At 63.1% G+C, this 230,686-nt stretch carries 189 protein-coding genes, 2 pseudogenes and 1 riboswitch (2 of these 192 only partly in view); of the genes and pseudogenes, 99 read left to right on the forward strand and 92 right to left on the reverse strand.

Features of this window, described 5'->3' with window-relative positions; genetic code table 11:
* The 6 genes from EKH55_RS15130 to EKH55_RS30275 all read left to right on the forward strand — a co-directional run.
* Positions 1-333, forward strand: partial view of a site-specific integrase gene (locus EKH55_RS15130; protein WP_246231735.1) — the final stretch only. 546 nt of this gene lie to the left of the window's left edge; 333 of the gene's 879 nt are visible here — the last part of the coding sequence; the start codon falls outside the window, past its left edge; the stop codon is at positions 331-333.
* Positions 334-1,340: 1,007 nt separating this feature from the next.
* Positions 1,341-1,550 (forward strand): DNA cytosine methyltransferase, encoded by a 210-nt coding sequence (locus tag EKH55_RS15135; RefSeq protein ID WP_210249903.1) that lies wholly within the window; start codon positions 1,341-1,343, stop codon positions 1,548-1,550.
* A 492-nt stretch (positions 1,551-2,042) separates the two neighbouring features.
* Positions 2,043-3,803, forward strand: a complete 1,761-nt coding sequence (locus tag EKH55_RS15140) for a hypothetical protein (protein WP_151611734.1) — start codon at positions 2,043-2,045, stop codon at positions 3,801-3,803.
* Entirely contained in the window at positions 3,800-4,663 is an 864-nt protein-coding gene (locus EKH55_RS15145) for a hypothetical protein (protein ID WP_151611735.1), read from the forward strand. The genes EKH55_RS15140 and EKH55_RS15145 overlap by 4 nt, the downstream gene beginning before the upstream one ends.
* Positions 4,660-10,299, forward strand: coding sequence for a DEAD/DEAH box helicase (locus EKH55_RS15150; protein WP_151611736.1), 5,640 nt, complete (start codon positions 4,660-4,662; stop codon positions 10,297-10,299). The genes EKH55_RS15145 and EKH55_RS15150 overlap by 4 nt, the downstream gene beginning before the upstream one ends.
* Before the next feature lie 78 nt (positions 10,300-10,377).
* On the forward strand, positions 10,378-11,421 hold the full coding sequence (locus EKH55_RS30275) for a PD-(D/E)XK nuclease family protein (RefSeq protein ID WP_192803722.1): 1,044 nt from the start codon (positions 10,378-10,380) through the stop codon (positions 11,419-11,421).
* A gap of 373 nt (positions 11,422-11,794) precedes the next feature.
* Here the strand turns inward: EKH55_RS30275 and EKH55_RS15160 are convergent, their stop codons facing one another.
* Positions 11,795-12,676, reverse strand: a complete 882-nt coding sequence (locus EKH55_RS15160; protein WP_151611738.1) for a Cfr10I/Bse634I family restriction endonuclease — start codon at positions 12,674-12,676, stop codon at positions 11,795-11,797.
* Positions 12,677-12,829: 153 nt separating this feature from the next.
* Positions 12,830-13,072, reverse strand: coding sequence for a helix-turn-helix domain-containing protein (locus EKH55_RS15165; protein WP_151611739.1), 243 nt, complete (start codon positions 13,070-13,072; stop codon positions 12,830-12,832).
* 182 nt (positions 13,073-13,254) lie between these two features.
* On the opposite strand from EKH55_RS15165, the gene EKH55_RS15170 reads away from it, so the two are divergent.
* The 5 genes from EKH55_RS15170 (at position 13,255) to EKH55_RS15190 (ending at position 18,417) form a co-directional block, all read left to right on the forward strand.
* Positions 13,255-14,547, forward strand: coding sequence for a DNA cytosine methyltransferase (locus EKH55_RS15170; RefSeq protein ID WP_246231737.1), 1,293 nt, complete (start codon positions 13,255-13,257; stop codon positions 14,545-14,547).
* A gap of 105 nt (positions 14,548-14,652) precedes the next feature.
* Positions 14,653-15,057 carry a very short patch repair endonuclease gene (locus EKH55_RS15175; RefSeq protein WP_246231805.1) on the forward strand — a complete coding sequence of 135 codons (405 nt, stop codon included), beginning with the start codon at positions 14,653-14,655 and terminating at the stop codon, positions 15,055-15,057.
* 658 nt (positions 15,058-15,715) lie between these two features.
* Positions 15,716-16,618, forward strand: a complete 903-nt coding sequence (locus EKH55_RS15180; protein WP_151611741.1) for a hypothetical protein — start codon at positions 15,716-15,718, stop codon at positions 16,616-16,618.
* Positions 16,619-16,730: 112 nt separating this feature from the next.
* Positions 16,731-17,666, forward strand: coding sequence for a HipA domain-containing protein (locus EKH55_RS15185; RefSeq protein WP_151611742.1), 936 nt, complete (start codon positions 16,731-16,733; stop codon positions 17,664-17,666).
* 1 nt (position 17,667) lies between these two features.
* Positions 17,668-18,417 (forward strand): HIRAN domain-containing protein, encoded by a 750-nt coding sequence (locus EKH55_RS15190; RefSeq protein WP_151611743.1) that lies wholly within the window; start codon positions 17,668-17,670, stop codon positions 18,415-18,417.
* Positions 18,418-19,116: 699 nt separating this feature from the next.
* On the opposite strand, the gene EKH55_RS15195 is transcribed toward EKH55_RS15190, so the two are convergent.
* Positions 19,117-20,043 (reverse strand): BstA C-terminal domain-containing protein, encoded by a 927-nt coding sequence (locus tag EKH55_RS15195; RefSeq protein ID WP_151611744.1) that lies wholly within the window; start codon positions 20,041-20,043, stop codon positions 19,117-19,119.
* A gap of 584 nt (positions 20,044-20,627) precedes the next feature.
* Between EKH55_RS15195 and EKH55_RS15200 the strand changes: the two genes are divergently transcribed.
* A complete protein-coding gene (locus EKH55_RS15200) occupies positions 20,628-21,074 on the forward strand; it encodes a type I restriction enzyme endonuclease domain-containing protein (protein WP_246231739.1) in 447 nt (148 codons plus the stop codon).
* An 83-nt stretch (positions 21,075-21,157) separates the two neighbouring features.
* On the opposite strand, the gene EKH55_RS15205 is transcribed toward EKH55_RS15200, so the two are convergent.
* From EKH55_RS15205 to hsdR, 6 genes are all read right to left on the reverse strand, one after another.
* The gene (locus EKH55_RS15205; RefSeq protein WP_151611746.1) at positions 21,158-21,691 is read right to left on the reverse strand and encodes a hypothetical protein; all 534 of its coding nucleotides are present in this window, start codon (positions 21,689-21,691) and stop codon (positions 21,158-21,160) included.
* Positions 21,692-21,693: 2 nt separating this feature from the next.
* Positions 21,694-23,091, reverse strand: a complete 1,398-nt coding sequence (locus EKH55_RS15210) for an HD domain-containing protein (protein WP_151611747.1) — start codon at positions 23,089-23,091, stop codon at positions 21,694-21,696.
* Between the two features lie 324 nt (positions 23,092-23,415).
* Complete coding sequence (locus EKH55_RS15215) at positions 23,416-24,690, reverse strand: hypothetical protein (protein ID WP_151611748.1); 1,275 nt, start codon at positions 24,688-24,690, stop codon at positions 23,416-23,418.
* Complete coding sequence (locus EKH55_RS15220) at positions 24,687-26,405, reverse strand: restriction endonuclease subunit S (RefSeq protein WP_151611749.1); 1,719 nt, start codon at positions 26,403-26,405, stop codon at positions 24,687-24,689. Before EKH55_RS15220 ends, EKH55_RS15215 begins: the two co-directional genes overlap by 4 nt.
* Positions 26,402-27,856 carry a type I restriction-modification system subunit M gene (locus EKH55_RS15225; protein WP_151611750.1) on the reverse strand — a complete coding sequence of 485 codons (1,455 nt, stop codon included), beginning with the start codon at positions 27,854-27,856 and terminating at the stop codon, positions 26,402-26,404. Before EKH55_RS15225 ends, EKH55_RS15220 begins: the two co-directional genes overlap by 4 nt.
* A 53-nt stretch (positions 27,857-27,909) precedes the next feature.
* The gene (gene hsdR, locus EKH55_RS15230; RefSeq protein WP_151611751.1) at positions 27,910-30,354 is read right to left on the reverse strand and encodes an EcoAI/FtnUII family type I restriction enzme subunit R; all 2,445 of its coding nucleotides are present in this window, start codon (positions 30,352-30,354) and stop codon (positions 27,910-27,912) included.
* Positions 30,355-30,608: 254 nt separating this feature from the next.
* Between hsdR and EKH55_RS15235 the strand changes: the two genes are divergently transcribed.
* Positions 30,609-32,231: an ABC-F family ATP-binding cassette domain-containing protein gene (locus tag EKH55_RS15235; RefSeq protein WP_151611752.1), complete on the forward strand. Its 1,623-nt coding sequence runs from the start codon at positions 30,609-30,611 to the stop codon at positions 32,229-32,231.
* Between the two features lie 63 nt (positions 32,232-32,294).
* Here EKH55_RS15235 and EKH55_RS15240 read toward each other — a convergent pair whose 3' ends face one another.
* Together EKH55_RS15240 and EKH55_RS15245 are read right to left on the reverse strand one after the other, a co-directional pair.
* Positions 32,295-33,080, reverse strand: a complete 786-nt coding sequence (locus tag EKH55_RS15240; RefSeq protein ID WP_151611753.1) for a DUF429 domain-containing protein — start codon at positions 33,078-33,080, stop codon at positions 32,295-32,297.
* A 67-nt stretch (positions 33,081-33,147) separates the two neighbouring features.
* The gene (locus EKH55_RS15245; RefSeq protein ID WP_151611754.1) at positions 33,148-33,648 is read right to left on the reverse strand and encodes a hypothetical protein; all 501 of its coding nucleotides are present in this window, start codon (positions 33,646-33,648) and stop codon (positions 33,148-33,150) included.
* Positions 33,649-33,884: 236 nt separating this feature from the next.
* On the opposite strand from EKH55_RS15245, the gene EKH55_RS29450 reads away from it, so the two are divergent.
* The 7 genes from EKH55_RS29450 (at position 33,885) to EKH55_RS15275 (ending at position 41,077) form a co-directional block, all read left to right on the forward strand.
* Complete coding sequence (locus EKH55_RS29450) at positions 33,885-34,040, forward strand: hypothetical protein (protein ID WP_165614717.1); 156 nt, start codon at positions 33,885-33,887, stop codon at positions 34,038-34,040.
* A 120-nt stretch (positions 34,041-34,160) separates the two neighbouring features.
* A complete protein-coding gene (locus EKH55_RS15250) occupies positions 34,161-34,382 on the forward strand; it encodes a KTSC domain-containing protein (RefSeq protein ID WP_069458773.1) in 222 nt (73 codons plus the stop codon).
* A 312-nt stretch (positions 34,383-34,694) separates the two neighbouring features.
* Positions 34,695-36,521, forward strand: a complete 1,827-nt coding sequence (typA, locus tag EKH55_RS15255; protein WP_069458774.1) for a translational GTPase TypA — start codon at positions 34,695-34,697, stop codon at positions 36,519-36,521.
* Positions 36,522-36,792: 271 nt separating this feature from the next.
* Positions 36,793-37,968 (forward strand): dual-specificity RNA methyltransferase RlmN, encoded by a 1,176-nt coding sequence (gene rlmN, locus EKH55_RS15260; protein ID WP_165614719.1) that lies wholly within the window; start codon positions 36,793-36,795, stop codon positions 37,966-37,968.
* 221 nt (positions 37,969-38,189) lie between these two features.
* Positions 38,190-39,143 (forward strand): ABC transporter substrate-binding protein, encoded by a 954-nt coding sequence (locus EKH55_RS15265; RefSeq protein WP_069458776.1) that lies wholly within the window; start codon positions 38,190-38,192, stop codon positions 39,141-39,143.
* A 264-nt stretch (positions 39,144-39,407) separates the two neighbouring features.
* The gene (locus EKH55_RS15270; RefSeq protein ID WP_151611997.1) at positions 39,408-40,286 is read left to right on the forward strand and encodes an ABC transporter permease; all 879 of its coding nucleotides are present in this window, start codon (positions 39,408-39,410) and stop codon (positions 40,284-40,286) included.
* The gene (locus EKH55_RS15275) at positions 40,283-41,077 is read left to right on the forward strand and encodes an ABC transporter ATP-binding protein (RefSeq protein WP_151611755.1); all 795 of its coding nucleotides are present in this window, start codon (positions 40,283-40,285) and stop codon (positions 41,075-41,077) included. Before EKH55_RS15270 ends, EKH55_RS15275 begins: the two co-directional genes overlap by 4 nt.
* A 36-nt stretch (positions 41,078-41,113) precedes the next feature.
* Here EKH55_RS15275 and EKH55_RS15280 read toward each other — a convergent pair whose 3' ends face one another.
* Complete coding sequence (locus EKH55_RS15280) at positions 41,114-41,755, reverse strand: LysE family translocator (protein WP_151611756.1); 642 nt, start codon at positions 41,753-41,755, stop codon at positions 41,114-41,116.
* A gap of 171 nt (positions 41,756-41,926) precedes the next feature.
* Here EKH55_RS15280 and EKH55_RS15285 point away from each other — a divergent pair, with 171 nt between their 5' ends.
* Positions 41,927-43,144 carry an argininosuccinate synthase gene (locus EKH55_RS15285; RefSeq protein WP_151611757.1) on the forward strand — a complete coding sequence of 406 codons (1,218 nt, stop codon included), beginning with the start codon at positions 41,927-41,929 and terminating at the stop codon, positions 43,142-43,144.
* A gap of 63 nt (positions 43,145-43,207) precedes the next feature.
* Here EKH55_RS15285 and EKH55_RS15290 read toward each other — a convergent pair whose 3' ends face one another.
* From EKH55_RS15290 to EKH55_RS15310, 5 genes are all read right to left on the reverse strand, one after another.
* The gene (locus EKH55_RS15290) at positions 43,208-44,446 is read right to left on the reverse strand and encodes a multidrug effflux MFS transporter (RefSeq protein WP_151611758.1); all 1,239 of its coding nucleotides are present in this window, start codon (positions 44,444-44,446) and stop codon (positions 43,208-43,210) included.
* Complete coding sequence (locus EKH55_RS15295; RefSeq protein WP_151611759.1) at positions 44,443-44,922, reverse strand: MarR family winged helix-turn-helix transcriptional regulator; 480 nt, start codon at positions 44,920-44,922, stop codon at positions 44,443-44,445. Before EKH55_RS15295 ends, EKH55_RS15290 begins: the two co-directional genes overlap by 4 nt.
* A 111-nt stretch (positions 44,923-45,033) precedes the next feature.
* Positions 45,034-46,860, reverse strand: a complete 1,827-nt coding sequence (locus EKH55_RS15300) for an ABC-F family ATP-binding cassette domain-containing protein (protein ID WP_151611760.1) — start codon at positions 46,858-46,860, stop codon at positions 45,034-45,036.
* Between the two features lie 4 nt (positions 46,861-46,864).
* A complete protein-coding gene (locus EKH55_RS15305) occupies positions 46,865-47,515 on the reverse strand; it encodes a thiamine diphosphokinase (protein ID WP_069458965.1) in 651 nt (216 codons plus the stop codon).
* Positions 47,516-47,594: 79 nt separating this feature from the next.
* Positions 47,595-48,089 (reverse strand): GNAT family N-acetyltransferase, encoded by a 495-nt coding sequence (locus tag EKH55_RS15310; RefSeq protein WP_069458783.1) that lies wholly within the window; start codon positions 48,087-48,089, stop codon positions 47,595-47,597.
* Positions 48,090-48,356: 267 nt separating this feature from the next.
* Positions 48,357-48,471: riboswitch (TPP riboswitch) on the forward strand.
* A 47-nt stretch (positions 48,472-48,518) separates the two neighbouring features.
* On the opposite strand from EKH55_RS15310, the gene thiB reads away from it, so the two are divergent.
* The 4 genes from thiB (at position 48,519) to EKH55_RS15330 (ending at position 53,771) form a co-directional block, all read left to right on the forward strand.
* Entirely contained in the window at positions 48,519-49,547 is a 1,029-nt protein-coding gene (thiB, locus tag EKH55_RS15315) for a thiamine ABC transporter substrate binding subunit (protein WP_069458784.1), read from the forward strand.
* Between the two features lie 88 nt (positions 49,548-49,635).
* Positions 49,636-51,237: a thiamine/thiamine pyrophosphate ABC transporter permease ThiP gene (gene thiP / locus EKH55_RS15320; RefSeq protein WP_246231741.1), complete on the forward strand. Its 1,602-nt coding sequence runs from the start codon at positions 49,636-49,638 to the stop codon at positions 51,235-51,237.
* Complete coding sequence (locus EKH55_RS15325) at positions 51,234-51,956, forward strand: thiamine ABC transporter ATP-binding protein (protein ID WP_069458785.1); 723 nt, start codon at positions 51,234-51,236, stop codon at positions 51,954-51,956. The genes thiP and EKH55_RS15325 overlap by 4 nt, the downstream gene beginning before the upstream one ends.
* Before the next feature lie 303 nt (positions 51,957-52,259).
* Positions 52,260-53,771: a M48 family metalloprotease gene (locus EKH55_RS15330; RefSeq protein WP_151611762.1), complete on the forward strand. Its 1,512-nt coding sequence runs from the start codon at positions 52,260-52,262 to the stop codon at positions 53,769-53,771.
* Between the two features lie 154 nt (positions 53,772-53,925).
* Here the strand turns inward: EKH55_RS15330 and EKH55_RS15335 are convergent, their stop codons facing one another.
* The 3 genes from EKH55_RS15335 to EKH55_RS15345 all read right to left on the reverse strand — a co-directional run bounded on the left by EKH55_RS15335 (position 53,926) and on the right by EKH55_RS15345 (position 55,560).
* Positions 53,926-54,429: an invasion associated locus B family protein gene (locus tag EKH55_RS15335; protein ID WP_069458787.1), complete on the reverse strand. Its 504-nt coding sequence runs from the start codon at positions 54,427-54,429 to the stop codon at positions 53,926-53,928.
* A gap of 369 nt (positions 54,430-54,798) precedes the next feature.
* On the reverse strand, positions 54,799-55,176 hold the full coding sequence (locus tag EKH55_RS15340; protein ID WP_069458788.1) for a YkvA family protein: 378 nt from the start codon (positions 55,174-55,176) through the stop codon (positions 54,799-54,801).
* 66 nt (positions 55,177-55,242) lie between these two features.
* A complete protein-coding gene (locus EKH55_RS15345) occupies positions 55,243-55,560 on the reverse strand; it encodes a 4a-hydroxytetrahydrobiopterin dehydratase (protein ID WP_069458789.1) in 318 nt (105 codons plus the stop codon).
* Positions 55,561-55,769: 209 nt separating this feature from the next.
* Between EKH55_RS15345 and EKH55_RS15350 the strand changes: the two genes are divergently transcribed.
* On the forward strand, positions 55,770-55,868 hold the full coding sequence (locus tag EKH55_RS15350) for an arsenate reductase/protein-tyrosine-phosphatase family protein (protein ID WP_083265333.1): 99 nt from the start codon (positions 55,770-55,772) through the stop codon (positions 55,866-55,868).
* A gap of 101 nt (positions 55,869-55,969) precedes the next feature.
* A pseudogene (locus EKH55_RS29765) lies at positions 55,970-56,215 on the forward strand (arsenate reductase/protein-tyrosine-phosphatase family protein); the annotation flags it as partial.
* Between the two features lie 67 nt (positions 56,216-56,282).
* Here EKH55_RS29765 and thpR read toward each other — a convergent pair.
* Together thpR and EKH55_RS15365 are read right to left on the reverse strand one after the other, a co-directional pair.
* A complete protein-coding gene (gene thpR, locus EKH55_RS15360) occupies positions 56,283-56,870 on the reverse strand; it encodes an RNA 2',3'-cyclic phosphodiesterase (protein ID WP_069458790.1) in 588 nt (195 codons plus the stop codon).
* A 112-nt stretch (positions 56,871-56,982) separates the two neighbouring features.
* A complete protein-coding gene (locus EKH55_RS15365) occupies positions 56,983-57,624 on the reverse strand; it encodes an arylesterase (protein ID WP_069458791.1) in 642 nt (213 codons plus the stop codon).
* A gap of 70 nt (positions 57,625-57,694) precedes the next feature.
* On the opposite strand from EKH55_RS15365, the gene EKH55_RS15370 reads away from it, so the two are divergent.
* The 4 genes from EKH55_RS15370 (at position 57,695) to EKH55_RS15385 (ending at position 62,819) form a co-directional block, all read left to right on the forward strand.
* Positions 57,695-58,420 carry an ABC transporter ATP-binding protein gene (locus EKH55_RS15370; protein ID WP_069458967.1) on the forward strand — a complete coding sequence of 242 codons (726 nt, stop codon included), beginning with the start codon at positions 57,695-57,697 and terminating at the stop codon, positions 58,418-58,420.
* Positions 58,417-60,972: an ABC transporter permease gene (locus EKH55_RS15375; protein WP_069458792.1), complete on the forward strand. Its 2,556-nt coding sequence runs from the start codon at positions 58,417-58,419 to the stop codon at positions 60,970-60,972. The genes EKH55_RS15370 and EKH55_RS15375 overlap by 4 nt, the downstream gene beginning before the upstream one ends.
* Before the next feature lie 289 nt (positions 60,973-61,261).
* Complete coding sequence (locus EKH55_RS15380; RefSeq protein ID WP_069458793.1) at positions 61,262-61,999, forward strand: Bax inhibitor-1/YccA family protein; 738 nt, start codon at positions 61,262-61,264, stop codon at positions 61,997-61,999.
* A 262-nt stretch (positions 62,000-62,261) separates the two neighbouring features.
* A complete protein-coding gene (locus tag EKH55_RS15385; protein ID WP_151611763.1) occupies positions 62,262-62,819 on the forward strand; it encodes a GNAT family N-acetyltransferase in 558 nt (185 codons plus the stop codon).
* A gap of 141 nt (positions 62,820-62,960) precedes the next feature.
* Here EKH55_RS15385 and EKH55_RS15390 read toward each other — a convergent pair whose 3' ends face one another.
* The 3 genes from EKH55_RS15390 to acnA all read right to left on the reverse strand — a co-directional run bounded on the left by EKH55_RS15390 (position 62,961) and on the right by acnA (position 67,416).
* Positions 62,961-63,368, reverse strand: a complete 408-nt coding sequence (locus tag EKH55_RS15390; RefSeq protein WP_106407850.1) for a DUF2794 domain-containing protein — start codon at positions 63,366-63,368, stop codon at positions 62,961-62,963.
* 349 nt (positions 63,369-63,717) lie between these two features.
* Positions 63,718-64,506 (reverse strand): DUF1223 domain-containing protein, encoded by a 789-nt coding sequence (locus tag EKH55_RS15395; protein WP_069458970.1) that lies wholly within the window; start codon positions 64,504-64,506, stop codon positions 63,718-63,720.
* Positions 64,507-64,725: 219 nt separating this feature from the next.
* Complete coding sequence (gene acnA, locus EKH55_RS15400) at positions 64,726-67,416, reverse strand: aconitate hydratase AcnA (RefSeq protein ID WP_151611764.1); 2,691 nt, start codon at positions 67,414-67,416, stop codon at positions 64,726-64,728.
* Positions 67,417-67,684: 268 nt separating this feature from the next.
* Between acnA and ccmA the strand changes: the two genes are divergently transcribed.
* The 5 genes from ccmA (at position 67,685) to EKH55_RS15425 (ending at position 70,737) form a co-directional block, all read left to right on the forward strand.
* Entirely contained in the window at positions 67,685-68,308 is a 624-nt protein-coding gene (ccmA, locus tag EKH55_RS15405; RefSeq protein WP_069458795.1) for a heme ABC exporter ATP-binding protein CcmA, read from the forward strand.
* Positions 68,305-68,964, forward strand: a complete 660-nt coding sequence (gene ccmB / locus EKH55_RS15410; RefSeq protein WP_069458796.1) for a heme exporter protein CcmB — start codon at positions 68,305-68,307, stop codon at positions 68,962-68,964. The genes ccmA and ccmB overlap by 4 nt, the downstream gene beginning before the upstream one ends.
* A 221-nt stretch (positions 68,965-69,185) precedes the next feature.
* Positions 69,186-69,956, forward strand: a complete 771-nt coding sequence (locus EKH55_RS15415; RefSeq protein WP_069458797.1) for a heme ABC transporter permease — start codon at positions 69,186-69,188, stop codon at positions 69,954-69,956.
* Positions 69,953-70,129, forward strand: coding sequence for a heme exporter protein CcmD (gene ccmD / locus EKH55_RS15420; protein ID WP_083265334.1), 177 nt, complete (start codon positions 69,953-69,955; stop codon positions 70,127-70,129). Before EKH55_RS15415 ends, ccmD begins: the two co-directional genes overlap by 4 nt.
* Positions 70,126-70,737: a DsbE family thiol:disulfide interchange protein gene (locus EKH55_RS15425; RefSeq protein WP_069458798.1), complete on the forward strand. Its 612-nt coding sequence runs from the start codon at positions 70,126-70,128 to the stop codon at positions 70,735-70,737. Before ccmD ends, EKH55_RS15425 begins: the two co-directional genes overlap by 4 nt.
* A gap of 280 nt (positions 70,738-71,017) precedes the next feature.
* Here the strand turns inward: EKH55_RS15425 and EKH55_RS15430 are convergent, their stop codons facing one another.
* From EKH55_RS15430 to EKH55_RS15455, 6 genes are all read right to left on the reverse strand, one after another.
* Positions 71,018-71,608 (reverse strand): DUF2585 domain-containing protein, encoded by a 591-nt coding sequence (locus EKH55_RS15430; RefSeq protein WP_151611765.1) that lies wholly within the window; start codon positions 71,606-71,608, stop codon positions 71,018-71,020.
* On the reverse strand, positions 71,605-72,237 hold the full coding sequence (locus tag EKH55_RS15435; RefSeq protein ID WP_083265335.1) for a septation protein A: 633 nt from the start codon (positions 72,235-72,237) through the stop codon (positions 71,605-71,607). The genes EKH55_RS15430 and EKH55_RS15435 overlap by 4 nt, the downstream gene beginning before the upstream one ends.
* 157 nt (positions 72,238-72,394) lie before the next feature.
* A complete protein-coding gene (gene ftsY / locus EKH55_RS15440; RefSeq protein ID WP_069458801.1) occupies positions 72,395-74,101 on the reverse strand; it encodes a signal recognition particle-docking protein FtsY in 1,707 nt (568 codons plus the stop codon).
* A 15-nt stretch (positions 74,102-74,116) separates the two neighbouring features.
* A complete protein-coding gene (gene mtaB / locus EKH55_RS15445) occupies positions 74,117-75,391 on the reverse strand; it encodes a tRNA (N(6)-L-threonylcarbamoyladenosine(37)-C(2))-methylthiotransferase MtaB (protein ID WP_069458802.1) in 1,275 nt (424 codons plus the stop codon).
* Positions 75,388-76,290, reverse strand: a complete 903-nt coding sequence (gene dapF, locus EKH55_RS15450; RefSeq protein ID WP_069458972.1) for a diaminopimelate epimerase — start codon at positions 76,288-76,290, stop codon at positions 75,388-75,390. The genes mtaB and dapF overlap by 4 nt, the downstream gene beginning before the upstream one ends.
* A gap of 98 nt (positions 76,291-76,388) precedes the next feature.
* On the reverse strand, positions 76,389-77,399 hold the full coding sequence (locus EKH55_RS15455) for an MBL fold metallo-hydrolase (protein WP_151611766.1): 1,011 nt from the start codon (positions 77,397-77,399) through the stop codon (positions 76,389-76,391).
* Positions 77,400-77,516: 117 nt separating this feature from the next.
* Between EKH55_RS15455 and EKH55_RS15460 the strand changes: the two genes are divergently transcribed.
* The 7 genes from EKH55_RS15460 (at position 77,517) to trmD (ending at position 82,627) form a co-directional block, all read left to right on the forward strand.
* Positions 77,517-77,993: a MarR family winged helix-turn-helix transcriptional regulator gene (locus EKH55_RS15460; protein ID WP_069458804.1), complete on the forward strand. Its 477-nt coding sequence runs from the start codon at positions 77,517-77,519 to the stop codon at positions 77,991-77,993.
* Positions 77,990-78,640, forward strand: coding sequence for a cysteine hydrolase family protein (locus EKH55_RS15465; RefSeq protein ID WP_151611767.1), 651 nt, complete (start codon positions 77,990-77,992; stop codon positions 78,638-78,640). The genes EKH55_RS15460 and EKH55_RS15465 overlap by 4 nt, the downstream gene beginning before the upstream one ends.
* Positions 78,641-78,898: 258 nt before the next feature.
* Entirely contained in the window at positions 78,899-80,497 is a 1,599-nt protein-coding gene (gene ffh, locus EKH55_RS15470) for a signal recognition particle protein (RefSeq protein WP_069458806.1), read from the forward strand.
* 12 nt (positions 80,498-80,509) lie between these two features.
* Positions 80,510-80,845, forward strand: coding sequence for a chorismate mutase (locus EKH55_RS15475; protein WP_069458807.1), 336 nt, complete (start codon positions 80,510-80,512; stop codon positions 80,843-80,845).
* A gap of 38 nt (positions 80,846-80,883) precedes the next feature.
* Positions 80,884-81,258, forward strand: a complete 375-nt coding sequence (gene rpsP / locus EKH55_RS15480; RefSeq protein WP_069458808.1) for a 30S ribosomal protein S16 — start codon at positions 80,884-80,886, stop codon at positions 81,256-81,258.
* A 93-nt stretch (positions 81,259-81,351) separates the two neighbouring features.
* On the forward strand, positions 81,352-81,915 hold the full coding sequence (rimM, locus tag EKH55_RS15485; protein ID WP_151611768.1) for a ribosome maturation factor RimM: 564 nt from the start codon (positions 81,352-81,354) through the stop codon (positions 81,913-81,915).
* Between the two features lie 7 nt (positions 81,916-81,922).
* On the forward strand, positions 81,923-82,627 hold the full coding sequence (gene trmD, locus EKH55_RS15490; protein ID WP_069458810.1) for a tRNA (guanosine(37)-N1)-methyltransferase TrmD: 705 nt from the start codon (positions 81,923-81,925) through the stop codon (positions 82,625-82,627).
* Here trmD and EKH55_RS15495 read toward each other — a convergent pair.
* Positions 82,609-83,355: a sulfite exporter TauE/SafE family protein gene (locus EKH55_RS15495; RefSeq protein WP_069458973.1), complete on the reverse strand. Its 747-nt coding sequence runs from the start codon at positions 83,353-83,355 to the stop codon at positions 82,609-82,611. The two genes, trmD and EKH55_RS15495, sit on opposite strands and share 19 nt — an antisense overlap.
* A gap of 267 nt (positions 83,356-83,622) precedes the next feature.
* On the opposite strand from EKH55_RS15495, the gene rplS reads away from it, so the two are divergent.
* From rplS to EKH55_RS15510, 3 genes are all read left to right on the forward strand, one after another.
* A complete protein-coding gene (rplS, locus tag EKH55_RS15500) occupies positions 83,623-84,153 on the forward strand; it encodes a 50S ribosomal protein L19 (RefSeq protein WP_069458811.1) in 531 nt (176 codons plus the stop codon).
* Between the two features lie 216 nt (positions 84,154-84,369).
* The gene (locus tag EKH55_RS15505; protein ID WP_069458812.1) at positions 84,370-85,179 is read left to right on the forward strand and encodes a basic amino acid ABC transporter substrate-binding protein; all 810 of its coding nucleotides are present in this window, start codon (positions 84,370-84,372) and stop codon (positions 85,177-85,179) included.
* 4 nt (positions 85,180-85,183) lie between these two features.
* A complete protein-coding gene (locus tag EKH55_RS15510) occupies positions 85,184-86,005 on the forward strand; it encodes an amino acid ABC transporter permease (RefSeq protein ID WP_069458974.1) in 822 nt (273 codons plus the stop codon).
* 106 nt (positions 86,006-86,111) lie between these two features.
* Here the strand turns inward: EKH55_RS15510 and EKH55_RS15515 are convergent, their stop codons facing one another.
* The 10 genes from EKH55_RS15515 to EKH55_RS15555 all read right to left on the reverse strand — a co-directional run bounded on the left by EKH55_RS15515 (position 86,112) and on the right by EKH55_RS15555 (position 96,063).
* Positions 86,112-86,978 (reverse strand): RNA polymerase factor sigma-32, encoded by an 867-nt coding sequence (locus tag EKH55_RS15515; RefSeq protein WP_151611769.1) that lies wholly within the window; start codon positions 86,976-86,978, stop codon positions 86,112-86,114.
* A 562-nt stretch (positions 86,979-87,540) separates the two neighbouring features.
* Positions 87,541-88,110, reverse strand: a complete 570-nt coding sequence (locus EKH55_RS15520) for a CarD family transcriptional regulator (protein ID WP_151611770.1) — start codon at positions 88,108-88,110, stop codon at positions 87,541-87,543.
* A 406-nt stretch (positions 88,111-88,516) separates the two neighbouring features.
* Entirely contained in the window at positions 88,517-88,855 is a 339-nt protein-coding gene (gene fdxA / locus EKH55_RS15525; protein WP_069458815.1) for a ferredoxin FdxA, read from the reverse strand.
* Positions 88,856-89,268: 413 nt separating this feature from the next.
* The gene (locus EKH55_RS15530; protein ID WP_151611771.1) at positions 89,269-89,679 is read right to left on the reverse strand and encodes an RNA-binding S4 domain-containing protein; all 411 of its coding nucleotides are present in this window, start codon (positions 89,677-89,679) and stop codon (positions 89,269-89,271) included.
* Positions 89,680-89,687: 8 nt separating this feature from the next.
* Positions 89,688-92,636: a helicase-related protein gene (locus EKH55_RS15535; protein ID WP_192803783.1), complete on the reverse strand. Its 2,949-nt coding sequence runs from the start codon at positions 92,634-92,636 to the stop codon at positions 89,688-89,690.
* 647 nt (positions 92,637-93,283) lie between these two features.
* On the reverse strand, positions 93,284-93,646 hold the full coding sequence (locus tag EKH55_RS15540; RefSeq protein ID WP_106407845.1) for a YunG family protein: 363 nt from the start codon (positions 93,644-93,646) through the stop codon (positions 93,284-93,286).
* A complete protein-coding gene (locus tag EKH55_RS30280) occupies positions 93,544-93,846 on the reverse strand; it encodes a YunG family protein (RefSeq protein ID WP_427915846.1) in 303 nt (100 codons plus the stop codon). Before EKH55_RS30280 ends, EKH55_RS15540 begins: the two co-directional genes overlap by 103 nt.
* On the reverse strand, positions 93,762-94,487 hold the full coding sequence (phbB, locus tag EKH55_RS15545; protein ID WP_069458818.1) for a beta-ketoacyl-ACP reductase: 726 nt from the start codon (positions 94,485-94,487) through the stop codon (positions 93,762-93,764). Before phbB ends, EKH55_RS30280 begins: the two co-directional genes overlap by 85 nt.
* On the reverse strand, positions 94,484-94,870 hold the full coding sequence (locus tag EKH55_RS15550) for a hypothetical protein (RefSeq protein WP_151611774.1): 387 nt from the start codon (positions 94,868-94,870) through the stop codon (positions 94,484-94,486). Before EKH55_RS15550 ends, phbB begins: the two co-directional genes overlap by 4 nt.
* Positions 94,871-94,881: 11 nt before the next feature.
* Positions 94,882-96,063 carry an acetyl-CoA C-acetyltransferase gene (locus tag EKH55_RS15555; protein ID WP_069458820.1) on the reverse strand — a complete coding sequence of 394 codons (1,182 nt, stop codon included), beginning with the start codon at positions 96,061-96,063 and terminating at the stop codon, positions 94,882-94,884.
* 224 nt (positions 96,064-96,287) lie between these two features.
* On the opposite strand from EKH55_RS15555, the gene phaR reads away from it, so the two are divergent.
* Positions 96,288-96,869 (forward strand): polyhydroxyalkanoate synthesis repressor PhaR, encoded by a 582-nt coding sequence (gene phaR, locus EKH55_RS15560; protein ID WP_069458821.1) that lies wholly within the window; start codon positions 96,288-96,290, stop codon positions 96,867-96,869.
* A gap of 120 nt (positions 96,870-96,989) precedes the next feature.
* Here the strand turns inward: phaR and rpmF are convergent, their stop codons facing one another.
* From rpmF to mtgA, 3 genes are all read right to left on the reverse strand, one after another.
* Positions 96,990-97,175 (reverse strand): 50S ribosomal protein L32, encoded by a 186-nt coding sequence (rpmF, locus tag EKH55_RS15565; RefSeq protein ID WP_003535764.1) that lies wholly within the window; start codon positions 97,173-97,175, stop codon positions 96,990-96,992.
* Positions 97,176-97,353: 178 nt separating this feature from the next.
* Positions 97,354-98,001, reverse strand: coding sequence for a glutathione S-transferase family protein (locus EKH55_RS15570; RefSeq protein WP_069458975.1), 648 nt, complete (start codon positions 97,999-98,001; stop codon positions 97,354-97,356).
* A 77-nt stretch (positions 98,002-98,078) separates the two neighbouring features.
* Positions 98,079-98,840: a monofunctional biosynthetic peptidoglycan transglycosylase gene (gene mtgA / locus EKH55_RS15575; protein WP_083265337.1), complete on the reverse strand. Its 762-nt coding sequence runs from the start codon at positions 98,838-98,840 to the stop codon at positions 98,079-98,081.
* A gap of 137 nt (positions 98,841-98,977) precedes the next feature.
* On the opposite strand from mtgA, the gene EKH55_RS15580 reads away from it, so the two are divergent.
* Entirely contained in the window at positions 98,978-99,892 is a 915-nt protein-coding gene (locus tag EKH55_RS15580; RefSeq protein ID WP_069458977.1) for a polyprenyl synthetase family protein, read from the forward strand.
* A 6-nt stretch (positions 99,893-99,898) separates the two neighbouring features.
* Positions 99,899-100,954, forward strand: coding sequence for a histidinol-phosphate transaminase (gene hisC, locus EKH55_RS15585; protein WP_069458822.1), 1,056 nt, complete (start codon positions 99,899-99,901; stop codon positions 100,952-100,954).
* 149 nt (positions 100,955-101,103) lie between these two features.
* On the opposite strand, the gene ispG is transcribed toward hisC, so the two are convergent.
* From ispG to EKH55_RS15600, 3 genes are all read right to left on the reverse strand, one after another.
* Positions 101,104-102,357, reverse strand: coding sequence for a flavodoxin-dependent (E)-4-hydroxy-3-methylbut-2-enyl-diphosphate synthase (ispG, locus tag EKH55_RS15590; protein ID WP_069458823.1), 1,254 nt, complete (start codon positions 102,355-102,357; stop codon positions 101,104-101,106).
* Positions 102,358-102,492: 135 nt separating this feature from the next.
* Positions 102,493-103,683, reverse strand: a complete 1,191-nt coding sequence (locus EKH55_RS15595) for an MFS transporter (RefSeq protein ID WP_069458824.1) — start codon at positions 103,681-103,683, stop codon at positions 102,493-102,495.
* Between the two features lie 54 nt (positions 103,684-103,737).
* Positions 103,738-104,523, reverse strand: coding sequence for a DeoR/GlpR family DNA-binding transcription regulator (locus EKH55_RS15600; RefSeq protein WP_083265342.1), 786 nt, complete (start codon positions 104,521-104,523; stop codon positions 103,738-103,740).
* Between the two features lie 264 nt (positions 104,524-104,787).
* Between EKH55_RS15600 and EKH55_RS15605 the strand changes: the two genes are divergently transcribed.
* The 3 genes from EKH55_RS15605 to EKH55_RS15615 all read left to right on the forward strand — a co-directional run bounded on the left by EKH55_RS15605 (position 104,788) and on the right by EKH55_RS15615 (position 107,131).
* On the forward strand, positions 104,788-105,561 hold the full coding sequence (locus EKH55_RS15605) for an amino acid ABC transporter substrate-binding protein (RefSeq protein WP_151611775.1): 774 nt from the start codon (positions 104,788-104,790) through the stop codon (positions 105,559-105,561).
* 131 nt (positions 105,562-105,692) lie between these two features.
* Positions 105,693-106,373 carry an ABC transporter permease subunit gene (locus EKH55_RS15610; protein ID WP_151611998.1) on the forward strand — a complete coding sequence of 227 codons (681 nt, stop codon included), beginning with the start codon at positions 105,693-105,695 and terminating at the stop codon, positions 106,371-106,373.
* Positions 106,370-107,131 (forward strand): amino acid ABC transporter ATP-binding protein, encoded by a 762-nt coding sequence (locus tag EKH55_RS15615; protein ID WP_151611776.1) that lies wholly within the window; start codon positions 106,370-106,372, stop codon positions 107,129-107,131. Before EKH55_RS15610 ends, EKH55_RS15615 begins: the two co-directional genes overlap by 4 nt.
* A 74-nt stretch (positions 107,132-107,205) precedes the next feature.
* Here EKH55_RS15615 and EKH55_RS15620 read toward each other — a convergent pair whose 3' ends face one another.
* From EKH55_RS15620 to EKH55_RS15630, 3 genes are all read right to left on the reverse strand, one after another.
* A complete protein-coding gene (locus EKH55_RS15620; RefSeq protein WP_151611777.1) occupies positions 107,206-107,685 on the reverse strand; it encodes a GFA family protein in 480 nt (159 codons plus the stop codon).
* 69 nt (positions 107,686-107,754) lie between these two features.
* A complete protein-coding gene (gene pyc, locus EKH55_RS15625; RefSeq protein ID WP_069458829.1) occupies positions 107,755-111,210 on the reverse strand; it encodes a pyruvate carboxylase in 3,456 nt (1,151 codons plus the stop codon).
* 116 nt (positions 111,211-111,326) lie between these two features.
* Positions 111,327-112,067 carry a LuxR family transcriptional regulator gene (locus tag EKH55_RS15630; RefSeq protein WP_069458830.1) on the reverse strand — a complete coding sequence of 247 codons (741 nt, stop codon included), beginning with the start codon at positions 112,065-112,067 and terminating at the stop codon, positions 111,327-111,329.
* Between the two features lie 379 nt (positions 112,068-112,446).
* Here EKH55_RS15630 and EKH55_RS15635 point away from each other — a divergent pair, with 379 nt between their 5' ends.
* The 3 genes from EKH55_RS15635 (at position 112,447) to EKH55_RS15645 (ending at position 116,519) form a co-directional block, all read left to right on the forward strand.
* A complete protein-coding gene (locus EKH55_RS15635) occupies positions 112,447-114,204 on the forward strand; it encodes a glucan ABC transporter ATP-binding protein/ permease (protein WP_069458979.1) in 1,758 nt (585 codons plus the stop codon).
* Between the two features lie 172 nt (positions 114,205-114,376).
* A complete protein-coding gene (locus tag EKH55_RS15640; protein ID WP_069458831.1) occupies positions 114,377-115,534 on the forward strand; it encodes an OpgC family protein in 1,158 nt (385 codons plus the stop codon).
* A gap of 157 nt (positions 115,535-115,691) precedes the next feature.
* The gene (locus EKH55_RS15645) at positions 115,692-116,519 is read left to right on the forward strand and encodes a carbon-nitrogen hydrolase family protein (RefSeq protein WP_225192086.1); all 828 of its coding nucleotides are present in this window, start codon (positions 115,692-115,694) and stop codon (positions 116,517-116,519) included.
* A gap of 240 nt (positions 116,520-116,759) precedes the next feature.
* Here EKH55_RS15645 and ndvB read toward each other — a convergent pair whose 3' ends face one another.
* Both ndvB and EKH55_RS15655 read right to left on the reverse strand, forming a co-directional pair.
* Positions 116,760-125,372 carry a cyclic beta-(1,2)-glucan synthase gene (gene ndvB, locus EKH55_RS15650; RefSeq protein WP_151611779.1) on the reverse strand — a complete coding sequence of 2,871 codons (8,613 nt, stop codon included), beginning with the start codon at positions 125,370-125,372 and terminating at the stop codon, positions 116,760-116,762.
* Between the two features lie 350 nt (positions 125,373-125,722).
* The gene (locus EKH55_RS15655) at positions 125,723-126,616 is read right to left on the reverse strand and encodes a LysR family transcriptional regulator (protein ID WP_151611780.1); all 894 of its coding nucleotides are present in this window, start codon (positions 126,614-126,616) and stop codon (positions 125,723-125,725) included.
* Between the two features lie 113 nt (positions 126,617-126,729).
* Here EKH55_RS15655 and hglS point away from each other — a divergent pair, with 113 nt between their 5' ends.
* Genes hglS through EKH55_RS15675 form a run of 4 tightly spaced genes read left to right on the forward strand, consistent with a single transcriptional unit; the run spans position 126,730 to position 132,401 of the window.
* On the forward strand, positions 126,730-128,127 hold the full coding sequence (gene hglS / locus EKH55_RS15660; RefSeq protein ID WP_151611781.1) for a 2-oxoadipate dioxygenase/decarboxylase HglS: 1,398 nt from the start codon (positions 126,730-126,732) through the stop codon (positions 128,125-128,127).
* A gap of 10 nt (positions 128,128-128,137) precedes the next feature.
* The gene (locus EKH55_RS15665; protein WP_151611782.1) at positions 128,138-129,559 is read left to right on the forward strand and encodes an FAD-binding oxidoreductase; all 1,422 of its coding nucleotides are present in this window, start codon (positions 128,138-128,140) and stop codon (positions 129,557-129,559) included.
* Positions 129,560-129,599: 40 nt separating this feature from the next.
* A complete protein-coding gene (gene amaB / locus EKH55_RS15670) occupies positions 129,600-131,132 on the forward strand; it encodes an L-piperidine-6-carboxylate dehydrogenase (RefSeq protein WP_151611783.1) in 1,533 nt (510 codons plus the stop codon).
* Positions 131,133-131,168: 36 nt separating this feature from the next.
* Positions 131,169-132,401: a pyridoxal phosphate-dependent aminotransferase gene (locus EKH55_RS15675; RefSeq protein WP_151611784.1), complete on the forward strand. Its 1,233-nt coding sequence runs from the start codon at positions 131,169-131,171 to the stop codon at positions 132,399-132,401.
* 181 nt (positions 132,402-132,582) lie between these two features.
* Here the strand turns inward: EKH55_RS15675 and EKH55_RS15680 are convergent.
* Positions 132,583-133,130: pseudogene (locus EKH55_RS15680) on the reverse strand (cupin domain-containing protein).
* A 144-nt stretch (positions 133,131-133,274) separates the two neighbouring features.
* Here EKH55_RS15680 and aptA point away from each other — a divergent pair.
* Positions 133,275-134,612, forward strand: a complete 1,338-nt coding sequence (aptA, locus tag EKH55_RS15685) for an omega-aminotransferase AptA (protein ID WP_151611785.1) — start codon at positions 133,275-133,277, stop codon at positions 134,610-134,612.
* 86 nt (positions 134,613-134,698) lie between these two features.
* On the opposite strand, the gene EKH55_RS15690 is transcribed toward aptA, so the two are convergent.
* The 13 genes from EKH55_RS15690 to EKH55_RS15750 all read right to left on the reverse strand — a co-directional run bounded on the left by EKH55_RS15690 (position 134,699) and on the right by EKH55_RS15750 (position 150,770).
* Positions 134,699-135,970: a glycerate kinase type-2 family protein gene (locus tag EKH55_RS15690; protein ID WP_069458840.1), complete on the reverse strand. Its 1,272-nt coding sequence runs from the start codon at positions 135,968-135,970 to the stop codon at positions 134,699-134,701.
* A 271-nt stretch (positions 135,971-136,241) separates the two neighbouring features.
* Positions 136,242-137,897, reverse strand: a complete 1,656-nt coding sequence (locus EKH55_RS15695; RefSeq protein WP_151611786.1) for a GMC family oxidoreductase — start codon at positions 137,895-137,897, stop codon at positions 136,242-136,244.
* Between the two features lie 76 nt (positions 137,898-137,973).
* The gene (locus tag EKH55_RS15700) at positions 137,974-138,747 is read right to left on the reverse strand and encodes a 3-ketoacyl-ACP reductase (protein WP_069458842.1); all 774 of its coding nucleotides are present in this window, start codon (positions 138,745-138,747) and stop codon (positions 137,974-137,976) included.
* Positions 138,744-140,264, reverse strand: a complete 1,521-nt coding sequence (locus EKH55_RS15705) for a GMC oxidoreductase (protein WP_151611787.1) — start codon at positions 140,262-140,264, stop codon at positions 138,744-138,746. The genes EKH55_RS15700 and EKH55_RS15705 overlap by 4 nt, the downstream gene beginning before the upstream one ends.
* Positions 140,261-141,373, reverse strand: a complete 1,113-nt coding sequence (locus EKH55_RS15710; RefSeq protein WP_069458844.1) for an ABC transporter ATP-binding protein — start codon at positions 141,371-141,373, stop codon at positions 140,261-140,263. The genes EKH55_RS15705 and EKH55_RS15710 overlap by 4 nt, the downstream gene beginning before the upstream one ends.
* Before the next feature lie 4 nt (positions 141,374-141,377).
* Positions 141,378-142,259 carry a carbohydrate ABC transporter permease gene (locus EKH55_RS15715; protein WP_151611788.1) on the reverse strand — a complete coding sequence of 294 codons (882 nt, stop codon included), beginning with the start codon at positions 142,257-142,259 and terminating at the stop codon, positions 141,378-141,380.
* Positions 142,259-143,137, reverse strand: a complete 879-nt coding sequence (locus EKH55_RS15720) for a carbohydrate ABC transporter permease (RefSeq protein ID WP_069458846.1) — start codon at positions 143,135-143,137, stop codon at positions 142,259-142,261. The genes EKH55_RS15715 and EKH55_RS15720 overlap by 1 nt, the downstream gene beginning before the upstream one ends.
* 230 nt (positions 143,138-143,367) lie before the next feature.
* Positions 143,368-144,612 (reverse strand): ABC transporter substrate-binding protein, encoded by a 1,245-nt coding sequence (locus tag EKH55_RS15725; RefSeq protein ID WP_069458847.1) that lies wholly within the window; start codon positions 144,610-144,612, stop codon positions 143,368-143,370.
* Positions 144,613-144,809: 197 nt separating this feature from the next.
* Positions 144,810-146,318, reverse strand: a complete 1,509-nt coding sequence (locus tag EKH55_RS15730) for an aldehyde dehydrogenase family protein (RefSeq protein ID WP_151611789.1) — start codon at positions 146,316-146,318, stop codon at positions 144,810-144,812.
* Positions 146,318-147,097 carry an enoyl-CoA hydratase/isomerase family protein gene (locus EKH55_RS15735; RefSeq protein WP_069458849.1) on the reverse strand — a complete coding sequence of 260 codons (780 nt, stop codon included), beginning with the start codon at positions 147,095-147,097 and terminating at the stop codon, positions 146,318-146,320. Before EKH55_RS15735 ends, EKH55_RS15730 begins: the two co-directional genes overlap by 1 nt.
* A complete protein-coding gene (locus tag EKH55_RS15740; protein WP_069458850.1) occupies positions 147,090-148,724 on the reverse strand; it encodes an acyl CoA:acetate/3-ketoacid CoA transferase in 1,635 nt (544 codons plus the stop codon). Before EKH55_RS15740 ends, EKH55_RS15735 begins: the two co-directional genes overlap by 8 nt.
* Before the next feature lie 4 nt (positions 148,725-148,728).
* Positions 148,729-149,730 carry a Gfo/Idh/MocA family protein gene (locus EKH55_RS15745; RefSeq protein WP_151611790.1) on the reverse strand — a complete coding sequence of 334 codons (1,002 nt, stop codon included), beginning with the start codon at positions 149,728-149,730 and terminating at the stop codon, positions 148,729-148,731.
* Positions 149,727-150,770 carry a LacI family DNA-binding transcriptional regulator gene (locus tag EKH55_RS15750; RefSeq protein ID WP_151611791.1) on the reverse strand — a complete coding sequence of 348 codons (1,044 nt, stop codon included), beginning with the start codon at positions 150,768-150,770 and terminating at the stop codon, positions 149,727-149,729. The genes EKH55_RS15745 and EKH55_RS15750 overlap by 4 nt, the downstream gene beginning before the upstream one ends.
* Positions 150,771-151,082: 312 nt before the next feature.
* Here EKH55_RS15750 and EKH55_RS15755 point away from each other — a divergent pair, with 312 nt between their 5' ends.
* On the forward strand, positions 151,083-152,255 hold the full coding sequence (locus EKH55_RS15755; protein ID WP_069458981.1) for a dihydrodipicolinate synthase family protein: 1,173 nt from the start codon (positions 151,083-151,085) through the stop codon (positions 152,253-152,255).
* Between the two features lie 245 nt (positions 152,256-152,500).
* Here the strand turns inward: EKH55_RS15755 and EKH55_RS15760 are convergent, their stop codons facing one another.
* Complete coding sequence (locus EKH55_RS15760; RefSeq protein ID WP_151611792.1) at positions 152,501-154,573, reverse strand: M3 family metallopeptidase; 2,073 nt, start codon at positions 154,571-154,573, stop codon at positions 152,501-152,503.
* Between the two features lie 88 nt (positions 154,574-154,661).
* The gene (locus EKH55_RS15765; protein WP_069458854.1) at positions 154,662-155,303 is read right to left on the reverse strand and encodes a LysE family translocator; all 642 of its coding nucleotides are present in this window, start codon (positions 155,301-155,303) and stop codon (positions 154,662-154,664) included.
* Between the two features lie 186 nt (positions 155,304-155,489).
* On the opposite strand from EKH55_RS15765, the gene leuB reads away from it, so the two are divergent.
* The 4 genes from leuB (at position 155,490) to EKH55_RS15790 (ending at position 160,167) form a co-directional block, all read left to right on the forward strand.
* Positions 155,490-156,602, forward strand: coding sequence for a 3-isopropylmalate dehydrogenase (gene leuB, locus EKH55_RS15770; RefSeq protein WP_151611793.1), 1,113 nt, complete (start codon positions 155,490-155,492; stop codon positions 156,600-156,602).
* A gap of 195 nt (positions 156,603-156,797) precedes the next feature.
* Complete coding sequence (locus EKH55_RS15775) at positions 156,798-157,502, forward strand: phosphatase PAP2 family protein (protein ID WP_069458856.1); 705 nt, start codon at positions 156,798-156,800, stop codon at positions 157,500-157,502.
* Positions 157,503-158,001: 499 nt separating this feature from the next.
* Entirely contained in the window at positions 158,002-159,036 is a 1,035-nt protein-coding gene (locus EKH55_RS15785; protein ID WP_069458857.1) for an aspartate-semialdehyde dehydrogenase, read from the forward strand.
* Positions 159,037-159,345: 309 nt separating this feature from the next.
* Positions 159,346-160,167 carry a lytic murein transglycosylase gene (locus EKH55_RS15790; RefSeq protein WP_069458858.1) on the forward strand — a complete coding sequence of 274 codons (822 nt, stop codon included), beginning with the start codon at positions 159,346-159,348 and terminating at the stop codon, positions 160,165-160,167.
* Between the two features lie 146 nt (positions 160,168-160,313).
* Here the strand turns inward: EKH55_RS15790 and EKH55_RS15795 are convergent, their stop codons facing one another.
* Positions 160,314-160,961 carry a carbonic anhydrase gene (locus EKH55_RS15795; RefSeq protein ID WP_069458859.1) on the reverse strand — a complete coding sequence of 216 codons (648 nt, stop codon included), beginning with the start codon at positions 160,959-160,961 and terminating at the stop codon, positions 160,314-160,316.
* A gap of 143 nt (positions 160,962-161,104) precedes the next feature.
* Positions 161,105-161,986, reverse strand: coding sequence for a pyridoxal kinase PdxY (pdxY, locus tag EKH55_RS15800; RefSeq protein ID WP_069458860.1), 882 nt, complete (start codon positions 161,984-161,986; stop codon positions 161,105-161,107).
* A gap of 384 nt (positions 161,987-162,370) precedes the next feature.
* On the opposite strand from pdxY, the gene EKH55_RS15805 reads away from it, so the two are divergent.
* Together EKH55_RS15805 and EKH55_RS15810 are read left to right on the forward strand one after the other, a co-directional pair.
* Positions 162,371-167,158: an NAD-glutamate dehydrogenase gene (locus tag EKH55_RS15805; RefSeq protein WP_151611794.1), complete on the forward strand. Its 4,788-nt coding sequence runs from the start codon at positions 162,371-162,373 to the stop codon at positions 167,156-167,158.
* 234 nt (positions 167,159-167,392) lie between these two features.
* Positions 167,393-168,760 (forward strand): MFS transporter, encoded by a 1,368-nt coding sequence (locus tag EKH55_RS15810; protein WP_151612000.1) that lies wholly within the window; start codon positions 167,393-167,395, stop codon positions 168,758-168,760.
* 101 nt (positions 168,761-168,861) lie between these two features.
* On the opposite strand, the gene purH is transcribed toward EKH55_RS15810, so the two are convergent.
* From purH to htpX, 4 genes are all read right to left on the reverse strand, one after another.
* Positions 168,862-170,472 carry a bifunctional phosphoribosylaminoimidazolecarboxamide formyltransferase/IMP cyclohydrolase gene (gene purH, locus EKH55_RS15815; RefSeq protein WP_069458863.1) on the reverse strand — a complete coding sequence of 537 codons (1,611 nt, stop codon included), beginning with the start codon at positions 170,470-170,472 and terminating at the stop codon, positions 168,862-168,864.
* A 138-nt stretch (positions 170,473-170,610) separates the two neighbouring features.
* A complete protein-coding gene (locus tag EKH55_RS15820) occupies positions 170,611-172,296 on the reverse strand; it encodes a heparinase II/III family protein (RefSeq protein WP_151611795.1) in 1,686 nt (561 codons plus the stop codon).
* A 311-nt stretch (positions 172,297-172,607) separates the two neighbouring features.
* Positions 172,608-174,020: an RsmB/NOP family class I SAM-dependent RNA methyltransferase gene (locus EKH55_RS15825; RefSeq protein ID WP_069458865.1), complete on the reverse strand. Its 1,413-nt coding sequence runs from the start codon at positions 174,018-174,020 to the stop codon at positions 172,608-172,610.
* Positions 174,020-174,979 (reverse strand): zinc metalloprotease HtpX, encoded by a 960-nt coding sequence (gene htpX / locus EKH55_RS15830; RefSeq protein ID WP_151611796.1) that lies wholly within the window; start codon positions 174,977-174,979, stop codon positions 174,020-174,022. Before htpX ends, EKH55_RS15825 begins: the two co-directional genes overlap by 1 nt.
* 122 nt (positions 174,980-175,101) lie before the next feature.
* Here htpX and EKH55_RS15835 point away from each other — a divergent pair, with 122 nt between their 5' ends.
* Positions 175,102-175,356, forward strand: a complete 255-nt coding sequence (locus EKH55_RS15835) for a DUF1674 domain-containing protein (RefSeq protein WP_192803723.1) — start codon at positions 175,102-175,104, stop codon at positions 175,354-175,356.
* A gap of 108 nt (positions 175,357-175,464) precedes the next feature.
* Here the strand turns inward: EKH55_RS15835 and acs are convergent, their stop codons facing one another.
* Positions 175,465-177,414 carry an acetate--CoA ligase gene (gene acs / locus EKH55_RS15840; protein WP_151611797.1) on the reverse strand — a complete coding sequence of 650 codons (1,950 nt, stop codon included), beginning with the start codon at positions 177,412-177,414 and terminating at the stop codon, positions 175,465-175,467.
* Positions 177,415-177,680: 266 nt separating this feature from the next.
* On the opposite strand from acs, the gene EKH55_RS15845 reads away from it, so the two are divergent.
* The gene (locus EKH55_RS15845) at positions 177,681-178,379 is read left to right on the forward strand and encodes a DUF1013 domain-containing protein (RefSeq protein WP_069458869.1); all 699 of its coding nucleotides are present in this window, start codon (positions 177,681-177,683) and stop codon (positions 178,377-178,379) included.
* A 201-nt stretch (positions 178,380-178,580) separates the two neighbouring features.
* On the opposite strand, the gene EKH55_RS15850 is transcribed toward EKH55_RS15845, so the two are convergent.
* A complete protein-coding gene (locus tag EKH55_RS15850) occupies positions 178,581-180,488 on the reverse strand; it encodes an AMP-binding protein (RefSeq protein WP_069458870.1) in 1,908 nt (635 codons plus the stop codon).
* A gap of 162 nt (positions 180,489-180,650) precedes the next feature.
* Positions 180,651-181,310 carry a YggS family pyridoxal phosphate-dependent enzyme gene (locus EKH55_RS15855; RefSeq protein WP_069458871.1) on the reverse strand — a complete coding sequence of 220 codons (660 nt, stop codon included), beginning with the start codon at positions 181,308-181,310 and terminating at the stop codon, positions 180,651-180,653.
* A gap of 201 nt (positions 181,311-181,511) precedes the next feature.
* Between EKH55_RS15855 and leuS the strand changes: the two genes are divergently transcribed.
* Genes leuS through holA form a run of 3 tightly spaced genes read left to right on the forward strand, consistent with a single transcriptional unit; the run spans position 181,512 to position 185,706 of the window.
* Positions 181,512-184,142, forward strand: coding sequence for a leucine--tRNA ligase (gene leuS / locus EKH55_RS15860; RefSeq protein ID WP_069458872.1), 2,631 nt, complete (start codon positions 181,512-181,514; stop codon positions 184,140-184,142).
* Positions 184,129-184,659 (forward strand): LPS assembly lipoprotein LptE, encoded by a 531-nt coding sequence (locus EKH55_RS15865; RefSeq protein ID WP_069458873.1) that lies wholly within the window; start codon positions 184,129-184,131, stop codon positions 184,657-184,659. The genes leuS and EKH55_RS15865 overlap by 14 nt, the downstream gene beginning before the upstream one ends.
* A gap of 12 nt (positions 184,660-184,671) precedes the next feature.
* Positions 184,672-185,706 (forward strand): DNA polymerase III subunit delta, encoded by a 1,035-nt coding sequence (holA, locus tag EKH55_RS15870; RefSeq protein WP_151611798.1) that lies wholly within the window; start codon positions 184,672-184,674, stop codon positions 185,704-185,706.
* 186 nt (positions 185,707-185,892) lie between these two features.
* Here the strand turns inward: holA and EKH55_RS15875 are convergent, their stop codons facing one another.
* The 8 genes from EKH55_RS15875 to hemE all read right to left on the reverse strand — a co-directional run bounded on the left by EKH55_RS15875 (position 185,893) and on the right by hemE (position 195,146).
* The gene (locus EKH55_RS15875; protein WP_069458875.1) at positions 185,893-186,783 is read right to left on the reverse strand and encodes a ParB/RepB/Spo0J family partition protein; all 891 of its coding nucleotides are present in this window, start codon (positions 186,781-186,783) and stop codon (positions 185,893-185,895) included.
* Positions 186,784-186,815: 32 nt separating this feature from the next.
* Positions 186,816-187,610 carry a ParA family protein gene (locus tag EKH55_RS15880; protein ID WP_069458876.1) on the reverse strand — a complete coding sequence of 265 codons (795 nt, stop codon included), beginning with the start codon at positions 187,608-187,610 and terminating at the stop codon, positions 186,816-186,818.
* Between the two features lie 15 nt (positions 187,611-187,625).
* Positions 187,626-188,267: a 16S rRNA (guanine(527)-N(7))-methyltransferase RsmG gene (gene rsmG, locus EKH55_RS15885; RefSeq protein WP_151611799.1), complete on the reverse strand. Its 642-nt coding sequence runs from the start codon at positions 188,265-188,267 to the stop codon at positions 187,626-187,628.
* Positions 188,264-190,144, reverse strand: a complete 1,881-nt coding sequence (gene mnmG, locus EKH55_RS15890; RefSeq protein WP_151611800.1) for a tRNA uridine-5-carboxymethylaminomethyl(34) synthesis enzyme MnmG — start codon at positions 190,142-190,144, stop codon at positions 188,264-188,266. The genes rsmG and mnmG overlap by 4 nt, the downstream gene beginning before the upstream one ends.
* Before the next feature lie 248 nt (positions 190,145-190,392).
* On the reverse strand, positions 190,393-191,712 hold the full coding sequence (mnmE, locus tag EKH55_RS15895) for a tRNA uridine-5-carboxymethylaminomethyl(34) synthesis GTPase MnmE (RefSeq protein WP_151611801.1): 1,320 nt from the start codon (positions 191,710-191,712) through the stop codon (positions 190,393-190,395).
* Positions 191,713-192,117: 405 nt separating this feature from the next.
* Positions 192,118-193,383, reverse strand: a complete 1,266-nt coding sequence (gene rho, locus EKH55_RS15900; RefSeq protein WP_106407847.1) for a transcription termination factor Rho — start codon at positions 193,381-193,383, stop codon at positions 192,118-192,120.
* A 192-nt stretch (positions 193,384-193,575) separates the two neighbouring features.
* Positions 193,576-194,118, reverse strand: a complete 543-nt coding sequence (gene hemJ / locus EKH55_RS15905; protein WP_151611802.1) for a protoporphyrinogen oxidase HemJ — start codon at positions 194,116-194,118, stop codon at positions 193,576-193,578.
* On the reverse strand, positions 194,115-195,146 hold the full coding sequence (gene hemE, locus EKH55_RS15910; RefSeq protein ID WP_069458881.1) for a uroporphyrinogen decarboxylase: 1,032 nt from the start codon (positions 195,144-195,146) through the stop codon (positions 194,115-194,117). Before hemE ends, hemJ begins: the two co-directional genes overlap by 4 nt.
* A gap of 406 nt (positions 195,147-195,552) precedes the next feature.
* Between hemE and EKH55_RS15920 the strand changes: the two genes are divergently transcribed.
* The 5 genes from EKH55_RS15920 to dnaQ all read left to right on the forward strand — a co-directional run bounded on the left by EKH55_RS15920 (position 195,553) and on the right by dnaQ (position 199,427).
* Positions 195,553-196,374 carry a pyruvate, water dikinase regulatory protein gene (locus EKH55_RS15920; protein WP_069458882.1) on the forward strand — a complete coding sequence of 274 codons (822 nt, stop codon included), beginning with the start codon at positions 195,553-195,555 and terminating at the stop codon, positions 196,372-196,374.
* Positions 196,375-196,490: 116 nt separating this feature from the next.
* Positions 196,491-197,090 (forward strand): Maf-like protein, encoded by a 600-nt coding sequence (locus EKH55_RS15925; protein WP_069458883.1) that lies wholly within the window; start codon positions 196,491-196,493, stop codon positions 197,088-197,090.
* A complete protein-coding gene (locus EKH55_RS15930) occupies positions 197,083-197,943 on the forward strand; it encodes a shikimate dehydrogenase (protein ID WP_069458884.1) in 861 nt (286 codons plus the stop codon). The genes EKH55_RS15925 and EKH55_RS15930 overlap by 8 nt, the downstream gene beginning before the upstream one ends.
* Entirely contained in the window at positions 197,940-198,524 is a 585-nt protein-coding gene (gene coaE, locus EKH55_RS15935; RefSeq protein ID WP_069458885.1) for a dephospho-CoA kinase, read from the forward strand. Before EKH55_RS15930 ends, coaE begins: the two co-directional genes overlap by 4 nt.
* Positions 198,525-198,728: 204 nt before the next feature.
* Positions 198,729-199,427: a DNA polymerase III subunit epsilon gene (gene dnaQ, locus EKH55_RS15940; RefSeq protein WP_069458886.1), complete on the forward strand. Its 699-nt coding sequence runs from the start codon at positions 198,729-198,731 to the stop codon at positions 199,425-199,427.
* Positions 199,428-199,525: 98 nt separating this feature from the next.
* On the opposite strand, the gene secB is transcribed toward dnaQ, so the two are convergent.
* Complete coding sequence (secB, locus tag EKH55_RS15945; protein ID WP_069458887.1) at positions 199,526-200,029, reverse strand: protein-export chaperone SecB; 504 nt, start codon at positions 200,027-200,029, stop codon at positions 199,526-199,528.
* 286 nt (positions 200,030-200,315) lie between these two features.
* Positions 200,316-200,822 (reverse strand): FxsA family protein, encoded by a 507-nt coding sequence (locus EKH55_RS15950; RefSeq protein ID WP_069458888.1) that lies wholly within the window; start codon positions 200,820-200,822, stop codon positions 200,316-200,318.
* Between the two features lie 128 nt (positions 200,823-200,950).
* On the opposite strand from EKH55_RS15950, the gene EKH55_RS15955 reads away from it, so the two are divergent.
* From EKH55_RS15955 to gyrB, 5 genes are all read left to right on the forward strand, one after another.
* Positions 200,951-201,655, forward strand: a complete 705-nt coding sequence (locus EKH55_RS15955) for a Tim44/TimA family putative adaptor protein (RefSeq protein ID WP_069458983.1) — start codon at positions 200,951-200,953, stop codon at positions 201,653-201,655.
* Between the two features lie 15 nt (positions 201,656-201,670).
* Entirely contained in the window at positions 201,671-202,789 is a 1,119-nt protein-coding gene (mltA, locus tag EKH55_RS15960; protein ID WP_151611804.1) for a murein transglycosylase A, read from the forward strand.
* Positions 202,782-203,348, forward strand: a complete 567-nt coding sequence (locus EKH55_RS15965; RefSeq protein ID WP_069458890.1) for a Smr/MutS family protein — start codon at positions 202,782-202,784, stop codon at positions 203,346-203,348. Before mltA ends, EKH55_RS15965 begins: the two co-directional genes overlap by 8 nt.
* On the forward strand, positions 203,345-203,722 hold the full coding sequence (locus tag EKH55_RS15970) for a helix-turn-helix domain-containing protein (protein ID WP_069458891.1): 378 nt from the start codon (positions 203,345-203,347) through the stop codon (positions 203,720-203,722). The genes EKH55_RS15965 and EKH55_RS15970 overlap by 4 nt, the downstream gene beginning before the upstream one ends.
* 135 nt (positions 203,723-203,857) lie before the next feature.
* Positions 203,858-206,293: a DNA topoisomerase (ATP-hydrolyzing) subunit B gene (gyrB, locus tag EKH55_RS15975; RefSeq protein ID WP_069458892.1), complete on the forward strand. Its 2,436-nt coding sequence runs from the start codon at positions 203,858-203,860 to the stop codon at positions 206,291-206,293.
* 75 nt (positions 206,294-206,368) lie between these two features.
* Here gyrB and EKH55_RS15980 read toward each other — a convergent pair whose 3' ends face one another.
* A complete protein-coding gene (locus tag EKH55_RS15980) occupies positions 206,369-206,965 on the reverse strand; it encodes a nitroreductase family protein (RefSeq protein WP_069458893.1) in 597 nt (198 codons plus the stop codon).
* Between the two features lie 296 nt (positions 206,966-207,261).
* Between EKH55_RS15980 and gabD the strand changes: the two genes are divergently transcribed.
* Positions 207,262-208,716, forward strand: coding sequence for an NADP-dependent succinate-semialdehyde dehydrogenase (gabD, locus tag EKH55_RS15985; protein WP_069458894.1), 1,455 nt, complete (start codon positions 207,262-207,264; stop codon positions 208,714-208,716).
* Between the two features lie 159 nt (positions 208,717-208,875).
* Positions 208,876-209,676: an aldolase/citrate lyase family protein gene (locus EKH55_RS15990; protein ID WP_069458895.1), complete on the forward strand. Its 801-nt coding sequence runs from the start codon at positions 208,876-208,878 to the stop codon at positions 209,674-209,676.
* Between the two features lie 15 nt (positions 209,677-209,691).
* On the opposite strand, the gene EKH55_RS15995 is transcribed toward EKH55_RS15990, so the two are convergent.
* The gene (locus tag EKH55_RS15995; RefSeq protein ID WP_069458896.1) at positions 209,692-210,570 is read right to left on the reverse strand and encodes a GntR family transcriptional regulator; all 879 of its coding nucleotides are present in this window, start codon (positions 210,568-210,570) and stop codon (positions 209,692-209,694) included.
* 202 nt (positions 210,571-210,772) lie between these two features.
* On the opposite strand from EKH55_RS15995, the gene EKH55_RS16000 reads away from it, so the two are divergent.
* The 15 genes from EKH55_RS16000 to EKH55_RS16070 all read left to right on the forward strand — a co-directional run bounded on the left by EKH55_RS16000 (position 210,773) and on the right by EKH55_RS16070 (position 227,623).
* Entirely contained in the window at positions 210,773-212,278 is a 1,506-nt protein-coding gene (locus EKH55_RS16000; RefSeq protein ID WP_151611805.1) for a UxaA family hydrolase, read from the forward strand.
* A 111-nt stretch (positions 212,279-212,389) separates the two neighbouring features.
* On the forward strand, positions 212,390-213,409 hold the full coding sequence (locus tag EKH55_RS16005) for an aldo/keto reductase (protein WP_069458898.1): 1,020 nt from the start codon (positions 212,390-212,392) through the stop codon (positions 213,407-213,409).
* 201 nt (positions 213,410-213,610) lie between these two features.
* Entirely contained in the window at positions 213,611-214,600 is a 990-nt protein-coding gene (locus tag EKH55_RS16010) for an ABC transporter substrate-binding protein (RefSeq protein WP_069458899.1), read from the forward strand.
* Between the two features lie 187 nt (positions 214,601-214,787).
* On the forward strand, positions 214,788-216,329 hold the full coding sequence (locus tag EKH55_RS16015; RefSeq protein WP_151611806.1) for a sugar ABC transporter ATP-binding protein: 1,542 nt from the start codon (positions 214,788-214,790) through the stop codon (positions 216,327-216,329).
* 39 nt (positions 216,330-216,368) lie between these two features.
* Entirely contained in the window at positions 216,369-217,346 is a 978-nt protein-coding gene (locus EKH55_RS16020; RefSeq protein WP_069458901.1) for an ABC transporter permease, read from the forward strand.
* A gap of 42 nt (positions 217,347-217,388) precedes the next feature.
* Positions 217,389-218,408: a zinc-binding alcohol dehydrogenase family protein gene (locus EKH55_RS16025; RefSeq protein ID WP_069458902.1), complete on the forward strand. Its 1,020-nt coding sequence runs from the start codon at positions 217,389-217,391 to the stop codon at positions 218,406-218,408.
* Positions 218,405-219,241 (forward strand): amidohydrolase family protein, encoded by an 837-nt coding sequence (locus tag EKH55_RS16030; protein ID WP_151611807.1) that lies wholly within the window; start codon positions 218,405-218,407, stop codon positions 219,239-219,241. Before EKH55_RS16025 ends, EKH55_RS16030 begins: the two co-directional genes overlap by 4 nt.
* Before the next feature lie 230 nt (positions 219,242-219,471).
* A complete protein-coding gene (gene phaZ, locus EKH55_RS16035; protein ID WP_069458904.1) occupies positions 219,472-220,746 on the forward strand; it encodes a polyhydroxyalkanoate depolymerase in 1,275 nt (424 codons plus the stop codon).
* A 200-nt stretch (positions 220,747-220,946) separates the two neighbouring features.
* On the forward strand, positions 220,947-221,363 hold the full coding sequence (locus EKH55_RS16040; RefSeq protein WP_069458984.1) for a DUF2852 domain-containing protein: 417 nt from the start codon (positions 220,947-220,949) through the stop codon (positions 221,361-221,363).
* 126 nt (positions 221,364-221,489) lie between these two features.
* Positions 221,490-222,245: a M48 family metallopeptidase gene (locus tag EKH55_RS16045; protein WP_069458905.1), complete on the forward strand. Its 756-nt coding sequence runs from the start codon at positions 221,490-221,492 to the stop codon at positions 222,243-222,245.
* Between the two features lie 197 nt (positions 222,246-222,442).
* Complete coding sequence (locus tag EKH55_RS16050) at positions 222,443-223,117, forward strand: phosphoribosylanthranilate isomerase (RefSeq protein WP_069458906.1); 675 nt, start codon at positions 222,443-222,445, stop codon at positions 223,115-223,117.
* Positions 223,114-224,334 carry a tryptophan synthase subunit beta gene (trpB, locus tag EKH55_RS16055; RefSeq protein WP_069458907.1) on the forward strand — a complete coding sequence of 407 codons (1,221 nt, stop codon included), beginning with the start codon at positions 223,114-223,116 and terminating at the stop codon, positions 224,332-224,334. Before EKH55_RS16050 ends, trpB begins: the two co-directional genes overlap by 4 nt.
* Before the next feature lie 4 nt (positions 224,335-224,338).
* On the forward strand, positions 224,339-225,178 hold the full coding sequence (gene trpA / locus EKH55_RS16060; protein ID WP_069458908.1) for a tryptophan synthase subunit alpha: 840 nt from the start codon (positions 224,339-224,341) through the stop codon (positions 225,176-225,178).
* Between the two features lie 49 nt (positions 225,179-225,227).
* Complete coding sequence (gene accD / locus EKH55_RS16065) at positions 225,228-226,142, forward strand: acetyl-CoA carboxylase, carboxyltransferase subunit beta (protein WP_151611808.1); 915 nt, start codon at positions 225,228-225,230, stop codon at positions 226,140-226,142.
* Positions 226,143-226,279: 137 nt separating this feature from the next.
* Positions 226,280-227,623, forward strand: a complete 1,344-nt coding sequence (locus EKH55_RS16070; protein ID WP_151611809.1) for a bifunctional folylpolyglutamate synthase/dihydrofolate synthase — start codon at positions 226,280-226,282, stop codon at positions 227,621-227,623.
* Between the two features lie 161 nt (positions 227,624-227,784).
* Here the strand turns inward: EKH55_RS16070 and trxA are convergent, their stop codons facing one another.
* Positions 227,785-228,108 (reverse strand): thioredoxin, encoded by a 324-nt coding sequence (gene trxA, locus EKH55_RS16075; RefSeq protein WP_034852593.1) that lies wholly within the window; start codon positions 228,106-228,108, stop codon positions 227,785-227,787.
* Between the two features lie 87 nt (positions 228,109-228,195).
* On the reverse strand, positions 228,196-230,686 hold the 3' portion of the coding sequence (gene addA / locus EKH55_RS16080; protein WP_151611810.1) for a double-strand break repair helicase AddA. 1,079 nt of this gene lie beyond the right edge of the window; only the last 2,491 of its 3,570 coding nucleotides appear in the window; its start codon lies beyond the right edge, outside the window; its stop codon occupies positions 228,196-228,198.

Here is a 230,686-nt window from a genome sequence, read left to right on the forward strand (position 1 = left end):
GTGCACGCTCTCGATAAATGGCTCGATCAATCAGGAATCAGGACCGGTCCTCTGTTTCGGCCCGTGAACAGGCACGGACATAGCTGGGGCCAGCGCTTGTCAGGTGAAGCCGTATCACTAATCGTTAAAGAGCGCCTCATCGCAGCAGGGATAGATCCAACGGGATATTCTGGTCATAGTCTACGCGCCGGCTTCGCAACCAGTGCCGCGATGGCAGGGGTATCTACATGGAAGATCAGGCAGCAGACCGGTCATGCCAGCGATGCGATGCTGCTACGTTACGTTCGCGATGGAGAGCTCTTCGTCAACAACGCAGCTGGCATGTTGCTTTGATCATCTCGATTGGTCCGGCCTCGCTTTTCTCCCGCCGAACATCCTATCCAACATGCGGCAAAGCAGGCCCAATCGGGCACAATGAACCGCCCAGCAGCACTTCGACTGAGTTCCAATCCACCAACACACCCGAGAGGGATGCCTCTCTACGATCGGCCAAGCCTTTCGTTGTCGGCTGCAAATTTCGTCACGGAGCCGAACCGGTAAAAAAACAAAGCCGCTCCAACGGCCGAAAAATTCGGGAAAATTCAGCGGGAAGATAACGAGGCGGGTCAGTTAATCTTCGTCAAAGGCGCGCCTGCGCCCTTCGGAACGCTACTTCCGTGACGACCCCTCGACGGCCATCGTCAAGTTGCGCCAGTTCGCCGAACTTTTGGCGAAGCTGATTGCCGCCCGCCACGCGACCTATCGAGATGAGCATGAAACCTTCGAGGAGACTGTACGGCGGCTCTCCTATAAGCGGCTCAAATCCCAAACTGTGGGCTGAGTCACCGGCTGACTCGATAAGTGTTCGGCAGGCGGATGCCCAACCGTAAATATTCGTTCTCATACTCAAGAACCGCGACATCGACCCAGCGACATGCTCCAACTATGGATGAAACCGCCGCCAAATGCTCTAGGTGCGGGAAACAGACGCGGCGGTAATGCCGGCCGGTCGGAATTCCGCAGGCGTGCGATCCCGTGTTCCCGCATAAGGGCCGCGAGCCAATCTCAGTGGGCGTTGGCTGAGCGTTCCCTCGGCCACTTGAGGTTTTATACGCGGAACTGTACCATCGCTTGCGATTACGCCAAAAGGGGTATTTCTGCTGAGAGGGGACAAGGCAGCGCCAGAGCATTAAGCAGCGGCGCAAGCTTCTTAGCCGAATCGGGGTGGAGTGAGATACATACAGAAAGCAAGGCGCTACCGAGAACTCGTTAGCCTCCAGCGGAGTCGGCGGATTCTGCGAGGGTGCACGGATGGCCGGCTGGAGAGTCCGGACAAGCCATCCTATGCCATGTTGCCGCAGATGCACCGTGATCTCTCCGAGTGGATCGACCGGTGGACCAATGTGCGCGAAGCGGCCCGCCTGCGGTCGGTTCACGATCGCTTTGTCTTCCACGGAAGCGAATGGCAGCAGTTCAACCAGGTCGCCAATGCGGTGTCGCGGCCGCGGGGGTTCGCAGTCGCAAGAGCGGCAGAAGGCCTTCTGGCGCGTGCCACTATTGCGAGCGGGTAATAGCTTCGCATGTCGGGGGCGCTTCTTTTCCTGTTCGTTTCGGGGAGCTTGGGCGGGGCAGCGCTCGGTTTGTGGCTCCTTTTCCGGCGCAGCCGGCGGTGGGTGCAGCCTGCCGCGGTCGGCCATACTCGCGATGTGCAGCTTGAAATCCGGCCGCAGCTGGCTGCACCGACAGATCACATAGCAGGCCCAGAGTCTACCCAAACTCCAGCGACGGGGTCATCGGATGACGAGATAGCTGCGTGCGCGCCCGGTGCGGAAATGCCGGGGACGCCCGATCCAGCCGAATTCCTAGATGATCAAGGTCTTGCGAATGCGGAGGAGGAGGCGCCGACAGGTGAAGCTGCTGACCCGGGACGTACCCAAGCTACAGCGTCCAGGTGCTTCCCTTCGGGGAGTGATGTCTGCGCCAACGCGCTAATTGCAGCCGTGCACGCCGTGCCTGACCCCATCGAAATCCCGGATGATCCGCCCGGAAATGCGGAGGAGGCGATGCGTGATGACAGTCACCATGCGGAGGCGCTGCTTGCGACGGAGGACGATCTCGCCGTTCAAGCAGCCGCGGCGGGCCACGATCTGCAGACTTTGCATGAAACGGCGGCACCTTACGCCGCGGCTTCGCCGGGCGCTCTGAAGGCGAGCACAGCTGGGCTGGTGGCACCTGCCCAAAGCGAAGGACACATGCAAGACGCCGATGGCGCCAATTTGCCGGGCGATCGCGATCCACCATTCGCTGGAGCGCTCACAGACGCGAACGGCGAATGTGGGCAGCCGCCGGGAGCAACTGCGGCCGTTCCGGGGACCCTCGCCGAGGCGCTCACGTCCAAGCTGGCCGCGAATGCTATTGTCCAGCCCGACCTGTCGGCGCCGGCGGAAGCGCCGGGCGCCGAGACTGCACCGGCAGCAAGGCCGCGCCCCTCCAGGCCCGCTCAGCATCGCGACAGGCGCGGGCAGCGGAGAGTGCCGCAGGTGCAATCCGGAGCCGCCTCCCAAGTGGGGCTAGCCGCCGTGGCTGAGGCGCTGCGCACGCCCGCAGAGGCGAAGCTGCGTCTGATCCTTCATCCGGTCCGCCGTACCGTCGGTCTCTCTGCGGTGATGGCGCGACCAGCCGGCTATCCGGACCGGATCACGCTTCTCTTCGGGGCCGGAACGGAGCTGGGAGCGTACAGCGAAGACCGTTATGATGATGTGGACCTCGAATGGACTCCGGACCTGCTCTCAGGAGAAGTCAGGCTTGGCTGCAAGGAGGGATACCAATGGCTCCGGAGTAGCCGGCGCGTTCACATCTTCAGGGAGCAGGCGGATGAGCCGGGGCTGATTTCGGTCAGCTTCGCAGCACTGGCCTCGTCTAACGCAATTGTCTGCCGCCAGGAAGATGCGGACGCAGTCCGGTCAGCGGCGGCCGCGTGCGGCTCAGCTGAACTAGTTACGCATGATCGCTGGACGGGCGTGCCCGAGGGTTGGGTGGTGCTATCCAGCTATCGCCCAACCCACGCGGCCTCTTCCATGCTCGATACCGGCCTTACTGGTCTTGATCCGGGCATTGGAGGAGTAATCCGCCTGTCAGGCGGCCTTCAGATCCGCGCCGGCTCCTTCGCCCAGGGCAGTCCTCCGAAAATCGAGATCGAGCCCTTTCCAGCTGGAGCCCGTGTTACTATCGACGGGATTCCTGCCGAAGCGGACGATGAAGGGTGCTGGCGGGCTGCAGGGTGGGATGAGCCGGGAGACCACCTCGTCGACGTGATCCCCGGGCCATCCCTGACCTACCGCATTGTGGGCGACCCTTGGGCGGAAGGCGGCTGGGAATTATGGAATGCACATGCCGACCGTTTTCCAACGTCGCACGATGCGCCTTGGGCGCGCGCGCAAATATGCGGCGCCAGCGTTGCGGGTCCTTCCGGCGAGCACGTCGTGGCCGCCGAAGCAATGTCAAGCGTGATTGCGCTTGGTCTCCGGCGCGGCATGGCGATGCTTCGCCCGAGGCCTGATGCGCCTGTTGCGGTTGGGCTCCTTCGCGAGCCACCCGCCTTCCTGATTTCATCGTCGGGACCCCGCCGCACTCAGGGGCGTGTCGACTGGCTTGTTCCACCTGCCGGAAAGGAGTTCTCCCAATTGATCGACCAGTCTTGGGTGGCTGCGGTCCGGAGCGCGGCTTCTCGAAGGCTGCCGCTTAGCACTGACAGTCCGGCGGCCCAGGAAGCCTGGCGCAGGGCGAGAGCGCGGGCACGGCGCTACCGGAAGGCAGGGGCATGACGGACGCGGCTCTCAAATGGATGTCATTCCGGCGGTCGGGCAAGATCGCCGATCTCGGAGCCGATCTGACTGGCGGCTCGCCGCGCCGCGTTCTCGACGACCTCGTTACGCTTGGTCATGCGGAAATAACTGTGGCCGGTGGCTGGCGGGTTGCGCCCCCGGTGCTGGCAGGATTGCCCCGCGAGGTGGGCTCATCCGCGGTACTTTGCGGCGCTCGGACGCCGGCGCTTCTTGAGAGCCTCGGCAGGGCCAGCGATGCGTCCGGCGGCCAGATTAGCGTCTTCCAGCAGAGCGCCGCTCCGGCCGTAATCACGGTCACAGCTCCGTCCCGCGACGCCCTCGTTCACCTGGCCGAGTCAGCTGGGCTGCCATTTCAGACGGAGGCGGGGTTGCACTTGCTTGCATGCTCCCCGTCGATTCGGGAGTGGCCGCGCACACCGTTTCCGATGGTGGAAGGAAAGGTCGATTCGGTCCGCCGGTTTTCGAAGTCACGCATGCGTTGGGTGGCATCCACGCTTTCGGAGGCAACCGCCGCCGCCAAGGGCTTCTTCCGTATCAAGCGCGACTGGGATTGGGTCAGCCTACTCAAGAGCGGACCTGGATCGGCATCGCTGATCGACGATCGCGCCGGGCGGCTTGCCACGGCGGCCAAGTGCAAGGCGGCCCGTTGGTCGCGCGAGGGCGGCGTGCTATCGCTTCCCGCCCAACTCTATCCACCGACAGTAATGGCGCGTGGACTCGTGCTATGCAGCGGATATCTCCCGAGTTTCGACCGGGAAGCGATGCAGATTAGCTTTGCGGGCGTCCAGCCAGAACATCTGAGACTTATCCTCGCGCTTACGGGACTGAGGCTGCAATGAGCAATCCAATCGATACGTTCAACAGTCTGAAGAGCGGCTATCTCAGGTACTTCGACAGTCCGTTCGACCTGCGCTTTGAAGACCTCGTCCAGGCCCGCCGCCGGCTGCTCGACCGTGATGGCGTCCTCTATCGCGAGCCCTTGATTGAGCCTCAGCCGGGATATGTCCTGAGCGGACATGACATCCAAGCGGCGGCGGCGGCTGTTCTCGCCGGCGCGAGCGGATGGTCGGCGCAGATGGTAACCGACCTCGCCGACGTGGCTGAGGAGGGGCTGTTCTTGACGCGGGGAGCCCGGCCTATCGAGCTGTACCGCCACCAGGAGGCGATGCTGCGCGCAAGCGTGGTAGACCAGTCGGACACGGTCATCCTCACTGGCACGGGCTCGGGAAAGACGGAGTCGATCTACCTGCCTGTCCTTGCGGCGCTTGTCCGTGAATCGCTCGGCTGGACTTCAATTCCGGCAGCTCCCCGGAACGACTGGTGGTCGATGTCTCCGCCGCCGGGATCCGCAAATCGCGTGAATCATCCACGGATTTCTCAGCGGGCGCACGAGGCAGGACGCCGGCCAGCCGCCATCCGGGCACTCGTTCTCTATCCGCTAAATGCCCTCGCCGAGGATCAGATGTCGCGGCTTCGCCAGGCGATGGACAGCGACCGGGTGCGCGGCTGGCTGAACAGGCGCCGGCCAGGGAACAGATTTTGGTTCGGCCGCTACACGGGTTGGACACCGATAGCGGGCAACCCTCTTCGTGACGGAGCGGAAGCCGAACTGAGAACTGAGCTGCGACGGCTCAGCTCGCTTGCCACGCGGGTGGCGGGGACCGACGCGCAGCGCTTCTTCCCGAGGTTTGACGGCGGCGAAATGTGGAGCCGCTGGGACATGCAAGATGCGCCACCAGACATCCTCATCACCAACTACAGCATGCTAAACATCATGCTGATGCGGGACATCGAGGCCCAGATCTTCGCTGCCACGAGAAACTGGCTCGCCGATCCAGCCAACATTTTCCATCTGGTGGTTGACGAACTGCACGCCTACCGAGGAACGCCTGGTACCGAGGTCGGATACATCCTCCGTGTTCTTTACGACCGTCTCGGACTGCACCCAGACCATCCGCAGTTGCGCATCCTAGCGTCGAGTGCTTCGCTTGGCGACGACGATGGCCGCGCCCAGGACTATCTCCACCAGTTCTTTGGCCGGTCCCGTCCCTTCACGCTGATACGTGGCGGCGCCGAACCGCTGCCGGCTGGTTCGACTGGGCGCCTTGCTGGATTAGCGCAGCCTGTCTCCGACCTTGGGTTCGCTGCGATATCAGGTTCGGATGCGAACCTCGAAGCTGCCATCGGGGCATTCGCGGCTGCGGCGGCAGTCGAGGTTCCGGATAGCGCGCTTCCGCTTCCGGAGCGGCTTGGGGCCGTACTTTCTGCCATTGGCGCGCCCGAGGCGATACGGGCTGCTTGTAATGACGGATCAGACCAGAGTCCGACGGTCGTCCCCCAGACTATAGAGGCACTCGCCGGGTCCCTCTTTCCGGACGAACCTGAGCCACATGCCCGCGAGGCGGCAACTGCATTGATTATGTCCATGTCGGCCGCGCAGGCGGATGGAGGGACGCCGCTGCTGCCCACTCGGGTCCACCTCTTTTTCCGAAATGTGCAGGGCGTGTGGGCATGCACGAATCCAGCGTGTTCGGGCTCGCACTGGTCGGAACCCGACATACGGGTTGGCCGCCTGTTCGACCGGCCGACAACAACGTGCGACTGTGGCTCGCGCGTACTCGAGATGCTGTACTGCGAGCCGTGTGGCGACATTTTCCTCGGCGGCTACAGGCGCGTGCTCAGTCAGAACAGCTGGTCACTTGTGCCAGACGACCCAAATATTGAGAAGGCGCCTGACCATTCGGCAAACGACCGGAGCTACGATAACTTCGCTGTCTATTGGCCTGCGCGGCTAGCGGACGGAACCCTCCGCCAGCCACAGCGCTCTACATGGAGTCAGGAACGCGTGCGGCGCGACTGGCGGATGGCGCGCTACGACCATAGGACCGGTGAGATCGAGGTTGCGCGGCGCGCTGCAGATGCCACTGGGTGGCTGTACCACGTTGCCGACCTTCACCAGAACCCCGTGCCGCCGAGAGCGCAGGCGCCGAGCATCCGCAGCGAGCGTCCATCGGTGTGCCCCCATTGCGAAGCCGACTGGAGCCGCATGGCGAGCTCCGCCCCAATACGTACCCAGCGCACCGGCTTTCAGAAGGTAGCCCAGGTGCTCTCGGACTCGCTTTTGCGGGAGATTGCGCCTCCGGAGGTCGAGGCGGGCCACCCCGTCGAAGATCCTCGGCGGAAGCTCGTTCTGTTTTCGGACAGCCGGCAGGACGCGGCCAAGCTCGCGGTTGGCGTTGCAAAGTCCCACTGGCTTGACGCGCTGCGCCAGGCTCTGGTCAGCGGAATGGATGACAGTACGAGGGCGGCGCTGGCCTTCGAGCAGCAGGTCCACGGCGTGGCGCTGAGCGCAGAGGATGCCGCACTTGCGGGCATGTTCGCTACGGGCCGGCAGAGCGAGGCCATGGCGATCATGGCCGCTCAGAACCCCGCTCTGGCGGGAATGCCGTCGGCAGTTGGCGGGCTTACGATGCGGCAACTCGCCGACCGTACACTCGGCCACGCGAGATTGGGCCTTTCGAGAGCAACCGACCTCGAAGAGGATGCGGCTCGAAGGCTGCTGACGACAGGGATGAATCCAGGCGGTGTCGACCGCAGCGTAATGTGGACGGACCTGAGTGAGAACCAGGGACAATGGCAGCATCTCTTCGACTGGGCGCTGGTCCCGCCCAGCTACCGGGCGGCGCTAAGCGCGGAAGAGGCCGATCATCGCACCCGGATTCAGACCGCCGCGCGCGAAGCTGTCGCTGAATCGCTGTTCTCAGGCGGCCGGCGGGATCTTGAATCGCTGAGGCTCGGATGCGTGACGACGGACCGGCTCAGCTTCCCCGCGCGGAGCGCCGTATATCAAGAAGCGGCGGACAGCTGCATTCGCATGCTGGGCAAGCGGCGGCGGATCGATACGCATCGCGCGACAGGGGACGACAACCAGCTCCCCAAATACGCTCGCGATTATCTCGAAGCAGTGGCCAACGCGAACGCGATTGCTCCAGCGGACTTCGAGCGCGATGTCACTGCGCTGCTGACACGGGCCGGCGTCTTCAGCCAGGGCATTGTTCTGTTTCGGGGTCTGTTCGTGGCGGACCCTGGCGAGCGCTACTACGAGTGCGGTCGCTGTTCGCGAGTCCATCTCCACCGTAGTGGCGGCATCTGCAGCGGGTGTCTCACGCCACTTACGGCGCCGCTAGTCATTGGCGTGGACGATGCCGGCCGGGACACAGATTACTACCGCTGGCTTGCGCTGAATGCCGGTCCGATCTTCCGACTGAATTGCGCCGAGATGACTGGTCAGACCGACAAGGTCGTTGCGCGGGACCGCCAGCGGCTGTTTCAGAACATCACGGTTGGGGACGAGGTCGCTCTCACTGAAAACATCGATCTGCTGAGCGTCACCACGACGATGGAAGCCGGTGTCGACATCGGCTCCCTGCTTGCTGTGATGATGGCAAACATGCCGCCCATGCGCTTTAACTATCAGCAGCGCGTGGGCCGCGCCGGCCGTCGAGGGGCCGCCCTTTCGCTCGCGCTGACCCTCTGCCGGGGACGAAGCCACGATGACTATTACTTTCAGCGGCCCGAGCGGATCACTGCTGATCCGCCCCCTCCGCCATACGTCGACACCAACCGACTCCAGATTCTGCGACGGGTCCTTGCGAAGGAGGTGCTGCGAAGAGCTTTCTCGGACTTGGGGCTATTTGCGGGAACCGCCGGTGACAGCGTGCATGGCGAGTTTGGCATGGCAACAGCCTGGAACCTCCCGCCCGATAATCTTCCGGTGGGATTCGCACCGGGCGATGTTGCAGGTGTGGTCGCTCAATGGATCGGGCGAAACCAGACGCTCGTCGAGCACATCTGCGACGCGCTGCTGGTCGAGACGCGACTGCGCGCCGCGTCGTCGAACCGCGCTGATGCGGTGAACTGGATCATGAACGATCTGGTCCGGGAAGTGACGCATGCGGCTCAAGACCAGAGCCTTGTCCAGGATGGTCTGAGCGAGCGCCTCGCGAACAAGGGAATTCTGCCCATGTTTGGCTTCCCGACGCGCGCACGGCTGCTCTACCACAGGCAGCCGCGGAACTGGCCGCCGCGCCAGACGGTCGATCGCGACCTCGAGTTGGCGGTGAGCATGTTCGCGCCAGGCGCGGAGACAGTGAAGGAGCGAACGATCCACACCGCGATCGGTGTCGCGCACTACATCCGGCAAGGGCCGTTCGCAGCGCCTGACCCGAATCCGCTCGGCCCGGCGGTTATGGTCGGCCTGTGCGGCAACTGCCAGCATGTCGAGACGGCGGCTCCCAACAGTCCCGCCTGTCCCGTCTGTGGGGCGCCCGCGGGAACCGGTGACCGTGACTATCAGGCGATGGACCTGCGGCAGCCCAAGGGGTTCGTGAGCTACTTCACCAAGGCGCGCGACTACGACGGCGTCTTTGATTTCGTCCCGCGCGCAGCGCGGCCGAAGGTGGGTCGCCCGCCATTTCCCATCGGCGCCCATAGGAACTTCGATATCGGCGCCGGTCAGGGGCGGCTGCACGTGATTAATGACAACGCCGGGCGCCTATTTCACCTCTCGGCTGAACCGTGGGCCGGAGGAGCGATGGTAGACGTCGCTGCTGCGAACTCGGCGGATGAAAAGCATGCAGCTTCAGTTGGAAGACCGCCGGGAAGGCCGCTGGCACCGACAGCGCCGGTTGTTACATGTGCGCTCGCGGCCATCAGCGAAACCGACATGATGCTGCTGGGCGTCCGGGACTATGGGCCCGGCCGTGCGGCAGATCCTCGAACTCCAGCGGGCCGGGCAGCGCTCTATTCTCTAGCTTTCATGCTAAGACGGGCGGCGGCCGTCTATCTCGACATTCAGGACTATGAGCTGAAGGCGGGGATTAGAAGTCAGGAAGATCCTGCGCTCGGCTCGGTGGTCGGTCAGGTGTTCCTATGCGACACGCTCGAAAATGGCGCGGGCTACGCGACGCATCTGGGACAGCCAGCAGTCAGCGAGCAATTGCTGCAGATGATCGTTCAGAACTCGCACCGGCAGTTCCACGACAGGCTTGTCGATACCTCGCACGCGGATGCCTGCGACACATCGTGTCCAGACTGCCTGCGCAGCTACAGCAATCTCGCGTATCATAATCTTCTCGACTGGCGGCTCGCGATCGATATGGCGAACCTCGCGCTGGACGCAAACAGCGCGATATCGCTTTCATCGCCGATCTGGGCGCGAGTGGCAGATCTTGCTGCATCGACACTGGCAGCAGCCCGGCCCGGCTTCACGCGTGCGACCTTTGCTGGGCTTCCGGGTCTGAGCAACGGCTCGGAAGCGATGATAGTGACCCACCCTCTTTGGCTGACTGACCGATCGGGGGCGGGTCCCGAAATTGCTGCCGCTTGGGACGATGCCGAACGCAACCATGGAATCCGGATCGATCCATCGTGGAGTTTCATTTCGGTGTTCGAAGCTCTGCGGCGGCCCGCGTAGATGGCAGGAAGCCCGAAGATTCCGATACGACCTGCGGCTCGGACGAGCCCGACCCTTTGGTCTCAGATGCGGCTGTGCATGCTGAGGGCGATCCTGAGCACCTCGAGGGAAGCCGATGACTGGGTGCTCGACAGCCCCCGTGCATGGCTCGGCACAGCGTTTCATCGTCTAATGGCGGCGCACCCCTCAGACGAGGCCGCAGCGGAAGTTCTTTGGGATAGTGCGATCGGTCAGGTGCTGGAGGCCGCATCTACTCATCGGCTGAACCGGCGGTTCGGGACACCTGAGCGCTGGCCGGGATACTATCTCGTGCGCCAGCGCGCTATAGCATCGGCCGTGCGAAGCGGGCCATTGCCCAGGACGGCTGCGCAGCCGGCGAGGCCGGCCTCATCGATGGACGGGACCGAGAAGCTCTTGACTGCACGCAATGGACGGCTCGCCGGAAGGCCGGATCATTTCGACCATCAGTCCGTGACGGAGTACAAATCAGCACTGCCCGATCCGGGATGGCCGGAGGCGGCAAGCGTCGTCGATGGATATTGGCGGCAGCTCAGGCTCTACGCAGTGCTCGTGGGTGAGACAGCGAGATGGCCGGTGGTCGCGCGAATTGTGTCCGCATCCGGCCAGGTTCTCGAGGAGAGCGTAAATAGAATGAATTGCGACGCAGAGGCAGATGCTGCGGTCGCCGGCCTCCAGGCAATGAACGAGGCGCTGGAGCGTGGTTTCGACAGCAGCGAGCTCGCGAGCCCAAGTGAAATCGCGTGCGGACAATGTCAATACCAGGCAATCTGTCCGGCATTCTGGTCCAGGTGTGCATCTGCCTCTTGGCCTCAGCTGCGAGAACCGGCTGCGCGCGGGACGCTTGTGTCCATAGATCCCGGCGTCGACGGAGATCTCTACGCCGTCACGCTTCAGCTTGAGGGCAGGCACGGTGCCGGCGGTCCACAGTCGCTGGCGCTGAGAAGGTCAGTGCATGGTGATCTGACGGCCCGCGGCAAGGGAGCGCGAATTCGGGTCGTCCATGCAAGTATGCGGCCCGACGGGCGCCTCCGAGCTGGCATATCCACGTGCGTTTTCCTGGAAGACGAGCTACCGGAACTGGAGTGCAAGGGTTCTGCCTGATGTGCCGCCGTATTCAGAATCTCGAGAAATAGCGCCTCGGCGCCTGCGGGCCGTTCACGTGTTCGGAAATAATGGAGCGCGTCAAACCAGGAAGTCGCTCGGGTTTCGACGGCATCTAATCTGTTGATGCCATTCTTGTTGTCTTGGACATCCGCTGTTTGGGGACTTCACTCATAGCAGACCTCTGAAAAGATAGCTGAGTAAGCCGTTTGTACCCACATACCATATGCCGCGAATTCTGTTGCTCTCTGCATGGCAGGGTTGAACACTGGAGGGTTCTCCTGCATCAGTTGGAGAATGTTGGCACTTAACGTCTGCGATAGTCGACGTGGACCCCCTTCGCCATATCGACCCTTCACCTCAGCAACTGGCACTAAAGCGGGAATTCGGGCAGCTGATTCAAGATGTGCTGCGCCGTGTCTCGCGGGGAAAGCGCTAGATATGTCTCGTCAATAGCCTTCGTAGGGGTCCCTCCTGCCAAAAGCGAGGTCATCGATGCGGCCTTGTAGCGTCCGACAACATCGGCGTTGGCGAATGTCTCAAGATGGGCGTGAAATTTAATTGCTGGCCCGCGAAGCACGTAGCCCAAGATGTACTTTAGCACGTTGGCCTCGAAAAGGGCTTGGTACAGTCTGTCGCTTCGGGTGCTCGTTTTCACGGCGATTGCGAATAGGAAATGGCGGCCTTCGAGTGTACCCTGAATTCCTTGCCAGGCTGTGTCCAAGATGTCCTGGCTCGTATAGCTTAGATTAGGCAGGGGCGTCAGAAAGGGCTTGAACCCCTCGGGGATGGGGTCGGGCATTCTAAGGCCCAGAATGTCCGGCGTGCTGAGCTTCAGTTCCATCCCGCGCTTCTGAAGCGCCACTTCGAACGCTTTGTATTCCGCGCGCGCCTTTTCGTTCAATATGAGGGTCGTGTCGGCCCCCCGAGCCATTTTTACGATAGCTATTTTCCGCGCGGGGCTGGGGACGGCGTCCTTGGGCTGACTAAACACGGCGCTCGACCAAACTCCGGTGTCCATGAATGAATTCCAGGCGGCAGCAGCGTTCCATAGTGCGGCCGCTTCCATCGTTTCATAGATATCACCGTCGACCTTTGCCTTTTGAGCTTCGGTCAGTTCGAATGCCCCTGGCCAGATCACGTGGCCAGCCGCGTCGACATTTTGGTATGCTTGTCTGCGGTATTCAGCAAAGGGACGAGTTGGATCGGGGTCGTTGTCGGTGCCGGGAACAAAAGTATCCAGCGCACAATCCATAACCCGCCGCTGAGTTATCTGGAATTGGGTGTTGCGCCCGCGTATCCGGCCGCCTCTCGTGTCGACGAGGCACCCTTTGCCCGCGGCATTGCAATTAAGGCACACGACCGCTTGACTATCGCTGTGAGGGGCGCTGGGGAACGTAAATGGCACCTAGTTTTTCCCCGGTTGGCTGAGGGCTATCTGTCGCGCGGTTGCGAACATAACGTCGAGATCGACCCCTAGTGCCTCAGAGATATTCTGGAGATTGCGGAGTGACGGGTTCCTGCGGCCGCGCTCGATTCCACTGACATATGTTCTGTCCAGCCCGGCACGCTCCGCCAATTCCTCCTGCGATAGGCGCACGAGTAGTCGGTGCTGACGAACGGCAGCGCCGTAGTACTTCGACAGGTCCATAGTGCCCCTGAGTCGTATGAGGCTCCTGCGTACGACCGATGGCTGGCGATCTCCACGGACTATGAGTCACATCGAGTTAGTCCACAGGGGAAAGCCCCTTTCCCACCGTCCCCTCAGGACTCAGGCCATAGGGACTGTTGCCAGCTTGAGTGACCACCTCTAATGTCGCTGGAAGTGGACTCATGAGTCCCTTCAATGCGCCGGTCACTTTTGGGGACACTATGACGAAAAAACCAACGGCAGTAAGCCTCTTTTCGGGGTGCGGCGGGTTTTGCGAGGGTGTTGAGCTTGCCGGATTCGAAGTGAAGGTGGCGGTTGAGTTTGATCGATTCGCGTGTGAGACGTACCGCGCGAACTTTCCGAAGACGCCTCTTTTTGAAGGCGATGTTCATGATTTCCTGTCTGGAGAGAACTTCGACAAGCATCTGAAGATGTGCGGAGAGGACGTCGATCTGGTGTTCGGTGGCCCGCCCTGCCAAGGATTCAGCCAGATTGGGCCTCGCAATCTCTTCGACGACCGGAACCAACTATATACTCAGTTCGCTCGCGTAGTTGATCAGCTTCGGCCGAGGATGTTTCTCTTGGAGAACGTCCCCAACATCCTATTAATGAAAAAGGGCCATTTCCGAGATGCGATAATCACGCATTTTCGAGGCTTGGGTTATGGGAATACAACGTTTGTAAAGGTCAGCGCGGCTGACTTCGGCGTACCTCAAACGCGTGAGCGAGTGTTTTTCTTTGGCACGCGGGACGATCTGAACTGCGGCGGAGAGATAACCGATTTCGCACTCAAGCTTCTCGACGCTCAAAAGGTGGAAGAACAAACGACCGTCTGGGACGCCATAGGCGATCTCCCGAACCAGGTCGTTCCATCTGGAGGCACGCTCCCATACCCACCAGTAGAGCGCGCGCACCCATTCCTGCGAATGATGCGACTCGACTACTCGGAAGGATGTTACGCCAAGTCTACGAAACGCAAGCGGGCGATTGGCCGCGGCGAAGCGCAGCTTCATAATCACCATACCAAGGAAATGCTGGAGAAGCGCGCGCGTCTGATCACATACCTCAAGCCGGGAGAGAAGGCCGACTCGCTGCCGAAGGAGATTTGGAACGGCGCGCGTCCTGAAAAATGGCGTCGATTGCATCCCGATCTGCCTAGCTACACTATTCTTGCACAGATGCATCGTGACCTCTCGGAGTGGGTCCATCCAAAGCTCGATCGGTGGATCACGGTGCGGGAAGCGGCTCGACTGCAGTCGTTTCACGACGGATTTGTGTTCAAGAGCAGCGAGTGGCAGATGCTGAAGCAAATAGGCAACGCTGTTCCGCCCTTGCTTGCCTACTCTGTGGCAACTATGGCAAAAGCCATCCTCGTGGACGCAAGCACGCCAGCCGGTGCGTTTGAGGGCTTCGGAGAGCCCGTCGACGAAGAGGTGGCGAGCGTTGCGCCTAACGCGGCTAGACTCTCAGCGTGAGTTGCCGACGTCCGACGGGCAGAGTTGCGTCGCAGGAGAGACGGTCCCCCGACGCAGGGGCAAATCTTGGTAGACAAGCTAACGCCGGAGAGGCGTAGCGCCAACATGGCGCGCATCGCTTCTAAGAACACCAAGCCTGAAATGATTGTCAGGCGAATGGTCCATGCAATGGGTTACAGGTACCGCCTTCATCGGCGAGACCTGCCGGGAAAGCCTGATCTCGTTTTCCCGAGCAGAAGGGCGGTCATATTTGTGCATGGCTGCTTCTGGCACCACCATCCTGATCCCGCTTGCAAAGACGCGGTTCTACCCAAGTCCAGAACCGACTATTGGAGCCCTAAGCTCGCCCGAAACGAGGAACGGGATAAACAACACGTCGAAGCGCTAGCAGCTGAAGGGTGGCACGTTTTGATTATCTGGGAGTGTGAAGTTTCAGCCGCCGACTTATCAGACCGGATTCGTCGCTTTCTCGAGCACACTGCGGTTCCCCGACCCGGTGGGGTATACTAGCTTGGATTTACACTGCCATTCGTCGCGACTTTGAAGGTGAAATTAGCGACTTGCGCACATTTACTCGAAAGCCCGCGACCTTGCCCACTGGGGGTCCGCTTGCGCGTTCCGCCGCGCAAAAAGCGATGCGCACGGGTTGGAGCAGAACAGCGGTAGTTGCCGAAATCGCGCCCGCATGCGCCGTGTAAGCACCGCCAGCGATAATGATAAATCGGACGATCTCCATGCAGCGGTTCAGCCAACTGGCCAAATCGATTGGCTTCCTCGGTATCGGGATCGAGACGATTTCTGCGGCAAATATCCGCCATCCAGAAGACTGATGTCGTGGAGGCGAGGAACGATGCCTGCCGCACTGATTAAGATGTGCGGCGGATTCGTCGAATCAAAGCCTGCCCGTTGAGCCTGGGCGAGTGTGAAATTAATTTCACTGCCGACTTCTTCTGCGCCTTAGTTTTTACGCTCGATAGGTCAAGGAAGAGTTGCCCGCCTGCCATGGGTAGTTTTCCTCCAGATTGGACTAGAGTCGGGTCTGATCTAGAAGCAGCTTCGTGCCCGGCTGCATCGCCTTTACTTAACCGAAATGGCTTCTGTGGTAGCTTCGCCAACCGTAAATCAAGGGTGGGCTAAAATGCGATAGACGTAGAAGTAATTTGTTAAATTGAGAGAGACCATCGAAGGTAGAGGTAAAGCGGTGTCCAAAGTCTTCTTCACCTATGTTTGGGGTCCACCCGGAAATCCTGCTTGGCCCCTGACGTTTGCCACTAAGGCCGCTCGGTCACATGCCAAGAAGGTGCTTTCTGAGGGGGATTTCGTCTTTACGATAGGCACACGCGGAGAGCCAACGGGGCCTGAACACAGGGGCAAAGTGCTCGGGGTCTTCCAGGTCTCCGACCTCGAAGTTAATACGCAGGATTACGAACTGCCGCGCAATCACGCTCGTCCTGAGTTTGATGGTGTGATCCGCTTTCCCTATGCGCTGCATCCGATAGCGGTCTGGCAGGTTACATCGCCCGATAGCATGTTTTCCACGTTAGTCGGCCCCCTCACACCCAACCACCACCTGCAAGCACAGTCGAAAATCGTCGAATTGGACGCGGCCACTGCCGCTCCTCTATTGGGCCTTGAACGTCATCAAGTCCCCCCCACTCTCCCCCGGACAGAATTTGGACGAGGTTTGGTGGCCTTGAAGAACAGCAAACTCGCACCCAAGCACCAAGGCAATTTCAGCGGAACCTTTGGCGATCATGACGTCTGGTTCGTTTATGCGCTGGTCTTGCAAGACGCGCGAAAAAAGGTCCTCGCGATAAAGGTGGGATATTCATTTGAACCCGAGCAACGTGCTGTCGCCCACAATGGACCAATGGCCCCAGAAGTCACCGGCCTCAAGTGGGAAGTGTTTTTGAAACAGGCAACGTCGTCGGAAGACGCCGCACGACAGATCGAGCAGGCGGTCTTGGCTAAGCATGCAAAGCACCGCTTAGCCAGCAACGGTGAAATCATTGCGGGTGTCGATCCTCTTGCAATCGCCGGCACGATTGCAGACATCATGCGCAACAGCTAAAGGTTGTCTTGCCGTGAAAGAATTTGTGGCGGTTTGCATATTGACGCCGACGGATATCTTGCAATTCATGTCGATGTCCACGATCTACTGGTAAGTAAAAAACAAGTCACGCATGCAAACGTCTGATCAGGTCATTTTCGTAGACACGTGGGAGCAGGATGAAGACTTCCCCGTGTTTCCTATTGGCTCTAAGCCCAAGCGCATGTTGCGCGCGCCTCTAGATGCGCAAGAGCACTTTATAATCCCGGGCCACGCCTATCTCTTCAAGACAGCCCTAAACTGGCAAGCGCATCAGATTTGGTCGGAGATTGTAGCATTTCGGATCGGTGCCCTTCTGGGGCTCCCGGTTCCGCCATGCTTTGTGGCGGTTGATCGAAATACGGGCGATACGGGGGTGCTAGTCGAATTCTTCTATGGCTATCCCGCAGATCCCCAACCGGCGCGGCTAGTGCATGCCGTGGATTTCATGGAGCGGATTATCAAGGATGTGAAGCGCGGCCGACCGCACGCGCTTCAGACAAATATGGTTATAAGCCGGACGTTCGTGGATCGAGAAGATGCGGTCAGTTGGTGGGCGCACGCTATCGCATTCGACGCCATGATTGGGAATGCCGATCGGCATCCTGAAAACTGGGGCTTTCTTTTCCGATTGGGCGAGCACCAGCAAGCGATATGGGAGATGGCTCCGCTGTTTGATAATGGCACTAGCTTGGGCTACGAGATCCAGGAAGCAAACATCCCAGCAATGCTCGACCCAGTGAGGCTCAGCGCGTATGTCAATCGTGGCACGCATCATTGCAGCTGGAAATTGACCGATGATCGCCCTGGTCCTCACTTCGAGCTTTGTGCTCAATTTTTGGCTGCGCATCAGAACGCTGGCATTTCGATGGAAAATGTGATTCGATTCGCATGGCCGCAAATCGAGGCAATCGTGACGGATTGCATGAGTTTCAACGTGCCGCTGCCTTTCACAAAATTGCGCGGTGACTTGGTGTTGGCACTGTTGAAGGAACGGGAAGCGCGCCTTCGCGCTCTGTTGGGAATTTAAAATGGATAATTGGATCGAGCACATCTCCGAGCCTGAGAGCCTGATCCTTGCTTGGCAGGCACCGGATCAATTTAACGTGCGCTTTAGGTGGGCCGTGGCTCGCCTGGAGCGTTCGGGAGAGGGTTGTTCGCTGAGATATCTAACTCCTTCGGAGTTTCCGGAGTTGAATCAGGGCCGAACTTTTGAGGAACTGCTTTCTCTGGGATATGCGGGTTACCCAGCCTTTAATATGAAGCGCAAGGTCCACGACAGTGACGTGCTGGCGACGTTTATGCGACGACTGCCGCCGCGCAATCGCTCGGACTTTGGAACGTTTCTGAGGCAATTTCGCTTGAGAGACGACGTTGGATTATCGAATTTCGCGCTCCTCGGTTACACGGAAGCAAAGCTGCCCAGTGATGGGTTCTCGATCGTTGATCCTTTGAACGCTAGCAGCGAGCGCTGCGAGCGCATGCTGGAGGTTGCCGGGTATCGCTACTACTACAAGGATCTTAAGCGCCCCCTAGTGGTCGGCGATGAGGTCGTGATCAGAGCCGAGCCGGAGAATCCACACGATCGCAATGCTGTCTGTATCGAGGCAAATGGTGAGAAGATCGGAAATGTTAACCGTCTGCAGGCCGACGCGTTCCAGCAATGGATCAAGACGCGCAGGGTCACCGGAGTGATCCAGCGCTTAAACGGCAAGCCGGATCATCCGCGCGTGTACGTTTTCGTTTACGTGAGACCTGACACGACGCGCGCAGCGGCTTGATGAAGCCTAGGCAGAAAGAGAAGGCTCGCAGATCGCTGGGCCTTTTTCCAAACCGACTCGATCGGGATTACTGCCGCGTCGGTTTCTCCTCCACTACCGAAGGTGAACTTGGCGACTTACGCACATTTACTCGAAAGCCCGCGACCTTGCCCACTGGGGGTTCCGCTTGCGCGTTCCGCCGCGCAAAAGCGATGGCGAAGCGCTGATCCCAATTTAGTCGGCGTGCTGATGGGCCTGTGCCAGCTTTCGCTCTTTCGTGAATAGCTGACGGAGCAGCTAAGGCGAGATTCTCCCGACACTGGTACATTTATCTGGTACATTCTAAGCGTTCCGCCAAGGAGGGTGTGAGCGCAATGATCTGAAATTGTTAATAGGGGCAAAAGTGGAAACTTCTCCCCCCCTCTCCGCCATTGCGCCATTCTAACGCTCTGAAGTCGCTGAATTCAATTCACTATCGAGGTCGCGTCCCTAACTTGATCCCTAACATTTGCCTCCGTCACGAGCGATCTTATTTATTCGTTTCGGTACCGTAATGATGCCTCGGGTTAGCCCTCGGCCGTTTTTTGTTATCCCCAGGCTTTCCCGTGTATTCGCGGGACTTCGTTGGCGCACGACCGGCAAACGACCAGCCTTGGGAAAGCAAGAAAAGCGGCCTCTCCCTGACCAGGACAGAGGCCGCCTTACTCTATTTGACTTAACCTAGATCGGCTTAACGATTTGCGCGGACTGCTTGTTCAGCGCCTGAATGGCAATCTGAGCAGCGCTTCCACCGATCATACCCTCACCCACCTTCTTCGCGATATACGCCGGAAGATGTTTTGGCAGATACGTCGTCCGCACCCATTTGCGGAACTCACCCAAAGCATCATCCGGATAGCAGAATGGCGATTGCGGGTTGGACATCGCCTGAGGGAAATAGTCCGGATAATTGTGCTCGTATTTCATGCGCATTCCGTAGACTGCGTCCAAATTGTTACCCGTCCAGAATTTTCCCCAATGCAGCCCCACGCTGATGTCAGGAATGAATTTATCGCCGAGGTCGGCGCCTTCGCGGATCAGGGTTACCATCAGGTCGGCAATTTCCTTGAACACGCTGAAGTAGCCGGCCGGGACTGTATTGTATGCCAGCGACACGCGATCATGGAATTTCTGCCACGCCAAATTCGCCAACGGCTGCGGGCTGTAGCCCACCTGCTGGTAGATGAAGGCGCTGAAGCCGGCGCCCGCAAGAACCCTGTAGCTGTTGAGAGCATGATCTTTTGCGGCGCTGTTTGCTTCGAAGGCATAGTATTCCAATACCGCCATGCACACGCTGTCCGGAACGCGGTGATGGATCGTTCCGTCTTTAACAGCTGCAATGAAGGCGACACTGTCATCCGCGCCCCGGGCGCGCATAATCTCGCGAATGCGCTGCTCGCGAGGTTTCAGCGGAACATCCTGCCACTGCGCAGTCATGCGAACGATCATCGAGTGATCTACGCCGCACATGCGGGCTAGGCCACGCAAGGTAAGAAATGGCGTGCCATTTTTCAGCACGCCCATGCCGATCCCATCAATCTCCTTCTCGGCGACGATCTCGAGATCGAAAGAAATCTGGGCGGTGCTTGTACTAACGCTTTTTGACATAAAGTGTAACCTTTTCAGAACGTTGAGGTGGTGCTTTCAGCCACCCAGTTGGCGTTCCTCAAGGCAAACTCGTCATAAATCGCTTGACTAAACGACTCAGCGTCGCCACATAAGTCTCGTGATCACAACAAGCTGCCCCAAGGGCGGTGTTATTGGCCCGGTCGATGTTGGCGCATCGCCGGGCCGCTGCTTTTTGATCTAGCTTTCGGCTAAATCCATATCCAGATAGGTTCATCAGGCGCCTTGAACAAGGGTACCGCTTACAAACGCTTGGGAAATTTCCCTTTAAGTTCAATCATCCCGATTCACGCATTCTATATATAGCGTTTTTCGATTTACTTATCTTTAACGAATGCAAAATTTTTCGTAGAGGGCGGAGTTATCCCCCCAATGCACAGGCGCTAGCTTAGCTAGCGAGAAGCCATATCGAACGCGGCCGGCCCATCCGCCGCTTCCCTGATCCCTTTGAACGACGCATGACGTAGTTCCCGTCATCCGTCCAGGCGCGACGAGCACCGGCCTCGTGAAGATTGCACCCTTGCGCCTTCTGAATTGCGAGATCAAGAGCCGATCGCAATCCAAACGTGGTCCAGTCCAAGGCATTCTCCAAGCGGCTGGAGGAGGCGGTGGCTCGCTACCACGCCAATGCGATCTCCACCGTCGAGATGATCCAGGAACTAATCGCGCTTGCGAAGGAGATGCAGGTGGCGGCGGCGAGAGGCGAAGAATTGGGCCTCTCACAGGTGGAGATCGCCTTCTATGATGCGCTTGCAGCCAATGATAGCGCCGTGCAGGCCATGGGCAGCGAGCAGCACCGCGTAATCGCCCATGAGCTCGTCGAGCGGATGCGCAAGTCGGTGACCGTCGACTGGCAACATAAGGCGAGCGCTCGCGCCAAGATGCGTGTGCTAGTGAAGCGCATCCTGAAGAAGTTCGGTTATCCGCCCGATCTGGAGCAGGAAGCCGTGCAAACCGTGCTGGCGCAGGCGGAGGTGTTGCTACGGGAAATAGCCATAGAAAACGTAGTATAAGGTCGCCGGCATGAACATCAGACAGTGGCTGACGAAAAAGGCCAACGGGTATGACACGCTGCAGGTTCAGTAAATGCGAACTCTTACAGAGTCGCGATGTCCGGCAAAGCGTTGTCGGACGCCGTGCGCAGTCGCGCGTATAGCTCCTTTGCCTTTTCCAAGCGGTCGTCGGCAGCTTTGTCGGGCTTACGCCGCGCCGTTTCGGCCCATGGTTGCGGCTTACCTTCCTGCGCCAAATAGGCTGCCGTGGCAGCCAACTCTAACAGGACAGCATCCGAACGCGCTGCCTCCTTCGCCAATCCAATTCGGCCGGTCTGCGCGGACGGCTCGACAGACTGAACAGTGTAAACGGAATACGTTCCGCCCCACGAGGCTTGTTGCTGACGCTCCGAAATCAGATCGAACGCCGCGGCAAGCTCGGCCGTATCAGCCAAATCCTCGCTGAAAGGCCCATAGTGCTTGTATCCGAACCGAAACCGGTTTTCGAAACCGGCCAAGGTCAGCAGATAAGCTGTCTTCTGCAATTTAGTGCGGCCGACGATTTCGCCACCAGCATCCCCTATCACCTGAGCAACAGGAATTAGCCGGTCCCGCAAGCTCTTGGGCAATGCAGACATGTTCACGCTCCCTTGATTGTGTTGGATACGGCCTCCGAAACAAACTGACGGGCCTCATCGTCGCCTTCCGCCACATAGGCGCGAAAGGCACGAAAGACGCCCGTGGCTGCCACAGCGGAAGACCGGTCCCTGATGTCCACCAGTTTGTCCCCCTCCCGAATCCAGATTTGATTTATAGGCCCCTCCTCCTCGATTGGCTTGTATGGCTTGCGCGAGGCTGAATCGAGGAGGATGCGTCCCGAGCGATCAGCCTGTTTGAGCCATTCGTCTATGTTCTCGGTCACTTGTTCCTGCATTCTGAGAAAGACGCGATCATCGTATTTGCCAGACTGATCCGCGATCGCCGAAATGATAGATGGGCCGAGGTCGATTGCCTTGAACAATCTGCGCGTCTGAAGTCTGGCCGAAAACTCCTTCACGAGAGGATCGTCCGACTGACGCAGCAGCGGCAGCGCACCGAGGACCACCGAATCATCAAGGTCGGCGAGCACTGCAGGATTCTCAGGTTCTCTGAAAAGTTTGGTTAACGGATGGTTTTCCGGAAGCCCGGTGGTTAATGCTGCGCCATCGGCGGTGAGGCTCGCCACCCTCAGCAACATTGTCTGGAAGAGCTTTTCAGCGCCGCGGGTGGTCTTATGGAGATAGACCGTTGGGTACATCTGAAAGAGGCTTGTAACGAAGCCTTCCGCCGCATAGATCGCTTTCGGACCTAGGACGAAGGTCTGCCGCCGGACGCCGGCGCCGTCCGGCGGCAATTCACCTATTTCGAGGTTCGCGATCAGCCAATCGAAATCGATGCCGGCCAGCTGCGTGCCCGACATTAATCGGTCTCGGCGAACATAGTCGAGGCGGTCGGCATCGAACTGGCTCGACACCACCGAACGGTAGACTGTGGCGGGGCCGCCACGGACAATATCGGCGACCATGTCGGCGAACCCGTCGTAATAGCCGTTCAGAATGGCTCCGATCGCGCCGTTCTCGGTCGCTCGGATCAATGCTTCGCTGTGATCTTCGTGTTCTCCGACAAGCTTCCAGCCCAGTTGCTTGCCCACCGTCTCAAAAGCATGGCTGAATGGGCCGTGGCCCACGTCGTGAACCAGTGCCGCAGCAAGTGCCGCTTCTGCCTTGATGCGTTCCTCAGGTTTGTCGGGCACGTACCGGCGCACGATGCGCATAAGCTGCCGGGCTGTGTGGAAAACGCCGAGCGAATGAATGAAACGAGAGTGCGTCGCGCCCGGATAGACTACGTCACTGAACCCAAGCTGGCGAATCCGGCGCAATCTTTGGAACGGCGCAGTCTTGACTACTCGCCACAGCATCCGCTCGAAAGGATCACCCTCATCGAATTCGATTAGGTTGTGAAGCGGGTCGCGGACCCTCTGGCGCTTCGGATCAGACATGAAATCGTTCTATATTTGTTCCGATATGGACGCAACGAAAAACTGATTCGGCCAAAATCGGCCAATTATAGTTGATCCTTACGCCAGATACGGATCGAACTCTATGTTGGCACGCATTCGTCCACAGCGACCTTGCTAGCGCGCCACTCACCTCGCCACCTCGGCCTCTCGCTTCAATTTCGGGGATCGATTGCTTCTTCGCCAAACTCAAGCAATGGCGCGCCGCATCGCCACCCGCCGACCTGTTGACATTCGGACATCTCCTTGGGGGCAGGGTCGCCGATGTCGCGCTTGGACCGCGTTCGGCGTCTCGCGCCTCGTTACTCAAAGTTCGCTATCATCCGCTCGGTTAGACCAACTCCCGCCAGCTGCCACCTTCAGCCCATCTGGCTGATAGCCAGTCTCCTCGAACTCCTTCTGCAAATCGCCGGCAGCCAGCCGGGCCGCAGTCCAATTTTCCTCGTTTAAGTGTTCCTCAATCTTCGGATGGACAGCGAGGCTGATGTCTAAGTCCGACATTCGGACGAATCCGTCGGTGGCCTTCGCAAGCTTATCAGCCTCCGTACTGGCACTGCGGTAGGCGCGGTAGAACGGCTCATAGTAAGCGCGCCAAATCACGGGCGTTTCTGGCAGTTCCATCCCCCTGCCGTTTTCAGGTTCCGGATCGCGCCAGTAAAACTGGATGGTGTCATTTCTAAAAGAGGTGATGCAACCAATGTGAAGCTGGCATCTGGCTCCGCCAACGCTCACCAGCCTTTGAGCCTGCGCTTTAGCTTTTCTCTTTTCCTCCTCACCAGGCGCCGATGCCCTTCCCTTGCACTCAAAGGCATGCCAAGCCCCGTTGAACCTGGACTGCGCCACCATATCCGGCCTTGAGCGTCCAGATAGCAGCCCTGGTCTCAGCCAGTTCCTGAACACATCGAGGTGGACCGTCCAAGGAGCATCGAGGAGGCTCGCGGCAAAGAGTTTGCAGAGGACAAGGCCCAGGAAATAATTGACGGCCCCCTTCTCAGTAGGGTCCATTCGTTTGAAGAGATCGGTTCGGATGATCTTATGACCACTCGGCCCTCTCTGCTGAAGTGACATGCGCAGCATTGACCAGCGGAACCGCGCCTCGTGTAGGGAGGCGTCACCATGACGAAATACGTGAAATGTGTTGGGGCGACCGACCGTTATCGCCGCCCACAATATTTCGTCCCAATTGGTAGGTAGCCTGTAGCCACCATCGGTCAGGACCGCCGGGGGAAAGTCCTCGTTCTCGTAGTCAATGAAAAGAACGTGTGGAGCGAGAATAGAATACCAAGCCAAAAAGGCGCGCAACGCCGCTTCGCTTTCTATTTCCGCTCGCCGCGCGACGGCAGAATTCAGTGATTTTAGCAGCCCATTGAGATTGTCGTTCCTGGCGTGTCCAATATAGGTCACGCCTTCCAACGGTCTCATCGGCGGTAGAAACCAAATTCGCGTCACCGATGCCCTTCGATCCAGAGCGAGCACGCGACCTTTGGGCGTCTGGAAGCCAAGGACATACTGAACGTCTTTGATCGGTGAACCGAACCACCCGATCAAAATCTGCTCGGCGGCAGTGCTTGATAGTGTCACTCCGCCGCCTCTCTGCTTTCAAGGGCGGACGACGTCACAGCCTCGGCCAGCAGTGCGTCGAGCAGCTTGCGGCGCGTCTCGTCGGCGGTTATCAGGCTCGCCTCCAACTGGCCGCAGAGGGCCATGAGTTCATCAACCTTGGCGACGATTCGGTGTTGTTCAGCGAGCGGTGGGAGGGGAACAACGAACTGCGTAATATCAGTCAGGCGAAAGCTGTTCTTGATACCACGTTGCGGCTCATTGAATTGTTGCTGAGCGAATGGGGAGCGAAACAGTTCTGCGAGATAGCGACCTTTCATTTGCGGTGCAGGGCGAACCATTGCGGTGTGCTGGTTGATGTATGCTTCACCGAAGCCCTCCGGTATCAGCCCCAGCATACCAACGTCACCGGTGATCGAAATTAGAATGTCTCCCGCTTCAAGACGGGTTCGGGTGCCTTCCCCATCACCGGGAGGCTTGACGCGCTGAATTTGGTCAAGCCGAAGGCGATAGTGATCCTTTGAAAGATTGCCCATGCGGACGAAGATTGCGCCCTCACTTGAATAGTACTTTGCCCAATCCCGCGAACCACTTGTTACCAGCTGAGTTAAGTCACCAAGTCGGGCCCAAGCCCAGTGGTACGGAAGCTCGAACGACATATCAGCATCCGAAAGAGATGGCAGTTCCCTCTCTTTCCGAATTTCGCCCGACTTTACCAGCCGCGCCTTCTCGCGCGCGATCCGCTTCAACAAATCCTCCGCTGGCTCATCCTTCGGGTCCTGCGGCACGAGCTTGCCGCGGACCGCGAGGTTGAGGATGGCTTGGCGCAGTTGCTTGATCTGGTCCGGCCGCGCCGTGAGGGCCGGCAAGGTCCCCAACGCGAAACGGGCGTCGTCGCGGAATGTCTCGGGATCGGGGCTGTCGAGGCGGGCAAGGCTTGCCGCCGCCAACCGATCCCGCGTCGCCTCCCGCGCCGTCCGCGCCGCCTCCAGCTGGTCGCAGAGTTCCATCAGTTCATCGACCTTTGCGACGATGCGGTGTTGTTCGGAGAGTGGTGGGAGGGGGAACGGCAGAACTGCAAAATCGGCGTCATTTATTGCCGGATATGCTAGGCCCCGCTGGGTCTCCTCCACGCACTCCACCATGAACGGACTACGAAGAACAATCCAAATATAGCGCGGGGCAACGAGCCCGTGTCCATTGAGAACCGCAAAGGCCGTGCTGGCTATCGGCTTTGGCACAAATTCTGTGTCAATTATCGCGACATTCAACAGGTACGGACGAACACATGAATAGAGCACGTCTCCCTGCATAACTAGCTTGCGAGCTCGGCCTGGGGCCTCGCTGGGCTGTAATACTTTTGGGTCTGCGACTACCCCTGCTTCCTTATTGATTGCGGTAACGTCAATGTAGGTGAAGGCGGCCTCTGGAACCTCTTGTCCACGATCACTGGTAATCTCGCGGATACGCGCCCAGCGCCAGGATTGAGGCAATTCGAAAGGAGATTTTTCGACTGGAGGCAGGGCTTTTGGCTTTCGTATCTCGCCCGCTTTCACCAAGCGCGCCTTCTCAGCCGCAATCCGCTTCAACAACTCCGAGGCTGGCTCATCTGCAGAATCCTGCGGCACCAGCTTGCCGCGCACCGCCAAATCTAGAATGAACCGGCGGAGCCTTATAATCGCATCCGACGCATCGGCAGTCTTTTCGTAATGCTGCAACAGGCGCTCGGCGTTCATCGGGACAGCGCCTCCGCCAGAATGGACTTCAGCTGGTCGCGCAGCCGTGCCGCATCCGTTTCGGCTGCCATGAGATCGGCGAGCAGAACTTCGGGATCACCATGATCATCCGCCACCGTGTGCGGGTTCTTGACGTCCAGGTTGTAGCCCCGCGCCTTCACTTCATCCAAACTGATGCGCCAGGCCTGCGGACGTTCCTGCCTGCCCTTGCGCTCCTTGCCGCCCCACCAGTCGACGCAATCCTGCAGATGCTCCTGCCGGATCGGCTTGGTCATGGAATATGCCTTCTGCCCTTCCGGCACGCGGTGTTCCCAGAACCAGACGTCCCTGGTCGGGGTGCCCTTTTCGAAAAAGAGCAGGTTGGTGCCGATCGAGGCATAGGGCTTGAAGACCGAGTTCGGCAGACGGACGATGGTGTGGACGTTACATTCCTCCAGCAGATGTTCCTTGAGCCGCGTCTTGACGCCCTCTCCGAAGAGGGAGCCATCCGGCAGGACGACGGCGGCGCGACCGCCGGGCTTCAACAGACGCACGATAAGCGCGAGGAATAGGTCTGCCGTTTCCTTGGTGCGGAAGGTCGGAAAGTTGTTCTCGATGCCGTCTTCCTCGCGGCCGCCGAAGGGCGGATTGGTAAGGATGATGTCGACCCGCTCATCCTTCCCCCAGGAGATCAGCGGCCGGGCCAGCGTGTTGTCATGGCGCACAAAGCTCGGGTCCTCGACACCGTGCAGCAGCATGTTGGTGACGCAAAGCATATGCGGCAGCGGCTTCTTTTCCACCGCTCGCAAACTGGCCTGCATCTTCTCCCTCTGTTCGGGCGTCCGCACATGGTTCTTTTCCATATGGCGGATGGCGCAGGTGAGAAAGCCGCCGGTACCGCAGGCGGGATCAAACAAGACTTCGCCCGGCTCCGGATCGATGCGGTCGACCATGAAGGATGTCAGTGCACGAGGCGTGTAGTATTCCCCGGCGTTGCCGGCAGACTGAAGGTCGTTGAGGATTTGTTCGTAGATTTCCCCGAAATGCTGGCGCTTGGTCAGACTGTTGAAATCGATGTCACTGATCTTGTTGACCACCTGGCGGATCAACTGGCCCGATTTCATGTAGTTGTAGGCGTCTTCAAACAGGTCGCGCACGACGCGGCGGCGATCACCTGGCTGCGCCGAGACCGGCAAAGCCTTCAGCGTCGGGAAGAGCTCGTTGTTGACGAAGGCAAGCAGCGCCTCGCCCGTGATGCCTTCCGGATCAGCAGCCCAATTACTCCACTGGAATCTCACCGGGATCGGTGAGACGTAATTGTCGCGGGTCAGCTCCAGTTCCTGGTCCTGATCATCCATGATCTTGAGGAAGAACATCCAGCAGAGCTGGCTGATGCGCTGGGCATCGCCATCGACACCAGCATCCTGACGCATGATGTCCTGGATGGATTTGACGGTATTGCGGACTGACATGTGCACTGCTCTATCTGGTAAGGACGACACGGGGACTGCGGGAGGTACTAGCCTCACGAGGCATCGTCGTAAATCGCGTTCTGCATCTCATGGACGGCCCGCTCAAAGCTGGCCTTACCACCGAAGGCGCGGACGAGCTCAACCGGCGTGCCAAGCGTGTTCGCCGGCGGTATGCGCAGAACATTGGTATCGTCGAGGTTTAAGACACCTTCGTCGGCATATTTGGAGAGCAGTACGTCGAGCACCGCCCGCGCCTTGCCTTCATATCGACTGAAGACATCCCGCTTCTTGACGTTGTCGGCCCGCTCCTGGCGCGTCAGGGGCTTGCGGTTGAAGGCGATGTGGCAGACGAGATCGAAAGGATCGAGGTCGACGCCGAGCTCCTTGGCGATGACATCGAGCGGCAGGCCTTCCGCCGCCAGCTCTTTAACGAGTGCATCCTTGCGCTCCTCCGACTTCCAGCGCCTCAAGAAATCGTCAAGGCTGGCGAAATGTTTCAGCAGGGCGGCCTTGGTGTAGTCACGCAGGCTTTCGGTGACCAGCTTGCCGTTGGCGTCCAGATATTCGACGCGCTCGGCGACAATACGGGCACCGACGCCATCGACATAGACCTTCTTCTGTGGCTCGCCACTGCCGGGCGGAAACGTCACCTCCTCACCACCGGTGACCGGTGGATCGGCCGTGTATTCGTCCTGGGCCCCTTCCTCGAGACCTGTCGTATCGGTATCCGGCGGAGTGATCGGATCGGCCTCGCCCGGTTCGTAGATCTGGACAGGATCGCCATCGAATTCGGGATCGGCGAAATGGTTGGTCGCGCCGCGGAAATCCATCAGTGTGAAATAGAACTTCTGCGTATCCTCATGGACTCGCGTGCCGCGGCCGACGATCTGTTTGAACTCTGTCATCGAGCCGACTTGGCGATCCAGCACGATGAGCCGGCAGGTTTGGGCATCCACGCCGGTGGACAGCAGGCGCGATGTCGTGACGATGACGGGATAGCGCGATTCCGGATCGATAAAATTGCCGATCTGCGCCTGCCCAGTTGCATCGCTTCCCGTGATGCGCATGACGTAGCGGGCATTTTCGTCGCAGAGGTCCTTGTTCTCATTGATGAGCGCCTGGCGCATGCGGGCGGCATGTTCTTCATCCACGCAGAACACTATGGTTTTCTGAAAGCGGTCACCGCTCTCCTTGAGAAATGCCGTGACCTTGGCTGCGACCAGCTTTGTGCGCTCGTCTAAGACCAGTGCGCGATCAAAGTCCTTGGTGTTATAGATGCGATCCTCGACCTCTTCGCCGTCGCGGTCGAGCTGGCCCTTTTCCGGCCGGTAGCCTTCCACGTCGCGATCGATATGGACCTTAATGACCTTGTAGGGGGCAAGAAAGCCGTCGCTGATGCCCTGCTTCAGGGAATAGGTGAAGGCCGGCTCACCGAAGTAGGCCGTGTTGGAAACATACTCCGTCTCCTTCGGAGTCGCCGTCAGGCCGATCTGCGTTGCCGAAGAGAAGTACTCGAGAATTTCGCGCCAGGCGGAATCTTCCGCTGCACTACCGCGATGGCATTCGTCGATGACGATGAGATCGAAGAAGTCTGGCGAAAACTCGCGGTACAGCTTTTGCCGCTCCTCCGGACCGGTAATCGCCTGATAGAGCCCGAGGTAGATTTCGAACGCAGTGTCGATCCGGCGCTTCCTGTCCAGCGCGAGCTTCAGATCGACCTCGGTGCCGTCCGTGCGTTCGATCGTCTTCGACTTGGTGGAAAGCTTCGCCATCGCGCCGCCAAAGGGGCGGAAGTCGTTGACCATGGTCTGGTCGATCAAGACGTTTCGGTCAGCGAGGAACAGGATGCGCTTCTTGCGGCCGGCCTTCCATAGACGCCAGATGATCTGAAACGCCGTATAAGTCTTGCCCGTCCCCGTCGCCATGACGAGCAGGACGCGATCTCGCCCCTTGGCAATCGCCTCGATCGCCGCATTGATGGCGTTCACCTGATAATAGCGCGGGGCCTTGCCGCTGCCGTCGTCATAATAGTCCTGCAGCACCAACGCTTCGGCCGAACTGTCCAACCCTTTCCATGCACTGTACAGCCGCCACAGTTCCTCCGGTGACGGAAACCGGTCCAGGCGGAGATTTTCCTCCTTCAGGTAACGCTGACCAGTGCGATCGTGGAAGACAAAGCCGTCGCCGTTTGAGGAGAAGACGAATGGAATTGCCAGCGTTTCCGCATAGTCCAGCCCCTGTTGCAGACCATCGCCAACGGCGTGGTTGTTGTCCTTGGCCTCGATGAGGGCAATCGGGATGTTGGGCTTGTAGTAAAGGACGAAATCCGCCTTCTTTGCCGTGCCCCGTGCCACCAGTTTGCCGCGGACGGTGATGCGCCCCTTGGTGAAGAACACCTCCTCACGAACCTGCAACATCGTGTCCCAACCGGCGTGCTTGACCGCCGGCAAGATGAACTTCGTGCAGATATCGCGTTCCGTCAAAGAGCGCTTGTCCATCGAGATGTCGTTCCCCGCCTTCCCCGTCGATCCTTCCCAATGAATAGCGTTCCGCCTGCTGTTGCAACCCTGAGACAAGGACGGAAGGTTGAGATGTCACTTGGGACGGAAAGGAACTGGCCGTCAGAGTAGCGGTCGGCCATGTATCCGAAGAACTCGACCAGCCTCGATGGCAACAGAACACGCCGGCCTGCGTGACAGCCGCCCCCGTCCATGCCATAGGGGTGCCCGCAACCAACCAGGCCGTCTTTCCCATGATCCGCATCGATAATATCAGCAAGTCCAACAGTCACCGCATTCTCTATATCGAAGCCTCGGCGGCGTTGAACCGGGGCGAGAAGATTGGTCTCGTCGGCCCGAACGGGGCGGGAAAGACGACGCTTTTTCGGATGATCACCGGCGAGGAACTGCCTGACGAGGGACAGGTCTCGGTCGAGAAGGGCATGACGATCGGCTATTTCGATCAGGACGTCGGCGAGATGGGCGGACGGTCGGCCGTCGCCGAGGTGATGGAGGGGGCGGGACCGGTGAGCGCTATCGCGGCGGAGCTGCGTTCGCTCGAGGCGGCGATGTCGGATCCGGACCGCATGGATGACATGGATCAGATCATCGAGCGCTATGGCGAGGTGCAGGCGCGCTACGAGGAGCTCGATGGCTATGCGCTGGAGGGACGTGCCCGCGAGGCTCTGGCGGGCTTGAGCTTCAGCCAGGAGATGATGGACGGCGATGTCGCCAAGCTGTCGGGCGGCTGGAAGATGCGCGTGGCGCTCGCCCGCATCCTCCTGATGCGCCCGGACGTCATGCTGCTCGACGAGCCGAGCAACCATCTCGATCTCGAAAGCCTGATCTGGCTGGAAGAATTCCTGAAAACCTATGACGGCGCGCTGTTGATGACGTCCCATGACCGCGAGTTCATGAACCGGATCGTCACCAAGATCATCGAGATCGATGGGGGTACGCTCACGACCTATTCCGGCGATTACGGCTTCTATGAAGAACAGCGGGCGCTCGCCGAGCGGCAGCAGCAGGCGCAGTTCGAGCGCCAGCAGGCGATGCTCGCCAAGGAGATCAAGTTCATCGAGCGCTTCAAGGCCCGCGCCTCGCACGCCTCGCAGGTTCAAAGCCGGGTGAAGAAGCTCGAGAAGATCGACCGCGTCGAGCCGCCGCGCCGGCGCCAGACCGTCGCCTTCGACTTCCTGCCGGCGCCGCGCTCCGGCGAAGACGTCGTCAACCTCAGGAGCGTCCACAAGGCCTATGGCAGCCGGACGATCTATGACGGGCTCGACTTCATGGTGCGCCGGCGCGAACGCTGGTGCATCATGGGCATCAACGGCGCCGGCAAGTCGACACTCTTGAAGCTCGTCACCGGCACCACCACGCCGGACAAGGGCAGCGTGTCGCTCGGCGCCAGCGTCAAGCTCGGCTATTTCGCCCAGCACTCCATGGACCTGCTCGACGGCGACAGCACCATACTGCAATGGCTGGAGGAACGCTTTCCGAAGGCCGGCCAGGCGCCGCTCCGGGCGCTTTCCGGCTGTTTCGGCTTTTCCGGCGATGACGTCGAGAAGCGGTGCCGGGTGCTCTCCGGCGGCGAGAAGGCGCGGCTGGTGATGGCCGCGATGCTGTTCGACCCGCCGAACTTCCTCGTCCTCGACGAGCCGACCAACCACCTCGATCTCGATACGAAGGAAATGCTGATCAAGGCGCTCTCGGCCTATGAGGGCACCATGCTGTTCGTCTCGCACGACCGCCGTTTCCTGTCGGCGCTCTCCAATCGGGTGCTGGAGCTCACACCGGAGGGCATCCAGCAATATGGCGGCAGCTATGCCGAATATGTCGAGCGCACCGGACAGGAGGCGCCGGGCCTGCGCGGATAGCTTCGCGCGTGGGCTGAAAGCCTGCGCGCGTTCTCTCGACAATCATAGGAGAGGCAGTTGCGTCTACCGTGCGGCTCGGGCCAAGGGCCGGCTGCACGTTTGAGCCGCCCTGCTCTCCGCCAGAGCCCGCCTCGCCCAATCTGCCCAGAGCTCCGCCGGCGGCAGCCAGATCCAGCCGCCGGCCTCGTCGCCCACGGCCTCGGCCTTGCCGGCCGCGGCACAGGCCGCCGTCAACAGGCAGATCCAGGCGGCCCGCCTTTCATGGTCGCGCTCGTCGGTCACCCTCTCGAGCACGCGCTCGTCGTTCCAGCCGATGAACTTCAGCAGCTCCGCGAACACACCGCTCTCAAGCGCGTGATCGTAGAGCCAGTCGAACTTCTTGCGCTTCGCCGCCTTCGACAGGGCAAAGCGCTCGTCCGCGATGAGAACGCCGAGAAAGGCATTCGGAAAGGCCTCGATGATCGCCGCGCCGGGAATCACGGATGGGCCGACCGGCGCTGCGGCGGCGAGGTGGGCGACCTGCGCGGCCGTCTCGGCGGCGGCTTTTCTTAAAAGCCGGCCGTAGCCGTGGTGGCTGAGGCCGGGTTTGCAGCGCGTCTGGAAGGCGCCGCGGATGAAGAGGCGCTCGCAGAGGCGGGCGAGGTCGTCGGGGGCGCCCGGCGGCGTCAGCGGGCCGTCGATGGCGATCACCGAAAATGTCGTCGCGGGCGGGATCTTCTGCTTACGGCGCTCCCAGTCCGTGTAAGTCTTCGCGGCGTCCACCGCGCCGGCAAGGCTCCAGGCGATGCCGGTGGTCGGCCGCGATTGCGAAAAGCCGACGTCGATGCCGAGCAGGCTGTCGAAGCTCATGTCTTTCCCTCGCCTATCCGTGTCGCGGCGGTAGGCGCGCATGGGGTGGCGCAGCCGTTACCGCTTATCACGCACCCGCATTCTCCCGCAGCCACCGTTCCAAGGCCGCGATCACCGCCAGCCGCAGGCTCGCATTCCAATTGAGCGCGCGGGCGAGCGCCCGCCCGTCGGAGGCAAAACCGATCTCGTTCATCACGTCTTCCGGGGTGATTTTCCGTCGCGCCATGGTCGCCCGGATTTCCCGGATCGCCGCGGGAAGCAGGTAGCGGCCGCTGGCGATCGGCGCATGGTCCGCTCGTGCGCCCTCCGAGCGCGATCCGGCCGCGGCCGCGCTTTCGGGAAGGGCGCCGGTGGTGCCGAGCCAGGCGAGGAAGGCGTCGCGTTCGCCGTCCGTCGCCTTCGTCCAGGAATTCTTGAGTTTTTCCAGCCGGCTTCGCTCCGGCTTCAGCCCGGCAAGCACGAGCGCCTTGCGGAGCGATGAAACCTTGCCGGCGAGGAGCGCGTCGTGAACGTCCGGAAACTCGGCCTTCAGCCGCCTGAGGTCGTCGTCGTCACGCTTCTTCGCCATTCTCGCCTTCCGATCGGGATATTTGGGGCACGCCCTATCCTGGCGCGCCAAAGCCGCTGTAGCATTTGGACGGCTGCATGTCTTTGTTCTTGGGGGCATGGGGGGTTCTTGCATCGGGATCGATGAGGAGACATGAGGGGCGGCCCAAGTTCTGCCCCTCAAGCTCTGCACAAGTCAGCCTGCCTAGGATCGCGTCCGATGAGCCGCAATGGGCGCGGCCGAGAAGGAGACGATGGATGTCCAACGACGTGGAACAGTATAGCGACCCGCAGGAAGCGATGATCGCCCAGTTCCTCATGATCAATGATGGCGACGACCTGACGGATATCCTCGTTGCCGCACTCGAAGACGCCTTCCGGATCCTCGACGAAGAATTCCAGACGCTGCATTGAGCGCCCGGGAGGCGGGCGCTCGGCCGACAAGGCAACGCCGGGCTGGCCGCCATCTGTATAAGGCAGTGCGATTGTTATAGAATGGAAAGCGACTTCTGGACACCAATCGGGAGGACGCTGATGCCTATAGTCAAATCATCCGCGGTCCTGGACTCTTCCGCCATCCACGACGTCGCCTATGACGTGCGGACTCGCACCTTGACCATCTGGCTCCTCGGCAATCGCCGCCCTTATCACTACCTGGGTGTGCCGCTGGAGGTTTACGAGGAACTGGTGCATGCGGAATCTGCCGGCCACTTTTTCAACGAGCACATCCGCCACCATTACAAATACATGCATTGAGGGCCCGGCGTCGCAGCGCTTCGTGTTGCGGATCTGACCGGCATCGGCGTCTTCCCGTATGCCCGTGTGACGGTATGCCAATCATCCAGCGCGTGCGGCACGCGCCTTCCATGAGGCCGATCCGCAGCGTCCCGGCTGAGCCGCGGCGCATGGCGCTCAATCCGGCGGCCATTGCATGAGCGCGACGCTTTGCGCAGTCCTGCCCTGCGAGCCGGCCCCCTTTCGCGATCGCAAAAAAACCTGTATGAGCCCGGCAACTGAAAAGCGGTGCCCGCCTTGTCGCGCGTGCCTGAGATACTTCCGAGAGAAAAAATGAGCATTCGCAACATCGCGATCATCGCGCACGTCGACCATGGAAAGACCACGCTCGTCGACGAACTCCTGAAACAGTCGGGCTCGTTCCGCGAGAACCAGCGCGTCGCCGAACGCGTGATGGATTCCAACGATCTCGAAAAGGAACGCGGCATCACCATCCTCGCCAAGGCGACCTCGGTCGAGTGGAAGGGCACGCGCATCAATATCGTCGACACCCCCGGCCACGCCGACTTCGGCGGCGAGGTCGAGCGCATCCTGTCGATGGTGGACGGTGCCATCGTGCTGGTCGATGCCTCCGAGGGCCCGATGCCGCAGACGAAGTTCGTGGTTGGCAAGGCCTTGAAGGTCGGCCTGAAGCCGATCGTCGCGATCAACAAGATCGACCGTCCGGACGGCCGCCACGAGGAAGTCATCAACGAAGTCTTCGACCTCTTCGCGGCGCTCGATGCGACCGACGAGCAGCTCGATTTCCCGATCCTCTACGGTTCGGGGCGTGACGGCTGGATGAACGTCAATCCCGAAGGTCCGAAGGACCAGGGAATGGCGCCGCTGCTCGATCTGGTCCTGAACCATGTTCCCGAGCCGACCGTGGCGGAAGGGCCGTTCCGGATGATCGGCACGATCCTCGAGGCCAATCCCTTCCTCGGCCGCATCATCACCGGCCGCGTCCACTCCGGTTCCGTCAAGCCGAACCAGGCGGTCAAGGTCCTCGGCCAGGATGGCAAGCTGCTCGAAACCGGCCGCATTTCGAAGATCCTCGCCTTCCGCGGCATCGAGCGCCAGCCGATCGAGGAAGCCCATGCCGGCGACATCGTCGCCATCGCCGGCCTCACCAAGGGCACCGTCGCCGACACCTTCTGCGATCCTTCCGTGGCCGAGGCGCTGACCGCCCAGCCGATCGATCCGCCGACCGTCACCATGTCCTTCATCGTCAACGATTCGCCGCTCGCCGGCACCGAGGGCGACAAGGTGACCTCGCGCGTCATCCGCGACCGCCTGTTCAAGGAAGCGGAGGGCAATGTCGCCCTGAAGATCGAAGAGTCGTCGGAAAAGGACTCCTTCTTCGTCTCCGGCCGCGGCGAACTGCAGCTCGCGGTGCTGATCGAGACGATGCGCCGCGAAGGCTTCGAGCTCGCCGTTTCGCGTCCGCGCGTCGTCATGCACAAGGACGAGAGCGGCCAATTGCTGGAGCCGGTCGAGGAAGTCGTCATCGACGTCGACGAGGAATATTCCGGCGTCGTCGTGCAGAAGATGTCGGAGCGCAAGGCCGAGATGGTCGAGCTTCGTCCGTCCGGCGGCAACCGCGTCCGCCTCGTCTTCTTCGCCCCGACCCGTGGCCTGATCGGCTACCAGTCGGAGCTTTTGACCGACACCCGCGGCACGGCGATCATGAACCGCCTGTTCCACGACTATCAGCCCTACAAGGGCGAGATCGGCGGCCGCGTCAACGGCGTGCTGCTTTCGAACGAAGCCGGCGAGGCGGTCGCCTATGCGCTCTTCAACCTCGAAGACCGCGGCCCGATGGTGATCGAGCCCGGCGAGAAGGTCTATGAGGGCATGATCATCGGCATTCACACCCGCGACAACGACCTCGAGGTCAATGTCTTGAAGGGCAAGAAGCTCACCAACATGCGCGCCGCCGGCAAGGACGAGGCCGTGCGGCTGACGCCGCCGATCAAGATGACGCTGGAGCGGGCGCTCTCCTGGATCCAGGACGACGAACTGGTGGAAGTGACGCCGAAGTCGATCCGGCTCCGCAAGCTGCATCTCGACCCGCACGAGCGCAAGCGCTTCGAAAAGGCCCGCACCGCCGGCGCGGCGTAAGGATCGGACGAAGGGGCGCGGCAGCCGCCCCTTCAGCCGTGAAAGCCTGCTCATGGTGACTCGCGGCCGAAAGAATGCTAAAGCGCCTCGCAAATTCGGAGCCCCGCGCCTCTTGAGCGCGCATTGAGGCTCGCCAGATTTCAACTTGCGCATCGGGGCTGGAACCGGGATCGTTCCCGGACGGCCCTTGGCTTTACGACAGGACATCACGCGCATGCCGGCCACGGAGACCTTGAACAGGGACAGCGTCAAGACGCCTGAAGTCGGCGCCATGCCACGGACGGAGAAGCCGTCGCTGATCGGCATCTCGCGCGAGGACATGGCGAAGGCGCTAACCGAGAAGGGCGTGCCGGAACGGCAGGTCAAGATGCGGGTGAGCCAGCTCTGGCACTGGCTCTATGTGCGCGGCGTCTCCGACTTCGACCAGATGTCGAATGTCTCCAAGGACATGCGCGAAATGCTGAAAGAGCATTTCACCATCGCGAGGCCGGAGATCGTCGAGGAGCAGGTTTCGGGTGACGGCACGCGCAAATGGCTTTTACGCTTCCCGCCGCGCGGCGCCGGTCGGCCGGTAGAGATCGAAACCGTCTATATTCCCGAGGAAGGCCGCGGCACGCTCTGCATATCGAGCCAGGTCGGGTGCACGCTCACCTGCTCCTTCTGTCACACCGGCACGCAGAAGCTGGTGCGCAACCTGACGGCCGAGGAAATCCTCTCGCAGCTGCTGCTTGCCCGCGACCGGCTCGGCGATTTCCCGGAGCGCGACACGCCGCAGGGCGCGATCGTGCCGGCCGAGGGCCGCAAGATCACCAATATCGTCATGATGGGCATGGGCGAGCCGCTCTATAATTTCGACCACGTCAAGACGGCGCTGCTGATCGCCTCGGATGGCGACGGCCTGTCGCTGTCGAAGCGCCGCATCACGCTCTCGACCTCCGGCATCGTGCCGGAAATCTACCGCACCGGCGAGGAGATCGGCGTCATGCTCGCGATCTCGCTGCATGCCGTCAACGACGAGCTGCGCGACATGCTGGTGCCGATCAACAAGAAATATCCGCTGAAGCAGCTGATGGAGGCCTGCCGCGCCTATCCGGGGCTCTCCAACGCCCGCCGCATCACCTTCGAATATGTGATGCTGAAGGACGTCAATGACAGCCTGGAAGACGCCAAGGAGCTGGTGAAGCTCCTGAAGGGCATTCCGGCGAAGATCAATCTCATCCCCTTCAATCCCTGGCCGGGCACCAATTACCAGTGCTCGGACTGGGAGCAGATCGAGAAATTCGCCGACTTCATCAACCAGGCCGGCTACGCCTCGCCGATCCGCACCCCGCGCGGCCGCGACATCCTCGCCGCCTGCGGCCAGCTCAAGTCGGAATCCGAGCGCATGCGCAAGGTCGACCGCCTTGCCTTCGAGGCGATGATGATCGCCAATCACGGCGAGGATTGAGTGGCGGTGCCAGGCAGCGATTGCCGGCGCCTTTCCACGGAACAGAAGCGACGAGCCGAACCCGTCTGAGGCGAATGCGGATGAATGGGTGTACAATCAAGAAGTTTGATGGGTGAAGCTGTTTCCGTCGATTGATCCGGTCCTTCCGCTCTCCTAAGAAACGGCCCAGGTCATCTGAGCGGGACGCATTCAAGGCCGCTCGAAAAACAGGAGGACCCCCCATGCGTTCACTTCTCATCGCGCTTGCCGCCACCGTCGCGCTCACGCTGCCGGCGCGCGCCGAGGACGTGACGGTCGCCGTGACGGCGATCGTCGAGCATCCGGCGCTCGATGCCGCCCGCGACGGCGTCAAGGATGCGCTTGCCGCCGCCGGCTACAAGGAAGGCGAGAACCTGAAATTCGTCTACGAGTCGGCGCAGGGCAATCCCGCGACCGCCGCGCAGATCGCCCGGCAGTTCGCCGGCGATGCGCCGGACGTGATCGTGCCGATCTCGACGCCGTCCGCCCAGGCCGTCGTCTCCTCGATCCGCGACATTCCGGTGGTCTTCACGGCCGTCACCGACCCGCTCGGCGCCCAGCTCGTCAAGGACATGGACAAGCCCGGCGGCAACGTCACCGGCCTTTCCGACATGTCGCCGGTCGCCGAGCATGTGGCGCTGATCAAGGAGATCCTGCCCGAGGCCAAGTCGATCGGCTTTCTCTACAATTCCGGTGAAGCCAATTCGGTCTCGCTGCTGGAGGTCCTGAAGGAAGAGGCCGAAAAGGCCGGTCTTAGCGTGGTCGAATCCGCCGCGACCAAGTCGGCCGAGGTCCAGGGCGCCGCCCGCGCCCTCGTCGGCCGCGCCGACGTGATCTATGTTCCGACCGACAACACGATCGTCTCCGCGCTCGAGGGCGCCGTGGCGGTCGCCGAGGAAAGCAAGCTGCCGCTCTTCACCGCGGACACGGATTCCGTTTCCCGCGGGGCGATCGCGGCCCTCGGCTTCAACTACTACGACGTCGGCAAGCAGACGGGTGAGGTGGTCGTGCGTGTCCTCAAGGGCGAAAACCCCGGCGATATCCCGGTCAGGGTCGCGGCCGGCACGGACCTGGTGGTCAACAAGAGTGCCGCCGAGAAGATGGGCGTCGCCCTGCCGGAAAGCGTACTTTCCCGCGCGACCCGCGTGATCGAGTAACGGCGGCCGGAACTGTGGCGCCGTGTCGATGTTTCGGCGTGGATCCTCGGGTCAAGCCCGAGGATGACGACGGGAGGGCGCTTCCCAATCGTCGCCGGCGGTGGAGTTGCGGCTACTTCTCCACTTCGTCATCCTCGGGCTTGACCCGAGGATCCATGCCTGAGCGACACCACAGTTAGAAACGGTCACCGGCTTTAACCTGTGCAGCGTTCATATGATGAAGTTCCGCGTCTCGCGGAGCGCCGAATGAGAGGACTACCGGCCTTGAGCCAAATCGCTTTCTGGGGAGCCGTGGAACTGGGGCTCGTCTATGCCTTCATCGCCGTCGGCGTCTTCCTGGCCTTCCGGGTGCTCGACTTTCCCGACCTGACCGTCGACGGCTCGTTTCCGCTCGGCGCGGCGGTGACGGCGGTGCTGATCATCGCCGGCGTCAATCCGTGGCTCGCCGCGGCCGTCGCCATGGCCGCCGGGGCTGCCGCCGGCCTCGTCACGGCGCACCTCAATGTACGTTTCCGCATCCTCAACCTCTTGGCCTCGATCCTGACAATGATCGGGCTCTTCTCGGTCAATCTGCGCATTATGGGCCGGCCGAATGTCGCGCTGATCAATGCCGACACCATGCTTTCGCCCTTCTATGGCCTGGGTCTCAGGGATTTCTACGTGCGGCCGTTCTTCGTCGGCATGCTGGTCGTCGTCGCGGTCGTCCTCGTCTGGCGCTTCCTCGAAAGCGATGCGGGGCTGGCGATGCGCGCGACCGGCGCCAATGCCCGCATGGCGCGGGCGCAAGGGGTCGAGACGAGCCGGCAGATCTATCTCGGCATGGCGCTTTCCAACGCGCTCGTCGCGCTCGGCGGGGCGCTCTTTGCCCAGACCAACGGCTTTGCCGACGTGACCTCCGGCGTCGGCACCATCGTCGTCGGGCTCGCGGCGGTCATCATCGGCGAGACGCTGCTCGGCGCCCGCGGCATCCTGATCGCGCTTATCGGCTGCGTCTTCGGCTCGATCCTCTATCGCATCGCCATCCAGCTCGCGCTTTCGAGCGATGTGCTCGGCCTCAGGGCATCCGACCTCAATTTCGTCACCGCCGCTCTCGTTACCGTGGCCCTGATCCTGCCCCGCCTGCGCCGCGGAGGTGTCGCATGATCAATTTCAAGGACATCCGGGTCGTTTTCGGCAAGGGCACGCCGCTCGAGAAGCAGGCGCTGAACGGCGTCAGCCTGACGATCGACGAAGGCTCCTTTGTCACCGTGATCGGCTCGAACGGCGCCGGCAAATCCACCCTGCTCGGCGTGCTCGCCGGCGATGTGATAGCGAGCGCCGGCAAGGTGACGATCGGCGACACGGACGTGACGCGCAAGGGAACGGCGGCGCGTGCCGGTCTCGTCGCCCGCGTCTTCCAGGACCCGCTCGCCGGCAGTTGCGGCGCGCTGTCGATCGAGGAGAACCTGGCGCTTGCCGCCCGGCGCGGCGAAAGCCGCGGGTTGACGCCGGCGCTTGGGATCAAGCGCCGCGCGCATTTCCGCGAGCGCATTGCCGAGCTCGGCCTCGGGCTCGAAGGCCGCATGGGCGACCGCATGGACCTGCTTTCCGGCGGTCAGCGGCAGGCCGTCTCGCTGGTGATGGCGACGCTTGCCGGCTCGAAGGTGCTGCTGCTCGACGAGCACACCGCCGCGCTCGATCCCGGCATGGCGGAGTTCATCATGAACCTCACGCAGAAATTCGTCACCGAGCGCAGGCTGACGACGCTGATGGTCACCCATTCGATGCGCCAGGCGCTCGATTTCGGCCACCGCACGATCATGCTGCACGGCGGCGAGATCGTGCTCGACGTAGCGGGCGACAGCCGCAAGACGCTGGAGGTCGAGGACCTCATCGCCATGTTCCGCCGCATCCGCGGCCAGACGCTCGACGATGATGCACTGCTGATCGGGTGAGTCGAACTCCGACGATCAGTCGCTACCGCCGCAGGCTCACCGCGCTTGCGTCAGAAAAATCTTCACCGCGAAGGCCGAGAACACCCCGGCGAAGCTGTAATCCATCGCCCGCATGACACGTCGGTTGCGCTGCAGCCACGCGGCAAGCCAGTCGGCGGCGAGCACGACCATCGCGTTGACCGGCATGCCGATGACGATGAAGAAGAAGCCGAGGAACAAGAGCTTGCCGGTCACCGCCGGATCGCCGGCACTGACGAATTGCGGCAGGAAGGTCATGAAGAAGATCACGACCTTCGGGTTGAGGATGTTCACCGAAAAGCCCGTCGCGATGTTGGAGAGTGCCGAGCCCTTCGCTTCCGTCACCTTCGCCACCGAAAGGCTCGAGCCGTAGCGGATCGCCTGGATCGCGAGCCAAAGGAGATAGGCAGCACCCCCGGTCTTCAAAACCAGGAACGCCGTCGGCGACGCTGTGATCAGCGCCGAGATGCCGAAGGCGACGAGCAGCGTGTGGACGACGATGCCAAGCCCGGTGCCGAGCACCACGAACAGCGCCGCCTTCTTGCCCTGGGCCAGCGCCCGGCTGATCGAGAGCGTCATGTCCGGTCCGGGTGTGGCCGCCAGGAGCAGGCTCGCGGCAGCAAAGGCAAGGAGCGTCGGCAGGCTGGGCACGAAATCCATGGCTGTTCCTCGGGCGGATGATCTTTTCTGCTACCGCAGGATCCGCGCCTTTGCCAGCAGATTCGTCCGAATGCCGCTGGTTGCGCTTGTATCGCTCCGAGTTCTGGCTAAAGTGCCGCAGATTTTTCACGGGGCGCAGCAACGCCCTCAAAGACCAGACGGACAGACATCATGACATCGCACAAAGACGTGAAAAAGGTCGTTCTCGCCTATTCCGGCGGTCTCGACACCTCGATCATCCTCAAGTGGCTGCAGGCGGAACTCGGCGCCGAAGTGGTGACCTTCACCGCCGATCTCGGCCAGGGCGAGGAACTGGAACCGGCGCGCAAGAAGGCCGAGATGCTCGGCATCAAGGAGATCTATATCGAAGATGTCCGCGAGGAATTCGTGAAGGACTTCGTCTTCCCGATGTTCCGCGCCAATGCGGTCTATGAGGGCGTCTACCTGCTCGGCACCTCGATCGCCCGGCCGCTGATCTCCAAGCACCTGATCGACATCGCCCGAAAGACCGGCGCCGATGCGATCGCCCATGGCGCGACCGGCAAGGGCAACGACCAGGTCCGCTTCGAACTCTCGGCCTATGCGCTGAACCCGGACATCAAGATCATCGCCCCCTGGCGCGACTGGTCGTTCAAGAGCCGCACCGAATTGCTGGAATTCGCCGAGAAGCACCAGATCCCGGTCGCGAAAGACAAGAAGGGCGAGGCCCCCTTCTCCGTCGACGCCAACCTGTTGCACTCCTCCTCGGAAGGCAAGGTTCTCGAAGACCCGGCCCAGGAAGCGCCGGAATATGTGCACATGCGCACGATTTCGCCGGAAGCCGCTCCCGATAAGGCGACCATCATCAAGATCGGCTTCGAGCGCGGCGACGCGGTCTCGATCGACGGCGTTCGCCTGTCGCCGGCAACGCTGCTCGCCAAGCTCAACGACTATGGCCGCGACAACGGCATCGGCCGCCTCGACCTTGTCGAGAACCGCTTCGTCGGCATGAAATCGCGCGGCGTCTATGAGACGCCAGGCGGCACGATCCTGCTCGCCGCCCACCGCGCGATCGAGAGCATCACACTCGACCGCGGCGCCGCGCATTTGAAGGACGAGCTGATGCCGCGCTATGCCGAGCTCATCTATTACGGCTTCTGGTTCTCGCCGGAGCGCGAGATGCTGCAGGCGGCGATCGACAAGAGCCAGGAACATGTGGAAGGCGAAGTGACGCTGAAGCTCTACAAGGGCAATGTCATGGTCATAGGCCGCGAGAGCGACAAGTCGCTCTATTCCGACAAGCTGGTCACCTTCGAGGACGACCAGGGCGCTTACGACCAGAAGGACGCCGCAGGCTTCATCAAGCTCAATGCGCTGCGCCTGCGCACGCTGGCCGCGCGCAACCGTTGAGTTTGGTAGAGATTTGGAAGAAAGCCGCGGCGGAGCGATCCGCCGCGGCTTTTTGATTGGCACCTATTCCGCCGCGCCCTGCAGAGGTTCTTCGGCAAGCTCCGGCGCCGTCAGAGGTCTAATTCGAACGGTTCTGCGATACCAGAGATAGCTGGCTATCGAGATCAGCCCGAAGCCCGGGATGATCGTTCCGAGCGCCAGCACCGGCGCGCCGACGAGAGCGGCGAGCGCGCCGCCGACGAGCCCCGCCCCCATCTGGATGAAGCCCATCATCGCCGATGCAGTGCCGGCTATATGCGGGAACGGCGCCATCGCCGCCGTCATCATATAGGGCATGACATAGGCGATGCCGAAGGCATAGAGACCGATCGGCACCATCACCGAGAAAAAGCTCGGATCGAGCGCGTGCATGCTGAAGGCCAGGCCGAGGCTCGCCGCACCGATGAAGAAAAGTCCCGCCGGCACCAGCGCCTGCGGCGTGAAGCGCCGCATCAGGAGCCGCACGGTGACGGTGCCCGAAAAGAAGAGCCCCGATTGCATCAGCATGCCGACGCCAAATTCGGTCGGCGTCAGGCCCACTTCGCCGATCAGCACGAAGGGCAGCATCGTCGCCCAGGCATAGAGGGCGCCGACCGCGCCGCCGATCACCAGCGTCGAGGAGACGAAGCGGCTGTCCCTCGACAGTTCGCCATAGGCCCGGAGAATCGGCAGGAGATGCCCCTTGCTGCGATCCGGCGTCGCCGTTTCGGCCATGAAGAACTGCACGGTAATACAGGCCATCAGCGCGAAACCGACCATCAGCAAAAAGATCGACCGCCAGCCGAAGAGGCCGAGCGCGATGCCGCCGAGCGTCGGCGAGACGGCGGGCCCGAGCGCGAGCATCATGCCGATCATGTTCATGAGGCGCGCGGCCGTCGTGCCGGTGAACTGGTCGCGAACGATGGCGCGCGCCACCGTCATGCCGACCGATGCGCCGATTCCCTGCACGAGCCTTCCGGCCAGCAGCATCGCGACGGACGGAGCAAAGGCCGCCATCAGGCTGCCGGCGAGATAGATCGCCATGAAGATCAAGGTCGCCCGGCGCCGGCCGATGACGTCGGACAGCGTGCCGGAAACGAGCTGAGCGAAGGCGAAGCCGCCGAAATAGAGCGACAGCGTCATCTTGATCGCCGCTTCGCTCGAAGAAAAGGCGCGTACGAGGTCCGGCATGGCCGGCGTGTAGAGCGCCATGGAAACGGGGCCGAGCGCCACGAGGAAGGCACCGATGATGCTCGTGCGCCGCTCGCTCATCCGCAGCGTCATTCGGCCGCTCCCTTGTCCTTGCGGGCAAGGCAGGGATCGAGCCGGCGGAGATTGTCGCGCAGGATCTTCAGATTGGCGCGCAGCAGCTCCCGTCCCTCCTCTCCGAGGCCTTCGGTATAGGCGTTCATCATATCGCGCAGGCCTTCGGTCAACGCGGAAAGCAGCGGATCGGCGCTGTCAGTGACGACGACATTCTTCGCGCGTCGGTCGGCCGGGTCCGGCACACGCACGACGAGCCCCATCGTCTCGAGGCGATCGAGATAGGTCGAGAGCGTCATCGGCTCGATTCCCATGCGGGTGGCGATTTCCGCCTGCTTGATCCCTTCGGTCGCCGCCACCTGGATCAGGGCCCGCGCCTCGCCCGGGGTGATGCCGAGCGCCATCTGATTGACCTTGCGGTCGAAGGCGCCGCGCAACAGGCGGGAGACATCGGTGAGCAGCATTCCGATCGCATCGGAATCGAATTTTGTCGGCATGAATGGGTTCTCAATGGAGATAATAAGGTTTGCTTATCATATCCATTGAAGGTGCTCAATGCGAGATGGAGAGACGCCGGCTGAGGCAGACGTTCTGGCGTTTCTAGGGTCTCAGCCCTCGAGCTCCTCGCGCAGCATTTCGAGCTCCAGCCACTCCTCCTCCATTCGCGCGAGCCCCTCTTTCAGCTTTTCGAGCTCGGCGGCAAGCCTGGCAAAACCGTCCGGATCGCGGGAGAAGAGGTTGGGGTCGTGCATCTTCTCTTCCCGCCTGGCGATCTCCGCTTCGGCCTTGGCGATCTCCTTCGGCAGGGTCTCGAGCGCGAATTTCTGCTTGTAGGAAAGCTTGCCCTTCGCCTTCTGCGGCTCGGCGGTTTCGGCAGCAGCGTCGCTCGCCCTGGCCTTCTCCGACCTTTCCGCCTTGCGCCGCTCCTCGATCGCGCCCCGGCGCTGCGCCATCATGTCGGTATAGCCGCCGGCATATTCGATCCAGCGAGCGTCGGGCGCCTCCGGATCGGCCGGTGCGATGGTGGAGGTCACCGTCCGGTCGAGGAAGTCGCGATCGTGGCTGACGAGGATCACCGTGCCGACGAAGCCGGCGACGATCTCCTGCAGGAGGTCGAGCGTCTCGATGTCGAGGTCGTTCGTCGGCTCGTCGAGGATCAGCAGGTTTACGGCGCGCGCGAGAATGCGGGCGAGCATCAGCCGCGCCCGCTCGCCGCCGGAAAGCTCGCGGATCGGCGTGCGCGCCTGCTCCGGCTGGAACAGGAACTCCTTCATGTAGCCCGTGACGTGGCGCTGCTCCCCATTGACCAGCAGCGTCTCGCCGCGCCCGTCGGTCAGATAATGCGCCAGCGTATCGTCGAGGTTGAGCTCCTCGCGTTTCTGGTCAAGCGTGGCGATCTCGAGATTGGTGCCGAGCCTGACACTGCCGGAATCCGGCTCGAGCTGGCCGGTCAGAAGCTTGAGCAGCGTCGTCTTGCCGGCGCCGTTCGGTCCGACGAGGCCGATCCGGTCGCCGCGATGGACGCGGATCGAGAAGGGCGCGACGATGGTGCGATCGCCATAGGCCTTGGTGATCTTTTCCGCCTCGATGACGAGCTTGCCCGACTCCCTGGCATCGGAAACGCCCGCCTGGATCGTGCCCTGCGGCCCTTTGTGGCCGCGATAGCGGGCACGCATGTCCTTGAGTTCGCCCAGCCGGCGCATGTTGCGCTTGCGCCGCGCGGTGACGCCATAGCGCAGCCAGTGCTCTTCCCGTTCGATCGCCTTGCCGAGCTTGTGCTGCTCCAGTTCCTCCGCCTCGAGCACCTCGTCGCGCCAGGCCTCGAAATGGGCAAAGCCGCGATCGAGCCGGCGCGACTGGCCGCGGTCGAGCCAGACGGTCGCGGTCGAGACCCTTTCGAGGAAACGCCGGTCGTGGGAGATCAGCACCAGCGCCGAACGGCTGCGCACGAGCTCGTCTTCCAGCCATTCGATCGTCGGCAGGTCGAGATGGTTGGTCGGCTCGTCGAGAAGCAGGATATCGGGCTCCGGCGCCATGACGCGCGCCAGCGCGGCGCGGCGCGCCTCGCCGCCGGAAAGCCGCTTGGGATCTTCTTCCCCCGTCAAACCGAGATGCTGCAACAGATAGCTGACGCGATAGGGGTCGTCGCCCGGGCCGAGCCCGGACTCCGCATAGGCCTGCACGTTGTCGTAGCCCTCGAAGTCCGGCGCCTGGTGCAGGTAGCGGATCGTCGCCGAGGGATGGCGGAAGACCTCGCCGGATTGCGGTTCGGCAAGGCCGGCGGCGATCTTCAGCAGCGTCGACTTGCCGGAACCATTGCGGCCGACGAGGCAGATGCGGTCGCCGGGCTCCACCTGCAGGCCGGCGCCGGCGAGAAGCGGCGCGCCGCCGAAGGTGAGGAAAATGTCGTCGAGTTTCAGGATGGGGGGCGCCAAGGCGTCAGGCTCCGGAAAGATCATAGGGCCGGGCAAGCACGACGGCCCGGCCGGATTTCAGGGAAAGGCGAACGGGGCCTTCCGCCACGTTGGAAATCGTCCGCGACGATCCGAAGGGCAGATGGAAATCGTCGAGCGGATAACGCGCGTTTTCGATGGTGAGGCCGGAAAGCTCGGTGAAACCGAGGATCGAGAACAGGCTGCCCTTGGGCAGGTCGATCTCCCGCGACCCCGGCCGCAGCGGCCAGGCCTCTTCCTCGCCGGAGGTCATGAAGACCGCAAGCCCCTCTTCCGCGAGCGCGGCGAGCCGCAACAAGTGCAGAAAGGCATGGTCGCTACGGGTGCCGCCGAGCGCACCGGCAAAGATCAGCGACGTCGCGCCGCGCGAAAGCGCCGCCTCGACGGCGATCTCGCCATCGGTGGCGTTCTTCTCCGCCGGGTATTTTTCCCGCGGCACCTCGGCGAATTCCGAAAAGAGCGACTCTTCGGTCGAATCGAAGTCGCCCACCCAGAGGTCCGGCAAGACTTGCAGCGTCCTCGCATGGCGCATGCCGCCGTCGGCGGCGATAAACCGGCTGCCGGCCAATTGCGCCGTTAGCCGCTCCGTCAGGGTAAGCGCGCCGCCGAGAAGAATTGTGAAGGGTGATTGGCTCATGGCAGAAGCCCATAGCGCAAAGCGGCTCTGAAGGGAAAGGCCCGGCACCGCCGTTTGCGTCCGGTATCCTTCGCCAACGTCACTCGCGCGGCTCGGGTTCCGCGCCATTGTCGGGCCGGAGCAGATCCGCATAGATGCCGGGCGTCGAATCCGGTATTTCCACCGCACCGACGGTGCGCGTGTAGAATTCGGTCGGACCGGCGCCGCCGATGATCGCATAGGCGTAGCCGGCCGCGCGCATCGCGATCAGGCTTTCAATGAGCAGCGCCTCGCCGATGCCGCGGCCGCGCATCGTCCCATCCACTCCGGTAGGGCCGAAGAAGCCGAGCGCGGTCACGTCATGGCAGGCGAATCCGACGAGCGCGCCCTGATGGAGCGCGATATGGATGCGTGTCGGCGTCGAGGAGAAGGCGGCTTCCGCCTCTCCCGCCCAGCCGGCGCCGAAATGCTCACCCACCCAGCAGACGACGGTCCGGCGCTCGGGCGCCATGGCGCGCCGGATCGAGATGTCGGGGCCGAGCCGGCCGGCGCGACTCTCCGGCAGGGCGTAGAGCCGAACGAGCATGTCTGGCATCAACCCATACCCCGCGCCTTGTGACCGGCCGTCCGTGAACTAACTTCGCCGGTACGTGTTGAACATGTGAGGAAGGCCTCCGCATCTTGATAGCGCAGACGGCGTGCCAAGCGAAAGCCCCTGACGCATGGGCCCGAAAATCGGACCGATATTCGAGAAGCTCGGTGCGGAGATTCCAGGAGTTGCAGCGAGCATTGCGCATCTCAAAGACGCGCGGCGCTCCTAAAACTGCGCTTGCGTTGACTGCCGCCGGAAGCTAAATCTTGGCCTGCTCTAACGGGGTGCCATCCGCCGGCTTTCGGGCGGTGGCTGAGAGGCGTCACGCCAACCCGCGGAACCTGATCCGGCTCGTACCGGCGGAGGGATTAGAAGCGATCGGACCGAACGCCCTTTTCCCGTGCAGCAAGAACAACAGGGAAGAGGTGCCACATGCCCAGTTCATTCCACAGCAAGATAGTCAACCGGCTTGCGATCGCCGCCTTTGCCCTCGCCGCCTCTTCGGCAAGCGCCCTTGCCGCGGAAAAAACGCTGACGATCTACACCTATGAGAGCTTCATCAGCGAATGGGGCCCGGGCGCCAAGGTCGCCGAGGCTTTCGAGAAGAGTTGCGGCTGCAAGGTCGACTATGTCGGCGTCGCCGACGGGGTCGAGTTGCTGACGCGGCTGAAGCTCGAGGGTGAAGCCACGAAGGCCGACATCGTCCTCGGACTCGACACCAATCTGGTTGCCGAAGCCAAGGCCACCGGCTTCTTCGCGCCACACGCCCTCGACACCAAGGGGCTCGAGGTTCCCGGCGATTTTTCCGACGGCGTGTTCATTCCCTATGACTACGGCCACTTCGCCGTGGTTTATGACACGGAAGTGCTGAAGGAGCCGCCGAAGAGCCTGAAGGAACTGGTCGAAGGCGATCCGTCGCAGAAGATCGTCATCGAGGATCCGCGCACCTCGACGCCCGGCCTCGGCCTGCTGCTCTGGATGAAATCGGTTTATGGCGACGAGGCGGGCGAAGCCTGGGCCAAGCTCAAGGATCGTGTTCTGACGGTGACCCCCGGCTGGTCGGAGGCCTACGGACTCTTCACCAAGGGCGAGGCGCCGATGGTGCTTTCCTACACCACCTCGCCCGCCTACCATATGGTTGCCGAAAACACCGACCGCTACCAGGCGGCGCCATTCGCCGAGGGCCATTACATCCAGATCGAAGTGGCCGGCATGACGAAGAACGCGGACGATCCGGAACTTGCCCGGCAATTTCTCGCCTTCATGATCGGACCCGAATTCCAGTCGATCATTCCGACGACCAACTGGATGCTGCCGGTCGGCGAAACCAGGGAGCCCCTGCCGGAGGCGTTCGGCAAGCTCGTCCAGCCTGAAAAGACGTTCCTGATGTCGCCCCAAGACGTCGCCGATAACCGCAAGGCCTGGATCGACGAGTGGCTGGCGGCGATGAGCCGAAACTGAGGCCAAGCAGGTTCCGGGAAGTCGCACGCGAATTCCGATGAGAACCTGCAAAGGAATAAGAGCTAAATTGTTTGCGCGCGAGAACAGGATGACGATTGCCGCCGGGGGCTTGGTCCTCGGCGGCATCCTGCTTTTCGTCGGCCTCGCCGCTGCGGCTCTGCTCGCACACGGCGGCGCCGATGGCCGCCAGGATCTTTTCGACGCCTATGTCTGGCGCGTCACCCGGTTCACGCTTCTGCAGGCAAGCCTCTCGACCGGACTGTCGATCCTCTTCGCGATCCCCGTCGCCCGCGCGCTTGCCCGCCAGGCCGCCTTTCCGGGCCGCATCTGGCTGTTGCGGCTGATGGCGCTGCCGCTGGGGCTGCCTGCGCTGGTCGCCGCGCTCGGCCTGATCGAGGTCTGGGGTCGGCAAGGCTTTCTCAACCGGGCCCTGACGGCCATCGGCATCGTCGCACCAATCAGCATCTACGGGCTTTTCGGCATCCTTTTGGCCCATGTCTTTTTCAACATGCCGCTGGCCGTGAGGCTTATGCTCGCCGGACTTGAGCGTATCCCGGCCGAATACTGGCGCACCTCCGCCAATCTTGGCATGGGCTCGTTCGCGATCTTCCGCTTCATCGAATGGCCGGCGATCCGCGGCCTGCTGCCGGGCATTGCCGGCCTCGTCTTCATGCTCTGCGCCACCAGCTTCACGCTGGTGCTGACGCTTGGCGGCGGCCCCGCCGCAAGCACCATCGAGGTGGCGATCTACCAGGCGCTGCGTTTCGATTTCGATCCGCCGCGGGCGATCGCGCTGGCCGGCCTCCAGGTGGCGCTGACCGGTCTTCTGCTTTTCCTCCTCAAATTCGTGGCGCCCCCGCCGGAGGAGGGCGAGACCAGCGGCAGGGCGATCCGCCGCTTCGACGGTTCTAAAGGCGTTGCGCGCCTTGCCGATCGGATCTGGCTGACCCTTGCGCTGATTTTCGTCGGCACACCCTTCGCCGCCATCGCGGCGTCCGGCTTGCGGGCGGATCTGGCCCGGCTGCTTTCCGAACATGCCTTCCACCAGGCACTGCTGACGAGCGCCGCAGTCGCACTGCCTTCGGCGGCGATCGCCGTCGCAATCGCCGCCCTGATGATCCGCACCCAGCGGCTGGTGCTTTCTCGGCGGCGCCGCGGCATGCCGGCCCGGTTCTTTGCCGGTACGATCGGCGCCAGCATGTCCTTTATCCTGCTCGCCCCGCCGATCGTGCTCGGCGCCGGGTGGTTCCTGCTGTTGCGCCCCTTCGGCGACGTCGCCCGCTTCGCCCCCTTGGTCGTTATCGCCATCAATGCGCTGATGGCGCTGCCGTTCGTGCATCGGGTGCTCGCCCCCGCCATGGCCACCCATGCGGTGCGAACCGAGCGTCTCGCCGCAAGCCTGGGCATAGGCGGCTTCCATCGCCTGCGATGGATCGATTGGCCGCCGCTGCGCAAGGCCTTCTTCACGGCCTTTTCCTTTGCCCTCGCCCTGTCGCTCGGAGATCTTGGCGCGATCGCGCTTTTCGGTTCGCAGGACCTCGCCACCCTGCCCTGGCTGCTCTATAGCCGCATGGGCAGCTACCGCACCGCCGACGCGGCGGGGCTCGCCCTTCTACTCGGCATCCTATGCCTGATCTTCACCATGCTCGGCACGGCGGGGGATGACAGAACGCGAGGCCTGCGGACATGACTTCCGCAGCCGTTATCCTCAGGGACGTAAAGGTGCGCTTCGAAACGACGGTTCTGGCGTTCGACTGCACCGTTCCGGCGGGAGAGATCGTCGCCGTCGCCGGTCCCTCCGGCTCGGGAAAGTCGACGCTCCTCAACGTCATCGCCGGCTTTGAGGAGCCGGACGAAGGCGAGGTCCGCATCTTCGGCGACGACATGGCCGGCCGCCTGCCGGCCAACCGGCCCGTCTCGGTCATCTTTCAGGAAAACAACCTCTTCACGCATCTCGACGTCGCCGCCAATGTCGGTTTCGGCATCAGTCCCTCGCTTCGCCTGTGCCGCGGCGATCGCGAGAGGATCGAAGAGGCGCTCGACCGAGTCGGCCTTGCCGGCTTCGGCGAGCGATTGCCGCCGACGCTTTCCGGCGGCGAACGCCAGAGGGTGTCGCTTGCCCGCGCGCTGGTGCGCCACCGGCCGCTGCTTCTGCTAGACGAGCCCTTCGCTGCGCTCGACCCCGGCATGCGCGCGGAAATGCGCAACCTGCTTGCCGATCTCCATCACGAGGAGGGCAATACCATCCTGATGATCACGCATCATCCCGATGACGTGAGGCTCTTCTCCGACAGCGTGCTTTTCCTCGATCAGGGACATATAGTCGCCCACGATCCGAGCGACCGCTTTCTGGGGCGGCGGGACCTCACGGCGATCAACCGCTTTCTCGGCCAAGAATCAGGACGATGAAATTTAGCACGGCGAAATTTAATCTGCCCTTCGCCACAATTTGACCGCCGGGCTGTGCGACGGGCGGAACACCCGGCCGGGTGGACGCGTTACTCGCGCATCCGTTGCTGCGATACCACGGGGCAACTATTTCTATCGGGATCGGCTAGGCAGATGGCGCTTAAATCGATAGAGCAGGGATCGTAGCTGACGAAACCCTATGCCGGGGAACCCTATCCGGCTGAAAAGGTGGGATTTTTCATCGCTGACGGTAGATGGGACTGAGAGCCCGGGCGACTTCGGCGGCTGAGATTGGGCTGAGGCATGGCAAGGCAGACAGTCACAAACGACTGGTTTCCGGCGTGGCGCGGAGGCAAGACGGCGCGATCCCTGGTTGTGTTATCCAGTGCCGCGCTGCTCTCCGCCTGCCAATCGCTGATCGAGCAGACCTACGAGCCGACCGTCTCGCCCTCCTCCAATCCGCAGATCGTCGAGGAAGTGCAGAAGAACGATCCGCGTGCCCAGCTCGGCGCGCGCGAACATCCGCGCATTGTGGCGAGCTACGGCGGCGAATATCGCGACGCCAAGACGGAGCGGCTGGTCGCCCGCATCACCGGCGCGCTGACGGCGGTCTCCGAAAACCCGCAACAGTCCTACCGCATCACCATCCTCAATTCTCCGGCGATCAACGCCTTTGCGCTTCCCGGCGGTTACCTCTACGTGACACGCGGCCTACTGGCGCTTGCCGACGACGCCTCCGAGGTCGCAGCCGTGCTGTCTCACGAAATGGCGCATGTCACGGCCAATCACGGCATCCAGCGCCAGCAGCGCGAGGAAGCCGAGGTGATTGCCAGCCGCGTGGTGACCGAAGTGCTCTCCTCCAATCTCGCCGGCAAACAGGCGCTTGCCCGCGGCAAGCTCAGGCTTGCCGCCTTCTCGCGCAACCAGGAACTGCAGGCGGACGTGATCGGCGTGCGCATGCTGGGCGAAGCCGGCTATGATCCTTATGCGGCGGCACGCTTCCTCGATTCCATGGCCGCCTATGCCCGCTTTACCGCCGTCGATCCCGTATCGGACCAGAGCCTCGACTTCCTCTCGAGCCACCCCAATGCGCCGCAACGCGTCGAACTGGCACGCCGTCATGCGCGCGCCTTCGGCCCGGAAGGGACGAGCGGCGACCGCGGACGCGACTATTATCTCGCCGGCATCGACGGACTGCTCTATGGCGACAGCCCGCAGGAGGGCTACGTGCGCGGGCAGACCTTCCTCCACGGAAAGCTCGGCATCCGTTTCGACGTTCCGACAGGCTTCCAGATCGACAACAAGGCCGAGGCCGTACTCGCGACCGGGCCGGGCGACGTCGCAATTCGCTTTGACGGTGTCGCCGACACGGCACGACGCAGCCTGACGGATTACCTGGCCAGCGGCTGGGTCACCGGTCTGCAGCCCGATACGATCAAATCCGTCATGCTCAACGGTCTGGAGGCGGCGACCGCTTATGCCTCCGCCGACCGCTGGGACTTCGACGTCACGGTGATCCGGATCGACGATCGTATCTACCGGTTCCTGACGGCCGTACCGAAGGGCTCGGCCGCACTCGAAGCCACCGCGAGCCATTTGCGCAATTCCTTCCGTCGGATGGCTCCGGGAGAGATCAAGTCGCTGAAGCCGCTGCGTATCCGTGTGGTGACCGTGAAGCCGGGCGAGACCATCGCCACATTGGCCTCGCGCATGATGGGCACCGACCGCAAGCTCGACCTTTTCCGGCTGATCAATGCGATGCAGGTCACCTCCACCGTCAAGCCGGGCGACAAGGTGAAGATCATCTCCGAGTGAAACGCACCGGCCGGAAAATCAGAACCAATTTTCGGAAGGCTGGATGAGCCGATTCAAAGTCACGACGCCACGTGCCATGCCATGCCTGGCGCACGTGCAAAAAAGGCCCGGCAATCCACCGGGCCTTCGTCAATAGGAAAGCTTGACTTGCCTCTTACTTGCAGGCCTCGATCTGCTTCAAGGCGGCAGAGATGCCGGACAGCGAATAGGAGTAGGAGGTCTCGGTGCCACGGCGTGATTTGGCGCTGACGGACATGGCTTTGCCGGACTTCATAGCGGCGACCATTGCCGGCTCCTCGGCGGCGTTTTCCACCCAGGCGGAGTTGCCCTTGGTGAACAGGACGAAAGTCCGCCCGTCGATGACGACGTTCACCTTCGAATTATCCTGCAACGGGTAGCCCATCATGGCCTGCGGCTCGTAGCTGATGTTCTGGCCCGGGCGCTGCGAGACGAGAAAGAAGATGTCGCCATGATCGACGCCGGCCGGGCTCTTTTCCTTCGGCACGGAGAGAACATAGCAAACCTTGCCGTTGCCCGACTGGTAGGAATAGGCGCCCCAGGCATTGAATTGCTGAATTCGCGTCGGCGATTGCGCAGAAGCGACGCCGGCTGCAGCCATGACGAGTGCGATTGCAGTTGCGATCTTTCTTACAAACATGAGTTCCTGCCGATTTTCTTGGTCGCGATACCCGCAACAGGCTTACACGGGCTACGCATAGTCACGATTTGAATTTATTTTGACTTAATTCAGGTTACCAAATCGTCAACGATCGTCGAAATCGCTGCATCTCGCCCCTCCCGAACGGACCTGGGAAAGCCTCGCGGGACCCGATCCCCATTCTTGCGGGAACCACCGTCGATGGCTTTACCACAAGGCCTTGCCGGCCGGTACCCCTGTATCAAATCCAACCACCATCCGCCGCCTTCGCGCGCGGCCGATTCGTTCCGGAACTCTATGCCACAAAGAATCGGGCAAGAGTTTGTCTTTGCTGGCGGAAATACGGCAACGCGTCGGCGGAAGCAACGATCACTCGTTCGGCCGGTCGCGCATCGCCTCGTCGGCCTTCTGGTAGTGCCGCTCCTTGATCTGACCGCTGACGGCCGCAATGGCGGCGGTCAGAACGGCGATGTCGTCGGAAAAGCCGAAGCCGGCCAGCATGTCGGGAATGAAGTCGAGCGGCAGGACGAAATAGGCGAGCGCCGCGAGCAGTATGCCCCTGGTCCGCGTCGGCGTCTTTGGATCCACCGCACAGAAATAGGCGGCGACGACATCGCGGCTGAACGGAATCTGGCGGACGGCGCGACGAAAGGTGGGCCAGAAGCCGCTGCGCACACGGCGCTCCCGGCGCTCCTGCTCGGATTCCTCGCCGGGCAGGAGAATTTCTCCGATTTTTATATCATCCATCGCATCCGTTCCGCTTCGATCAGGAGCCGTCGCGCTTGCATCGCAATCATATGGGAAGAGCAGACGTTATTTCAAATGATCGGGCATGCGCCCGTCGGCAGCCTTGTCCATTTTCGTCGCCAGTTTGAAGTCGAGCTCCGTCAGTCCGCCGACGTCATGCGTCGACAGCGTTACATCAACCTTGTTGTAGACATTGAACCACTCGGGATGATGATCGAGCTTTTCCGCCGCGAGCGCGCATTGCGTCATGAAGCTGAAAGCCTCGGCAAAGGTCTTGAAGCGGAACGCCTTCCAGATCGAGGCACCGTCCTCAGCCAGAACCCAGCCCTCCATCTTGTGCAGGTGTTCGGCGATAGCCGCCGCGTCCAGTTTTTCCGGCCGCATTCTGTTCCTCCTTGCACCGTTCTGTCCTCTACGGCGCCGCGCCCTGTCACGCGCAAAGGCCGCCGCGGTTCTTTGAAGCTACCCTTTGAGCTCCGAAAATCGGTTCCGATTATCGCGCCGATGCGCTAACAACGACACCGCGACCCGGAATGTTCGCCTGAGCTTTTGCATTTCGACCGCGGCGACATCGATTATGACAAGTGAAGACGATGAAAGACACGAAAATCCTTTTCGTTTGTCTCGGCAATATTTGCCGGTCGCCTCTTGCGGGGATCATGCGTCACCTACAGCGCCGCGCGTCTTGTTAGACGCGCAAAGGTCGCTGTAGCACTTTGAATTGCTGCATGTCTTTGTCCTTAAATCCAGGTCGATTAGAGGAGACATGCAGTAGCGATGCGGGCAGGACGCGATGCTACGATCTCCGTCGATTCCGCCGGGACCAGTGCCTGGCCATGCGGGCGATCCGCCCGACAGGCGCTCCATTGCGGTCGCCGACGCCCATGGTATAGACATCCGTCACATGCGCGGACGCCAATTGCGCGTCGCCGATTTCGACAAATTCGAGCTGATCCTCGGCATGGATGGACACAACGTTCGCACCGTCAGCGGACTCGCTCCGATGGCGTCAGCGCACAAGGTGCATCTTTTCATGGACTACGCGCTCGGCCGGCACGCTGACGTGCCGGACCCCAATACGAAATCGACCCCGCCTTCGAAGCGCTTTACCAGATGCTGGAGGCCGGGTGCTCTTCGCTACTTGCGAAGCTGGAGTGCGCTTCATGAAGCGGAAACACCTCTTCCGTCACGTAAGGCCCGCCACCGACCGAATCGCGCGAGGACATGAGAACGAAGCGCGAGACCGTGAAGGGCGCGGTGACGAAGTTGCCCCGTCCGGAGAGATATTCGACGACGTCCTCGACGCGTGAGGACCGCAGGCGCGCGAGCGAGACATGTGGGGTGAACTTGCGCGGGTCCGCTGCAAGGCCAAGCCGCTGGCAGATGCGTTCGATTTCCGCCTGCAGCGCGAACATTTCGGGAGTGTTGCTGACGCCGGCCCAGACCGAATGCGGTTTCTTCGAGCCGAAGGCGCCGGTGCCGGTCAGTTGCAGCTGGAATTCCGGCCGTTCGATCCGATCGAGGCTGTCGACAACCTCGTTGGCAGTCCGCCAATCGACGTCGCCGATGAAGCGCAGCGTGATGTGGTAATTCTCCACATCGATCCAACGAGCTCCGGGAAGGCCTCCGCGCAGCAGAGAAAGGCTCAATGCTGCATTGCGGGGAATTTCGAGGGCGGTGAACAGTCTCGGCATGGCGAGCTCCCCGAATCTCTTGCAGATGTCTCAGCGAATCACGCATCCGACATACACGCAACCATTATTTAACGGGCGAAGGCGTTAACGTTTCCTTACCTGTGGATCGCGATCACTCTCCTTTCTGGACTGCGGCGATGAACTGCTCGGCCGTCGGCAGGAAACGTTCCACCATCAGGCCGATGCCGTCGCTATTCGGATGCATCCCGTCCTCGAGCTTGAGGCCCGCCTCGGTCGCGACCCCGTCGAGGAAGAACGGATAGAGGGCGAGATCGTATTTTTTCGCGAGGTCCGGATAAATCGGGTTAAAGCGTGCCGCATAGTCGCCGCCCATGTTCGGCGGCGCCAGCATGCCGGCAAGCAGTACGGCGATGCCGCGTTGCTTCAGCCGCGCAACCATCGCATCGAGGTTCTTGCGCGTCTCTTCCGGCGCAATTCCCCGTAGCGCATCATTGGCGCCGAGTTCGAGGATGACGCCCTTCGTCCCATCCGGTACCGACCAGTCGATGCGGGCAAGGCCGCCGGCGGTCGTATCGCCCGAGACGCCCGCATTGGCGATCGTGACGTCGAAGCCCTTTTCCCTCAGCGCCTGTTCAAGGCGCGCCGGGAAGGCATCGTCCGGGGCAAGCTGATAGCCGGCCATCAGGCTGTCGCCAAAGCCGACGAGGCTGATCGTCTCGGCGCGCGCAACGGCCGATAACGCGATTGTCATTGCGACGCCGAAGAAAACGGGCAACAAATCTTTTAAAGCCATGGATGGGTTCCTAAATGCCGGCAGCAATCATTTCGTTATTCCATCTTTCTTTCATATAGGGCCGTTTCGCGTGGCAGAAACCATCATCGAGGTGAAAAATGCGGAGCTGACTCTCGGTGAGGCGGCGGCCTCGGTGCACGTGCTGAAGGGCGTGAGCCTCACGGTGCAGGCGGGCGAATCGATCGGCATCGTCGGTCCGTCGGGCTCGGGAAAGTCCACCCTGCTGATGGTGCTTGCCGGCCTCGAACGGCTCGACAGCGGCGAAATCTATGTCGACGGCACGCCTCTGCATCGCCTGAACGAGGACAAGGTGGCCGACTTCCGCGGCCGCAACATCGGTATCGTCTTCCAGTCTTTCCACCTGATCCCCAATATGACCGCGCTTGAAAACGTCGCGGTGCCGCTGGAGCTCGCCAATGTCCGCAATGCCTTCGAGATCGCGCGCCAGGAGCTGGTCGCGGTCGGGCTCGGCGAGCGCCTGACGCATTACCCCGGCCAGCTTTCCGGCGGCGAGCAGCAGCGCGTGGCGATCGCCCGGGCGCTGGCGCCCTCGCCGAAACTCCTGATTGCCGACGAACCGACCGGCAATCTCGACGCCGAGACCGGCCGCCAGATCGCCGACCTGCTTTTCTCCGAACAGCGCGAGCGCGGCATGACGCTGGTGCTCGTCACCCATGATGCGGCGCTCGCCGCGCGCTGCAGCCGGCAGGTAAGGGTCCGCTCCGGCGAGATCGTCTCCGGCGCCGAAGCCCAGCCGCTCTCCGCCTCGGCCCGTCAGGGGGTGGCCTCCGCATGAATGCGGCAGCCGCGATCCACCGTCTTCGTCCCGTTCTGGCACTTCGGCTGGCACTGAGGGAGATGCGCGGCGGGCTCCGCGGCTTCTATATTTTCCTGGCCTGCATCGCACTCGGCACGGCCGCTATCGCAGGCGTCAATTCCCTCGCGCAATCGATCAGCGCGACGATCGATTCCGAGGGCCAGCAACTGCTCGCCGCCGATATCCGGTTCGAGCTCAACAGCCGCGTCGCCACCTCCGAGGAGCGCACCTTTCTGGACGGCCTCGGGCGGATCTCCGTGTCTGCGGGCCTGCGCTCGATGGCGCGGCTCCCGGACGGATCGAACCAGGCGCTGGTGGAACTGAAGGCCGTCGACGGCGCCTATCCGCTCTACGGCACCCTTAAAAGCGAGCCAGCGGCACCGCTCTCCGACCTGCTGGCCAAGGATGGTGATACATACGGCGCCGTCGCCGCTCCGCTGCTTCTCGAGCGGCTCGGGATCGTCCCGGGCGCGGAGCTCCTGATCGGCAATGCCCGTCTCCGCATCGCTGCCACCCTTCTTCGCGAGCCCGACGCCGTTTCCGACGGATTCGGCTTTGCACCGCGACTGATGATTTCCGCGGAGGCACTGGCCGCATCTGAACTGGTGCAAACGGGCAGCCTCGTCGAGCACAGCTACAAGATCAGGCTCCAGGATCCGGCGCAAGTCACCGTCATCCGGGCGCAAGCGCAGCACCGGTTCCCGTCCGCCGGCTGGTCGATACGCACGAGCGGCAATGCCGCACCGTCGCTGACCGCCAACATCACCCGCTTTTCGCAGTTCCTGACGCTGGTCGGTCTCACGGCGCTCATTGTCGGCGGCGTCGGCGTCGGCAATGCGGTGCGGTCCTATCTGGACGGCAAGCGCAGCGTGATCGCCACCTTCAAGTGCCTGGGCGCACCGGCATCGCTCGTCGCAACGGTGTATCTGGCCCAGATCCTGATGATCGCGCTGATCGGCATTGCCATCGGCCTCGTGTTCGGCGCCTTCATACCCTTCGTCGCCGCCCAGTTTCTCGCCGACATGCTGCCGGTCTCGACCGATTTCGAGCTGTTTCCTTCGGCGCTGGGCCTGGCGGCGCTTTTCGGGCTGTTGACGGCGCTCGCCTTCGCGATCCTGCCGCTCGGGCAAGCACGCCGGATCCCGGCAACCGCGCTTTTCCGCCAGCAGGGTTTCGAGCCGACCGGCATCCCCGCCTGGCCCTATCTCGCGGGTGCGCTCACCTGCCTTTCGGCGCTTGCCGGGCTTGCCGTCTGGGCGGCCTATGACCGCTACATCTCGCTGGTCTTCCTCGGCGCGGTCGCCTTCGCCTTCGTCGTGCTGAGGGCGGTCGCGCTGCTGATCGCCTGGCTCGCGCGACGCAGCCCACACGTCCACTCTCCGGCCCTGAGACTGGCGATCGGCAATATCCATCGACCCGGCGCCCTGACGCCGTCTGTCGTGCTGTCGCTCGGTCTCGGCCTCGCACTCCTGGTGACGCTGGCGCTGATCGATGGCAATCTTCGGCGCGAGCTCACCGGCAACATGGCCGAGCGTGCGCCCAATTTCTTCTTCGTCGATATTCAAGGCAGCGAGATCGACGGCTTCCGCTCGGTTCTCGGCGAAGCCATGCCGAGGGGCAAGGTCGTCGAGGTGCCGATGCTGCGTGGGCGCATCGTCGCGCTCAATGGCGAGGACGTGAACAGGCGCACCGTGCCGCCCGGCGGTCAATGGGTGCTGCGCGGCGACCGCGGCATCACCTATGCGAAGAACAAGCCGGAGAATTCGATTTTGACGGAAGGCGCCTGGTGGCCAGCGGACTACAGCGGCGAACCGCTCGTCTCCTTCTCGGCGGAGGAGGCCGGCGAGCTCGGCCTCAAGCTCGGCGACACCGTCACCGTCAACGTGCTCGGCCGCGACGTCACCGCCCGGATCGCCAATTTCCGCGAGGTGCAATGGGAATCGCTGTCGATCAATTTCGTCATGGTCTTCTCGCCCAACACCTTCGCCGGGGCGCCGCATGCCTGGCTCGCGACAATCATCGATCCGGAGGCCACGCCAGCGGAGGAGGCCTCGGCGCTTCGAGCCGTCACCAACGCCTTTCCGACGATCACCAGCGTCCGCGTCAAGGACGCGCTCGACATCGTCAATGCATTGCTAGGCCAGTTGGCCACGGCCATCCGGGCAGCGGCCGCCGTCGCCCTGATCGCCTCCGTCCTGGTTCTGGCCGGGGCGCTCGCCGCCGGCAACCGGGCGCGCATCCACGATGCGGTGGTCCTGAAGACGCTCGGCGCCACCCGTGCAACGCTGATCCGGGCCTTCAGCTACGAATATGTGATCCTCGGCCTCGCCACCGCCCTCTTCGCGTTGTTTGCCGGCGGCGTCTCGGCCTGGTTCATCGTCAGCCGCATCATGATGCTGCCGTCGCGCTTCCTGCCCGATGTCGCCGTCGCCACGGTCGCGGTCGCGCTCGTGGTGACCGTCGGCATCGGACTTGCCGGGACCTGGCGCATTCTCGGGCAGAAGGCGGCTCCGGTGCTGCGCGAACTCTGAAGTCCCCTAGGGGCCGCGGATTCTCTTGCCGCGCCCGGCGATCTCGCCGACGGCTTCGGTTGCGCGCGCCCTCCAAAACGTCACGCAGCCCGAATTAACCGTAAATCACTCTTGTTTGATGCTCCGAAGCCCCGCTTTCGCGCGATTCCGGACGTTCCACCCTTGTGCGTGACGCGTTTCAACATCATATTTCTCGGCAGGCATGCTGGAGCCCCGCAGCGGCGCCTGGGCGCGTCAACAGACCGCCGCCCGACACCGTCACACAAACCGGGGCTTAAATGAGGAAACAATGGCTGATCTGAGAAACTACCAAACCCGGATGTCGCCCGCCGGCGCTCAGGCGGGTGCCGTAATCGATGAAGGCCTTCGCGCTTACATGCTGAAGGTCTACAACCTCATGGCGCTTGGCCTGGCGATCACCGGCGTGGCAGCTTACGGAACCTACGCGCTTGCCGTCTCCAACCCGGCTTTCGCCCAGCTCATCTACGCGTCGCCGCTCCGGTGGGTCGTGATGCTGGCCCCGTTGGCGCTGGTTTTCTTCCTGAGCTTCCGCATCCAGAACATGAGCGTTTCGGCCGCCCAGACTACCTTCTGGATCTACGCGGCGCTGATGGGCCTTTCGTTGTCCTCGATCTTCCTGGTCTTCACCGGCCAGAGCATCGTGCAGACGTTCTTCGTGACGGCTGCCTCGTTTGGCGCCCTCTCGCTCTACGGCTACACGACGAAAAAGGACCTGTCCGGCTTCGGCACGTTCCTGATCATGGGTCTTTTCGGCCTGATCATCGCGTCGATCGTCAACATCTTCCTCGCCTCTTCGGCGCTCGGCTTCGCCATCTCGGTGATCGGCGTTCTGGTCTTCGCCGGCTTGACCGCCTACGACACGCAGAAGATCAAGGAAATGTACTTTGAGGCCGACGATGTCGCGGTTGCCGGCCGCAAGGCGATCATGGGCGCTCTGACGCTCTATCTCGACTTCATCAACCTGTTCATGTTCCTGCTGCAGTTCCTTGGCAACAAGAACGAGTAGCCAGCGACACGGATGGCGAAAAGGCGGCTCCGGCCGCCTTTTTTGTTGAGCCTATTAGCCTTGATCGGCTCGGGCATTCCGTGCGATGCAACACATTCGACCTGCGCAGTTGCCTTTTGTGTGTCTGCAGATGGCATGACAGCCTACAGCGTCGTGCGTGTTTTCAGACGCGCAAAGCTTGCTGTAGCTCTCAGAATCTGCGCATCGATCGGCTCCGATTTTCGGACCTATGCGCTGAGGCGATCAACCGACAATGACTGCGATGACGTTCACCCTCCGCGATGCTGCCGTCGCCGACCTTCCTGCAATCACCGAAATCTATCGCGAGTCCGTCCTCAACGGTGTCGCGACCTATGAGGTGACGCCGCCGAGCGAGGCCGAGATGATGCTTCGCCTCACGACCATCACCGGCAGCGGCTATCCGTACCTGGTCGCCCTCGATGAAAGCGATGCGATCCTCGGCTATACCTATGCCTCCGCCTTCCGCACCCGCACCGCCTATCGGTTCCTGGTGGAGGATTCCATATATCTCGCACCCGAGGCCCGGGGGAAAGGGATCGGAAGGGCTCTGCTCAAGGAACTGGTGAGCCGGTGTACTGCCCTTGGCTTTCGCCAGATGGTGGCGGTGATCGGCGGCGCGCATCCTTCGTCGATCGCACTCCACAGGGCCGTCGGCTTCGAGCATCAGGGGCTGATGAAAGCGACCGGCTTCAAGCACGGCCGCTGGCTGGACACGGCCATCATGCAAAGGCCGCTTGGTGAGGGGATGGAAACGCCGCCGACGGAGGGTGTCTATCCGGACACGCTCTACCAAGGCTGATTCACAAAGTCCTGAACGCGAAATTGCTGCATGTCTCCTTAAATCGAGGTCGATCGAAGGAGACATCCAGCAGCGGGAAGAGGAATGGCCGTCGGTCGGATTAGAGGCAGGCGGGCGGAGGACCACCGTGATCGGCCGCGTTCAGGTCTGGACGAGCTTCAACACTTTGTCGAAAACCTTGAGCACCTGGGCGAGTTCGTGACCGCGCTTCAAGACGATGCCGCTGGCGTTTACGACGCTGTAGGCGCCCTGTTTGTGAGTGAGTCTCGGGTTCTTCTCGATTCGGTAGAGCGGCACCTCTCCGGCGCGCTTGAACACAGCGAAGACGGCACGCTCCTTCGTGTGGTCGATCGCATAATCGCGCCACTCGCCCTCGCCAACCATGCGGCCATAGACCTTGAAAATCTGGTCCAGCTCACGGCGCTGAAACGTGACGGGAGGTGGGTTTTTGGCTTTCTTGTACTCGTGAAGATCAACGACCACATCCGTGGTCTGGCCCTGGTGACGCGGTTCGCCTCGCATCAAATCCGGTTGATCGGTCATCGGCATTTCGGCCTTCTGATGTGACAGGTCCATGACAGTTTGCCTGACACGAGCCGAAAAGCAAGCCGGATGCTGTTGATTAATACCGGCAATTCTTACCCTTGCCGCAATTCAGTCAAATCGCCGCCCCAATTCACCGCAAAACTCCGTTCGCTGCCGGACAGAGTCGTTGCCACCGTTTGTCCGGACAGGTCGTCATGCTGCGGGAGGTTCCCGAACGCAGGCATGGCCGGTTCGGTCCGGTAACTTCGAACCCTCAGCCCCAGCCCCTCGATGCTGCCGGGCCGAACCACCCCTTGATGCCCCGATTTGTGCGTCCGCCTCCTTTAGCCACTCGCCCGACACGAACGATGCGCTAAAGTTTGCCCTGCGGTCCGGCGAGAATAGTTGCCGCACCAAGGATCGCGCCGGGCGTCTCCTTGTCCTTCATCGATTGCAGCAGGATTGCGCAGCCGCTATTGCCGCGGCCCTCGATCAGGACCGAGGCCGGCAAGGTGAACTGCGTCGGTGTGCCGTCCCACAGGCCGATCGTCTGGATGTCTCGCACCGCGTGCCAATAGGCAATGCGTTTGCCCCTGTTCTCGCCCCGTTCGACATTGACCACCCGGGCCCGGTCGAAATAGACCACCACGACATTCGCCTTGCCGGCGCCGCCACCGACCCGGATCGAGATGCCGTCACCGGCCATCGCCGCCTCGACCGGCACCGCAAGTCCCTTGTCTCCGGCGCGCATCGTCTCGAGCCTGCTCCTGATCGCCTGCAGGTCGGAGCCGTTCATATGGTCCCGTCCGTTCAGGATCGCCTGGGGCGTATAGACGCCATTGCGTCCGAGCATCCGGGCATAGGCGTATTGACGCTCGGTATTTTCCTTGGAGGCGAGCGTGTCCGCCCAGCCGAGATAGTTCCAGTAGTCGACGTGATAGGCGAGCGCCACGACGTCGCCCTCGTCGATCAGCGTCTTCAACGCCGCATCCGCCGGCGGACAGGATGAGCAGCCCTGGCTGGTGAAAAGCTCGACGACGCCCTTGATCGCGCGGCCGTTGAACGCCTTGCCGCCGTCAGCAGCAGCCGCGCCGCTCAAGGCGCCGAAAAGCCCCATCGTCAGCACGAGATGACGGATCATTGGTCTGAAGGCGAGTGTCATTGCTTCACTTTTGCGATCGGCGCTCATCTTTCCGTGGAAGGCATGACTTTACATACGACGGCCCGCCCTCAACAGAAAGTCACGTTGGAGTGACCATCCGCAAAGCGCGGGAAACAGCGTCGTGAATGCGCGGGATCGCCTTGCTATTCTGCATGCTCAGCACGGGAGAAAGCCGGGGCATCGGCTGACGCCCCGGCTTCCAAGTTCCATATTCTGTATTCAGGCAGCGAGATCGCGCAGAACCGTCTGCAGGATGCCGCCATTGTTGACGTAGGTGACCTCGTCCAGCGTATCGATGCGGCAGATGAGCGGAACTTCCTTCACCGAGCCGTCGCCATAGGTGATCTTGGCAATGCGCTTTTCGCGCGGCTGGACATTGGCAAGGTTTTCGATCGTCACCACCTCGTCGCCCTTGAGCCCCAGCGACTCCCAGGTCATGCCTTCCTCGAAGACGAAGGGGATGACTCCCATGCCGACCAGGTTGGAGCGATGGATGCGCTCGAAGGATTGGGCGATCACCGCCTTGACGCCGAGAAGATTGGTGCCCTTGGCCGCCCAGTCGCGCGACGAGCCGTTGCCGTATTCGACGCCGGCGAAGATGACGAGCGGAACGCCCTCTTCCTTGTACTGCATGGCCGCGTCATAGATCGACATCTCCTCCTTGGAGGGATAGTGGATTGTATAGCCGCCTTCCTTGCCGTTCGGACCCAGCATGTGGTTGCGGATGCGGATGTTGGCGAAGGTGCCGCGCATCATCACCTCATGGTTGCCGCGGCGCGTGCCGTACTGGTTGAAGTCGGCAACCGTGACGCCATGACCAAGCAGGTAGGAACCCGCCGGCGACGCGGCCTTGATCGAACCGGCCGGCGAAATGTGGTCGGTGGTGATCTTGTCGCCGAAAAGGCCGAGAACGCGCGCGCCCTTGATATCGGAAATGCCGGCGCCCGTCTTGCCCATGCCGACAAAATAGGGTGGGTTCTGGACATAGGTGGAGGCCCCATCCCAGGCATAGGTCTGCCCGGCCGGAACCTGCACGGCCTGCCAGTTCTCGTCGCCCTTGAAGACGTCCGCGTATTTCGTCGCATAGAGCTCGCGGGTGACGTATTTGAAGATGAACTCCTGGATCTCCTGCGAGGTCGGCCAGATGTCCTTGAGGTAGACGGGCTGGCCGTCCTGGTCCTCGCCGATCGGATCCTTGGTCAGATCCTTCTGGACGGAGCCGGCGAGCGCGTAGGCGACGACGAGCGGCGGCGAGGCGAGGTAGTTTGCCTGGACGTCCGGCGAGATGCGGCCCTCGAAGTTGCGATTGCCGGAAAGAACGCCCGCGACGATCAGGCCCTTGTCGTTGATCGTCTTGGAGATCGGGCCCGGCAGCGGGCCGGAGTTGCCGATGCAGGTGGTGCAGCCGAAGCCGACCAGGTTGAAGCCGAGCTTGTCGAGATCGACCTGCAGACCGGACTTCGCCAGATATTCGGCGACGACCTGCGATCCGGGCGCGAGCGAGGTCTTGACCCACGGCTTCGTCTTCAGGCCCTTGGCGACGGCGTTGCGGGCGAGCAGGCCAGCCGCGATCAGCACCGACGGGTTCGAGGTGTTGGTGCAGGAGGTGATCGCCGCGATCGCGACGTCACCATGGCCGAGGTTGAAATCCGTGCCTTCGACGGCATAGCGGTTCGAAAGCTGGCCGGGCTTCTTGTAGTCGTTGTCGAGCGCGGCCGCGAAACCGGACGCGATGTTCTCGAGCGCGATGCGCCCTTCGGGGCGCTTCGGACCGGCCATGGACGGCACGACGTCGCCGAGGTCGAGTTCGAGCGTGTCGGTGAAAACGAGGTCGGAGCCGTCACCCTCGCGCCACATCCCTTGCGCCTTGGAATAGGCTTCGACCAGCGCGATGCGGCTCTCTTCGCGGCCGGACATGGTGAGATAATTGATCGTTTCGGCATCGACCGGGAAGAAGCCGCAGGTCGCGCCGTATTCCGGGCCCATGTTGCCGATCGTCGCGCGGTCGGCGAGCGTCATGTTGTCGAGGCCCGGGCCGAAAAATTCGACGAATTTCGAGACCACGCCTTTCTTGCGCAGCATCTGCACGACGGTCAGAACCAGGTCGGTCGCCGTCACGCCTTCCTTGAGCTTGCCGGTGAGCTTGAAGCCGACGACTTCCGGCAGGAGCATCGACACCGGCTGGCCGAGCATCGCTGCTTCCGCTTCGATGCCGCCGACGCCCCAGCCGAGCACGCCAAGGCCGTTGATCATCGTCGTGTGGCTGTCGGTGCCGACGCATGTGTCCGGATAGGCGATCGTCTCGCCGTCCTCTTCCTTGATCCAGACGGCCTGGCCCAGATACTCAAGGTTCACCTGATGACAGATGCCGGTGCCGGGCGGCACGACGCGGAAGTTCTTGAATGCCTGCTGACCCCATTTGAGGAAGCGGTAGCGCTCGCCGTTGCGCTGATATTCGAGTTCGACGTTGCGCGCAAAGGCCGTCGGCGTGCCGAATTCGTCGACGATGACCGAATGGTCGATGACGAGGTCGACGGGGACGAGCGGATTGATCTTTTCCGGATCGCCGCCGAGCGAGACCATGGCGTCGCGCATGGCCGCGAGGTCGACGACCGCCGGAACGCCGGTGAAATCCTGCATCAGCACGCGTGCGGGGCGGTAGGCGATTTCGTTTTCCGCCGTGCCCTTGTCGCCGAGCCAGGCGGCGACGTTTTCGATGTCCTGCTTGGTGACGGATCGGCCGTCCTCATTGCGCAACAGGTTTTCCAGCAGCACTTTCATCGAATAGGGAAGCTTCGAAACGCCGGCAAGGCCGTTCGCCTCCGCCTTCGGAAGGCTGTAATAGACATAATCCACGCCATTGACCGTGAGCGTAGAGCGACAATTGAAACTGTCTAGGGATTTGGACACTGGAAATACCCCGTTCCGTCTGATCGCCAAAAGCTGACGTACGAACGCCCGAGCGCCTGAGAAGCGCAAAATGGGATGCGGGTGCGGCCATTTCCGCTGTCCGTACGTGGAATGTCATTCCATGTTCGGCGCTTGGATGAAATTCACGCCGACCGCTGGCGTGTTGGCCGCCTTATAGATAATTTCTTGAAATCGTGCCAGACCAACCAAGGTCCAAACGGAACTTTTTTTGCCCTGCGGCAAGAGCGTCGAGGAAAGCTTAGAATTCATGCGCCTGCTGGTAGAAGGTTTGAGTGCAAGGCGTGGCGAGGAACTGATTTTTAACGATATTTCCTTTGCGCTGGCAGCCGGTGAAGCGCTCCTCGTGACGGGTCCGAACGGCTCCGGAAAGTCCACCTTGCTGCGCGTTCTGGCGGGCCTGCTCGCAGCCGAATCGGGCAGCCTTCTTCTTGTAGACGCACCTGCCGGTTTCGAGCATCCGCGCGAGCTCAGCCACTATCTCGGCCATCGCAATGCGATGAAGCGAGAGCTGACTGTGGAGGAAAATCTTTCCTTTTGGCAGCGTTTTCTGGGTGATTCTCCCGGCGGCTCCGGGATCGATCTTGCCGCGGCGGCCGAAGCCGTCGGCCTTGCCGGCATCTCCCATCTGCCCTTCGGCTATCTCTCGGCCGGCCAGCAACGGCGCATGGCGATGGCAAAGCTCCTCGTCGCCTACCGGCCGATCTGGATCCTCGACGAACCGACCGCGGCACTTGATGCCGGCGCCGACAGGCTCTTTTCCGGTTTGGTCGCCGACCATCTCGCGCGGGGCGGCATCGTGATTGCCGCAACCCACCAGCCGCTCGGCATCGGCCGGGCGCAGACCTTGCAGATGACGGGGTTCGTCCATTGATCGCCCTCTTCTTCCGCGACCTGAAGCTTTCCGTGCGCGCCGGCGGCGGCGCGATGATCGGCGTCCTCTTCTTCATGACGATCGTCGCCGTCATTCCCTTCGGTGTCGGACCGGATCTCAATCTGCTCGCGCGCATCGGCCCGGCCATCCTCTGGATCGGCGCGCTGCTTGCCTCGCTGCTTGGTCTCGACCGGCTTTTCCAGGCGGAACGCGAGGATGGCTCGCTCGATCTGCTTTTGATGCAGGAGACGCCGCTCCTCCTGACCGTCTTCGTCAAATGCGCCGCCCATTGGGCCGCAACCGGCCTGCCGCTGGTGGTCGCCTCACCCTTTCTCGGCCTGTTCATGAACATGGACGAAGTCGCGATCGGAGCCACCGTGGTCACGCTTCTGGCGGGCACGCCGGCGATCACCTTCATCGGCGCGGTCGGCGCGGCGGTTGCCGTGGCGCTGCCACGCGGCGGCCTGCTCGTCTCGATCCTTGTGCTGCCGCTCGCCGTGCCCGTGCTGATCTTCGGCGTCAGCGCCGTCTATGCGGCGATCCAGGATCCGGCCCCTTTCCTGCCGCCATTCATGATATTGATGGCGATAACCCTGTTCTTCGCGGTGATCGGGCCGGTCGCGGCCGCTGCCGCGCTTCGGCATTCGGCCGATTGAGGTCGACCGCACGAACGCGAGGCGAAAGCCCGTCCAGGCGTGGATCTCGGCGGACCGTAACGCAATCGTGATTGACCACTGCATAATTCCTTAGATCGACTTCGATCCAGGGATAGAAATATGCAGCAAATCGAAGTGCTACAGCGACCTTTGCGCGTCGAAAGGACGCGCGGCGCCGTAGATCAATTGCGGAAGTGGTGCTTCCGCGTTAAAGAGCCGTCATGAGGGAAAACAGCCTGGCCATCCGCAAGTTCAGCGACCTCGCCAATCCAACACGGTTCCTGGCGCTTGCCGCTCGCGTGCTGCCGTGGCTTGCCGTGCTCACGGTGCTGTTCTTTGCCGTGGGCCTGTGGCTCTCCTTCACGACCGAGGGCGATTACCAGCAGGGCGAGACGGTGCGCATCATGTATGTGCATGTGCCCGCGGCCTGGCTGTCGATGATGTGCTACACGGTCATGGCGATCTCGGCCCTCGGCACCCTCGTCTGGCGCCATCCGCTCGCCGACGTTTCGGCCAAGGCGGCGGCTCCGATCGGCGCCTCCTTCACCTTCCTGGCGCTCGTCACAGGCTCACTCTGGGGCAAGCCCATGTGGGGCACCTGGTGGGTCTGGGACGCGCGGCTGACCTCCGTCTTCGTGCTTTTCCTCATGTATCTTGGGCTGATGGCGCTCAATCGGGCCATGGAGGATCCGGCCCGCTCGGCGCGCGTCTCGGCCGTCTTGGTGCTGGTCGGCTTCGTCAATATCCCGATCATCAAATTCTCCGTCGAGTGGTGGAACACGCTGCACCAGCCGGCGAGCGTCATGCGCCTCGACGGGCCGACCATCGACCCGGAATTCCTGTGGCCGCTGATGGTGATGGCCATCGCCTTCACGCTTCTGTTCTTCTCGCTACATATCGCCGCCATGCGCAACGAGATCTGGCGCCGGCGGGTGACCTCGCTCAGGCGTCAGGCGGCGCGCAATGCCGGACGGGAGTCGCTCGTGCCATGATGAGCCACGCTGCCTATGTCCTCTCGAGCTATGCGGTTGCGGTCGCGACCGTTGTCGGACTGGTGCTCTGGGTCGTCGGCGACGGCCGCGCCCGCCAGCGCGAACTCAAGGCGCTCGAGGCCGCCGGCATCCGCCGCCGTTCGGCCGAGGCGACGGGTGGAGAGAGCACATGACGAGCACGCCTGCGCCGCGGCCGGACGAGCGCAAGCCCGGCGCCTTGCGCTACTTGCTCGCCGCCCTGCCGCTCCTGATCTTTGCGGGGCTTGCAGCGGTCTTCTGGAGCCAATTGAACTCCGGCAGGGACATCGGCGAAATCCCCTCCGCGCTGATCGGCACCAAGGCGCCGATGCTCGACATGCCGCCGCTCGAAGGTGCCGTGACGCCGTCGGGCGAGCCGATGCCGGCGCTGACCGATGCCGCGGTCAAGGGCAAGCTGAGCCTCGTCAATGTATGGGCCTCCTGGTGCGTGCCCTGCCGCCAGGAACATCCCATCATTCTTGAGTTGTCGAAGGATCCGCGCCTGACTGTCGTCGGCATCAACTATAAGGACCGGAACGAGAACGCCCTGAGATTCCTCGGCGAGCTCGGCAATCCCTTCTCGGCGATCGGCGTCGACCCCAACGGCAAGGCGGCAATCGACTGGGGCGTCTACGGCATCCCGGAATCCTTCCTCGTCGCCGCCGACGGCACGATCCTCTACAAGCGCGCCGGTCCTTTCGACGAGCAGACGCTGAAGGAAGGGCTGATGCCGGCGATCGAGAAGGCGCTGGCGGGGTCGTGAGCGGGCCCGCGGTTTCACCGCATCCGCCCCTCCGGCCTGCCGGCCACCTTCTCCCCGCAGGCGGGGCGAAGGTGACTCGCGGCGTCCCCTCACCCTCGTTCCTCCCTCGCGGGTGAAGGACTAAAGATTCGCGTGTTCCCACTTTTGTCCTACTCGGGAACGAGGAACTCGGCGTTGTCGCGAGTCCCTTCTCCCCGCGAGCGGGGAGAAGGTGCCGGTCCACCCTCCGCAGCTGCTGCGGAGGACGGGCAGGCGGATGAGGGGCCAATTCGCTGCGCCCTCAGCCCCCCGCCTGCCACACCTTGACCGAATCGAGCGGCCAGACGAGCATCAGCACGTTGAGCGTCAAATTGTCGCGGATCATCCAACCGGTAAAAAGCTCGAGGGCGATCGCGAGCGCGATCGTCATGGCCACCGGCAGCCGCGAGGCGAGCAGGAAGCCTGCCGCCATGGCGAGCGTATCCATGGTCGAATTGAGGATGCTGTCGCCGAAATAGTCGAGCGAGATGGTCGCGGAGCGGTAGCGGTTGATCACCACCGGGGTGTTTTCGGCAATTTCCCACGCCGCCTCGATCGCAGTTGCGAGCAGCAGCCGCGCGCTCAGAGGCTTGCCGCGCAGCAGAAGATGGCCGAGGCCATAAAAGAGGAAGCCATGGATGATGTGTGACGGCGTGTACCAGTCGGCGATGTGCTGGGAATTGCCGCTGGAATTGAAGGCACCCTCCCAGAGCTTCACATAGCCGCATTCGCAGATCCAGAGCCGCCCCATGAGGTGCTGCACCAACATTTGAACGGCAATGACGCCGAGGCAGGCTATCAGCCAGATCCACACCCGCTGCCTGTTGTCTTCGGTGCCGGCGGCCAGCGTCATTCGGCGCTTTCCCGTTCCAGCGAATGCCGCATGATCAGCGGCATCTGGAGAAGCGTGAAGAGGATGGTGATTGGCATCGTTCCCCAGACCTTGAAGGCGACCCAGAAATCGGTCGTGAAGGAGCGCCAGACGATCTCGTTCAGCACGGCGAGAAACAGGAAGAACAGGCCCCAGCGGATCGTCAGCTTGCGCCAGCCATCCTCGTCAAGCTTGAAGGCGGCATGGAAGACATAGCCGAGCAGAGACTTGCCGAAGAGGAGCCCGCCAAGCAGGATCGCGCCGAAGAGCGTGTTGACGATAGTCGGCTTCATCTTGATGAAGGTGTCGTTCTGCAGCCAGAGCGTCAGCGCGCCGAAGACGAAGACGACGATCCCGGAAATAAGCGGCATCATCGGCAGCGTGCGGGTCATGATCCAGGAGGCGATGAGCGCCGCCGCCGTCGCCGCCATGAACAGGCCGGTCGCGATGAAGATCGGGCCGCCCAGCTCGCCGAGCACCGGAAAGCGGCTCGCCAGCCATTCGCCGCGCGAATTGGCGAAGAAAAAGACCATCAGCGGGCCGAGCTCCAGCACGAGCTTCAGAAGCGGGCCTACCTCTGTCCGCGGCTTTGCGGCCTCGATTGTCGACATTTGCGGATCCTGTTCTCTCATCTCTCGCCTGGCTTGAGCGGGACGCAGGCGGAAAACCGCTTCACATTTTTCCTCACCCCGCTCCGGCAGCTCATAACACCAGCATTGCGGCAAAACCATATCAACCGGTGCTTTCGCCGCACAGCTTCGCCGCCGGTCACGCGCCGCCGACACCCGCGATCGCCTCGGCGAAGTCCTTCGCCTCGAACGGCTCGAGATCGTCGATCCCCTCGCCGACACCGATGAAATAGACCGGCAACTTGTGCTTGGCGGAGATCGCCACCAGGATGCCGCCGCGCGCCGTGCCATCCAGCTTGGTCATGATCAGCCCGCTGACACCGGCGACATTGCGAAAGATCTCCACCTGCTGCAGCGCGTTCTGCCCGGTCGTCGCATCGAGAGTCTGCAGCACCGTGTGCGGCGCTTCGGGATCGAGCTTGCCGAGAACGCGCACGATCTTTTCGAGTTCCGCCATCAGCTCGGCCTTGTTCTGCAGCCGGCCGGCGGTGTCGATGATCAGCACGTCCGACTTCTTCTCGCGAGCCCGCTCATAGGCCTCATAGGCGAGACCCGCCGCATCGGCGCCAAGCTTGGAGGCAACGATGTCGGATTTCGTCCGTTCCGCCCAGATCTTCAACTGCTCGATCGCAGCGGCGCGGAACGTATCCCCGGCCGCCAGCATCACCTTCAGCCCCGCGCCCGAGAGTTTCGCGGCGAGCTTGCCGATAGTCGTCGTCTTGCCGGTGCCGTTGACGCCGACGACGAGGATCACATGCGGTTTGTGGCTGAGGTCGAGCTCCAGCGGCCTAGCGACGGGCCCCAGCACCTTGGTGATTTCGCCCGCCATGATGCGGGAGACGTCTTCGCCGGTCACATCCTTGCCGTAGCGCTCGGAAGCGAGCGTATCGGCGATGCGCATCGCCGTCTCGACGCCGAGATCGGCCTGGATCAGCAAGTCCTCCAAATCCTGCAGCGTCGCCTCGTCGAGCTTGCGCTTGGTAAAGAGGCTGGCGATCTGTCCGGTGAGCTGCGAGGAAGTGCGCGCGAGGCCGCGGCGCAGGCGCTGGTACCAGGAAAGCTTCAGCTGCGGTGCGGGCGCTTCCTCCTCGGGGCGTCTTTCCGCGGCTGCGAAGCCTTTGGGGAGGTGGGGCGCCGCCGTGGCTGCCTCGGTTGCGTCACCCCCCTTGCCAGGCATCTCCCCCTCGAGGGGGGAGAGCGCAGGAGGTGTGGGTTCTTCCTCTCCCGTCACGACAGCGTCTGCAGCGATATATGCACTTGGTTCCGGGGCTTCCTGCGCGGCACTCGCTTCGGCACCGGCCTGCTTTTCGGTCCGGTTGCTCTCGGAGGGGGCGGCAGCCTCCGCCTGATCTCCCCCCTTATGGGGGAGATGTCCCGAAGGGACAGAGGGGGGCATCGCCGCCTCGTCGGCTAGTGCAGCACGGTCGGAAGGGGCTTCACCCCCCTCTGCCCTGCCGGGCATCTCCCCCCCTAGGGGGGAGATTGGATGCGGAGCGCTCTCTTCCTCCACCGCGACGCCTTCGTCAGCAGCGACGTTCGTGCCTTTCTCAAAGCTTTCGCTTAATGCGTCGGCCCCCGGTGCGGTTAGCTCGGGCGGGATGGGGAGATCCTCTGCACCGAGCTTCGCCTCCTCGAAGGCGGCTCGATCGTCCTCGGCGCCCGCTTCGGTCTCCCCTTGCTCCCCCTTGTGGGGGAGGTGTCCCGAAGGGATAGGGGGGGATGCCGCCGCTTCGTCCGCAATCACGGCATCACGTGTCTCCGGCGCCGCCTCCTGCGGCGGCACGGGTTTCTCCTCGACGGTGTCCTTGCCGAAGGAAAAGATCTTCTTGATGAAACCAATTGCCATGGGACTATCCAGGTATCAGGCCGCAGCCATCTGTTTGGGCTGCATCATCAGATGCTTGCCGTTATGACCGGTGATCGCGACCCTGGCGAGAGAGCGCGGCTCGAGCCCGGCGGCGTCGACGAGCGTGAAGTTTTCCGTGTGCGCAAGGCCGTTCATCTCGACGAGGATCGTCTGCTCGCTGCCGATCATGCGTTCGAGATGGGCGGCGTAGAGGTCAGCCCCCTTCGCCCTCAGCCTTGCGGCGCGTTCCTTGACGAGCGCTCGGTCGAGCTGCGGCATGCGCGCGGCCGGCGTGCCGGGGCGAGGGCTATAGGGAAAGACATGCAACTGCGCGATGCCGCATTCTTCCGCGAGCCGCAACGAATTGGCGAACATTTCCTCGGTTTCCGTCGGGAACCCGGCGATCATGTCCGCGCCGAAGCTGATCTCGGGCCGCAAGCGGCGTACCTCGTCGCAGAAGGCGCGCGCATCGGCGTTCGAGTGCCGCCGCTTCATCCGCTTCAGGATCAGGTCGTCACCGTGCTGCAGCGACAGGTGCAGATGGGGCATGAAGCGCGGCTCTTCGGCGATCACGTCGAGGAGGTGCCGATCCGCCTCGATGCTGTCGATCGAGGAAAGCCTGAGGCGCAGGATCTCCTGCACGTGCTTCAGCAAGGTCTTTGCAAGAAGCCCGAGCGTCGGTGTCCCGGGTAGGTCCACCCCGTAGCTCGTGGCGTCGACGCCCGTCAGCACGATCTCCCGGTAGCCGCCGTCGACAAGCCGGCGCGCCTGCTCGACGACCGCACCCATCGGCACCGAGCGGGAATTGCCGCGGCCATAGGGAATGATGCAGAACGTGCACCGATGGTCGCAGCCGTTCTGCACCTGGATGAAGGCGCGTACATGGCCGTCGATATGCTTCACCATTTGCGGCGCGGTGGCGCGCACACTCATGATGTCGTTGACGCGCAGCTTCTCCTCGGCCGAGACGCCGAAATCCGGCAGGGCGCGGTAGGAGGCGCTCTTGAGTTTTTCCTCATTGCCGAGCACGGCATCGACCTCCGCCATTTCGGCGAAGGTTTCCTTCTCGGTCTGGGCGGCGCAGCCGGTGACGATGATACGCGCATGCGGGTTTTCGCGGCGCGCGCGGCGGATCGCCTGGCGCGCCTGGCGCACCGCCTCGCCGGTGACGGCGCAGGTGTTGACGAGAATGGCGTTGTTCAGCCCCGCCTTCTCGGCCTCCGCCCGCATGACTTCCGATTCATAGGTGTTCAGCCGGCAGCCGAAGGTTATGACCTCGACGCCGCTCAAAGCGCCCGGGCTCCGCTTTCGCCGCTCGTCTCGTCGCGCTGAAAGGCGCCACTGGCGGGATCGACCGTTCCCGACCATTCCCATTCGGCCGGTCCGGTCATGATCACGTGATTGTCCGCATTGCGCCATTCGATCAGCAGCGGACCGCCCGGCACGTTCACGGTCACCGTGCGCTCCGTGCGGCCGGTTCTCGCGCCGCTGACGGCGGCTGCGCAGGCGGCCGAGCCGCAGGCGAGCGTCAGACCCGCACCGCGCTCCCACGTCCTGAGGTCCATCTCGGTCCGGGAGCGGACATGCGCGATCGATATATTGGCGCGCTCGGGGAAGATCGGATGGTTTTCGAGCAGCGGTCCGAAGCGGTCGAGATCGTAGCTCCAGACATCGTTCTCGACCCAGAAGATCGCATGGGGATTGCCCATCGAGGCGACGGACGGCGAGTGGAGGACCGGATCGTCGATCGGCCCGATCTGCAGCTCGATGCGGCGCGTGTCGTGGAATTCCTCCGCGAGCGGTATTTCGTTCCAGCCGAAACGCGGGCTTCCCATGTCGACGGAGATCGTGCCGTCATCATGCTCCTTCGCCTCGAGCAGGCCGGCGACCGTATGGAAGAGGAAGACCTTCTTGCCGGTCTCGGCGGCGAGCGCCTGGACGACGCAGCGCGTGCCGTTGCCGCAGGCCTGCGCCATCGAGCCGTCGGAATTGACGATGTCGATCCAGGCGTCGGTGCCTGCGGCCTTCGGATCGTGGATCGCCATGATCTGGTCGAACTGGGTCGCCGGATCGGCATTGAGCGCGATCGCGGCCGCGGGCGTGACGCGATCCTTGCGGCCGCGCATGTCGACCACCAGGATCTTGTTTCCAAGCCCGTTCATCCGGGCAAATTGCACCTGATCGGCCATGTCGCGATCGTCCAAACCTGGCCTCCCACCGGGGGAGGCGCCCAATTTGCGCTGTATATGGCGGAAAAGCCCGGAAATTACCAGTGCCGGCGTCGTTCTCATGCGGCCGGCGCAAGAGGCACATCGTAGACCTCGCCCGGGCGCAAGGCCCTGAACCGGTCCGCTTCGATGCCGGCCTTTTCGAGGGCAGCCTCAAGCGCTCTCAGCGGCTCCTCGATCCCCTCATTGGTCAGCCGGAAGGTGCCCCAATGGTGACCGGCCACATGTCCGGCGCCGCAGGCGAGCATGCCCATCACCGCCTCTTCCGGATTCTGGTGCTGGCCTTCCATGAACCAGCGCGGTTCGTAGCAGCCGAAGGGCAGGTTGGCGAGGCGGAAAGCGCCGTGCTTTCTCCGCGCGCTCCGGTAATTGGTACCGCCGTGAAAGCCGGTGTCGCCGATGTGATAGATCTTGCCGGCCGGGGTCTCGAGGACGAAGGCGGCCCAGAGCGCCATCCGCCGGTCGCTCGTGCGGCGCGCGGACCAATGGTGGCAGGGTTCCGCATGGACGACGATGCCGTCTTCGAGGTCGAGCCGATCGCCCCAGTCCATGACGGATATCCGAGCGCCCGGCACGGCACGGCGGATGATCGTGTCGTTGCCGAGCGGCGTAACAATATGCGGTTCATGCCCGGCATGGAGCGCGTCGAGCGTCTTAAGATCGAGATGATCGTAGTGATTGTGGGTGACGAGGACGACGTCGATCGGCGGCAAGTCGTCCATCAGGATACCGGGCGCGTTGCGGCGATGGGGTCCGGCAAAGGCGAAGGGGCTTGCGCGGCCCGACCAGACCGGATCGGTCAGGATGTTGACGCCCGCCACCTGGATCAACAGCGTCGCGTGACCGACCATGGTCACGCGCAGGCGGTCGCCGGCAACGGCGAGATCGGGTTTGGCCTGATGGAAGGGGCTTTGGTAATGCGCCGGCCATTGCACGCGTCTGCCGCCGAGCTGCCAGCGAATGAGGTGCGCCAGACCGCGCGGCGGGAAGCCGCCGGGGTTGAAGAAGCGGACACCGTCGAAATGATCGGAAATCGGGCCGCTGTAATAGGGATTGACGTCCTTCCTCATGGCTGCCTCGACCGCATGCTTGCGAAAGATAGGAAAGCAGACTGGCCAAGGACAGGGGGGCGCGGCGGACCGTCAAGAATTTCTTGAAGACGGCAACTCGATTGCTACCATGCTTCAATGCTGGTCCGATTCGACAAACAGGAGCGCCTCTATAAGGCGATCAGGCTCATCCGCCCCGTCCACCTCAATGTCGGCAGGACGATGGAGAAACTGCTGCAAGCGGCGGGGATCAGCGTCGCCGAGCGCGCCGTCCTCGAGCTCATCTGCGGACAGCCGCTGACGGTTCCGGAGGCGGCCAGGCAGCTCTCCATGAAGCGGCAGTTCGTGCAGCGCATGGCCGCCGGGCTCATTTCCAAAGGCCTGATCGAGAAGACGCCCAATCCCGAGCACCGCAGCGCCTATATCTGCGCGCCGACCGCCGCCGGGCGGGATCTGTTCCAGACCGTTCACCGGCGCGAGCTCGAGATGCTGCACGCCGTTCTCGGCGACATCAACCAGACCGAAGTGGTCGTGGCGCTGCGGGTGATGATGCGCATCGACGCCGCCTTCGAGGCGCTCGCCGCGGCCAGTGAAGGCGGGGAGGAGAGATTGTGACGCCGCTCCTCTGGGCGCTCGCGGCGATCGTCGTCGTCGCGCTGCTTTTTGTCCTCGAATTGCGGCGCGAACTCAAGGCAGCCTATACGCCGACGACCGGCGAACGCATCGATGTCTCCCTGCGGCCGAACCTGGCGCTGCTCATCATCGACATGCAGGAGGATTTCACCACCGTCGGCGGACGGTACGGCTGGGACGAGGCCTATCTGAAGGCCCGTATCGAGGCGATCGACATTATGGCCGCCAAGGCGAAGAAAGCGGACATCCCCGTGATCGCCATTCGCCATGTCTATCGCGCGCCGCTCATACGGCTGATGATCCGCCTCTTCGGCGAAGGGCGCGGTATTCCCGGCTCCAGGGGCCTCGGTCTCATGAGGCTCCCGGTCGAGCCGGATTTCGAAGTGCTGAAGGCGCGCAGCGACAGCTTCTCGTCACCGGAGCTGGAAGGCTATCTGGCGGCGAAACAGATCGGAACTCTCCTCCTCACCGGGCTCGACGGCTCCTATTGCGTGCAGGCCACCGCCAACGGCGCGCTCAATCGCGGCTATCGGGTCGAGATCGTCGAAGACGCGGTGCTGAGCCGCGATCAAGCGGATTGGGGCAGGCAGGTCGCGGCGCTCAAGGGCCGCGGCGCCGTCCTGATTTGAAGCCGGGCGCTCCGGTTTCACCTTCCGCTCCTTGACTTTCCGCCGGCTTTCCTGTTTATCCGGGCAAAATCCTTCGCAAGTGATGACTTCGAAGCCGCCGACCGGGGCCCGAAAAGGTGTAAAGAGAGCCCGGAGGCCACCATCCGACAGCGCGTCGCGCCCTCGGGTGGTTTTTGGCTTTGCGCCTTGTTTTCCACGCGAGGGACCCCACGTTTCCGGCGAGCCTAGAAGGCCAACCGGAACCAGAAGGATGAGAGTATGTTCGAGAGCCTGCAGGACCGTCTTGGTTCCATATTGAATGGACTGACCGGCCGCGGCGCCCTGTCGGAAGCTGACGTTTCCGCGGCGCTACGGGAGGTTCGCCGTGCGCTGCTCGAAGCCGACGTCGCGCTCGACGTCGTGCGCTCCTTCACCGAAAAGGTCCGCGAAAAGGCGGTCGGCGCGGAAATCCTGAAGGCGATCAAGCCCGGCCAGATGGTCGTCAAGATCGTCCATGACGAGCTTGTCGCCATGCTCGGCTCGGAAGGGGTGACGATCGACCTCAACGCGCCCGCCCCAGTGGTCATCATGATGGTGGGCCTGCAGGGCTCGGGCAAGACGACGACAACCGGCAAAATCGCCAGGCGGCTGACGACGCGCGACAAGAAAAAGGTCCTGATGGCCTCGCTCGACACCCGTCGCCCGGCCGCCCAGGAACAGCTGCGCCAGCTCGGCGTCCAGACCGGCATCGACACGCTGCCGATCATCGCCGGCCAGTCGCCGACCGATATCGCCGTCCGCGCCGTGCAGGCGGCGAAGCTCGGCGGCCATGACCTCGTCATCCTCGACACCGCCGGTCGCACCCATATCGACGAGCCGCTGATGATCGAGATGGCGGAGATCAAGCGGAAATCCAATCCGCATGAGATCCTGCTCGTCGCCGACGCGCTGACTGGCCAGGACGCCGTCAATCTCGCCCGCAACTTCGACGAACGCGTCGGCATCACCGGCCTCGTCCTGACCCGCATGGACGGTGACGGCCGCGGTGGCGCCGCCCTGTCGATGCGCGCAGTCACCGGCAAGCCGATCAAGCTCATCGGCGTCGGCGAGAAGATGGACGAACTCGAGGAGTTCCATCCCCGCCGTGTCGCCGACCGCATTCTCGGCATGGGCGACATCGTCTCGCTGGTCGAGAAGGCGGCGGAGAACATCGATGCCGAGAAGGCGGCGGCCATGGCCGCCAAGATGGCCAAGGGAAAGTTCGACCTGAACGACCTCGCCGATCAGTTGCGGCAGATGCAGAAGATGGGCGGCATGGGCGGCATCATGGGGCTGATGCCGGGCATGGCGGGCATGAAGGACAAGATGGCCGCCGCCGGCCTCGACGATAAGCTGTTCAAGCGCCAGCTTGCCATCATCTCCTCGATGACGAAGGCCGAGCGGGCTAATCCAGACATCCTCAAGCATTCGCGCAAGAAGCGCATTGCGAGGGGCTCCGGCACCGATGCCTCCGATATCAACAAGCTCCTGAAGATGCACCGCCAGATGGCGGACATGATGAAGATGATGGGCGGCAAGGGCAAAGGCGGCATGATGAAGCAGATGATGGGGGGCCTCGCCAACAAGATGGGCCTCGGGGGCTTAGGCGGCGGCATGCCCGATCTCTCCAAGCTCGACCCGAAACAGCTCGAAGCGCTGCAGAAGCAGGCTGAAGCGGCCGGTCTCGGCAAGCCGGGCGGGATGCCGGGCCTCGGCGGCGGAAATGGTTTGCCCGGCCAAGGTTTACCGGGCCAAGGTTTACCAGGATTGGGCGGCGCCAAGCTGCCGGGTCTTGGCGGCGGATTCCCGGGCCTTCCCGGCCTGCCGAAGAAGAAGTGAGGATCGCGACGAATGCTTGATCCCGAGATCAAAGAGGAATTGGCGAGCTACCGGCAGTCGATCGACAATATCGATGCCGCTCTCGTCCATATGCTGGCCGAACGCTTCCGCTGCACCAAGGCGGTGGGTGTTCTCAAAGCCAAGCACAGCTTGCCGCCGGCCGATCCGGCGCGCGAAGAATACCAGATCGAACGCCTTCGGCACCTTGCCAAGGATGCCAATCTGGACCCGGATTTCGCCGAGAAGTTCCTGAACTTCATCATCAAGGAAGTCATCCGGCATCATGAAGCCATTGCCGCCGATCGCTCGCAGCCCGCGGGCAGCGCCGGCACCACCCGTTCCGCTTGAAAGAAGCGGTCAAGAAAGCCTGCAAGGAGTAAATTGATATGGCACTGAAAATTCGTCTCGCCCGCGGCGGTTCCAAGAAGCGCCCCTATTACCAGATCGTCGTTGCCGATGCCCGCTCGCCGCGTGACGGCCGCTTCCTCGAGAAGCTCGGTTCCTGGAATCCGATGCTTGCCAAGGATGACGAAAAGCGCATCGAACTGAACGCCGAGCGCGTGAGCCACTGGATCGCCCAGGGCGCGCAGCCGACAGACCGCGTGCTCCGCTTCCTCGACCAGGCCGGTCTCGCCAAGCGCCCGGCCCGCAACAACCCGACCAAGGCACAGCCCGGCAAGAAGGCTCAGGAGCGCGCCGCCGAAGCCAAGCAGCGCGCCGAAGACGCAGCCGCTGCCGCAGCAGAAGCTGCCGCGGAATAATCTGCATCAAAACGATGTGGCGGACGGGCGGCATTTCCATGCCGCCCGTTTTGCTTTATGTGCAGCCCACAAGACCCCGCATGGATGCCGGCGATGACGACACTCAAGAACCCTGTCCTGATGGCGACGATCGGTGCAGCGCAAGGCCTGCGCGGCGAAGTCCGGTTGAAATCCTACACGGACGATCCGACCGCGCTCGGTGATTACGGCCATCTGCACAGCGACGACGGCCGCGTCTTCGAGATCCTGGAAGTCCGCGAGGCAAAAAACGTCGTCATCGTGCGTTTCCGCGGCATCAACGACCGGACTGCTGCCGAGGCGCTGAACGGGCTCGAACTCTTCATCGAGCGCGACAACCTCCCCGACGATGACCTCGAAGAGGACGAGTTCTTCTATGCGGACCTCGAAGGCCTGGAAGCTGTCGACAGCGCCGGAAAGAGCTACGGCTCGGTGACGGGCGTTTTCGATTTCGGCGCCGGCGACCTTCTGGAACTGAAAGGCCCGGGCAGAAGACCGGTGCTCATTCCCTTCACCGAATGGTCGGTTCTGGAAATCGACCTGGAGGCCGGCAAGCTGCTGGTCGACCCGGTAGCCGCGGGCCTGGTCGACGACAAGGACGAGGGTATCGGCAAATCCTTCCCCACCAAGCGCAAGTGAGACGGCAATGTCCTTTCGCGCGACGGTGCTGACGCTTTATCCGGAGATGTTCCCGGGGCATCTCGGCCTGTCCCTTGCCGGCAAGGCGCTCGAACGCGGGCAATGGTCGATCGAGGCCGTGCAGATCCGCGATCACGCCGAGGACAAGCACCGCACCGTCGACGACACGCCGGCCGGCGGCGGCGCCGGCATGGTACTGAAACCCGATGTGCTTGCCCGCGCCATCGATCATGTCTCGTCGGATGACGATCGGCCGCGCCTGTTGATGAGCCCGCGCGGGCGGCCGCTGACCCAGGCACGGGTGCGTGAGCTTGCGAGCGGCCCCGGCGCGGTCATCGTCTGCGGCCGCTTCGAGGGAGTCGACCAGCGCGTCATCGATACGCGCCAGCTCGAGGAGATCTCAATCGGCGACTACATCCTCTCCGGCGGCGAGCCGGCGGCGCTGGTGCTGCTCGATGCGGTCGTGCGCATCCTACCGGGGGTGATGGGCAACGACCTTTCCGGCGTGCATGAGAGCTTCGAGGGCGGATTGCTGGAGCACCCGCACTATACGCGGCCGCAGGTCTTCGAAGGTCAGGAGATCCCGGCGGTACTGACCTCCGGAAACCACGGGGCAATCGCCAGATGGCGCGAGGCCGAGGCGCGGCGGCTGACGGAGGAGCGCCGTCCGGACCTTCTGAAGCGTGATCCGGCTCAGCCCGTGAAGAAATAATAGGCGGCCAGCAGCAGGCCGACGGCCACGACGAGCGCGCGGATCACCGATTGGGGAACCCGCCGCGCCGCCCAGACGCCTGAATAGCCGCCAAGTGCCGCGCCCGGCACCATGATCGCCGCGTGCAGCCAGGAAACGACGCCACCCGCCGCGAAGACGAAGATCGCGATCGTGGCAATCACGATCGAGATGAAGTTTTTGAGCGCGTTCAGCCGGTGATAGCCACCGCCGGTCGCAAGTCCGAGCACCGCAAGCATCATGATCCCCATGCCGGCCCCGAAGAAGCCGCCATAGACCGAGGTCGCCATCTGGCTTGCGACGCCCAGCGGGCCGATCCTGTGCTCGTCGCTGCGCGCCTTCGGCTTCAACAGGGGCCCAGCGGCGAAGATCGCGGTGGCGGCAATCAGCAGCCAGGGCACCATGGCGCGGAAGGACGGATTGGAGAGCGACAGGAGGATCAGCGCCCCCGCAAGTCCGCCGATCGCCGAGATAAGTCCCAGGACGATCGCGTTGCGACGATCGGCGCGGATCTCCTTGGCATAGGCGAGCGCCGACGTGACATAGCCGGGCAACTGGATGATCGAGGAGGTCGCATTGGCGACGATTGGCGGCAGACCGCCGAGCGTCATGGCGCCGAAGGTGAGAAACGTGCCGCCGCCAGCGATGGCATTGACGACGCCGGACAGAAATCCGGCAACGAACAGCAGTAGCACATGGAATAGCGTCATCATCTCCCCCCGAACGGCCTGGACATCGGGATAGCCGCTTGCGATATCGGCTGCAAGCACCGAGAAATTCCGCTTTCGGGGATGACAAGCGGGCCCGTTTGGTGTATGTGCCGGCCCGGTTCGGGTTCTTGCCCGAGACCGTAAACAAAGACGACCATAAACAAAGAATGGTGAAACCGCTCCTGCCCGACCGGGCAAGGCCCGAAGGAATCCGACGGGCCGGTCGAGAGCGCTCTGGCTGTTTCAGAAAAGCAAAGGTTTAGACCGATGAACATCATCCAGCAGCTGGAAGCCGAACAGGCCGCCAAGATCGCCGCCAAGCGCACCCTTCCGGAATTCTCCGCCGGCGACACCGTGCGCGTCAACGTCCGCGTCGTCGAAGGCAACCGTACCCGCGTCCAGGCCTATGAAGGCGTCTGCATCGCCCGCTCCGGCGGCGGCATCAACGAGAGCTTCACCGTTCGCAAGATCTCCTATGGCGAAGGCGTAGAGCGCGTCTTCCCGGTCTACTCGCCGCTCGTCGAAAGTGTAGACGTGGTTCGCCGCGGTAAGGTCCGCCGCGCCAAGCTCTACTACCTGCGCGACCGCCGCGGCAAGTCGGCCCGTATCGTCGAGAACACCGGCACGCGCGCCCGCAAGCTGAACGAAGCCGAGCGTCAGGCAGTTGCCGAGGAAAAGGCTCGCATCGAGGCTGAAAAGGTTGCAGCCGCCCAGGCGCTCGCCGCCGAAAAGGCAGCCGCCGAGGCCGCCGAGAAGGCCGCTGCCGAGGCAAATGCAGCGGAAAACGCCGCAGAATAAGAAATCGCATTTTCCGGGATTTGCAGGAAGGCGGCCTCGGGCCGCCTTCTTTATTTGGGGATCAATGCGCAACAGTCTCGGCCCAAATCCCGCTCCACCCGCGAAGAGGGCCTACCACAAGCCTGGCAACCTCGAATCTCCGCGACCCATTTGGCTTGTATTCCCCTGAAATTTCGTGACATCTTCTGTCGCCATAAATTTCCAGGAGTACCTTCCATGACAATCCGCCGCCAGGTGCTTGCGGGCATCGCCGCCGCCCTCGCCCTTCCCTTCGCCTTCTCCGCGCCCGCTGTCGCCAGCGACCTGCCGGATCTCGGCGGCAGAACGGTCGTCGTCGCCACCGAGAACGCCTATCCCCCGCTGCAATTCGTCGACCCGCAGAGCGGCAAGGCAGTCGGCTGGGAATACGACGCCATGAACGAGATCGCCAAGCGGCTGAACTTCAAGGTCGAGTATCAGAACGTCAGCTGGGACGCCATGATCCAGGCGGTTTCCGACGGCCAGTACCAGATCGGCATGACCGGCATCACCATCAAGGACGACCGCAAGGAGAAGGTGGATTTCTCCGATCCCTATATGCGCTCCCAGCAATTCATGCTGGTGCGCAGCGACGAGGCGCGCTTCAACGACGCCAAAAGCTTCGCCACGGTCGAGGATGCGCTGATCGGCGCGCAGCCGGGCACTTCGCCTTTTTATACGGCCGTCTACGAGATTCTCGACGGCAACGAGCAGAACCCGCGCATCAAGTTGTTCGAGACCTTCGGCGCCACCGTCCAGGCGCTCAAGGCCGGCGACGTCGATCTGGTGCTGACCGACAGCGTCGCCGCACAGGGTTACGTCGACGCGTCCGAAGGCAAGCTGAAGGTGGTCGGCGAGCCGCTTGGCACCGAGGACTTCGGTTTCATCTTCCCGAAGGGCTCCGATCTTGTCGCCCCGGTCAATGCCGCCATCAAGGCGCTCAAGGAGGACGGCACCTTCGAGGCGTTGAACAAGAAGTGGTTCCTCGACTACAAAATGGGTGGCTGATCGCTTGGCTCCAGTCAAATCATCCGGCACATCCGGGAAGGGCGACTATCCGTGGTGGCTGGTCGCCCTTCTCGCGATCGCCGCTCTTCTTGCTGCGGTCATCGTCACCAACGAGATATTTACACAGGTCTTCGGCGTCGTGCTCAAGGGCATAGGCGTGACCGTCTTCGTCACGCTTGCGGGCTTTGCGCTTGCGACCGTGCTGGGCCTTGGCATCGCCCTGATGGCCCTTTCCGAGCACGTGGCGCTCCGCCAGGTCGCGCGCTTCTATACGGAGGTCATCCGTGGCGTGCCGATCCTCGTCCTGCTCTTCTATATCGCCTTCGTCGGGGCGCCGGCGCTTGTGGTTGCGGCCAATTTCCTGGCGGCGCCGATCATTTCGGCAGGATGGATGGAGCCGCTGGTCGTTCGCGACATATCGCTGATGTGGCGGGCGATCATCGCGCTGATGATCGGCTATTCGGCCTTCATCGCCGAGGTCTTTCGCGCCGGCATCCAATCGGTCGACAAGGGGCAGGTCGAGGCCGCGATGGCGCTCGGGCTCTCGCGCTTTCAGCGCTTCCGCCTTGTGGTCTTTCCGCAGGCGATCCGCGTCATCCTGCCACCGCTCGGCAATGATTTCGTGGCAATGGTGAAGGATTCCTCGCTCGTTTCCGTGCTCGGCGTCGCCGACATCACGCAGATGGGAAAGATCTACGCCTCTGGCTCCTTCCGCTTCTTCGAGACCTATTCGATCGTCGCCTATGTCTACCTGATCCTGACGATCGGGCTGTCGCTCGCATTAAGGGCGCTCGAGCGGCGGCTGCGCCGGGCGCAGGCACGGTAGTGGAAGCGCCGCGCGTCTCTTCAGACGCGCAAAGCTTGCTGCAACTCTTTGAACCTGCGCAACGGCGCCCGAAAATCGGGTACGAATTTCGGGCCAATGCGCCAAGCTAATGCATGCCTGAGGTCAGCGCAGGCGCCCTGGCGGCGAGCGCCGCGCGCAGCTTTTCGAGCGCCCTCGTTTCGATCTGGCGCACGCGTTCCTTCGATATGCCGAGAGCGACCCCCAGTTCTTCGAGTGTCGCTCCGTCCTCCGACAGCCGCCGCGCACGGATGATCTTCATTTCGCGCTCGCTGAGTTCGCCGAGCGCGCTGTGCAGCCAGCGGCGCGCGCGTTCGCCGTCGATCGTCTCGCTGACCTGCTCGTCTGGCAGCGGCGCGTCGCTTGGAAGGAAATCGAGGCGCGCGCCGCCCTCCGCGTCGCCGTGCCCAACCGGCGCCTGCAACGACGCGTCGTTGCCGGAAAGGCGCGCATCCATGGTCTGGACGTCCGCGAGACTGACGCCGAGAGCGACGGCGATTTCCTCATGCATCGCCTGCGATGTAAGCTGCCGGTCCCCTTGGGCCAGCCGGGCTCTCAGCCGGCGCAAATTGAAGAACAGCGCCTTCTGCGCCGAACTGGTGCCGCCTCTGACGATCGACCAATTGCGCAAGACATAATCCTGCATCGAGGCCCGGATCCACCAGGTGGCATAGGTGGAGAAGCGTACCTCCCGGCTCGGCTCGAAACGCGCGGCCGCCTCCAGGAGGCCGATATGACCCTCCTGGACCAGGTCGCCCATGGGCAGACCGAAGCTGCGGAATTTCGCTGCCATTGCGACAACCAGACGCATATGCGACATGGCAATCTTGTTGCGGGCCTCCTGATCGTGGTCGTATCGCCAGGCTTCTGCCAGCGCATGCTCTTCGTCCCGCTCCAGATAGGGGGCATCCATGGCGATCTTGATCAAACGCCGGTCTGCTGTGAGAGTCTTCATCGATTGCTCCGTATTGGCGCCGAACGCCTCGCCGTGAATAGGGACCAAACGCCGCCGGCAGCGTTCGGCGATGACGGAAATGGGCACGACTTGACGAAATAAGAGAGCGCCCTAAATCGAAATACGAACCTGAAACGGTGAGAAGTCACAGAGCCAGATCGCCCGGGCGTAGAACCGTCCCGTTAACGTCAAACGTACGCGACAGCGAAAAGTTCCATCGGATGCACGATTTTTGATTGCAGCGGGCAAGGGCCTACACGGCGGTATTCTTGCTGTGGGCGCAACCACATCGACCTTTCAAATGTAATCGGACGCGCAACGGCCCCTTTTCTTTTCTTTGAATTGCTGCATGCCAAGAAATCGGATCCGATATTCGGGCCGATGCGAAAAACCGAAGTCGATAAGGAGACAGGCAGCGGGACCGGACCCGCTGTTGCAGTGAAAAATAGAAAGCCCGGCACTGAGCCGGGCTTTCTGGTGTCTTGGTAAGTGCAGGTCGAGAAGTTTTGCCCGCGTCAACGCGGGTGCGCCGTTCCCAAGGAACCGTCGCCGATCCGGATGATTAAGCGGCCTCGTCCTGGGCATCGTCCTCTTCGACGGCCTTGCCGCGCTTCGGCCCCTTATTGAGGTTCGCTTCCACGAGGCGCACGGCTTCCGTTTCCGACATCCTGTTCACCGCCGCGATCTCGCGTGCCATGCGGTCCAGAGCGGCTTCATAGAGCTGGCGCTCGGAATAGGACTGTTCCGGCTGGTTCTCCGCGCGATAGAGGTCGCGCACCACTTCCGCAATGGATATCAGATCGCCGGAGTTGATCTTGGCGTCGTATTCCTGGGCGCGCCGCGACCACATGGTCCGCTTGACGCGAGCCTTGCCCTGCACAACCTTCAACGCGCGATCAACGAAATCGGTCTCGGACAACTTACGCATGCCGATGCTGACGGCTTTTGCCACCGGCACCTTGAGGCGCATCTTGTCCTTCTCGAAATCGATGACAAAAAGCTCGAGCTTCATGCCCGCAACTTCCTGCTCCTCGATCGCGACGATCTGGCCAACACCATGGGCCGGATACACAATCGATTCACCGGTCTTGAAGCCTTGGCGCGTTGAAGATTTTTTCTGCTGGGTCGTCATTCGTTTCAAACACTCCCTGTTGCGCACCGGCCTCAAGAGGCCGGGCCGGGTCGGTGAGGCCCGGATAGACGGGGATACCGCCGGGTGGGGTCCATCCTGCTCCGTCCGACGAAACACAAACAGCCACATACGCCGCAATCACAAGCAACGAAACGTTGCGTATTTGAAGAGTGCCGCGTCGTGGAGATCGTTTGCTTTCGTGCTGGTTTTCGGGCGCGCAAAAGCACCCTCTGTGGATCAGTGTGCGGAACCTATCACAAAAAACTGCCGAAATCAATAATTTGCTGCATGGCAACGATCAAGCAGCCACGCTCGCACCGGTCACGGGCCGGCGGGGATTTCCCCACATTTCGTCCCTGCATCTCTTAACCTTGGTCAGCCGCGACGAACGAAGCGGCCGCCGGCCTCAGTCGCCTTGCCCCGGCTCCGGGGAGAAATACTGTTCGTATTTCCCTTCGACGCCGTCCATCTCCTTGGCCTCGGGCATCGGCTCCCGCTTGACCGTGATGTTCGGCCACTTAGTGGAAAAATCAGCGTTCAATTTCAACCACATGTCCAGGCCAGGCTCGGTGTCCGGCTTGATCGCGCCAGCGGGACATTCCGGTTCGCACACGCCGCAGTCGATGCATTCATCAGGGTGGATGACGAGGAAGTTCTCGCCTTCGTAGAAGCAATCCACCGGGCAGACTTCCACACAGTCCGTATATTTGCAGCGAATGCAATTGTCGGTCACGACATACGTCATGAGGTACTCCAGCCAATGCTCACATTTGATGGCAGACGGCAATTGACGGTGATGCCCTGTCGTCCGCACATGCTAGGAATGTCCGGCGCGCATAGCTGCCGAAGCAGACCCGAATGCCACCCAACGTGGCTTGTGACGTAAAGGCTTTGGACGTCCTTTGCAAGAATTATCCATGCGCGATTTGCCGCGGAATGAGCAGACTTTTCCGCCGCCGCCACGCTTTCGGATCGCCACGCCCAAAACGCCATCTACCCCGGCAGGACCCAAACGGCCACCCCGGGTCGGGAGCGCGCCGGAGCTATTGCATCGGCCTGAATGTCGTACCCGACTTTTGGGAAGCTCAATGCACAGATTCAAAGGGTTGCGCGACCTTTGCGCGTCCGAAAAGACGTGCGGCGCTGCAGGTGCCGGCCCTAATCCCGGTCGTCGGAACCGGGCTTCAGGCGGTCCGTTTCGCGACGCTCCCTCTTGGTCGGTCGCCCGGCGCCGCGCTCGCGCGTCGCCTGCTCGAAGGGCGTCCGTTTCCGTGTGGCGACCGGCGGCGTCAGATCTTCGTAAAGCAGCCGGGCCTCTTCATAGGGCCCCCGCCGAGTTCCCGGCAAGAGCACCCGCACGACGAGATCGCGCTGCTCGAGCGACAGCTCCAGCATGTCGCCCGCCCTGACCTGGGCAGAGGATTGTATTTCCCGTGTGCCGTTCACCGCCACATGGCCGGCTTCGATCGCCTTCTGCGCAAGCGACCGCGACTTGATGAGCCGGGCGAAGAACAGCCACTTGTCGAGCCGCTGGCGCATTGCGGGCGGGGACGTTGGCTGTTTCTCCATGACTTCGCCTATTTCTTCAGCTGCTCCTTGAGAGCGGCGAGCTTCGCGAAAGGCGAATCCGGATCGAGTGGCTTTTCCTTGCGCGGCGGGCGTCCCTCGAACTTGCCGCCGCGATCATGGCGATCCTGACGCTCCTTGCGCTGGCCACCCGGCTTGCCGTCCTGTGCCTTTCCACGCGCCGGTCCGCCGCTCTTGCGTCCGCCCTCGCGACCGTCAGCCTTACCATGGCGTTCGCCATGGCGCTGACCGCCGCGGCGCTGGTCGCCCTGATGGCGTCCGCCCGCCCGTTGGTTGTCCTGGCGTGTGCCTGGACGCCACAGAAGCACCGGCTTCGGTTCCGCCGGGTCCTCCGCTTCGGCCGGCGCGACCGCGCCTTCGCCCGGGGTTTGCGCGGCCGGAGCATCCGCCGGCGCCTCGTCCAAGGCATCCGTCGCAACATCGATTTCGCTCTGCTCCGGAGCAGCTTCCGCGGCGGCAGCCGCGTCGGCTGTCGCACCGTCGTCGCCCGCAAGGAAGCTTGCCGCCTCCTCCGCGGTGACCACGTCCGCGCGATAGCCGAGACCCTTCAGGATCTCCTCCATGTCGTCCGGCGTCGCGCCCAGGATTGAGAGCATAGAGGTCGTCGCCATGAAGCGGCGGCCGTCATAGGCGCCGTCCGGACGCGGCGTCGTCCCCGGCGCCCATTGCAGGAGCGGACGGATGAGGTCGGCAAGGCGCTCCAATATGTCGATCCGGACCGCGCGCTTGCCGAGATAGCGAAAGCCCGCGAGCTTGTAGAACGTCCGCTCGAAGGACGGGTCGGCGACAACCGAGGTGCGGCCGGCGGCGAGCATCGGGATCAGTTCGCCATAGCCGGGCTTGTCGAGTCCGTCGTTCTTCAACGCCCAGAGCAGCGTGATGAGCTCCGCCGGCGCCGGCTTCAGGAGCGCCGGCAGGAAGATGTGATAGGCGCCGAAGCGGACCCCGTATTTACGGATCGAGGCGCGGCTTTCTTGATCGAGCGACTTCACCTCATCCGCGACATCTCGGCGGAAGAGCACGCCGAGATTCTCGACGAGTTGGAAGGCAAGCCCCTTGGCGAGTCCTTCGAGATCCTCCGCGCGGGAAATATCGTCCAGCGGCTTGAGCACCGTGCTGATGTGATGATTGACGAAGCGTTCGATGCGGGCCAGCACATGCTCGCGGGCATTGGCCTGGAGCTGCTCGTCGGCGAGCAGGATAACGCGGGGACGCATGACGTGGTCGCTGGCGGTAAGCCGCGCGACGGGATCGCCGAGCCAGCGCACGAGGCCGTCCGAGGACAGCGCCAGATCGCCATTGCCGGCCGCGTAAAGACGAGCGGCACGCGCCTCGAATTCCAGCGCCAGCGCCTTCTGGGCGGCGCCCTGAACAGCTTTTGCATCCGCCCCTTCGCCGGCGGCCAGGGTGAACCGGAACCCGGTTAGCTGACCAACATGGTGCCCCTCGACGAAGACATCCCCATTCACACTGATTTCTGCTTCCAGCATCGCATTCTCTCTCAGGCGCTTCATGAGCACAGATGTCCTGCGATCAACAAAGCGTTTCGTCAACCTTTCATGCAACGCGTCGGACAATCGATCCTCGATTTCCCGCGTCTTTTCTTGCCAGTGTGTCGGATCGGCAAGCCACCCGGGCCGGTTGGACACATAGGTCCAGGTCCTGATCTGCGCAATTCGCGCCGAAAGTGTGTCGATCTCGCCGTCCGTGTGATCGGCGCGGCGAACCTGCTCGGCCATGAAGTCTTCATTGACCCGGCCGTCACGAACAAGGTCCGCATAGATCGTCGAGATCAGGTCGGCATGCTGCGCCGGCGTGATGCGACGATAATCGGGCAGCGCGCAGGCTTCCCACAGCTTCTCGACCCGCTCCGCCGTGGTTGCGACATCCGCCACCTCGGGATAGCGCGCCAGGTGCTCCAGCGCCTGCTGGTCGACGGCCGGAAGTGCGCGGGCAAGCCCGGAAACGGCAGGCGCCGCCTCGAGACTCATCTTCAGCGCCTTCAGCGAGGAGAAGTCGAGCGCCTTGGAACGCCATTGCAGCACCCGCACCGGGTCGAACTCATGTGATTCGATGCGATGGACGAGTTCGTCCTCGAACGGATCGACGCGTCCCGTCACGCCGAAGGACCCGTCGCGGACATGGCGGCCGGCGCGCCCCGCGACCTGGGCGAGTTCCGCCGGGTTGAGGTTGCGGTACTGGTATCCGTCGAACTTGCGATCCTGGGCAAAGGCGACGTGATCGACGTCGAGATTGAGACCCATGCCGATCGCGTCCGTCGCCACCAGATAGTCGACGTCCCCCTCCTGGTAGAGCGCGACCTGGGCATTGCGGGTACGCGGCGAAAGCGCGCCGAGGACCACGGCCGCACCGCCGCGCTGGCGCCGGATGAGCTCGGCGATCGCATAGACCTCATCGGCCGAAAAGGCGACGATCGCCGAGCGGTTCGGCAGCCGCGTGATCTTCTTGGAGCCGGCATAGAGCAGTTGCGACATGCGCGGCCGCTCGACGACGGTGATGCCGGGCAGGAGATGCTCCAGGATCGGCCGCATGGTCGCGGCACCGAGGAGCAGCGTCTCGCCTCGACCACGCAGATGCAGGAGCCGGTCGGTGAAGATATGGCCGCGTTCCAGGTCACCCGCGAGTTGCACCTCGTCGATCGCGACGAAGGAGGCTGTCGTCTCGCGCGGCATGGCTTCGACGGTGCAGACCGAATAGCGGGCCCGATGCGGCGAGATCTTTTCCTCGCCGGTGATCAGTGCGACATTGTGATGGCCGACCTTCTCGACGAGACGCGTATAGACTTCGCGCGCGAGCAATCGCAGCGGCAGCCCGATGACGCCGCTGTCATGCGCCACCATGCGCTCGATCGCGTAATGCGTCTTGCCGGTATTGGTGGGCCCGAGCACCGCGGTCACGCCGCGGCCGCTCAGGATCATGGATTGAAAGGACAAGGTATCGATCCCGGGCAGTCTCAACGAGCCGGCGCGCGCTCGCGCCCCGGCCGGAAACAGATGCCCATGCGCAGGGCCAAACGCAAGGGGCGCGAGCGATTAAATGCGACTGGCGCTGGCCCATATCTAGCGTCTCCATACCGTTCCGCAATGTTGACATTTGGAACAGCCGCGGAACGAATCGGCGACGAATCGCTATTCGCAATGATTCACTGTATGTTCACCGCTATATGTAGACCGTCCGTGGCGGATTCACACGAGATGCTGAATCTGTAACGACCATGTGGGCTCAGGGGCCCTTGACGGCAATTTCTTCGTCGCCGCGTCGGGACTCGGCGCAAAGGATTCGGAATCCAAGAGTCTTGAATACCTGAAAAATTTTTCACCTGATTCGGATCGAGACTCGGAAGATCGGGGAATGAGAATCGCCGCCGCAGCATCCCGGAATCGATCGGCGCATAAAGGGAGACTCGCCGATAGACAAATTTTCCGTTTTTGTTCCCTACAAGATATAGATGCACATTGCCCATGCGCGAGGTCTGAAATGCTTCGCGCTCAACGTATGCCGACCAAGGAGAGGCGCTTCCCTGGCTGATCCCGAAGCCCATACAAGGCATGAGGGCGCCAAGGCGCTAGCCAGGACGGAGTAAACCTCGACAGAACAGGTCGAGACCTTCCTTAAGGGCTCGATATTGGGCATCGGACGTGTCCGCGAAGGCCTCGTCGCGTGTCGACGCAACATCGTCGAACTGGATCGGCTCGTCGAACTGCGAGAGCGTCAGATCATGCCGCTCGCCGTCGATCCGATTGTAGAAGTGCATACCCGCGCCGGTGCGGGTCTTCAGGATTTCGCCGCCGAAAAGGTCCTGAACCACTACAGCGCCGCGCGTCTTCAGACGCGCAAAGGTCGCTGTAACTCTTTGAATCTGCGCATCGAGCTTTTCGAAAATCGGGTACGATTTTCGGGCCGATGCGCTATCGCGGTAACGCTGCATTGGCCGCGCGCAGGATTCTCGACCGAATATTTGCTGGAGCTCGTCGGCGACCAGACGTGCTCCAGCGCCTGCTTGAGAGCGGCGACGGTAGATCCCCGCCGCCCTCTCCGCTCGATCAGGCGAAGTACTGTCCGCCATTTGCCGAAATCGTCGAGCCTGTGATGAAGCCGGCATCGTCGGACGCCAGGAACACGACGCAGCGGGCGATCTCCTCCGGCTCGCCGAGGCGCCCGACGGGGATCTGCGGGATGATCCTTTCGTTGAGCACCTTTTCCGGAACCGCACGCACCATCTCGGTGCCGATATATCCCGGGCAAATCGCGTTGACGGTGATCCCTTTCGCGGCGCCCTCCTGCGCGAGCGCCTTGGTGAAGCCGAGGTCGCCGGCCTTGGCGGCCGAATAGTTCGCCTGGCCCATCTGTCCCTTCTGGCCGTTGATCGAAGAGATATTGACGATGCGACCGAACCCGCGGTCGCGCATGCCGGACCAGATCGGGTGCGTCATGTTGAAGAGGCCCGTGAGGTTGGTGTTGATCACCTCTCCCCATTGCTCGGGCGTCATCTTGTGGAACATCGCGTCGCGGGTGATCCCGGCATTGTTGACGAGGATATCGATCGGCCCGAGATCGGCCTCCACCTTGGCGATACCGTCGGCGCAGGCCTGATAGTTGGAAACATCCCATTTGTAGACCGGAATCCCGGTCTCCTGCTTAAAGGCCTGGGCCTTTTCGTCATTGCCGGCGTAGGTCGCGGCCACCTTATAGCCTGCCGCCTGCAGCGCGACCGAGATCGCAGCGCCGATGCCGCGGGACCCGCCCGTTACCAATGCTACTCTGCTCATCTTTCGCCTCCCTCGACTAATTCAGTTTTGCGAATGCATTTTTCATCATTCTCGCCCATCTGCTGACCGTAGAGCTTGGCTGCCGCCTGGAAGGCAGGGGTCGAGAGTGAGGATATGCCGACCTCGCACTTCGTCAGCGCGAGATCCATGATTCTGCTCGTCATCTGCACCAGGGACGACTTGACGCCGCCGTCGTCCTCGGTGAGGACCGCGATCATGAGCTTCTTGAAGACGGCTTCATGGTCCGCCGTCGAGTGGTCCATCATGCATTGGACCACTCGCGCCTCGTTGAACTCCGCAGCCGTCGTCGATGTGGCGACAGACGAGAGGCCGACGGCGAGAAAGGCAATCCGAATCCTGCTTGGCCGCCCGGCGCCCGGCATGCGGCGGCCGCCTACATGCGTTCCACGCACATGGCAACGCCCATGCCGCCGCCGATGCAAAGCGTGGCGAGACCCTTGGAGACGCCGCGCCGCTTCATTTCGAAGAGCAGCGTGTTGAGGACGCGCGCGCCGGAGGCGCCGATAGGATGGCCGATCGCAATCGCGCCGCCATTGACGTTGACGATCGACGGATCCCAGCCGAGGTCCTTGTTGACGGCGCAGGCCTGCGCCGCAAAGGCCTCGTTCGCCTCGACGAGCTCGACGTCGCCGACCGACCAGCCGGCCTTTTCGAGCGCCTTGCGCGAGGCGGGGATCGGGCCGGTTCCCATGATCTGCGGATCGACGCCGGCCGTCGCCCAAGAGACGATGCGGGCAAGCGGCTGGACGCCGCGCCTTCCGGCCTCCGCTTCCGTCATCAAGAGCGTCGCGGCCGCGCCGTCATTGAGACCCGAGGCATTGCCGGCCGTGACCGTGCCGTCCTTGTCGAAGGCAGGCCTGAGCTTTGCAATGGAATCGAGCGTGGCGCCGTGGCGGATATATTCGTCCTGATCGACCGTGACGTCGCCCTTGCGGGTCTTGACGATGAAGGGGACGATTTCGTCGGCGAACCGGCCGGCCTTCTGGGCGTCCTCGGCCTTGTTCTGGGAGCGAAGCGCGAATTCGTCCTGCTCCTCGCGCGTCAGTTGCCATTTGCGCGCGACGTTCTCGGCCGTGATGCCCATGTGATAGCCATAGAAGGCGTCCGTCAGGCCGTCCTTGATCATCGTGTCGATCATCTTGAAGTCGCCCATTTTCACGCCGCCGCGAAGATGGGCGCAATGGGGTGCCATCGACATGGATTCCATGCCGCCGGCCACGATGATATTTGCATCGCCGGTCGCGATCTGCTGCATGCCGAGCGCCACGGCCCGGAGGCCGGAACCGCAAAGCTGGTTCATGCCCCAGGCGGTCTTCTCCTGCGGGAGACCGGCCTTCATCGCCGCCTGGCGGGCCGGATTCTGCCCTTCGCCGGCGGGCAGGACCTGGCCGAGGATCACCTCGTCCACCTCTGCCGCCTCGACGCCGGCGCGCTCGAGCACCGCCTTGATGGCGGCTGCGCCGAGTTCATGGGCGGGCGTATTGCCGAAGGCGCCGTTGAAGGACCCGACGGCGGTACGGGCGGCACTGGCGATCACGATGGAGGGATTGCTCATGGGACGTTTCCTCTTCTTGCTTGGCCTCGCCGGCCAGACTGGCAAAGCCGCGCGCGCAAGTCAAACGCCTTGATGAAGCGATACAAAAGCTTCACGATTCGGCCGTTTCATCATATTTTTGCACCCGCGTCGCCGCATCGCACAAAGAGATTGTCAGCGGCGCTCTTTTGCGGATACTCTGAAAAACACAATAAAGACGGGACCATGGGTAAGAGGAGAGCCTGATGGCGAAGAGCGATGGCCAGATCGTTATCAAGAAATATGCCAACCGGCGCCTCTACAACACCGGGACGAGCACCTACGTAACCTTGGACGACCTGGCCGTGATGGTGAAGCGGGGCGAGGACTTCATCGTCCAAGATGCCAAGTCGGGCGAGGACATCACCCATTCCGTACTGACGCAGATCATTTTCGAGCAGGAGTCGAAGACCGGTAACACGCTCCTGCCGGTCTCCTTTCTGCGCCAGCTGATCTCCTTCTACGGCGACCAGATGCAGATGGTCGTGCCAAGCTACCTCGAACACTCGATGCAGGCCTTCACCGAGCAGCAGGCGCAGATGCGCGAGCAGATCAACAAGGCCTTCGGCGACACGCCGCTCGGCAAGAACCTGCAGGTGCCGCTGCAACTCGTCGAGGAACAGGTCCGGCGCAACACCGAAATGTTCCATCAGGCAATGCAGATGTTCTCCCCTTTCATGGCCGCCGCCCCTCCAGCCAAGGAGACGAAGAAGCCCGAGGCCAAGGACATCGACGATCTCAAGGAGCAGCTGCGCGCGCTCCAGACGAAGCTCGATAACCTGGGCTGAACCCCTCCCCTAAGGGGAGGGGCTTTCGGGCGCGATCCGGTCCAATGCGACTACACCTGCCGCCAATAGAAAAAGGGCCGGCAATGCCGACCCCTTCCAATCTATCCGCAGTGGAAACGCTTATGCGTTTTCCTTCGGCGTCAGGACCTGGCGCCCGCGATACATGCCGGTCTTCAGATCGATGTGGTGCGGACGGCGAAGTTCACCGGAGTTCTTGTCTTCGATGTAGGTCGGAGCCTTGAGGGCGTCGGCGGAACGGCGCATGCCACGCTTGGACGGGCTCGTTTTTCTTTTCGGTACAGCCATTTCATTCTCCACTTATCGGGCAAAACACTGTTCAGCAGCCGAAAATGGCCGGGTCAAACAGATGTCGATCTCGGAAATTCCGCGCGCTTATACATGGCCGACCACCGTTTGACCAGTCCCCGCACGCAAATTTTCGACTTTGCGCCGGCGGCGGGGCCTCAGCCCAGCTTCGAGAGCATCATGCTTCGTCCTCGGGAACAATCCAGGGTTCGGCTCTCGCCGCCTCTTCCCACTTCCGGAAGGCCGGATGCGTCCTGACCGCCTCCATATAGGCAAGCGTCGATGGATCCGTCACGAGTTCGTAGATGTCGAAGCGATTGACGACCGGCGCGAACATCGCGTCGGCGGCGGTGAAACGGCCAAACAGGAACGGGCCGCCGGAGCGGGTGATCGCCTCGCGCCAGATCGCTTCGATCCGCGCGACGTCGGCCGCCACCCCGTCGGGAAGGGCGATCGCCTGGCGCGGCCTGCGGATGTTCATGGGGCAGGCGCCGCGCAGCGCCCGGAAACCGGAGAGCATCTCCATTGAATAGCTGCGCGCGCGGGCGCGATCCTCCAGCGCCTCCGGCCAGAGGCCCGCTTCGGGGTAGAGCTCCGCCACATATTCGATGATCGCCAGCGACTCCCAGACCCGCACATCGCCGTGGTGCAGCACCGGCACGCGGCCTGTCGGCGAAATCTCGCTGAAGCGCGGATTTCCGGCGGGAAAGTCGAAGGGGATGACCACATCTTCGAACGAGACGCCGCAGGCTTCGAGCGCCAGCCACGGCCTCAGCGACCAGGAGGAATAATTCTTGTTGCCGACGTAAAGCACGAGCTTGGCCATGATCCTGTCTCCGTTCATCTTTTCGGCAGCCAGCCTTGCCACATCAGCGGCGGGAGGACCAATGAATTGCCTTCATCTCAATCATAAAGACATGTGATGTAGTCGCGGGATTGGCTGGCGCGGCGCTCGATCACCGAGGCAAGCCGCCTGAGGCCTCGCCCGGGCTTGCCGGCATTGCGGTCGACCGGATTGGGCAGTGCGACGGCGAGCAGCGCCGCCTGACGGCGCGAGAGCTTTGCCGCCGGAACGCCGAAATAATGGCGCGCGGCCGCTTCGACGCCGTAGATCCCGTCGCCCCACTCGGCGACGTTCAGGTAGATCTCCATCATGCGCCGCTTGCTCCAGACGAAGTCGGCGGCGATCGCCAGCGGCACTTCCAGCGCCTTGCGGACGAAGGAGCGGCCGTTCCAGAGATAGAGATTCTTGACCGTCTGCATCGGAATGGTGCTGGCGCCGCGCGTCTGCGCGCCATCGAGCGCATCCGCGACCACACCGCGCATCTGTACCCAGTCCACGCCCGTGTGCGCGCAGAACTGACCATCCTCGGACATCATCACCGATTGCACGAGGACCGGCGCGATCTTCTCGAACTCGACCCATTGCCGGTCATAGCCGCGCAGCAACACGAGGTCGCGCAGCATCAAGGTCGAAACCGGATGAACGAACTCGGCGAGATAGAAGAAGACCAGGAGATAGGGCAGCAAGAGGAGAAAGACGGCGAGACGGAGGAGGCGCCGCCAGGCGCCGCGCAGGGCAGATCCTCGGCCGGCAGACATCTCGCCCCCCTCGCGTTTTTCCGAAATGATGTCCACGGCCTGGCTGTTCGACCCTCTGTCCATTTCCGCTTTCTTATTTCACGGAGGCCGAAAGTTGAACGGCCTTGTTGCAAAAGACAAGTCTTGGATGCGCTCATCCCCGGCGAATGCGACGCGAAAGCCCGTTGAAAGCCGCTTCGGCCCGTGCCAAAGAGCCTTTCATGACAGACGAGACACCATCCTTCGAGGCACGGCTGAAATGCGATGCGCAGGCGGTCGAGAGCCTGCTTGCGACACTTCTCGGGCCCGTCCCGCTCGAAAACGAAATCGCCCGCCCGGCGGTCCTGCTCGACGCCATGCGCCATGGCGTGCTCAATGGCGGAAAGCGGCTGCGCCCCTTCCTCGTTGCTGAAAGCACCGCCCTTCTCCACGGCGATGCCGGGGCGGCCTTGAGGGTTGGTGCGGCGCTGGAATGCGTGCACTGCTATTCCCTCGTCCATGACGACCTGCCGGCGATGGATGACGACGAGTTGCGTCGCGGGCAGCCGACGGTGCATATCGCCTTTGACGAAGCGACCGCCATCCTTGCGGGCGACAGCCTGCTGACCTACGCCTTCGACATTATTGCCGCACCGGAAACGCCGCTATCGGACCGGCAGAAGACAGGGCTCGTGCTTGCGCTTGCCCGGGCTTCCGGCCATGGCGGCATGGCCGGCGGCCAGGCGCTCGACCTTGCCGCCGAGAGGACGGCACCGGACGAGGCCGGCATCGTCACACTGCAGGCGATGAAGACCGGGGCGCTGATCCGCTTTGCCTGCGAGGCCGGGGCGATCATAGCCGATGCGAGCGTCGACGACCGCCGGCGGCTGCGCGCCTTCGGCGACAAGATCGGCCTTGCGTTCCAGCTTGCCGACGACCTGCTCGACCTGACGGCCGACGCCAAGGCAATGGGCAAGGCCACCGGCAAGGACGCCGCCCGCGGCAAGGGCACTCTGGTTGCGCTTCACGGTCAGTCCTGGGCCGAGCGCGAGCTCGAAAGACTGGTGGCCGAAGCGGAAGGCCTGCTCGCCCCCTATGGCGCCCGATCCACTATCCTTGCCGAAACCGCACGCTTCATCGCCAATCGCAGGAGCTGACCGCTCATGAGTAAATTCTGGTCGCCGATCGTATCCGAACTGAAGCCCTATGTGCCGGGCGAGCAGCCGCGCATCGCCAACCTCGTCAAGCTCAACACCAATGAAAGCCCCTATGGGCCCTCGGAAAAGGCGCTGGAAGCGATCCGAGCCGCGGCAAGCGAGGATATGCGGCTCTATCCGGATCCGGTCGCACAGGGCCTGAGGCAGGCGATCGCCGAACGGTACGGCGTCTCCGCCAACGAGGTCTTCGTCGGCAACGGCTCCGACGAAGTATTGGCGCACACCTTCGCCGCGCTTCTGAAACACGACCCGCCGCTGCTCTTTCCGGATATTTCCTACAGCTTCTATCCGACCTATGCCGGCCTCTTCGGTATCGAAGCGGTCGAGGTGCCGCTCAACGACGCTTTCCGTATCGATATTGCCGATTATCGCCGCCCCGCGGGCGCCATCATCCTTCCGAATCCCAATGCGCCGACCGGTATCGGCATGCCGCTTGCGGAGATCGAACGGCTGGTCGCCGAGCACCCGGAGCAGCCGGTGGTGATCGACGAGGCCTATGTCGACTTCGGCGGCGAGTCGGCGGTCGCGCTCGTGCCGAAATACGAGAACCTGCTCGTGGTGCAGACCTTCTCGAAATCGCGCGCTCTCGCGGGCTTGCGCGTCGGTTTCGCCATCGGCCAGCGACCGCTGGTCGACGCGCTCGAACGCGTCAAGGACAGCTTCAATTCCTACCCGCTCGGACGCGCCGCCCAGGCCGGCGCCATTGCCGCGATCAGGGATGAGGTTTGGTTCGACGAAACGCGCGGCAAGATCATCGCCACGAGGGCGGAACTCATCCGGGAACTGGAAGAGCGCGGATTCGAGGTCCTGCCGTCCCAGGCGAATTTCGTCTTCGCCCGACATCCGGACCATGCCGGCCGGACGCTCGCCGCCAAGCTGCGCGAACGCGCCGTGATCGTCCGCCATTTCGCCAAGCCGCGGATCGAGGATTTCCTGCGCATCACGATCGGAACGGACGCCGAATGTGCCAGGCTGATTGCGGCGCTTGACGAGATTCTTTAGGCCGGTCTTTGCCCCGCAACTGGGGAGAGGACTTTGCGCCGGCGCTCGCCGCGAGTCCCCTTCGCCCCGCATGCGGGGAGAAGGTGGCCGATAGGCCGGATGAGGGGCAATCCGGACGGGTAAGTATTTGAGGAGATTAGCTCCTATATCTACTCCGCCGCCGCCTGGCCGCGGCCGAAGCGTTTCTCGATATAGTCGGAGACGAGCAACTGGAATTCCTCGGCGATCTTGGGACCGCGTAGCGTCATCGCCTTCTGGCCGTCGACGAAGACGGGCGCGGCCGGCGTCTCGCCGGTGCCGGGCAGCGAAATGCCGATGTCGGCGTGCTTGCTTTCGCCGGGACCGTTCACGATGCAGCCCATGACGGCGACCTTTAGCGCCTCGACACCCGGATATTTTTCGCGCCAGACCGGCATGCTGGCCCGGATGTCCTCCTCGATCTTCTGGGCTAGTTCCTGGAAGACGGTGGACGTCGTGCGGCCGCAGCCGGGGCAGGCGGCAACGACCGGGACAAACTGGCGGAACCCCATGACCTGCAGGAGCTCCTGCGCCACCTGCACCTCGCGGGTGCGGTCGCCACCGGGCTCCGGCGTCAGCGAGATCCGGATCGTATCGCCGATGCCCTGCTGCATTAGAATGCCGAGCGAGGCCGAGGAGGCGACGATCCCCTTGGTGCCCATGCCGGCCTCGGTCAAGCCCAGATGCAGCGCATGGTCGGAGCGCGAGGCGAGCATGGCATAGACGGCGATCAGATCCTGCACGCCCGAAACCTTGGCGGAGAGTATGATGCGGTTGCGCGGCAAGCCAAGCTCTTCGGCCAGTTCCGCCGAGATGAGAGCCGACTGCACGATCGTCTCTCGGGTCACCTGCTGCGCCGTCATGGGCGAGCCATCGGCCTTGTTATCGTCCATCAGCCGGGTCAGGAGTTCCTGGTCGAGCGAACCCCAGTTCACTCCGATGCGCACCGGCTTGTCGTAACGCATCGCCATTTCGATGATCTCGGCGAACTGCTTGTCCTTTTTGTCCTTGAAGCCGACATTGCCCGGATTGATGCGGTATTTTGCGAGCGCCTCGGCACAGGCCGGATGGTCGGCCAAGAGTTTGTGGCCGATATAGTGGAAGTCGCCGACGAGCGGCACATCCATGCCAAGGCGCAACAGCCGCTCGCGAATCTTCGGCACCGCGGCGGCACTCTCGTCCCGGTCGACCGTGATCCGCACCAGCTCCGAACCAGCCCTGTAAAGCGCCGCCACCTGAGCGACGGTCGCATCGACATCGGCCGTGTCCGTATTGGTCATCGATTGGACGGCGACCGGCGCGCCGCCGCCGACGATCACGCCGCCGACATCGACGGCGACCGAGGCACGGCGCGGCTTGGGCTCGAAGTCGAAGGCAGAAGACATGAAGGCCTCTTCTTGGTATTGCGCAATTCCGGCCGGAAAGCCGCGTCACACGCTTTCGCGTTTCAGGTGGCGAAGGAAAACCCGCTTGTCAACGCCCACAGCACGCGCTGACGGCGAATTGATGGCACGCCGCCGTCATTGTTCCCGGCCGTGGTCGGCGTGGGAAGCGTGCTGCGACAGCAGCAGCACGACGACGAAAAGGACCGGGATGAAGGTGAAGATCACGGCGAAACCGCTGTGCTCCGCTATGAAGCCGATCAGCGACGGGGCGAAGAGCATGCCGGAATAGCCCATGGTGGTGGCGACCGCGAGCCCGATTCCCGGCTGCAGGCCAGGCATGTTGCCGGCGGCGGAGAAGGCGATCGGCACCATGTTGGAAATGCCGATGCCGGCAATGGCGAAGCCGAGAATCGCCAGCGCCGCATTGGGCGCGAGTCCGGCAAGGACGAGGCCGACAAGCGCCGTCATCGTGCAGATGCGCAGCGTGCGTTTCGCGCCCAGCCGGTCGCGCACATGGTCGCCGGCAAACCGCATGGTGGCCATCGTCGCCGAGAAGGCCGCGAAGCCGAAGCCGGAGAGCTCGATGGAGGCGCCGAGTTCGTTGCGGAGATAGAGCGCGCCCCAGTCAAGTACCGCGCCCTCCGGCACCATAGAGAACAGCGCCATGAGGCCGATCAGCCAGGGCAGCGGCGTCCTTGGCAGGCTGAGCTTCTGCCTCGCCGCCGTCGGATGCGGCTTGTCAGCGAGGACCATCGGCCAGGCGACGGCGAGGATTGCCAAACAGAGCAGGGTCACCGCGACCGCATGCGGCAGCACGCCCACGCGCGCCATCAGGAAGCCGCCGGTCCCGGCGCCGAGCAAGCCGCCGAGGCTCCAATAGGCGTGGCAGGAGGACATGATCGCCCGCCGCATCGACTTCTCGACCTCCACCGCATTGGCGTTCATTGCCACGTCCATGGCGCCGACAAAGCCCCCGAGCAGGAACATGCCGGTCGCGGCCGTCCAGACATTCGGCACCAGCGTCAGCAAAAGCAGCAGCGGCGAGAGAATGATCGCCGTGAGCTTCGCCACCTTTTCCGAACCGAAGCGGGCGATGAAGCCGCCGGCGATCGGCATCAGCACCAGCGAGCCGACACCAAACACCAGGATCAACAGGCCGAGCACGCTTTCGCCAATGCCGAGCCGATCCTTGAATTCCGGAATCTTGGGCGCCCAGCTGCCGGTGACGAAGCCATTCATCAGGAACAGGAGCGACACGGCAAGCCGGTTTCTCGTCATATAGCCCTGGCGGATGCCGGTCCGGGCACTGTCGGAATATTGGTCCATGGGATCAGCCTTCCTGCTGCTCAATTGCTATCGCCAGACCGTCGAACGACCCGCTCATCGGTTTGGTTGCCCGGCGAGAATGACGCCTATGCCGCGCGCCTTCAGGGCGGCGACGTCAGCCGCCGGCGCATCCGCCTCGAGCACCAGCGTCGAGACGGCTTCGACGGCGATAACGGCATGAGGGGCAGCGGTGCCGAGCTTCTCCGTGGTGACGGCGGCGAGCACCGAACGGCTCTTGGATGCGACGAGCCGTTTGAATTCGGCGTCTTCGAAATGAACCGCCGTGAGCCCGGCCTCCGGGTCCGCGCCGCAGGCCCCGAGGATGCAGAGATCCGGCCGGAGCAGTTCCGCGTCGCGTCGCGCCCGCGCACCGACCGCGGCACCGACGGCGCGGTCCAGCGTGCCGCCGATCAGGATCAGATCGAGAGCCGGCTTCTCCATCAGGGCAGAAGCGATCAGCGGCGTGTTGGTGACGATGGTCGCGGCAACATCCGGAGCGATCGCTTGCGCGATCGCCAGATTAGTCGAGCCCGCATCGAGAAAGACGGTCATGCCGCGCTCGATATAGCCGACACATGCCTGCGCCAGCGCGGCCTTGCGCTCGGATGCGATCCGAGTACGTTCGCTCAAGGAGCGGCCCGCATCCGGCGCAAGGGGCAAGGCGCCGCCATAGACGCGCTCGCAAAGCCCGGCCGCCGCCATTTCGCGGAGATCCCGGCGTATCGTGTCCTCGGAAACCTTGAACTCACGCGCCAAGTCGCCCGCAAGGACGCGACCACGCGTCACCAGGCGTTCCCGGATCGCCGATTGTCTTTCCCGCAGCAGCAATTCTGTCGACATGAGTGACCGTGCATAAACGTGCATTAACAGGCAGGAACGTGACTACCACCTTCCGCTCGCGAATTCAACCTCCAAGCGTGGAACAGGGCCGAGGCCCGTCGGTTGTACCGGCAGCCGTTTCGAAGGTTTCCTGACCAAGTGGAAAAAATATTCATCGGAACAGCCGCGAATTGGTCTTTTATGCGCTCAGCCGCACCGGCTTTTGTGCGATGGTCGCCGCAATCCGGATGACGGGCCGGAGAACGACAAAATGGAACCAAGACGATGAAACTTCTTCCGACGCTTTTCGCTGCCGCCCTCCTGCAACTTGCCGCCTTCGCGCCGGCCGAGGCCGGCTCCAACCTCGACGAGATCAAGTCCGCCGGGGTGCTGAAGATCGGCACCGAAGGCACCTACGCTCCCTTCACCTATCACGACGCGAGCGGCGCGCTGGTCGGCTTCGACGTCGAGATCGGCCGGGAAGTCGCCAAGCGGCTCGGCGTTCAGCCCGAATTCCTCGAAGGCAAGTGGGATGGCCTGATCGCCGGCCTCGATGCCAATCGCTACGACGCGGTCATTAACCAGGTCGGCATTACTGAGGAACGCAAGAGGAAATACGACTTCTCCGACCCCTATATCGCCTCGAAGGCAGTCCTGATCGTGCGCGGCGACGACGAGGAGATCAAGGACTTCGCCGATTTGAAGGGCAAGAAGGCCGCCCAGTCGCTGACTAGCAATTTTGGCAAGCTCGCCGAAGCATCGGGCGCCGAACTCGTCGGCACCGAAGGTTTCGACCAGTCGATCCAGCTCGTGCTGACCGGCCGCGCCGATGCGACAATCAACGATAGCCTCTCCTTCCTTGACTTCCGGAAGCAGAAGCCGGACGCCAATGTGAAGATCGCCGCCGAACAGGCGGATGCCGACTATTCCGGCATCATCATCCGCAAGGGCGAACCGGAACTGCTCGAGGCCATCAACAAGGCGCTGGAAGAGATCAAGGCGGACGGCACCTATGAGAAGATCTCGCAGAAATATTTCGGCGCCGACGTTTCCAAATAGTCACCGATCGGCTCCTTCCCGGCAGATTTTATGGACGGGGCCTCACGCCTTTTACGTTCTGACCTCATGAACTACGATCCGCTCCGCCCATCGTGATCTGGTGCGGATCGCATTTTATGAAAGGCCTTGCCTTGCCCGACTGGCTTCACCTCATAGCGCAATCGCTGCCGACCCTGCTCTGGGCCGGCCTCGTCTTCACGATTCCGCTCACGCTGCTTTCCTTCACACTGGGCCTCCTGCTCGGCCTGGTCACCGCGCTCGTCCGGCTCTTTGCGCCGGCTCCGCTCGTTGCCGTGGCGCGCTTCTATGTCTGGGTTATCCGCGGCACACCGCTGCTCGTCCAGCTCTTCGTCATTTTCTACGGACTGCCGAGCCTCGGCATCCTGCTCGACGCCTTTCCGGCGGCGCTGATCGGCTTCACGCTGAATATCGGCGCCTATTCGTCCGAGATCATTCGCGCGGTGATCTCGTCGGTCCCGCGGGGGCAATGGGAGGCGGCCTATTCGATCGGCATGAGTTGGCCCCAGGCAATGCGCCGCACCATCCTGCCGCAGGCCGGCCGCGTCGCCGTGCCGCCGCTCTCGAACACCTTCATCTCGCTGGTGAAGGACACCTCGCTCGCCGCCGCGATCACCGTGCCCGAACTCTTCCAGACGGCGCAGCGCATCGTCGCGACCACCTATGAGCCGCTGATCCTCTACATCGAGGCCGCCTTGATTTACCTCGTCATGAGTTCCGTGCTCTCGGCCCTGCAGGTGAAGTTGGAGAAGCGCTTCGCCCGCTATGGTGGCTTCCTGGAGGCGCGCGCATGATCGAGCTCTCACATATCGTCAAGCGTTTCGGCACGCACACGGTGCTGAACGATATCAGCGTGACGCTGGCGGAGGGCACGGTCACGGCCCTTGTCGGGCCTTCCGGCGGCGGAAAAAGCACGCTTCTGCGCTGCGTCAACCTTCTCGAGATCCCGACCAGCGGCACGATTCGCCTAGGCGATGAACGGCTGGAATTCGCGCCCGACCGCAAGGTCGGCTGGCAGGCGGTCCAGAAACTCCGCCGCCAGACCGGCATGGTGTTCCAGAACTTCCAACTGTTTCCACATCAGACGGCGATCGGCAATGTCATGGAAGGCCTCGTCACCGTTCTCAAATGGCCCGCCGATCGTGCCCACGCCCGGGCGCTCGAACTCCTGGAAAAGGTCGGCATGGCCCACAAAGCCGACGCTTGGCCGGCAACGCTCTCCGGCGGCCAGCAACAGCGCGTCGCGATCGCCAGGGCGCTTGCTCCATCGCCGCGCGTGCTGCTTTGCGACGAACCGACCTCGGCCCTCGATCCGGAACTGGCGGAGGAGGTGGTGGAGGTGCTTAGCCGGCTTGCCCGCGAAGGCACGACGATGATCATGGCCACCCACGACCTGCGCCTTGCCTCCCGCGTTGCCGACCACGTCATCTTCCTCGACGCCGGCGTCGTCGTCGAAAGTGGACCGCCGCGCAAGATTTTTTCGACGCCGGAGCGGGAGCGAACGAAGCGGTTCATTGCTTCGCTCAGCGCGCCGATGAGCTTTGATATCTAAAGTTCAGCCTCGCAGGTGCCGGTGAACCACCGGCCGTACACGCGGGGCAAATAACGGCTGATCGCTGCCGGCCTTTACTTTCCACAAGCTGGTTTGGCGGGTTCACGGCCCTCATTCCAACGCGCAAATAGCGGCGCAAAATCTTCTGGGTTGCCCGGATATTGCAGGCACTCTTCACCTATTCGGCTCCAGCCCTGTGCGCTATCGAGCCAGATATGGGCGACCGGAGCCAGGGCCGAGGTGTCGTCGAGCGTGCCGGGTTTGATGCTGATCAAGTCTGTCCGGCCCTGCTGGCGGTGGAACAGGCGCGTGCCACATTCCGGGCAGAAGTCGCATATCATGCGCCTGCCCGTTGGCGTCTCGCGTGTCCAGGAAGACAGCTCGCCCAGACCAAGCTCGACTTGCGAAGGCGCGATCCAGAAAGCCATCCCAAAGGCGCTTCCGGACTGCTTCTGGCATTCGCGGCAATGGCACGCAAACAAGGCCAGCGATCTGCCCCCGATGCGGTAGCGGCAATGACCACATTGGCAACCGCCCTCAAACGTTTCACTCATTTGCAAAACGTCGCTAGCAAGATGGCGGCTCCCCAGCTGAGAAGCCGTGGCAACGTCGCGTCGGCCGCATCAGCCAAAGACGACCAGCAGGTCCTTGGCGTCGATCTGATCGCCAGCCCGGACCAGCACCTCGGCGATGACCCCGTCCCTCTCCGCATGCAGCGCCGTCTCCATCTTCATCGCCTCGATCGAGAGCAGCACGTCGCCGGCCTTGACCGGCTGGCCAGTGACGACGGCGACGGTCGAGATGACGCCTGGCATCGGCGCGCCGAGATGGGCGGCATTGCCGGCCTCGGCCTTGCGGCGGATGGCGGCGGAGGCGCCGTGCGCCCGGTCCGGGACCTTGATCGAGCGCGGCTGCCCGTTGAGTTCGAAGAACATCTTGACCATGCCCTTCTCGTCGATCTCGCCCTGGGCCTGGTTGAGGACGACCAGCGTCTTGCCCTTCTCCAGGTCGGCGAAGAGCTCCTCGCCCGGCGTCATGCCGTAGAAATAGGCAGGCGTCGGCAGGACGCTGACCGGTCCGTAGGTCTCGCAGGCGACCGCATAATCGGTGAAGACTTTCGGATACATCAGATAGGAGGCGAACTCGAAGTCGCTCACTTCGCGGCCGAGCTTCTCCTCGATGGTCTTGCGCTCGGCGTCGAGGTCGGCCGGCGGCAGCAGCGAGCCCGGCACCGCCGTATAGGGCTCTTCGCCCTTCAGCACCTTCTTCTGCAGCGCTTCCGGCCAACCGCCCGGCGGCTGGCCGAGGTCGCCCTTGAGCATCGAGACGACCGAGTCCGGGAAGGCGATGTCCTTCGTCGGGTTTTCGACATCGGCAACCGTAAGGTCCTGGCTGACCATCATCAAAGCCATGTCGCCGACGACCTTGGAGGAGGGCGTCACCTTGACGATGTCGCCGAACATCCGGTTGGCGTCGGCATAGGCCTGCGCCACCTCGTGCCAGCGGGTCTCCAGCCCGAGCGAGCGGGCCTGTTCCTTGAGATTGGTGAACTGGCCGCCCGGCATCTCATGCAGGTAGACTTCGGAAGCCGGTCCCTTGAGGTCGCTCTCGAAGGCCGCATATTGATGGCGCACCGCCTCCCAATAGAAGGAGATGCGGCGGATCCACTCGGGATTGAGACCCGGGTCGCGCTCCGAGCCGGACAGTGCCTCGACGATCGAGCCGAGGCAGGGCTGGGAGGTGTTGCCGGAGAGCGCATCCATCGCCGCATCGACGATGTCGACGCCGGATTCCACCGCGGCGAGCACCGTCGCCGCGGCAATGCCGGAGGTGTCGTGGGTGTGGAAATGGATCGGCAGGTCGGTCGCATCCTTCAGCGCCTTGAACAGCACCCGCGCCGCTTGCGGCTTCAGAAGCCCGGCCATGTCCTTGACGGCGATGATGTGGGCGCCGGCCTTTTCCAGCTCGGCGGCAAGCGCGGTGTAATATTTGAGATCGTATTTCGGTCGGGCGGAATTCAGAAGGTCGCCGGTGTAGCAGATCGCCGCCTCGCAGATCTTGTTCTCGGAAGCCACCGCGTCCATCGCGACGCGCATGTTCTCCACCCAATTGAGGCAGTCGAAGACGCGGAAGACGTCGATGCCGCCCCTGGCCGCCTGGGCGACGAAGTACTTCACCACATTATCGGGATAGTTCTTGTAGCCGACACCGTTGGCGCCGCGCAAAAGCATCTGCAGGAGCAGGTTCGGCGCGTCTTCGCGTACCATCGCCAGCCGCTCCCACGGGTCTTCCGTCAGGAAGCGCATCGAGACGTCGAAGGTGGCGCCACCCCAGCATTCGAGCGAGAAGAGGTTCGGCAGCGCCCGCGCATAGGTGCCGGCGATGCGGGCGATGTCGTAGGTGCGCATGCGGGTCGCAAGCAGCGACTGGTGCGCGTCGCGCATCGTCGTGTCGGTCAGGAGAACCTGCTTCTCAGCCTTCACCCATTCGGCGAACTTCTTCGGTCCGAGCTCGTCGAGGCGCTGTTTTGTGCCAGGCTTCACCCCGCCGTCGATGAAGGGCACGACGGGCGCGGCGATATCGTTCGACGGCTTCGGCCTTCCCTTCGCCTCGGGATGGCCGTTGACGGTGACGTCGGCGAGATAGGTGAGTAGCTTTGTGGCGCGGTCCTGACGCTTCACCTGCTGGAACAGTTCCGGCGTCGTGTCGATGAACCGGGTCGTGTAGCTGTTGTCGCGGAACTTCGGGTGACCGATGATCGCTTCGAGGAAGGTGAGGTTGGTGGCGACGCCGCGAATGCGGAATTCCCTGAGCGCCCGGTCCATGCGGCGGATCGCTTCTTCCGGATTCGGGGCCCAGGCGGTGACCTTCTCCAAGAGCGGATCGTAGTAGCGGGTGATGACCGCGCCGGAATAGGCGGTGCCGCCGTCGAGCCGGATGCCGAAGCCCGTGGCGCCGCGATAGGCGGTGATGCGGCCGTAGTCCGGAATGAAGTTCTGCTCCGGATCTTCCGTTGTGATGCGGCACTGCAGCGCGTGGCCGTTGAGGCGGATATCCTCCTGCCGCGGCACGCCGGATTCCGGCGTGCCGATGGCATGGCCGTCGAGGATATGGATCTGCGCCTTGACGATGTCGATGCCGGTCACCTCCTCGGTCACCGTATGCTCGACCTGGATGCGCGGATTGACCTCTATGAAGTAGAACTTGCCGGTGTCGGCATCCATCAGATACTCGACCGTGCCGGCGCCGATGTAATTGGTCGCGTGCGCAATCTTCAGCGAGTAGTCGGCGAGTTCCTGACGCTCGGCACCGGTGAGATAGGGCGCCGGTGCCCGTTCGACGACCTTCTGGTTGCGGCGCTGGATGGAGCAGTCGCGCTCGAAGAGGTGTACGACATTGCCGTGGGTGTCGCCGAGGACCTGGCTCTCGACGTGGCGGGCGCGCTCGACCAGCTTTTCCAGATAAACCTCGTCCTTACCGAAAGCTGCCTTGGCCTCGCGCTTGGCCTCGGTGACCTCACGGATCAGGTCCTTGGGATCGCGGATCGCCCGCATACCTCGGCCCCCGCCGCCCCAGGAGGCCTTCAGCATCACCGGATAGCCGATTTCATCGGCGAGCCGCGTGATCTCGGCCGGGTCGTCCGGCAGCGGATCCGTCGCCGGCACGACCGGCACGCCGATCGAGATCGCCAGGTTGCGGGCGGCCACCTTGTTGCCGAGCTGGCGCATCGTCTCCGGCTTCGGCCCGATGAAGGTGATGCCGTTCTCGGCACAGGCCTCGGCGAATTCCGGGCTTTCCGAGAGCAGGCCGTAACCGGGATGGATCGCGTCGGCGCCGGAAAGCTTGGCGACGCGGATCACCTCGTCGATTGAAAGATAGCTCTCGATCGGGCCGAGATCGCGTGGAAGGTGCGGGCCGCGGCCGACTTGATAACTCTCGTCCGCCTTGAAGCGGTGCAGCGCCAGCTTGTCCTCCTCCGCCCAGATCGCGACCGTTTTAAGCCCCAGCTCATTGGCCGCACGGAAGACGCGGATGGCGATTTCGGATCGGTTGGCAACAAGGATCTTTGAGATGGACAAGTCGGACTCCTCAATAGACTTGAATTCACGGGAATGCTGCACCCGCGAAATGAACTATTAGCGAGTCACGGAATGAAGTGCAATTTCAGATGCGACGCCAATAGGGTCCGTTTTCTCTAAGAGATCAGGCCGAGGCGGAAGGCGATAGCGACGGCGTGATGGCGGTTTTTCGCCTTCAGCTTTTCCTGAATGCCGTTCATGTACCAGTCGACCGTGTGGCTAGAAATATCGAGGACCTTGCCGATGTCGTTGGAGGTCATGCCGTCGGCGAGATAGTTCAGGGCCTCCATTTCGCGCCGTGTCATCTGCACGTCGACGCGCGAGACGAGCTCGGCCATGATCTCCGGGTCGGTAAGCTCCAGCAGCTTCCAGAACAGCCGTCTGGCGATCGAGTCGAAGAGGCTCAGCTCCACCGGCGTGAGATCGACCACACGGCCGCCGACCGTCAGGTTGCCCATGAGCCCGCGCCGCCCGTGCACCGGAAAGATATAGCCGTCGTAGAGGCCGTGATTGCGCGCCTCCACCATCATGCTTTCCATGCGCTTGCGATGCGGGTCCGAGCGGAAGGCTGCCAGCGTGTCACGCCAGCGAAATCCACGCTGGGCATGGCCGAGATAGCGGATGGTCGGATCGATGACGACATATTTTTTGCGGATGTAGATCTGCGGCCAATTCTCCGGCCAGCGTCCGGCGAGCAGCAGGCGCAGCGGATTTTCGTGAGGTTTCGGCTGACGCACGACGCCATAGAAGTCGAACCCGCAGCGATCGAGCAACCGCTCGAATTCCGGCAGAATCTCTTCGCGTGTCCTCATTTCTTCCAGAAGAGCCAGAAACTGTACGAGCAACGTGATATTCATGGAACACCTTCAGGTCGGAACAGGCTACAGCGCCCTGGAATTCCAACATGAATGCGCCGTTCAGAAGCCATTCATGTTGCAACCGCGATAATTCTTCTTACCACGCCCGGTCCTTAACGAAACCTGCAAAAAATCGGAGTCGGGGCAAGAGATAGCGAGCTGTGGATCGTCCCGCCAATCCTCCCATGGCGGCAGTCGGTCCGGCCTTCTGATCTGCCCCTTCCGCATTTCCAGCAGGTTTTTTCACGGGACCGCTTCCGCGCGGCTTTGTCGCGCCCCGCATGGCGAAACCGCCATGTCGCCGGGGCGGCGAAGACGCATCGCACAGGCCGCACCGCTCGGTTGCGGCGTCCAATCGATGCCCAGAAGGGGTGAGACAGTGTCTTTGTTACAGGTGTATGCAAGAGCGCTTCAGTACCTTGCTGTTCACAAATTCCGCGTCGGGGCGATTGTCATTGCCAATATCGTCCTCGCCGTCATCACGATTGCAGAACCGATCCTGTTCGGTCGCATCATCGACGCGATCTCAACGCAAAAGGAAGTCACTCCGATGCTGCTCATGTGGGCGGCCTTTGGGGTGTTCAACACCATCGCCTTCGTCCTCGTTTCCCGCGAGGCCGACCGGCTGGCGCATGGCCGGCGGGCGACACTCCTGACCCAGGCCTTCGGCCGGATCGTTTCCATGCCGCTCTCCTGGCACAGCCAGCGCGGCACGTCGAACGCGCTGCACACGCTTTTACGTGCCTGCGAAACCCTCTTCGGCCTCTGGCTCGAATTCATGCGGCAGCATCTTGCGACCGCCGTCGCGCTGGTGCTGCTCGTGCCGACTGCCTTCGCGATGGATCTCCGCCTGTCGCTCGTACTCGTCATCCTCGGCGCCGCCTATGTGGTGATCAGCAAGGTCGTGATGAACCGCACCAAAGAAGGTCAGGCCTCGGTCGAGAACCACTATCATACGGTTTTCTCCCACGTCTCGGACTCCATCAGCAATGTGTCGGTGGTTCACAGCTACAACCGCATCGAGGCGGAGACCCGCGAACTGAAGAAGTTCACCGAACGGCTGCTGTCCGCGCAATATCCGGTGCTCGACTGGTGGGCGATCGCAAGCGCGCTTAACCGCATGGCCTCGACCATATCGATGATGGCCATCCTCGTCATCGGCACCATTCTAGTGCAGCGCGGCGAGCTCGGAGTCGGCCAGGTCATCGCCTTCATCGGCTTCGCCAATCTGCTGATCGGCCGCCTCGACCAGATGAAGGCCTTCGCCACGCAGATCTTCGAGGCGCGCGCCAAGCTCGAGGACTTTTTCCAGCTCGAAGATTCGGTGCGTGACCGCGAGGAGCCGGCCGACGCCAAGGAACTGACCGGCGTCGTCGGAGAGGTGGAATTCCGCAACATCTCCTTTGATTTTGCGAATTCCGGCCAGGGCGTGCACAACGTCTCCTTCACGGCCAAGGCCGGCCAGACGATCGCCATCGTCGGCCCGACAGGCGCCGGCAAGACGACGCTCGTCAACCTCCTGCAGCGGGTCCATGATCCGAAGCACGGCCAGATACTGATCGACGGGGTCGACATCTCGACGGTTACGCGCAAGTCGCTACGCCGCTCGATCGCCACCGTTTTCCAGGATGCCGGCCTGATGAACCGGTCTATCGGCGACAACATCCGGCTTGGCCGCGAGGACGCCACGCTGGAAGAGATCGTGGCCGCGGCCGAGGCCGCCGCCGCGGGCGACTTCATCGAAGACCGCCTCAACGGCTACGACACGGTCGTCGGCGAGCGCGGCAACCGCCTCTCCGGCGGCGAACGCCAGCGCATCGCCATTGCCCGAGCCATCCTCAAGAATGCTCCGATCCTGGTGCTGGACGAGGCGACCAGTGCGCTCGACGTCGAGACCGAGGCCAGAGTCAAGGACGCGATCGATGCGCTTCGCAAGGATCGGACGACCTTCATCATCGCTCACCGCCTGTCGACGGTGCGTGAGGCCGACCTCGTCATCTTCATGGACCACGGCCGGATCGTCGAAATGGGCGGCTTCAACGAGCTCAGCCGCAGCAACGGCCGCTTCGCCGCCCTGCTGCGCGCCAGCGGCATCCTGACGGACGATGACGTCCGCCGGAGCCTCACCGCAGCCTGAATTGCGACCCCGACGGCGCCGGCTCCTTGGGCGCGGCGCCGTCCCGTTTCAACCTCTGCATGTCTCGTCGAATTGACTCGGCTCCGAAAAGACACGCAGCAACTCAAATTGCCGCAGCGGCCGTAGGCTTGCTGCAGGGTGGGGCGGGGCGTCAAACCCGGAACAGGATCGCATGCTGCAAAAGACCCTTCAGAGCACCAGACAGCAAATGGAAGCCGTGCGCCCCGGCGCGACGACCCGCGACACGCGCCTCGACGTCTTTCGGGCGCTCTGTCTGCTGACGATCTTCGTCAACCATGTGCCCGGCCAATATCTCGAATATATCACGCACAAGAACTTCGGTTTTTCCGATTCGGCGGAGGCTTTCGTGCTGATCTCCGGCCTTGCGGTCGGCGCTGCCTATGGCCGCAAATTCGTCGCCGGAGCACGTCTTGCATCGACGCTCAAGGCATGGCGGCGCGCCATGACACTCTATGTCGCCCACATCATGACGAGCATCGTGACGCTCGCGATCTTCGCCGGCGCCGCCCTCTATTTCGGCCGGCAGGAACTGATCGGCGAGATCAACATCCGTCCGATCGTCGAACAGACGGAACAGGGCATCGTTGCCATGGTGCTCCTTGGCCACCAGCTCGGCTACAACAATATCCTGTCGATGTATGCCGTGCTGCTCCTGATGCTGCCGGCCATGCTCTGGTTGAACGCCATCAGCCCCCGCTTGCTGTTTGCGGTCTCGGCAATCTTGTGGCTTGCCGCCGGCTGCTTCAAGCTGGTGCCATACAATTTCCTTGACGAGGGCTACTGGTTCCTCAATCCCTGGTCATGGCAGTTCCTCTTCGTGATCGGCATTCTGTGCATGAACCACGTGCGCGCCGGCGGCGACTTGCCGCGAAGCCCCTGGCTTATCGGGCTATCGGCCGCCTATGTCCTCATTTCGGCCTGCTGGGTGCTGTTCTCCTGGTGGCACATCGACATTTCCTTCGGCCTGCCGGCGGTGCTGACCGGCTTCGACAAGACCTTCCTGTCGCTGACGCGGCTGCTGCACGTGCTGGCGCTCGCCTATCTGATCGCGATCATTCCCGGCGTCAGCCAGCTGGCGCGGTTGCGCATCGATCATCCGCTGGTGATGATCGGCCGGCATTCGCTGCCGATCTTCATCTTCGGAACGATCCTCGCCATGGCGGGGCAGGTGTTTCTCTTCGTCACCGACAGGGACCCGATCGCCGGCTCGCTCTATGTCGTCGCCGGCATCGGCCTGCACTTCGTCTACGCATATTATCTCGACTGGCTGAAGGAAATGGGAACGGCGAGGCCGCTCGCCGCGGCGTAGGAATCTCGACCGAATCGGCGTGGCTCGGATCGGCTCGTCAGCGATGCGTAGTTTCATAGAGTTGCAGCAACCGTTGCGCGTCTGAAATGACGCGCAAAGCTGTAAGATGCGTTCCGGTGTCTTTGTGATTCGCAGAGATTGGGGCGCATCATTGAAAGTGACAACAGCACAGATCCCCGTTTCGCCCGAGATTTCGGTCAACGCAACAGCGGTACGGAAAGCGATCAAGGACGCGGCCGATCAAGGCGCGAGATTGATCAACTTCTGTGAAGGTGCGCTGTCCGGCTACGGTAAGGCGCAGATCATCAGTCCCGAACGCTGGCAAGACTTCGATTGGGATCGACAGGAAGCCGAGCTTCGCTCGATAGCCGAAACTTGCCGGCACCTTCGCCTGTTCGCCGTGATCGGTGGTGCTCACCGCCTCTCAAAGGCTTATCCGCCCCATAACAGCCTCTATGTTTTCTCGGACAAGGGACATCTGCTGACTAGATACGACAAGAGATATTTGTCGCATGGCGAATTGGGCGGCTGGTACACGCCGGGAACGACGCCGATCACGTTCGAGGTCGATGGCTACCGGTTCGGCTGCGCCATATGCATCGAGTGCCAGTTCGCGGAGATATTCGCCGAGTACGAACGCCTCGGCGCGGATGCGGTTCTCTTCTCCTCCTACGGTATACCGACGCACTTCCAGATCGCACTCCAGGCACATGCAGCGCTGAACTGTGTCTGGATAGGTGCCGCGACGCCGGCACAAACCGCTGACAAGGGACCTGCAGGGGTGATCGGCCCGGATGGGCAATGGATCAGTCGATGCTCGATGCAAGGGGCGGGGCTGGCAACCGCAGTGCTCAACCGTGACGATCCGGCTTACGAAATCCCGCTTCATAAGGCTCGTCCGTGGCGCAGCAAGGCGAGGCAAGGAGATATCTACCGGGAAAAGATGGCGGACGATCCAAGAAGCCGCAACAGAGGCGGCTATTGAATCGCGCTCGGTGCGGATGGCCAAGCCATGTACGCGCACTCAAGCCAGATTGCTTTACCGCCAGCCGCCACCGTTCGAAAGCGATGCAAGGAAAGCCGGCTCATCTCCCGCTATCCTCACAGCTGACATCCGCCGACTCGCGAGTACAGGGAAGAGGGAGGCGGCTTCACCCCTCTCTGTCCTGCCGACAGAAGGGATGGTGGCCGCCATTCTACTCTCAACCCCACCTGCACCCGCGACCTATAGCAACACGCCCTCATGCGCGTCCTTGGTGACGCTGTCATTGATGCTGACGATCGGTTCGCCGGTCTTCGGATCGCGGCTGACGGAGATCCGGTGCGTGGCGCCGTTCACCCGGACCTTGGCGGTATAGCCGTCCCAATGGGCCGGCAGAACCGGCCGGACAGCCAGCCTCTTGCCCTTCTGGCCAATGCCGAGGATACCCTCGACGCCGGCGCGGTAGAGCCAGCCGGCCGAACCCGTATACCAGGTCCAGCCGCCGCGGCCGGCGAGCGCGCCTTCGCCGTAGATGTCGGCCGCGACCACATAGGGTTCGACCCGATAATGCTCCGCCTCTTCGCGGCTGCGAGCATGCGACACCGGGTTCAGCATCTGGAATGCGCGCCAGGCTTCCTCCGCACGCTCCTGGGCGGCAAAGGCCAGCGCGACCCAGGTGCCCGCATGGGTGTATTGGCCGCCATTCTCGCGCACGCCCGGCGGATAGGCCTTGATGTAGCCTGGATCCTGTTCGGTCCTTGCAAGCGGAGGCGTGAAGAGGCGGACGATGCGTTTCTCCGGATCGACCAGTTCCGCCATGACCGCATCCATTGCGCGCCTGGACCGCTCCGCGTCGCCCTCGCCCGACAGCGTGCTCCAGGACTGGGCAATGGAGTCGATCCGGCATTCCTCGGCCGTCGCCGAACCGAGCGGCGTGCCGTCGTCATAATAGCCGCGGCGATAGTAGTCGCCGTCCCAGCCGGCTTCCTCGAGAGCCTGCTTCACCATCTCGAGATGCGCTTCCCAAAGCGTCACCCGCTTCTGGTCCCTGCGCTCGCGGGCAAAGGGCAGGAAGGCGCGGAGCGTACCGGCGAGGAACCAGCCGAGCCACACGCTCGTCCCCTCGCCCGCTTCACCGACGCGGTTCATGCCGTCGTTCCAATCGCCGCCAAGGATCAGGGGCAGGCCGTTGGCGCCCGTCCGCTTGATCGCGAGATCGAGCGCGCGGGCGCAATGTTCGTAGACATCGCCGACCTCTTCCGCCAGTTCTGGCTTGAAGAAGTTATCATGCTGCCCCTCTTCCAGTGCCGGCCCGATCAGGAAGGCAAGCTCCTCATCGAGGATGTCTTTCGTGCCGGTGACGGCGCAATAATGAGCGACTGCATGGGCGAGCCATACGACGTCGTCGGAAATCATCGTGCGCACGCCCGCGCCCGTGCCGGGCAGCCACCAGTGCTGCACGTCACCCTCGACGAACTGCCGGGCAGCCGCGTTGAGGATCTGTGCGCGTGCAAGCTCCGGCTTGTGAATGAGGAAGGCCAGCGTATCCTGGAGCTGATCGCGGAAACCAAAGGCGCCGCTCGCCTGATAGAAAGCCGAGCGGGCCATGATCCGGCACCCGAGCGCCTGATAGGGCAGCCAGTGGTTGATCATGTGATCGAAGGCCCGATCCGGAGTCTTGACTTTTACCGTATCGGTGAAATCTGCCCAGAAGCCCTTTGCCGTCTCCACGACCGTATCGAAGGCGGACGCGCGCAGTTCCGCAAGAATCGCCTCCACCGCTTCGGCGTTGTCGGCATCGCCGAGGAAGAAGGTGATCTGCCGCTCCGCGCCCGGCTCGATGGTAAGATCGCTGGCAAGCGCCGCACAGGCGTCGCCATCGACCTCGGTTGCCCCGGTAAGGCCGGCCCCCGACAGCACCGCCTGTGGGGCGAAAATGCCGCCGGCCCGGCCGAGGAACTCGCGCCGGCTCGCCGTGTAGCTCGCAACGTCACCGTCGATCGCAAAGAACGCCGCCCGGCCCGCATAGTCGATGCTGAAGGGATTGGTCGCGAGCAGCGCGGCAGCCGCCTCCTGCCACTCTGTCACCACGAAGGGCGCCGTGCGGCCGCGATCGTTGCCGAGAACCCATTCGGCATAGCCGTAGAGCCGAAGCTTGCGCTTCGCGGAGCCGCGGTTGCGGATGGAAAGACGGACGAGCTTCGCCGGCAGGGTCGGGTGCACCGCATGCGCCGCCTCGATCTCCAAACCATCCTGTGCGCTTCTGAACAGAGAATAGCCGAGCCCGTGGCGCGCCTCGAAGACCACGGACTTGCGCCGCGACAGCGCCGCATAGGGCGTCATCACCGCGCCGCTCTTCAGGTCGCGGATGAAGATCGCCTCGCCCGGCGCATTGACGACCGTATCGTTGGTCCAGGGGGTCAGCTGGTAGTCGCGCGAGTTACGGCTCCAGGTGAAGGCCGCGCCCTCGGCCGCAACGTGGAAGCCGAAACTCTCGTTAGAGAGGACATTGATCCACGGCTGTGGCGTCGCCTCGCCGCCTCTGAGCCGCACCACATATTCACGACCGTCCTCGGCAAAGCCGCCGAAGCCGTTCCAGAATTCGAGATCGTCGCCGCTGATCGCGGCGGCCGGCCGTTCGGCCCCCGCCTGCATCACCGGCAGCAGCATCTGCGTCGTCTCTGCGCTGCTTTCCAGAGGCTTCGCGTAAAGCGCGCTGGCGCGTGCGATCTGATCGGAGATGGTGCCGTTGCGGGCGTGGAACACGGCGCGCGAGGCCGAGATCAGCGTCGACCACGTCTCCGGCTCCATCAGGTCGCGGCGGACCGCAAAGATGTGCTGGCGCGGACCGTCGGAAAGACCGCGCAGCCGCAAGTTCTCGCACATGGCGTCGAGCGTGTGCTGCAGGTTCTGCGCATAGGACGAGGCCCGTTCGTTGATCACCACCAGATCGGCGGTGATGCCGCGGGCCCTTAAATATTCTTGCGCGCGGAGCGCCTCACGGGCGATGCCGAGATCGCCCTCATCGTTGATCCTCAGGCAGAAGATCGGGAAATCACCCGATATCGCCAGCGGCCAAAGCGCCGCCTGCGTGGCAAGCCCCGCCTTCACCGTCGCCGTGTCGGCCCTGAGATGCATGTCCGGATAAACCAGGTAGCGGCCGAGCATCTGGAAGGACGCGGCCTCCTTGGAGGTGATGCCCACATGGCGCATCTGCACCTGGCTGCGCGTCCAGGCATGAATCAGCTCGTGATTGAAGGTTTCCGGGTGGCGATAGCGATCGATCGCGCGATCGATACCCTCGCGATCGGGGGCGGCGATCGTCCAGAAGATGACGCTTACCTTTTTGCCGGCCGGGACTCGCACGACGCGACGAAGCGCCATGATTGGATCGAGCGTGAAGCCGTCGGTGCCCGAGAGCTGAGCGCCGGGATCGAAAGCTGCCGCCTCGGATAGGGTGCGGCCCTGTCCGAGGAAGCGGCGCCGGTCGGTTTCCGCCTGGGTGTGGCGATCGCTGCCGGCATTGTCGGTGATGAGATGCGCGACCGCGATATCCGGGTCGCCCGGACTGCGCTTGTTGCGCGAGACGCGGATGACGTCGCCCTGGCCGCTAATCTCGGTACGGATGAACATCTTCGAGAATGCTGGGTGGGCGTTGTCGGCCTCCTCTAGGGAGAGCACCGGCTCGGCATAGGAAGTCACCTCGATGAAGCGGTCTTCCAGCCCCGTATTGAGCAGGATCACACGGCGGCCTTCCGCATCGTGTTCGCTCGCGACGATGCACTCGACCTCGCTCGTCAGATCGCCGACGACCTTGACGAACTCGGCCTTGTCGTCGCCGAAGCGCGTCAGCGACTTTTCGCCCGGGGCGCGCCGCGGCTCTGCCGTCGCCGACCACCATTCGCCGCTGACCGTGTCGCGTAGGAAGATGAAGGTTCCGGTCCTGTCTTCCACGGGATCCGGCTGCCAGCGGGTGACCGCCTGTCCGTTCCAGCGGGCATAACAGGCGCCAGTCGCCGTCAGCATGATCGAGTAATGGCCGTTCGACAGGAAGACGGTTTCGCGGTCCTGCATCAGCGGATCTTCGATGGCGCGGACCTCCGGACGCAGGAGGTCGGCCTGGCCCTTGCCGAGCGATTCCGGCTCGCGCTTGGCGGCCATCACCGGAATGTCGCGCGGCGCCTTCTCCTGCAGCAGGAGCTCGGCGGCCTCGATCACCGGATCGGCGTGGAACCACTCGCGCAGCTGTCCATTGAAGACGACGTTCGCGATCGCCGCGATCGACATGCCGTGATGGTGCGCATAATAGTTGCGCACCACGGCGCAAGTCTGGCCCTCGGGCACGCGGGTCGGCGTGAAATCGACGGCGTCGTGGTAGCCATAGGCACCGAGCGCGCCGAGCGCCCTCAGCCGCGCCAGGTTGGCAAGCGCCGCCTTCGGATCGTACATGCAGGCTAGAATCGACGCATAGGGCGCGATCACCGCATTCTGGCCGAGGCCGCGCTTGAGGCCCAGCGTCGGCACGCCGAAATTCGTATACTGATAGGTCAGCTCATGGTCACGCGCGTTGAACGCGGCCTCGGAGATGCCCCAGGGCGTTCCGAGGCGTCGGCCGTGATTGATCTGTTCCTGTACCACCAGATTGTTGGTCTGATTGAGAATGCCGCCCTGGCGCTCCTGCATGACGAGCGGCGGCATCAGATATTCGAACATCGAGCCGGACCAGGAGACGAGCGCGCCGCGCGCGCCGACCGGCACGACGGGACGGCCGAGCTTGTACCAGTGCTCGGTCGGCAGGTCGCCCTTGGCGATGGCGAAGAGGCTCGTCAGCCGCGCTTCCGATGCGAGCAGGTCGTAGCAGGCCTCGTCGAGTTCGTTGGCGTTCACCCGGTAGCCAATGGAGAGCAGCCGCCGCTCCGGCCGGAACAGGAAGCCGAAATCCATCGAGAAGGCGATGTCGCGGGCGCGCTCCTTGAGGACCAGCAGCCGCTGGCGTAGTGTCTCGATCGCTCCGAGGTCGAAGACGCCGTCGGCAATATGCGCCTCGCAGGTCGCCACCAGCGAACCCGCCCATTTCGCCACCTCGCCCGTCTGCTGCGTGCGCACCTCATGGTCGAGATTGACGGTCAGCTTGTGCATATCGCGCGCAAGCACGGCCAGGTTGATTACGCGGATGGAGGCGAATTCGTGCTCGCGCTTGACGGAGGCAAGCGCATTCTGGAAGCCGGCGATGCGCTCTTCGATCAGGCGCCGGAGCGGCCGCACGGTCTTGCGGTCGTCGGGCAGTTCCGACAGCATTTCCGCCAGGATGGCAGCGACATCGCCGAGCCCGTCGAGATTGCCCTGAACATGGGCGGAGGGCGCCTCTGCCCATTCGCGGCACATTGACGATACCGCGATCAGATGCCCGGCAAGATTGCCGCTGTCGACGGAGGAGACATAGCGTGGCTCCATGACGTCGAGCGTGCGGGTGCGGTACCAGTTGAAAAGATGCCCGCGATATTTCGGCATGCGGTCGATGGTAGCGATCGTCTGCTCGAGCCGCGTGATCGTCTCCTCGAAGCCGATCCAGCCGAAGGAACGCGCCGACATCACTGACAGCAGATAGACGCCGATATTCGTAGGCGAAGTGCGCTCGGCCAAGACCGGCTGCGGCGTTTCCTGGAAATTGTCCGGCGGCAGGAAATTGCCCTCGGCGGTGACGAAGGTTTCGAAATAGCGCCAGGTGCGCCGGGCGATCCTGCGCATATCGCCGATCGCCTCTTCGGAGACGACGAGTTGGTCCTCCGTCTCGGCCGACTGGCTGACCAACCATGCGACCGCCGGCGAGAAGGCCCAAAGCAGGGCGAAGGGAATGCCGATGAAGGGCAATCCGGTATCCGAGATCGCCGCAAGCGCCAGCGAGACCGCGGCAAGCGCCGGGGCAGCCCACATGGCGCGGAAATAATCGCTGATCGATCCGTGACCGGCGCTCTGCACCTGTGCCGCCGTGCGCCACTCGAGCATCAGCTTGCGGCTGACGAAGGTACGGTAGATCGAGCGGACGATCGCGTCCGCCATCATCGCCGCGTTATGGGCGATGAAGATGATGCGGAGCGCAACCTGCGCATTGGCCGCCTGGATCTCCGAGAACACCGCATGGATATGGGCTCTGGCGACGATGTCGCTCCGCCGCGGCATCAGCCCCGAAATCAGCGACAGGGTCGGCGCGACAAAAAGGCTGAAGATCAGCACGAGCTGCCAGATCAGCGCCTCCATCGGCTCCATGTAGTACCAGCCCATGACCGAGGCGACGAGCCAGGCGACCGGAATGAGCGACCGGCGCAGGTTGTCGTACATCTTCCAGCGCCCGAGCATGGAAAGCCCGTTCGACGGGTTGAAAATATAGGGCAGCAGCTGCCAGTCGCCGCGCGCCCAACGATGCTGGCGCGACATCTCCACCTCGTAGCGGATCGGGAAATCCTCGACGAGCTCGACATCCGTAACCAGCGCGCAGCGGGCATAGGAGCCTTCGAGCAGATCATGGCTGAGCACCGCGTTCTCCTCGACCCGGCCCTTCAGCGCCGCCTCGAAGGCATCGACATGATAGAGGCCCTTGCCGGTGAAGCTGCCTTCGCCAGTAATGTCCTGGTAGACGTCGGAAACCGTAAAGACGTAAGGATCGATGCCGCGACTGGCCGAAAAGATGCGCTGGAAGGCCGAGGCCTCGCTGCCGGTGGTAAGCGATGGCGTCACGCGCGGCTGCAGGAGACTGTAGCCGGTCGCCACGTCCTGCGTCGCCGGATTCACGACGGGCCTGTTGATCGGATGGTAGAGCTTGCCGACAAGCTTCGTCACCGCGTCGCGCATCAGGCGCGTGTCGGAATCGAGCGTCATCACATACTGCACGCCGCCCGGCACCGTGTTGGCGCCCTGCAGGAAGGAGGTATCGCGGTCGCCGCGCAAGAGCAGGTTCAGCTCATGCAGCTTGCCGCGCTTGCGCTCCCAGCCCATCCACACGCCCTCGGCCTCGTTGTAGAGGCGCCGGCGATGCAACAGAAAGAAGCGGGTCTTGCCGTCATAGGCGTAGCGGGCGGAAAGCGAGGCCACTTCGCGCTTGGCGTATTCGAGCACGTCGTGGTCCGCCGGCGTTTCCTCGACCTTGCTGTCGGCCCAGTCGCTCACCAGCGCGAAGTAGATTTCGCCACGCGGATTGGCGAGGTAATGCACCTCGAGATTGCGCACCAGTTCGTCTACGTGATCGCGCTTGGCGATGAGACAGGGAACCGCGACGAGCGTGCGAGCATCCTGCGGAATGCCGTCAAGGAACTCGTAGCCGACGAGCCGCGACGGTTTGACGATCAGGGTGACCAGCGTGTTGAACAGACCCATCGCGCCCTCGGAGGCCGGCAGCGCGAAGAGAAGCAGCATGATCAGCTTGGCGCCGCTCGGAATGTCCATCGGATCGACGAAGGCGAAGACAGCCACCATCGCCAGCAGCGTCAGGAGGATGTTGGGTCCGGCGATCGCGAACCAGTCGAGCTTCCTGACGACCCGGATGACGCGCTGGAGCGGCGACGGCGAATAGCCGATCCTTCGTTCCAGGTCATTGCGCCGCTCGCCGACGAGGAAAGCGCCGACATTGGGCTCCTGCAGCGGCGCCTCGACGGTGGCGGCTGCCCTGGCCTCCTCGACCATGTCGATCGCGATCTGGGTAACCTCGTGCTCGCTGTGGCCGGAACGACGGGCGAGCTTCTCGATCGTGTCGCGATACGTGTTGCGTGAACCGAAATCGAGCGCGGCATAATCGGAACCGGCGCGCAGCGTCGCATCGATCTTGCTGACGCTTTCGAACCAGACCGCCCAGTCCGTGTCGTCGATTTCGCGTAGGCTGCGGATGATGTTGCTCATCGTCGCATTGCCCGACGAAAGGCGGTTCTGCTCGGCTACGAGCGCCTCCTCGACGTCGGTGCCGCGGCGCTCGAGCCGCTCCTCGATCCAGCCGATCACGACGCCCGAGGTCTGCGACCCGTCGCGCAGGCGATAGAGGAGCTGGGCGATGAAGGTGTTGTCGGCGGCCAGCGCCTCGTATTCCGCGAGCAGCGCCCGGCATCCTTCCGGTTCGCTCAGGCGGACGATCTGGTCGGCGACGTCATTTGCCTTCAGGCGCATGGCGCGCGAGCGCTCGACGCGGATGGCGATGCGGCGGAGGTTTTCAATGAGGACGAAGCGCAGGATCGACGGCAGCGCCCACAACTCGCCGATACGGAAGGTTTCGTGTTCCTGGAAGCCCTCGACCATCGCGGTGATGCTTTCCCAGGAGACGGTGCTGTGGGTGTGAGCGACATAGAGCCAGGCGAGCGCCATTGCGCGCGGAAGGTCGACGCCGGCGACGGCAATCGTCGGCAATTGCCGGTAGAACCGGCGCGGAAAATCTCGCCGGACCTCCTGGATCGCATCCTCGACGACGTGGTGGTTGTCGAGCAGCCATTCGGCAGCCGGGGTGATCGCCGCGCCGGTCTCGACGTCCTGGGCGGTCACCCGGTAGATCCGGAAGATTTCCTTTTCGTTCTCCCGGTGCCGGGCGCGGAACTCGAAAGGGAAGAAGCCCGGCAGCGACGTAACGCCGACGCGTGCAAGATCGGCACCGCATGCCCTGAGGTCGTCTATCGAGAAATAGCTCGCGCGGATCGAATCGTTGTAGTCGATCTGCCTGGCTTCCGGCTCGCGCGGTGGACTGGAGGGCGTCGTGTTCTGGAGCATGGGTATGGATTCTGATTCCCACCGGGCTTCGTCGGTCCGGTTCTCGTTGTTTTGCCGCAGGGATTGCGGCCCTGAAGTTTCAAGTGCCGCCGGCACCTTTCTAGACACGGTCATGTCCCCCATCCGCCGTCATTGTCCCGGGCTGGAAGGCGTGCAAACGGGCGTCGGCAGGGCTTGGGGCAATGGTGGTCGCAAAGCCGACGGCACGTTGGCTGTCACGGGCCGGGTGATGCATGAAGATGGCATTTTTTAGCCGCAGTGTCAGCGTCTTGCAAGGATTGCGAGCGCCGGCGCGGGCGGATTGAGCAGGCTCTGGTTCGTGCGAAACCGCACTGTCCACCTGCGGCCTCGGCTCGATGAACGTCTCTCTCACGTCAGCCCCTTCCTGGTGCCTGGAGGTCCGAGGCTCCGGATGGCGAACGGCCGCCGAAATGGCCGGCCCGGACTTCTCCCGCCGTTATGGATCAGCCGACCTGCTCGCTGATCCACTCCTGGAAAGCGCGGCTGATCGGGTTCTCCAATTTTCCTTCCGGAACAACGAGATAATAGCTGTTCTCAGTCTGCATCGGTCGATCGAGAACGATCCGCAGCGTGCCTGCGGCAAGTTCCTGTTCGATGAGATAGCGGGGCAAAAGGGCAAAACCGAGACCTGCGGCCGCCGCTTCGATGACCATGGAAAACTGATCGAAGCGATTGCCGCGATAGGCGCCATCGCTGTCGACGCCGTTCGCCTCGAACCATTGCCCCCAGAGCTTCGGCCTGGTCGCCAGATGCAAGAGCGGACTGCCGCCGATATCCTCCGGCGTTTCGATCGGCCTTGCGGCGCCGAGCGCCGGGCTTGCGACCGGCACGATGACCTCGCTGCAGAGATAGCTGCAGGCGGCGCGCGCCCAGACGGGCTGACCGTAGTGAATGGCGAGGTCGAAATTCTGCTCCTCGAAATCGAAGGGGGCGGAGCGGGAGGCGATGTTGAGGACCGTGCCGGGATGTCGTCTCAGGAAATCAGGCAGCCGCGGCACCAACCAGCGGCTGCCGAAGGTCGGCAGCGATGCGATCGAGAGGCTCGTTTCGGCGCGGGCCGAGGCCATCGCGCGCACCATCAGTTCCTCGGTCTGGTTGAGCAGGCGACGGACCTCCGGCAGGAGTTTCTGCCCCGCATCCGAGAGGATGACGCGCTGGCGCACCCGCTCGAAGAGAAGCACGCCGAGCTGCGTTTCCAGATCCTTGATCTGGCGGCTGACGGCGCTCTGCGTCAGGTTGAGTTCGGCGGCGGCCTGGGTGAAGCTGCCGTGGCGCGCAGCGCATTCGAAAGCCTGCAGCGTCGTCACGTCGGGAACCAGTCGGCGGCTCAACTTCATTCCGGCCTCGCATTAACATAGTCGGATGCAGCGCGATACATGGCCGCAGCGTTCCGATATAATTAGAAATAAGAATGATCTTGTCCTTCACCCTTAGCGCCAGGCGAGTCCCAGTGAAAGAGAATAGTTACGTTTCGGCCGACGATATCCGATCGGCCTTTTCCGCCGCGATGTCCGTCATGTACCGGGAAGAGGTTCCCGCCTACGGGACGCTGATGGAACTGGTCGAAACGGTGAATGCGGAGACGCTGTCCGCCGACGCGCAATTGAAGGAGCGCCTCACGGCGACCGATTCTCTCGAGCGCATCTCCGAGGAGCGGCACGGGGCGATCCGTCTCGGCACGCCCGCGGAGCTTTCGATGATGCGCCGTGTCTTTGCGGTGATGGGCATGTATCCGGTCGGCTACTACGATCTTTCGACGGCGGGCGTGCCGGTGCATTCCACCGCCTTCCGCCCTGTCGGCGAGGCCTCGCTGAAGCGCAACCCCTTCCGCGTCTTCACCTCGCTCCTGAGACTCGACCTGATCGCCGACGAGACCTTGCGCGCCGAGGCCGAGGCGAATCTCAAGGCGCGCCGCATATTCACGGAGGGAGCGGTCGAACTCACCGAAAAAGCCGAGTATGATGGCGGGCTGGACGAGGTGGACGCGAAACGCTTCGTCGCCGAAGTGCTCGAGACCTTCCGCTGGCACGACCGGGCCAATGTCTGCGCCGATCTTTACAAGCGGCTGCACGACGCCCACCGGTTGATCGCCGACGTCGTCTCCTTCAAGGGGCCGCACATCAACCACCTGACGCCGCGCACGCTCGACATCGACAAGGTGCAGGCGCTGATGCCGGACCATGGCATTGCGCCCAAGGCGGTGGTCGAAGGCCCGCCGACGCGCCGGTGCCCGATCCTGCTGCGCCAGACCTCCTTCAAGGCGCTCGAAGAGGCCGTGTCGTTCCGCGACGGCGATGGCTGGAAGGCCGGTTCCCACACGGCCCGCTTCGGCGAGATCGAACAGCGCGGCATTGCGCTGACGCCAAAGGGCCGCGGTCTTTACGATTGGCTGCTCGACCAATCGCGCAAAGTCGTTCGCCCCACGGCCGACGGTTCCAATGCCCGGGAGTACGAGGCAGCGCTTGCCGAAGTCTTCGCCGCCTTCCCCGATAGTTGGGCCGACATTCGCGAGGCGGGCCTCGGCTATTTCAGCTATTCTCTGACGGAGAAGGGCCGTCGGACGAAGCTTCCCGGCCGCCGTGACCTTGAGTCGCTGATCGCGGAGGGCCTCGTCCGGTTCGACCCGATCGTCTACGAAGACTTCCTTCCGGTCAGCGCCGCCGGTATCTTCCAGTCGAACCTCGGCGACGGCGCCCAGCAGGAATTCGTCGCAAGTCCGAACCAGCAACGCTTTGAGGCCGACCTTGGCGCCGCCGTGCTTAACGAATTCGATCACTATGCCGGCATCGAAAATGCATCGATCGAAAGCTGCCTCACGGCGCTGACCACGGCAGTCGCAGCGGAATGATACGCCAACGATGATTGACGAGCACCATATCGACGCGCTGAAGGCCCTTCTTGGCGACAAGGGCGTCGTCACGCGTCAGAAGGACATGGAAGCCTACGAGACGGGCGCCCGCTACGACCGCGGGCGGGCCAGTGCCGTCCTGCGACCGGCGACGACGGCGGAGACGTCTGCGGCCGTCGGCTATTGCGTGCGCAATGGCCTCGCCCTCATTCCGCAATCCGGCAATACCGGCCTCGTTTCCGGCTCGACCCCGGATGAGACCGGCAGCGAGGTGATCCTCAGCCTCGATCGGCTGACCCGCCAGTTCGAAATCGACACGGACAACCGCTCGGTTCGCCTCGATGCGGGCTTTCACCTGTCGGATCTCAACCGGAGGCTAGAGGATCACGACCTGTTCTTCCCGATCGACCTCGGCGCCGATCCGCGGATCGGCGGGATGATTGCCACCAACACGGGTGGATCGCGCTTCCTGAAATATGGCGACGTCCGCCGCAACACGCTGGGGCTCAAAATAGTTCTTGCCGACGAGGCGGGGACCGTGCTCGACCTCGGTTGCAGCCTGCGCAAGAACAATACCGGCGTCGATTGGAAGCAGATATTCATCGGCACGTCCGGCGCCTTTGGCATCGTCACCGAATGCGTGCTCAATCTCGAACGCCTGCCGAAACAGACGGCGACGGCTTTCCTGGTGCCCTCGGGTGGCGCTCAAGTGCTGCCGCTGCTCAAGGCCATGGAGGAACGGCTCGGCGCCTATCTCTCGGCCTTCGAAGGCATGTCGAAGAATGCGATCGCCGCGGCTTTCGCCCATGTACCGTCGCTGAAGAATCCCTTCCAGGGCGGAAACATCCCGGACTATGTGATCCTCGCCGAGATCTCCCGCACCTGGGCGCCGCGCGAGGGCGAGCAATCGCTCGACGCGGTGCTGGAAAGCGTTCTTGCGGAGATCTGGGAAATGGAGGACGCGCCGCTCGCCGACGCCTTCATCGGTCCGCCGCACGAGACCTGGGCGCTGCGCCATGCACTTTCGGAAGGGGTGAAACATCTCGGCAAGCTGATCGCCTTCGACCTTTCCTTCCGTCGGGGTGACATCATGGTCTTCTGCGACCATATGAAGGCGGAAATGCCGGCGCAATTTCCAGGCGTCATCATCTGCGATTTCGGCCATATCGGCGATGGCGGGGTGCACTTCAATCTGGTCGTGGAGAAGAATAGCCCGCTATTGGCTGAACCGGGTTTCGAGCAGCGCCTGCGCGAATGGGTCTTCGCCGTCGCGGTCGAGCAATACGGCGGCAGTTTCAGTGCGGAGCATGCGATCGGCCGCCGCAACCAGGCCTGGTACGATTTCTACACGCCGGAAAAACTGAAGCAAATGGCGGCCGGTCTCAAGCCGATCACCTCGCCGGGAAAGCTCGGCAGTGTGCGGTTCGGCTAGCGCACCAGCCCAAACGACAGGATCAAACGGGAGTCAGCACATGAATATTGCAGCCACGAAGCTCGACGTCGCCAAGGAGGCAGCCGCCCTCCTCGAAAAGATGGGCGTTTCCAAGGAAGCTTACAGCGGCGGCGACATGCCGTCCTTCAGCCCGGTCACCGGCGAACAGATCGCAAGCCTCAAGACCGACTCGGCCGACGAAGCCGCGAAGAAGATTGAAAAGGCCGACGAAGCCTTCCGCGCCTGGCGCCTGGTGCCGGCGCCGAAGCGTGGCGAGCTCGTGCGCCTGCTCGGCGAAGAACTGCGCGCCTTCAAGGCCGACCTCGGCCGCCTTGTCTCGATCGAGGCCGGCAAGATCCCGTCCGAAGGTCTCGGCGAAGTGCAGGAGATGATCGATATCTGCGATTTCGCGGTTGGGCTCTCCCGCCAGCTATACGGGCTGACGATCGCCACGGAACGTCCCGGTCACCGCATGATGGAGACCTGGCATCCGCTCGGCGTCGTCGGCATCATCTCCGCCTTCAACTTCCCGGTCGCCGTCTGGTCGTGGAATGCGGCGCTGGCGCTCGTCTGCGGCGACGCCGTCGTCTGGAAACCGTCGGAGAAGACGCCGCTCACCGCGCTTGCCTGCCAGGCCATCCTGGAGCGCGCCTTCGCCCGCTTCGGCGATGCGCCGAAGGGTCTGTCGCAGGTCCTGATCGGCGATCGGTCGATCGGCGAGGTGCTCGTCGACCATCCGAAGGTGCCGCTCGTCTCGGCGACCGGCTCCACCCGCATGGGGCGCGAGGTCGGTCCGCGGCTCGCCAAGCGCTTCGCCCGGGCGATCCTCGAACTCGGCGGCAACAATGCCGGCATCGTCTGCCCGACCGCCGATCTCGACATGGCGCTACGCGCCATCGCCTTCGGTGCCATGGGCACCGCCGGTCAGCGCTGCACGACACTGCGCCGTCTGTTCGTGCATGAAAGCGTCTACGATCAGCTCGTGCCGCGGCTGAAGAAGGCCTACCAGTCTGTCTCTGTCGGCAATCCGCTGGAAAGCTCGGCCCTCGTGGGCCCTCTCGTCGACAAGGCCGCCTTCGACAGCATGCAGAAGGCAATCACGGAAGCGAAAGCCCATGGCGGCGGCGTCACCGGCGGCGAACGCGTCGATCTCGGCCATGAGAACAGCTACTATGTGAAGCCGGCCGTGGTCGAGATGCCGAAGCAGGAGGGTCCGGTTCTCGAAGAGACCTTCGCGCCGATCCTCTATGTCATGAAATATAGCGACTTCGATGCGGTGCTCGCCGAGCACAATGCCGTCGCGGCCGGACTTTCCTCATCGATCTTTACCCGCGACATGCAGGAGTCGGAGCGCTTCCTGGCGGCCGACGGCTCGGATTGCGGCATCGCCAACGTCAATATCGGCACCTCCGGTGCGGAAATCGGCGGCGCCTTCGGCGGCGAGAAGGAGACCGGCGGCGGCCGCGAATCCGGCTCCGACGCCTGGAAGGCCTATATGCGCAGGGCCACCAACACGGTGAACTATTCGAAGGCTCTGCCGTTGGCGCAAGGCGTCTCCTTCGATATCGAATAATTGGCTACATCGAATGATTGGCGAATAGGATCGGCCATGACCATCAATGCAACGGTCAAGGGGGCGGGATTTCGGCCCGCCTCGCGGATTTCCTCGATCGGTGTTTCAGAAATCCTGAAGATCGGCGCCCGCGCGGGTGCCATGAAGCGCGACGGCAAGCCGGTGATCATCCTCGGCGCCGGCGAGCCGGATTTCGACACGCCGGACCACATCAAACAGGCCGCCTGGGAAGCGATCCAGCGCGGCGAGACGAAATACACGGCGCTCGACGGCACGCCGGAGCTCAAAGCGGCAATCCGCGAGAAATTCGAGCGCGAGAACGGCCTCGCCTATGGGCTGGACGAGATCACGGTTGGCACGGGCGCCAAGCAGATCCTGTTCAACGCCATGATGGCGACAGTCGATTCCGGCGACGAGGTGATCATCCCGACGCCCTACTGGACCTCCTATTCGGACATTGTTCAGATTTCGGGGGGCAGGCCGGTCCTGATCGCCTGCGATGCATCCTCGGGATTCCGGCTTACCGCCGAAAGGCTCGAGGCGGCGATCACGCCCCGGACGCGCTGGGTGCTCTTGAACTCGCCTTCCAATCCCTCGGGGGCAGCCTACGGCGCCGAGGACTACCGGCCGCTTCTCGACGTGCTGCTCAGGCACCCGCATGTCTGGCTGCTGGTCGATGACATGTACGAGCATATCGTCTATGACGACTTCCGTTTCGTGACACCCGCTCAGCTCGAGCCAAGGCTGAACGACCGCACGCTGACCGTCAACGGCGTATCGAAGGCCTATGCGATGACCGGCTGGCGGATTGGCTATGCCGGCGGCCCACGCGAGCTGATCAAGGCCATGGCGGTGGTGCAGAGCCAGTCGACCTCCTGCCCCTCCTCCGTCAGCCAGGCCGCCTCGGTCGCGGCGCTCAATGGCCCGCAGGACTTCCTGAAGGACCGCGCCGACAGCTTCAAGCGCCGCCGGGATCTCGTCGTCGCCGGCCTGAATGCAATCGACGGCCTCGACTGCCGCATCCCGGAAGGCGCCTTCTATACCTTCTCCGGCTGCGCCGGGATGCTCGGCAAGGTGACGCCCAATGGCAAGACGATCGAGACGGATGCGGATTTCTGCGCCTACCTGCTCGATGACGCGCATGTCGCCGTCGTCCCCGGCTCTGCATTCGGCCTCTCGCCGTTCTTCCGCATCTCCTATGCGACCTCGGAGGCAGAACTGAAGGAAGCGCTCACCCGCATCGCCGCCGCCTGCGGACGGCTTTCGTGATGGCGTAGTTTGCCCCTCTCCTCGGGTTTAACCCGAGGACTAGCCCTCTCCTCCGCGCGCCGGGAGCGGGGACCCCTCGCTGGTGTACAGACTCGGGGTGAGGCGAGACAGTGCGGCAAGCCCCTTCTCCCCGCCTGCGGGAGAAGGTCGCGGCAGCGGGATGACGGGCTTTCCGTGCACCTCAAAAAGTCGGCGGCGTGCAGGCGCTGATCACCTCGCAGGGCACCGGCCCGACGCAGCGGAAGCGGTGCGGCCGGCGGCTTTCGAAATAATAGGCGTCGCCCGGCCCGAGAATGCGCCTTTCCCCGTCTACGGTCACCTCCAGCCGGCCCGAGAGCACGATGCCGCCCTCCTCGCCCTCGTGCACCAGCGGCACCTTGCCGGTATCCGCCCCCGGCTGATAGCACTCCTTCAGGATTTGCAGGCTGCGGCCGAAGAGATTGTCGCCGATCTGGCGGTAGAAATCGGTCCCTTTCCGATCTCCACCAGTTCCTCGGCCGCGTAGAAGGCTTGGCGCGGCTTTTCCGGCTCGAAGGAGAAGAACTCGGCAAGCCCGATCGGAATGCCGTCGAGAATGCGCTTCAAGGCGCCGACCGACGGGTTGGAGGCGTTAGACTCGATCAGCGAGATGGTGGAATTGGTGACGCCCGCGCGCTTGGCAAGTTCGCGTTGAGAGAGATTGTGCATGAGCCGCACATGGCGCAGGCGGTTGCCGATATCGACGCTCATTGCAAATCCCGTGTTGATCTTGTTTGAAATACCGAAACCCTACCATCACAGCATGAAGAAAAACAATAAGTTAGATCATCGAAGAAAAGGACTTGTTCGAGTATTCAAATCATGGCGTCAATCGCGCGACCACAGGAGGATGCCATGACCGCCCACATCAAGCCCAATGCTCCGGTTCTCGACAGCTACTGGATGCCCTTCACCGCCAACCGCCAGTTCAAGGCGGGACCCCGCCTGCTCGCATCGGCCGAAGGCATGCATTATACCAGCGTCGATGGCCGCAGGATCCTCGACGGTACTGCCGGCCTCTGGTGCGTCAATGCCGGCCACAGTCGTCGCCAGATCGCCGCGGCCGTCGAGCGCCAGCTGACGACGATGGACTATGCCCCCTCCTTCCAGATGGGCCATCCGATCGCCTTCGACTTTGCCGAGCGTCTCGCCGAAATTGCCCCGGGCGGTCCCGATGCCAGGCTAGACCGGATATTCTTCACCGGCTCAGGCTCGGAATCCGTGGACACGGCCTTGAAGATCGCGCTCGCCTATCAGCGCTCGATCGGCCAGGGCACGCGCACACGATTGATCGGCCGCGAGCGCGGCTATCACGGCGTCGGCTTCGGCGGCATTTCCGTCGGCGGCATCGTCAACAATCGCCGGGTCTTCCCGCAGCTTCCCGGTTCCGGTCATCTGCGTCACACCCATGATCCTGCCAGGAATGCCTTCGTCAAGGGCCAGCCGGAGCATGGCGCCGAACTCGCCGACGATCTCGAAAGGCTGGTGGCGCTGCATGGCGCCGAGACGATCGCCGCCTGCATCGTCGAGCCCGTCGCCGGTTCGACCGGCGTGCTGATCCCGCCGAAGGGCTATCTCGAAAGGCTGCGGGCGATCTGCGACAAACACTGCATCCTGTTGATCTTCGACGAGGTGATCACCGGCTTCGGCCGCCTCGGTGCCGCCTTCGCAACCGATTATTTCGGCGTGACGCCGGATATCGTCACCACCGCCAAGGGCCTCACCAATGGCGCGATCCCGATGGGGGCCGTCTTCGCCAGCCGTAAGGTGCACGACGCGCTGATGCATGGGCCGAAAGGCCAGATCGAGCTCTTTCACGGCTACACCTATTCCGGCCATCCGGCCGCCTGCGCCGCCGGCATCGCCACGCTTGACATCTATCGCGACGAAGGCCTGATGACGCGCGCCGCGGAACTGCAGGAGGACTGGCATTCGGCCATCCATTCGCTGAAAGGCCTGCCGAACGTCATCGACATCCGCACCATCGGCCTGATCGCCGGCATCGAGCTCACACCGCGCGACGGCGCGCCCGGCGCCCGCGCCTATGACGTCTTCGTCGACTGCTTCGAGAAGGGGCTGATGATCCGCGTCACCGGCGACATCATCGCCTTCTCGCCGCCGCTGATCGCCGAGAAGAGCCATATCGGCGAGATCGTCTCGATCCTCGGTGAGGCGCTGAAGCGGGCGAAGTAGTAGGATGGGCGACTCGGGAATGATCGCTGCGGGCGCTTAACCCCTCCCACCTGTGAGAGGGGCATTCACGCCATGCCTGAAGCGGCTCACCGTACCAAAATCGCCCGGAAATCATTGACATTCGTGCCCGTCGGCCCGGGCACGAACAGGTCTCCGCTCACCGAAAAGGCGGACCAGGCGTCGTGGCCGGCGAGATGGGCACGCGGGTCGATGCCTGCCGCGCGCATGCGGGCGATGCTCGCCCCATCGACAAAGGCACCGGCATTGTCTTCCGAGCCGTCGATGCCGTCCGTGTCGGCGGCAAGCGCATCGATCCCGGCAACGCCGTCGATGTCCAGCGCCAGCGACAGCAGAAGCTCGCTGTTGCGCCCGCCCTTGCCGTAGAGGTCGCCGGAAATGGTGACCGTGGTCTCGCCGCCGGAAAGCAGCACGACGGGTTTTGTAAACGGACGGTTCCGTGCGACCACCTCGCGCGCCAGCGCCGCATGCATGCGGCCGATGTCGCGCGCCTCGCCCTCGATCGCGTCCGAGAGAATGACCGCCTCGATGCCCGCCTCGCGGGCGCGCGCCGCAGCCGCCTCGAGCGACACGGCCGCGGAGGCGATCACATGGACCTCGTTGCCGGCAAAGGCACGGTCATCCGGGCTCGGCGCGCGGGCGGCATCGGAGGCGAGGTGCGCCATCACCCTCTCCGGCAAGGTCAGGGCGTATCGGGCAACGATAGCGCGCGCTTCCTCGAGGCTCGACCGGTCCGGCACCGTCGGCCCGGAGGCGACGAAGGCCGGGTTGTCGCCGGGGACGTCGGAAACGACGAGGCTGACGACCCGTGCCGGCGATGCCGCCAGGGCGAGCCGTCCGCCCTTGATGCGGGAAATATGTTTGCGGACGACGTTCATCGCCGAAATCGGCGCCCCGGAGGCAAGCAGCGCCCGGTGGACGGCGATCTCGTCCTCAAGCGTCAGGCCCTCGGGCGGCGCCGGCAATAGCGCCGAACCGCCGCCGGAGATCAGCGCCACCACGAGATCGTCTTCGGCCAGCCCTTCCACCCGTTCGATGAGCGCCGAAGAGGCGACGAGCCCTGCCTCGTCCGGCACCGGATGCGCCGATTGCAGCACCTTGATGCGCTTGCATGCCTCGATCGGTCCGTGCCGGGCGACGACAACGCCCTCGAGCGGACCGTCCCAGAGCCGCTCGAAGGCCGCCGCCATCTGGCTTGCCGCCTTGCCGGCGCCGACAACGATCGTCCGCCCCCTTGGTCGCGCCGGCAGATGCGCGCGGATGGCGGCCTCGGGATCCGCCGCCGTGACGGCGGCTTGGAAGAGGGCGGTCAGAAAGGAACGCGGCTCGATCAACGTCATCAAATCAAATCCGGGTTGGTTACGGGATAATGTCTCAGATCCTATTCGATCTAAGGATGAATTCGGCAGCAAGTTAAAGCGCTGCAGCGACCTTCGCGCGTCTGAACGAGACATTACAGCGCCGCGCGTCTTATGAGACGTGCAAAGGTCGCTGTAGCAATTTGAATTGCTGCATGTCTTTGCCCTTTAATCGACGTCGATTAAAGGAGACATGCAGTAGGCGCCGTAGCCCGAAAATGGAGACGACTCCGTCGCCGCGGCCCCGCCGCCCTCAGCGCAATTCGGCGCGAGCGCGCGGCCTGGTGTCGTTGCGCTCGTGCTGGAATACCGCCGGCGGCAGCGGCGGCAGCCCGCGGATGATGTCTGCCCCCTTCTCGCCCACCATGATCGTCGGGCCGTTGGTGTTGCAGGAGGGCACCCGCGGCATGACCGAGCTGTCGCAGACGCGAAGCCCCTCGATCCCACGGACCCGGAGCTCGGGATCGACGACGGCCAGGGCATCGGTCCCCATCTTGCAGGTGCCGACCGGGTGATGGTCGGTCTTGGCGTTGGCGCAGCCATAATCGAAGAGCTGCTGTTCGGTCCCGATCTCCGGCCCCGGCAGCCGTTCGGCCAGGACGAAAGGCTTGAGTGCGGGCTGCTGCATGATCTCGCGTGCGATCCTGAGGCCCTCGAGGGACATTTCGCGGTCGTGCGGATCCTCCCAGTAGTTTGGGTCGATCAGCGGTGCCGCGTTCGGATCGGCGGAGGAAAGCCGCACAGTGCCGCGCGAGCGCGGATGCAGATAGGCGGAATTGAGGGTGACGCCGGCATTCCTGAGCCGGGCGACGCCCGCCTCAATGCCCGAGCCGAGGCCGAGATGAAACTGGATATCCGGCGAGCGGGCGTCCGGGTCCGCATACCAGAAGCCGCCGGTCTCGAAGAGCGAAGAGGCGACGGGACCGGTGCGGAACAGCACATATTGCAGCCCGGCCCAAAGAGTGCGGTGCAGCTTCGCCACACTGTCATAGGTGTGGTCGCCGGTGCATTCTGAGATGACGAACAGGTCGAGGTGGTCCTGGAGATTGCCGCCGACGCCGGGGAGATCGTGCCGCACCTCAACGCCGACCGAGCGCAGGTGATCGGCCGGGCCGATGCCGGATTGCAGAAGCAGCTTCGGCGATCCGATAGCGCCCGAGGTGACGAGCACCTCGCGCTCGGCCCGGATGGTTTCGATGCCCTTGTCCATCAGGACTTCGACGCCGACTGCGCGCCGGCCTTCGAGCAGAACGCGAGCGACCCGGGCACCCGTGCGCACCGTCAGGTTCTTCCGTTCCTTGATCGGCGCCAGGTAGGCGAGCGAAGCCGAGGAGCGCCGGCGATTACGCTGGGTCAGTTGGTAGAAGCCGATCCCCGCCTGCCGGCTGCCATTGAAATCAGGATTGTAGGGGATGCCGAGCTCCTGGCCGGCGCGGATATAGGCCTCGCAGATCGGCAGCGCCGAGACCGGCATCGACACGCCGAGCGGCCCGCCATAGGCATGGTAATCGTCGGCAAAGCGCTCATTGTCCTCGGCGCGCTTGAAATAGGGGAGCACGCTGCGATAGTCCCAGCCGCTGCAACCGTCCTCGCTTGCCCAGCGATCGTAGTCGACCGCGTTGCCGCGCGTATAGAGCTGCGCATTGATCGACGAGCCGCCACCGATCACTTTCGCCTGGGTGTAGCGCAGCACTCTGCCGTTCATGTGCTTTTGCGGCACCGTTTGCCAGCCCCAACTCGCCACGCCCTTGGTCATCTTCGCAAAGCCCGCCGGCATGTGGAACAGCGGGTTCCAGTCGCCGCCGCCGGCCTCGAGGAGCAGCACCTTGACCGTCGGATCCTCGCTCAAGCGGTTGGCCAGCACGCAGCCGGCAGGTCCGGCACCAGTGATGATGTAGTCGTAGCGCATTCAATTCGTCCTCAAGCTCCGCGCTTGCCGCGCGCGATCATTTAGGTTCATTGCAGCTTGGCCGCTTGGCTGCCCCTCACAGCCGTCCGATCGACAACCCGCCATCCGCCTGGATCACCGAGCCGGTGGCGAAGCCGAACCTGCCGCTTGCGAGCCCGGCAACGATATTGCCGATATCGTCCGGCTCGCCCCAGCGCCGCATCGGCACCAGGCCGCCGGCAATCAGGCCGTCGTATTTGGCGGAAACCGTTGCCGTCATGTCGGAGCGGATGATGCCGGGGCGGACCTCGAAGACGGCGATGCCGGTCTCGGCAAGCCGCAGCGCCAGCCCCTGGCTGAAGGCGGCGAGTCCCGCCTTGCTCATGCAATAGTCGAGCCGTTCCGGCGAGCTCATCGCCGCCGACACCGAGGTTATGTTGACGATCGAACGCGGCGCGACGGCTTGCGCGGCAAGCATCGCCTTCACGACCGCCTGGGTGAAGAAGACGGTGCCACGCAGATTGACGCCGATGATCGCGTCGAAATTCTCAGGCCTCAAGTCGAGGAAATCGCCGCGCACGACGGAGGCGATGCCGGCATTGTTGACGAGGCAATCGATCCGGCCGAACGCATCGACCACTGCGTCGACGGTCGCGTGATGGGTTCCGATATCGGCGAGATCCGCCCGCAGGAAGATCGCGCGCGCCCCGAGCGCCTCGAGATCGGCAATCGCCGGGTCGACCCCCTCCGCATCGCCGATGCCGGTAATGGCGATGTCGAAGCCGCTTGCCGCCAGCGCGCGGGCGATGCCGAGCCCTATGCCGCGCCGGCCGCCGGTGACGATCGCGATCGGACGTGCCGCTTCCGTCATGACCGGATCTCCTCCCTGGCGATATGATCGGCGACGCGCAACGCCTGGGCGGCGACCGTCAGCGCCGGATTGACAGCCGCTGAAGTCGGCAGGAAGCCGGCATCGACGACGAAAAGATTGGGATGATCGAAGGCGCGGCAGTAGGTGTCGAGCGGCGCCTTTTCCGGATCATTACCGATCCGGACCGTTCCGCATTGATGCGATGGCGTGCGCTTGTCGAAGGCGCGCGCCAGCACGACCGGAAAACCTGCCTGCCGGAGCACGGCCTTGAGCTTGGCGACGAGCTTCAGATGCGCCTGCCAGTTGGTGCGCACCCATTGCAGGACGATGCGCTCGCCATCGACCGTGACCCGGCTTTCCGGCGACGGCAGGTCCTCGCTCATGGCGTAGAAGTCGATGGCGCGGGCTGAAACCCGGTCCAGCAGCCATTCCGGCGTCGAACGCAAATTCGCCTTGAGGATTGCGCCGGAGACGCGGCCGAGAAGCTGGATATTGCCCAGCGGCGGCCCGCCGCCGCCGTCCGACAGATAGAAATCATTGAGCCCGAAGGTCTTCTGGTAGACGGAATCGTTGCGGTACCAGGGACTGACCGCAATGACCGCGCTCGAATTGTGGTTCATGAAATTGCGGCCGACCTGGTCGGAGCGGTTGGCGAGACCGGCGGGATTGCGCTCGTCGGCCGAGCGCAACAGGAGCACGGCCGACTGGACGGCGCCCGCCGAAAGGACGACGATTTTCGGCGTCACCCGTTGCTCCGTACCGCCCTCTAGATAGTGCACCGTCTCGATCGCCTTGCCGTCGGGCGCGGTGGAAAGTCGGGTCACGCGCGATCCGGTCTGCAGCCGCACATTCGGAAATTCGAGCGCCTTCGCCAGCGCCGCGGTTTCGGCGTCCATCTTTCCGTCGAAACTGTTCGGATGTGCGTCCCAGGGCGTTTTGCCCTTGGCGAGCCAACGATCGATGTCGACCCCGAGCGGCAACGAATAGGGATGCAGGCCGAGCCCCCGCAAGCGCTCGCGCACCTTGGCGATTGCCGGCTCGTCCGGCACCGGCCGATGTGGATAGTCGTTCGAGTGCGGGGGCTCGGTCGGATCCTCGCCGAGGCACCCGCGCACCTGGTATAGCTCTTCGGCCTTCGCATACCACGGCTCGAGTTCCTCATATCGAAAAGGCCACGCCGGCGAGATGCCATCAAGATGGATCATCTCCTCGAAATCCTCACGTCGGTAGCGGGTGAGTACCGCACCGTAGAACTTCGAATTGCCGCCGACATTGTAGTAGTTTCCGGGATTGAAGCCGGGGCCGCCCGCCTCGTACCAAGTCTCCTTCGGTCGGAATCGGCCGCGCTGGAAGATCGCCCGCTGATCGCGGTTTTCCGGCCGGTCCTCGATATGGCCACCCGCTTCCAGGATGAGGATTTCCGCACCCGAAGGGGCAAGACCCGCCGCGACGGTGGCGCCGCCGATACCCGAACCGATGATGACGACATCCGGCTCTCTCACCGCGGCCGCGCTCATGCGATGCGATTCTCGCTCTCGGGATCGAAGAAGACCGCCTTGTCGAGATTGAAGGCAAGGCGCGACGTCTGGCCGGGGGCGATGCGGGCATCGGCCCGGAGCCGGGCGATGATCTCCTTGCCGCCGAGCCGGGTGACGGCAAAGGTGTCGGAGCCGGCCGGCTCGACCACTTCAATCAGGCAGTCGCCTTCGGCGACGAACTTCGCATTGCGGTCGGCGCCGTCCGGATCGGTCAGCGCCTCCGGACGGATACCGAAGACGACCTGTCTGCCGGCATAAGCGGACAGCGCGCCGTCATGCGGCACGGGAAGCCTCAGTGGTTCGGCATTCGGCCGCTCCAGCGCCACGGCGACCTGGGCGCCCTGGGTCTCGACGCGGACGCTCAGCAGGTTCATCGCTGGCGAGCCCATGAAATCGGCGACGAACATGTTGGCCGGGTTATTGTAGATCTCCGCCGGCGTGCCGAACTGCTGCAGCACGCCGTCCTTGAGCACCGCGATCTTGGTCGCAAGCGTCATCGCCTCGATCTGGTCATGCGTCACATAGACGATCGTCGTCTTCATGCGGCCGTGCAGGCGCTTGATCTCGGTGCGCATGTCGACGCGCAGCTTGGCATCGAGGTTCGACAGCGGCTCGTCGAAAAGGAAGACCTGCGGTTCGCGCACGAGCGCCCGTCCCATGGCGACGCGCTGACGCTGGCCGCCGGAGAGCTGGCTCGGCTTGCGGTCGAGCAGGTGGCCGATCTGCAGCATGTCGGCGACCTGCTTAATGGCCTTGTCGCGTTCCTCCTTCGGCACGCCACGGATCTCCATGCCGAAGGCAATGTTGCCGGCGACCGTCATGTTCGGATAGAGCGCGTAGGACTGGAACACCATGGCGATGTCGCGCTTCGACGGGTGCAGGCCCGAGACCGAGCGGCCGTTGATGGCGATGTCGCCGGAGCTGATCGGCTCCAGCCCCGCAATCGTGTTCAGAAGGGTCGACTTGCCGCAGCCGGAGGGGCCGACGAGCACGAGGAAGCCGCCCTCCTCGATCTCGAGGCTGATGTCCTTCAGGATCTCGAGCGAGCCGTAGGACTTGCGCAGGTTGCTGATCTTCAGGAATGACATGGGCTTATCCTTTCACGGCGCCGGACATCAGCCCGCGAACGAAGTAGCGGCCCGACACGATATAGACGATGAGCGTTGGCAGGGCGGCGAGGATCGCGCCGGCGAAGTGGACGTTGTATTCCTTGACCCCGGTCGAGGAGCTGACGAGATTGTTGAGCGCGACCGTCATCGGGGTCGAGAAGGGGCCGGAGAAGGAAGCGCCGAACAGGAAGTCGTTCCAGATATTGGTGAACTGCCAGATGACCGAGACGACGATGATCGGTCCGGAGGACGGCAGCATGATGCGCCGGAAGATCTGGAAGAAGCCGGCGCCGTCGATCTGCGCCGCACGCACCAGTTCGGTCGGAAACGCCTCGTAGTAATTGCGGAAATAGAGCGTCGTGAAGCCGATGCCGTAGACCACATGGACGAGGATCAGCCCGGAGATCGAGCCGGCAAGGCCGAGAATGCCGAGAATCCGCGCCATAGGGATCAGCACGATCTGGAACGGGATGAAGCAGGAAAGCAGCAGCATGCCGAAGAAGATGTTCGCGCCGGGGAAGCGCCACTTGGTCAGCACATAGCCGTTTAGCGCACCAATGATGGTCGAGATCGCCACGGCCGGAACGACCATCAGGATCGAGTTGATGAAGAACGGGCGAAGGCCGGTCGGCTGCACGCCGATCTGCGCCGTCGACCAGGCGGAAAGCCATGGCTCGATCGTCCAGGTCTCAGGCAGGTTCAGCATGCCGCCGCGGCGGATCTCGTCGAGCGGCTTCAGAGAGTTCACGACCATCACATAGAGCGGCAGCAGCGAGTAGAGCGCGAAGAGGACCAGCGCCAGGTATATCAGCGCCCGTGTCAGCCGGTTGTGCGAGATGACATTTTCTGGACTGGGAGCGCCCATCAGCGTTTTCCTCCCCGAACTTCGGAATAGAGATAGGGAATGATGATCGAGAAGATCATCACCATCATGATGATCGCCGACGAGGCGCCGATCGCCATCTGGTTGCGCGTGAAAGTGTAGGAATACATGAAGGTCGCCGGCAGTTCTGTCGCCTGGCCCGGCCCGCCGCCGGTGAGCGCTATGATGAGGTCGTAGGCCTTGATCGCGAGATGGGCGAGAACGACGAAGGCCGAGAGGAAGACCGGACGCATCAGCGGAATGATGATGCGCCGATAGATGGTCGGCGTCGTCGCCCCGTCGATCTGGGCGGCTTTGATGATCTCGTTGTCGACGCCGCGAAGGCCCGCCAGGAACATCGCCATGATGAAGCCGGTCGATTGCCAGACGGCGGCGATGACGACGCAATAGATCGCGAAGTTGCGGTCCTTGATCCAGTCGAATGAGAAACTCTCCCAGCCCCAGAGGTGCATGGTGTTCTCGAGCCCGATGCCGGGGTCGAGGAACCATTTCCAGGCCGTTCCCGTGACGATGAAGGAGAGCGCCATCGGGTAGAGATAGATCGGCCTGAGGAGCCCCTCCGCCCGGATCTTCTGGTCGAGCAGGATGGCGAGCGCCAGGCCCAGGATCGAGCAGATCGCGATGTAGAGGGTCGCGAAGATCGCCAGATTGCTGATCGCCCGCCACCAGTGTGGCAGGGCCCAGAGCCTCGAATAATTGCTCAAGCCGACGAAATCATAGGAGGGCAGCATGCGGCTGTTCGTCATCGACAGGAAGCCGGTATAGACGATGAAGCCGTAGACGAAGACCAGGACTATCAGAAAGCTGGGGGCAAGCACGAGCTTCGGCAGAAGCTCCTGCAGCCGGGCGCGGCTATCCATGTTCGTTACCACCGTTGACGCATTGTTTCGTTCAAACCGCCCGAATACCCCTCACCTGGCTCTCTCCTCCACTGTGCAGAGAGCACCGGGCATCAACCCGCGACCTGAGGGACACGAGGGCACTGGAGCTTGCCGCGGGTCCTTCTCCCCGCGCGCGGGGAGAAGGTGCCGGTCCACCCTCCGCAGCTGCTGCGGAGGACGGGCAGGCGGATGAGGGGCAGTGACCGCCCCTACTTCGCCGCCTCGACAGCCGAGACGAGCTCCTCGACCGCTTCCTCCGAGTTGATCTCGCCGTTGAAGTGACGGGTCACCACGTCATAGATGGCGTTCTTGACGGAGGCCGGATTGGCATGGCCATGCGCCATTGAGCCGTAAAGCGTGCCGTTCGCATTGGCCTCTGCAAGGTCCTTGATGCCTTTCTTGCCGCAGTCGTCGAAATCGGTGTCCGGAACGTCGGTGCGGGCTGGTACCGAACCCTTGACCACGTTGAAGGCTGACTGGAAGGTCGGGCTTTCGATCGCCGAGGCCATCGCCAGCTGCGCCGGGACCTTTTCTTCTGAGACCTTGAACATCGCGAACTGGTCGGAGTTGAAGGTGACCGAGCCTTGCGTTCCGGGGAAGCGGATGCAGACGAAGTCCTCGCCCGGCTTCTTGCCGGCCTTCAGGAACTCGCCCTTCGCCCAGTCGCCCATGAACTGCAGGCCGGCCTTGTCCTCGATCACCATCGACGAGGCGAGATTCCAGTCGCGGCCGGAGAAGTTGTCGTCCACATAGGAGCGGAGCTTCGTCATCCGGTCGAAAGCCTCCTTCATCTTGTCGCCGCCGAGTGCTGCCGGATCGAGGTCGATGAAGGCTTGCTTGTAGAAGTCGTTGCCGAGCGAGAGTACGACCGCGTCGAAGATCGTCGCGTCCTGCCAAGCCTGGCCGCCATGGGCAACGGGCGTGATGCCCTGCTCCTTGAAATTGTCGAGCAGTGCGATCAGCTCCTCCCAGGTCGTCGGCTCCTTGCCCCCGGCCTTGTCGAGCGCCGCCTTGTTGATCCACACCCAGTTGGTCGAATGGACGTTCACCGGAGCGGCGATCCAGTGGCCGTCATATTTCGAGAACTGCTGTAGCGCGCCCGGGATGACCTTCTCCCAGCCCTCCTTTGCGGCCACCTCGTCGAGATTGCCGAGCGCGCCTTCCTTGGCCCAGTCGAGAATGTCGAAGCCGAGCATCTGCACTGCCGTCGGCGCGTTTCCGGAGGTGACGCGCGCGCGCAATACCGTCATCGCCTCCGTGCCGCCGCCGCCGGCGACCGGCATGTCCGTCCAGCCGATGCCCTTGCTTTCCAGATCCTTCTTCAGAACGTCGAGTGCCGCCGCCTCGCCGCCGGACGTCCACCAGTGCAGCACTTCCACATTCTCGGCTGCACGCGCGGCGGTCGCCGCGAACATCAAAGCCGCAACCGCTGTCGTCGTCATCAACTTGCGCATCGTTTTCCTCCCGTTTGCAAGTTACCGAAGCGGGGAATCTCCGCCCGCCTACTCTTTCCTTGCCGCCCCCGCTCGTTTCCGGCGGGACGGCATCGCCCGCGGCTTCTGCCGCAAGCCTAATCAAGATGTTACACCCTTTCCCCGGTCAGGACGACTTCACCCTTAGCCGGACCATCTTCCAGCAGGCGTCTCCCCATCTAGCGCGGCATCCACCAGTTGGTACGCTCGCCGATATGCATGTTGAGCGTCTTCGTTTCCGTGTAGTCCTCGACCGCATGGCGCCCGAGTTCACGGCCGAGACCCGACTGCCGGTAGCCGCCGAAGGGCAGTTCCGCAGCGCCATCCATGAAGGTGTTCATCCAGACCGTACCGGCGCGCACCCGCCGCCCGACCGTCAGGCACGTATCGAAGCCACGGCTCCAGACAGCGGCCGAGAGCCCGTAATCGATCGAGTTGGCAATGCGGATCGCCTCTTCCATAGTCTCGAAAGTAAGCACCGAGAGGACCGGCCCGAAGACTTCCTCGCGCGCCACCGCCATGTCCGGCCGCACGGCCGAGAGGATGGTCGGCGCCATGAACTGCCCCATGCCGAGCTCGAGCGCCGCGCCGCCCCCGGCGACGGTGGCGCCATCATTCGCCGCGGCAGAAACATAGCCGGTAATCTTTTCCAGGTGTTCAGGCGTGATGATCGCTCCGACCTGAGTATCCGGGTCGAGGGGATCGCCGACCTTGACCTTGGCCGCGAGGCTGGCGATGCGTGCCGTCACCTCCTCGGCAATCTCGCGATGCAGGATCAGCCGCGAGCCGGCATTGCAGCATTCGCCTGCGTTGAAATAGGCGCCGAAAACGGCGGCATCGACGAATTCTTCGAGATTGGCGTCGGGGAAGACGATCTGCGGGTTCTTGCCGCCGAGCTCGAGCGAGACCTTCTTCAGCGTCTGGGCGGCATTGGCCATTGTGAGCCGGCCGACCCCCGTCGACCCGGTGAAGGAGACCATGTCGACTTCCGGATGGCTGGTGAGCGGCGCGCCCGCCTCCGGCCCGGTTCCGACGATGATGTTGACGACGCCGGCCGGCAAGCCGGCGGCCTCGAGGATTTCGCCGAGGACGAGCGTCGAGCCCGAGGTGAGTTCCGATGGCTTCACGACGGCGGTGCAGCCGGCCGCGAGCGCGAAGGGCAGTTTCTGGCTGACAATCAGGAAGGGGAAATTCCAGGGCGTGACGATCGAGACGACGCCGATTGCCTCGCGCAGCACGACGCCGAGCGTGCCGTCGCCGAGCGTGTTGTAGCTTTCGCCGGAAAGCTCGCGGGCGAGTGCCGCGGCATAGCGCCAGATGTCAGCCGCGCCCGCAAGCTCGCCCTTTGCCTGGCTGATCGGCTTGCCGGATTCGATCGCGTCGAGAAAGGCAAGCTCGTCTGCACGTGCGGCAATCATGTCGGCCGCACGCAGGAGGATCAGCGAACGCTCCGCCGCGGTCATGCGCGGCCAGGGACCGTCGTCGAAGGCGCGCCGTGCCGCGGCGATCGCCCGTTCCGCATCCGCCCGTGTCGCCGCCTGATAGCGGCTGACGACGACGCCGTGGCCGGGCGCGACGCGTTCAATCGTCCGGCCTTCGGCGCCCGCAACCCATTGGCCGTCGATCAGCATGCGGAATTCGCGCACCTTATAATCGCCGAGCCCCTTCGGCCGCACCAGAACCGTCATCACCATTCTCCCTTGAAACGGGCTTCGCGTTTCTCGCCGAAGGCGGCGATGCCTTCCTTGAGGTCGCCTGTCTTGGCGACGAGGATCGAGCCCAGCGCCTCGACCGCGGCGCCCTTGTCCTCGCCATTCGCCGAGGCAATCATCAGTTTCGACACTTCAAGCGCCGCGGGACCGCGGGAGGCCACACGCGCCCCATAGTCCCGCGCCTCCCGCATCACCGTTCCCGGTTCGACCACGAGATCGACCAGGCCCTCGGCCTTCGCCTCTTCGCCCGAGAACATCTCACCGCCGAGGACCATGCGCCGCACGATCTGCGCGCCAAATCGGGCGACGAGGCGCTGCGTGCCGGACCAGCCGGGCACCATTCCGAGGCTCGTCTCCGGCAGGCCGATCTTCACGTGTTTCTCGGCGATCCGGATATCCGCGGCCGCCGCGAGTTCCAGCCCGCCGCCGAGCGCATGGCCGTTGAGCGCCGCGATCACCGGCACGCGCAGCGTTGCCAGCCGCTCGAAGACCCGATGGCCAAAGCGTACCCAATCGTGGCCGAATGCCTGCGGCTCCATGGCGCCCCAGGCCTTTATGTCGCCGCCGGCAGAGAAGGCCTTGCCCTCGCCGGTCAAGATCGCGACGCGCACGGCACGATCCGCCTCGACCCTGTCGCAGGCGGCGGCGAGCGCCTTCAGCATGTCGAGGTCGAAGGCATTGAGCCTTTCCGGCCGCGCGATCGTCAGGATCGCAATCGCACCGTCGACTTCGACGCGAATCCGGTCGTCAGCCATCGGCGCCTCCCACAATCGTCCGCCGCGGCTTGGCCGGCAAGCTGAGCCCGATCGGCGCCTCCTGAAACAGCGCCGCATCCATAACCTTCAGCCCGTCGGAAACGAGAAGCGGAAATTCGGACTGCCCGAGAACATGCTCCTGAAGATCGACGCCCGGCGCAATCTCCGTGAGCATGATTCCTTCCGGCGTCAGCTTCATCACCGCGCGCTCGGTGACATAGGTCACGTCCTGCCCCTGCTCGATGGCCCGCCGGCCGGAGAAGGTGACATGCTCGACGCGATCGACGAGCTTCTTGAGCTTGCCTTCCTTCTCGATGACGAGCCGCCCGTCGGCGACCGCGAGCCGGGCGCCGGCATTGAACATGCCGGAAAAAACGATCTTTCTGGCACGCGCGGTGATGTCGACGAAGCCCCCTGCCCCCGCCGTCACATGCGGCCGGAAGCTGAGCTTCGAGACATTGACCGAGCCCGTTCGGTCGATTTCCAGGAAGGACAGCAGCGAAGCATCGAAGCCCGCCCCCTGGAAGTAGGTGAACTGATGCGGCGACGGCATGAACGCGTCGGCATTCGCGGCGCAGCCGAAGGCGAAATCGAGAAGCGGAACGCCGCCGACCGCGCCCTGCTCGATCACCCAGGTCACGGCCCCGTGCAACCCTTCTTCAAGGAGGATCCGCGGGACGTTGGCGGAGATGCCGAAGCCGAGATTGACGGCACTTCCGGCCTCGAGCTCCTGCGCGACGCGACGCGCGATCACCTTCTGAATGTTGAATTCCGGCAGGCGGAAGCTGTCGAGCGGGCGGAAGATCTCGCCGGAAATCGCCGGGTCGTAGAGCGTCTGCGTCGTCTGCTTCTGTTCGGGATCGACGACGATATAGTCGACGAGCACGCCGGGAACGCGCACGTCATGGGGCTTGAGCGAACCCTCCCTTGCGAGGCGCTTCACCTGGGCAATGACGATTCCACCATTGTTGCGGGCGGCAAGCGCCTGGTCGAGACCGCCGAGATAAGCGCCTTCATGTTCATAGGTGAGATTGCCGCGCTCGTCCGCCGTGGTCGCGCGGATGATCGCGACCTCAGGGGCGATCGCCTTGAAATAGAGCCAGTCCTCGCCCTCGAAGGAAATCTTCTTCACGACCGGCTCGGCGGCGGCCGCCGCATTCATGGCACAGCCTTCGCGCGACGGATCGACGAAGGTGTCGAGCCCGACCTTGGTCATCACCCCCGGTCGCCTGGCCGCCGCCTCGCGATGCATGTCGAAGAGGATGCCGGAGGGGATGTTATAGGCGGCGACGTCGTTGGCGCCGATCATCTGCCAGATCAGCGGCGGCTCCGCACTCGACGGCCCGGATGGGTAGGAGCCGCCAATGATCCGCTTGAGCAGATCCTTCCTGGCAATGTGGTCGACCCCCTTGATGCCGCTCATGTCGCCGGCGGCGATCGGATGCAGGGTTGTCAGATCCCGCGGGTGGCCGGTCGCGTCGAAGCGCTCGCCGATCGCCTTCAGCATCAGGTCCGGGCAGCCAAGCCCGCTCGAGGAGGAGACGGAAACGACCGCGCCGTCCGGAATGAGGGCCGCCGCTTCGGCCGGGCTGATGTGCTTGCTGGAAAGTGCTGGTGTCGACCGCATGCGCTCAAAGCCCCGTTTCGATCTGCACCGCCATGCCGCTGGCGGCGGACTTTGCAACCGCGAGGCCGGCCGCAAGCGACCAGACGCCGTCCTCGCCTGTCGCCGAAGGGCTGCCCTTCCCTTCGATGGCGGCATGAAAGGCCTGAAGCGCCGTCTCATAGAGATTGGAGTGGTCGAGCGGCAGGTCGAATTCACCGTCTTCATTGCGCAAAGTGACGGTGCCGACCGGGCGCTGCGTCATCACGTTGCGCCCGATGAGAGAGCCATCCGTGCCGTGGACCTCCAGGCCGGTCTCCGCATATTTCGTCGTGAAGGCGTCGTGGAACTGGGCGATGACGCCGGAGCGGAAGCGCAGGACGCCCATTACGCCGTCCTCGAGCCCCTCCTTGCTGAGACCAGCGCTGTGGCTGATCGCCACCGCCTCGATGGGGTCATCGTCGAGCACGAAGCGCAGCGTGTCGGCGTCATGGACGGTGATATCGAGGATGACGCCGCCGCCCGCCTCCGGTCTGTCGAGCCGCCAGCCCTGCAGATGTGGCGGCAGATAAACCGCGTGAAAGACGCGCGCCGCGATCGGCCTGCCGATCCGGCCGGCGGCGATCGCCTCGCGCATTGCGCGGTGGGTGGCCGCATTGCGCAGGTGGTGATTGGTGCCGAGCACGACGCCGGCCTCGCAGGCCTTCAGCACCATTTCGCAGGCGTCGTTGAGGGTGAGGGCCAGCGGCTTCTCGCAGAGCACGTGCTTGCCGGCTCGGATTGCTGCGAGCGCCTGCTCGCGATGCAATTCGTTGGTCGTCGAAATATAGACCGCCTGGATGTCCGGATCGCCGACCAGCTCATCGACGCTGGCGACCGACTTGGCGATGCCGTTTTCCTGGGCGTAAGTGGCGCCGCGTTCGGCGCTCGAACTCATCACCGAGACGACGTCGCCGCCGGCCGCACGGATGGCGCCGATCACCCACTCGCGCGCGATCGTGCTCGCGCCGATCAGTCCCCAGCCAATCATGGCGAAACCTCCTTTACCTTGTGGTCGATCGGCGCACCGCAGCTTTGGCGGACGACGAGCCGCACCGGACTGACGATCGCTTGCGCGTCCGCTTGGCCCGCACCGATCTGCTTCAACAGCAATTCCGCCGCACGCTCGCCCATGCCCTGCGGATCGACCGAGACCGTGGTCAGCGCCGGCACCGCCGTCTTCGCCTCGATGACGTCGTCGAAACCGATCACGGCGAAATCCGCGCCCGGCTCGAGCCGCCGCGCTCTGAGCCCGTCGCAGACGCCGAAGGCGACCGCGTCATTGAAGCAGAGTGCAGCCGTCGGCCGCTCCTTCAGCATCATCGCCTGTTCGATGGCGGTGACCCCGCCGGCGCGCGACGGCGCCGAACCGATGACGAGTTCCTCCGGCACATCCAATCCCGCCTCGCCAAGGGCATCGCGGTAGCCGCGCATGCGCGCCTCGAAGACGGCCGTATCGGCAAAGCCGCCGAGAAAGGCGATGCGGCGGTGACCGCGCTCGACCAGATGGCGGACTGCCGCAACGGCGCCAGCATGATTGTCGGAGGTCAGCGACGAAACCCCGGCGCCCGCAATGTCGCGAACGACGAGCACGACGGGAATGCCGCTGGCGACGAGCGGTGCGAGATCGGCGGCCGTCGTGCCTCGAGACGGCGAAATGATCAAACCGGAGACGCCATGCTCGCGCATCGAGGCGACGACCTCGCGTTGGCGTTCAATTTTCTCTCCAGTGTTGGCAAGGAACTGCACGAAGCCCGCGGACTGCACGACCGAATCGACTCCGACGGCAAGCTCCGCAAAGAAGCTGTTGGTGAGATCATTGACGACGATGCCGATGATCTTCGATTTCGCCTGGCGCAGATTGGCGGCGCTGCGATTGTAGACATAGCCGAGTTCGCGAATGGTGGCATTCACCTTCGCTCGCGTCACTTCATTGACGAGCGGGCTGCCCTGCAAGACGAGCGACACGGTCGACTTCGACACACCGGCGGCGCGCGCAATGTCGACGACCGTCACCCGCTCCCTTGCCATGAATGCCTCCTCACCAGTTTTTCATTTCTGGATGCTACATAATTGGATCGTTCCAATGTCGTCAAGGGGGATTCGTTCACATTTTTTTACCGGCGATGGAGTCGCTAAGGCGGTTGCGCCATGGGCTAAGGGGAAGGCATTGATCAATAAAGACTTGCAATTTCATAGGTTTGCTCTCTGGCCCAGCCGCGAAGCGCCGCCTGGGCCGGCACAAGAACCATGACGCGATCCCGCGCAGGCTCGAATTTTCTACCTTGTCTTTTGGAACGATCTAAATTACTCCTTCCGCAAACCTGAGGAGGATCAATGCCGATGACCAGCCTGCTGCTGCCGAACCGGGACGGCTCGCTTGAAGAATACCGGCTGCGCGGAACGCCGATCGCCCGACCCGCGGCGGCACCAAGCTTCAGCCGCATCGCCTATGCGGCCGCCCATGTCGTCTCCGATCCGCTCGCGGACGCCGATCCCTGGGGGCATCCGGCGATCGATTGGGAGGCGACCATGGCCTTCCGCCGTCACCTCTGGAGCCTCGGCTTCAAGATCGCCGAGGCGATGGATACCGCCCAGCGCGGCATGGGGCTTTCCTGGGCGGGCGCGCAGGAGCTGATCCGCCGTTCGCTTGCGGAGGCGCGCGGCGTCCCCGGCGCCGACCTTGCCTGCGGCGCCGGCACGGACCAGCTCTCCCCCGCGGAGGCGCGCTCCGTCGAGGACGTCATCGCGTCCTACGAGGAGCAGATCGGCTTCGTCGAGGCCGAGGGCGGGCGGGCGATCATGATGGCGAGCCGGGCGCTCGCCAGCGTCGCGCGCTCCGCAGACGACTACCGCCACGTCTACGGCCGCATCCTGTCCCAGGCGAGGGACAAGGTGGTGCTGCATTGGCTGGGCGACATGTTCGACCCGCAGCTCGAGGGCTATTGGGGCTCGACGAATTTCGAGGAGGCGCTGGAAACGGTGCTCTCCATCATTCGCGAGAACAGCGCCAAAGTCGAAGGAATCAAGATTTCGCTGCTCGACAATCGCAAGGAAGTAAAGCTTCGCAACGGCCTGCCGGAGGGCGTGCTCTGCTTCACCGGCGACGACTTCAATTATGCGGAACTGATCGAGGGTGACGGCGAGAAATGCAGCCACGCCCTGCTCGGCATCTTCGACGCCGTCGCGCCCTCGGCCTCAAAGGCCCTTGCAGCGCTTGCGGCCGGCGATCTCGCGACCTTCCGCGGCGTGATCGCGCCGACCGTACCGTTGTCGCGCAAGATCTTCGAGGCGCCGACGCAATATTACAAGGCCGGCGTCGTGTTTCTGGCCTGGCTCAACGGCCACCAGCGCCATTTCACCATGCCGGCCGGCCTGCAATCCGCCCGCGGTGTGCTGCACTATGCGGATATCTTCCGCCTCGCCGACCAGGCCAACGTGCTCGACCAGCCAGAACTCGCGGTGGGGAGAATGCGCCATCTGCTTGCGGTGCTGGGGGTGGAGCAGGGGGTATAGCGCGCGGGGGCCAGCGTATGGCCCTACACGCCGGCTCCTACAGTGGGATACACCCTCCCCAATTCTTCCCCTCAGGTGGGAGGGGCTTGGAGTCCGCGGCGATCGCCTGCGATCCCCATTACCCTTAGCGTCTGTCGCAACAGGCGAGATTTGGGGAAACGGTGCCGCCGAAAGAGCCCTTCCCACCTGTGGGGGGCTGTGGGGAGGGGTTGGGGAGGGGCAAGCGTTTGGCGCGTCCCGCCTCTTCAGAGTACCGGCGCCGCCAGTCCCCTCTTCGCCAGCATCGCGTCCGGACTCGGCAGCTTGCCACGGAAGGCCTTGTAGGCATCTTCCGGGTCGATCGCGCCGCCGATGGAATAGATGTGGGCCTTGAGTCTGGCCGCCATTTCCGGATCGAAGGGGTCGCCGGCTTCCTCGAAGGCGGCGAAGGCGTCGGCGTCGAGCACCTCCGACCACATGTAGGAATAGTAGCCGGCGGAATAGCCGTCGCCTGAAAAGACATGCAGGAAATGCGGGCTGCGATGGCGCATGACGATCGACGTCGGCATGCCGATCCTTTCGAGCGTCGCCGCCTCCAGCGCCAACGGGTCCGAGCCCGCCTCCGCCGTGTGATAGGCCATGTCCACGAGCGCCGACGAGGTGAATTCCACCGTCGCGAAGCCGGAATTGAAAGTCCGGGCGGCGAGTACTTTTTCGAGCAGCGCCTCGGGCATCGGCTCGCCGGTCCGGTAGTGCACGGCATAGGTTTTGAGGATGTCCGGCACGGTCAGCCAGTGCTCATAGAGCTGCGACGGCAATTCGACGAAATCGCGCGAAACGCCGGTGCCGGACACGGACGGATAGGTGACGTTGGAGAGCATGCCGTGCAACGCGTGCCCGAACTCGTGGAACAGCGTGCGGGCGTCGTCGAGCGAAAGCAGCGCCGGCTTGCCGTCGGCGGGCTTCGCGAAATTGCAGACATTGTAGATGATCGGGATTTCGCCGGTCGTGCCGTTCTTGAGCCGAAGCTTGTGCTGCGACTGGAACGAGCTCATCCAGGCGCCGGATCGCTTGGAGGAGCGGGCGAAATAGTCGCCAAGGAACAGCGCAACCAGCTTGCCCTGGACATCGCGGATCTCGAAAACGCGGACATCCGGGTGATAGGCGGCGAGGCCCTTCTTCTCCGTGGCCGTGATACCGAACAGGCGATGAGCGACGGCGAAACAGGCGTCGATGATCTTCTCGAGTTGCAGATAGGGCTTCAGTTCGCTTTCCGAGAAGCTGAATGTCCGGGCCCTCAGCTTTTCGGCATAGTGCCGCCAATCCCAGGGCATGACCTCGTGGTTTCGTCCTTCGGCGGCGATGAGCTTCGCAAGCTCCGCCTCTTCCTCGCGGGCGCGTGCGGCCGCCTTCTCCCAGACCTGCATCAGGAGGCCGTTCACCGTCTCGGGCGTCTTCGCCATGGTGTCGTCCAGCTTCAACGCCGCGTAATTCTCGTAGCCGAGCAGCCTCGCCTTTTCCGCCCGGAGTGACAGCGTCTCGGCGATTATGGCGCGGTTATCGGTATCGCCGCCATTTTCGCCGCGGGCGATCCAGGCCTTGAACGCCTGCTCGCGCAGGTCACGATTGTCCGAGAAGGTCAGGAAAGGCTCGATGATCGAGCGCGACAACGTCACCGCATATTTGCCGTCCTCTCCCCGGTCGCGCGCCGCCGCCGCCATGGCGTCCCGGAGGAAATCCGGCAGGCCCGCCAGTTCCTCCTCGCTCGCAAGCATCAGCGCCCACAGCTTCTCGTCCCCGAGCACGTTCTGGCCGAACCTCGCTCCGAGTCCGGCAAGCCTCTCGTTGATTGCGGCAAGGCGCTCCTGATCGGGCCTGTCGAGCTTCGCCCCGGATTTGACGAAACCCTTCCAGTGGCGCTCGAGGACACGCGTCGCCTCGAGGTCGAGCCCCAGTTGCTCGCGCCTCTCCCAGAGCGCATCGATGCGGGCGAAGAGCACGGGATTCGTGCCGATCTTCGAATAGTGCCGCGACATCTTCGGCGCGATTTCGCGCTCGAGCGCCTGGATCACGTCATTGGTGTGGGCGCCCGCCTTGTTCCAGAAGAGCGCCGAGACGCGCGAAAGTTCATCTCCGGCAATCTCCAGCGCGACGACGGTGTTCTCGAAGGTCGGCGGCTCCGGATTGTTGGCGATTGCTTCGATCTCCGCCTCGTGGCTCGCGAGCGCCGCATCGAAAGCGGGTCCGAAATCCTCGTCCATGATCGCCTCGAACCGTGGCAGGCCCTCGTGTCCGGTCCAGTTCACGAGGGCGGGATTGAGCGAAGCGTTGGCGGCCATGAAGATTCCTTTCACATGCGGGACCGGTGCGCCTCGGCGCTCAGCCGGCCGGCTGAGATGCTTGAAGTGGTTGATGGACGCCTGGTCGTCAAGGCCTCCGCACGCCGAAAAGGCCGGGCGCCGCGTGCCAGACCGCCTGCGCCGCGAAGGCGATGAAGACGAGGCCGGAAAGCCGGACGATCGTGAGCTCGTGACGGCGGTAGAAGCGGCGCACGACCGAAGCGCCGATGATCGCGATCAGGATTACATCGGCCAGGAGGAAGCCGATCAGCGACACGGCAAGCAGCATCGGCAGCGCATTGAATTCCAGCGCATTGGCGGATCCCGCGAGAAGCGCGGTGAAGGTCGCGAGCGCCACCGGATAGCCCTTGGGATTGGTGAGCCCGAAGACGAGCCCGCGCCTGAGCGGCCGCTCGACGGCCAGGAGCGCCCGGTCTTCGCCCGTCGGTTGGGCGTTGAGCGCGGTCCAGCCGATCCATGCGAGATAGGCTCCGCAGATGAGACCGAGGACGTCGAAGATCGTCGTGCCGATCGACCGGGCGCCGACGATGGCGACGAGCGCCATTGTCGACCAGAGAATGTCGCCGGCAAGGTGGCCGCCCATGAAGAGCGCGCCGGCCCTTCGGCCCTGGCCGGCGCCGATGCCGAGCAGCGCCAGGAAGGCGGGGCCGGGGATCAGCGTATAGGAAAGCGCTGCGAGAAAGGCACCAACAAGAAGCGTCTCGGACATTTCGGATATCCCCGTTCGCAATCATTCGAGCGGCGGCGCGCGATTTCGTCAAGCGGAAACGTCGGTTGGGGCAGGACCGACAGTCGACGGTGAGAAGGCGCGCACAAATCTTTCGCCGGCGCGATTTCCCTCGATACGAAGTTGCGCTAAGAACGCGGCCGAGTTCCCCCCCAAGAAGGACTATCCATGACTGTGCGCAATCTCTTCCTTCTGCCCGGCGACGGCATCGGCCCGGAAGCCATGGCGGAAGTCCGCAAAATCATCGACTACATGAACGCCGAGCTCGGCACCGGCTTCGTGACGGACGAGGGCCTTGTGGGCGGCTCCGCCTATGACGCCCATGGCGCGGCGATCTCGGAAGGGGACATGGCGAAGGCGCTTGCCGCCGATGCCGTACTCTTCGGCGCCGTCGGCGGACCGAAATGGGATGCGGTTCCCTATGAGGTGCGGCCGGAAGCGGGCCTGCTGCGTCTGCGCAAGGATCTCGAGCTCTTCGCCAACCTGCGCCCCGCGATCTGCTATCCCGCACTTGCCAGCGCATCCTCGCTGAAGCCGGAACTGGTCGAGGGCCTCGATATCCTCATCGTGCGCGAATTGACCGGCGGCGTCTATTTCGGCGAGCCGAAGGAGATCATCGACCTCGGCAACGGCCAGAAGCGCGGCATAGACACGCAGGTCTACGACACCTACGAGATCGAGCGCATTGCCGGCGTCGCCTTCGAGCTGGCGCGCACCCGCAAGAACCGCGTCTGCTCGATGGAAAAGCGCAACGTCATGAAGTCGGGCGTGCTCTGGAACCAGGTGGTCACCGAGACACACAAGGCGAGATATCCGGACGTCGAACTCGAGCACATGCTGGCTGATGCCGGCGGCATGCAGCTCGTGCGCCAGCCGAAGCAGTTCGATGTGATCGTCACCGACAACCTGTTCGGCGACATGCTGTCCGACGTCGCCGCCATGCTCACCGGTTCGCTCGGCATGCTGCCGTCGGCCTCGCTCGGCGCACCGGATGCCAAGACCGGCAAGCGCAAGGCGCTCTACGAGCCGGTGCACGGCTCGGCACCCGACATCGCCGGCAAGGGCATCGCCAACCCGATCGCCATGATCGCCTCCTTCGCCATGTGCCTGCGCTATTCCTTCAACCTCGTGAAGGAAGCCGACAACCTGGAAAAAGCGATTGCCAAGGTGCTAGACAAGGGCATCCGCACCGGCGACATCATGGCGGAAGGCTGCCGCAAGGTCGGCACCACCGAGATGGGCGATGCGATCCTGGCCGAATTCAGGGCGCTTGCGGCCTGAATTCGGAGAGAACGGCCCGAAGCCACTTCAACACCTCCGGTTTCGCCGGAGGTGTCTTGCATTCTTTAGCGCCGCACGTCTTCTCAAATGCACTCAGAGGCGCAAAGGCGCTGTAGCACTTTGAAATTGCGACAGGTTCCTTGATTTCGCCCTCTCCGCTTCCAAATCCATGGCAGCGAACGGAGAAGGAGTGACATGAGGCAACCGCTTTCCTCGACCGTCTGGATCCTGCTGACCACAATCGTTCTCATACTGGCGCTGGTACCCTTCGACGCGTATCTGTCCGAATGGGCAAAGGGCCTGCCGGAAGAAATCGTCGACTTCAACCGAATGATTACCGATTTCGGCACATTCGCCTGGATGGTTTACGCGTCCGCTCTCCTCTTTCTCGTCGCTTTCATCGCCAACAGCACCGCTAAGCGCGAGACGGTACGGCAGCAAGCGCGAACGGCGCGCAGCCTTTCCGCCTATTTCTTCCTGACGATCGGCACCGCCAGCGTTCTGGTTCACGGGCTGAAGTTTCTGATCGGCCGCGCCCGCCCGGAGCTTTTGCAAGACTATGGCGCCTACAGTCTGACACCTTTCGCCGGTGAGCGGGTGTTCGAGAGTTTCCCCTCCGGCCACTCGACCGCGGCCGGTGCCCTGTTCGGTGCCTTTGCGATGCTGATGCCGCGGTTCCGGCCGCTATTCTTCGTCTTCGCCGTGACGATCGGCGCCTCGCGCGTGATCGTCGGCGCCCACTACCCGAGCGATGTGGCCGCCGGCCTGCTGCTCGGTCTTTGGACAGCGGTGATGTTTGCCTTCCTCTTTGCTCGGCAGGGATGGCATTTCCGAAGGGGAGCCAATGGCTGGCCGGTGTCAGGGCCCGCGCAAACCGCTGCGCGGGACGAGCCGCAATAAAACGCCGGCGCGGCAGGCCGCGCCGGAAGTGGGAGAGTCTCTTACAAAGCCGCACGTCCGGTAAGACGCACGAGGCGGCAGTCTCGGACGAAGAGGATGCCAGAAGCGCGTCCAGCAAGGCAGGGATGCTTTCGTCCTATGACTTTCGTTTCGTCGAAAAGGGACGCGCGGGTTTTGGCATCGGCTCCGAGAATTGATGCCGGCTTGTCTGCGGCTTGACTCTTGCCGAAAAGCCGGTATGAGCAGCGGCGAACGAGGAAACCGCCATGGGACCGATTCTTGCGTCCATCGCTCAGCCGATCCTGCCGGCCCCTGCCGCCGGGCGGATTCGCCTTTTCTCGCTCGCTAGCAAAACAACGGCCAAAACGACGACGAAAACCGTCTGACGTCTCTGGCCCTCCGCTCTCTCCCCGGTAAGGCCGGGGACAGGAACCTCGCGGGCGAAAACCGCGCGGCTCCCCTCCACCCAACGAGGAGAGACAGAAAGAGAGCTTTGATCATGGGTTTCAAGATTGCAGTCGCAGGCGCCACCGGCAATGTCGGCCGGGAGATGCTGAATATCCTTTCAGAACGTGGGTTTCCTGCAGACGAGGTTGTGGCGCTCGCCTCCTCGCGTTCCGTCGGCACCGAGGTCTCCTACGGCGACAAGACGCTGAAGGTCTCCAATCTCGAAACCTATGATTTCTCCAATACGGACATCTGCCTGATGTCGGCCGGCGGTGCGGTTTCGCTGAAATATTCGCCGAAGATCGGTCAGCAGGGATGCGTCGTGATCGACAACTCCTCTGCCTGGCGCTACGACGCCGAGGTGCCGCTGATCGTGCCCGAGGTCAATCCGGATGCGATCTCCGGCTTCACCAAGAAGAACATCATCGCCAACCCGAATTGCTCGACGGCCCAGCTCGTCGTCGCGCTGAAGCCGCTGCACGAGCGCGCCACGATCAAGCGCGTGGTCGTCTCCACCTATCAGTCGGTGTCCGGTGCCGGCAAGGACGGCATGGACGAACTCTTCAACCAGACGCGTGCCGTCTTCGTGGCCGACCCGATCGAGAGCAAGAAATTCACCAAGCGAATCGCCTTCAACGTCATTCCGCATATCGACGTGTTCATGGAGGACGGCTACACCAAGGAAGAGTGGAAGGTGCTCGCCGAAACCAAGAAGATGCTTGACCCGAAGATCAAGCTGACCTGCACCGCCGTGCGCGTTCCGGTTTTCATCGGCCATTCGGAATCGGTCAATATCGAGTTCGAAAAGGAAATCACCGCCGACGAGGCACGCGAAATCCTGCGCGAGGCACCGGGTTGCCTGGTCGTCGACAAGCGCGAGAACGGCGGCTACGTGACGCCCTATGAATGCGCCGGCGAAGACGCGACCTACATCTCGCGCATCCGCGAAGACGCAACCGTCGAGAACGGCCTCAATCTGTGGGTCGTCTCCGACAACCTCCGCAAGGGTGCGGCACTCAATGCCGTCCAGATCGCCGAGCTTTTGGTTAACCGCGGCCTGATCAAGCCGCGCAGCCAAGCCGCCTGAGGCGGCGAGCGGTTGGCCGCCGGTTCGTCACGGTCCGGGCGCGCGCGAAGCGGCGGAGCGGGAAAAGAACGGCGGCTCTCCTCTCGCTCCGCCTTTCCACTGCATGTTTCCTTAAATCGACCTCGATTGGAGGGCAAGGAACGCAGCGGGGCAATGGCGGCCTTTGAGTGTCTGACGGGACGCGCGACGCCAAAGAACTGCGCCGGCCATGGATTCACGTGAAACCATGGCGGCCGGCCGGACGGCGGTTGACCGAGCCGGTATCAGCATTTTCTTGAACACAACAGACGGGCAATGACGGGGTATCTCATGTACAAGATGAAGCGCACAGCGGCGGGGCTCGCGGCCCTCATCTCAGTGGCGGTCGTTCCCACGGCCGCTTTCGCGGCACAATGCGGCAATGACGGCGGCCGGTTTTCGGCCTGGGTGCAAGAATTCAAGCGCGAGGCCGCCGGCAACGGCATCAGCCAGTCCGTGCTTGATCAGGCACTCGGCAGCGTTTCATACAGCCGGGCAACCATCCGTGCCGACCGCGGACAGAAGAGCTTCAAGCTCTCGCTCGACCAATTCATGCAGAAGCGGGGCGGCCAGGTGATCATTTCGCGCGGCAGCAAGATGCGCGCGCAGCATGCCAAGCTCTTCGCCTCGATCGAGCGGCGCTATGGCGTCCCGGCTGGTCCGCTGATCGCCATATGGGGCATGGAGACCGGCTTCGGTTCGTTTTTGGGCAAGGAACACACGCTGTCAGCCGTCGCCACCCTTGCCTATGACTGCCGCCGCTCCGCCTATTTCACCGAACAGCTCTACGCCGCCATCCAGCTTGTCGGCCGCGGTGATCTGAGCCCGTCTGCCCGCGGGGCCGCCCATGGAGAAATCGGCCAGACGCAGTTCCTGCCGCTGAACGTCCTGAAATATGGCGTCGACGGCGACGGCGACGGACACATCGACATGGTCCACTCAAAGGCGGATGCGCTGGCCTCGACCGCGAATTTCCTGCGCGGCCACGGTTGGCAGCCGGGCGCCGGCTACCGGCCCGGCGAGCCGAATTTCGTCGCCATCCAGGGCTGGAACGCCGCCAGCGTCTACCAGCAGGCAATCGCCATCATCGCCTCCGAGATCGACGGCGACTGAAGAGGAACGATCACACGCCGGTCATCCTCTCCCCACCCACCTGTGGGGAGGGGGTCTGGACGAAGGGCTACCGCCGCTTACAGCAGTACAGCGCCGCGCGTCTTTCAGACGCGCGGCGCTGTAACTCTTTGAATCTGCGTATCGTCTCATGTCCCGGGCCGGACGAAATCGCCGGTCTTCGCGTCCATGACCCAGAGCTCGCCGGTCGAGATATCGAACCAGGCGCCATGGAGCCGCAGCTTTCCCTTGGCCTCAAGCACCTGAACGCAAGGAAAGGTCCTCAGATTGGCCACCGAGTTGCGGATCGACACGCGCTCGAGCGCCCGCTGGCGTTCCGACTGGGTCATGTAGTCGTAGCTCTGTATCTGCTCCGCAGCAGGCTTCAGCAGGTGCATCCAGCGGCCGATGAAATCGCCGGGAGAAAGCGGCTCCGCATCCGGATCGAGCGCCGCCTTGATGCCGCCGCAGCGGCCGTGGCCCATGACCACGATATCGCTGACGCGCAGCGACTGGACCGCGAATTCCAGAGCGGCGGAGGTCGAGTGATAATGCCCGTCTGGCTCGTAGGGCGGCATCATATTGGCGACATTGCGAACGACGAAAAGCTCACCCGGGCCGCTGTCGAAGATCGTCTCCGGTGCGGCGCGCGAATCGCAGCAGGCGATCACCATCGTCGTCGGCTTTTGCCCGCTCTCGGCGAGCGTCCGGTAGCGTTGCTGCTGTTCGCTGAAACGGCCGCCCATGAAATTGCGGTAGCCGGCCAGGAGATTTTCCGGAAAGCTCTGCTTCTCCATCAGTTACCCCGTGTCATCCACTGCATCAAACACTGCTCTATGGCTACTCGGGTAGCATGGAGCGTCGAAGTGTTACAGCGAGCCTTGCGTGCCCGAAAGGATAAATTGCCTTCATCAGACATTTCTTTTGTGCCCGCCCCCGCCTATTTCCGTCGCATTTGGCCCGGATGCATGAGGCGGCGCATCTGCACCATGGCCATCGGCGTCGCGAGGCTTGAGGCGTCCTGTTCAAGCGTCAACTCGTCGGCGCCGCGCTTGGCGGTGCGTGCGATGACCTCGAATATGCTGGCGGTCGCCATTTGCAGCGCGCGCTCCTCGGAAAGACCCTGCAGGAGCCGCGCAAGAAAGACGGCCGACAGCAGGTCACCCGCGCCGTTCGGTGGATTCTCGACCAGCCGATGCTCGGCGAGCAGGGCATGGCGACCGGACAGATAGAGGTTGCCGGTGCCGCCGTTCATCATCGCGACCGCCGATGTGACGAGCACCCGCGGCGGCCCGAGGCCGAGTGCCGCCTCGAGGATCGCCGCGTTCGTGTCGAGTTCCGCACCCGCCAGCCAGGAAAGTTCAAAACGGTTCGGCGTTGCCAATGAAGCAAGCGGCAGCAGCCGGTCACGAATGGCGAAGGCACTCTCGGCCGGGATATAGAGTCCGTTCGAATCGCCGATCACCGGGTCGCAGGCGTAGAAAAGCTCGGGATTGCGGTGCTTCAGCGCCGTTACCAGCCGCGCGACTTCCTCGGCCTGGCCGGGTGTTCCGAGATAGCCGGAAAGCACCGCGCGCACTTCGCCGATCCACGGCGCATCGATAAGATCGTCGATGATCGACCGGAACTCCGCATCGGAGATCGTCACCCGCGTCGCACGGCCATGGCCGGGATGCCATGACAGGATGACCGTCGGCAACGCCCAGACGAGATGCCCGAGCGTCTCCAACGCGAATACCGCCGCGCGGTTGCCGACCGTGCCGCGAACCACGTGGCTGGAGATGACGATGACGGCGCCGGGCGCGGCAGGAATTTCAGACATCAGGCGATCCTTGGGCTCTGTTCCACTTCATGTCCCGAACTCGACCTCGATTAAAGGACATGTAGGATATCGAGGTGCTGCAGCGATCTTTGCGCTCGGAAAAGCCGCTCGACACTGCAAGCTGTGATCGCCGACTGCCGAAGCGGTGTCAACGGGATGTCGAGGGGCGACCGGGTCCGTGTTTCGGCGCCGTCCGGTGTTTTCGTTCGTTTGCGCCGTTTTTGGAGAGATTTCTGTAAAATCGCGCCTGGTTTAAATGGATTTAGGTCGATTCTACGTGAAATTCTCCAAGAACAGGCTCGATTTTGCCCAAATCCGTCATAAAACGATCGCCATTGGCCATGGTTCTGATAGGTTCGTCTATCATATTTGGGGAGCGACTTCATGGGCGTGAAATACAATCCGAAGCGAGATCGGCACATCGATGCCGCCCGGGCAGCGGTGGGCAAGATCGGCGTCGACACTCTGCCGCCGGAGATCCTCTTCGGAGGCGCGAGCAATGACGACCTCGACCTTTATTCGCCGGATATGCTGGCTCTGACCGCCGCGCACGCCCGCAAGGAACTGGCCCGCTGGGACGGCGGCAAGCCGCAGGTTTCGGTGGAAACGGTGCCCGGAGTGGCGCCAGGCGGGACCGAGGTTTCGATCATCGCCATCACCGAGCGCAACATGCCGTTCCTCTATGACTCGGTCATGGGCGAGGTAACGAGCACCCATCGCGACATTCACCTTGCCATCCACCCGATCCTCCTCATGCAACCGGGCAAGCCGGTCAAACTTTTCGATCCGGACGAGGAAAGCGATCCGGCGCACCGCGTCAGCCATATTCAGATCCACCTCGGCAAGCTGACGCCGATCGAGGAGCGCTCGCTCAGCAAACGCATCACTGACGTCCTGGAGCAGGTGCATCAGGCGGTGCACGACTGGCCGGCCATGACGGCGCTGCTCGACCAGGTCATGCGCGAGCTCGAGGATTACCACGCCTCGCGCAAAAAGAGCGACCGTGACGAGGCGCTCGCGTTCCTTCGCTGGCTAAGGGACAACAACTTCACCTTCCTCGGCATGCGCGAATACACCTATTCCGGTAAGGGCGAGAACGCGACGGTCGAACGCGGCAAGGGCAGGGGTCTCGGCATTCTCTCCAATCCCGAGGTACGCGTCCTTAGGCAAGGCAACGACGCCGTGTTCACGACGCCGGAGATCCTCGCCTTCCTCGAGGGTCCGGACTTCCTGATCGTCACCAAAGCGAATGTGAAGTCGGTCGTGCATCGCCGCGCCTATATGGATTACATTGGCGTCAAGCGCTTCGACACGTCCGGCAATGTCGTCGGCGAGTTGCGCATCGTCGGCCTCTTCACCTCGAGCGCCTACACCCGCCAGGCGGCGGAGATTCCGCTGCTTAGACACAAGATCGAGAAGATCATCGACCATTTCGGCTACGACCCGCAGAGCCATTCCGGCAAGACCCTGGCAAACACGTTGGAATCCTATCCGCGGGACGATCTGTTTCAAATCGATGTCGGGCTTCTCGCCGCCTTCTGCGAACAGATCAACGAGCTCGGCGACCGGCCGCGGGTGCGCGTTCTGCCGCGCATCGACCATTTCGACCGCTTCGTCTCCGTCATCATATACGTACCGCGCGAGCAATATGATTCCAGCGTCCGCGAGAAGATCGGCGATTACCTGAAAGCCGTCTATGACGGCCGGGTCTCCGCCTATTATCCGGCCTTCCCGGAAGGCGGGCTGGCGCGCGTGCACTTCATCATCGGCCGCTCGGGCGGCAAGACGCCGCGCGTCCCGCAGGCCAAGCTCGAGGATGCGGTGCGCACCATCGTCACGCGCTGGATCGACCGCTTCAACCTGCTCGCCCGCAACGAAGGCATCGAGCTTTCCGCGGGCGAGGCCTATCAGGCCGCGTTCACGCCTGCCGAAGCCTATGCTGACCTTGGCGACATGTCGGCCTGCAAGAGCGACGACCCGATCCGCATCTCCTTCTATCACCGCCATGGCGAAAGGCCGGACGCGCTGGAACTGAAGATCTTCCACGCAAACCACCCGGTCTCGCTCTCCCGCCGCGTGCCGCTGCTCGAAAACCTCGGCTTCCGCGTGATCAGCGAGCAGACTTACGATATCGGCGTGCGTGCCCATGCGCAGGAGCAGTGCAACGTCGTGCTGCACGACATGGAGCTCCTTCATCGTGACGGGCATACGGTCAACCTCGCCAAGGCCGGCATGGCGCTGGAGGAGGCGTTCCTCGCCGCCTGGGACGGCACGATTGAGGACGACAATTTCAATCGGCTGGTCCTTTTGGCGGGCCTGACCGCACGGGAAGTGACGGTGCTGCGCAGCTATGCGCGCTATTTGCGCCAGGCGGGCATCACCTATTCGCAGGGCTACATAGCCGACACGCTGAACAAGTATCCGGCGATTGCCGCCGACATCTTCCGCCTGTTCACCACGCGGCTCGATCCGAGGGTCGAGCCGAAGTCGCGCGTGAAGAGGACCAACGCCGTGCTGGCTGCGATCGAGGAGGCGCTCTCGGCCGTGCCGAGCCTCGACGAGGACCGCATCCTGCGCCGCTACGTCAATGCAGTTCAGGCGACGCTCAGGACCAACTATTTTCAGAAGGATGCGGAAGGCAGGCCGCGGCCCGTGCTCGCCTTCAAGCTCGATCCGAAGGCGCTCGAGGGCCTGCCGGAACCGCGCCCCTTCCGGGAGATTTTCGTCTACGGCACCGAGGTCGAGGGTGTGCACCTGCGCTTCGGCAAGGTGGCGCGCGGCGGGCTCCGCTGGTCCGACCGGGCGCAGGACTACCGCACCGAGGTGCTGGGTCTCGTCAAGGCGCAGCAGGTGAAGAACGCGGTCATCGTCCCCGTCGGCGCCAAGGGCGGCTTCTACCCGAAGCAGCTTCCCGCCGGCGGCACCCGCGATGACGTGTTCAGGGCCGGGACGGAAGCCTACAAGACCTTCATCCGCAGCCTTCTGTCGGTGACCGACAACATCGTCGGCCCGGATGTGGTTCCGCCTGAGGACACGGTGCGGCTTGACGGCGACGACCCCTATTTCGTCGTGGCCGCCGACAAGGGAACCGCAACCTTCTCGGACACGGCGAACGCGCTGGCGCAGGAGGCGGACTTCTGGCTCGACGACGCCTTCGCCTCCGGCGGCTCGGCCGGCTACGACCATAAGAAGATGGGAATTACCGCCCGCGGCGCCTGGGAGGCGGTCAAGCGGCACTTCCGCGAGATGGACATCGACATCCAGGCGACGCCCTTCACGGTGGCCGGCGTCGGCGACATGTCCGGCGACGTCTTCGGCAATGGCATGCTGCTTTCGGAAAAGATCCGGCTGATTGCCGCCTTCGATCACCGTGACATCTTCATAGATCCAAATCCGGATACCGATCTCTCCTTCGCCGAGCGCAAGCGCATGTTCGCCCTGCCGCGCTCGAGCTGGCAGGATTACGACCGCAAGTCGCTTTCGCCGGGCGGCATGATCATTTCCCGCGCCGACAAGCTGGTGACGCTGACGCCCGAAGCCATGGCGGCGATCGGCATCGACAGGCAGAAGGCGACTCCCTTCGAGATCATGAACGCCATTCTGAAGAGCTCGGTCGACCTTCTCTGGTTCGGCGGCATCGGCACCTATGTGCGGGGCAGCAACGAGACGGATGCCGAGGTCGGCGACCGCGCCAACGATCCGATCCGCGTCACGGCGGAAGAGGTGCGCGCCCGGGTGATCGGCGAAGGCGCCAATCTCGGCGTCACCCAGAAGGGCCGCATCGGCTATTCGCTCAATGGCGGGCGCTGCAATTCCGACGCGATCGACAATTCGGCTGGCGTGAATTCCTCAGACGTCGAGGTCAATATCAAGATCGCGCTTGCCTCGGCCATGCGCGACGGGCGCCTGACACGGCCCAAGCGCAACACGCTGCTTGCCGCCATGACCAGCGAGGTGGCCCATCTTGTGCTGCGCAACAACTATCAGCAATCGCTCGCAATCTCGCTGACGGAGATGCAGGACCTTGGCAATCGCACGCCGCTGGCGCGGCTGATGGAGCGGCTCGAGGCCGACGGTCACCTCAACCGCAAGGTTGAGACGCTGCCATCGGACCAGGCCATGGCCGAGCGCTACCAGGCGGGCAAGCCGCTGACACGGCCCGAGATCGGCGTCCTGCTCTCCTACGCAAAGCTCGTGCTATTCGATGAACTGATCAAGAGCGATCTTCCGGACGACGTCTACTTCACCGCGACGCTCGAGCGCTACTTTCCGGCAAAAATGCGCAAAGCCTACGCGAGCGATATCCAGGGGCACCGGCTGCGCCGCGAGATCGTCGCGACGATGCTCGCGAACGAAGCGATCAACCGTGGCGGGCCGGCTTTCGTCTCGACGCTGACGGACGCGACCGGCTTCCTGCCTGCCGACGTCGTCAAGGCAGCCGTACTGGCGCTCGACGGCTTCGATCTGCCGCGAATCTACGGCGAGATCGACGCACTCGACAACAAGATCGGCGGCATCGTCCAGAACCGGCTCTATCAGGAAGTCGGGCGGATATTCGCGCTCGTCACCGAAAGGGCGCTGCGCACCCGCGCTGCGGAGGGACCGGTCACCGAGGCAGTTCAGCGCCTCAGGGACGGGCTCCAGAAGCTCCGCGCCACGACGCGCGCGGCAATCTCCAGCGAGAGCGCCGAGGAGGCACAGCTGAGATCGGCGGCCTACATCGAGAGCGGCGTGCCGGCCAAGCTCGCCACGGAGATCGCGGAACTGTCGCTGATGACCCTTGTGCCGGAGATCATGCAGATCGCTGCGGTGACCGGCGAACCGCTGAACCGCACGGCCCAGGGCTATTTCGCCGTCACGGAAAATCTCCGGATCAACCACCTGCTGGCCGCCGCCGACCGCGTACCCGCCGTAGAGCAATTCGAGGCGATGGCGCTCTCGCGCGCTGTTGCCGATATCGCCACCGCCCGCCGCGACATCACCATCGCCGCCCTCGTCGAGCACAAGGGCGATCGGAACCCTGTTCTGGCGTGGGAGGAGCAGGATCGCGAACGCGTTCTGAGCGTCCGCGACCAGCTGAGGCTGCTAACCGAAAAGGGCGAGACGACGCTCGCCAAGGTAGCGGTGGCCGCCGGCCTCCTCAGCGACCTTGCACGCGGCAGGGCGAAATGACACAGTCCCTCCGGGTTTTGCGGCCCGGAGGGACTTGGTTCCCGTTTCGGCTTGAAGCGCATTCGCGTTGCCCGTTCCGCCGCTGGCGTGATCGGGCTCTGCGGTGTAGTGCGTATTGCAGCGACGCGCGTCTTTTCAGACGCGCAAAGGTCGCTGTGGCGCTCGTGGATTGCCGGATGTCGCAGTCATGCTGGAGCGGGGAGGGGAAACTTGGAGATCGTGGCCACACAGGCAATGGAACGGCGCAGGGTCCCGCGGCTCGGCATTGCCGGTTGGATGCTCTTCGACTGGGCCGCGCAGCCCTTCTTCACCGTCGTCACGACCTTCATCTTCGCACCCTATTTCGTTTCCCGGCTCGCCGCCGATCCCGCCGAGGGGCAGGCGATCTGGGGCTACACGCTTACCGTTTCCGGCATCGTCATCGCCTTGCTCTCGCCGGTGCTCGGCGCCGTCGCTGACGCGACCGGACCCCGTAAGCCGTGGATCGGCGTCTTTGCCGCGATCAAGATCGTCGCGCTGGCGATGCTCTGGTTCGCCGTGCCCGGCTCGCCGCTTCTCTATCCGGCGATCTTCCTCGCGCTGGCGACCGTCGCCGCCGAATTCTCCATCGTCTTCAACGATTCGATGATGCCGCGTCTCGTCAGCGAGAAAGAGGTGGGGCGAATCTCCAACGTCGCCTGGGGGCTCGGCTATCTCGGCGGCATGATCGTGCTGATCGCGGTCGTCGCGTTCCTTGCCGGCAATCCGCAGACAGGCAAGACGGCGCTCGGCCTCGATCCCCTCTTCGGCCTCGATCCGGCGAAGGGCGAGGATGCCCGCATCACCGGCCCGATCGCGGCCGTCTGGTACCTGATCTTCATCCTGCCGATGTTCCTGTTCACCCCGGATGCAGGCAAGGCGACGAGCTCGCTTGCCAAGGCGACGGCGACGGGGCTCCGCGAGCTCAAGGGCACGCTCGCGGAGCTCAGGCAACGGGCAGGGATATTGCGCTTCCTGATCGGGCGCATGATCTACCAGGACGGTGTCAACGGTCTGATTGCGCTTGGCGGCGCCTTTGCCGCCGGCATGTTCGGCTGGCAGACGATGGAACTCGGCCTCTACGGCATTATCCTGAACGTGGTCGCCATCTTCGGCTGCCTCTATGCCAGCCGGCTCGACGTGCGGCTTGGCTCCAAGGCGATCGTCGTCGCCAGCCTCGTCTGCCTTACCATCGCCACGCTCGGCATCGTCTCGACCGGCCCCGGCTTCACGCTGTTCGGACTGGTGACGCTGCCGACCGACGATTCCGGCGGGCTCTTCGGCACGGCCGCCGAGAAGGCGTATATCCTCTACGGCCTGCTCGTCGGCATCGCCTTCGGCCCGGTGCAGGCCTCGTCACGCTCCTATCTCGCCCGCAGCGTCTCGCTCGACGAGGCCGGGCGCTATTTCGGACTTTATGCGCTGTCCGGGCGGGCCACCTCGTTCCTGGCACCCGCATCGGTGGCAACGATCACGATGATGACGGATTCGGCACGGATCGGCATGATGGCGCTGGTCGCCTTCCTCGCCGGCGGTCTCGTTATTCTGCTGCGCACGCCCTATCCAGCCAACCGGCCGGAATAGGAACCCGCCGCTGCAGTGCCGCGGGTCTGAAAAGGTGCCGACACTGTAATGCGACGCCCTGTTGAGCGTCGCACCCCTCGGCGATATCAACGGCCCCCGTGTCAATGCCGGAAGTGCCGCATCCCCGTGAACACCATCGCCACATCGTGCTCGTTTGCCGCGGCGATCACCTCGTCATCGCGCATGGAGCCGCCCGGCTGGATGACTGCGGTGGCGCCGGCGGCAATCGCCGACAAAAGCCCGTCGGCGAAGGGCAGGAAGGCCTCGGAGGCGACGGCGGAGCCGCGCGTCAGCGGCGCGGCGAGACCCAGTGCCTTGGCTGCATCCTCCGCCTTGATGGCGGCGATACGGGCGGAGTCGACACGGCTCATCTGCCCTGCACCGATGCCGGCGGTCTGACCGTCCTTGGCGTAGACGACGGCATTCGACTTCACATGCTTCGCCACCTTGAAGGCGAACTTCATGTCCTCGAGCTCCTGCGCCGTCGGCGCACGCTCGGTCACCACCTTCAGCTCCAGATCCTCGACCATGCCGTGATCGCGCGTCTGCACGAGCAGACCGCCGGCGACCGTCTTGGCGGAAAGACCCGGCGCACGCGGATCCGGCAGGCCGCCGGCAGCCAGCAGCCTGAGGTTCGGCTTGCGGGCGATGATCAGGCGTGCTTCTTCGCTCACCGCCGGGGCGATGATGACCTCGGTGAAGAGCTTGACGATCTCTTCAGCCGTTTCCGCATCGAGCTCCTGGTTGACGGCGATGATGCCGCCAAAGGCCGAGGTGGAATCGCAGGCGAGCGCCCGGCGATAGGCCTCGGAAAGGGTCGGCGCCGTGGCGACGCCGCAGGGGTTGGCGTGCTTGATGATCGCGCAGGCCGGCGCCTTTTCCGGCAGGAATTCGGCGACCAGCTCGAAGGCCGCGTCCGTGTCATTGATATTGTTGTAGGAGAGCTGCTTGCCCTGCAGAAGGCTTGCGGTCGCGACCCCGGGGCGCTTGTCGCCCGTCACGTAGAAGCCGGCCTTCTGGTGCGGATTTTCGCCGTAGCGCATTTCTTGCTTGAGCACGCCGCCGATCACGCGGTGACGCGGCATGGGCGTATCCAGCGCCTCGGCGAACCAATTGGAGATCGCAGCATCGTAAGCGGCGGTGCGAGCATAGGCCTTCGCTGCCATCTTCTGGCGGAAGGCGTAGCGCGTGGTGCCGCTGGCAATCTCCTCGAGGAGCAGCGGATAGTCGGCCGGATCGGTGACGATCGTCACATAGGCATGGTTCTTGGCCGAAGCGCGGATCATGGCCGGGCCGCCAATGTCGATGTTCTCGACCGTCGTAGGATAGTCGCCGCCGGCAGCGCGCACCTCTTCGAAGGGATAGAGATTGATGACGGCAAGGTCGATGGCCGCAATGCCGTGTTCGTCCATTGCCGCCGTGTGCTCGGCGTCATCGCGAATGGCAAGCAGGCCGCCATGGACATTCGGGTGAAGCGTCTTGACGCGGCCGTCCATGATCTCCGGAAAGCCGGTCAGTTCCGAAACGTCGCTGACAGGAAGCCCGGCCGCGGAAATCGCCTTGTGCGTGCCGCCGGTCGAAATCAGCCGGATGCCCTTCTCGTGCAGAGCCTGGGCGAGCTCAATGACGCCGGTCTTGTCGGAGACGGAGAGGAGGGCGGTTTTGATCCGGACCTCGTCCGGGGCGGGGATTTTCTTGGAGGCGACAGCCATCAACCTTGCTCCTTTGGCAGCGCCGGACGCCTGCAGGGAACGGTTCCGGCGGTTGGGATGGCTGCCCGTTAGCACAGCTTCCCACGGGAAGAAACCGTCGCCGCGGCACGCAGGGGAAAATAGCGGGACGCCCCATGCCTACCCTTCGCGGATCAAGGTCCATTGAACTTCCGGCTGCGATTCTACAGTAAAGGTGACGGTGATCTGCGACGACGTCCGAATGCCGGATGGATCGGCGAAGAAGACGTCCTCCTCGATCGCCACTTCGCCGTCACGGCAGGCAAAGAGCCAACCCTCGCCATCAGGTGCCGTGAGATAGATCTCGCTGTCGCTGTGCCGGCGCATGCCGATCGATGGATGGACGTGAAAACGGGCAACGGCGAGTGCGGCATGGGCCGCATCCGGCTCACGCCCATCCTCCCGCGAAAGCCGGTCGCGGCCGCGGACAAGGCGGCCACCGTTCAAGATTCCGATGTCGCGTTCGTGGATCAGGCCGAACAAGGCGAGATACCCGTCATGGCTTGCCCGGACGGCGTCGATCACGCCGGGCTCGTCCTTTCGTTCGACGACGACCCGTGGCAGCTCGCTCGTCACGACGGGACCGAGGAATTTCGATTTCGAGAAGCGCAGCGAAGAGGTGTCGTTGACGGTCACCGTCGAGTGGGCGGCAGTTGCGCGCGCCATCTGGCGGAATCGTTCGCCGGCGAATTTCGGTGCGCCGGAATTGATGATGAAACGGTTCCGCCCCGAAGACATCTCGAAAGAGAGGCAGCCCGCATGGGCCGTGCGCGACAGATCGACCGAAAGCGGGCGGCCCGTGTCCACGATGATGGCGGTATCGCCAAGCGAGAGCCGCTCGAAGTGGATGTGCGGCAACGAACGGAACGGCTCGCCCGCCGTTTCGTCATAGCGCAGCACCGAGGCGAGCTCGTGGGCGAGCACCGAGGTGGCGCCGTTGAAGAGCGCCAGCTCGCCGCTCTGGTGACGAAAGAACCGCAGCGCCGGATACATCCGGTCGATGCAGGGTATCAGCCGGGACGGCACGTCGTGGCCGAGATTGACATAGGTCTGGCGCAGCGGCAGCAGATCGAGCAGCAATTCGAGCCCGGCCCGCGGATTGCGGGAAAAATGGCCACCGTCGGGCAGAACCTGGCGGTCGAGCTCGAGATCGAGACGGCGCGATGCCTTGCGGATCACCGAGGCCGAGGCGGGCATGGACACGGAGGCGACCGCGAGCGCGATGCGGACCCGAAGCCGCGCCTCGCCATCAGGCAGGGTCTCGGCGATATGCCGGAGGTACCGCACCTGCAATGCCAGGCTTTTCAGAAAGCGTCGATAGAAACCGCGCTCGGCGTTGCGCAGCACCACCGGCGAGTGGGACAGCCAGGCGATGATGCGCTGCGCCACCACATCCGCCTCCCACGAGATGCCGCCCATGTTTCGCCCGTGGCTGGCGATCCAGTCATCGATGATCTGCCGGAGCTTGACGAATCCGGCTTCCTCGCGCACGGCGCGAAGATGGCGCAGCCAGGTAAAAGAATGCAACTTCATCGCAAAGGCACGTGACGGCAGGTCGATCTCGAAGGGCGAATCGCCCTCCGTGTCGAGCGCACGACCGCCAAGCGGGTACCGGCCCTGAAGAATCTCCTCCGCCACGAAGGGATCGATGGCTCTCAGATCCGTCGGAGCGACGATCAGGCGGTCAGGTGTCGCGCCGGCAAAACGGAGCGCCGCCATGCGCCAGAGCGAGAGTCCGCGCGAAAAGCGACGCCAGCCTTCGCGCAGATACAGGTAAAGGAGCCTTCGTTCACTGGAAAACAGCATCGGCGCCCGTCGGTTTCCTCGTTGATGCAACGGACCCTTTCGAAGCGCGCGAGCGGCACTCGCCCGGTTGCGCCGGATCCCTTCCTGGGTCGGATACGGCTTGGAAATGATTAAGATTCTATCAACCGATGTGCCATTGTTAGGCGCCTGCTCGCGGAGCGTCAATCGTCGCGGCGAAACAGCTGTCGACGGGGCAAATGGCTGTGCGGCCTCCTGAATGCACAAAACCTTTCAACCTGCGCATCTTTGCTTTGGAACATCGCACCCGATTTCCGAGCGCCTGAAGAGACGCGGCGCCGTAGCTTCCAGGCTCAGCCGAGGCTTCGGCGTAGGACCGCGGCGTAGAACCCATCGAGCCCGCCGGCAAAGGGAGGGGCGAGCGGCAGCATCGCCGGTGTCGTACGGAACTCGCCAAGCGCGGTGACCGCCGTCTCGAGCCCCGGCCAGTCGGCGGCGGCGATCGGCAGCCGTTCGCACAGGCCGTCGGCGACGACGCGCTCGACCACCTCCTCGCCCTCGCGAGGATCGAGCGAGCAATTGGAAAAGACCACGGTTCCTCCGGGTTTGACGACGGTCAGCGCGTGCCGCAGCAGCTTCTCCTGCAGCCGCGCAAGCTTGTCGATGTCCTCCGGCCCCTTGGTCCAGAGCACGTCCGGGTGGCGCCGGGTCGTGCCGGTGGAGGAGCAGGGAGCATCGAGGAGCGCCGCATCGAACAGCTCTTCCGGCTGGAACTCGGCCATATCGATCTCTTTCGTCCGGGCCTCAAGCCCGAGCCGCGCAAGGTTGCTCTCGAGCCGCCGCAGCCGGCTGGAGGAGTGGTCGAGCGCCGTCACGCTTGCCCCGGCAAGAACGAGCTGCGCCGTCTTGCCGCCCGGGGCGGCGCAGAGATCGAGCACGGCCTTGCCGGCAAGATCGCCGAAGAGCCGCGCCGGGATCGAAGCTGCCGCGTCCTGCACCCACCAGGCGCCCTCGGCAAAGCCCGGCAAGGACGGAATCGACCCGGAAAATTCCGGGAGCCGGATTGAGCCCGTCGGCAGGACCGTGCCGCCGAGGCGCTCGGCCCAGGACGCGTTGTCGGCCTTGACCGTGAGATCGATGGCGGCGGGAACAAGCTGCGCTTCCGATATCCTGTCCGCCTGTTCGCGGCCATAATACGCGACGAGCCGGTCGCGGAACCAGCCCGGCATTGCCGGAATGCTTTGCACCCGCGCGAGAACGTCCTCCTTTTCGCGCGACAGCCGCCGGAGCACCGCATTGACGAGGCTCGCGAAGCGACGGTTGCGCGGATCCGCTTGCGCCTGTTCGACCGCCAGATCGACGGCGGAATGATCGGGAACATCGAGATAGAGGATTTGCGCGGCGGCAACCGTCAGCACATGCTCGAGGGCGCGCGCGCCTTCCGGCAGGGACGTCTGCAGAAGCGAACCGATTGCCGCCCGGATCCGCGGCAGGTGCCTGAGCGCGGAATTGAGGATGGCACGCACGAGCGCCCGGTCGGCATCGTTCAGGGCCCGATAGGCGGGATTGCCGTGCTCCTGATCGAGCATGCCGTCGAGCGGCGTCTTGCGGTCGACGACGGCCGCCAGGATCTTGGCGGCGGCCTGGCGGCTCTGCAAGCCGGGCTTGCCGGCCGCGACAGAGCCGGATCGCACGCCGCCCCTGTGGAACGTCTTGCTTGATCGGGGTCGTTTCGGATGTGAATCGTTCTTGTTATCTTCAGGCATCAGGACCAGGGGCCTTTCGGCGGTTCGGAACCACCGCGACCCCAGCCGGTTCTCGGGACAGAGCGCGATTTGCGCGTTGCAATATCAGGGCCGCCCGCGCCCGTCGAGCCCGTCGACATCTCCCGCGCCATTCTCTCGAGCGCCGCGATACGGTTTTCCGTATTCGGATGGGTCGAAAAGAGGTTGTCCATCCGCTCGCCCGACAGCGGGTTGATGATAAACATGTGCGCCGTCGCCGGATTGCGTTCCGCATCGTCATTGTGGACGACATGGGCGGCCCGGGCGATCTTGCCGAGCGCCGAGGAGAGCCAGAGCGGATTGCCGCATATCTCGGCGCCCCGCCGGTCGGCGGAGTATTCGCGCGTGCGGCTGATCGCCATCTGCACCAGGGCGGCCGCGAGCGGCGCGACGATCATCGCGATCAACACGCCGATGAAGCCGAGAGGATTGTTGTTGTCGCGATTGCCGCCAAAGAAGAAGGCGAAATTGCCGAGCATGGAGATCGCCCCTGCAAGGGTCGCGGTCAGCGTCATCGTCAGCGTGTCGCGATTCTGGACATGCGCCAGCTCATGCGCCATCACACCGGCGACTTCCTGGTGAGACAGGGACTGCAAAAGGCCGGTGGACGCGGCGACCGCCGCATTCTCCGGATTACGGCCGGTGGCGAAAGCATTCGGCTGCGGGCTGTCGATGATATAGACGCGTGGCATCGGCAGGCCGGCATTCTTCGCGAGCTCACGGACGATGCCGTAATATTCCGGGGCGCTGCGCGCGTCGACCTCCTGGGCGCGATACATGCTCAATACCATGCGGTCGGAATTCCAGTAGGAGAAGAAATTCATCGCCGCGGCGAGCACAAAGGCGATCATCATGCCGCCCCTGCCGCCGATGACAAAGCCGACGGCCATGAACAGGACGGTCATGAAGGCAAGCAGCATGGCGGTGCGAATGAGGTTCATGGATCGGCTCCAGGCGTTCCTTCTTCGTCGGGCGTATCGGGTGCGCGGCCCAAGCCAGCGCTCCGATGTGCTACGAACGTTTCACGTGAATCAGGGTTCCCGCGCAGGCGGGAACTCATTATATGATGGGGTCGAAACCTCGGCTCTTCAATATCGTCAGGGAATCCGACCGTCACATGCAGAACAGCAACGACAATTCGCCCGATCGACCGGTGCCGCCGCTACCGCCGGCAGCACTGCGCGCTCTCAGGGAAGCGGAAGAGAGACGGCAGGCTGTAGAACCGAAGGAGATCCCGAAGGAGCTCGGCGGCCGCGGCGGACTGGACCCGGCGCGCTTCGGCGACTGGGAGATCAAGGGCAGAGCGATCGATTTCTAACGGGTCGTTGCGCGCCCGAATCAATCGCCGGGACGTGGATCCCGGGAGGAATCCGGCTAATTTTCTCACCTGGGAATGTCCGGGCCCCTTCAGCGGCCCGGACATTTATCACGCACGGTTCTGGCGATTGGCGATCAGGTCGTCCACCACCGTCGGATCGGCGAGCGTCGAGGTGTCGCCGAGCGAGCCGAAATCGTCCTCGGCGATCTTACGCAGGATGCGCCGCATGATTTTGCCCGAGCGGGTCTTCGGCAGGCCCGGAGCGAACTGGATCTTGTCCGGCGTGGCGATCGGGCCGATCTCCGAGCGCACATGCTTGACGAGTTCCTGGCGCAGTTCGTCGCTGCCGGCTTCCCCCGCCATCAGCGAGACATAGCAATAGATGCCCTGCCCCTTGATCGAATGCGGATAACCGACCACCGCCGCCTCCGTAACGAGAGGATGGGAGACGAGCGCCGATTCCACCTCGGCCGTACCGAGGCGGTGGCCGGAGACGTTCAGAACGTCGTCGACGCGGCCGGTGATCCAGTAATAGCCGTCCTGATCGCGGCGGCAGCCGTCGCCGGTGAAGTACTTGCCCTTGTAGGTGGAGAAGTAGGTCTGCACGAAGCGCTCGTGGTCGCCATAGACCGTGCGCATCTGTCCCGGCCAGCTATCGGTAAGGCAAAGATTGCCGTCCGCAGCGCCTTCGAGCACATTGCCCTCGTTGTCGACGAGCTGCGGCTGTACGCCGAAGAAGGGCCGCGTCGCCGAACCGGGCTTGAGATCCGTCGCACCCGGCAGCGGCGTGATCAGAATGCCTCCGGTTTCCGTCTGCCACCAGGTGTCGACGATCGGGCAGCGTTCGTCACCGACCACATGGTAGTACCATTCCCAGGCTTCCGGGTTGATCGGTTCGCCGACCGTGCCGAGCAGCCGCAACGACGAGCGCGACGAGCGCTTCACGAAAGCGTCGCCGGCGCCCATCAGCGAGCGGATCGCCGTCGGCGCCGTGTAGAAGATATTGACCTTGTGCTTGTCGATGACTTCCCAGAAGCGGCCGGCGTCCGGGAAGGTCGGCACGCCTTCGAACATCAGCGTCGTCGCGGCGTTGGCGAGCGGGCCGTAGACGATGTAGGAATGGCCGGTCACCCAGCCGACATCCGCCGTGCACCAGTAGATGTCGCCGTCCTGGTAATCGAAGACATACTGATGCGTCATCGAGGCATAGACGAGGTAGCCGCCGGTCGTGTGCAGCACGCCCTTCGGCTTGCCCGTCGAGCCGGAGGTGTAGAGGATGAACAGCGGATCCTCCGCGCTCATCTTCTCCGGCGGGCAGTCCGGCTCGACCGTGGCGATCTCCTGGTGGAACCAGAGGTCACGGCCCGGCGCCCACGGAACCTTGCCGCCGGTGCGGCGCACGACCAGCACCTTGTTGACCATGACATATTGTTTGGCGGCGATGTCGATCGCCTTCTCCGTATTCTCCTTGAGCGGCACCGGCTTGCCGCCGCGCACGCCCTCGTCGCAGGTGATCACGAAAGTGGACTCGCAATCGACGATGCGGCCGGCCAGAGCCTCCGGCGAAAAGCCGCCGAAAACGACCGAGTGGATGGCGCCGATGCGGGCGCAGGCAAGCATCGCGTAAGCCGCTTCCGGGATCATCGGCATGTAGATGGTGACGCGATCACCCTTCTTGACGCCGTGCTTCTTGAGCACGTTCGCAAGGCGGCAGACTTTGTCGTAAAGCTCCTTGTAGGTGATCTTCTTGTCGACGTAGGGATTGTCTCCCTCCCAGATGATCGCCGTCTTGTCGCCATGCTCCTCAAGATGGCGGTCGATGCAGTTGTAGGAAACGTTCGTGAACCCGTCTTCGTACCATTTGATCGAGACATCGCCGTCGAAAGACGTGTTCTTGACCTTCGTATAGGGCTCGAACCAATCGATCCGCTTGCCGTGCTTGCCCCAGAAACCGGCCGGATCGGCGGCGCTTTCCTGATACCACTTCAGATAGGTGTCGTTGTCGAGCAGTGTCCGGCTCTTGGCCGATTCCAGGACCGGATAGGTCGTGACGGACATATTTTCCTCCCTGCGCATTTCGGTCGCTGTTACGGGGCGGAATGCATGCGGAAAATCCGGCATTCCGCTCCGGGGCGGCGTTCTTCGCCACCCGCTTGGACGATTCATAGCAGTTCGATGCTCTGCCGCAATTAGACAAAAGCACATTTGGAAGTGAAGAATTGCAATTTCGAGACAAGAACGATATAGAACGCTCAATTCCCGGAAATCAGTGGTAGACTCCACGGCCCGCGACACCGGCGCGGACGGACAAAAGGACTATATCCATGGCTCAGCAACTGCTTATGCCCAAGGCAACAGCCGTCTGGCTCGTTGACAACACCGCCCTCTCGTTCGACCAGATCGCGCAGTTCTGCAAGCTGCACCCGCTCGAAGTCAAGGCGATTGCCGACGGCGAATCGGCCCAGGGCATCAAGGGGCTCGATCCGATTGCCACCGGTCAACTTTCGCGCGACGAGATCGGCCGCGGCGAGGCTAATCCCAACCACAAGCTCAAGCTTTCCGAGCCCAAGGTCCGCGTTCCGGACTCGAAGCGCAAGGGCCCGCGCTACACGCCGGTGTCGAAGCGTCAGGACCGGCCGAACGCCATCCTGTGGCTTGTGCGCAATCATCCGGAACTGAAGGACGCCCAGATCTCGCGGCTCGTCGGCACGACGAAGTCGACGATCGAGCAGATTCGCGAGCGCACCCACTGGAATTCTGCCAACCTGACGCCGATGGATCCGGTGACACTCGGCCTCTGTTCGCAGATCGACCTCGATCTGGAAGTCGAGCGCGCCGCCAAGGGCCGGCCGCTGCCGACCGCCGCCGAGGCGGGTGCTACGCTCGAGGCCGCACAGGAAACGGAAAAGCTGAGTTACGATTTCGACCGCGAAGAGGAGAAGGAAATCGATGCCGATGCCGTCTTCGCCAAGCTGAAGTCGCTGAAGTCCGACCGCAAGGACGAGGAAGACGACGAGTATTGATCGCTTCGTCATCGCCGAGATGCAGAACCCCGGATCGAAACGTCCGGGGTTTTTTGTTGGCCGCCGCCTCGATTAAAGGTGCGGGCGTGTGATTCGCCCCTGACCCTGACCCTCTCCCCGCACGTGGGGAGAGGGGACTTGGACGGCGCGGCGTTTGTCGCGGCAGCGGGATGAGGGGCTGCCGCGCGGCACTTGACACCGCTAAACGCCAATGCCCTTGGCGTGCAGCACTTCGGCGATCTCGTCGAGGATTGCCGGATCGTCGATCGTCGCCGGCATTTTCCAGGGCTGGCGATCGGCGATCTTCTGGATCGTCGCGCGCAGGATCTTGCCCGACCGGGTCTTCGGCAACCGCTTGACGCAGATGGCGGTGCGGAAGGCGGCAACCGGTCCGATACGCTCGCGCACGAGGCCGACGACCTCCTTTTCGATCTCCGCCGGCTCACGGGAAACATTGGAGTTGATCACCAGAAAGCCGGCCGGCACCTGGCCCTTCAATGGATCCGCAATGCCGATGACGGCGCATTCGGCGACGTCCGGATGGCTGGCGCAGACCTCTTCCATCGCGCCCGTCGACAGGCGATGGCCTGCGACATTGATGATGTCGTCGGTGCGGGCCATGATAAAGACATAGCCGTCCTCGTCGATATAGCCGGCATCCGCCGTCTTGTAGTATCCGGGAAATTCCTCGAGATAGGCGGCGTGGAAGCGCCCATCGGCGTTCCAGAGCGTCGGCAGGCAACCCGGCGGCAGCGGCAGCTTGATCACCACGTTGCCGAGCGTGCCGGGCGTGACCGGATGACCGGCATCATCGAGGATCTGCACGTCATAGCCGGGCAAAGGCACGGCCGGGGAGCCGTATTTCACCGGCAGCAGGCCGAGCCCGACGGCATTGCCCGCGACGGGCCAGCCGGTCTCCGTCTGCCACCAGTGGTCGATGACCGGGACGCCGAGCGCCTGCTCGGCCCAGCGGATCGTATCGGGATCGGCCCGCTCGCCGGCCAGATACAAGGCACGAAAGCGCGACAGATCGTAGCGCGCCACATGAGACGCCGCAGGGTCCTCCTTACGGATCGCCCGCAGGGCCGTCGGTGCGGTGAACATTACGGTGACGCCATGTTCGGCGATGGCACGCCAATAGGTGCCCGGATCGGGCGTGCCGACCGGCTTGCCTTCGAATAGGATCGAGGTGCTGCCGTTGAGAAGCGGGCCATAGACGATGTAGGAGTGGCCGACCACCCAGCCGATATCCGAGGCCGCCCAGAAGACCTCCCCCGGGCGCACGCCGAAAAAATTCTCCATGGACCATTTGAGCGCGACCATATGGCCGCCGGTGTCGCGCACAACCCCCTTCGGTTGGCCGGTCGTTCCCGACGTGTAGAGCACGTACAGCGGATCGGTAGCGGCGACGGGAGCACAGGGCGCCTCTTCGCCCGCCGCCTTCGCCGCGGCGAGCACCTCTGAAAAGTCGATATCGCGGCCGGGCACCATGTTCGCGGCAAGCATGTCGCGCTGGAAGATCAGGCAATGGGCGGGCTTGTGCCGCGCCGCCTCGATCGCCTGATCGAGCAGCGGCTTATAGGCGACGGTGCGGCCGGGCTCGATGCCGCAGCTCGCCGAAACGACGAGTTTCGCTTTGCAATCATCGACGCGCACGGCGAGTTCGTTGGCGGCAAAGCCGCCGAAGACCACCGAATGAACGGCACCGATACGCGCCGCGGCGAGCATGGCGACGGCCGCCTCGGGGATCATCGGCATGTAGATGACGATCCGGTCGCCCTTTTCGACGCCGAGCTTGCGGTAGACCGCCGCAAGCGCTTTCACGTCGGAAAGCAGCCCCTCATAGCTGATCTTCTCGGACCGGCCGGTGACGGGACTGTCATATATGAAGGCCGCCTGTTCTCCGCCACCGGCCGCTATGTGGCGGTCGAGGCAATTGTAACAGGTATTGGTGAAACCATCGGGAAACCAGAGGCCGTAGGTCCCGCGCTCCGCATCGAAGATCCGCCGCGGCTTTTCGAACCAGTCGATCGCTTGCGCCGCCTTCGCCCAGAAGCCCTCGGGGTCGGCTTTCCATGCGGCATACACTTCGGAATAGCGGCTCGCCATCTCCGTTCTCCTCCACTCGCCTCCCGGACGTGGCGTCCGGCTCCTCGCTGCGAAGGATAGGCCCGCGGCGGGAAAGGTGAACCCCGACGAAAGGGGAATGCCCGGAAAAGAGGAAGAGCGAATGCGGTTTTCCGCCCGCGCCTTGCCTTGCGCTGGAATTGTTCAGCGCGCGCCGAAGATCGCCGAACCGACGCGCACGCTGGTGGCGCCGAAGGCGATCGCCGTTTCGAAATCGCCGGACATGCCCATGGAGAGCCGTTCAAGCCCGCATCGGCCGGCGATCTTGTGAAGCAGGGCGAAGTGCGGACCGGGATTTTCATCGACCGGCGGAATGCACATCAGCCCCTCGATCACCAGACCGAGCTCGGTGCGGCAGAAATCGACAAAGGCCCCGGTTTCCTTGGGCGCAATTCCCGCCTTCTGCTGCTCCAGACCGGTATTGACCTGCACGTAGAGCCGAGGCTTTCGCCCCTGGCGCGCCATTTCGGCGGCGACTGCGCGAGCGATTTTCTCCCGATCGATTGTTTCGATGACGTCGAAGAGCGCGACGGCGTCGGCCGCTTTGTTGGACTGCAGCGGACCAATCAGATGCAGTTCGAGGTCCGGGGTTTCCGCCCGAAGCGCGGGCCATTTGCCCTGCGCTTCCTGCACGCGATTTTCCCCGAATACCCGCTGGCCGGCTTCGATGACGGGACGGATCGCCTCGGCATCGAAGGTCTTGGAGACCGCGACAAGGATCACGGAGTGGTCGGGCCGGTTGGCCGCCTGTTTGCCCGCCCGAATCCGGCTCAGGACATCATCCAGCCGTTCCTGCACTTCCATCCTTGGCTCCTTCCGCTAAGAGGTGTCACTCACCGACTGAGCGGATTAGTGAAACTTACCGTGCTTGCCAAGCCCGGTGGCCGGGAAACCGTCCCCGAAAACCCTTCGAAACTTGACGCTAGGGCTGTTTCATGATGAAGGTCACGCCAGCTATCATGAGGGTGCTTTGAGCCCCGCAGACTTCCGGAACATCGACGAAAAATGGCGACCGAACGATACAATCCGCGTGATGCCGAGCCACGCTGGCAGCAGGAATGGGAAGCAGGCAAGGTCTTCGAGACCGCGAATGACGATCCGCGCGAGAAGTACTACGTACTGGAGATGTTTCCCTACCCGTCCGGACGGATTCATATGGGGCACGTGCGCAACTATACCATGGGCGACGTCGTCGCCCGCTACAAGCGCGCCCGCGGCTTTAACGTGCTGCATCCCATGGGCTGGGACGCCTTCGGCATGCCGGCGGAGAATGCCGCCATGGAGCGCGGCGTGCACCCGGCCGGCTGGACCTACCAGAACATCGCCTCGATGAAGGCGCAGCTGAAGGTCATGGGCTTGTCGCTCGACTGGAGCCGCGAATTCGCAACCTGCGATCCGGCCTATTACCAACGCCAGCAGCACCTTTTCCTCGATTTCCTGGAAAAGGGCCTCGTCTATCGCAAGCAATCGAAGGTCAATTGGGACCCGGTCGACAACACGGTGCTCGCCAATGAACAGGTGATCGACGGCCGCGGTTGGCGCTCGGGTGCACTGGTCGAGCAACGCGAGCTGACGCAATGGTTCTTCCGCATCACCGAGTTCAGCCAGGACCTGCTCGACGCGCTCGACACGCTCGAGCAATGGCCGGAAAAGGTGCGGCTGATGCAGAAGAACTGGATCGGCCGCTCCGAGGGCCTGTCGCTCAGATGGGAGCTCGACCCGGCGACCGTCCCCGGCGACACGACGGAACTGACCGTCTATACGACACGTCCCGACACGCTCTTCGGCGCTTCCTTCCTGGCGATCTCCGCCGACCATCCGCTTGCCAAGGAAGCGGCGGCCAAGAGTGCCGTGATCGACGCCTTCTGCGAGGAGTGCCGCCGCGCCGGCACCTCGCTTGCCGCTCTCGAGACGGCCGAAAAGAAGGGCATCGACACTGGCATCCGCGCCAAACATCCGCTCGATCCGAGCTGGGAGCTGCCGGTCTATGTCGCCAATTTCGTGCTGATGGACTACGGCACGGGCGCCATCTTCGGCTGCCCCTCCGGGGACCAGCGCGACCTTGACTTCGCCCGCAAGTACGATCTGCCTGTCGTGCCTGTGGTGATGCCCGGGGATGCCGATGCCGAGACCTTCACGATCGGCGACGAAGCCTATGTCGGCGACGGCGTGATGATCAATTCGGGTTTCCTCGACGGTCTCTCGACCGAGGATGCCTTCGAGACGATTGCCTCGAAACTCGAGAAGGAAACGCTGAAAGGGGAACCGCGGGCAGAGCGCAAGGTCAATTTCCGCCTGCGCGACTGGGGCATCTCCCGGCAGCGCTATTGGGGTTGCCCGATCCCGGTCATCCATTGCGACGATTGCGGCGTCGTGCCGGTGCCGAAGGCGGATCTGCCGGTGACGCTGCCGCCGGACGTTACCTTCGACAAGCCCGGCAACCCGCTGGATCGCCATCCGACCTGGCGTCGCGTCGCCTGCCCGCAATGCGGCAAGGACGCGCGCCGGGAAACCGACACGATGGACACTTTTGTCGATTCCTCCTGGTATTTCGCCCGCTTCACCGCCCCCTGGGAGGACACGCCGACCGATCCCAAGGCCGCCAACCATTGGCTACCCGTCGACCAATATATCGGGGGTATCGAGCATGCGATCCTGCACCTGCTCTATTCGCGCTTCTTCACCCGCGCGATGAGGGCAACCGGCCACGTGGCGCTGGACGAACCCTTCAAAGGCCTGTTTACCCAGGGCATGGTCGTGCACGAGACCTATAGCCGCGGCGAGGGTGCGCAACGTGAATGGATCACCCCGGCCGAGGTCCGCATCGAAGAGATCGACGGGCGTCGGCGTGCCGTGCTGATCGAAACCGGCGAGGAGATCGCCATCGGCTCGATCGAGAAAATGTCGAAGTCGAAGAAGAACGTCGTCGACCCGGATGACATCATCGGCTCCTATGGTGCCGATACCGCGCGCTTCTTCGTGCTTTCCGACTCACCGCCGGACCGCGACGTCATCTGGTCCGAGGCGGGCGTCGAAGGCGCCCACCGCTTCGTCCAGCGCGTCTGGCGGCTGGTGAGCGAAGCCGCGGACATGCTGCGCAGCGTCGATGCTTCGCCGGCGAAGGAAGGCGAGGGGCTCGCCATCTCGCAGGCCGCACACCGTACGCTCAAGGCCGTCGAGGCGGACTACGACAAGCTTGCCTTCAACAAGGCCGTCGCCCGGATCTACGAGCTCGTAAACCTGCTCGCTGCCCCGCTGACCCAGGTCGCTGGCGGCAGGGCCGAGACGACGGTGATTGCGGCAGTCAAGGACGCCACCGCGATCCTGATCGACCTGATCGCGCCGATGATGCCGCATCTTGCCGAAGAATGCTGGCGTGAAATCGGCGGCGAGGGGCTGATTGCCGAGAAATCCTGGCCGAGCTTCGACCCGGCCCTGGTCGTCGAGAACGAAATCACCCTGCCGGTGCAGATCAACGGAAAGAAGCGGGCCGATTTGACAATTGCGCGCGACGCAGATCAGAGTGCGATCGAAACTGCCGTGCTCGCCCTCGACGTCGTCAAGTCGGCGCTGAACGGCGTCTCTCCGAAGAAGATCATCGTCGTGCCGCAAAGGATCGTCAATGTCGTCGTCTGATGAATCTGGCTACCGATTTCGGTTCTCCGGCGCACTAGCCGGCGCGCTGCTGCTGACGGCGCTCGCCGGCTGCCAGGTGCGCCCGCTCTATTCCGAAGGTGCGACGGGTGCGACGGCGACTTCGTTGGCGTCTATCGAGATTTCCGAAGCCGACGACCGCGTGGAGCAAGAGGTACGTAACGCCTTGATCTTCCTGGCCTCCGGCGGTAAGGGCGAACCGGTCAATCCGCAATATCACCTCGCCCTGAAAGTATCGCACCGGACGATGGGCGTGCTCTACGACCAGGCCCGCGACAGGGCGGGCGCGGGACGCATCGTCGTCAAGGCGGACTACAATCTGACGAGGACCGCGACGGGCGAGACCGTCGCATCGGGCAATCGCTCGGCCGTCGCGCTGGTGGACTTTCCCGAGCAGGAGTTCGCCAAGATCCGAGCGGCTCGCGACGGCGAGACTCGCGCCGCCAGAGAACTGGCGGAACTCATCAGCGCCGACATCGCCGCCGCCCTCGGACGCTGATCCGGTGGCCGGATGAGCGAGGTCAAGTCGCACGAGTTCGATAATTTCCTGCAGAAATCTGCAGCGGATTATCGGCTTTTCCTCGTTTATGGTCCCGATCGCGGCCTCGTTTCCGAACGGGCGGCCCAGCTCGCCGGTTGCTTCGGCATTCCCCTTGACGACCCCTTCGCCGTCGTCAAACTCGATGCAACAGAGTTGCAGCAGAGTGCGGGCCGCCTTCTCGACGAGGTCAATGCCATCGGACTATTCGGCGGTGAGAAGCTGGTCTGGATCAAGGGTGCTTCGGCGGAAAAGGGCCTCAGCGAAGCCCTGCAGGTTCTTGCCGCCGCGCCGCCGTCAGGCAGCTATCTGGTCATCGAGGCCGGAGACCTCAAGAAGGGCGCAGCACTGCGTAAAACGGCGGAGCCATCCCGCACCGTCGCCTCGATCGCCTGCTATAGCGACGATGCCCGTGCGCTCAATGCACTCGTCGATAGGGAACTGTCCGAGGCCGGCCTACGCATCAGCCCGGCAGCGCGCGAGCGGCTCCTGGAGGCCCTCGGCGGCGACCGCATCGCCTCGCGCAATGAGGTGAGAAAGCTCGCGCTCTATTGCCGCGGCAGGGACATCATCAGCGAGGAAGACGTGCTCGCCGTTGTCGGCGACGCCAGCGCCATCTCAGTCGACGATGCCGTCGACGCGGTTCTGCAGGGCAATGTGGATGCGCTGATGCATGCGATGAGGAAGATCACCACGTCGAAGACGCCGGCTTTCCTGGTGCTCCAGTCCTGCCTCAGGCAGTTTCAGCAGTTGGACGTCATGCGGTCCGAAATGGACGCCAACCGCCAATCGGCGAGCCAGGTGATCGCCAGTCTCGGCCGCGGTCTGCATTTCCGCCGCAAGCCAATCGTCGAGGCGGCGCTTCGCCACTGGACCGCGCCGGCCATTCGCCGCGAATTGAACCGGCTGCAGACGACGATCTACCAGAGCCGCAGCCGCCAGAGCCTCGAGGAAAGCCTCGTGCTGCAGAACCTGCTGGCAATTGCGATTCAATCAGCGAAGCGCTGAGGGCGGCGACGACCGTGGAGTTGCCGCGGCTTCGCCTCAAGGAAGCGCAACTCCGTTGCCAGGCGGATATTCGCCATGCCGTGGCAAGCTCAACTCGGTCATATCGCCGCAAGGCAAGCGCCCCGTCGACAGACCATCCGGCCTGCCGGCGATTCGCACCCGACAGCGCGGCGAGAAAAGCCCGTTTCAGCGCCGCTCGAGGAGACGGCAGATCTCTTCAAGTTGATCAAGCGTCTTATAGGCAATCCGCAGGTGGCCGCCGGAGGCCTTGTGGTTGACGGTGACCTCGAGGCCAAGACTGTCCGACAATGTGCGCTCCAGCGCCAATGTGTCGGCATCCTTTTCCTCCCGGTGCCGGCCCTTGGCGAAGTTGGGATCGTTCTGCGCCTTGATGTCGTTCTGGGCGAGGCGCTCCGCTTCACGCACGGACAGTCCCTTGCCGACGACGGCCCGTGCTAGCGCCACCGGATCGGAAGTGGGGATCAGCGCGCGGGCGTGACCGGCCGAAAGGCTGCCGGCGGCGAGCATGTCCCGCACCGGCTCGGGCAGCTTCAGGAGCCGCAGGCTATTGGCCACATGACTGCGGCTCTTGCCGATGATGTCGCCGAGATCGTTTTGTGTGTAGCCATGTTCTGCGATCAGCTGCTCGTATCCGAGCGCTTCTTCGAGCGGATTGAGGTCGGAGCGCTGGACGTTTTCGACGATGGCGATCTCCAGCGCCGTGCGGTCGTCGACATCGCGCACGATCACGGGAATCTCGGTGAAGCCGGCCAGCTGGGCGGCGCGCCAGCGGCGTTCGCCGGCGATGATCTCGTACCGGTCCTCGCCCAGCGTGCGGACCACGACCGGCTGGACGATGCCGTGTTGGCGCACCGAACTTGCCAGATCCTGCAATTCCGCCTCATCGAAGTGACGGCGCGGGTTGCGCGGGTTGCGCGACACGAACTCGATCGGCACGCGGCGATCGGCACTGACGGGGCTGGCCGGTGCGGCGCCGCTCTGCAGGGGCTGGTCCATTTCGCCGATCAAGGCGGCCAGACCGCGGCCAAGCCGCCTTTTGGAGCTGTCATCGTTCATACGTCACCACTTAGATTTCGAAACCGAAACGATCAGGCAGCCGGACGCTGCCGTTCCCGCTGTATCACTTCCGAAGCCAATTGCAGATAGGCCTGGCTTCCGGCGCATTTCAGATCGTAGAGAATGGCTGGCTTGCCGTAGGAAGGCGCCTCGGAAACCCGCACATTTCGTGGTATTAAGGTATGATAAACCTTGTCGCCCAGATGCGTACGAACGTCACTGACGACCTGCTGCGCCAGATTGTTGCGCGAATCGAACATCGTCAGGACGATGCCTTGGATGTCGAGATTGGGATTGACCGTGCGCCGCACCTGATCGACCGTCTCCAGAAGTTGGCTCAATCCTTCGAGTGCGAAGAACTCGCATTGCAGCGGGACGAGCACAGAATGCGCCGCCGTCATGGCGTTCATCGTCAGGAGATTGAAAGAGGGCGGACAATCGACGAGGATATAGGAAAAGGCATGCGCCTCCGCAGAGGCGAGCGCCGTGCGCAGGCGAAAGACCCGATCGGAATGCTGGGCAATCTCCAACTCGATTCCAAGCAGATCCATGGTTGAGGGAACAATCGCCAGATTCGGGACCGCCGTCTCCCGAGCGATGTCGCCGATCGAGTGCGTGCCCATGATCAGGTCATAGGAGGACAGGTTCCGGTCGCGACGCTGAATGCCAAGGCCGGTGCTGGCATTACCTTGCGGGTCGAGATCGACGATCAGCACCGTCTCGCCGATGGCGGCAAGTGCCGTTGCTAGATTGATGGCCGTCGTCGTCTTTCCGACGCCGCCCTTCTGATTGGCAATGGTGATAATCCGGTTCTTGGGGCCAAACATGTTTCCGCTCGCCTGTCACTTCGTTCGACGTGAGAGATTTGCAATCTCGAGCACAACCGAATCCGGCTCGACAATACTTGCATGTTTTATCATGTCGAATTGAAAGCGGCTAACGGCTTTGTCGACTTCCTGCTGATAATCCCGCCCTTTATGGAAGAATGCGACGGTTTTCGAGTCCGCCTGCAACATCCAGGGCGCGGAATAATCGAGCAGTTGCGTGAGATCCGCCAAGGCGCGGGCGGAAATGGCGTCGCAGCGGGGAATCATCGATGGGGCCGATTCGATGCGAATCGGGTGTACGGACCCCCGCGCCCCGGTTTCCTGCAGAGCCACGCGCAAGAATGCGGCCTTTTTGTTGTTGCTCTCGACCAGATGGACCCAACCGTCCGATAGACCGGAGAGGCAGATGGCGGTAATGACACCCGGAAAGCCGCCGCCACTGCCAAGATCCACCCAGGTTTTCGGGGATGGGGACAGATGGAAGATCTGCAAGCTGTCCAATACATGGCGCTGCCACAGATCATCAAGAGTAGAGGGCGCGACCAGGTTGATCGACTTCGCCCACTTCTGGAAAAGGCGGCCGAAGTGCTCCAGCTTGTCCTGCGTTTCACGTGAAACACGCAGACCGTTCAGTCTGCCAGTGGGACTCGTTTTCATTGTAGACTCTGCCCCGCCACACGCTTCGTCCCGCGGTCCTGTCGCCTAAGACAAGACAAGATCAGGGACACCGCCGCCGGCGTCATTCCATCGACCTTGATGGCCTGCGCCAAATTGCGCGGCCGCTGCTGTGCCAGTTTCTGCTTCAATTCATTAGACAGACCGGGCAACGCGCTGTAATCGAAGTCATCCGGAATCGTTGCACTTTCCTCCCGACGGATGCCCGCGATGTCCGCGGCTTGGCGGTCCATGTAGACCGCATAGGCCGCATCGATTTCCAGCGCTTCCACAACTCTGCCGTCAATGCCCGCGAGTTCGGGCCAGAGCGATTTCAGTCCAGCGATTGATTGCTCCGGGTAGGAAAGTATGTCGAAGGCCGATCGGCGCTGACCATCCTGATTGAGCTTCAGACCGTAAGATCTGCCCTGCGAAGGTGTGATCGACAGCGACTGCAGCAGCGTCCGGCCGGCGTCATAGGCGCGCCGCCAGGCCTCGAAACGGCTGCGGCGCGCGGCGCCCACGCAGCCCAGCTCGACACCCACCGGCGTCAGGCGCATATCAGCATTGTCCGCTCGCAGCGACAACCTGTATTCCGCCCGCGAGGTGAACATCCGGTAGGGCTCGGAAATGCCGCGCGAGGTCAGATCGTCGATCATCACGCCAATATAGGAATCGGTCCGGCTGAAGACGAATGGCTCGCGCCCGACCGCCGCCAGCGCCGCATTCAGTCCCGCGACCAACCCCTGCGCGCCGGCTTCCTCGTAACCCGTCGTGCCATTGATCTGCCCCGCCAGATACAGGCCGGGGATCTTCCGCACTGCCAATGTGAGCTGCAGCTCTCGCGGGTCGACATGATCATATTCGATTGCATAGCCGGGCTGAAGGATACTCACCTCTTCAAGACCAGGAATGGTACGAATGAATGCCTCCTGCACCTCCTCCGGAAGCGAGGTGGAGATTCCGTTCGGATAGACGGTGTCGTCGTCCAATCCCTCCGGCTCCAGGAAGATCTGGTGACCATCCCGTTCGCCAAAGCGGACGATCTTGTCTTCGATCGAGGGGCAATAGCGCGGACCGACACCTTCGATCTGGCCGGAATACATCGCCGATCGATGAATATTCTCTGCAATGATCCTGTGCGTCGAATCCGTCGTGCGCGTAACCCCGCACTCGATCTGGCGATTGACGATGCGATCGGTCATGAAGGAGAAGGGAACAGGGTCTTCGTCTGGACCCTGACGGCCGACCCGATCCCAATCGATGGTACGCCCGTCGAGGCGTGCCGGCGTCCCAGTCTTCAACCGGCCAAGCTGCAGACCGAAGCGTGCCAGCGTTGCGGAGAGACCGAGGGACGGCTCCTCTCCGACCCGACCCGCCGGAATCTTGCGATCGCCAATGTGGATCAAGCCCTTCAGGAAGGTTCCGGTGGTCAGCACCACGGCCCGGGCACGAAAGTGTCTTCCGTCTTTGGTGATCACGCCGCAGACCGTGCCGTCTTCGGTGAGCAGATCGAAGGCATCCCCTTCGATCACCGAAAGATTCGTCGCATCGATTTCGCGCTGCATCGCCTGGCGATAGAGCTTTCGATCCGCCTGGGTTCGCGGGCCACGCACGGCTGGACCTTTGCGGCGATTAAGCAGACGGAACTGGATACCGGCGGCATCGGCAACGCGCCCCATCAGCCCGTCCAATGCGTCGATCTCGCGCACCAAATGTCCCTTGCCCAAACCGCCGATCGCCGGATTGCAGGACATGACGCCGATGGTTTCCTTCTTATGGGTGATCAAGGCGGTGCGGGCGCCGAGTCGCGCCGACACCGCGGCTGCCTCACAGCCCGCATGGCCGCCACCGACCACAATGACATCAAAGCTTTCCATCACCTGCTCCTGTCTGCAGCGCCGTGCAGCCCCGTATCAGGCGCGTGAAGGTCGCTGTAGCATTTGAACCTGCACTGTGTCTTCGTGCTTGTAGCGCCGCGCGTCATCACGCAAAATCGCTGCACATACCGACTTTCGGCCGACGCGCGCGACACATGCAGTCGTCCGCCTGTTGATTCTTAATTTGCAGCTCCCTGTCAAGGACGTTTCACGTGAAACGGGTTGCCTGACCCGGCCGCTTGCAATTGTCATTTCCCGACGCAGAATTCGGAGAATATCACGTCGAGAAGATTCTCCACATCGACACGCCCAGTGATCCGGCCAAGAGCATTGCTCGCCAGTCGCAATTGCTCCGCCTGAAGATCGAGCCCTTCCGTGGCCAAGCCGCGCTCCAACGCAGCACTGGCTTGCCGCAGGCAATCGACATGTCGCTTCCGCGACGGCATGGCAAAGGACGTCCGCCCCGCAAGGTCCGGCAGAAAGGCCGTCAATTCCTGGAGCAGGTCAGCGATGCCCGCACCAGTCTTTGTCGATAGAAAGACGTCGGCATCCGTCGGCTGCCAGGCCGTATCACCGCGATCCAGTTTCGTTGCCACCCGGATCACCGGCACATCGTCCGTGATCGCCTCATCCAGATGGAATGCGCCCGGCTTTTCCGATAATAGCAGGACCAAATCGGCATGCCCGATGATCTCCCGCGCCCGGCGAATGCCTTCGCGCTCGACCAGTTCCTCCGTCTCCCGCAGTCCCGCCGTATCGAACAGTTTAACCGAGAATCCGGCTAAGGAAAGGTCGACGGACAGAACGTCGCGGGTTGTGCCGGCGATCTCCGTCACGATGGCAATGTCTCTCTTGGCGAGCGCATTGAGCAGGCTCGACTTACCGGCATTCGGCTCCCCGGCGATGACGATCTTCAAGCCATCGCGGATTATCTCGGCAAGACCTGCCTCATCGACATGCGTGTCGATTTCATTCCTCAAGGTCACGATGTCGGCCCAGATAGACGCGCTGACCGAGCCGGGAATGTCGTCCTCATCGGCAAAGTCGAGTTCGGCTTCGATCATCGCGCGGGCATGAGTCAGGCGCTGCGCCCATGCCTGATAGAGAGCCGAGTTGCCGCCGTGCGCCTGTTCGAGAGCAAGCCGGCGCTGCATCTCGGTCTCGGCTGCGATCAGATCGGCGATGCCCTCGACCTCGACGAGATCCATCCTGCCGTTTTGAAAGGCGCGCCGGGAAAACTCGCCCGCTTCCGCATGGCGAAAGCCGTCGATCTGCGACAACTCGTCAAGGACAGCGTGCACGACCGCCCGCCCGCCATGGATCTGCAACTCGCAGCAATCTTCACCGGTAAACGATGACGGGCCCGGAAAATAGAGCACTAGACCGTTGTCCAATGCTCGACCGTTTCGAGTCCGAATCGTTCTGAGGGCCGCAGTACGGGCTCTAGGCAGCGCCCCGCAAAGCCGCACCAGCGCATCGGCCACTCCAGGACCGCTGACGCGGATGATCGCAACACCCGCTGGCAGGGCACCGCTGGAAAGAGCGTATATCGTGTCGGTAAACTGCATCGAACTATGGGGACCCGGCAGGCGGGCCTCAGCCTCGCGCCGGCTTCGCTTTCTTCCGGTTTCACTTGGGACGCGGTACTTGGCTGCGGCGAGCATTGATCGCATCGATCGCATACCCGGACGGCGCGAGACTTATGCACATGTCCTTGCCGGAAAATCAAGCGGCACCCGAAGCGGTAGGGAGCGGCACGTTTCACGTGAATCATCGCGCAGCGCCTTCGGGTCCATTCCGAATCCGGCTATCAGTCTAGCATGAAAAGAAAGAGGCCGGGATTGAGAATCCCGGCCCTTGAACCGGCGCGCGTCGATTCGGGTGCGGAAAAATCTGTAACGCTTTCAGTCTGCGCATCGAACTTTCCGAAAATCGGGTACGATTTCGCACCGAGGGCCTAGCGTCGCAATTCGTCAAGCGTTCATCGAGTCGAAGAAATCCCCGTTGTTCTTCGTCTGCTTGAGTTTGTCGATGAGGAACTCGATCGCATCCGTCGTCCCCATCGGGGCGAGAATCCGGCGTAGCACGAAGATCTTCTGCAGTTCGTGCCGCGGCACCAGCAGGTCTTCCTTGCGCGTCCCCGACTTGAGGATATCCATCGCCGGGAAGATGCGCTTGTCGGCGACCTTCCGGTCGAGCACGATTTCGGAGTTGCCGGTACCCTTGAACTCCTCGAAGATGACCTCGTCCATGCGGCTGCCTGTATCGATCAGCGCGGTGGCGATGATGGTGAGAGAACCGCCTTCCTCGATGTTGCGGGCTGCGCCGAAGAAGCGCTTCGGCCGCTGCAAGGCATTGGCGTCGACGCCGCCGGTCAGAACCTTGCCGGAAGAGGGCACGACCGTGTTGTAGGCCCGGCCGAGGCGGGTGATCGAATCGAGAAGGATGACGACGTCGCGACCGTGCTCGACGAGGCGCTTGGCCTTCTCGATGACCATTTCGGCGACCTGCACGTGACGCGTCGCCGGCTCATCGAAGGTCGAGGACACCACTTCGCCCTTGACCGAGCGCTGCATGTCCGTGACTTCTTCCGGTCGCTCGTCGATCAGCAACACGATCAAATAGCATTCCGGGTGGTTGGCGGTGATCGAATGGGCGATATTCTGCAAGAGCACCGTCTTACCGGTACGCGGCGGCGCCACAATCAGCCCGCGCTGCCCCTTGCCGAGCGGCGCCACCAGATCGATGACGCGGGCCGAAAGATCCTTCGAGGTCGGGACCTCAAGCTCCATCTTGAACCGCTCGTTCGGGTAAAGCGGCGTCAGGTTGTCGAAATGAACCTTGTGGCGGATCTTCTCCGGATCGTCGAAATTGATCGTGTTGACCTTGAGAAGCGCAAAGTAACGCTCGCCTTCCTTCGGCCCGCGGATCGGCCCTTCCACCGTGTCGCCGGTCTTCAGCGAAAAACGGCGGATCTGCGAGGGGGAGATGTAGATGTCGTCCGGACCCGGAAGGTAGTTTGCGTTCGCCGATCGCAGGAAGCCGAATCCGTCCTGAAGGACTTCCACGACGCCTTCTCCGATGATCTCGATGTCCTGCGTCGCCAGCATTTTGAGGATCGCAAACATCAGTTCCTGCTTGCGCATGGTGCTGGCGTTTTCCACCTCGAGTTCTTCGGCAAAGGCAAGGAGATCGGTCGGCGTCTTGTTCTTGAGTTCTTGTAGCTTCATTTCAGCCATGAAGAGTCCATGTGTGATAAGGGAATGGAAGGTGGGCGTGATTTTCGTAAGGGAGCTGCGAGGGGGGAGAGGCAGGCTCTAAACTTTGTCACGGGCCATGCAGGAGATGCACGAAAATAGCGATTCACGTGAAACGCCGCAAGGGGTCCTCGCAAATTAGCGACAACTATCGCAGCTGCGAATCGATTGAATTCAAAACGGTTTCACGACAACGAGGATGACGATGAGGATCATCAGCAGCGTCGGGACCTCGTTCATCAGCCTCCAATAGCGTGCGTTCCGGCGATTTTCGTCTCGCCCGAAGGCCGCAACCGCCCGGCTGTAGTGCACGTGTACGAGGGTCAAGAGCAGCACGGACAACAGTTTGGCGTGCAGCCATCCTCCACGAAACCCGTATACGTCCCAGGCAAGATAAAGACCGAGCCCCCAGGTGATCATCATCGCCGGGTTCATGATGACCTTCAGAAGCCGCTGTTCCATGATCTTGAAGGTCTCGGACTGCGGCGATCCGCGCGGTGCGTCCGTGTGATAGATGAAAAGCCGCGGCATGTAGAGAAGGGCCGCCATCCAGGAAATCACCGCAATGATATGGAGCGCCTTGACCCACAGATAGAGATCGTCGGGCCTTGCGGCGAAGAGGGCGCCCAACAGGGCCGCAAAGGCGGCAAGGGCGATCATTGCCCGAAGCCGCGCCCGCTTGCCTGGAGCGCTGTCGCTCTGCCTTTCGCCCATCATCGCTCCCCGCGGACGCGTGCCACGAGCGCGGCGACATGGTCCGGCCTGGCGTCAGGGGTGATGCCGTGGCCGAGATTGAAGATCAGCGGCCCGTTGCCGAGCACGTCGAGAATCCGGTCGATACCGCCCTCCATCGCCGCTCCGCCGGCGACCACGCGCAACGGATCGAGATTCCCTTGGACCGGCCCCTCCTTCTGCAATTCCGCCGCAAAGGAAAGGGGCAACGTCCAGTCGAGGCCGATGGCGTCCGCCCCGGTCGCTTGCCGATAGTTCCTGAGCTGCAGCCCGGCGCCTTTGGCAAAGGCGATCACTTTGGCAGACGGCCTGCGAGCGCGAACGGATGCAATCATCCGCCGGACGGGCTCGACGGCAAAGCGCGCAAACTCCTCCTCACCGAGCACGCCGGCCCAGGAGTCGAAGATCTGCACCGCATCCGCACCGGCATCGATCTGCGCCACGAGATAGTCGGCCGAAACGTCGGCCAGAAATGTCAGCAGCCGTTCGAAAGCCTCACGATAGCGATAGGCAAAGAGCCGAGCGGGCGCCTGGTCGGGTGTCCCGTGCCCGGCGATCATATAGGTCGCGACCGTCCACGGGGCGCCGCAGAAGCCGAGGAGCGTCGTTTCCACCGGCAATTCTCGCCGCAACCGCGACACCGTTTCGATGACCGGCGCGAGATGGCCGGATACGCCATCGGCGTTGAGCAGGGCAATGCCGTCGGCGTCGATCGGGTCCATGCGCGGTCCATGCCCCTCCTCGAAGCGAACATTGCGATGAAGCGCGTCGGGAATGACGAGGATGTCGGAAAAGAGAATCGCCGCATCAAAGCCGTAGCGGCGGATCGGCTGCAGCGTCACCTCGACGGCGAGATCGGGCGTATAACAGAGATCGAGAAAGCTCCCGGCCTTCGCCCGCGTCTGGCGATATTCCGGAAGATATCGGCCCGCCTGGCGCATCAGCCAAACCGGGGGCGGGGTGACGCATTTCCCGTCCAACACCTCCATCACCTTTCGATGTTTCTCGGCCACGGCTTCGTTCCCCAATCTAAAAACAAATCTATTTGAAATGGTTTCTATTTCTTAGAGTCGGTGACTATCAAGGATTAAAATCAATCCTCACTTCGTCCAGAAGGGCGGCAAAGCCCCGCGTCGCACGGGAGGGAAATCGCCTGACCGAGCCCTGAAGTGAGGAAAGCTCAAAAAGCCGAGCTTCGTCAAAACCTTGGATGCCGTTGAGGAATGGCGCTACCTGTGGACAAGAAGTGGATCCGCGTGACAATTTGTCTTCCGCATGAGTCTTGTCCACAGCGGTGCGTCCGGGTTTTCCGCCCGGGTCTTCGATGTGAATAACCGGGCGCTTTTCCACTTGCCTGATCGCTGCCCGCGATTTTAGCTGTCTTTCGTCCCGACCTATCAACAGCCCCCGGAGAATTGCGTGGAGAATCCAAAAAACTATTTCCATCTCCACCTCGTCTCCGATTCGACCGGCGAGACGCTGATCGCCGCCGGCCGTGCGGCGGCGGCGCAGTTTCAGACCTCCCACGCACTGGAACATGTCTATCCGCTGATCCGCAACAAGAAGCAGCTGATGCAGGTTCTGGACGCGATCGACGGCGCACCGGGGATCGTGCTCTACACCATCGTCGACCGGGAACTCGCCGGCATCATCGACCAGCGCTGCCGCGAGATGGGCGTCCCCAGCGTCTCCGTGCTGGATCCGATCATCGAATTGTTTCAGTCCTATCTCGGTTCTCCGTCCCGCCGCCGCTCGGGCGCGCAACACGTGATGGACGCCGATTATTTCGCCCGCATCGAAGCGCTGAATTTCACGATGGACCATGATGACGGCCAGATGCCGGCCGATTTCAACGCGGCCGATGTCGTGCTGGTCGGCGTCAGCCGTACGTCGAAAACCCCGACGAGCATCTATCTCGCCAATCGCGGCATCAAGACTGCCAATATTCCGATCGTCCCGGGTGTGTCCTTGCCCGATTCACTGCTACAGGCGACGAATCCGCTGATCGTCGGTCTCATTGCCAGCGCCGACCGGCTGTCGCAGGTCCGCCAACACCGCCTGCTCGGCATGACGCATGGCTTTCATGGCGAGGAATATACGGACAGGGCGGCAATCGCCGAAGAGCTGAAATATGCGCGCATGCTTTGCGCCCGCAACAATTGGCCGGTGATCGACGTCACCCGCCGCTCGATCGAAGAAACCGCCGCCGCGATCGTTGCCCTTCGTCCGCGGCTCAGATAAGCGAAACGGAAGGCTGGACGGCGGCATGCAGGCGAGCCGCCAGCCAAAACCTTGGCGTAAGCCGCGCGATCGTCGGATCCGCTCGATCGCCGCGAAATCCATGCGGGATTGGAACAATGACATCCTCGCTCGTGCTGGCCTCGGCCAGTCCATTTCGTCGGGCCCTTCTCGAAAATGCAGGGCTGACATTCGATGCCCGCGCCGCCGAGATCGATGAGCGGGCGCTGGAGTGGCCGCTCGAACGCGCAGGTGCTTCGCCGGTCGATGTGGCACTGGCGCTGGCGGAGGCGAAGGCGCGGGACGTGGCCCGCCAGTTCCCTGGCGCGATCGTGATCGGCAGCGACCAGACGATGTCGCTCGGGCCGCGGGTCTATCACAAACCGAGGGACATGGCCGAAGCAGCCGACCATCTCCTGTCTCTGGCGGGCAAGACGCACAGCCTGAACAGCGCGATCACCCTCGTCCGCGCTGGCGACGTGCTCTGGCGCCACGTGTCCACCGCCCATATGACGGTCCGTCCCTTGAGCGCGGACTTTGTCGAGCGACACCTGGAACGCGTCGGCGTGAAGGCGCTGGCGAGCGTCGGTGCCTATCAACTCGAGGGCGAGGGCATCCAACTCTTCGAAAAGATCGAGGGCGATTATTTTACGATTCTCGGCCTGCCGATGCTGCCGCTTCTTTCCAAGCTTCGCGAACTGGGTTCGATCGATGGATGATTCACGTGAAACATTTGTTAAGCATGCCTTCGTCACCGGCTGTCCCGTCAGGCACTCGCGCTCGCCGCTGATCCACGGCTATTGGCTGAAGACCTTCGGCATTCCCGGCAGCTACGTGGCGCATGAGGTCACGCCGGAAGAGTTCCCCGGCTTCATGACCGCGCTGAAGGAGGGAACCGCCGGCTTCTGCGGCGGCAACGTCACCATCCCGCACAAGGAGGCGGCCTATCGACTTGCCGACAGGCCGGACGAACGCGCCGCCGAACTCGGCGCCGCCAACACGCTCTGGCTGCAGGAGGGATCGATCTGCGCCACCAATACAGACGGCCTCGGTTTCGTTGCCAATCTCGACCAGCGCGCCGTCGGCTGGGACCGGACAGCCAGCGCCGTCGTCCTCGGCGCCGGCGGCGCCAGCCGAGCCGTCATACAGGCGGTGCGCGACCGCGGCATCAAAACGATCCACGTCGTGAACCGCACCGAGGCTCGGGCGCGAGAGCTCGCCGACCGCTTCGGCCCCGCCGTTCACGCGCAGCCGATGGCGGCGCTTTCCGAAGTCATGACTGGTGCCGGACTGTTCGTGAATACGACGTCCCTCGGCATGGATGGCGAACCGGCGCCGGAGATTGACTTCTCGCCGATGGCCGCCGATGCCGTCGTCACCGACATTGTCTATGTACCGCTGAAGACGCCGCTCCTGAGGCAGGCGGAAGCGCGGGGCTTCCGTATCGTCGACGGACTTGGCATGCTGTTGCACCAGGCGGCGCCCGGATTCGAAAAATGGTTTGGCCGGCGACCCGCCGTGGATGAGAAGCTTCGGCAGATCATCATCGACGATATGGACGCGCGCGCATGATCATCGTCGGCCTCACGGGCTCCATCGGCATGGGAAAATCGACCACGGCCCAGATGTTTCGCGAGCTCGGCGTGCCGGTAAACGATGCGGACGAGGTCGTGCACGACCTCTACCGCGGGGAAGCGGTGGCGCCGGTCGAAGCGGCCTTCCCAGGCGTGGTCCGGGACGGCGTCATCGATCGGGCCGAACTCTCGAGGCAACTTCTCGACCGGCCCGACCGGCTCGGCGAATTGGAGCGGATCGTGCATCCGCTCGTGCGCGCGCGTGAGCAGGAGTTCATCGCGCGGAATCGGACGGCCGGTGCGCCCTTCGTGGTTCTCGACATTCCCCTGCTTTACGAGACCAAGGCGGAAACGCGCGTCGATCGCGTCGTCGTCGTCACCTGTGATCCCGAGACCCAGCGCCAGCGCGTCCTGAAGCGGCCGGGAATGACGGCGGAAAAATTTGCGATGATCCTCGCCCGCCAGGTTCCCGACAGCGAAAAGCGCGCGCGCGCCGACTACATAATCGACACGAGCCACAGCTTCGACGTGACCCGGAAGCAGGTCGGCGCCGTCGTCGACAGATTGCGGGTGGGGTAGGCGCATCGCGCCTTATCAACATCGGTTCCCGGCCGAGGCGCCAAGCGGACATTCACGGGTTTACCCACGATGATCCGCTCAGATTTCCTGGGTTTGCCGCAGGTGCTGGTCGCAAAGCCGTGGAACACCTTTGCGGAACCTGCTTAAAAGCGAAGACCGGTTCGCGAGTGATTCGCGTCGAACCATTGCTCCGGGGAAGTCCGCATGCGTGAAATCATCTTCGATACGGAAACGACCGGTCTCGACAATCGCGAGGACCGGGTGATCGAGATCGGCGGCGTCGAGCTCGAGAATCACTTTCCGACCGGGCGGAGCATTCACATCTACATCAATCCCGGAGACCGCAAGGTCCATCCCGACGCGCTGGCGGTGCATGGCATCACCGACGAGTTCCTGAGGGACAAGCCGCCCTTTGCCGATGTCGTCGAGGAAATCCTCGAGTTTTTCGGCGATGCCCGCTGGGTCGCGCACAATGCCGCCTTCGATATGGGCTTCGTCAATGCCGAGCTCGAACGGCTCGGACTGCCCCTCGTTGCTGGCGACCGGGTAACCGACACACTGGCGCTCGCCCGGCGCAAACACCCGATGGGCCCCAATTCGCTCGATGCCCTTTGCCGGCGGTACGGCATCGACAATTCCCACCGGACGAAGCACGGCGCGCTTCTCGATTCCGAGTTGCTTGCCGAAGTCTATATCGAGATGATCGGCGGTCGGCAGGCGGCGCTCGGCCTCGTGACGACTGAGCTCGGCGGCGTCGCAGCCGATGCCGATGACGCGCCTATCCTCCTAATCCAGCGGGAGCGGCGCCTGCAGGCCCGCTTGACCGAGGCCGATCTCGCCGCCCATGCGGCCCTGATTTCCAAGATCGGCGCCAAGGCCATCTGGGCAAAGTACGGCGGTTGAAGGCGCCTGCAGCGCAACGTGCAAACGCCACGCATACAGACGGCCAAACAAAAAACCCGGCTCGCGGAGCCGGGTTCGGGATCAGAGCTGAAAAAACTCTAATTGGCCGTGCTGTTGGTATTCGCGACCTGCGAGCGGACTTTTTCCTCTGCCATGCGCTGCGCGAACATCTGCGCGAAATCGATCGGGTCGATCATCAGCGGCGGGAAGCCGCCATTGCGGGTCGCGTCGGAGACGATCTGCCGGGCGAACGGGAAAAGGAGACGCGGGCACTCGATGAAGAGCAGTGGCAGCATATGCTCCTGAGGGAAACCGCTGACACGGAAAACGCCACCATAGGCCAATTCGACGTTGAACAGGACCTTGTCGCCGTCCTTTGCCTCGGCATTGAGCGACAGAACGACATCGAAATCGTTCTCCGCAAGCGGATTGGCGTTGACGTTGACGTTGATATTGATCGACGGAGCCCGTTCGCGCGCCTGCAGGGAACGCGGTGCGCCGGGGTTCTCGAAGGAGAGGTCCTTGACGTACTGGGCCAGGATGTTGAGCGACGGGGTTTGCTGGGCGCCGCCATTGCCGGTGGATGCGGTATCAGTCGTCATGAGAGTTTCCTCGGACTTCGAATTGCTGAGGCCATCTAGCATTTCGGACCTGGGCTTACAACCCTCGGCACCGGCGCTGGTTCCCTGGTGATTTCGGGCATGCTCATGGATCGTCATCGGCATCAATTCGGGGCAGTCGGTACTGGGCTCTTGATGCGTTTCACCCAATCTGTGCTGCGGTTTTGGACAACGACACGCGTAAGACCAGGGCCCAAAGCCCGTCGCACGAACAGGCTTGATCGCGACGCGCCGATTGGAGGAGTTGCGGCGCCGCAGCCGGCACGCCTTAGTCGGGAAGGCGGTTGGAGGGCGGCGCGGACTCGTTCTCGTCGTCATCGTCCCTCGAGAATTCGTCCGACTCGAGATCGATGACCCGGCCGGAGGGCTGGTCGCTCCTTGCGCCGCTCGTGTAAAAAAAATCAGTTCCGGTCGTCAGGATCGTCATGCGCGACTGGAGGAAGCGGGCGAGACCGCGCCGTATCGGGGGCAGGAACAGGAGAATACCCACCGCATCGCTGATGAAGCCGGGAATGATGAGCAGGATCGCGGCGATGAAGACCAGCGCACCGCCGACGACGTCAAGGCCCGGGTCGATGCCCTTCCGTGCCGATTCCTGCACGCGGCGGAGCACGCCGAAGCCCTGAATGCGCAAGAGCGCGACGCCGGCGACGGCACTCAGCAGCACGAGCAGCAGTGTTGCCGCGACGCCGACCGCGCGCCCGACCATGACGAAGCCGGCGATTTCCGCAAGCGGAAGTCCGAGAATTGTGAGAGGGATGATCAGGGAACGCATCAAGGGTGCTCACGAGAGTGGAATTGGCCGAACGACGGTTTATGGGTGCGACATCGCCATTTGAATGGTTTATCCTTGCGGACTATATGGAACAGTAACGTAAATTCTAACAGCGGTTCCGGGTGGAAATGGGCTCTTTCGACTTCATCACGTTTTTTTTCCTGATCGCGGCTGTGGTCATCTTCCTTCAATTGCGAAGCGTGCTCGGTCGCAGGACGGGAAGCGAACGCCCGCCGTTCGACCCCTATTCGCCGCGCGATATCGCCCAGGGCCCCGAGGCAAAGGACGGCGGCAAGGTCGTTCAACTGCCTCGCCGTGAGAGGAGCGAGGAAGACGAAAGCCGCTACGCGGCCATCGACTCCTACGCCAAGCCCGGCACGCCATTGAACGGCCAACTGCGAGCCATGAACGAAGCCGACCCCGAGTTCGAACCCGGCGAATTCCTTAATGGCGCAAAGATGGCCTACGAGATGATCGTCATGGCTTTTGCCGATGGCGACCGCAAGACGCTAAAAGGTCTTCTCTCCCGGGAGGTCTATGAGGGTTTCGAAGCCGCCATTGCCGAGCGTGAGGCCAAGGGCGAAGTGGTCAAGTCGACCTTCGTCGGTATCGAGAAGGCCGATATCGTCCATGCGGAACAGAAAGGCAGTGAGGCCAATGTCACGGTGCGGATCATCAGCCAGCTGATCTCCGCCACCTATGACAAGCAGGGAAAGCTTATCGATGGCGATGCCGACTCCGTGGCCGAGGTCAACGATCTGTGGACCTTCGCGCGCGACGTCCGCTCGCGTGATCCGAACTGGAAGCTGATCGCCACCGAGTCTGAAAACTGACCGCACGGGGCGACGATGGCCTTTGATCTCGAGCCGGTCGCTTTTTCCGACTTGCCCGGTTGGCAGGAGGACGATCCCGCACTGGTGATCGCCGCTCTCCGCCGTTGCCATCGTCACGTGACGATGGTGAAGCCGTATAGAACCGGCTCCCTCGGCATCACGGTCGGCGATCTGCTGCCCGCCTTCGAGGCGGCCGGTGCGCATCGTTTTGACGCAGGTCGGGCGCGCGCCTTCTTCGAGGAACACTTCGCGCCATTCCGAATCCGGCCAGACGGGAGACAGACGGGCTACGTGACGGCCTTCTACGAGCCGGAGCTCGAGGTGCGCGCGGCCGCAGACGATGATTTCCGCTTTCCCTTCTACCGCCGCCCGCCCGAGCTCGTCGACATCGACGAAAATAATCGGCCGGAGGGCATAGACCCCTATTTCGCCTTCGGCCGGCAATGCGACGGCTCGATCGAAGAATATCCGGACCGCCGAGAAATCGAGGAGGGGTTCCTTGCCGGCCGCGGTCTCGAAATCGCCTTTGCCCGCTCCAAGGTCGATGTGTTCTTCGCCCATGTTCAGGGGGCTGCCCGGCTGATCTATCCGGACGGCACGCGCCGTCGCATCACCTATGCGGCGAAGACGGGGCATCGTTTCTCCGCGATCGGCAAGCTGCTCGTCGAGCGCGGCGAGATCGATGCCGCGACCGTGTCGATGGCGAGCATACGGGGCTGGCTCGCGGCCCACCGGGGTCGCGTCGACGAAGTCCTGTGGCACAACCGTTCGTTCATCTTCTTCCGCGAGGCGCCGGTCGAAGATGAGGAACTCGGGCCGGTCGCCGCCGCCAAGGTTCCGCTCGAGCCGGGGCGCTCGCTCGCGGTCGACCGCCTCATCCACACCTTCGGCGTGCCGTTCTATGTCGCAAGCGAGAGCCTGACACATCTCGACGCGGGACGGCCTTTCGGGCGCCTGATGCTGGCGCTCGACACGGGCTCGGCGATTATCGGCCCGGCACGCGGCGACATCTTCACCGGCTCCGGCGAGGCCGCAGGCGATCTTGCCGGTTCGGTGCGCAACGATGCGGATTTCTTCATCTTCATACCGCGCGCGGCGGCGGCCAGATATCGCCCCGGATATCGCCATGGCTAAGGAAAAGAAGCTCTCGCCGGAGGACCGCATCCTGTGGGGCAAGGTCGCGCGCTCGACGCGGCCGATGCCCGGCCGGCTGGAGGAACTCACGGGCCTGCTCGAAGAGGAAGAGCAGCCGCCAGCCGCGCCGACGCCGGAGCAGCCGGGCACGCCACCCTCCGCGTCAAAAAAGGCGGAGCAGGGCTTCAGGCTGAGCGGCAGCGGCCCCGAGTACCATCACCACCCGCTCGAGCGGCCGGTGAAGCGCAAGCTCTCCAAGGGACGGCTGGCGCTTGAGGCGCGCATCGACCTGCACGGCATGATCCAGAGCGAGGCGCATGGGCTGCTCTTGCAGTTTCTCATCAAGGCGCATGAGCGGGGGCTCAGACATGTGCTTGTCATCACCGGCAAGGGTACCTCGCTCGGCAGCGACGGCGCCTTGAAACGGGCGGTGCCGCTCTGGTTTTCGCTGCCGGAATTCAGGCCGCTGATTTCCTCCTACGAGCCGGCGGCGAGGAATCATGGCGGCGAGGGCGCGCTTTATGTGCGCCTCGCGCGCGTCAAGGGTCATGCGTCTTGACCCCGTTCGGCGAGGCAATGCGTGAACTGCGCCGCCGCAAGGGCGTCTCGCAAAAGGAGATGGCGGCGGCGATCGGGGTATCCCCGGCCTATCTTTCGGCGCTCGAACACGGCAAGAGAGGCTCCCCGAGCTTTGACTTCCTGCAGCGCGTCGCCGGTTACTTCAACGTGATCTGGGACGAGGCGGACGAACTCTTCCAGGTGGCGCGGATTTCGGATCCCCGGGTGGTGCTCGACACCTCCGGCCTTCCGCCCGGCCACACGGCCTTTGCCAACCGCTTGAGCGAGCGTATTCGCGACCTGTCGGCAGAGACCATCGAGGCCATGGAAGATATTTTGGAAAAAGCCGCATTTCCTGATAATGACAGGGGATGAAGCCCGCCCCGGCCCCGCGATCCTGCAGGTCGGGATTTGGAACCCGTGGACAAATTTCCTATAGTCCGCGAGGCATCCCGCTCGTGATTCGGACCGAATCACGGCGTTCGAAAACCTGGAAAGACCTGAAGCCGAATGACCGATATCACTCAGACCGAAGCCGGCGCGACCGCCGAATATGGTGCCGATTCCATCAAGGTGCTGAAGGGCCTCGATGCCGTCCGCAAGCGCCCGGGCATGTATATCGGCGACACCGATGACGGCTCCGGCCTGCACCATATGGTCTACGAGGTCGTGGACAACGCGATCGATGAAGCGCTCGCCGGCCATGCGGATATCGTCACGGTCACACTCAATCCCGACGGCTCGGTCACCGTGACGGACAACGGCCGCGGCATCCCGACCGATATTCATCGGGAAGAGGGCGTCTCGGCGGCGGAAGTCATCATGACGCAGCTCCATGCCGGCGGCAAGTTCGACCAGAATTCCTACAAGGTTTCCGGCGGTCTGCACGGCGTCGGCGTCTCGGTCGTCAATGCGCTTTCCACCTCGCTCAAGCTCAAGATCCGCCGCGGCGGCAGGATACATGAAATGAGCTTTACCCATGGCGTTGCCGACGGGCCGCTGGCGGTGGTCGGCGACGCCGGCGGCGAGACCGGCACCGAGGTCACCTTCCTGCCGAGCGAACAGACCTTTTCGAATGTCGAATTCGACTATGCGACGCTCGAGCATCGCCTGCGCGAGCTCGCCTTCCTGAATTCCGGCGTCCGGATCGTGCTGACGGACAAGCGCCATTCGGACATTCGCCGCGAGGAGATGATGTATGACGGCGGCCTCGAGGCCTTCGTCGCCTATCTCGATCGGGCCAAGAAGCCGCTCGTGCACAAGCCCGTCTCGATCCGCGCCGAGAAGGACGGCATCACCGTCGAAGTGGCGATGTGGTGGAACGACAGCTATCACGAGAACGTGCTCTGCTTCACCAACAATATTCCGCAGCGCGACGGCGGCACGCATATGGCGGGCTTCCGCGGCGCGCTAACCCGCCAGATCACCTCCTATGCCGACACGTCCGGCATTACCAAGAAGGAGAAGGTGTCGCTGACCGGTGACGATTGCCGTGAGGGGCTGACCGCAGTGCTTTCGGTCAAGGTCCCGGACCCGAAATTCTCATCGCAGACCAAGGACAAGCTCGTCTCGTCCGAAGTGCGCCCCGTCGTGGAGAGTCTTGTCAACGAGGCGCTGAGCGTCTGGCTCGAGGAAAACCCCTCCGATGCCAAGATTCTCGTCGGCAAGGTCGTCGAGGCCGCCGCCGCCCGCGAGGCGGCCCGCAAGGCGCGTGAGCTCACCCGCCGCAAGGGCGCGCTCGATATCTCCTCGCTCCCCGGCAAGCTCGCCGACTGCTCCGAGCGCGATCCGGCAAAGTCGGAAGTGTTCCTGGTGGAGGGCGATTCGGCAGGCGGCTCGGCCAAGCAGGGGCGCTCGCGAGAGAACCAGGCGATCCTGCCGCTTCGGGGCAAGATCCTGAACGTGGAGCGCGCACGCTTCGACAAGATGCTGTCGAGCCAGGAAATCGGCACGCTGATCACCGCGCTCGGCACCTCGATCGGCAAGGACGAGTTCAACGCCGACAAGCTGCGCTACCACAAGATCATCATCATGACGGATGCCGACGTCGACGGCGCCCACATCCGTACGCTGCTGCTCACCTTCTTCTTCCGGCAGATGCCGGAGCTGATCGAGCGGGGCCACCTCTATATCGCCCAGCCGCCGCTCTACAAAGTCACGCGCGGCAAGTCGGTCCAATATCTGAAGGACGAGAAGGCGCTCGAAGACTACCTGATCAGCATGGGCCTCGAGGAGGCCTCCCTGGAACTCGCCTCCGGAGAGGTGCGCGCCGGACAGGATCTCCGCGAAGTCATCAACGATGCCTTGCGCCTTCGCTCGCTGATGGACGGTCTGCATTCCCGCTACAGCCGTTCGATCGTCGAACAGGCGGCGATCGCCGGCGCGCTCAATGTCGAACTCAATGCCAATCGCGACGAGTTCGAGAAGATTGCGGCGGAGGTTGCGCGGCGTCTCGACGTCGTCTCAGAGGAGACCGAGCGCGGCTGGGCCGGAATCGTGACGACGGAAGGCGGGTTGAAGCTCGAGCGGATGGTGCGCGGCGTCAAGGAAGTGGCCGTTCTCGACATGGCGCTGATCGGCTCGTCCGATGCTCGCCACATCGACCAACTGACGGGAAAATTGAAGGAAATCTATTCGGCGCCGCCGGTATTGCGCCGCCGCGACGGTACCCAGGAGATCAGTGGCCCGCGCGCGCTCCTGGATGCGATCTTCGCTGCCGGCCGTAAGGGGCTGACGATGCAGCGCTACAAAGGCCTCGGCGAGATGAATGCCGAACAGTTGTGGGAAACGACGCTTGATCCGAATGTTCGTTCGCTGCTCCAGGTCAAGATTTCCGATGCGACCGACGCCGACGGTCTGTTCTCACGTCTGATGGGCGACGAGGTGGAGCCGCGCCGTGATTTCATCCAGGAGAACGCGCTGAGCGTCGCCAATCTCGACATCTGACCTGCTCGTCCGGACTCTCTTGGGGGAAGGCAGCGCGGAGCGGCGACCGCTCCGCGCTCCTTTCATTTGAACGCTTCACTCGGTCCCGAAACGGCCCTCGAACACGAATTCGCCGATCGGCTTACGCTGGCTCGGCTTCTCGCGTTCGCGCAAGTCGTCCGGCAGGGTAGAGGGCTCGGCGAGCCTTCCGATCGCCACCGCGGCCTCGACGCGATGGTGTTCGGGCACTTCGAACACCTGCATCGCCTTCTCGCGATCGATCCCCGCCATCGCATGCGCATACCACCCGGCCAATTGCGTCTGCAGCGCAAGCGCGAACCAGGCGGCGCCGGTGTCGAAGGCATGCGTGAAGGCGGGGCGGATCTCACCGCTCGAAGTCACCCGGTGCGTCTTCGAAAGAATGATGACGAGCGCCGAGGCCTTTTTCGCCCAGCGCTGATTGCCCTCGTCAAGCGTGCCCAGCAGGCGCGCGAAGGAGTCTGTGCCGCGGCGGGCATAGACGAAGCGCCAGGGCTGGAGGTTGCTCGCCGAAGGTGCCCAGCGTGCGGCCTCGAACAGCGCCAGCAGTTCCTCTTTGCCAATGTCCTCTCCGGTGAAGGCACGCGGCGACCAGCGCTCCAGGAAGATCGAGTGGATCGGGTGGTCGGCTTTTCTCTGGTTGATCTCTGTCACGAAAAACGTCCTTGGTCTTGCTTCCGAATCCCTTGGGAGGCCCTATCTATCTGGAAAGGCAGCGGGGCCGGATCCGCGGAGCGACGCTACAGAAGATGGAGCGGTTTCGAAACATGCTCGCTCAAAAGTGATGACCTGCGGCGCCTCCACGGACTGCTCTTAAGGGGAGTGCCCCGGTCCACGTTCCGGTTACTCGGAGAGCCGGCCATGAAATTTCTCGACTCGCCGCCGGAGTGATTGTCGATTCGGAAAAAAGTTGTATAAGTTCTGTAGACTTTTCCGAGGAAGGACGCGCCATGAATCTGAAAGACCCGTCGCTGTTTCGCCAGGCCGCTCTCGTGGGCGAGAACTGGATCGAAGCCGACCCCAACAATGCAATCGAGGTGACGGACCCGGCGACGGGCGAGGTGATCGGTCGCGTGCCGAAGCTCGGTGCGGCGGAAACGCGCGCTGCGATCGAGACCGCGGCGCGGGTACAGAAAGACTGGGCGGCAAGGACCGCCAAGGAACGCGCCGTGGCGCTGCGCCGCTGGTTCGAGCTGATGATCGAGAACAAGGACGATCTCGGCCGGATTCTGACGACCGAGCAGGGCAAACCGCTCGCCGAGGCGACCGGCGAAATCGTCTATGGCGCAAGCTTCGTCGAATGGTTCGCGGAAGAAGCGCGACGCGTCTACGGCGACATCGTGCCCGGGCATCAGAAGGACAAGCGCATCCTGGTGATGAAACAGCCGATCGGTGTCGTTGCCGCGATCACGCCGTGGAACTTCCCGAACGCGATGATCACCCGCAAGGCTGGCCCCGCCTTTGCCGCCGGCTGCGCCATGGTGCTGAAGCCGGCCGCGCAGACTCCGTTTTCGGCGATCGCCATTGCCGTGCTCGCCGAGCGCGCCGGCATGCCGAAGGGACTTCTGTCGGTCATCACCGGTTCGGCCCGGGAGATCGGTGCCGAGATGACCTCGAACCCGACCGTGCGCAAGCTGACTTTTACCGGTTCCACGGAAGTCGGCGCCGAGCTCTACCGGCAGAGTGCCGCGACGATCAAGAAGCTTGGCCTCGAACTCGGCGGCAACGCGCCCTTCATCGTTTTCGACGACGCCGATCTCGATGCGGCGGTGGAAGGCGCCCTGATCGCAAAGTTCCGCAACAATGGCCAGACCTGCGTCTGCGCCAACCGGCTCTATGTCCAGGATGGCGTCTACGATGTCTTTGCGAAGAAGCTCGCCGCCGCCGTCGCCAACCTCAAGACCGGCAATGGCATGGAGGAGGGTGTCATCCTTGGGCCGCTGATCGACAAGCCGGCATTGGAAAAGGTTGAAGAGCATGTTGCCGACGCGCTTGCCAAGGGCGCCCGTGTCGTCCAGGGCGGCAAGCGCCATGCGCTTGGCGGCACTTTCTACGAGGCGACGGTGCTCGCCGACGTCACCCAGGCGATGGCTGTCGCGCGCGAGGAAACCTTTGGCCCGGTGGCGCCGCTCTTCCGCTTCAAGGACGAGGCGGATGTCGTCAAGCAGGCCAACGACACCGAATTCGGCCTTGCCTCCTATTTCTATGCCAAGGATCTCGCACGCGTGTTCCGCGTGGCCGAAGCGCTGGAATACGGCATGGTCGGCGTCAATACCGGTCTCATCTCCACAGCGGAAGCGCCTTTCGGCGGCGTAAAACTCTCCGGTCTCGGCCGCGAGGGTTCGAGATACGGGATCGAGGAATTTACCGAGATCAAATATGTCTGCCTCGGCGGCATCGCCTGACGCAATTCGGATCACGCAGGCCCGGCCGGAAAGTTCTGGCCGGTTTTTTCTTTTGCCGGTAAGAATTCGTCGATGATGGTTGCCAGCGCAACTGCCCCTCTCTCTGGGTTCACCCGAGAAGGGCAAACCGCATGGAATGGACGCCAAGGAGAGCGATGGATGCCGGCCCCAGGAAATCCCTTCAAAGCGGCGATTCGTGAGCGCCGCTTCCAGCTCGGCCTCTGGGTGGCGCTTGCCAGCCCTTATGCCGCCGAAGTCGTCGCCGGCAGCGGTTACGACTGGCTGCTGATTGATGGCGAGCATGCGCCGAACGACCTGCCGTTGCTTGCCGAGCAATATCGCGCGATCGCAGGGCGGGGCAGTCATCCGATCGTTCGCCTTCCCGTGGGCGATGCGGTCCTGATCAAGCAGGTCCTCGACACCGGCGTCCAGACGCTGCTGATCCCCATGGTCGACAGCGTCGAGCAGGCACGGCAGCTCGTGCGCGCCGTGCGCTATCCGCCGCAGGGCGTCCGCGGCGTCGGTGCGGCTTTGGGTCGAGCCACGAACTTCGGCCGGATCACCGACTATCTCGAAAACGCAAACCAGGAGATCTGCCTGCTGCTGCAGATCGAGAGCCTGGCGGGCCTGGCAGCGATCGATGAGATTGCGGCGCTCGACGGCGTCGACGGCCTGTTCATCGGCCCGTCGGATCTGGCGGCCGATATGGGCCATCTCGGAAATCCAAGCCATCCGGAGGTGCGCGCGGCAATCGTCAACGGCTTCAGCCGGATCAGCAGCGCCGGCAAGGCGCGCGGCATCCTCACCCTCGACCCTGTCCAGGCACGCGACTACCGCGAGCTCGGAGCCGATTTCATGGCGATCGGCACCGATGTGACGCTGCTCGTCAGCGCCAGCGAGCGGCTACGCCGGGAATTTCTTGGCGAGACCGAGCCGGCCAGGATCGAATCCGGCTACTGATCGGCTTGGGCGCGATTACGGAATCGACTGAAGCAGTGTTTCCCGCGCGGACTTCAAATGCCGGCGGCAGGCCTGCTCCACCTGTTTCGGCTCGCGCGACCGAAGCGCTGCGATATAGGCGAGATGCTCTTCGAGCGCGCGGGCGTTGCGTTCGCGCGCATTCGCCTTGTTCCACTGGTAATGATAGTGGAAGATGATCGCGATGATGTCGTAGAAATCGATGATGAAGCGGTTGCTGGACGATTTGTGCACCAGCAGGTGGAAGCGCTCGTCGAGCTCCGAAAATTCCTTGTAGCGGTTGTCGATGTCGGCAAGGATTTCCCGATGCACCGCCTCGATCTTCTTCAGTTCCTCCCAGGCGGGATGGTCCTCCGGCAAGGCGACGAAGCGGGCGGCAGAGCGAAGCTCGAACATTTCCCTGACCTCCGTCAGCTCGAGCGCGAAGTCGCGGGTAAATCCCTTGAGCACCCAATGGCTGTTCGGCCGTTTCTCGATCAGGCCGAAGCGGCTGAAGCGGATCAGGAATTCGCGCACGCTCGTCGTGCCGGTGCCGATCTCCCTGGCGAGCTCCAGCTCGTTGATCTGCATGCCGGGTTCGGCGCCGCCCGCTAGAATCCGCCGCATGAAGCTGCGCTCGATGATCTCGGCAAGTGAACTGGTCTCCTCCGATGGAAAATAGTCGGAGGCTTCCGGGCGGCGCAACACGGTCTTGCGGCGCTTGTCCCAGCTGATCAGCTTGAGATCCTCGCAGCGCGTGAGAATCGCGCGAACGGTCGTACGGCTGACGCCGAGGAGCTGCCCAAGCTCAGGCTCGGAGGGCAGTGCAGACGTCTCCGCCATCTGCGTGAGGCAGCGATTGAAGGCGTCCTTGAAGACGGTGTTTTGTTTCGCCATTGGTTCGGTCCGGCGGTTTGGATTCGATTGCGCTTCGACGGCGTTCGCTTTAGGCGGTTTGTCGGCCCTCAGCTAGCCCGACCTCAGGCGGCAACCAAAGTTTCGCATCGAAAATGCATTGCAGCCATATAATAGACATTGACGGCGATCTGTCTATTGTAGATAAAAAGACAAAAGCAAATGTTCCGGGGAGAGTCCAAAATTGTCTGCACCGTCGTCGATCCTGCTTTCGCCGGAGGACAATGTCGCCGTCGCCACGGCTGCGATCGAGCCGGGCGAAACCCTGCCCGGCGGCGCGCAGGCGGCGACGCGGATAGAGCCGGGGCATAAGGTCGCGATCCGGCCGATTTTGGCGGGCGAGCCGGTGATCAAATATGCCCAGGCGATCGGCCGCGCCACCTCTGACATCGCGGCGGGCGATCATGTGCATTCCCACAATCTCGCCTTCGACCAGGACAGGCTCGCGATCGGCGCCCCGGTTCCACCGGAAGCGGCAAGCGAGGCCGACAAAGTGCGCACCTTCCTCGGCTACCGCCGAGCGGATGGCCGGGCTGCGACGCGGAACTATATTGGCATCATCGCCAGCGTGAACTGTTCCACCACGGTCTGTCGCGCGATCGCCGACGAGGCCAACCGGCGCCTGTTGCCAAAATATGAGGGCATCGACGGCTTCGTGCCCATTGTTCACGATCAGGGCTGCGGCATGTCTTCGACCGGCGACGGCATGAAGAACCTGCACCGCACGCTCGCCGGCTATGCCCGCCACGCCAATTTCGGCGGCGTGCTGATGGTCGGCCTCGGCTGCGAGGTCAATCAGCTGACGCTTTACGGTCAGAGCGGCGCCGGCGCGGAAAAGCGACATTTCAACATTCAGGAGACCGGCGGATCGCGCCGGTCGGTCGAGCGCGCGCTCGGCGTACTTGAGGAGATCGCCAAGGAAGTCGCTCCCGCGCGGCGGGTGCCGATTCCGGTCAGCGAGATCATCGTCGGCCTGCAGTGCGGCGGCTCCGACGGCCTTTCCGGCGTCACCGCCAATCCGGCGCTTGGTGCCGCGGTCGATATTCTCGCCGGCGCCGGCGGTACGGCTATCCTCTCCGAGACCTCGGAAATCTACGGCGCCGAACATCTTCTGCGCAGCCGCGCCGTCAGCGACGGGGTGGCGGCGAAGCTAGACGATCTGATTTCCTGGTGGGAGAACTACGTCGCGCTGCATGGCGCTTCGCTCGACAATAATCCTTCGCCGGGTAATAAACGCGGCGGATTGACGACCATTCTGGAAAAATCGCTTGGTGCGGTCGCCAAGGGCGGGCGCTCGCCGCTGACCGCCGTCTACAATTATGCCGAACGCGTAACCGAGCACGGCCTGGTTTTCATGGACACGCCCGGCTACGACCCGGTCTCGGCCACGGGACAGGTGGCGGGCGGCGCCAATGTCATCGCCTTCACCACCGGCCGCGGCAGTTGCTTCGGCTGTCGGCCGGTGCCGTCGATCAAGCTCACCAGCAACACGGCGCTCTATCGGGCGATGGAAGAGGACATGGATATCGATTGCGGCGTGATCGCTTCCGGCGAGACGAGCATCGCCGAACTCGGTGGCGCAATCTTCGATCTGATCATCGACACGGCTTCGGGAAAAAAGACCAAGAGCGAACTTTTCGGCTACGGCGATAACGAGTTCGTCCCCTGGCACCTGGGGGCGACATTGTAGAGAGAGGACGGCTTCGGCGCTTTCCTCATGCCGGTGCCGTTGCGTGTCTGAAAAGACATGCGGCGCCATAAGTCGAGGGACACGCAATCCTTGCGAGGGAGGAGACAAGGAATGCAGACGAGAAGGATCGGTCGAACCGCTCTCGCGGTGACCGAATACAGCTTCGGCACGGCGGGGCTCGGGGGCCTCTATCGCGAATGCACGCGCGAGGCCGCGATGGCGACCCTCGACGCGGCCTGGGCCTCGGGCATGCGTTATTTCGACACGGCGCCCTATTACGGTCTCGGGCTTGCCGAGCGGCGCGTCGGGGATTTCCTGCGCGACAAGCCGCGCGACGATTTCGTGCTCTCGACCAAGGTTGGCCGGTTGTTGCATCCGGTGCCGGAGGACCAGGTTCCCGACTACTCCTACGTCAAGCCGCTGAACTTCGATGTCAGCTACGACTATGGCTATGACGCGATCATGCGTTCTGTGGAAATGAGCCATGCCCGCCTCGGGCTCAACCACATCGATATTCTCTATGTCCACGATATCGGCAGCTACACCCACGGTGCGAAGAAAAACGCGGTCTATCTGCGGCAATTGCTCGACTCCGGCCTGAAGGCCCTGGAGGAATTGAAGTCCGGCGGTGTCATTTCGGCCTATGGCCTCGGCGTCAACGAAGTACCGATCTGTCTCGACGTCCTCAGGCAGGCAGATATCGACTGCATCCTGCTCGCGGGCCGTTATACGCTGCTCGATCGCTCGGCCGCCGAAGAGCTCCTGCCGCTTTGCGACAAGAAGGGAACGTCGCTCGTCGTCGGCGGCGTCTTCAACTCCGGTATCCTTGCCACCGGCCCGGTGGCGGGCGCGCATTTCGACTATATGCCGGCGACGGAAGAGGTGAGGACGAAGGTCGCGGCGATGGAGACGATCGCCGCCGCGCGTGGCGTGCCGCTCGCTGCCGCCGCGCTCCAGTTCCCGCTCACCAATCCTTTGGTTGCCTCGGTTCTGATCGGCACCGCAAAGCCCGAGAGCCTCGAGCGGAACATGGAGCTTACGCGCCGGCGGGTCACACCGGATGAATTCGCGGCCTACGAGCCCCACACGCTCGTTGCACCGGAGCTTGGAGATGAGGCAGTCCGGGTCTGATCTGCTGAACCCGAACATGATGGCTGGCGAGACTTCTTGCGTTCGGACGAACGCAGTAGCGGGAGAATGCAAAGGGGCTTGCAAATTCGGATCGGCCGCATTAGCGTGCTGAAATGTTTTTTATCTATAAAAGACGGTCCGCGGGCACCTGGCGGATCGTTCTCGATAACGGAACAAGGTGTAGTTGAGAGGAGAAACCTGATGAGCATCGCAAAACGTATTCTTTCCCGTCGTGCCTTCAACGTGTTGGCCGGCGCCGCCTTCTTGGCCGCCACGGCGCCAGCGGCGTCGTTCGCACAGGACGTCACCATTCCGATCATCGTGAAGGACACCACATCCTTCTATTGGCAGATCGTGCTCGCGGGTGCGCGGCAGGCGGGCAAGGATCTCGGCGTCAACGTGCCGGAGCTCGGCGCGCAATCGGAATCGGACATCAACGGCCAGATCAGCATTCTTGAAAACGCCGTCGCCGGCGCACCGGCAGCCGTCGTGATCGCGCCGACGGAGTTCAAGGCACTCGGAAAGCCGATCGATGAGGCCGCCAAGGCCGTGCCGATCATCGGCATCGACTCGGGTGCCGACTCAAAGGCCTTCACCTCATTCCTGACGACCGATAACGTCCAGGGCGGCCGCATCGCCGCGGACGGTCTTGCTGCGGCGATCAAGGAAGCGACCGGAAAGGAGGAAGGCGAAATTGCCATCATCACCAGCCTGCCCGGTGTCGGATCACTCGACCAGCGCCGCGAGGGTTTTCTCGATCAGGTCAAAACCAAGTATCCCGGTCTGAAGGTCGTGGCCGACAAATATGCCGATGGTCAGGCGACCACCGGTCTCAACATCATGACCGACCTGATCACCGCCAATCCCGACCTCGTCGGCGTCTTCGCCTCCAACCTGATCATGGCGCAGGGCGTCGGCCAAGCGATCGCGGAGAACAAGCTCGGCGAGAAGATCAAGGTGATCGGCTTCGACAGCGACGACAAGACGGTCAGCTTCCTCAAGGAAGGTGTACTCGCCGGCTTGGTCGTGCAGGATCCCTACCGCATGGGCTATGATGGCATCAAGACGGCCCTTGCCGCATCGAAGGGGGAGAAGGTCGACGCCAATGTCGACACCGGCGCCAACCTCGTCACCAAGGCAAACATGTCTGACCCGAAGATCGATGCCCTGTTGAACCCGAAGGTCAACTGACGCTGCGCGGGTCGCGGCGCTACCTGCGCCACGACCCGGACTGGCTTGTGGGGCAGGGGGAAGCGCCTTCCTCACGCGATGCGAAGAACGAAACTGACAGCGCGCCCGCGCGAAACTCAAGCACTCAAGCGCGGCGGCCCGGTGACGAGGAGCCGAGCCGTCGCAGCTCGAAACCGAGGAGGTGAACATGACTGGGCTTCAAGAGGTCAGCCACCGGCATGAGGGCGAGCTGGAAGCGGCCGTGCCGCGGGGGCAGCCGATCCTCGAATTAAGTGGTCTGCAGAAGAACTACGGCGCCGTCCAGGCGCTGAAGCCCGCGACCATCACATTCGTCTCCGGAGAGATCCATGCCATCGTCGGCGAGAACGGCGCCGGAAAGTCGACGCTGATCAAGCTTCTGACGGGCGTCATTGCGCGAACCGGCGGCGAGGTGCGCTGGTGCGGCGAGCCCGTGCAGCTTGCGAGCCCCAATGAGGCGATCGCGCGCGGCATCAACGCCGTCCACCAGGAGGTGGTGCTCTGCCCGCATCTGAGCGTCGCCGCCAACATGTTCCTCGGCGACGAGATCAACCGCACCGGTCTCATGCGCAAGCGCGCCATGACGGATGCGGCCCAGGGCGTTCTCGACGACCTCGGCTTCAACCTGCCGGCCGATGCCACGCTCGGCAGCCTGACGATCGGCCAGCAGCAGTTGGTCGCGACCGCGCGTGCGGCCATGCGCGGCACCCGCTTCCTGATCTTCGACGAGCCGACGGCCTATCTGACACGGCAGGAATCAGCACAGCTTTTCCGTCTTATCCGCCGGCTGCAGAACGACGGCGTTACCATCGTCTATATCAGCCACAGGCTGGAGGAAGTTTTCGAGCTCGCCGATCGCGTTTCGGTGCTGCGCGATGGCACGCATGTCGGCACGCGTCCCATTGGCGAGACGAATGAGGACGAGTTGATCGCCCTGATGATCAACCGCAGCATCGAGCAGATCTATCACAAGGAGCGTTTTCCCTTTGGCGACACGATTGTCGAGACGCGCGGTCTTTCAGGACCTGGCTTCAGCGACATATCGCTTTCGGTCAGGGCAGGCGAAATCGTCGGTCTCTATGGCCTGATCGGTGCAGGACGTAGCGAATTCGCTCTTGGGCTCTATGGTCGCCAACCAATCAGCGCCGGAGAAGTCCACTGGCAGGGCCGGAAAGTCGCGATTGACAACGAGCGCAAGGCCATGGAGCTCGGCATCGCGCTGGCTCCGGAGAGCCGCCGCGATCAGGGGCTCTGCCTCAATCTGCCGATCGGGCTCAACATCAATCTGCCGGTCTTTCGCAAACTGACACGCGGCATCACCATCAATCGCGCCGAGGAAGCGGCGAATGCCGATCGACAGATTCGCGACCTGCAGATCAAGACACCTTCGCGGCGGGTGCTCGCCTCAGCCATGTCCGGCGGTAACCAGCAGAAGATCGTGATCGGCAAATGGCTGAGCCATGGCGCCACGCTGTTCATCTTCGACGAGCCAACTGTCGGCGTCGATGTCGGCACCAAGGCGGAGATCTACCGTCTCTTCGCCCGGTTGCTCGAGCGCGGGGCAGGAATCATTCTGATCTCCTCCTACCTGCCGGAAGTCTACGAGCTTGCGGACCGGCTGCACGTCTTCCGGCAGGGCCGGCTGGTCGCCAGTCATGACTACCGGGCTGCCAGCCACGAGGAAGTCTTGGCACAGGCGATCAACGCGTGACGATCTATTGAAGTTTGCAAGGACTGCAGGGAGGGAACAATGAGTGTGGAAACGGTGGAAGGCAGTACGGCACCGACGCCGAAGAGGGGCGTCAGCATCCTGTTCGGGTTGACCCTTCTGGGTCTCCTGCTTGCACTCTGGCTGGCGCTCGGCCTGGCGACCAACGCCTTCTGGACGCCGAACAACATCAGCAATCTGCTTCGTCAGGGGGCGATGACGGCGATCCTCGCGGTCGGCCAGACCTTCGTTATTATCACTGCTGGCATCGATCTGTCGGTCGGGGCCGTCGTCGGTTTCGCGAGCGTCATCGTCGCCTGGCTGCTCGCCGCCGGCGTGCCCCTCTGGCTTGCGATCATTGCGACGCTGGCGATCGGCGTTCTGATTGGCCTGTTCCACGGCTTCGGCATCGTCCGGATGGGGCTACCGCCTTTCATCATCACGCTCGCGACGCTGACTTCGCTGCGCGGCATCGGCCTGCTCATCACCAACGGCTCGACGATTTCCATCACCAATGATGCTTTCACGAATTTCTCGCGCGCTGATTTTCTCGGTGTCCCGAGCCTTTTCTGGATGGTGATCGTCGTTGCCATACCTGCTTACGTCTTCCTGCACTTAAGCCGCTTCGGCCGCTATCTCTTCGCCGTTGGATCGAACAGGGAGGCAGCGCGCCTTTCCGGTGTCAACGTCGATCGGACGATTTACCTCGCTTACATCCTGTCCTCGACCTGCGCCGCCTTTGTTGGCCTGTTGCTCGCCTCGCGCATCGGCATCGGCAACGCCACCCAGGCGGAGGGCTGGGAGTTGCAGGCGATCGCCTCCTCGGTGATCGGCGGCACCAGCCTCTTCGGCGCCGTCGGCTCGGTCCATGGGCCGCTGCTCGGCGCCTTCATCCTGGCGACGATCAACAACGGGGCCAACCTCCTGAACGTCAACTCGTTCTGGCAGCGCATCGTCACCGGCCTGCTGATCATCGTCATCGTCTATTTCGACCAGCTCCGCCGCCGCGGATCGCGATGACCGGTGATTAATGGCAGGATCGATCAAATTTCGGAGCGCTCTATGAAAGCCGTCATCTGCCCGGAACCTGGCCGCCTGGAAGTCGTCGAACGCAGCCGTCCGGCGGCGCCCGGCCCGGGCTGGGTGCGCCTCGCCGTCCGCCGCGTCGGCATCTGCGGCACCGACTACCACATCTTCGAGGGCAAGCATCCCTTTCTCGAATATCCGCGGGTCATGGGTCACGAGATCTCCGCAACGGTGATCGAGGCGGGTGCGGGTTCTGCGCTCGTCCCGGGGACACTGGTCGTCGTCAATCCCTACATCGCCTGCGGAAGCTGCATTGCCTGCCGCAAGGGCAAACCCAATTGCTGCGCTTCGATCCGAGTCCTCGGCGTCCATATCGATGGCGCCTTCTGCGAGGAGATCGTAGTGCCGGAAGAGAACCTTTATCCGGCGAACGAGCTCTCCGTGGAGGCGGCGGCGACCGTGGAGTTCCTGGCGATCGGCGCCCATGCCGTCAGGCGCTCGCGCACCGCAGCCGGTAGCCGCGCACTGGTGATCGGCGCCGGCCCGATCGGCCTCGGCACGGCAATTTTCTCGGGGATTGCCGGGCACGCAGTGACGCTCCTCGACACGAGCGCCGAACGCCTGGCCTTCGCCGCTGAAAGGCTCGGCCTTTCGCGGGGGATTCTCGCCAGCGAGGGATCGGAGAAGGCGATCGCGGAGGCGACGGACGACGAGGGCTTCGATGTCGTATTCGACGCCACGGGCAATGGCGCATCGATGATGCGGTCCTTCTCGTATGTCGCCCATGGCGGCACGCTTGTCTTCGTCAGCGTCGTCAAGGACGAGATCCGCTTTTCCGACCCGGAGTTCCACAAACGCGAAATGACCCTGGTGGCCAGTCGCAATGCGACGCGCGAGGATTTCGGCCACGTCGTCGCCTCGATCGGCAAGGGCCTCGTACCCGTTGAGGCGCTGATCACACACCGGACGACGCTCGCGGCGGCGGTCACCGACCTGCCGCGTTGGGCCCATGACAAGACCGGCCTGGTGAAGGCGGTGATCGCGGTCGCCCCATGAACTTCATCGACGCGCATCAGCATTATTGGACACTCGGCCTTGGCCACAATGACTGGCCGGGGCCGGATCTCGAACCGATCTACCGCGATTTCGGCCCGGATGACCTGAAGCCGCATCTGGCGGCGGCGGGCGTCACCCGCACGGTCCTCGTGCAGGCGGCGCCCAATGTCGCGGAAACCGAATTCCTGCTTGCGATTGCGGAGCGGGAAGAGACGGTCGCCGCCGTGGTTGGCTGGGTCGATCTCTTCGCCCCCGATGCCGTTTCCGAGGTCGAGCGGCTAAGGCGCCACAGCAAATTCAAAGGCATTCGGCCGATGCTGCAAAGCATTGCGGAAACGGCGTGGATCCTGCGGCCGGAGGTGATCGCGACCCTCGAAGCGCTGCCGCGGTTGGACGTCCGCTTCGACGCGCTCATTCAGCCGCGTCATCTGCCGGTGATCGCCGCGCTCGCCGACCGGCTGCCGGAACTCGCGATCGTCGTCGACCACGGTGCCAAGCCCTTCATTGCCGAGGGCAGGATCGAGCCGTGGCGTGCCGACATGGCGTCGCTCGCGCTTCGCCCCAACGTCAACGTCAAGCTCTCCGGACTGGTGACGGAAGCGGGCGGAGCCTGGTCCAGGGAGCGGCTCAGCCCCTATGCGTCGCATCTCCTCGACGTCTTCGGTGCCGATCGCGTCATGTTCGGCAGCGATTGGCCGGTGGTGCTGCTCGAGGCCGGCTATGCCGAGTGGTTTGCCGCCGCTCGAGCCCTGACCGCTGCGAGGACGGAGTCCGAGAGACAGGCGGTATTCGCCGGGACAGCCGCAAGATTCTATGGGATTACCACGCCCTGAGGTACGAACATCATGGTCGGGAAGTATCGACCATGCTATTTGAGCAAAGTCGGAATTACGGAGTGATTCGCCAATAGGAGCCCCCATAGGGAGAGGGGTGTTTTTGTTGCACTGCACAAAAATCGTGGTAGTCTGCAAGTCATTGCGGACACCAATGACCAACAATCGCAAGCTTGCGTCGGACTGGGAGCGGCGCCGTCATCGATTGATTAAAGGGGGTACGCGTTCCCATGTTCTATCAGCTTTACGAAATGAACCATGCCATGATGGCACCCTGGCGTACGGCGGCGGACGCCATGCGGCTGGCCTTCAAGAACCCGATGAACCCCGTCTCGCACACCTATTTCGGCCGTGCCGCGGCCGCGGGGCTGGAGGTTTTCGAACGGGCAACGCGCCGTTACGGCAAGCCGGAATTCGGCCTTCGGGAAACGATCGTGGACGGCCGGCCGGTGCCGGTCCGCGAAAAGATCGTCTGGCGCGCCCCCTTCTGTAACCTCATTCATTTTGAGCGTTCGCTGCCTGCCGGGCGTGAAGCGGATCCGAAGGTGCTGCTCGTCGCCCCCATGTCCGGCCACTATGCCACCTTGCTCCGTGGCACCGTCGAAGCGCTGTTGCCGAATTCGGATATTTACATTACCGACTGGATGGATGCCCGCATGGTGCCGCTCAGTGAGGGCACCTTCGACCTCGACGACTATATCGACTACATCATTCAGATCCTGCACTTCCTCGGACCGGATACGCATGTGGTCGGCGTCTGCCAGCCGGCGGTGCCGGTTCTGGCGGCGACTGCTCTGATGGAAGCGGAAAACGATCCGCTGTCGCCGGCCTCGATGACGCTGATGGGCGGACCGATCGACACCCGCATCAATCCGACCGGCGTCAACCAACTGGCGGAACAGCGGTCGGTCGAGTGGTTCCGCGACAACGTCATCATGCCGGTGCCGTGGCCGCAGCCGGGCTTCATGCGCATGGTCTATCCCGGATTCCTGCAGCTTTCCGGCTTCATGTCGATGAATCTTGATCGGCACCTGGTCGCACACAAGGATTTTTTCGCCCATCTCGTCAAGAACGATGGCGATGCGGCCGACAAGCATCGCGAATTCTACGACGAATATCTGGCCGTCATGGACCTGACCGCCGAGTTCTACCTGCAGACCGTGCAGGTCGTCTTCATGCATCATGCGCTTCCCAAGGGTGAGATGGTCCATCGCGGCAAGCGCGTCGACCCGACGGCGATCCGCAAGGTGGCGTTGTTGACCGTCGAGGGAGAGAACGACGACATTTCTGGACTCGGTCAGACGCAGGCGGCGCAGACGATCTGCACCAACATCCCCGAACATATGCGTCAGCACTATATGCAGCCGGATGTCGGCCACTATGGCGTATTCAACGGCTCACGGTTCCGTCGCGAGATTGCGCCGCGCATCGTTGCCTTCCAGCGCGAGCATTCGCGCTACGCCAAGCCCGTCAAGCGCGTCATCAAGGGCGGCAAGTCGGCCTGACCTGTGGTCGAATCAGCGTCGCGGCGCCGCAGGCGCCTTCCGCGACCGTGCGGAGGGCGCGCGCCGTAATGATTTTGTGGCTTGGAGTCAAGGGCTTGACCGATTTCGAACGCCACGATCTTGCAGACCCAGACGGTCTTTCCCACATCGTTTTCATCGGGCCGCAACGGGCGGCCCGCTGATTGCGAGGTATGCTGAAGATGAACCAATCTGCATTGATCCGTCCGGATTGGACGCCTGCGACCATTGCATTGATGGTGCTCGGCTTCATTGTGTTCTGGCCGCTGGGATTGGCCATGCTCGCCTATATTCTCTTTGGCGACAAGCTGAAGGCTTTCAAGAAGGACGCCAACGATAGCGTCGACCGCATGTGCGCCGGCTTCCGTCGAAATCAGGGCCGTCACTGGGCCCATCACCGGACCGGAAACGTCGCCTTCGACGAATGGCGCGAGGCGGAACTTGCCCGGCTCGACGAAGAGCGCCGCAAGCTCGATGAGATGCGCGAGGAATTCGACTCCTATGTGCGCGAGCTCCGCCGTGCGAAGGACAAGGAAGAGTTCGACCGCTTCATGCGCGAGCGCCGGAACGGCTCAACGCCGGAAGCCACGGCCGGCTGATCCTGCCGGCTCTTGTCCGGCGTTTCACAGGAGACGCCGGAATATTTGCGCCTCGATCGCCGCGATTGCGGAAAGACCAGGCGGTCGTGCATGTAAACGGCGCCGCGAATCGGCTAAACAGCTTTCATGTTTGCTTCCTTCAAGCGGCGCCGCGGCGGTCAAACGCCGGCTCAAGTCACGCGGGAGATCGCGGTGGCCGGCAAAGTTTTGCCCTTGACCATCCGGCAGAATGCGCGCGCGACGCGGATGACGCTGCGCATCGAGCCGGGCGGCCGGGCCCTGAAGCTGACCGTACCCGAGGGTCTGCCGGAACGCGAAGTCAGCGCATTCCTCACCCGCCAGCAGGGCTGGCTGATGACCAGGCTCGCGCGCTTTTCCGGCGAGAGCGAGATCGGGCATGGCGGAATAATCTTCATTCGTGGGGTCGGCCACCGGATCGAGCGGACTGGCCGCATTCGCGGGCTGACGGAGGCGGTGACGCTCGGCGACGAGGCGATCTTAAGGGTCGGCGGGGCGGAAGAGCACCTGCGCCGGCGCATCGCCGATTTCCTAAAGAAGGAAGCGCGGCTGGAACTGGAGCGGCTCGTTGCCGTCTATTCCGGCAGGATCGGCCGCCCGGTGCGCTCGCTGAGCCTCAAGGACACCCGCAGCCGCTGGGGATCCTGTTCCGCCGAAGGAGACTTGAGCTTTTCCTGGCGTATCGCCATGGCGCCGCCGAAAGTGATCGCCTATCTCGCAGCCCATGAAGTCGCCCACCTCCAGGAGATGAATCACGGACCGGATTTCTGGGCGCTCTGCGAAAAATTGTGCCCGGATACCCGCGACGCCCGGCATTGGCTGAAGCGCAACGGCACCATGCTGCACGCGATCGATTTCGGTTAGACGAGGGCCTGGCCGAATTGTCCCGGCAATTAAGCGGATGCGGATAAGGGAAAAGTCGCCGCCGGCGGCACGGTTTCCTCGCAACCGGGTAAGATCCCGAAAGCGAAGATGCGCCCCGCGCAACGGCGCTCCCGATAGGCTCGGCAATAAAACGGTTTTTCTCGACTCGCGGCGCGTTTCGTGCAAGGTCGCATCCCATGAATACGCAAGTGAAGATCTGTGGATTGACGACCCCGGAAGCCGCGGAGCATGCGGTGGCTCTTGGCGCCTCGCATGCGGGCTTCATCTTCTTCCCCAAAAGCCCGCGCAACATCGAGCCCGACGATTCGGGGCGGCTGGCCGAGCGGATTCGCGACCGAGCGAAGATCGTCGCCGTCACCGTCAACGCGGAGAACGACGACCTCGACGAAATCGTCTCCGCGCTCGATCCGGATATCCTGCAACTTCATGGGCAGGAGAGCCCGGAGCGGGTGTTGTCCATCAAGGCGATCTACGGTCTCCCGGTAATGAAGGCCCTGTCGATCCGCGAGGCGTCCGATCTCGACCGGATCGATCCCTATCTCGGGATCGTCGATCGCTTCCTCTTCGACGCCAAGCCGCCGGCCGGGTCGGAATTGCCCGGCGGCAATGGCGTTTCTTTCGATTGGCGGCTGCTGGAGGCGCTTGACGAAAGCGTGGATTACATGCTTTCCGGTGGGCTGAATGCAACGAATATCGGCGAGGCCTTGGCGCTGACCGGCGCCCGTGCCGTCGATATTTCCTCCGGGGTCGAGAGCGCGCCGGGTGTCAAGGATTTGAAGCTTATGGATGCGTTTTTCGATGCGGTTCGCCGCGCCGAAGCCGAACGGCCACGATCAGGGAGCAAGACGTGAATCAGCCGCTTAAACCGAACTCCTTCAGAGCCGGACCCGACGAGGACGGCCGCTTCGGCATTTTCGGTGGCCGTTTCGTGGCAGAAACGCTGATGCCGCTGATCCTCGATCTCCAGGATGAATGGAACAAGGCGAAGAACGATCCCGCCTTCAAGGCGGAGCTTGAAGAACTCGGCGCCCATTATATCGGCCGCCCGAGCCCGCTTTATTTCGCCGAGCGGCTGACGGCCGAACTCGGGGGCGCCAAGATCTATTTCAAGCGCGAGGAACTGAACCACACCGGTTCGCACAAGATCAACAATTGCATCGGCCAGATCCTGCTTGCCAAGCGCATGGGCAAGACCCGCATCATCGCGGAGACCGGTGCGGGCCAGCATGGCGTGGCCTCCGCCACCGTCGCCGCGCGCTTCGGCCTGCCCTGCGTCGTCTATATGGGCGCCACCGACGTCGAGCGGCAGGCGCCGAACGTCTTCCGCATGAAGCTCCTCGGCGCCGAGGTGAAGCCGGTGACGGCCGGCCACGGTACGCTCAAGGACGCGATGAACGAGGCGCTGCGCGACTGGGTGACGAATGTCGACAGCACATACTACCTGATCGGCACCGCCGCCGGTCCGCACCCCTATCCGGAAATGGTTCGCGATTTCCAGGCGGTCATCGGCCAGGAGGCCAAGGAGCAGATCATCAAGGCCGAAGGCCGGCTGCCCGACCTCGTTGTCGCGGCCGTGGGCGGCGGCTCGAACGCGATCGGCATTTTCCACCCCTTCCTCGACGACGACGGCGTCCGCATTGTCGGCGTCGAAGCCGGCGGCAAGGGGCTCGGCGGCGATGAGCATTGCGCTTCGATCACGGCCGGCTCGCCGGGCGTGCTGCACGGCAACCGCACCTATCTGCTGCAGGACGGCGACGGACAGATCAAGGAGGGCCATTCGATCTCGGCGGGCCTCGACTATCCGGGCATCGGCCCGGAGCACGCATGGCTCAACGATATCGGCCGCGTCGAATATGTGCCGATCATGGACCATGAGGCGCTCGAGGCCTTCCAGACATTGACCCGCCTCGAAGGCATCATTCCGGCGCTCGAGCCGTCGCATGCGCTTGCCGAGGTCATCAAGCGGGCGCCGAAAATGGGCAAAGATGAGATCATCCTGATGAATCTCTCCGGTCGCGGCGACAAGGACATTTTTACCGTCGGCAAACTTCTGGGTATGGGGCAATAACGACATGACCGCACGCATGGAACAGAGGTTCGCCGACGTTGCGGCCGAGGGTCGCCCGGTGCTCGTCACCTATTTCATGGGCGGCGATCCGGATTTCGAAACGTCGCTGGCGATCATGAGGGCACTGCCGAAGGCGGGTGCCGATATCATCGAACTCGGCGTGCCCTTTTCCGATCCGATGGCCGACGGTCCGGCGATCCAGCTCGCCGGCCAGCGTGCCCTCAAGGGCGGTCAGACGCTTGCCAAGACGCTGGAGCTTGCCAGGCGCTTCCGGGTGGAAGATCAGGGCACCCCGATCGTGCTGATGGGCTATTACAACCCGATCTATATTTACGGAGTCGAGCGCTTCCTCGCCGATGCAGTCGCGGCCGGGGTCGACGGGCTGATCGTCGTCGACCTGCCGCCGGAAATGGATGACGAGCTCTGCATTCCGGCGCTCGCAAAGGGCATCAGCTTCATCCGCCTGGCGACGCCGACGACCGACGATCGCCGTCTGCCCAAGGTGCTCGAGAACACCTCCGGTTTCGTCTATTACGTCTCTATGACCGGCATCACCGGCTCGGCCCTGCCCGATCCGTCGCTGATCGCCGGGGCGGTCGGACGCATCAAGTCGCACACCGATCTGCCCGTCTGCGTCGGCTTTGGCGTCAAGACTGCGGAGCATGCGCGGGTGATCGGTGCATCGGCCGATGGCGTCGTGGTCGGCACGGCCATCGTCAACCAGATCGCCTCGAGCCTGACGGAAGACGGCCATGCGACCGAAGCGACGGTGCCGGGCGTCGAGGCGCTGGTGCGGGGGCTCTCGGCGGGCGTCCGGGCGGCAAGACTCGCGGCAGCCGAATAATCCGCCTATATTGGCGCGCAATTCGAAGGACATCTTCAGGAGTCAATAAGTGAACTGGATCACAAGCTACGTTCGGCCGAAGATCAATTCGATGCTGGGCCGCAGGGAAGTTCCGGAAAACCTCTGGATCAAATGCCCTGATACCGGCGAGATGGTGTTCCATCGCGATCTCGAAGAGAACAAGTGGGTCATCCCGCAATCCGGCCACCACATGAAGATGCCGGCCAAGGCACGTCTGAAGGACCTGTTCGACGGCGGCATCTATGAGGCTCTGCCGCAGCCGAAGGTGGCGCAGGATCCGCTGAAGTTTCGCGATTCGAAGAAATATATCGATCGCCTGCGCGACAGCCGTGCCAAGACCGAACTCGAAGACACGATCGTCGCCGGCCTCGGCCTCGTCCATGGCATGAAGCTCGTCGCAGTCGTGCACGAGTTCAACTTCATCGGCGGCTCGCTCGGCATGGCGGCGGGCGAAGCGATCGTCAAGGCCTTCGAACGGGCGATCGCGGAGAAGTGCCCGCTGGTCATCTTTCCGGCTTCTGGCGGCGCCCGTATGCAGGAAGGCATCCTGTCGCTGATGCAACTGCCGCGCACCACGGTCGCCGTGAACATGCTCAAGGAAGCAGGCCTCCCCTATATAGTCGTGCTCACCAATCCGACGACCGGCGGTGTCACCGCCTCCTATGCGATGCTGGGTGACATCCACATGGCCGAGCCCGGCGCCGAAATCGGCTTTGCCGGCAAGCGGGTGATCGAGCAGACCCTGCGGGAGAAGCTGCCCGACGGCTTCCAGACCTCCGAATATCTCCTGGAGCACGGAATGGTGGACATGGTGGTCAGGCGCCACGACCTCCCGGAGACGCTGGCACGCGTCCTGAAGATCCTGATGAAGAAACCCGCGGAAGCCGCAAAGCGCGAAGAAACCGCCCAGGTGTCCGTGCTGCCGCTCGCGGCCAGGGCCTGAGCCGCAGTAGCACCTGAATTGCTGCATGTCTTTCCCCGGAGCAGACATGCGGCAGACGTGCAAGAGCGAGGCGGAGCGAACCCGCCTCGCATCTGTTCCGATCCCGCTGCAGCGGTCCTATTCTCGAGGCAAACATAATGACGGCGGCTGAGGTCAGCGAAGCGGCGCAGGAGATCGAGAAGCTTCTCGCGCTCCATCCAAAGGGGTTCGACCTGTCGCTGGACAGGATCACCCGCCTGCTTGCGGCGCTCGGAAACCCCGACCGACGCTTGCCGCCGGTCATTCATGTTGCCGGTACGAACGGCAAAGGCTCCGCCACCGCCTTTTCACGGGCGATCCTCGAGGCGGCGGGCTACAGCGTGCACGTGCACACCTCGCCGCATCTCGTCAACTGGCACGAGCGCTATCGCCTCGGAGCGAGGGGCGGAAAGGGTAGGCTCGTCAGCGACCCGGTCCTTGCCGATGCGGTGCGCCGCGTTGCGGCGGCCAATGCCGGCCAGAAGGTGACTGTCTTCGAACTGCTGACAGCTGTCACCTTCCTGCTTTTCGCCGAGCATCCGGCCGATGTCGCGATCATCGAGGTCGGGCTTGGGGGCCGCTACGATGCGACGAATGTCATCGCCCGGCCGGCCTGCTCCGTCATCATGCCGATCTCGCTCGACCACCAGGCCTATCTCGGCGATCGGGTGGAACTGATCGCCGCCGAAAAGGCCGGCATCATGAAACGCGGCTGCCCCGTGGTGATCGGCCATCAGGAGGAGGACGGCGCGCGCGACGTGCTCGTCGAAACCGCCGAGCGGCTCGGCTGCCCGACGTCCGTCTACGGTCAGGACTTCATGGCGCATGAAGAGTACGGCAGGCTGATCTACCAGGACGAGGGCGGACTTGCGGACCTGCCGTTGCCGCGCCTGCCCGGCCGGCACCAATATGCAAATGCCGCCGCGGCTATCCGCGCCGTGCGGGCCGCCGGTTTCGAGGTGCCGGAGGCAGCGATCGAGAAGGGCCTCGCAAGCGTGGAATGGCCGGGCCGGCTGCAGCGCCTTGCCGGCGGCAAGCTGTCTCATCACGGACCGGCGGGAGCCGAGATCTGGATCGATGGCGGCCACAATCCCGGCGCCGGTCAAGTCATTGCCGAGGCGATGGCGGGCTTCGAGGAACGAGAGCCGCGACCGCTGTTCCTGATCATCGGCATGATCAACACCAAGGATCCGGTGGGTTATTTTCAGGCCTTCCTCGATCTCGCCGAGCAGGTCTTCACCGTACCGATCCACGGCTCCGATGCCGGGCTCGATCCCGTCGCTCTCGCTGCAGATGCGGCATCGGCGGGCTTCGAGACCAATGCGACGTCGTCAGTCGCAGAGGCGCTCGGCCTCATCGCCGAGCTCACGCAGGAGGATCCGGTGCCGCCGCGCATCCTGATCGGCGGTTCGCTGTATCTCGTGGGCAACGTGCTCGCCGAAAACGGCACCCCCCCGCAGTGAGGCGGGCGGAGCAACCCTGTTCAGGCGCATCGCATGGATTGCCGAATCACCGGGGCTGTCGTTCAGCCAAGGCCAGGAGGCAGCCATAGCTCTGACTGCCGGGCAAGAAAAAAGCCCGGGCAGGCCGGGCCTTTCAGGTTCAAATCTCTCGAACTCGCCGCTCAAGCGGCCGCATTGGAAATCCAGGAGCTCAGTGCCGTCTTGGGAGCAGCGCCGACCTTGATGTCGGCAACTTCGCCGGCCTTGAACACGGCGAGCGTGGGGATCGAGCGCACGCCGTACTGGGCGGCGAGTTCCGGGTTTTCGTCGATGTTGAGCTTGGCGACCTTGACCTTGCCCGCCAGCTCGGCGGCAATTTCCTCAAGGCTCGGCGCTATCATTTTGCACGGGCCGCACCACTCCGCCCAGAAATCCACGACGACCGGCTCAGCGGAATTCAGGACTTCTTTTTGAAAGTTGGACGCATCGACTTTTACGGTAGCCATCGGCTGCTCCTTGCGTTCGGAAATGGCATTGTCCAGATGTTGTGCCTGATGTGAGGCCTCGCCACCGGATTTTCAATAAGGGGTATCTCACTTTGTCGCGAGCTCTTCAAGGCTCCTGTCCAGCATCGTATCGGTCAGCACCCTGACGGCGGGACCCTCGGTGAAGATCAGCACGGAACGGAATTGCCTGCCGGGATAGAGCGGCTTCAGGAGTTCCCGATAGATGGCAAGCTGCGTCCGGTGAACAGGGGCAATCTCCTCGAGTGTTTCCGGCACCTGGCGATTGGTCTTGAAATCGGCGATGGTCACCGCGTCGTTGGAAGCAGCCAGGCGGTCGATTCGTCCGGAGACCGCGAACTCGCGCCCGCCAAGCTTCAGCGTTCCCATGACGGAGACTTCCGCGCGGCTTTGCCCGCCGAAAAGCGACGTGAGGTCGGGATGATCGAGCACGTCAATGACGGCGTCGATCAGCCGGCTCCGGTCCTTATCCGACCAGCGCGGCACGGACCGGCTGAGATAGCGTTCGGCCGCGGCGCGGCGTTCGGCGCCGTCGATCGCGGGCAGGACCTGCAGCAGCCGGTGCAGGATCGCGCCGCGCAGCATCGAGAAGTTTGGCGCACCCTTTTCGGCAAAGAGAGCCGAACCGACGATCACCTCCCCATCCGGATCATCGATTGCGATCCTCGTGCCGGAGGGGGTGAGCGGCCGAGGCAGCCGGCGCTGCGGCGGCAGGGGCATCGAAAGGGCGGGCGGCAGGCCGGACGCCGCCGGTCCCGATTTCGCCGGAGTCGCGTCCGTCTCCTTCAGTGCCACGGGCACCTGCGTCTCGCGCCAGATATGTCCGGTCCATTCCTCGCCGCCGGCACGGAAGACCGCCGGTCTGGCACGGCCCTTCGGGTCATGGGCGAGCGTTCCCCGCACCATGGCATGCCATGTATCAGGCGTCTGTCGCTGACCGCGATAGCCGCAGACGACCAGGCGGTCCGCGGCGCGCGTCATGCCGACATAGAGCAGGCGCCGATATTCCTCCTCGGCCAGTGTCTTCAGGCGCTCGTTATCCTCGGAGATCAGCGAATTGGATGGCGATCCAGGTGCCCGCCAGGCCGGAACGCCCAACAGCGAACGATCGGCCCGCCGTCTTTCGAGAAGGCGTAGGTCCGACACTTGCTGACGGACGAAGGCGGCGCCGCCGCCATCGACCAGGAAAACGACAGAGGCCTCGAGGCCCTTCGCCGCATGCACGGTCATGACACGCACCTCGTCGCGCTCCTTGTCCTGCTCGCGCTTCACCGTCGGCGCCTCGATCTCGAGCGTCGAGATGAAGGCCTGCAGGCCGGGCAGGCCGTTTCTTTCGTGGTCGAGGGCGAAGGTCAGGAACTCGTCGAGAATGTCGCCGACCTCGCTGCCGAGCCGCGCCAGAAAGGCGCGCCGGCCGCCCTGGGCGCCGAGCACGCGGGCATAGAAATCGTGCGGCGGCAGGGTGCGGGCGAGGCTTCGGAAGTCGGCGAGCCTCCTGGCGACCTCACCGAAGCGGCTGCTCTCTTCCGCCGCAAGCCGTTGCAACCGCAGCCAGAGGCTCTCGCCTTCCGCCCGGGGCGCCGCGAGCTCGAAGAGATCGTCTTCGCCAAGATTGAAGAGCGGGCTCTTGAGCAGCGCGGCAAGAGATAGATCGTCCTCCGACAGCAACACGAATCGGCCGAGCGCCATCAGGTCCTGCACGGCGATATGGCTGTTCAGCACCAGCCGGTCGGCGCCGGCGACGGGGATGTTGCCGCGGCGCTTGAGCGCCCGCGTCAGCGCGTTGACGAAGGCATCGCGCTTGCGCACGAGCACGATGACGTCGCCGGGGCGCATGGGTCGCCGCACGCCCTTCTCGATCACCGCTTCCTTGCCGATCCAGTCCTCGAGTACCGCTGCGATCCGCCGCGCAAGCGTGTTCACCGGCGCCCGTTCCGGCGTCGCATCGAAGGGCGCGGTCCACTCGTCCTCGGATGCGGTCGGCTCCGGTGCAATCACATCCCAGATGTCGACGGCGCCAGGATGGCCGATCCGGTTGGAGGCGTGCACGACCGCTTCGCTTCGGGCGCTAAGACCTTTCGCATTGGCCGGATTGGCAAAGACCGTATCGACCGCCGACAGCACGTCTACCGTCGAGCGGAAGGAAAGCTGCAGGCGGATCGGGCTGAAGTGCCGGTTTGCGCCGCGCACGCGCCGCTCGGTGAGGAGGCTCTCCTTTGAGAAGCGCTCCGGCCGCGCCCCTTGGAAGGAATAGATCGACTGCTTCTCGTCGCCGACGGCGAAGATTGTCCTGTCGTCGGCGCGCGCCGTCTCGCCGGCGAAGAAATCGGCCGCGAGCGCCTGGATGATCGTCCATTGCGCCGGGCTCGTGTCCTGCGCTTCGTCGACGAGGATGTGGTCGATGCCCTGGTCGAGCTTGTAATGCACCCAGGCACCGACGTCGCTGCGGGAAAGCAGCGCCGCCGTTCGGTTGATCAGGTCCTCGAAGTCGAGCTGGCTGCGTGCTTTCTTGATCTCCTCATAGTCGCGGTCGAGTCTTTCGGCGAGGATGAGAGCGGCG

Origin of the sequence: Sinorhizobium alkalisoli (assembly GCF_008932245.1) — a bacterium.
In the GTDB taxonomy this organism is placed as follows: Bacteria; Pseudomonadota; Alphaproteobacteria; order Rhizobiales; family Rhizobiaceae; genus Sinorhizobium; species Sinorhizobium alkalisoli.

Excerpts from the sequence above, each read along its gene's own strand:
- EKH55_RS15135 (WP_210249903.1), top strand. The coding sequence starts at position 1,341 with ATGCACCGTGATCTCTCCGAGTGGATCGACCGGTGGACCAATGTGCGC.
- EKH55_RS15140 (WP_151611734.1), top strand. The coding sequence starts at position 2,043 with ATGCGTGATGACAGTCACCATGCGGAGGCGCTGCTTGCGACGGAGGAC.
- EKH55_RS15145 (WP_151611735.1), top strand. The coding sequence starts at position 3,800 with ATGACGGACGCGGCTCTCAAATGGATGTCATTCCGGCGGTCGGGCAAG.
- EKH55_RS15150 (WP_151611736.1), top strand. The coding sequence starts at position 4,660 with ATGAGCAATCCAATCGATACGTTCAACAGTCTGAAGAGCGGCTATCTC.
- EKH55_RS30275 (WP_192803722.1), top strand. The coding sequence starts at position 10,378 with ATGCTGAGGGCGATCCTGAGCACCTCGAGGGAAGCCGATGACTGGGTG.
- EKH55_RS15160 (WP_151611738.1), bottom strand. The coding sequence starts at position 12,676 with ATGGATTGTGCGCTGGATACTTTTGTTCCCGGCACCGACAACGACCCC.
- EKH55_RS15165 (WP_151611739.1), bottom strand. The coding sequence starts at position 13,072 with ATGGACCTGTCGAAGTACTACGGCGCTGCCGTTCGTCAGCACCGACTA.
- EKH55_RS15170 (WP_246231737.1), top strand. The coding sequence starts at position 13,255 with ATGAGTCCCTTCAATGCGCCGGTCACTTTTGGGGACACTATGACGAAA.
- EKH55_RS15175 (WP_246231805.1), top strand. The coding sequence starts at position 14,653 with ATGGCGCGCATCGCTTCTAAGAACACCAAGCCTGAAATGATTGTCAGG.
- EKH55_RS15185 (WP_151611742.1), top strand. The coding sequence starts at position 16,731 with ATGCAAACGTCTGATCAGGTCATTTTCGTAGACACGTGGGAGCAGGAT.
- EKH55_RS15190 (WP_151611743.1), top strand. The coding sequence starts at position 17,668 with ATGGATAATTGGATCGAGCACATCTCCGAGCCTGAGAGCCTGATCCTT.
- EKH55_RS15195 (WP_151611744.1), bottom strand. The coding sequence starts at position 20,043 with ATGTCAAAAAGCGTTAGTACAAGCACCGCCCAGATTTCTTTCGATCTC.
- EKH55_RS15205 (WP_151611746.1), bottom strand. The coding sequence starts at position 21,691 with ATGTCTGCATTGCCCAAGAGCTTGCGGGACCGGCTAATTCCTGTTGCT.
- EKH55_RS15210 (WP_151611747.1), bottom strand. The coding sequence starts at position 23,091 with ATGTCTGATCCGAAGCGCCAGAGGGTCCGCGACCCGCTTCACAACCTA.
- EKH55_RS15220 (WP_151611749.1), bottom strand. The coding sequence starts at position 26,405 with ATGAACGCCGAGCGCCTGTTGCAGCATTACGAAAAGACTGCCGATGCG.
- EKH55_RS15225 (WP_151611750.1), bottom strand. The coding sequence starts at position 27,856 with ATGTCAGTCCGCAATACCGTCAAATCCATCCAGGACATCATGCGTCAG.
- hsdR (WP_151611751.1), bottom strand. The coding sequence starts at position 30,354 with ATGGACAAGCGCTCTTTGACGGAACGCGATATCTGCACGAAGTTCATC.
- EKH55_RS15235 (WP_151611752.1), top strand. The coding sequence starts at position 30,609 with ATGATCCGCATCGATAATATCAGCAAGTCCAACAGTCACCGCATTCTC.
- EKH55_RS15240 (WP_151611753.1), bottom strand. The coding sequence starts at position 33,080 with ATGAGCTTCGACAGCCTGCTCGGCATCGACGTCGGCTTTTCGCAATCG.
- EKH55_RS15245 (WP_151611754.1), bottom strand. The coding sequence starts at position 33,648 with ATGGCGAAGAAGCGTGACGACGACGACCTCAGGCGGCTGAAGGCCGAG.
- EKH55_RS29450 (WP_165614717.1), top strand. The coding sequence starts at position 33,885 with ATGTCCAACGACGTGGAACAGTATAGCGACCCGCAGGAAGCGATGATC.
- EKH55_RS15250 (WP_069458773.1), top strand. The coding sequence starts at position 34,161 with ATGCCTATAGTCAAATCATCCGCGGTCCTGGACTCTTCCGCCATCCAC.
- typA (WP_069458774.1), top strand. The coding sequence starts at position 34,695 with ATGAGCATTCGCAACATCGCGATCATCGCGCACGTCGACCATGGAAAG.
- rlmN (WP_165614719.1), top strand. The coding sequence starts at position 36,793 with ATGCCACGGACGGAGAAGCCGTCGCTGATCGGCATCTCGCGCGAGGAC.
- EKH55_RS15265 (WP_069458776.1), top strand. The coding sequence starts at position 38,190 with ATGCGTTCACTTCTCATCGCGCTTGCCGCCACCGTCGCGCTCACGCTG.
- EKH55_RS15275 (WP_151611755.1), top strand. The coding sequence starts at position 40,283 with ATGATCAATTTCAAGGACATCCGGGTCGTTTTCGGCAAGGGCACGCCG.
- EKH55_RS15280 (WP_151611756.1), bottom strand. The coding sequence starts at position 41,755 with ATGGATTTCGTGCCCAGCCTGCCGACGCTCCTTGCCTTTGCTGCCGCG.
- EKH55_RS15285 (WP_151611757.1), top strand. The coding sequence starts at position 41,927 with ATGACATCGCACAAAGACGTGAAAAAGGTCGTTCTCGCCTATTCCGGC.
- EKH55_RS15290 (WP_151611758.1), bottom strand. The coding sequence starts at position 44,446 with ATGACGCTGCGGATGAGCGAGCGGCGCACGAGCATCATCGGTGCCTTC.
- EKH55_RS15295 (WP_151611759.1), bottom strand. The coding sequence starts at position 44,922 with ATGCCGACAAAATTCGATTCCGATGCGATCGGAATGCTGCTCACCGAT.
- EKH55_RS15305 (WP_069458965.1), bottom strand. The coding sequence starts at position 47,515 with ATGAGCCAATCACCCTTCACAATTCTTCTCGGCGGCGCGCTTACCCTG.
- EKH55_RS15310 (WP_069458783.1), bottom strand. The coding sequence starts at position 48,089 with ATGCCAGACATGCTCGTTCGGCTCTACGCCCTGCCGGAGAGTCGCGCC.
- thiB (WP_069458784.1), top strand. The coding sequence starts at position 48,519 with ATGCCCAGTTCATTCCACAGCAAGATAGTCAACCGGCTTGCGATCGCC.
- thiP (WP_246231741.1), top strand. The coding sequence starts at position 49,636 with ATGACGATTGCCGCCGGGGGCTTGGTCCTCGGCGGCATCCTGCTTTTC.
- EKH55_RS15325 (WP_069458785.1), top strand. The coding sequence starts at position 51,234 with ATGACTTCCGCAGCCGTTATCCTCAGGGACGTAAAGGTGCGCTTCGAA.
- EKH55_RS15330 (WP_151611762.1), top strand. The coding sequence starts at position 52,260 with ATGGCAAGGCAGACAGTCACAAACGACTGGTTTCCGGCGTGGCGCGGA.
- EKH55_RS15335 (WP_069458787.1), bottom strand. The coding sequence starts at position 54,429 with ATGTTTGTAAGAAAGATCGCAACTGCAATCGCACTCGTCATGGCTGCA.
- EKH55_RS15340 (WP_069458788.1), bottom strand. The coding sequence starts at position 55,176 with ATGGATGATATAAAAATCGGAGAAATTCTCCTGCCCGGCGAGGAATCC.
- EKH55_RS15345 (WP_069458789.1), bottom strand. The coding sequence starts at position 55,560 with ATGCGGCCGGAAAAACTGGACGCGGCGGCTATCGCCGAACACCTGCAC.
- EKH55_RS15350 (WP_083265333.1), top strand. The coding sequence starts at position 55,770 with ATGAAAGACACGAAAATCCTTTTCGTTTGTCTCGGCAATATTTGCCGG.
- thpR (WP_069458790.1), bottom strand. The coding sequence starts at position 56,870 with ATGCCGAGACTGTTCACCGCCCTCGAAATTCCCCGCAATGCAGCATTG.
- EKH55_RS15365 (WP_069458791.1), bottom strand. The coding sequence starts at position 57,624 with ATGGCTTTAAAAGATTTGTTGCCCGTTTTCTTCGGCGTCGCAATGACA.
- EKH55_RS15375 (WP_069458792.1), top strand. The coding sequence starts at position 58,417 with ATGAATGCGGCAGCCGCGATCCACCGTCTTCGTCCCGTTCTGGCACTT.
- EKH55_RS15380 (WP_069458793.1), top strand. The coding sequence starts at position 61,262 with ATGGCTGATCTGAGAAACTACCAAACCCGGATGTCGCCCGCCGGCGCT.
- EKH55_RS15385 (WP_151611763.1), top strand. The coding sequence starts at position 62,262 with ATGACGTTCACCCTCCGCGATGCTGCCGTCGCCGACCTTCCTGCAATC.
- EKH55_RS15390 (WP_106407850.1), bottom strand. The coding sequence starts at position 63,368 with ATGCCGATGACCGATCAACCGGATTTGATGCGAGGCGAACCGCGTCAC.
- EKH55_RS15395 (WP_069458970.1), bottom strand. The coding sequence starts at position 64,506 with ATGACACTCGCCTTCAGACCAATGATCCGTCATCTCGTGCTGACGATG.
- ccmA (WP_069458795.1), top strand. The coding sequence starts at position 67,685 with ATGCGCCTGCTGGTAGAAGGTTTGAGTGCAAGGCGTGGCGAGGAACTG.
- EKH55_RS15415 (WP_069458797.1), top strand. The coding sequence starts at position 69,186 with ATGAGGGAAAACAGCCTGGCCATCCGCAAGTTCAGCGACCTCGCCAAT.
- ccmD (WP_083265334.1), top strand. The coding sequence starts at position 69,953 with ATGATGAGCCACGCTGCCTATGTCCTCTCGAGCTATGCGGTTGCGGTC.
- EKH55_RS15425 (WP_069458798.1), top strand. The coding sequence starts at position 70,126 with ATGACGAGCACGCCTGCGCCGCGGCCGGACGAGCGCAAGCCCGGCGCC.
- EKH55_RS15430 (WP_151611765.1), bottom strand. The coding sequence starts at position 71,608 with ATGACGCTGGCCGCCGGCACCGAAGACAACAGGCAGCGGGTGTGGATC.
- EKH55_RS15435 (WP_083265335.1), bottom strand. The coding sequence starts at position 72,237 with ATGTCGACAATCGAGGCCGCAAAGCCGCGGACAGAGGTAGGCCCGCTT.
- ftsY (WP_069458801.1), bottom strand. The coding sequence starts at position 74,101 with ATGGCAATTGGTTTCATCAAGAAGATCTTTTCCTTCGGCAAGGACACC.
- dapF (WP_069458972.1), bottom strand. The coding sequence starts at position 76,290 with ATGGCCGATCAGGTGCAATTTGCCCGGATGAACGGGCTTGGAAACAAG.
- EKH55_RS15455 (WP_151611766.1), bottom strand. The coding sequence starts at position 77,399 with ATGAGGAAGGACGTCAATCCCTATTACAGCGGCCCGATTTCCGATCAT.
- EKH55_RS15460 (WP_069458804.1), top strand. The coding sequence starts at position 77,517 with ATGCTGGTCCGATTCGACAAACAGGAGCGCCTCTATAAGGCGATCAGG.
- ffh (WP_069458806.1), top strand. The coding sequence starts at position 78,899 with ATGTTCGAGAGCCTGCAGGACCGTCTTGGTTCCATATTGAATGGACTG.
- EKH55_RS15475 (WP_069458807.1), top strand. The coding sequence starts at position 80,510 with ATGCTTGATCCCGAGATCAAAGAGGAATTGGCGAGCTACCGGCAGTCG.
- rpsP (WP_069458808.1), top strand. The coding sequence starts at position 80,884 with ATGGCACTGAAAATTCGTCTCGCCCGCGGCGGTTCCAAGAAGCGCCCC.
- rimM (WP_151611768.1), top strand. The coding sequence starts at position 81,352 with ATGACGACACTCAAGAACCCTGTCCTGATGGCGACGATCGGTGCAGCG.
- trmD (WP_069458810.1), top strand. The coding sequence starts at position 81,923 with ATGTCCTTTCGCGCGACGGTGCTGACGCTTTATCCGGAGATGTTCCCG.
- EKH55_RS15495 (WP_069458973.1), bottom strand. The coding sequence starts at position 83,355 with ATGACGCTATTCCATGTGCTACTGCTGTTCGTTGCCGGATTTCTGTCC.
- rplS (WP_069458811.1), top strand. The coding sequence starts at position 83,623 with ATGAACATCATCCAGCAGCTGGAAGCCGAACAGGCCGCCAAGATCGCC.
- EKH55_RS15505 (WP_069458812.1), top strand. The coding sequence starts at position 84,370 with ATGACAATCCGCCGCCAGGTGCTTGCGGGCATCGCCGCCGCCCTCGCC.
- EKH55_RS15515 (WP_151611769.1), bottom strand. The coding sequence starts at position 86,978 with ATGAAGACTCTCACAGCAGACCGGCGTTTGATCAAGATCGCCATGGAT.
- EKH55_RS15520 (WP_151611770.1), bottom strand. The coding sequence starts at position 88,110 with ATGACGACCCAGCAGAAAAAATCTTCAACGCGCCAAGGCTTCAAGACC.
- fdxA (WP_069458815.1), bottom strand. The coding sequence starts at position 88,855 with ATGACGTATGTCGTGACCGACAATTGCATTCGCTGCAAATATACGGAC.
- EKH55_RS15530 (WP_151611771.1), bottom strand. The coding sequence starts at position 89,679 with ATGGAGAAACAGCCAACGTCCCCGCCCGCAATGCGCCAGCGGCTCGAC.
- EKH55_RS15535 (WP_192803783.1), bottom strand. The coding sequence starts at position 92,636 with ATGATCCTGAGCGGCCGCGGCGTGACCGCGGTGCTCGGGCCCACCAAT.
- EKH55_RS15540 (WP_106407845.1), bottom strand. The coding sequence starts at position 93,646 with ATGCAGCGTTACCGCGATAGCGCATCGGCCCGAAAATCGTACCCGATT.
- phbB (WP_069458818.1), bottom strand. The coding sequence starts at position 94,487 with ATGAGCAGAGTAGCATTGGTAACGGGCGGGTCCCGCGGCATCGGCGCT.
- EKH55_RS15550 (WP_151611774.1), bottom strand. The coding sequence starts at position 94,870 with ATGCCGGGCGCCGGGCGGCCAAGCAGGATTCGGATTGCCTTTCTCGCC.
- EKH55_RS15555 (WP_069458820.1), bottom strand. The coding sequence starts at position 96,063 with ATGAGCAATCCCTCCATCGTGATCGCCAGTGCCGCCCGTACCGCCGTC.
- phaR (WP_069458821.1), top strand. The coding sequence starts at position 96,288 with ATGGCGAAGAGCGATGGCCAGATCGTTATCAAGAAATATGCCAACCGG.
- rpmF (WP_003535764.1), bottom strand. The coding sequence starts at position 97,175 with ATGGCTGTACCGAAAAGAAAAACGAGCCCGTCCAAGCGTGGCATGCGC.
- EKH55_RS15570 (WP_069458975.1), bottom strand. The coding sequence starts at position 98,001 with ATGGCCAAGCTCGTGCTTTACGTCGGCAACAAGAATTATTCCTCCTGG.
- mtgA (WP_083265337.1), bottom strand. The coding sequence starts at position 98,840 with ATGGACAGAGGGTCGAACAGCCAGGCCGTGGACATCATTTCGGAAAAA.
- EKH55_RS15580 (WP_069458977.1), top strand. The coding sequence starts at position 98,978 with ATGACAGACGAGACACCATCCTTCGAGGCACGGCTGAAATGCGATGCG.
- hisC (WP_069458822.1), top strand. The coding sequence starts at position 99,899 with ATGAGTAAATTCTGGTCGCCGATCGTATCCGAACTGAAGCCCTATGTG.
- ispG (WP_069458823.1), bottom strand. The coding sequence starts at position 102,357 with ATGTCTTCTGCCTTCGACTTCGAGCCCAAGCCGCGCCGTGCCTCGGTC.
- EKH55_RS15595 (WP_069458824.1), bottom strand. The coding sequence starts at position 103,683 with ATGGACCAATATTCCGACAGTGCCCGGACCGGCATCCGCCAGGGCTAT.
- EKH55_RS15600 (WP_083265342.1), bottom strand. The coding sequence starts at position 104,523 with ATGTCGACAGAATTGCTGCTGCGGGAAAGACAATCGGCGATCCGGGAA.
- EKH55_RS15605 (WP_151611775.1), top strand. The coding sequence starts at position 104,788 with ATGAAACTTCTTCCGACGCTTTTCGCTGCCGCCCTCCTGCAACTTGCC.
- EKH55_RS15615 (WP_151611776.1), top strand. The coding sequence starts at position 106,370 with ATGATCGAGCTCTCACATATCGTCAAGCGTTTCGGCACGCACACGGTG.
- EKH55_RS15620 (WP_151611777.1), bottom strand. The coding sequence starts at position 107,685 with ATGAGTGAAACGTTTGAGGGCGGTTGCCAATGTGGTCATTGCCGCTAC.
- EKH55_RS15630 (WP_069458830.1), bottom strand. The coding sequence starts at position 112,067 with ATGAATATCACGTTGCTCGTACAGTTTCTGGCTCTTCTGGAAGAAATG.
- EKH55_RS15640 (WP_069458831.1), top strand. The coding sequence starts at position 114,377 with ATGCTGCAAAAGACCCTTCAGAGCACCAGACAGCAAATGGAAGCCGTG.
- ndvB (WP_151611779.1), bottom strand. The coding sequence starts at position 125,372 with ATGACCGTGTCTAGAAAGGTGCCGGCGGCACTTGAAACTTCAGGGCCG.
- EKH55_RS15655 (WP_151611780.1), bottom strand. The coding sequence starts at position 126,616 with ATGAAGTTGAGCCGCCGACTGGTTCCCGACGTGACGACGCTGCAGGCT.
- EKH55_RS15665 (WP_151611782.1), top strand. The coding sequence starts at position 128,138 with ATGATTGACGAGCACCATATCGACGCGCTGAAGGCCCTTCTTGGCGAC.
- amaB (WP_151611783.1), top strand. The coding sequence starts at position 129,600 with ATGAATATTGCAGCCACGAAGCTCGACGTCGCCAAGGAGGCAGCCGCC.
- EKH55_RS15675 (WP_151611784.1), top strand. The coding sequence starts at position 131,169 with ATGACCATCAATGCAACGGTCAAGGGGGCGGGATTTCGGCCCGCCTCG.
- aptA (WP_151611785.1), top strand. The coding sequence starts at position 133,275 with ATGACCGCCCACATCAAGCCCAATGCTCCGGTTCTCGACAGCTACTGG.
- EKH55_RS15690 (WP_069458840.1), bottom strand. The coding sequence starts at position 135,970 with ATGACGTTGATCGAGCCGCGTTCCTTTCTGACCGCCCTCTTCCAAGCC.
- EKH55_RS15695 (WP_151611786.1), bottom strand. The coding sequence starts at position 137,897 with ATGCGCTACGACTACATCATCACTGGTGCCGGACCTGCCGGCTGCGTG.
- EKH55_RS15700 (WP_069458842.1), bottom strand. The coding sequence starts at position 138,747 with ATGACGGAAGCGGCACGTCCGATCGCGATCGTCACCGGCGGCCGGCGC.
- EKH55_RS15705 (WP_151611787.1), bottom strand. The coding sequence starts at position 140,264 with ATGAGCGCGGCCGCGGTGAGAGAGCCGGATGTCGTCATCATCGGTTCG.
- EKH55_RS15710 (WP_069458844.1), bottom strand. The coding sequence starts at position 141,373 with ATGTCATTCCTGAAGATCAGCAACCTGCGCAAGTCCTACGGCTCGCTC.
- EKH55_RS15715 (WP_151611788.1), bottom strand. The coding sequence starts at position 142,259 with ATGGGCGCTCCCAGTCCAGAAAATGTCATCTCGCACAACCGGCTGACA.
- EKH55_RS15720 (WP_069458846.1), bottom strand. The coding sequence starts at position 143,137 with ATGGATAGCCGCGCCCGGCTGCAGGAGCTTCTGCCGAAGCTCGTGCTT.
- EKH55_RS15725 (WP_069458847.1), bottom strand. The coding sequence starts at position 144,612 with ATGCGCAAGTTGATGACGACGACAGCGGTTGCGGCTTTGATGTTCGCG.
- EKH55_RS15730 (WP_151611789.1), bottom strand. The coding sequence starts at position 146,318 with ATGACGGTTCTGGTGCGGCCGAAGGGGCTCGGCGATTATAAGGTGCGC.
- EKH55_RS15735 (WP_069458849.1), bottom strand. The coding sequence starts at position 147,097 with ATGGCTGACGACCGGATTCGCGTCGAAGTCGACGGTGCGATTGCGATC.
- EKH55_RS15740 (WP_069458850.1), bottom strand. The coding sequence starts at position 148,724 with ATGCGGTCGACACCAGCACTTTCCAGCAAGCACATCAGCCCGGCCGAA.
- EKH55_RS15745 (WP_151611790.1), bottom strand. The coding sequence starts at position 149,730 with ATGATTGGCTGGGGACTGATCGGCGCGAGCACGATCGCGCGCGAGTGG.
- EKH55_RS15750 (WP_151611791.1), bottom strand. The coding sequence starts at position 150,770 with ATGGCAAGGGAGCGGGTGACGGTCGTCGACATTGCGCGCGCCGCCGGT.
- EKH55_RS15755 (WP_069458981.1), top strand. The coding sequence starts at position 151,083 with ATGACCAGCCTGCTGCTGCCGAACCGGGACGGCTCGCTTGAAGAATAC.
- EKH55_RS15760 (WP_151611792.1), bottom strand. The coding sequence starts at position 154,573 with ATGGCCGCCAACGCTTCGCTCAATCCCGCCCTCGTGAACTGGACCGGA.
- EKH55_RS15765 (WP_069458854.1), bottom strand. The coding sequence starts at position 155,303 with ATGTCCGAGACGCTTCTTGTTGGTGCCTTTCTCGCAGCGCTTTCCTAT.
- leuB (WP_151611793.1), top strand. The coding sequence starts at position 155,490 with ATGACTGTGCGCAATCTCTTCCTTCTGCCCGGCGACGGCATCGGCCCG.
- EKH55_RS15775 (WP_069458856.1), top strand. The coding sequence starts at position 156,798 with ATGAGGCAACCGCTTTCCTCGACCGTCTGGATCCTGCTGACCACAATC.
- EKH55_RS15785 (WP_069458857.1), top strand. The coding sequence starts at position 158,002 with ATGGGTTTCAAGATTGCAGTCGCAGGCGCCACCGGCAATGTCGGCCGG.
- EKH55_RS15790 (WP_069458858.1), top strand. The coding sequence starts at position 159,346 with ATGTACAAGATGAAGCGCACAGCGGCGGGGCTCGCGGCCCTCATCTCA.
- EKH55_RS15795 (WP_069458859.1), bottom strand. The coding sequence starts at position 160,961 with ATGGAGAAGCAGAGCTTTCCGGAAAATCTCCTGGCCGGCTACCGCAAT.
- pdxY (WP_069458860.1), bottom strand. The coding sequence starts at position 161,986 with ATGTCTGAAATTCCTGCCGCGCCCGGCGCCGTCATCGTCATCTCCAGC.
- EKH55_RS15805 (WP_151611794.1), top strand. The coding sequence starts at position 162,371 with ATGGGCGTGAAATACAATCCGAAGCGAGATCGGCACATCGATGCCGCC.
- EKH55_RS15810 (WP_151612000.1), top strand. The coding sequence starts at position 167,393 with ATGGAACGGCGCAGGGTCCCGCGGCTCGGCATTGCCGGTTGGATGCTC.
- purH (WP_069458863.1), bottom strand. The coding sequence starts at position 170,472 with ATGGCTGTCGCCTCCAAGAAAATCCCCGCCCCGGACGAGGTCCGGATC.
- EKH55_RS15820 (WP_151611795.1), bottom strand. The coding sequence starts at position 172,296 with ATGCTGTTTTCCAGTGAACGAAGGCTCCTTTACCTGTATCTGCGCGAA.
- EKH55_RS15825 (WP_069458865.1), bottom strand. The coding sequence starts at position 174,020 with ATGCCTGAAGATAACAAGAACGATTCACATCCGAAACGACCCCGATCA.
- htpX (WP_151611796.1), bottom strand. The coding sequence starts at position 174,979 with ATGAACCTCATTCGCACCGCCATGCTGCTTGCCTTCATGACCGTCCTG.
- EKH55_RS15835 (WP_192803723.1), top strand. The coding sequence starts at position 175,102 with ATGATGGGGTCGAAACCTCGGCTCTTCAATATCGTCAGGGAATCCGAC.
- acs (WP_151611797.1), bottom strand. The coding sequence starts at position 177,414 with ATGTCCGTCACGACCTATCCGGTCCTGGAATCGGCCAAGAGCCGGACA.
- EKH55_RS15845 (WP_069458869.1), top strand. The coding sequence starts at position 177,681 with ATGGCTCAGCAACTGCTTATGCCCAAGGCAACAGCCGTCTGGCTCGTT.
- EKH55_RS15850 (WP_069458870.1), bottom strand. The coding sequence starts at position 180,488 with ATGGCGAGCCGCTATTCCGAAGTGTATGCCGCATGGAAAGCCGACCCC.
- EKH55_RS15855 (WP_069458871.1), bottom strand. The coding sequence starts at position 181,310 with ATGGAAGTGCAGGAACGGCTGGATGATGTCCTGAGCCGGATTCGGGCG.
- leuS (WP_069458872.1), top strand. The coding sequence starts at position 181,512 with ATGGCGACCGAACGATACAATCCGCGTGATGCCGAGCCACGCTGGCAG.
- EKH55_RS15865 (WP_069458873.1), top strand. The coding sequence starts at position 184,129 with ATGTCGTCGTCTGATGAATCTGGCTACCGATTTCGGTTCTCCGGCGCA.
- holA (WP_151611798.1), top strand. The coding sequence starts at position 184,672 with ATGAGCGAGGTCAAGTCGCACGAGTTCGATAATTTCCTGCAGAAATCT.
- EKH55_RS15875 (WP_069458875.1), bottom strand. The coding sequence starts at position 186,783 with ATGAACGATGACAGCTCCAAAAGGCGGCTTGGCCGCGGTCTGGCCGCC.
- EKH55_RS15880 (WP_069458876.1), bottom strand. The coding sequence starts at position 187,610 with ATGTTTGGCCCCAAGAACCGGATTATCACCATTGCCAATCAGAAGGGC.
- rsmG (WP_151611799.1), bottom strand. The coding sequence starts at position 188,267 with ATGAAAACGAGTCCCACTGGCAGACTGAACGGTCTGCGTGTTTCACGT.
- mnmG (WP_151611800.1), bottom strand. The coding sequence starts at position 190,144 with ATGGAAAGCTTTGATGTCATTGTGGTCGGTGGCGGCCATGCGGGCTGT.
- mnmE (WP_151611801.1), bottom strand. The coding sequence starts at position 191,712 with ATGCAGTTTACCGACACGATATACGCTCTTTCCAGCGGTGCCCTGCCA.
- rho (WP_106407847.1), bottom strand. The coding sequence starts at position 193,383 with ATGGCTGAAATGAAGCTACAAGAACTCAAGAACAAGACGCCGACCGAT.
- hemJ (WP_151611802.1), bottom strand. The coding sequence starts at position 194,118 with ATGATGGGCGAAAGGCAGAGCGACAGCGCTCCAGGCAAGCGGGCGCGG.
- EKH55_RS15925 (WP_069458883.1), top strand. The coding sequence starts at position 196,491 with ATGACATCCTCGCTCGTGCTGGCCTCGGCCAGTCCATTTCGTCGGGCC.
- EKH55_RS15930 (WP_069458884.1), top strand. The coding sequence starts at position 197,083 with ATGGATGATTCACGTGAAACATTTGTTAAGCATGCCTTCGTCACCGGC.
- coaE (WP_069458885.1), top strand. The coding sequence starts at position 197,940 with ATGATCATCGTCGGCCTCACGGGCTCCATCGGCATGGGAAAATCGACC.
- dnaQ (WP_069458886.1), top strand. The coding sequence starts at position 198,729 with ATGCGTGAAATCATCTTCGATACGGAAACGACCGGTCTCGACAATCGC.
- secB (WP_069458887.1), bottom strand. The coding sequence starts at position 200,029 with ATGACGACTGATACCGCATCCACCGGCAATGGCGGCGCCCAGCAAACC.
- EKH55_RS15950 (WP_069458888.1), bottom strand. The coding sequence starts at position 200,822 with ATGCGTTCCCTGATCATCCCTCTCACAATTCTCGGACTTCCGCTTGCG.
- EKH55_RS15955 (WP_069458983.1), top strand. The coding sequence starts at position 200,951 with ATGGGCTCTTTCGACTTCATCACGTTTTTTTTCCTGATCGCGGCTGTG.
- mltA (WP_151611804.1), top strand. The coding sequence starts at position 201,671 with ATGGCCTTTGATCTCGAGCCGGTCGCTTTTTCCGACTTGCCCGGTTGG.
- EKH55_RS15965 (WP_069458890.1), top strand. The coding sequence starts at position 202,782 with ATGGCTAAGGAAAAGAAGCTCTCGCCGGAGGACCGCATCCTGTGGGGC.
- gyrB (WP_069458892.1), top strand. The coding sequence starts at position 203,858 with ATGACCGATATCACTCAGACCGAAGCCGGCGCGACCGCCGAATATGGT.
- gabD (WP_069458894.1), top strand. The coding sequence starts at position 207,262 with ATGAATCTGAAAGACCCGTCGCTGTTTCGCCAGGCCGCTCTCGTGGGC.
- EKH55_RS15990 (WP_069458895.1), top strand. The coding sequence starts at position 208,876 with ATGCCGGCCCCAGGAAATCCCTTCAAAGCGGCGATTCGTGAGCGCCGC.
- EKH55_RS15995 (WP_069458896.1), bottom strand. The coding sequence starts at position 210,570 with ATGGCGAAACAAAACACCGTCTTCAAGGACGCCTTCAATCGCTGCCTC.
- EKH55_RS16005 (WP_069458898.1), top strand. The coding sequence starts at position 212,390 with ATGCAGACGAGAAGGATCGGTCGAACCGCTCTCGCGGTGACCGAATAC.
- EKH55_RS16010 (WP_069458899.1), top strand. The coding sequence starts at position 213,611 with ATGAGCATCGCAAAACGTATTCTTTCCCGTCGTGCCTTCAACGTGTTG.
- EKH55_RS16015 (WP_151611806.1), top strand. The coding sequence starts at position 214,788 with ATGACTGGGCTTCAAGAGGTCAGCCACCGGCATGAGGGCGAGCTGGAA.
- EKH55_RS16020 (WP_069458901.1), top strand. The coding sequence starts at position 216,369 with ATGAGTGTGGAAACGGTGGAAGGCAGTACGGCACCGACGCCGAAGAGG.
- EKH55_RS16025 (WP_069458902.1), top strand. The coding sequence starts at position 217,389 with ATGAAAGCCGTCATCTGCCCGGAACCTGGCCGCCTGGAAGTCGTCGAA.
- EKH55_RS16030 (WP_151611807.1), top strand. The coding sequence starts at position 218,405 with ATGAACTTCATCGACGCGCATCAGCATTATTGGACACTCGGCCTTGGC.
- phaZ (WP_069458904.1), top strand. The coding sequence starts at position 219,472 with ATGTTCTATCAGCTTTACGAAATGAACCATGCCATGATGGCACCCTGG.
- EKH55_RS16040 (WP_069458984.1), top strand. The coding sequence starts at position 220,947 with ATGAACCAATCTGCATTGATCCGTCCGGATTGGACGCCTGCGACCATT.
- EKH55_RS16045 (WP_069458905.1), top strand. The coding sequence starts at position 221,490 with ATGTTTGCTTCCTTCAAGCGGCGCCGCGGCGGTCAAACGCCGGCTCAA.
- EKH55_RS16050 (WP_069458906.1), top strand. The coding sequence starts at position 222,443 with ATGAATACGCAAGTGAAGATCTGTGGATTGACGACCCCGGAAGCCGCG.
- trpA (WP_069458908.1), top strand. The coding sequence starts at position 224,339 with ATGACCGCACGCATGGAACAGAGGTTCGCCGACGTTGCGGCCGAGGGT.
- EKH55_RS16070 (WP_151611809.1), top strand. The coding sequence starts at position 226,280 with ATGACGGCGGCTGAGGTCAGCGAAGCGGCGCAGGAGATCGAGAAGCTT.
- trxA (WP_034852593.1), bottom strand. The coding sequence starts at position 228,108 with ATGGCTACCGTAAAAGTCGATGCGTCCAACTTTCAAAAAGAAGTCCTG.